Genomic DNA, 230,686 nt, shown 5'->3' on the forward strand with positions numbered 1-230,686 from the left:
GAGGCCGGTGGTACGGGAGGGCAGCAGGGAGGACAGCGGCGGATGTGCGGCGTCGGCGCGCACGCCGGGCGCGCGGAACAGGGCGTACGCGGGCGCGTGACCGGCGTCGCGCGCCTGCCCGGACCCGGTTCACGCCCCGACGTACTCCAGCAGGGCGACCGGCAGACGGCCGAAAACGTCCTCCACGCGCGCGTGCCCCTCGAACACCCGCCCGTCCCCCAGGACGTCGGCCCACCGCCCCGGCGGCAGCGGCAGCACCGTCCCCCGCCAGCCGCCTCCCTCGGCCAGCCGCAGCGACAGTCGCGTCACGGCGGTGACCACCGCACCGGAGCGCACGTACGCCAGACAGTGACCGGCCGCCTCCCCGCGCGCGGGCAACGGTGTGTACGTCGCCGACGCGCCGAACACCTCGGGACGGCGCCGGCGCAGGCGCAGGGCGGCGGCGGTGAGGGCGGCCTTCTCGTCGGAAGCGGCTTTGTCGTCGGGAAGCGGCGCCGGGAAGCGCGCGGGGTGCCGGTTGTCGGGGTCCACCAGGGCCAGGTACTCGCTCTCGGTGCCCTGGTAGACGTCCGGCACGCCCGGCATCGTCAGGTGCACCAGGGCGGTCGCGAGGACGTTCGCCCGGATGTGCGGGGCGAGGTCCCGGCGCGCGGCCAGCACTCGTTCCGCGCCCGCTGGGCCTTTTGCGGCGAACGCCTCCACCGCCTCCTCGTACGCCGCGTCGCGCCCCGTCCAGCTCGTGCGCAGGCCCGCCTCCCGGACGTGCTTCAGCAGCGCCTCGCGCAGGCGCGCGGGGTCGGCGGGGCCGAGGCCGAAGACCGTCTGCCAGGCCGCCCACGCGAGCTGCGGGTCCTCGAACGCGGGGAGCCCGGCGACCAGCCCGGCCCATCGCTCGGGGCACTCGGTCAGGACCGCGAGCGCCGCGCGGACGTCGGCGCTGCGCTTCGTGTCGTGCGTCGAGACGACCGTCCCGCCGGTCGGCCAGTCGCGCTGCACGCGCGCGCAGTACGCGTGGAACGCGTCCGGCGACACGGCGGGATCGCCGGGATCGCCGCCCACCTCCGTCGCCGACAGCAGGGGCACGTACCGGTAGAACGCCGTGTCCTCCACGGACTTGGCGCGCAGCGCGGACGAGGTCTGGGCGAACCGGGTGCGCAGCTCGGCGCCGTGCGGGTCGGTGCCCAGGAGCAGGTTCCGGACGACGTCCACCGCGCCCGCCTCCTGCGGGACCGTGAACGCCGCGCGGGCCTGTTGGGCAGCCTCCTCGGTGAGGACGGACGCCGGGTCGGCCGAGGGGTAGGGGCGGTAGACCTCCATGCGGACCAGGAGTTCCGTGAGCGCCGTGCGCAGGGTCCAGGGGGCGCGGTCGCGGGCGGCGGGGTCGGGGGAGGCGGCGCAGGCGCGGACGGCCGTGCGGGTCAGGCGGTCGAGCTCGGCGGCGAGTTCGTGGGTGAGGGTCGTGTACGCGGCCCGCCGGACGGTCGCCGGCCAGTCGCCGCCCTGATCGGCCTGAGCGCCCGTCAGGCGGCCGTACGCGGCCAGGAGGCCGGAGTACCCCACCGGGTCCGTGAAAAGGCCGTCCACGCGCCGCAGGGCGTCGTAGCCGGTCGTCCCGGCCACCGGCCAGGAGCGGGGGAGGTGTTCACCGGCCGAGAGGATCTTCTCGACGACCGTCCAGCGCCCGCCCGTCGCCCGGTGCAGCCGCTCCAGGTAGGCGTCCGGGTCGGCGAGGCCGTCGGGGTGGTCCACGCGCAGGCCGTCCAGGACACCGTCGTCCAGGAGGCGCAGCAGGGTGGCGTGCGTGGCCTCGAAGACCTCCGGGTCCTCCACCCGGACCCCGATCAGCTCCGAGATGCTGAAGAACCGCCGGTAGTTCAGCTCCGTGCGCGCCAGCCGCCACCACACCGGCCGGTACCACTGGGCGTCCAGCAGCTCCGGCAGCGGCAGCCCGGCCGTCCCCGCGCGCAGGGGGAGGACGTGGTCGTAGTACCGCAGCGTCCCGTCCTCGACCCGCAGCCGCTCCAGCTCGTCCCCCGCCGGGCCCCCGAGCACCGGGAGGAGCATCCGGCCGCCCTGCACCTCCCAGTCGACGTCGAACCAGCGCGCGTACGGGGACGCCGGGCCCTCCCGCAGCACCTCCCACAGCGCGCGGTTGTGCCGGGGCGCCAGCGCCATGTGGTTCGGCACGACGTCCGCGACCAGTCCGAGACCGTGCGCCCGCGCGGCGCCGGCCAGAGCCCTCAGCCCCTCCTCGCCGCCCAGCTCGCCCCGTACGCGCGCGGGGTCGACGACGTCGTAGCCGTGCGCCGAACCCGGCACCGCCTCCAGGACCGGCGACAGGTGGAGGTGCGACACCCCCAGGGAGGCCAGGTAGGGAACGGCCCGCGCCGCGTCCGCGAAGGTGAACGCCGGCTGGAGCTGGAGCCGGTAGGTGGCTGTGGGGTGTCGAGGGGTCATGCAGGGGTTGGTACCCGGGAGAGCGGGGTTCTGTACCGGGACCCGGGGAACCCGCATGCTACGCCGGACGTTGAAGTACCACCACGCTCCGGTCGAGCAGGTGCAGGTGGTCGCCCGCCGACACCTTGAGGCCGCTCCCTGCGGGCGGCGGAGTGGGGTGGGCGGTGTCGACGGTGAGGTGCCAGCGGGGGCCGTGGTCCACGGGGACCACGAAGTCCAGCGGGGTCGGGGAGGGGTTGAACATGAGGAGGAACGAGTCGTCGGTGATGCGCTCGCCGCGCGGGCCCGGCTCCGAGATGGCGTGCCCGTTGAGGAACACCGTGAGCGCGGAAGCGGTCGCCGACGTCCAGTCCCGGTCGGTCATCTCGCGGCCCTCCGGGGTGAACCAGGCGATGTCGGAGAGGTCGTCGTGAGTGCCCTCCACGGGCCGGCCGTGGAAGAAGCGCCGGCGCCGGAAGACGGGATGCTCCCGGCGCAGCCACACCAGCGCGCGCGTGAAGGCGAGCAGGTCGTCGTCCTGCGGGCCGTCCGCGTCAGGGTCCGGCCAGTGCACCCAGGACAGCTCGCCGTCCTGGCAGTACGCGTTGTTGTTGCCGCCCTGGGTGCGCCCGAACTCGTCGCCGTGACTGAGCATCGGCACGCCCTGGGAGAGCATCAGGGTCGCGATGAAGTTGCGGGTCTGGCGCGCGCGCAGGCGCAGCACCTCGGGGTCGTCCGTGTCGCCCTCGGCCCCGCAGTTCCAGGACCGGTTGTGGCTCTCGCCGTCCCGGTTGCCCTCCGCGTTGGCCTCGTTGTGCTTCTCGTCGTACGACACGAGGTCGCGCAGCGTGAAACCGTCGTGGCAGGTCACGAAGTTGACGGAGGCCAGCGGGCGGCGCCCGTCGTCCTGGTAGAGGTCGGAGGAGCCGGTCAGCCGGCCCGCGAACTCCGCGAGCGTGCGCGGCTCACCGCGCCACAGGTCCCGTACGGTGTCGCGGTACTTGCCGTTCCACTCGGTCCACAGCGGCGGGAAGTTGCCCACCTGGTAGCCGCCCTCGCCGACGTCCCAGGGCTCCGCGATCAGCTTCACCTGGGAGACCACCGGGTCCTGCTGCACCAGGTCGAAGAACGACGACAGCCGGTCCACCTCGTGGAACTGCCGCGCCAGGGTCGCCGCGAGGTCGAAACGGAACCCGTCGACGTGCATCTCGGTCACCCAGTACCGCAGCGAATCCATGATCATCTGGAGGACGTGCGGGGACCGCATCAGCAGCGAGTTCCCCGTCCCCGTGGTGTCCGTGTAGTACCGGCGGTCGTCCGCCAGCCGGTAGTAGCTCTCGTTGTCGATGCCCCTGAACGACAGCGTCGGCCCCAGGTGGTTGCCCTCGGCCGTGTGGTTGTAGACGACGTCCAGGATGACCTCGATGCCCGCCGCGTGCAGCGCGCGCACCGCCGACTTGAACTCCAGCACCTGCTGCCCGCGGTCGCCCCAGGACGCGTACGCGTTGTGCGGCGCGAAGAAGCCGATCGTGTTGTAGCCCCAGTAGTTGCTCAGGCCCAGGTCGGCGAGCCGGTGGTCGTTGACCGACTGGTGCACCGGCATCAGCTCCAGCGCGGTCACCCCCAGGCGCGTCAGGTGCCCGATCACCGCCGGGTGCGCGAGACCCGCGTACGTGCCCCGCAGCTCCGGCGGCAGCTCCGGGTGCAGCATCGTCAGGCCCTTCACGTGGGCCTCGTAGATCACCGTGTGGTGGTAGTCCACGCGCGGGGGCCGGTCGTCGCCCCAGTCGAAGTACGGGTTCACCACGACCGACGTCATCATGTGCGGCGCGGAGTCCAGGTCGTTGCGCTTCTCCGGCGCGTCGAAGTGATGGCCGTACACCTCCTCGCCCCAGCGCACCGCACCGGCGACCGCGCGCGCGTACGGGTCGAGGAGCAGCTTCGCCGAGTTGCAGCGCAGCCCGCGCGCGGGCTCGTACGGGCCGTGCACGCGGAAGCCGTAGCGCTGACCGGGCATCACCCCGGGCAGGTAGGCGTGCCGCACGAACGCGTCGCTCTCGCGCAGTTCCACCGCCGTCTCCGAGCCGTCGTCGTGCAGCAGACACAGCTCCACTCGGTCCGCGGCCTCCGTGAAGAGCGCGAAGTTCGTACCGGCGCCGTCGTACGTGGCACCCAGGGGATACGCCTGTCCAGGCCAGACCTGCATGGGACGACTCTTCCAGGGTTGTCGCGGACATGTGGGCCGTACGACCGTATGGTGAACCGGGGTCGGTCCAGTTCTCCAACTCGCCCGCGGACGGACGACCGTGATGACTCCGCTCACTTCCTCCCCATCCGGAGGGCGATGGATTCGAGGCAGCCGCGAACGACCCTGTCCATCCGGCTGCACCGCCGACCGCTCCCGGAGTACCCTTCCTTGATCGTTGGGACGGGGAGACTCGGGGGAGCGGAAGGCGGTGCTTGGGTGGGCTCGGGAGGGCTGGAGCTGCCCCCTGGTGACGAGGGTCACGAGGGCGGCTCGGTGGACGCCCCGCCCGGCGCGGTGTCGCTGGCCAGACCCATGGACGCGGCGGGGGCCATCGGACCGGAGCTGGACTGGGACGCGGACGCCTGGCGCGAGGTACGCACCCGCGCGCAGCGTGCCGGCCGGGCCTACATCTGGCTGAACCTCGTCGAACAGCGCCTGCGCGCGGTCGTGTCGGCGGTCCTGCGGCCCGTGTACGAGCCTGTGCACGGCGACGACTGGGTCGTCGCCGCGGCCGGGCCCGCCGGGCAGGAGTGGGTGCAGCGCGCGGTCGCCGTCCGCGAGGTCAGCCGCCGCAAGGGCTACCTCCTCGACCCCGCCGACGACAACGTCATCTCGTTCCTGACGCTCCCGCAGCTGCGGGAGCTGATGGTCCAGCACTGGCCCTGCTTCGAGCCGTACTTCGACGAACGGCGCGACGTCGAACTCGCCCTCGACGAGCTGGAGGTCACCCGCAACGTCGTCTCCCGCAACCGCGCGCTGTCCGGGAACGTCCTCAGCCAGGCCGAACGCGCCTCCGCGCGCCTGCTGGAGATGCTCGGCACGAGCGGCGACGTGCCCTCCGCGCGCCGGCTGCCCGTCGACGCCGTCGAGGACCTCGTCGGCGACCGGTACGCCGACGTCGTCGCCGTGCACTCCGACCGCGTACGGCTCATGCGGCAGTTCCCCGCCGAGGACCTCTTCGGGAGCGCGCGCCGGATCGACGCCATCGGCATCGGCCTCAACCTGCTCGTGCAGAACTTCTCCGGGCGCCGCCTCGTGCGGCTCGCCGAAGGGGGTGGGCGCGTACGGCTGCTGTTCATCAACCCCGCCTCCAGCGCCGTCAAGCGCCGGGAGCGGGAACTCGGCATCAAGCGCGGCGAGCTGAGCCGGGCCGTCGAGATGAACATCCTGCACATGCGCCGGGTGCGCTCCCGGCTGCGCGACCCCGGGGCCTTCCAGATCCAGGTGTACGACGAGACGCCCCGCTTCACCGCCTACCTCGTCGACGGGGACGGCCCCGACGGGATCGCCGTCGTCCAGTCGTACCTGCGCGGCATGCGCGGGATGGAGGCGCCGGTGCTCGTGCTGCGCGGCGGCAACCGGATCGTCAAGGTCGGGGACGCGGAGGAGAGCGGGCTGTTCCCGGCGTACCGCGAGGAGTTCGAGCTGGCCTGGGCGGATTCGCGGCCTGTGTCCTGAAATCCGGTGCTCGGTGCGGGGGATGCGGAAGGCGGCCCTCCGATTGTCAGTGGCTCGTGGCAGGGTGGAGACCACTGGGGGAAAGCACCACCGAGAAGGGGGGCCGACATGGCCTGGCACCAGGAGTTGATGATCGGGTTCGACCTGGAGACGACGGGGACGGATCCGCGGGAGGCACGCATCGTCACCGCGGCCGTGATCGAGGTCGTGGGCGGGGAGGTGCGCGGGAGCCGCGAGTGGCTCGCCGACCCGGGGGTCGAGATCCCGGCGGACGCGGTCGCCGTCCACGGGATCAGCAACGAGCGCGCGAGCGCGGAGGGCCGGCCGGCCGACGAGGTCGTGGGCGCCGTCGCCGACGCGCTGGCGGGTGCCTGGAGGGGCGGAGTGCCCGTCGTCGCCTACAACGCCGCGTTCGACCTCACGCTGCTCTCCGCGGAGCTTCAGCGGCACGGACTGCCGTCCCTGCGCGAGCGGCTGGACGGCGAGGAGCCCGCGCCCGTCGTCGACCCCTACACGATCGACCGGCACGTCGACCGGTACCGGCGCGGCAAGCGCAACCTGGAGGCCGTCTGCGCGGAGTACGGGATACGGCTCGACACCGCCCACGACGCCTCCGCCGACGCGCTCGCCGCCGCGCGACTGGCCCGCGCGATAGCCGGACGGCACGCCAAGGTCGCCGACCTCGGGGTGGGGGAGCTGCACCGGCGGCAGGTCGGGTGGTACGCGGAGTGGGCCGCCGACTTCCAGGCGTTCCTGCGGAAGAAGGGGGAGGCGGACGCGGTGGTGGACGGGGTGTGGCCGGTGCGGGAGGTTGTCCCGCAGGAGGCGTGAGGGGTGCGGTCGGTCAGAACGGGTACCAGCGGACCGATTCGTCGCCCGTGCGCAGGGAGGCGACCCGGCGGGTGAACTCCGTCAGGGCCTGGGGGTTGGTGGGGGTGTGCTGGGCCACCCAGGCGCAGCTCGCGGTCTCGCGGGCGCCCCGCAGGGTCGCGCAGCCGGACCAAGTGCGGACGTCCCAGCCGTAGGCGGCCGTGAAGGCGTCGTACGCGGGCGTGGGCAGGGCGTAGCGGTCGTGGGAGAGGGCCATCACGACCAGGTCGTGCTCGCGCAGGTCGGTGGAGAAGGTCTCCAGGTCGACGAGGACGGGACCGTCGGGGCCGATGTGGACGTTGCGGGGGAGGGCGTCGCCGTGGATGGGGCCCGGCGGGAGGTGAGGGGTGAGAGCAGCCGCCGACGCCGCGAAGCTGTCGCGCCGTTCCCGCAGGTACGCCGCGTCCGCCGGGTCGATCGCGGCACCGGCCAGCCGCAGCCAGCGCTCCACGCCGGACAGCAGATCGCGCGGGGGGAGGGCGAACGGGGGTGCGGGGAGGGCGTGTACGAGGCGGAGGAGTCCGGCCAGGTCGCCGGGTTCGGCGGGGCGTACGGCGTCCGGGAGGCGGTGCCATACGGTCACCGGGTGGCCGTCGACCAGCAGCGGCTCCGACTCGGCCGCGCGGACCGCCGGGACACCCTCCTTCGCGAGCCACGCGGCGATCGCCGTCTCCCGGCGCGCCCGCTCGATCAACTCGGCATCCCGGCCCACCTTGACGACCAGGTCGCCCAGCTCGAACACGGCGTTCTCGCCGAGCGCGAGGAGCCGCGCGTCCGGCGCGCCCGGCAACTCCGCCAGGGCCAGCACCTCGCGCGCGCGTGCCTCGTCCATGTGCCTGCCTCCGCTTTCCGCTGTGGGGTTTCTTGCTGTGGGGTTTATCGCCGGGGTGTTTATCGCCGGGGGGTGACCCGACCGCACCCGCCGCCGCTGGGATCCGTCTGACGCCGCCCCCCGCCGCTGTCGTGATCCGGCCATGAGGCCGCCAGTGTCGCATTCCCACTGGTGAGCCCCCGCGCGCGGTGTCTTGACGGGGGTCGGCGGGTTCACGACCATGGCGGGGCCCGTCGGAGCTGTGCGAAGGGGTGGCGTGTGAGGGTGCGGCAGGGTGTGCTGGACCGAGGGGCGTGGTTCCTGGTGTTACCCGCGCTCGTACCGATCCTGGTGCTGAGCGTGGGACCTCTGCTGTACGGGATCCTGCTCGCGTTCACCGACGCCCAGTCGGGGCGGACGCAGGCCACGCAGTGGATCGGCGGGCTCAACTTCCGTGACCTGCTGGACGACACGCTGTTCTGGGAGTCGTTCCGGATCGGCCTGGTGTGGGCGTTCGCGGTGACCGTGCCGCAGTTCCTGCTGGCGCTCGGGCTCGCGTCGCTGCTGAACCAGGGCCTGCGCTTCGGCTGGCTCGCCCGGGCGCTGGCGATCGTGCCGTGGGCGATGCCCGAGGTCGTCGTCGGGATCATGTGGCGGCTCGTGTACCACCCGGACGCCGGGATCCTCAACGAGACGCTGCGGAACCTGGGGTTGGGCGACGGCAGGGACTGGCTCGGCGGACTCGGTACGGCGCTGCCGGCCGTGATCGTCGTCGGCGTGTGGGCGGGCCTGCCGACGACGACCGTCGCGCTGCTCGCCGGGCTCCAGAACACGCCGCGTGAACTCCACGAGGCCGCACAGGTCGACGGCGCGGGCGCCTGGCGCCGGTTCCTCACCGTCACCTGGCCCGCGCTGCGGCCGATCGCCCTCGCGATCACCGCGCTCAACTTCATCTGGAACTTCAACTCCTTCGCCCTGGTCTACGTGTTGACCAGCGGCGGCCCCGGCGGACGGACCCGGCTGCCGATGCTGTTCGCCTACGAAGAGGCCTTCCGCTACGGCCAGTTCGGGTACGCGGCGGCGATGGGATGCGTGATGGTGGCGGTCGTCGCGGTGTGCCTCGCGGTGTTCCTGGCCGGACGGCTCAGGGGAGGTGACGAGTCGTGAGGAGGTTCGGACGGCCCGCGCAGTACGCCGCGCTGCTTGCGTATCTCGTGTTCCTCGCCTTCCCGTTGCTGTGGCTGCTGTCCACCGCGTTCAAACCGCCCCGGGAGCTGGGGAGTTCGCACCCGACGTGGATCCCGAGGGACCCGACGCTCGACAACTTCCGGCAGGCCTTCGACGAACAGCCCCTGCTGCGCGCCGGGTTGAACTCGCTGCTCGTCGCGGTGACGGCCGCGCTGATCGCCGTGGCCGTCGCCACCCCGATGGCGTACGTCCTCGCGCGGCGCCGGACGCGGCTCGCGCGGGCGGTCAGCGGGTGGGTGGTCGTGAGCCAGGCGTTCCCGTTCGTGCTGCTGATCATCCCGCTGTTCCTCGTGCTGAAGAACCTGCGGCTGATCGACTCGCTCGCCGGGCTCGTGATCGTGTACGTGGTGTGGGCGCTGCCGTTCGCGCTGTGGATGCTGACCGGGTATGTCCGCGCTGTGCCACGGGAGTTGGAGGAGGCGGCGGCCGTCGACGGGGCCGGGCGGCTGCGGACGCTCGTGTCGGTGACCGCGCCACTGCTGGCGCCGGGGATCGCGGCCACGGCGATGTTCGCGTTCGTCACCGCGTGGAACGAGTTCTTCTTCGCGCTGGTGCTGCTGAAGACGCCGGAGAAGCAGACGCTGCCGGTGATTCTGACGCACTTCATCGGGGCGGAGGGGGTGGCCGATCTCGGGCCGTTGGCGGCGGCTTCGTTCCTGGCGACGTTGCCTTCGCTGGTGGTGTTCGCGTTCATCCAACGCCGGATCACGGGAGGGCTGTTGGCGGGGGCGGTGAAGAGCTGATGCGCGTGAAGGCTTGGAGGGGCGGGGAGTTGAGGCTCAGGGCGTCGAGGCTCGTCGCGGTGCTGCTCCTGGCGTTCCTGGCGGCCTGCTCCTCCGGCAGCTCCGGCGACGACGGCCGCGTCACCCTCCGCTTCCAGTCCCTCGCCTGGCAGGACGAGTCCGTCGCCGCCACCAAGGCGCTGGTGAAGGAGTGGAACGCCACCCACCCCGATATCAACGTCGAGTACATCCAGGGAAGTTGGGACAGCGTCCACGACCAGCTCCTCACCTCCTTCGAGTGCGGCGACGCCCCCGACGTCATCCACGACGCCTCCGACGACCTCGCCGACTTCGCGTACGGCGGCTACCTCGCCGACCTGACCGACCTGCTCCCCGCCCGCCTCAAGTCCGACATCCCCGACCGGAGTTGGGCGACGACGACCTTCGGCGACGGCATCTACGGCGTCCCGTTCCTCCAGGAACCGCGCGTCCTGATCGCCAACGCGACCTGGCTGCGCGCGTCCGGCGTACGCATCCCCACCCCCCAACAGCCCTGGACCTGGCCGGAGTTCAAGGAGATCACCCGACAGCTCAGCGGCGACGGCAAGTTCGGCGTCGCCTGGCCCCTGCGCGAACCCGTCTCCGCCACGCTCAACCTGTCCCTCTCGGCGGGCGGGCAGCTCTTCCACCGGGGGGACGACGGGAAGGTCACCATCCGCATGGGCGCGGGCGACACGGTCGTACCGCAGACCATCCACGACCAGGTCGACGTGGACCACAGCGCCTCCGACTCGACGCTGGGCAGCGGGGGTTCGGACACGCTCCCCGGGTTCTTCGGGGGGAAGTACGCGATGGTCCCCCTCGGCTTCTCCTACCGGCAGCAGATCTCCCAGCAGGCACCCAAGGAGTTCGAGTGGCAGGTGCTCCCCGCACCCGCCGGTGCCGCAGGGCTCACCCAAGGGGTCAGCCCGCAGACGCTGTCCGTCGCGCAGGACAGCCGCCACAAGAAGGAAGCCGTCGCCTTTCTCGACTTCCTCCTGCGCCCGCCCAACATAGTCCGCCTCGCCCTCGGCGACTGGATGCTCCCCACGGGGACAACCGCCTTGCGGGACCCGGCACTTCACACCGCCGAACACGGCTGGGCCACCGGCACAGCCCTCGCCGGTCACCTCGTCCCCGCGCCCGCGCAGGCCGTGCGCGGCTACCCGGAGTGGAAGGACAAGGTCGCCACGCCCGCCCTCCAGGAGTACTACAGCGGGGCGATCGGCCTCGGCGAACTCCGCCAACGGCTGGAGAAGGACGGGAACTTGGTGCTCGCGCGGTACCAGCGGTGAAGGGGCCCGCGGAAAATGCGTTGCCCGAGGTACCCGGGGACTTCTAGCGTCGGGCTCGTGGCAGCTAACTGCGCGATCATCAACACCGGTCTCGGCCGGGGTGTCACGTACTCCATTCGGATGCGTCGTCTCCCCGGAACCCTGACCGGTCCGGGGTGCGACACCCGCTGACGGCTGAGCCGCCGGGTCGTCCTTCTCTCCCGTACGCCTGATCAGGGTGCACGCAATGCGCGTGTGCCCCTTTGGCGTGCCCATCTCCTGTCTTCCGGTCGGGGTCACGGCTGCCCGTTCCCCAAGAACCCGGAAGACAAAGGACGTTGGCCATGGCCCGCCCATCCCCTGCCGCACGCGCGCTCTCCCAGAACTTCCTCGCGGACCGCGCCGCCGCGCGGGAGCTCGCCCGACTCGCCGTGCCGCGCGGTGAGATCGTCCCCCTGATGCTCGAAGTCGGCGCGGGGAAAGGCGCGTTGACCGAGCATCTCGCGCCGCACTGCCGTGAGCTGCGGGCGTACGAGATCGATCGCCGGCTCCTGTCCGGGCTGCGCGCCCGGTTCGCCGCAGCGCCTCAAGTCGCCGTGATCGGCGGGGACTTCCTTGCCGCGCCGGCGCCTCGGACGCCGTTCTCCGTCGCCGGGAACGTGCCCTTCTCGCGTACGGCGGACATCGTGGACTGGTGTCTGCGGGCGCCTGGACTCACCGACGCGACGCTGATGACGCAGCTCGAATACGCCCGCAAGAGGACGGGGGACTACGGGAGTTGGACTCTGGTGACGGTTCGGAGCTGGCCCCGGTACGAGTGGCGGCTGGTCGGGAGGGTGGGGCGTACTCGGTTCCGGCCCGTGCCCCGGGTGGATGCCGGGGTGGTGCGGATCGAGCGGCGGGCTGTGCCGCTGGTCGAGGCGCGGGCGTACGGGCGGTGGGTCGAGCTGGTCGAGGTGGGGTTCTCCGGGGTCGGGGGGTCGTTGCACGCCTCGTTGCGGAGGGTTCGTCCGAGGCGGCGGGTCGATGCGGCGTTCCGGGCGGCGAGGCTGGATGCGCGGGCGCTCGTAGGGGAGGTGGGGCCGGGGGAGTGGCTGCGGATGTTCGAGGTGCTGGGGTGAAGATGCGTAAATAGCCCCAGCCTGTGACGGCAACGCCGAGGGCCCGTCGACTCCCCCGGAAGTCAACGGGCCCTCAGCGCCTACCGGTTCACACCCCCACCGGCGTCTTCTCCTCCCCGGCCGCAGCCCCCGCGACCGCCTCCGCCGACTCGTCGTGCGTCAGATCCGGCATCCAGCGCAGCCACTTCGGCAGATACCAGTTCCGCTCCCCGAGCAGCGCCATCACCGCCGGCAGCAGCACGCCCCGGATGACCGTCGCGTCGATGAGGACGGCCGCCGCGAGGCCCACCCCCATCTGCTTCATCGACTGCATCGACAGCGTCCCGAAGATCGCGAACACGGCGACCATGATGACGGCGGCGCTGGTGACGACCCCGGCGGTGGTCACGACGCCGTGCGTGATGGCGTCGCGGGTCGTCCGCCCTCGCATCCGCGCCTCGCGGATCCGCGAGACCACGAACACGTGGTAGTCCATCGAGAGCCCGAAGAGGATGACGAACAGGAACAGCGGAAGCCAGGTCACGATCGCCCCGACCCCTTCCGCGCCCACCAGCGACGCGCCCCAGCCGTGCTGGAAGACGGCGACGAGAATCCCGTAAGCGGCCCCGACGGAAAGGAGGTTGAGGGCGATCGAGGTGATCGCGACGGTGAGCGAGCGGAACGACACCAGCATCAGCAGGAAGGCGAAGACGATGACGAACGCGAACACCGGCGCGACGGAGCCCACGAGTTGCTCGTTGAAGTCGTGCGAGCCGGCCACCTCACCGGTGACGGGCGCCTGAACTCCCGCCACCTTGCCGAGCGTTGCCGGCCGGACCTCGTCGCGCAGCTTGACCAGGCTCTTCCCGGCCTCGTCCAGATCGGACCCGCCGACCAGCGGGACGTACACATAGGCGAGGTTCTGCCGCTGGTGCACCTTGATCTCGACGGGCCCGCGCGAGGCCCCCGAAGTGACCGCCTCGGCCTTGAACTGCTCCAGCGCGGACCGGACTTCGGGCGCGGAGATGTCCTTGGCCTTGACGACGACCTCGGCGGGCGCCGTACCCCCGGGGAACGCCTCGTTGACGCGGACGAACGTCTGGACGATGGGCAGCCGGTCGCCGAACTCCTTCTCCAGCGTGAGGTTCTGGGTCTTCATGCCGAGCGCGGGCGCGGCGATCGCGAGGAGCACGCCGCCCGCGACGGCCACGGACACCCACGGCCGGGCGATGACCCGCTTCAGCACGGCCGACCAGAACCGGTTCTCGGAGCCACCCCGGCCGTGACCGGACCGCCGCCGCAGGAACGGCAGCCGGCCCTTCTCGACTCGCCCGCCCAGCAAGGAAAGCAGCGCCGGCAGCACCGTCACCGACCCGACCATCGCCACCGCGACGACCATCAGCGACGCCAGCCCCATCGCCTCGAACTCCGCCAGCCCCGTGAACAGCATCCCCGCCATCGCGACGCACACCGTCACCCCGGAGACGACGATCGCCCGCCCACTGGTCGCGGCGGCGATCCGCAGCGCGGTCTGCGGATCCCGCCCGGCCTCGCGTTCCTCGCGCTCGCGGCGCAGGTAGAACAGGCAGTAGTCGACGCCGACGGCCAGCCCGACCAGCAGCATCACGGAGTCGGCGGTGTCGCTCATCGGCTTGAGGTGGCTGACGACGCCCATCAGGCCCATCGTCGCCATGATCGCGGTGAGCGCGAGTGCCACCGGCAGCAGCGCCGCGACCAGCGCGCCGAACGCGATCAGCAGGATGCCGAGCGCGACGGGCACGGCGGAGTACTCGGCCTGCTCGAAGTCGTCGCCGAACGCGTCGGAGAACGTCTTCTTCATGCTGGCGGAGCCGATCTCCTCGATCCGCAGCGAGTCGGCGTACCGCTGCTGCACGGCAGCAACCGTTTTCAGCACCGGTTCCACCCGGTCGCCCGCCGTCTCGGCGTCGCCGCGCATGTCGAACTGGACGAGGGCGCTGCGCCCGTCCTTCGAGACCGTGTCCGTGTCGTACGGGGAGGTGACGTCGGTGACCAGGCCGGTCTTCTCGACGGCGCCGATCACCGCCTGTACGGCCTGCCGGAACTCGGCGTCGGTGGCCTTGAGTTGGCCGCCCTTGGCCTGCAACAGGACGGTCTCACCGGCCGGTTCCTCGATGCCGGAGTCCTTGATGATCGTGGCGGCGGTGTGCGTCTCGCCCTTCAGGTCGTCCGAGTCGCCGACGTCCGCCCGGCCCATCGCCGAGCCGACGCCCATCGCCAGGACGACGAACAGTACCCAGATTCCTACGGCCGCCCATCGGTGGCGTGCGCTCCAGCCGCCGGCGCGGGCCGCGAAACCCCGCACGTCTGCCTTCCCCATGACCGGCCATCCCCCTCGGTTCCGCAACGACCCTCTGCCGTCGCCTTTGCATCGAAGGTATGGCGCGGATAAGAACCGTTCCTCGTGCCCACCGGTGAAGTCCTGGCCTGCGAACTCATCCCCACGGACCGCGCTCTCTCATCGCGGCGGAGGACCACGGCCCCTTACACGCATCGGGGTCGACTCCCTCCCCTCTCGGGGGTGCGCTGCCGTGACCAGCGCCGATCGCCCCCTACCCTGACCCCATGACGACGATCTACGCGGCCCTCCTGCGCGGCATCAACGTGGGCGGCAACCGCAAGCTCCCCATGGCCGACCTGCGCGCTCTGCTGGAAGGGCTCGGGTACGGCGACGTCCGTACGTATCTCCAGAGCGGGCAGGCCGTGTTCTCCACGGACGGTGACGAGGCGTCCCTCGCCGCACAGGTCGGGCGGGCCATCGAGGAGCGCTTCGGGTTCGCCGTCGACGTCCTCGTCCGCGACCACGCCTACCTCAAGGCGATCGTCGACGCATGCCCCTTCCCCGCAGCCGAGTTGGAGCCGAAGCAGCTCCACGTCACCTACTTCTCCGCCCCCGTGGACGCCGGCCGCTTCGCCGGGATCGACCAAGTCGCCTTCCTCCCCGAGGAGTTCCGCATCGGCGACCGCGCGCTCTACCTCTATGCCCCCGACGGCCTCGGCCGCTCCAAGCTCGCCGAGCAGCTCGCCCGCCCCCGCCTGACGAAGGACATCGTCGCCACCAGCCGGAACTGGAACACGGTAGTGAAACTGGTCGAGTTGACCTCACCCCAGCCGAGCTAGCTCCTCGTCCGAGAGCGGTACGGAGCCGGCGTCCAGGTTCTCTTCCAGGTGCGCCGGCGACCCCGTCCCCGGCGTCGGACACAGCACCGGCGACCGGTGCAGCAGCCACGACAGCGCGACCTGCCCCGCAGTCACCCCGCGCGCGGCGGCGACGGCCGTACACGCCGGGTCGGCCGTGAGCGTGCCGTTGCCCAGCGGGAACCAGGGCAGGAACGCGATCCCGCGTTCCTCACACACCGTCAGAAGCCGTTCCGAGGAACGGTCCTGGAGGTTGTACCGGTTCTGCACGGACGCGATCCGCGTCAACTCCAATGCCTCACCGAGCTGTTCCGGCGTCACCGTGTCCAGCCCGACCAGCCGGATCTTCCCCTCCGCCCTCAACTCGTCCAGCGCACCGAGCTGTTCGGCCATCGGTACGCCGGGGTCGAGCCGGTGCAGCTGGTACAGGTCGATCCGCTCCAGCCGCAGCCGACGGAGGCTCGCCTCGCACATCTCCCGCAACCGCTCCGGCCGCCCGTCCACATGCCAGGCGCTGTCGCTCGTCCGCACGACCCCGCCCTTGGTGGCGACCACCACCCCCGCCGGGTACGGGTACAGCGCCTCGGCCACCAACTCCTCGGCGACACCGGGCCCGTAGTTGTCCGCCGTGTCGATCAGCGTCACCCCGCGCTCGACAGCCCGCCGCAGCACGGCCACCGCATCCCGGGCATCCCCGCGCGGGCCCCAATAACCGGGGCCGGTGAGCTGGGCGGTGCCGAAGCCGAGGCGGCGGACGGGGAGTTCCCCGCCGAGTACGAACGTTTTTTGAAAAGCGCTGGTCATCCGGCAGACCTTACGCTCGTCCCATGCGCTACATCATCATCGGAGCAGGAGCCGTCGGCGGCACGATCGGCGGGCGTCTCGCGGGGGCCGGGCGGGAGGTCGTCCTGGTCGCACGCGGCGCGCACCACGCGGCACTTCAGGAGAACGGGCTGCGACTGCACGTCCCCGAGGGCGAGTTGACGTACCGCCTCCCCGTCGTCGACGGACCCGAGGCGCTCGGCGAACTGCGCGCCGACGACGTCCTGATCCTCGCCGTCAAGACGCAGGACAGCGAGGCGGCCCTCGCCGCCTGGGGTCCGGCGCCGGTCGTCGGAGGCGGCACCGCGGCCGAGCAACTCCCCTTGCTGTGTGCCCAGAACGGCGTGGAGGGTCAGCGCATCGCCCTGCGCCGCTTCACGCACGTGTACGGCGTCTGCGTGTGGCTGCCGTCCGCGCACGTCGAACCCGGCGTCGTCTCGGCGGCCGGGTCCCCGCTGACCGGCCTCCTCCACCTCGGCCGCTACCCGCACGGCACGGACGCCACCGCCCACCGCATCGCCGAAGACCTCGAAGCGGCGAAGTTCGAGGCGCCCGTCGTCCCCGACGTGACGCGCTGGCAGTACGCGAAGCTGCTCACCAACCTCGCCAACTCCCTGGAAGCGGTGGCCGGTTCGGAGGGAGCGACGGCGCTGTGGGAGCAGGTGCGGGCCGAGGGGGAAGCGGTGCTGAAAACGGCAGGAATCGCTTACGCAAGTACTCAGGAGCAGAAGGCGCTGCGCGGCGACAAGATCACCCTCGTCCCGCTCCCCGGCACCCAGCGCGGCGGCGGTTCCTCGTGGCAGTCGCTCGCGCGGGGCACCGGCAGTATCGAGGCCGACTATCTCAACGGTGAGATCGCGCTCCTCGGGCGCCTGCACGGCGTACCGACGCCGCTGAACACACTCCTCCAGCGGCTGGCGAACGAGTTCGCGCGCGAGCGGCGCGAGGCCGGGTCGCTGCCGGTCGACGAGCTGCTGAGGCTTGTCGCGTTTGTTCAAGAGAGCTGAGCGGATGGTCCCTAGCGTGGGGTGCATGACGAACGACACCTACGCTCACCTGGTCGAATGTGCCGCCGAGGCGGCCCGGGTCGCCCGTGGCATCCCGGCGGCACGCCTCGACGGACCCACGCACTGCGGGGACTGGGACCTGCGCACCCTCGTCAACCACTGGGTGCTCTACACCTCCCACGGCCTGGAGCACCGCGCCCTGCGCACCCAGCTCCCGGAGAAACTCACAGAAACCGATTTCACCGCCGATCCCGACTGGGCCGACGCCTACGCCGCCCAACTGGACCGCGCGCTCGCCGCCTGGTCCGAACCGGCCGTCTGGGAGGGCGAGATCGACCTCGGCTACGCCACCCTGCCCGCCGCCGAACTCGCCGAACTGCTGATCAAGGAGACGGCCCTGCACGGCTGGGACGTGGCCACAGCCACCGGCCAGGAGTTCCGCGTCTCGGAGGGGACCGCCGCCTTGGTGCTGGACGTGGTCCTGAAGCACGGCGACCTCTACCGGCAGTACGACGGTTTCGCCGCGCCCGTCCAAGTCCCCGACGACGCACCGGCGTTCGACCGCGCGCTCGCCGAGAGCGGCAGGGACCCCCGGACCAGCGCACCGAGGTGACCCCGGCTCACCCGCCGAAGCGGACGCCGGCCGCGAGCAGGGCGAGGGGCTGCGGACGCGCGAGGCGCCCCGCGTCGTCGTACCGCGCGAAGCCGCCCGCCTCGTCGTACCGCCGCAACACCACCCGCGCCACCTCCGGCGCCGCCCCCAGCACCTCCGCCAGGACGTCCGCCCCGGCCGCCCCCCGCGCGATCCGGTCCGGCAGGAAGCCCGGCGCGAGGACGTACGGCGCGACCGCGATCCGGCGGCAGCCGAGGGAGCGCAGCTCCCGTACCGCGTCCTCGGTGCGAGGCAGTGCCGCGGAGGCGAACGCGGGTCGCACGGCGCACCAACCGGTGTGCCACCACTCCCGCGCGATATCGGCGATCACCGCGATCGCCTCCGGGTCGGTGGACCCCGCCGAGGCCAGCACGACCCCGGTCGAGGACTTGTCGGCGGGCGTCAACCCCGCCTCGTACAGGCGCCGTTCGAGCGCCGACACCAGCAGCGGCGACGGGCCGAGGACCGCCGCCTGACGGATCCGCAGCGAGGCCGGCGCATCCGCCAGCACCGCCGGGATGTCCGCCTTGGCGTGGAAGGCGCGGGTCAGCAGCAGCGGCAACGCCACCACGTCCCGCACGCCTTCAGCCGCCAGGGACTCCAACACCTCCGGAACAGCGGGGGAGTTGAAGTCCAGGAAGCCGGTCTCCACGCGCAGCCCCGGCCGCAGCGACCGCACGCGCCGCACGAGCGCGTGGACGGTCGCGGCGTGCCGCGGATCGCGGCTGCCGTGGGCGACAACCACGAGGACGGGGCGAACCGGCTTGTTGCGCACGGGAGTTCAGTTCCTCACCAGCAGGCCGCGACTGCGCAGCACCCGCCGCTCCAGCGGACTGAAGATCAGCAGGTCGATCGCGATGCCGACGAACAGGATGAGGACGATCGCCTCGAACACCATCGCCATGGAACTGGCGTTGCGGCCGTTCTCCAGCAACGCGCCGAGGCCGATGCCGAGATCGGGCGAGGAGGCGATGATCTCGGCGGCCATCAGCGACCGCCAGGAGAACGCCCACCCCTGCTTCAGACCCGCCAAGTAGCCAGGCAGAGCAGCCGGCATGACGATGTGCCAGGCACCCTTCAGCCCCGTCGCGCCCATCGTGCGGCCGGCCCGCAGGAACAGCGGCGGCACCTGGTCGATGCCGGACACCAGGCCGTTGGCGATGGACGGGACGGCGCCGAGCAGGATCACCGCGTACATCATCGAGTTGTTCAGGCCCAGCCAGATCACGGCCGGCGGCACCCACGCCACCGACGGCAGCGACTGGAGCCCGGACAGGATCGGCCCGATCGCGGCGCGCACGAACTTCACCCGCGCGACCAGGAGTCCGAGCGGGGTGCCGATGGCGAGCGCGAAGAGGAAGCCGAGCAGGCCGCGCGAGACGCTGGTCCAGATGTAGTCGAGGAGGCGCCCCTCCAGCCAGGCGCTCTTGAACTCCGCGCCCACGTCGGACGGCGAGGGCAGCTTCGTCGGGTCGTCGACGACCTTGAAGGTGATCAGCGCCTGCCAGACGAGGATCACCAGGACGACGGCGACGATCGGCGGCAGGATCTTCGTCCGGAAGGTGACGAGGAACGGCGTACGGCCCGTCGCGGACGACTCCAGTGCGTCGAGGCCCGCCTCCAGACCGCCGAGACCGGCGCCCTCCTTCTCCTGCGCGGTGGTCTCAGTGCTGGCCATGACGGCGGATCTCCCCACGCAGTACTTCGGTGATCTCCAGGGACAGTTCGGCCACCGGCGCGTCCTCGATGCGGCGCGGCTGCGGGATGTCCACGGTCCACTCGCGGGCCACCCGGCCGGGCCGCGACGACAGCAGGACGACGCGCTGCGCGAGCCGCACCGCCTCGCGCACGTTGTGCGTGACGAACAGGACGGACACGCCCGTCTCGGCCCAGATCCGGGTCAGTTCGTGGTGCAGGACGTCCCGCGTGATGGCGTCGAGCGCGGCGAACGGCTCGTCCATCAGCAGGAGTTGGCTGTCCTGGGCGAGCGCGCGGGCCAGCGCGACGCGCTGGCGCATACCGCCGGAGAGTTCGTGCACGCGCTTGCCGTACGAACCCTTCAGCCGGACCAGCTCCAGCAACTCCTCGGCGCGGGTGCGGCGTTCGTTCTTCGCGACTCCCCGCAGTTTCAGGGCGAGTTCGATGTTCTTGCCCGCGGTGAGCCACGGGAACAGGGCGTGCTCCTGGAACATCAGAGCCGCGCGCCCGTCGGTCGTGATGGTGCCGGCGGAGGGCTCGTCGAGGCCCGCCACCAGGTTCAGCAGGGTCGACTTGCCGCAGCCCGAGGCCCCCAGGAGGGTGACGAACTCGCCCGGCGCGACATCCAGCGTGATGTCGTCCAGGACGAGCTGCTGTCCGGCGGGCCCGGCGAAGGACTTCGAGACGTGCTCGATACGGGCCGCGTGCTCCACCGACGCGGCGTCGGCGGCCTTGGCGAGAGCGGTTGCCATGATCGTCACCTCCTGGGAACTCGGGGGAATCCGGGCTTACTTGACGCCGAGACCGGCGTCGGCGACAGCGCCGGCGCCCTCGGCCTTCAGCACCTTGTTCAGGAGCGTCAGGTCGTAGATGCCGTCCAGCTTCGGCTTCGCGAGGAGACCGGCCTTGACCGCGTGCTCCGCCTCCGAGTTGAGGGTGGCGGCCAGCGGGTCGTCGGTGAACTGGATCGACGACCAGGCCGGGTCGAGGACGGCCGCCGGTAGCGCCTTGCCCGAGTCGATCTTCAACTGGGCGTTGGCCGCGGCCTTCGCCTCGGCCGGGTTCGCGTTGATCCACTTGTTGGTGTCGACCGACGCCTTCAGAACCGCCTCGACGGCCTTCGGGTGCTCGGTCAGAAACTTCTGCGACACGATGATGTTCGTGATCACGAACTTCTTGTCCGGCCACAGCGACGCCTCGTCGAGCAGCACCTTCGCGCCCTCGGCGACCAGCTTCGACGCGGTCGGCTCCGGCACCCAGGCGCCGTCGATGGAACCGGACTTGTAGGCGTCCGGCGTCACCTTGTTGTCGGTGCGGACGACGGAGACGTCACCCTTGCCGCTCTGCGCGTCGACCTTCCAGCCCTGCTCGGCGATCCAGTTGAGGAACGCCACGTCCTGCGTGTTGCCGAGCTGCGGGGTCGCGATCTTCTTGCCCTTGACGTCCGCGACCGACTTGATCTTCGCCGGGTTCACGACCAGCTTGACCCCGCCGGACGCCGAACCGCCGATGATCCGCAGGCTCTTGCCGTCCGACTTGGTGTAGCCGTTGATCGCGGGGGAGGGGCCGATCCAACCGATGTCCACGGAACCGGCGTTGAGCGCCTCGATCTCCGAGGGCCCCGCGTTGAAGGTCGCGTACGACGCCTTGGTGGCGCCCAACTCCTTCTGGAAGAAGCCCTTCTGCACCCCCACCAGCGCGGTGCCGTGGGTCAGGTTGCCGAAGTAGCCGATCTTGACGGAGTCGAGGCCGTCGATCTTCTCCGCCCCGGCGGCGACCTTCTGCTCCGAGGGGGTGTCCTTGGACTCGGAGCCGTAGCCGCAGGCGGCAAGTGTCAGCAGGGGAAGGGCGGTTGCCGCGACGAGGGTGCGGCGGGCGAGCGAGGAGCGGGAGGCAGGCACGGGAGGTTTTCCTCTCGTTGGCCCGGCGGGTTCACGGTCTCTCAGGTCGTGGCCGGGAGTTCGGCAAAGGGTTTTCGTCGATGTCGGGACGTCCGGTGGGGGGACAGGGCGCGCAGGCGGTGCGCGTACGTCATCACGCACATCGGGCCACCCCGCCCTGCCCGCTGCCGAGGGCGCCGCTGCCGACGCGGCCACCCTCTTTCGCGAACGTCGAGTAGAAGTCGTCCTGAGTCATCGTCAGAAGTCCCAACCGTCGTCGTCCGAGGCGTTCTTGACGGGTTCGGGGGCGGCGAAGGACTCGCCGACCATGCCGGCCGTGAGCGTGGTGCCGTCGGCCGGGTCGATCAGGATGAAGGAGCCGGTGCGGCGTGAGTCGGCGTACGAGTCGACGGGCAGCGGCTCGGCCGTACGGATCTTCACGCGGCCGATGTCGTTGGCGACGAGCTGTCCCGGGTGCGGGTGCAGGGACAGGTCGTCGAGCGTGAGGCGGGAGGGGATGTCCTTGACGATCGCCTTGACCGTGCGGGTGCCGTGCTTGATCAGGACGCGGTGGCCGACGGTCAGCGGCTGGTCGGCGACGTGGCAGACGGTCGCCTCCACGTCCTGCGTGGTCGCGGGGGCGTCCTTGCTCGGGACGATCAGGTCGCCGCGCGAGACGTCGATGTCGTCCTCCAGGAGGAGCGTCACCGACTGCGTCGTCCAGGCCTCCTCAACTGCCGTACCCAGCAGGTCGATCGAGGCGATTCGCGTCGCGCGGCCCGACGGCAGGACGGTGACCGCCTCGCCGACGCGGAACGAACCGGCGGCGATCTGACCGGCGTACCCCCGGTAGTCGGGGTGGTCGGCGGTCTGCGGGCGGATCACGTACTGCACGGGAAGACGCGCGTGGCAGTGCGCCAAGTCATGGGCGACGGGGACGGTTTCGAGGTGTTCGAGGACCGTCGGACCGCCGTACCAGTCCATGTTCGCGGAAGGCTCCACGACGTTGTCGCCGACGAGCGCCGAGATCGGGATCGCGGTGACCTCGGGGACGCCCAACTCCGTGGCGTACGCGGTGAATTCCTCGGCTATCGCGGCGAACACGCCCTCCTGGTAGCCGACCAGGTCCATCTTGTTGACGGCGAGGACGACGTGCGGGACGCGCAGCAGGGCCGCGATCGCCGCGTGCCGGCGGGTCTGCTCGACGACGCCGTTGCGGGCGTCGACGAGGACCACCGTCAGCTCGGCCGTGGAGGCACCCGTCACCATGTTGCGGGTGTACTGCACGTGGCCGGGGGTGTCGGCGAGGATGAACCGGCGTACGGCGGTGGCGAAGTAGCGGTACGCCACGTCGATCGTGATGCCCTGCTCGCGCTCGGCGCGCAGGCCGTCCGTCAACAGGGCGAGATCCGGGGTGTCTTGGCCACGCGACGCCGACGCCCGCTCCACGGCCTCCAGTTGGTCGACGAGGACCGACTTGGAGTCGTGCAGCAGCCGGCCCACGAGGGTGGACTTGCCGTCGTCGACCGAACCGGCCGTCGCGAACCGCAGGAGCGTCGTCTCGGTGAGTGCCGTGCCGGCGCGTGTCGTGCCGGGGAGTGTCGTGCTCATCTTTAGAAGTACCCCTCGCGCTTGCGGTCCTCCATCGCGGCCTCCGACAGCTTGTCGTCGGCGCGCGTGGCACCCCGCTCGGTCAGCCTGGACGCCGCGATCTCGGTGATGACCTGCTCCAGCGTCACCGCGTCCGAGTCGACCGCGCCCGTGCAGGACATGTCGCCGACCGTGCGGTAGCGCACGAGCCGCTTCTCGACCGTCTCGGACGCCTTCGGGCCGCCCCACTCGCCGGCCGTCAGCCACATCCCGGCCCGCGCGAACACCTCGCGCTCGTGCGCGAAGTAGATCTGCGGCAGCTCGATGCCCTCACGGGCGATGTACTGCCAGACGTCCAGCTCGGTCCAGTTGGACAGCGGGAAGACGCGTACGTGTTCACCGGGCGCGTGCCGCCCGTTGTAAAGGTTCCACAACTCCGGTCGCTGGCGCCGCGGATCCCACTGCGAGAACTCGTCCCGCAGCGAGAACACCCGCTCCTTCGCGCGCGCCTTCTCCTCGTCCCGGCGCCCGCCGCCGAACACCGCGTCGAACTTCTCCGCCTGGATCTTCTCCGTCAGCGGCAGCGTCTGGAGCGGGTTACGGGTCCCGTCGGGCCGCTCCTTGAGAACGCCCCGGTCGATGTAGTCCTGCACGGACGCGACATGCAGGCGCAGACCGTGCTCCTGTACGACGCGGTCGCGGTACTCCAGGACCTCGGGGAAGTTGTGCCCGGTGTCGACGTGCAGCAGCGCGAACGGGACCGCCGCCGGACGGAACGCCTTCAGCGCCAGGTGCAGCATGACGATGGAGTCCTTGCCGCCCGAGAACAGGATCACCGGGTTCTCGAACTCCCCCGCGACCTCACGGAAGATGTGCACGGCCTCCGATTCGAGGGCGTCCAGATGCGAGAGCGCGTACGTGCCCCCGGTAACCGTCGCGACGGTGGTCACACCAGTCCCCTTTCGCTGAGCAGCGCGTACACCGACGCGGCGGACTCCCGCACGGTCTGGTCCTGCGACTCGATCCTGAGGTCGGGCGACTCGGGAGCCTCGTACGGGTCGTCCACGCCGGTGAGACCGGTGAGTTGACCCGCCGCCTGCTTGGCGTACAGACCCTTCACGTCCCGAACGGAGCACACCTCCACCGGAGTTGCCACGTGCACCTCCAAGTACGGTGTCCCGCCCTCCTGGTGGCGTTTGCGGACGGCCTCGCGGCTGTCCGCGTACGGCGCGATCACCGGGACCAGCGTCTTCACGCCGTTGCGGGCGAGGAGTTCGGCGAGGAAGCCGATGCGCTGCACGTTGGTGTGCCGGTCCTCGCGGCTGAAGCCGAGGCCCGCCGAGATGAACTCGCGGATCTCGTCGCCGTCGAGGACCTCGACGGCGTGGCCCTCGGCGCGCAGCAGCCCGGCCAGCTCGTACGCGATGGTGGTCTTGCCGGCACTCGGCAGACCCGTGAGCCAGACGGTGGCTCCGGTCGTCACGTCGCTCTCCTGATTCGTCGTCATCCGTGCAGCCCGCACTCGGTCTTGGCGCGTCCGGCCCAGCGCCCGGCACGCGCGTCCTCGCCCTCCAGGACACGGCGCGTGCAGGGGGCGCAGCCGACGGACGCGTAGCCGTCCATCAGCAACGGGTTGGTGAGCACGCCGTGTTCGAGGACGTACGCGTCCACGTCGTCCTGCGTCCAGCGGGCGATGGGGGAGACCTTCACCTTGCGGCGCTTCTCGTCCCAGCCGACCACCGGGGTGTTCGCCCGGGTCGGCGACTCGTCGCGGCGCAGGCCCGTCGCCCACGCCTGATACGCCGTCAGCCCCTGCTCCAGCGGCTGGACTTTACGCAGCTTGCAGCACAAGTCGGGGTCACGGTCGTGGAGTCGGGGACCGTACTCGGCGTCCTGCTCCGCGACCGTCTGACGGGGCGTCAGAGTGATGACGTTGACGTCCATCACGGCCTCGACCGCGTCCCGGGTGCCGATCGTCTCCGGGAAGTGGTAGCCGGTGTCCAGGAAGACCACGTCCACGCCCTTGCGGACCCGCGAGGCGAGGTGGGCGACCACCGCGTCCTCCATCGAGGACGTCACGCAGAAGCCGTCACCGAAGGTGTCCACCGCCCACTGGAGGATCTCCAGCGCGGAGGCGTCCTCCAGGTCGCGGCCCGCCTGCTCGGCCAGCTCCTTCAACTCGTCGTCGGTGCGCGCTTTCTGAGTGGTCGTCATATCCGGTCGCCTCCGTCGTCGGCCCGTCGAAGTCCCCGGGACAGGAGTCCGAGGAACTTCAACTGGAATGCGCGACTGCACGCCGCGCATTCCCAGGCGCCGTGACCTTCCTCGCTGGGACGGAGGTCCTCGTCGCCGCAGTAGGGGCAGTAGAAGGGTGCCGCGCGCTCGGTCATGACAGCGCCTCCTCGGACGCCCGCGCCGCCCACGTCGCGAACCGCTCGCCGTCCTCGCGCTGCTCCTGGAACCGTGTCAGGACGCGCTCCACGTAGTCCGGCAGCTCGGCCGAAGTCACCTTCAGGCCACGGACCTTGCGGCCGAACCCGGCGTCCAGACCCAGCGCGCCGCCGAGGTGCACCTGGTACCCCTCGACCTGCTCGCCGTTCGCGTCGGTCATCAACTGACCCTTGAGACCGATGTCCGCGACCTGGATACGCGCGCAGGCGTTCGGGCAGCCGTTCAGGTTGATGGTCAGCGGCTCGTCGAACTCCGGGAGCCTGCGCTCCAGTTCGTCGATCAGCGCGGCGCCGCGCGCCTTCGTCTCGACGATCGCGATCTTGCAGTACTCGATGCCGGTGCACGCCATCGTGCCGCGCCGGAACGTGGAGGGGCGGGCGGTGAGGTCGAGCGCCTCCAGGGCCTCGACCAGCGAGTCGACCTGCTCCTGAGCGACGTCCAAGATGATCATCTTCTGCTCGACGGTGGTCCGCACCCGGCCCGAGCCGTGCGCCTCCGCGAGGTCCGCGATCTTCGCCAGCGTCGTGCCGTCCACCCGGCCGACGCGCGGCGCGAAACCGACGTAGAAATTACCGTCCTTCTGCCGGTGCACGCCGACGTGGTCGCGCCAGCGCTGGAGCGGCTCGCTCGGCGCGGGGCCGTCGACCAGCTTGCGCTTGAGGTACTCGTCCTCCAGGACCTGGCGGAACTTCTCCGGACCCCAGTCCGCGACCAGGAACTTCAGGCGGGCGCGGGTGCGCAGGCGGCGGTAGCCGTAGTCGCGGAAGATGCCGACGACGCCGGCCCAGACGTCCGGGACCTCATCGAGGGGCACCCACGCGCCGAGCCGTACGCCGATCTTGGGGTTCGTGGAGAGGCCGCCGCCGACCCACAGGTCGAAGCCGGGGCCGTGCTCGGGGTGGACGACGCCGACGAGCGCGATGTCGTTGATCTCGTGCACCACGTCGAGCAGCGGCGAGCCCGAGATCGCCGACTTGAACTTCCTCGGCAGGTTCGAGAACTCCTTGCTGCCGATGTACCGCTTGTTGATCTCGTCGATCGCCCAGGAGCCGTCGATGATCTCGTCCTCGGCGATCCCGGCGACCGGCGAGCCGATCACGACACGCGGGCAGTCGCCGCACGCCTCGGTCGTCGAAAGACCCACCGCCTCAAGGCGGTTCCAGATCTCCGGCACGTCCTCGATGCGGATCCAGTGGTACTGCACGTTCTGACGGTCCGTCAGGTCGGCCGTACCGCGCGCGAATTCCTGCGAGATCTCGCCGATCACCCGCAGTTGCTGGGTGGTCAGACGGCCGCCGTCGATGCGGACGCGCATCATGAAGTACTTGTCGTCCAGCTCCTCCGGCTCCAGGATCGCGGTCTTGCCGCCGTCGATCCCGGGCTTGCGCTGGGTGTACAGCCCCCACCAGCGCATCCGGCCGCGCAGGTCGTTCGGGTCGATCGAGTCGAAGCCGCGCTTCGAGTAGATCGTCTCAATGCGTGTCCGCACATTGAGACCGTCGTCGTCCTTCTTGAACTGCTCGTTGCCGTTGAGCGGGGTGAAGTGCCCCGCGGCCCACTGACCCTCGCCGCGGTGACGGCTCACCTTGCGACGGGACGCTGCGGCGGCAGGGTTCTGCGGGGTGGCGGCCATGGTTGTGTACGTCCTTCAAGACAGGCGAATGCGGCTCTGACATGGGTGATTCCAGCACGTCAGGAGGGTGGGCGCAGGACGGGCAAAAGGGCGGGAACGGCTGCGACGCGGCTCGTCAGCTCGCCGGACAGATGGCGCTGGACATGCGGCAGAGATCGACGTGCCGCCGACTCACCAAGGCGATTCCAGTTCCGGACATGGTGGAAAGCGTGGCACGGCGTTCTGGACGCAGTCCAGCTTCATCCGGCATGCGGACACTCGTGTCTCGTCAGGCGAGACGCGGGTGGAATCGGTCACATGTGGCGTACGAGGGCTTGTCGGCGCAGGTCAGGCCGGGTAAGCACCCGGCCAGGGGCCCGGCGCGGCGACCTGGGCCTGCTCCTCGACCTGCGTGTCGAACAGGTGGAAGCCCCGGCGCAGATAGTTGTCCATCGCGTGCTCGCCGTCCAGCGAGCAGGTGTGCAGCCACACCCGCTTCGTCGGCGTCCGCTGCGGCCAGCGCTCCGCGAGGTCCCAGGCCCGCGCGGCGCCGTACGACAGGAGGTGACCGCCGATCCGGCGGCCCCGGAACGGCGGGAGCAGGCCGAACTGGACGATCTCGACGACACCGTCGTCCTGCGGGGTCAGCTCCACGTACCCGGCCGGAGTGTCCCGCTCGTACGCCACCCACGTCTCCGTGCCGGGCCGCTCCAGGTACTCCCGCCACTGCTCGAACGACCAGCCGAGCCGGTCCGTCCAGCAGAAGTCACCGCCCACGGCCGTGTACAGGAACCGGCTGAACTCGGGCGAGGGGACGGCGGCGCGCGCCACCCGCACGTCCCCCTCCGGGGCGGCGGCCGGAAGGAGGTCGGTGGGCGCGGACAGTGCCAGGGACCAGGTGGTGACAGGGATGCTGCTCATGAGGTCAGGCAATCATCCGGACCCGAGGTCTGTCGATCACCTGCCGGTACGGACGATCACCTGCCGGTACGGACAGAAACGGCGCGGCAAACGGTTACGACGCGTCGTCGCTCCACTGCTTCTTCGCCGCCCGGTCCACCGACGCCAGCGGCATCGCGAACAGCGTGCGGTCCGACTGGGACCAGACCTCGCCGGTCGCCGCCCAGTACGACAGGGACTGCGGGGCGCCGCTCCAGCAGGCGTGGCCGTCCGCGCCGTCGCACTCCGCGGCCGACGTGCCCTTCGTGTCCTGGCGCCACAGCGTGCCGCGCTCGTGGCCCTTTCCGGGCGCCTGGCTGACGTACCAGGCGTCGTCGCGGGCCAGCACGCCGCGCATCCCCTCGACCTCGGTGCGGTACGCCTCGGTCGCCGCGACACGGCCGTACGAGTCGGCGGCCAGCAGGCCCGTACGGTCGGGCAGGGAGCTGAGGGCGTAGCGCCACAGACGGGTCGCGCCGCCGCGCGTCGTCCACTCGCCGGCGACCAGGCTGTCGGGGACCGTGCTGCGGTCCAGCGAGATCGTCGCGGGACGCGGGGCGCCCGCGCCCAGCCGGTACGTGCCGACCGCCGGGAGCACGAAGCGCGCGCGGTGCGCCGACCAGCCGCCGGCCACCCGGCCGACCGCGTCGCCGTCGACCGTGGCGCGCTGGATGCGGTTCATGTCGAAGACGTACAGCGCTGCGCCGTCCCCGTCGTCGGCGGTCACCAGCAGCTTGTCCTGGTACCAGACCATCCCGGACAGCCGGGAAGAAACAGGACGGAAATCGTTTCCGTCGTCCACCGGTACGGCGAGCAGGACCCACGAGTACGTCAGCCGGCCGGGGTCGTTGGCGTCGACGAACGCGACCCGCGCGAACCCGCCGTCCCCGGCCCGGCCGCTCGTGTGCGACCAGCCGGAGAGGATCACCCGGTTCGTGCCCCACACCCCGTCGTCGTCCGCGTCACCGGACGTCGTCACCGCGCCCGCCCGCCAGCCGCGGGTGTCCGAGGCGTCCCAGCAGTACGAGGTCACCGGCTCGGGGGCGACGGGGAGTTGGCCGCGCTCGGCCGCCGTGCAGTCCGTCGAGTCGCGCAGCAGCCGGTCACCGGACTCCAGCACCGAACTCACCCCGACCGGACGGCCCATGCCCGCCGCGAGACGGTCCAGGGACCGGGTCGGGACCAGATCCTCCGTCATCCGCAGGGCCGTGGTGACCTCCGCCTGCTTCAGCGCGCCCGGCACGTCCGAGACCGTCGCTTGTGAAGCGCTGACGATCGTCGCGGCGGCGGTCAGGGCGAGGGCGGTCCCGGCGAGGAACCCGCGCAGCGCTTTTCCCCTACGGCGCCGACGGTGGCGACCACGTTGCGTCATTACGTCCTCCCAGGGCGGGCCAACTGCGCCTGTTGATCCGTGCGTTGACCGAGGAGCAGGTGGGGTGACCCGTAAGGGACTCTACGGCAGACGGGCCGTACCCGGGAGGAAGACCCGGCAAAGGATGGGCGGAAAGCGTGTGCGAAGGGGATTCCGAGGGATATCCCTATGCCGACTCCCTTGCTGTGCAAGGGTTTTCTACGACGTTTCACTTCCGGTGACTTCCGGTGACTTTGTGACGCCGGCTCACGACGACGCCGTCCGCGCCCGTCCCACCGCCGACGCCGCCGAGTGCGGGAGCAGGTCCCCCGGCTGGTCCGGCAACAGGACGTCGACCTCCGCGTCCTCCCGGTACCGGTACGGCCGGTGCTCCAGGAACTCCCCGAGATAGCGCCGTATCCGCGACATCTCCGCACGCACCGTCACCGTCCGTGCCGGGTCCCCGAACACCTCCTGGGCCAGCTCCGCCGCGCTGCGCCCCGTCGGGTGCACCGCGAGGAGGTACAGCAACTCCGCGTGACGCGGGCTGAGTTCCTGCGACCAGGAGCCCGCGCCGCCCGACACGGTCACCGACCAGCGCCGCCGCCGGGACAGGTCGAGCGCGATCCGCGCACCATGGCCCCGGCCGCCGCCCGGCTCCACCGCGCGCACCAACCAGCCCCCGTCCAGCGGCTCCAGGGCGCACAGCCCCAGCGCCGGGACCCAACCGGTGCCCTCCGAGGCCGACTTGGGGAGCGTGATCCGCTGCGCGTACGGCATCCCCGTCACCGCCGCCGTCCAGCCGTCCCGGTCCACGACCGCCGCCCGGCCGCCGAGCCGCGCCAGCACCGGGGCGGCCACCGCGCGCAGGCGTTGCAGGGAACCGAGGTGCGTCTCCCGCAGCCGCGCCTCGGCGAGCTTCGCCACCGACTCCACCCACGCGAGCGTCGCCGGGTGCACGGACTCCTGCGGGCCGCTCACGTCGACCACACCGAGCAGCCGGCCGTCCCTCGGGTCCGTGATGGGGGCGCCCGCGCAGGTCAGGTGGGTCAGCGAGCGGACGAAGTGCTCCCCGGCGAACACCTGCACCGGGCGGCGCTCGACCGCCGGGGTGCCCACGCCGTTCGTGCCGGCGACCTCCTCGCTGAGGTCCGCGCCGAGGCCGATCCCCACCTCGTCCGCCTTGCGCAGCACCGGCGAGCAGCCCTCCCGCCACAGCACCCGGCCCTCGCCGTCGGCCACGATCATGATGTGCCGGGCGTCGTCCGCCGCCGGGAGCAGGCCCGCGCGCAGCACCGGGACGACCGCTCTGAGCGGTGACTCCGCCCGGCGTCTGCGGACCTCGTCCGGAGTCAACAGGCCGGACGCCAGGTCGTGTTCGGGGTTCACGCCGCGTCCCAGGACCCTCGTCCAGGACTGCTCGATCACCTGGCGCGGACGGGACCTCCGCTCGCCGGGGACACGGACGGCGGTCGCGTTCCGCGCCGCTTTCATCGGCGGATTCGCCACGGGTGCCTCCGGAGACGACGTGAGGTGAAGAAGGTGGACAGGGCCGGGCGCCGGCTGCCCAGGTGTGCGGCGACCGGTCTCCCATCCTGCCGCCCCCACCTGACAAGTGGATGCGTTCACGTCCCTCTACAGGCCTGTTGCAACCCCTTGCAACCCTGGTGAACGTACCTGTGGTGCTTGAAACTTGAGCCACGCCGACGAGAGCGGCGGCCCCGGCCTCGCAGGACCGGGGACGCGCGGGTGGTGCCGTGTCGGCGCGGCACCACCCCGTGGGGGCGGAAGTCTGGTGCGGGCCGGGGTTGTGTAACCGCTTACGCCTTGTTGCCGCGCGGGGAGTTGTGCAACCGCTTCCACAACACCCCCCGCCCCCTCACCCCACCCGCGCCCGCTCCACCACCGCCCCCAGATCCAGCGTGTGCGGCAACCCCCCGAACGTCGCCCCAGCCTCCCCGCCCAGCCGCGACGCGCAGAACGCGTCCGCCACCTCCGGCGGGGCGAACCGGACCAGCAGTGAACCTTGCAGGACCAGCGCGAACCGTTCGGCGAGGCGCCGGGCCCGCGCCTCCACCCCCGCCAGGTCCGCGAGTTCGGTGAGCAGGTCCTTGATCGCCGCGTCGAGGCGGTGATCGGCGCCCCGCGCCAGACCCACCTCCCGGAGGTACGCGTCCAGCGCCGCCGGTTCCTGCTGGAGCGCCCGCAGCACGTCCAGCGCCTGGATGTTCCCGGCCCCCTCCCGGACCGAGCCCAGCGGCGACTCCCGTACCAGCCGGGGCATCCCCGACTCCTCGACGTACCCGTTGCCGCCCAGGCACTCCGCGGCCTCGACGACGACCGGCGAACACCGCTTCGTCACCCAGTACTTGGCGGCCGGCACGGCGATCCGCAGCAGCGCCGACTCCCGCTCGCCCCCGTCGTCGTACGCGGCGGCGAGCCGCATCCCGAGGACGGTCGCTGCCTCCGACTCCAGCGCGAGATCGGCGAGGACGTTACGCATCAGCGGCTTGTCGGCCAGCTTCGAGCCGAACGCCTCGCGGTGCGCGCAGTGGTGGACGGCCTGCGCGACGGCCTGCCGCATCAGCCCCGCGGAGCCCAGCACGCAGTCGAGCCGGATCGCCGCGACCATGCCGGCGATCGTGCGCACCCCGCGCCCCTCCTCGCCGACCCGCCGCGCCCACGTCCCGTCGAACTCGACCTCCGCCGACGCGTTGGACCGGTTGCCCAGCTTGTCCTTGAGACGTTGCAGCAGAAACCGGTTGCGAGAACCGTCCGCCAGCACCCGGGGGACCAGAAAACACGTCAGCCCGCCCGGCGCCTGCGCCAGCACCAGGAACCCGTCCGACATCGGCGCCGAACAGAACCACTTGTGCCCGGTCAGCTCGTACGCGCCCGTTTCAGCAAGCGGTTGTGCAACAGACGTGATCGCCCGGACGTCGCTCCCGCCCTGCTTCTCCGTCATCCCCATCCCCAGCAGTGCACCCCCCTTCTCGCCTGCCGGCCGCAACTCCCGCTCGTACAGCGTGGAGGCCAGCAACGGCTCCCACACGGCGGCGAGTCCGGGCTCCGTCCGCAGCACCGGCACCGCCGCGTGCGTCATCGACAGCGGACCGCACGTCCCCGCGTCGACCTGCGACCACACCAGGAACCCGGCGGCCCGCCGCACCTGCCCGCCGGGCCGCGACCAGGCCGCCCCCGTCAGCCCCGCCCCGACCCCCTTGCCCAGCAGCCGGTGCCACGCCGGATGGAAATCGACCTCGTCGACCCGGTGCCCGTACCGGTCGTGCGTACGCAGCCGGGGCGGATTCTCGTCCGCCTGTACGGCCCACTCGCGCACCTGTGCGGAACCGGCCGACCGCCCCAGTTCGGCCAGCGAGGCGTGGGCCTCGTCACGCAGCTCGGGCGCCAGATGCCGCTCCACCGCGTCCACCAGGACCCGGTCGGTGCCGTACACGTCGTACGGGGCAAGGGGAGGAGGCTGATTGGTCACGGTGTGGGTGGTGCCTGCCATAGCCCGCAACCTATCCGCTCCCCGGGCGTCACGTGCGCCGACGCCGTGGCACCGGGGATGAGTACGGCCGCCAGTGGCGGATACCTTTAGGGCGTGCAGCCAGCAAGTCAGTCACCCCCGCACCACGCGGCACCGAGCCGTTTCCACCGGGCGCGCGCCCTCTACCGCGACGTGTCCATGCGCAGGACCACCTGGCTGCTGCTCAAGGACACGGTCAACTCCTGCGTGGAGTACCGGATCCTGGGACTGGCGGCAGAAGCCGCTTTCTTCACGTTGCTGTCCGTGCCGCCGCTGCTGCTCAGCCTCATCGGCCTGCTCGGGTACGTCGACGACTGGACCGGCACCGACACGATCACCAGCCTGGAGGCCAACATCCTGGACGCCTCCCGGACGGTCCTGTCCGACAAGGGCGTCAAACAGCTCGCCCAGCCGATCCTCGACGACGTGCTGAAGGGCGGCCGGCCCGACATCATCTCGATAGGGTTCCTGTTCGCCCTGTGGTCCGGCTCGCGCGCGGTGAACGTCTTCATCGACACGATCACCGTCATGTACGGCCTCGACGGGGTGCGCGGCATCGTCAAGACGCGGCTCGTCGCCTTCGCCCTGTTCATCGTCGCCCTGGTCATCGGGGCGGTCGCGCTGCCGCTGATGGTCGCCGGGCCCGACGCCGTCGTACGGATCGTGCCCTGGTCGGCGACGCTCGTGCAGCTGCTGTACTGGCCGGTCGTGATCCTGCTGTCGATCGCCTTCCTGACCACGCTGTACCACGTGTCCGTGCCGGTGCGCTCGCCCTGGATCGAGGACGTGCCGGGGGCGCTGGTCGCCCTCGCGATGTGGGTGTTCGGCAGCTTCCTGCTGCGGATCTACCTCCAGAGCACCATCGAGGGCGCCACCATCTACGGCTCGCTCGCCGCCGCCGTCGCCGTCATGCTGTGGATCGGCGTCGCCGCGTTCGCCGTGCTCGTCGGGGCCGCCGTCAACGCCGCGATCGACCGCGTCTGGCCCGCCGCCGCGACCGCCGCCGCCCGCGCCGCCAACGAGCGCCTGCGCAAGGAGGAGGTCGTCGAGTACGTCGCCCGGATGTCCGCCGTGCAGGGCCGAGAGGACCCCGACGACCCCGACATGCCCTCCGAGTTCCCCGAACGCTGGTCCCGCTTCCTCCCCCACGAGAACGTCACGGCCCGCCTGCGGACCCACGCGAAGACGGTGGCGAAGGCGCAGGAGGAGCAGCGGCGGGAGAAGTGAGGTTGTGGCAGCGGTTTCTGTACGTTGCCTGGCGGGGCTGGTTGTGGAAACGGTTGCTGTACGTTGCCGGCGCGGGCGTTCGCGGTAGCGGTTGCCGTACGGTGCCCGCGCGGGCGTTGTGCAAACGGTTGCTCCGCGTTGCTACGCCTTCCAGGCGCCCTCCGTCGCCGCCTCCCGGGCGTACTTTGCGAAGTCGCGCGGGGCGCGGCCCAGGACCTCGTGGACGTCGTCCGTCGACAGGAACTCGTTGTGGCCGTCCAGCAGCGAGGCGAACGTCGCGGTGAGGAAGGCGACCTCCTCGGGCGGCAGGCCGAACGACGCCAGGACCTGGGCGTACTGCTCCGAGGTGACCGCCGTGTACGTCAGCTCCCGGCCCGACGCCCGCGCGATCTCGGCGACCGCGTCCCGGAACGTCATCAGGCGCGGGCCCGACAGGTCCAGCGCGCGGCCCACGTACTTCTCGCCCTCGGTGAGAGTGCGAGTGACGACCTCCGCGAGGTCCGCCAGGTCCAGGAACGGCTCGGTCACCTCGTCCGCCGGGAACACCAGGTCGCCGGTGATCCGCAGGCCGTCCGCCATCGGGCCCTCGCTGAAGTTCTGGTTGAACCACGAGGCGCGGACGATCGTCCAGTCCGCGCCGGAGGAGGTCAGCGCGTCCTCCGCGGCTCGCGCGGAGTGCTCGCCGCGGCCGGAGAGCAGGACGAGGCGCCGTACACCGAGGGCGACCGCCTGCTCGGCCAGCCCGCCGATCGCCTCGCCCGCGCCGGGGGCGCCGATGTCCGGCGGGTACACCAGGTACGCCGCGTCGGCGCCGCGCAGGGTGTCCGCCCAGGTCGCGGGGTCGGACCAGGAGAAGCCCTGGGCTCGGGAGGCGGGGCGGATCTTCAGGCCGGCGGCCTGGGCGGCTTGTGCGACGCGGCTGCCGGTGCGGCCGGTTGCGCCGGTGACTATGAGGGTCGTGGCTGTGTTTGTCATGGGGTCAGTCAAGTGGGGGGTGGGGGTGGGGTACATCGGTGAGGGGCTCAGGGGCATGTGTGTGCGTCTACGGCGGGGGCGAGGTGGGGGGTGTGAGCGCGTTCATGGGAACGTTCACGGGGTGCGCTCTACGCTGGCCGTATGGACCCACTCGCAGGACTGCTGGAGGGCCCGCGTGCGCGGGGGGCCTTTCTCACCCGTGCCTGTTTCGATCCGCCGTGGAGTGTGCGGGTCGAGGACCGGGCGCCGTTGACCGTGATGCTCATGGTGCGGGGGGACGCGTGGGTCGTGCCGGATCACGGGGAGCGGTTGCGGCTGCGCGCCGGGGATCTCGCGATCGTGCGGGGGCCCGAGCCGTACACCTGTGCCGACGATCCCGGCACGCCCCCGCAGGCCCTCATCCTGCCGCGCGGCGTGTGCGCCCGCCCCGACGGGCAGCCCCTCAACGGGTCCATGGACCTCGGGGTCCGCAGCTGGGGGACCCGGCTCGACGGGGCCACGGCCGTCCTGATCGGCACGTATCTCATGCAGGGAGAGATCAGCAACCGTTTACTGGACGCGTTACCGCCGTTGCTCTCCCTCACTGCACAGGAGTGGCCGAACCCCCTAACGCCGGTGCTCACGGAGGAGATCGTCCGCGACGAACCCGGCCAGGAAGTCGTCCTCGACCGGCTCCTCGACCTGATCGTCATCACCGCCCTGCGCACCTGGTTCTCCCGCCCCGAGGCCGAGGCGCCCACCTGGTACAAGGCCCTCGCGGACCCCGTCGTCGGCCACGCCCTGCGCCTTCTCCAGGACGACCCGGCCCACCCCTGGACCATCACGGCCCTCGCGACCAAGGCGGGCGTGTCCCGCGCGGGGCTGGCACGCCGGTTCACGGAACTCGTGGGGGAGCCGCCGATGACCTACCTCACGCACTGGCGCCTCGCCTCGGCGGCCGACCTGTTGCGCGACACCGACGACACCATCGCCGCGATCGCCCGCAAGGTCGGGTACGGGAGCGCGTTCACGCTGTCCAGCGCCTTCAAGCGGGTGTACGGGGTGAGTCCGCAGGAGCACCGGGGGAGGGCGTAGCGTTGGAGGCGTGTACCAGGAACGCCCGTCCCGCCTGACCGGCGCGGTGGTGTGGACGAACACGCCATCGGGGGCGCCGGGCGCGGTGCTGCCCGACGGCTGCATGGACCTGCTGTGGACGGAGGGCCGTCTCCTCGTCGCCGGTCCGGACACTCAGGCGTACGTCCCTGAAGGGCCGAGCGCCGCATGGGCGGGCCTCCGCTTCTACCCCGGCACAGCTCCCGCCCTGCTGGGGGTCCCCGCACACGAACTCCGCGACCGCCGGGTCGAGTTGGCGGACCTGTGGCCGGCATCGGAGGTACGAAGACTGACCGCACGGATCGCGGCGGCGCCGGACCCGGCGAGGGGGTTGGAGGAACTGGCCCTCGAACGGGCCGCACCTCCCGACCAGTTGCTGTCGGAATTGGTCACGGCCCTCGACGCGGGCCGCTCGGTCTCGGCGACAGCCGACGAACTGGGTCTGGGCGCACGCCAGTTGCACCGGCGCTCGCTGTGGGCCTTCGGCTACGGCCCCAAGACGCTGGCCCGAATCCTGCGGCTGCAAAGGGCGTTGGGGCTGCTGCGAGGCGGGGTGCCCCCGGCGGAGACGGCGGCGAGGACGGGGTACGCGGATCAGGCACATCTCACGCGTGAGGTGAGGGAGTTGACGGGGGAGACGCCGGGGCGGCTGGCTCTTTAGCTCAACGGCGCGAACAGATCCACCCCGTTGCCGTCCGGGTCGTGCACCACCGCGTACCGCTGCCCCCATACGGCGTCCCACGGTTTCATCTCCCCGTGATGCCCTGCGGCGATCAACTCCTCGTACACGGCGTCGACTTCACCAGGCCCGTCGCACAGCAGCGCAAGGGACGCCCGCCCACCCGGACCCGGCGTCTCGAAGGCGGGGGAGAAGGACCGCACCATCTCCTCCGTGTCCAGCATGAGTCGCAGCCCGCCGGGAAGCGCGGCCTCGGTGTGGCCCTCCCGTTCGGCTCCCTCGGGGAAGGCGAACCCGAGGCGGCGGTAGAAGGCGACGGACGCGGACATGTCGTGGACGAGGAGGCCGATGGCGTCGAAGCGTGGAGTCATGGGGACACCGTAGGCAGGCGGAGAGACGCCGGTCTTGAAGAAAACGGACGTCTTCCGGAAACCGTTTGCACAACATCCGCCCCCGCCACGAGGGTGTCCCGATGACCACCCCGCGCCTCGACCTCCTCCGCTGGCAGACCGACCTGACCTGGTCCCTCTTCACGTACCACCTGGACCTCCTGCAACCGGACGACCACCTCTGGGAACCGGCGGACACGTGCTGGACCCTCCACCCGGACGGGGTGGGCGGCTGGACGCCGGACTGGGCGGAGACCGAACCGGACCCGGTGCCGGTGCCGACGGTCGCGTGGGTCAGCTGGCATCTGGGCTGGTGGCTGGGCACGACGACGGACCACGTGCTGGGCCGAACTCCCCGTAAACGGGAGGATGTTGCATGGCCGGGCCCGGGTGAACCGGCGATCACCTGGCTGCGCGGGCTGTACGAGGAGTGGACGACGGCCGTGGCGACCCTCACGGACGCCGACCTGGACCGCCCCTCCGCCTACCCCTGGCCGGAGAGTGCGGGCCTCACACTCGCCCACCAACTCGCCTGGGTGAACGCCGAGTTGATGAAGAACGTCGCGGAGATCGGCCAACTCCGCATGATCCGCACGGTCAGCCGAACGTGACGGTCCCGTTGGGCGTGTCCAGCGTGAACGACATGCCCAACGGCCCCTCGGAGACGGGGAGTTCGACGTCGAGCGCGGCGAGGGCGGACCGGACCGCCGAAGGGTCGGGAGCCGTGGCCGACAGCGACACCAGCGGAGTGACCGGCAGCCCCGACGCGGTCGGATGCGGGGAAGACCCCCAGTCGATGAGGAACGGCACGAGCCCGGAGGACCGGTCCGTCAGCCGCCATTCGAGAAGCGCCCCGTCGGGCCGGCGCCGGCTCATCGGCTGTACGTCGCCGGGGTCGTACCCGCGCGCCCGCGCGGCCGTCACCGCGAGGTCGATGTCCGGCGGGGCGATCGCCCAGGTCAGCGTGGTCGACCGGGGCAGCCGGTCCACCTCGAACGGCCGTGCCCCACGATGCGCGGACTGCTCCGGATCGGGCCCGACGATCTCCAGATAAGCACCACCCCCCAGCCCGACCAGGTGATTACGGGTACCGAGCCCGACATGCACCCCACCCGGCGCCGGCACGACCCCCGTCCGCCGGGCGAAGTCGTCGACGGTAGCGGCCAGTTCGGGCGTCGCGAGCACGAGATGGTCGAGCCGTGCGGGAATCGTGTTCATCCCGCACGAGACTACGCGCAAGGCCTTCACAACAGGACCCGCGGGACAGAACGGACTTGGACCCGAGCCCGCGACTCCGCCCGCACAGGGGGCCGCCCTTGTCGCCGCCCGACCCACCCGCCCGGCCCGGCTTGGCCTGCCGATACAGCACCGTCAGCCTGACCTCCTTCCCCGGCTCCGCCCTCCCCACCGCCCGCACGAGGTCGGCCGCAGAGTCGATCCGCCTGCCTACCTGCCCGGCGCGCCTGCCCGGTCCGCTCTGCGCGTCCACCCTGCCTGGCGCGTCCACCCGCCTGGCCTGGCTAGGCAGGGTGGCCCCGCCAGCCCCGCCAGCCCCGCCAGCCCCGCCAGCCCCGCCAGCCCCGCCAGCCCCGCCAGCCCCGCCAGCCCCGCCAGCCCCGCCAGCCCCGCCAGCCCCGTCGTCCGGACAGCCGGCGGACGTCGGGAACACGACGACAAGCCCTACCGAAAGTCCCCCAACACCGCCTCCACAGCCCGCAACCCCAGCCGGAACATCGCCGGATTCGTCGTCCGGTAATAGTCGATCCCGCTCACGAACGTCAGCGCCCACCCCCGCCCCCGCGCCCACGTCGCATCGTCGAACCTCGCGGCCTCCCGGAACACCTCCCGCTGCCCGGCGTCCAGCACCGCCCATGCCGGGATCGCGTCGCAGGCGGGGTCCCCGACCCCGGCCGTCCCGAAGTCGATGACCGCGCTCAACCGGCCCCCGGAGACAAGGATGTTGCCGGGGATGAGGTCGCCGTGTGCCCACACGGGAGGCCCGTCCCACGCGGGCTGCGCGAGCGCGTGCTCCCAGGCGGAGAGGGTGGCGGCCACGTCGATGTCGTCGGCGGCCTTCGCGATCCAGGTCCGCATGAACGCATCCCGAGCCCGCAGCTCCCCACCCCGGTACCCGACCGGCGCCCCGGCGACGTCCGCAGTCCGCAGCCCGGCGACGAACTCCCCCAACTCCCGCGCGAACCCCGCCCCTTCACCCCCGGTGGGATGCGTCCCCTCGATCCACCGGCACACCGCCCACGGAAACGGAAACCCCTCATCGGGCCGCCCGACCGCGACCGGCTCGGGCACGGCGACGGGCAGCGAAGGCGCCAGTCTCGGCAGCCACAACGCCTCGAACTCGGCCTGCTCCACGACGCCTTCGACGATCGGCAGCCGTACGAGCAGCTCGTCGCCGAGCCGATAGATCGCGTTGGTGGTACCGCCCGGCACCACCTCGGCCAGCGGCAGCCCCGCCCACTCGGGGAACTGCCCGGCCAGCAGCCGCCGTACCAGCGCGGTGTCGGTCCTGATCTGGTTCTCGTGCATCATCAGCGCGGAACCCTAGCCCGGCCACCAGGTGAGCGGCATCCGAGTTTTTCAGCAACCGGTTACCACGAAATTTTCGGGTAGCCCCGAGACCCCTGCCCAACCCGGCACCCGCCCACCCCCCGGCATAGGCTCGACCCCATGGCCCCACGTCTGCTCGTCTACAGCCGCACCACCGGCTACCGCCACGACTCCATCCCGTACGCGGCCGACGCCCTGCGCGAGGTCATGGGGGAGTGGACGGTCGACCACACCGAGGACCCGGCGGCCCTGGACTCCCCGCTGACGCGGTACGCGGCGGTCCTCTTCCTCTCGACCAGCGGCGAGGTCCTCACTCCGAAAGGCCGCGAACTCCTCAAGGAGTACGTCGAGTCGGGCGGCGCCTTCGTCGGAGTGCACGCGGCGGCCACCACCGAGTACGACTGGCCCTACTACGGCGACCTCCTCGGCGCCCGCTTCGACCGCCACCCCGACTACCAGCCCGGCAAGGCCGTTGTCGAGGACGCCGGTCATCCCGCCACCCAACACCTGCCGCAGGTCTGGGACTTCACCGACGAGTGGTACGACTTCCGCACCAACCCCCGAGGTTCGGTACGGGTGTTGCTGACCGCCGACGAGTCCTCGTACGAGGGCGGCGGCATGGGCGAGGACCATCCGCTGGCCTGGACCCGCACGCAAGGAGAGGGCCGAGTCTTCTACACGGCCCTCGGCCACGCCGAGGAAGCGTACGACGACCCGGCATTCCGGGCGCACCTGCGAGGCGGCATCACCTGGGCTGCGCAAGGAAGTTGACGGGACGTCAGGCGTGCGTCCGTACCCGGGGCGCCGCCGTGCTCGCCCGTACGACCAACCGCGTCGACAGCTCCGTACGCGTCCCCTCCGGCCGCTCCCCGTCCATCATCCGCACCAGCAGCCGCAAGGCAGTCGCCGCCATCTCGCCGAGCGGCTGGCGGACGGTCGTGAGGCCGGGGCTCGCCCAGCGGGACTCGGGGAGGTCGTCGAAGCCGACGACGCTCATGTCGTCGGGGACTCTCAACCCGCGTTCCGCCAGGGCCTCGTAGACACCGAGGGCCATATGGTCGGAGCAGACGAAGACGGCGGTCGGCGGCTCGGGCAGGTCGAGGAGTTCGCGCATGCGCTGCCGGGCGGTGGACTCCTCGAAGGAGCCGTACCGGATGTACTCGGACCGCTGCGGCAGACCGGCAGCGGCGAGCGCCGAACGGTAGCCCGCCACCCGGGCGTTGCTGCACTGCTTGCGGCGGCGCCCCGCGATGACGGCGATCCGCTCGTGCCCGAGCGCCAACAGATGCTCCGTCGCGCTCACCCCGCCCTGCCAGTTCGCCGCGCCCACCGACACGGCGCCGGGCGGCGGTTCGTGCGCCGGGTCGATCATCACGTACGGGATGCGGTGCTGCTCCAGCCACGCGTACTGCGAGTCCGTCAACTCGGCCAGGTTGAACAGGACTCCGGCCGAACCGCGCGTCGTCAGCTTGTCGAGCCAGCCGCGCTGCGGACGGTCGCCCCGGACGCTGCGGCCGAGGCCCGCCGAGACGACGACGTCCAACCCCGCCTCGTGCGCGGCCTGTTCGACGCCGTGCAGCACCGCGCCCGACCAGGAGCTGTCCAGGGAGTGGACGACGAGGTCCACCAGCCGGGGCGGCTTCGACGCGTCGAACCGGGGCCTGCGGACGTACCCCAGCCGGTCCAGCGCCTCGGTGACCCGGCGCCGGGTGTCCGGCGCCACGTCCTCGCGGCCGTTGACGACCTTCGAGGCCGTCGGGACCGACACTCCGGCCTCGCGTGCCACGACCGCCAGCGTCGGTCCGGCCGTCACGTTCGGACTCACCGTGCGGACCATAAGGAACCCACCTCTCCGGCCCGCCGTTGGGCCAGCGAAAGCTCGACCAGCGCTGTTTCGGCCGTTTTCGAGCGTCCGGCCGACAGAAAGCGCTTGCTATCCTAGAGGCGCCGCAGCGTGACGGGAAGACACCGGGAGTCACGGGTTCACGTGGCCGGAATCGCGGACGTGAACTTTCGAAACCCCGAACAGGCTCAGGGGATTCTGAGGCGAATTAGCGGGATTTCCGGGGCAACTCCTCGCACTCAAGGCGGAAGTCGTGGAAGTCCGCCGTGAACGAGGAGTCGACGAGATCGCGGGCGTGAATGCCCACGAGGGTGCCCGTGAAGCGCAGTTTGTCGCCGTGGTCGTCCGAGAGGCGGCCCGCGTCCAATGGCGGGCCGACCGGGGTGTACGTGTCGTCGCGCAGGTACCAGAACCGTGCCTCCGTCCCCTCCACGGAGACGCCGATCGTGACCGGCCCGTTCAAGTCGACGTCCACCACGGCGACTTCATGCGCCCCCGTCTCGTCCCGGTCGATCAGGCTCAGGACGGTACGGCCCTCGCCGCGCCACTGCTGGCCGCGCTGCCGCTCGCCCGGGGGTTCCGACCAGGTGAGGTCGAGGCTGAGGTACGCCTCCGCGTCGTAGCGCAGGATCAGGCCGGCGGCCTGCGTGAACGTCGACGGGCTTGCCTCGACGGTGACTTGGGCCATGGCGTGGTGTTCGGTGAGGCGTTGGGCGAGGAGGCTCTGGGACCAGCGGGACTCTGGACCTTGGCGGCCACGCAGGCGGATCCATCCCGGGCGTGAAGTGACGTCCGCCCAGGAGGGGTTGGGGGGTTCGCGGAGGGTGCTCCAGGGCCAGCCCAGGAGGGTGGTTGGCTCGGAGGAAGTTTCCGAAAAGGGGACGTCGGGAGTTTCGGGAACGGGTGCCTCGGCAACTGGCGCGCCCGGAAGCGACGTTGCGGCAACTGGCTTGCCCGAAACCGGAGTTGCGGCAACCGGCGTGCCAGGAACCGGCGCCTCGGCAACTGCCGTGCCGGAACCCGGAGTTGCGGAAACCATCGGCACCGCCACCTCCTCTACCGGATGCCACCCCCCGCCCTTCAGCCGGGGCCACCCCTCCTCGTCCCACTCCACCGCCTGAACCGCCGTCTCCCGCCCCAGCGTGCAGCGCGGTCCCCCCGGCGTCTCCAACGGCCGCCCCACCAGATGGCTGAGGAACCACTCACCCCTGGCCGTCCGCACCAACTCCGCGTGCCCCGCCTTCTGCAGCGGCACCGACGGATCGTCCCGGGACGTCAGCAGCGGGCGGTCGGCCAGTTCGTACGGTCCCGTCAGTGAACGGCTGCGCGCGGTCAGGACGCCGTGCTCGAAACCGGTTCCCCCCTCGGCCAGCACCAGGTGGTACCAGCCGTCCCGCTTCAGCAACTTCGGCCCCTCGACGAGCCGTTCGTGCTGGAGCAGCAGGTGCGTGTCGCCGAGCGGCTTCAGCGTCACCCGGTCCAGTTCCGTCGCGACGATCCCCGAGAAGCGGTTCCCGGCCGGGCGGTGGTCGTTCTGGAGGTTGAGCAGCCACAGCTGCCCGTCCTCGTGGAAGAGGGCGGGGTCGAAGCCGTGACTCGCCACCCGGCGCGGCTCGGCCCAGGGGCCGGAGACGTCGGGTGCGGTCGTGACGTACGTATCGAGGTCGAAGTACGGCGTGCCGACCGAGCGGACGACCGCGTACACCATCCAGAACGACTCGCCGTCCCAGCTCAGCGAGGGCGCCCAGATGCCGGCCGAATCCGGCACGCCCGCAAGGGAGTTGCCGGGGACGGCGCCTTCGACGTGACCGGCGTGCTCCCAGTGCGCGAGGTCGCGGGAGCGGTGGATCGGGATCGTCGGGAACCACTCGAACGAACTCGTCGCGACGTAGTACCAGTTGCCCGCGCGGACGAGGGAGGGGTCGGGGGCGAAGCCCCGGATCACCGGGTTGCGCGCGACCGAGGTCCCCTCGGGGCGCCCCGCGATCAACGTCCCCTCGAAGCAGGTCACTTGAGAAGCGCCGGCCGCCACTTGGGGCTCCTCGCCCGTCACTTCAGCGCTCCCAGCGTCACACCCGACCGCCAGTACCGCCGCATCGCCACCATCATGATCGCCATCGGCACGATCGACAGCAGCGCGCCCGTGAGGACGAGGCTCGTCAGGTCGACCCCCGACTCCAGCCGTTTCCCTGACCAGTTGTAGAGGCCGATGTTCAGCGTCCAGTTGTTCTCGCCGCGCAGCACGGTCAGCGGCAGGAAGAAGGAGTTCCACGTGTTGACGAACGCGAGCAGGAACACCGTCGCGCCGCCGGTCGTCATCATGCGCAGCACGATCGAGAAGAAGATCCGCAGCTCACCCGCCCCGTCGAGGCGCGCGGCCTCCAGGAGTTCGTACGGAATCGTCGACTCGGTGTAGACCTTCGCGAGGTACACGCTGAACGGGTTGATCAGGCAGGGGATGAGCATCGCCCAGGGCGTGTCGACCATGCCGATCTCGGAGAACAGCAGGTACAGCGGGAGCGTCAGCAGCGCGATCGGGATGAGGAACGAGCCGACGACGGACGCGAAGACGAGGCCCCGCCCGGGGAAGTCGAAGCGCGCGAGGCCGTACCCGGTCGCGAGGGCGATCAGCGTGCCGCCGAGGGAGCCGACGCCCGCGTACAGCAGGGAGTTGGCGGTCCAGCGCAGGAAGATGCCGTCCTCGTAGGTGAACAGCTGGTGCAGGTTGTCCCAGAGGTGCCAGCCGGAGAACCAGAGGCCGTTGGACTGGTAGAGGCCCGTACGGTCCTTGGTGGCCGCGACGATCAGCCACCACACCGGGAACAGGCTGTAAACGCTTGCGAGCGCGAGCCCGACGAGCAGGAACCGCTGGCCGCCGCGCGAACGGGAGCGCGGATCGGGCTTCGTGAGTCGGCGGACCGCCGCTTTCGGCGCGCGGTCTTCGGTCAGGGTCATCAGTCGGCCTCCCTCGATGTCAGCCGGTAGAAGACGAAGGAGGCGAGGCCCAGGATCAGCGCGAGGAGCACCGAAAGGGCGGCGGCGTAGTGGTAGTTGCCCGCGTTGAACGCCTGGTTGTAGATGATCATGATCGGCGTGAAGCTGTCGTCGACCGTCTGCGGGGTGACGTTCCGAAACAGCGCGGGCTCGTTGAAGATCTGGAGCATCTGGATGATCGACAGCAGCCCGGTCAGCACCAACGCGCCCCGGACGTACGGCACTTTGATGCTGCGGGCGATCCTGAGCTCGGAGGCGCCGTCCAGCCGGGCCGCCTCGAACAGCTCGCGCGGGACCGCCTGGAGCGCCGAGTAGATGATCACCATGTTGTAGCCGATGCCGTGCCAGGTCAGCAGGTTGCCGATGGACGGCCACACCATCGACGGCGCGAAGAAGTTCCAGTGGAACCCGAACACGTCCCCGATCGCCGTCAGCGGACCGACGTCCGGGCTGTACAGGTTGATCCACACGATCGCCGCGACGACCCCCGGGATCATGTACGGCACGAGCAGCAGGATCCGGAACCGGCTCGCCGCGCGCGAGGTCACCGCGTCGAGCAGGAGCGCGAGGACCAAGCTGACCAGCAGCATCACCGGGATCTGCACACAGGCGAAGACCACGACCCGCAGCACCGAGCCCATGAACGCCGAGTCGGTGAAGCCCTCGCGGTAGTTGTCGAGGCCGGTGAACTTCTCCGTCGAGCCGCCGAGGCCGAGCCCGGACTGCTGGACCTTGTACAGCGACTGGTAGACCGCGTAGCCGATCGGAAGCAGATACAGAAAGACGAAGCCGAGCTGGAAGGGCACCGTGAACGCGGCACCCTTCCAGCGCTGGGAGCGGATCATCGGAAGCTCCCTCAGCCCTTCACGGTGATGCCGCGGGACGTGAGGTCGTCGACCGTCCACTTCTGCATGTGCGCCAGCAGGTCGGTGACCTTCTGCTGCTTGCTGACCACCTTGGCCCAACCGGCTTGCAGCTCACTGAACATGGCCGTCCAGTCCGGGCCGAACGTCCAGTCCGTCGTCACCGTGTTCAGGCTGTCGCCGACGACCTTCTTCGCCGGTTCGTAGTGCGCGCCCAGCAGCTTCTGGGAGATCGACTCGTCGATGTACGAGCCGGTGTCGGCGAGCGCCGGCATCACGCCGTTGCCCGTCTCGGGGCTCGCCATCGTCTTGACCGCGCCCGGGTCCGTGGACATCCACAGCGCGGCCTCGGCGGCCTGCTTCCGCTGCTTGCAGTCCTTCGTCACCAACGTGACGCTGCCCGTCAGATTCGTGCCCGCCGGGGTCTTCGCGGCCTCGCCCGCGAACGCCGGCCACGGCGCCAGCGCCCACTGGCCGAACGACTTGGTGAAGTTCTGCACCATGCCGGCCATCTGCCAGGTCGAGATCTGGCGGGTGACCGTGCCGCCGTTGTCGTAGTTGCGCTGTACGGCCGCGTAGTCGGCGAACGAGAGCGTCGAGTTGAGGTCGTTGTCGATGATGTCCTGGATCACCTTCGCGGCCTTCAGCGTGCCCGCGTCCTGGAAGTCGACCTTCCACGCGTTGCCGTCGATCGCGTACCAGTGCGCGCCCGCCTGCATCGCGAGCACCTCCAGCGTGGAGGGGTCCTCACCCGCGTAGTTCGTGATCTTGACGTCGTGCTTCTTCAGCTCCTTGCCGGCCGCGACGAACTCGTCCCACGTCGTCGGCGCCTTGATGCCGTACTTCTGGAAGACGTCCGCCCGGTAGATCGTGAAGTTCGGCGAGGAACTGGTCGGCACGCCGTAGAACTTGCCCTGCACCTGCGCGCTCGCCCACGAACCGGCGTTGAACTTCTCCTTGCTGGAAGCGACGTACTGCGAGACGTCGGCCAGCGCGCCCTGCGAGACCCACGTCGTCACGTATTCGGCGGTGTTCTGCACCAGGCACGGGGCGTTGCCCGCCTTCACCGCGTTCGTCAGCTGCTTCTGCATCGTCAGCTGGTCGGTGACCTTCGTGTACTTGAGCTGCACGTCCTTGTGGGACGCGTTGAACGCCTTGACGACCGCCTCCTGCCCGTTCGCCCAGCCCCAGTAGGGGAGGGTGACCGGGCCCGACGCCGAGGAACCGCCGTCGTCGTCGCCCGAACCGCCGCAGGCGGCGAGCAGACCTGTCAGCGCGATTCCCGCTGCGGCTGCGCGGGCGATCCTTCTGCGGGGGCTGATGGCATTCATCTGACCGTGATCCTTCGGGAAGTAGGCGTCTCGACGAGGCGAGAGCGGCGGCTCGGTACTGGCCGTAGGCGGCGGCCGGACGGCGGGGAGATGCGGCGTCGGGCCGGCTCAAGCGGAAGATGTAGTAACCGGTTGCTGTGACGTTAGGCCGACGGGATCGGCATTATCAAGAGGCGTGCGAGAAAATCTTGGGCGAATCGGCCCGAAATCCAGTAACCGTTTACGCGCCCTGTCGGGGAGTGCGGCCGGCCGTGCGGCAGCGGCGCCGGGACCCTCAACTCGGGCGTACGGAGGGTGAGTTACCGCAGCAGCCGGGGTGGCCGCACCGAGTCCCGTACGACGACGTGGGTGCCCAGGACCAGGTGCTCGGCCTCCGCCGCCCTGCGCTCCCCGGACGCCCCGGAACCGGCGAGGTCCAGCCCGGCCCTGCGGTCGGCGACCGCCCGCAGCGCCACCCGGCCCATCTCCTCGTACGGCACGTGCACCGTCGTCAGTCCGGGCGTCAGCTGGGAGGCCAGCGGGATGTCGTCGTACCCCGCCACCGACACGTCGTCCGGCACCCGCAGGCCCACCGACCTGAGCGCCTGCATCGCGCCCGCCGCCACCACGTCCGTCCCCGCGAGGACCGCCGTGAAGCCCGGGGTCCGCGCGAGCGCCTGCCGGACCGCCGCGTACCCGTGCTCGTAGTCGTACGAACCGCGCCGCACGAGCCGCGGGTCGAACGGCACCCCGTAGGCCTCGAACGCCCGCCGCGCGCCCGCCAGCCTGCCCTGGGCGGTGGTCAGCCCGGACGGCCCCGGCAGCACCAGGACCTTGCGGTGACCGGCCGACAGGACGTGGCTGGCCATGGCGTAGGCGCCCGCCTCGTTGTCGTAGTCCACCGTCGTCGCCGGGACGTCGCCCTCCAGCGGCGGCCTGCCGACCAGGACCAGATGCGAACCCGCCGCGTCCAGCGAGCGCGCGAAGCGGGCCATCCTCGTCTGGTACTCCGTGCGGTCGTAGGCCCCGCCGAGCAACACCACGGCCGCCACGCCCTGTTGGCGCATCATGTTGACCAGCGCCAGCTCCCGCTCGGGGTCGTCGCCGGTCGTGCCGACCAGGGAGAGCCAGCCGCGCAGCGTCGCCGCGCCCTCGACGCCCTTGGCGACGTGCGCGAACGCGGCGCCGGTGATGTTGTTCATGAGGATCGCCACCGTCGGCGTACCGCCGCCCGCCAGCGATCTCGCGTGCGCGTTCGTCACGTAGTCCAGGTCCCGGACCACCTTCATCACGCGGCTGCGGGTGCCGGCGGTCACCGGGTAGTTGCTCACGCTCAGCACCCGGGAGACGGTCGCGACCGAGACCTGTGCCTCCTTCGCCACGTCCTTTATCGTCACCCTGCGCTGGGACCTGCCGGCCTTCTTGACGCCCGACTTCCGCTCACTCACCGTCACGCCTCCTTCCAGTCATGGGGGGTTGCGCCGGCTTCGGACGACCTCTTCGCCACGGTCGTCCGAAGCCGGTGACGAAAAGGTATCCCGGCTGCCGGAAGCCCGTCGGAGCCTGTGGATAACTTTTATTTTCCCAGTTCAGAAGGGGTTTAGGCGCTCCTGGCGAGATCCGCGTGCCGGACCTCGTGGGCCAGCGGGAGCCCGTCCGTGAGCCGCTCGGCCTCCGTCACGACGATCTCGCCGAGCCGTCGCAGCTCGTTACCGAGCGAACCGGCGATGTGCGGGGTGAGGATCACGTTCGGCAGCGTGTAGAGCGGCGAGCCGGCGGGCAGCGGCTCGGGTTCGGTGACGTCGAGGATCGCGCTGAGCCGGCCCGTCACCACCTCGTCCGTGAGCGCCGCGTGGTCGACCAGCGCGCCCCGGGAAGTGTTGATCAGGACCCCGCCGTCGGGGATCAGCGACAGGCGCGCGCGGTCCAGCATGTGGTGCGTCTCCGGGATGTCCGGCGCGTGCAGGCTGACGATGTCGCTGCGCGTCAGCAGCTCCTCCAGCGACATCAGGCGGGCACCGAGCTTCTTTGCCTCGCCGGAGTCGACGTACGGGTCGTGCAGCAGCACCTCGAAGTCGAACGGCCGCAGCAGCTCCAGCAGCCTGCGCCCCACCCGGGACGCGCCGATCACCCCGATCCGGCGGCCCAGATTGCCGATCGGCGCGGTCTCGGCGGGCGTCGGCTGCGCGTGCGTACGGCGGTAGGTCTCGCGCAGGGAGAAGAAGTCCTTCCCGGCGAGCAGGATCATCGCGAGCGTGTACTCGGCGACGGGTACGGCGTTGGCGGTGACCGCGCTGGAGACGCTCACCCCGCGCGCCCACAGGGCGTCCCCGACCAGGGAACGCACCGAGCCCGCCGCGTGCAGCACGGCGCGCAGCTTCGGGGCGGCGGCCAGGGCCTCGGCGTCGAGGTGCGGGCAGCCCCAGCCGGTGATCAGGATCTCGGCATCCGCCAGCGCGGAGACCGCCGCCGGGTCGGTGAGGTCCTGGACGACGAGCGCGGGGTCGATGTCGGCGGTCCGGCGCAGCCGCTCCAGCACGGGCTCGGGGAACAGCAGCGGGAGGTGCACCGGATCCATGGCGAACACGGCCCTGGGCAGCGGGGCGCTGGGCATGACTCTCCTGGGGGCGAGTGGGGACGAGTACGGGAAACGTTTACTGAAAGCGTCTTCTACCGTAAATCTGTGGCCGAGCCATGGTCAATCAGTCGGAGCGGATCAGTCCCGTTCGGTCCTGCGTTGGGGTTGAGCTGCCAATTTCCCGCTGTTACCGGGGTGTTGGGGTCGCGCGGGCCGCTCGGGGCGGGTGGACCGGGTGTGCGTGAGGAGGACTGTGTCGTCACAACCGGTTGTGGTCGGCGCGGCCGGACGGTTTGTGTGGATCCGGGGGACGGGGCGGGTGGGAGTGCTGCTCCCGGGTGGTTCGCGTGGTCGGTGTCCGTGCAGCTCAGGGCCGTGTCCGGGCTGTTCCGGCGGCCTGTTGGGCGGGCCTTTCGGGGTGGCTGGGTACGTGCACAGAGTTTTCGAAAACGTGCGCAAACTCTTGACGGGTCCCTTGAGGCGGCAGAAGCTCAGCGCACTCGGTCGTAGCAACCGGTTGCTACGCGTTACTCGGGCGGGTCGTTGTCATGCCCGTATCCCAGCAGCTCTCAAGAAGGCGAGACCCCATGCGTTCCCACGCCGGTGCCCCTCCCAGCCGCCGCAGGTTCCTCGCGCTGTCGGCCGGCGGGGCCGTGGCCGGTGCGGCGGCGCTGAACGGGTGCGCGCTCCCGGTCTCCGGCTCGGTCGGCGGCGGGGGAGAGTCCATCACGATGATGGTCTCGCCGGGTGACATCACCCCGGACCAGGTCAGGCAGGCGAAGAACAAGCTCGGGATCTCCGTCGAGCTGGTCAAGTGGGACATCACCAAGCTGATCGCGATGCTGACCAGCGGAAACCCGCCCGACCTGGTGCGCGGCGTGGGCGCGGTGGACGCCGCGTACTTCGCGGCGCGCGACACCGCCGAGAACCTCGACCCGTACTTCGCGCGCTCCACCGTCCTCAGGGCCGCCGACCTCGACCCGGTGAACGACCTGTGGCGCTTCGACGGCCGCACGCAGGGCAAGGGGCCGCGCTACGGCATGGCGAAGGACTTCTCCCAGGACTCCATGTACTGGTACAACACCGCCGTCTTCGACAAGGCGGGGATCACCTACCCGTCGGAGACCGAGCCGGTCACCTTCGAGCAGTGGCAGGAGGACGCGCGCCGTCTCGTCCAGCGCAAGCGGGGGCAGACCATCGTCTTCGGCGGCAGCTACGCGGGCCTCACCCGCTCGACGCTGCTCGCGACGATGACGGCCTCGGCGGGCGGCAGCCTCTTCGACGACGACTTCTCCCGCGTCGACTTCACCACCCCCGAAGCGCGCAAGGCGCTCGCCTGGTACATCGACTACTGCCACACCAAGGTCGGACCGAGCCTGATCCAGCCCGACCCCAACGGCTGGGACGGACCCACCTACCAGGCCGGACGCATGGCGATGTCCAACTCCGGTTACTGGCTGGGCGGGATGATCGGCACCGATCCGAAACTCGCCGCCGTCTCCCGGCTCGCCCCCGCACCCGTCTTCGCCGGCGGCCCCCGCATCAGCGCCTGCCAGGGCGGCACCGGACTGTGGATGCCGAAGAAGGCGAAGAACAAGGACGCCGCCTGGCGGGTCTTCGAGTGGTTCTTCGGCGAGGAACCCGCCAAGGAACGCGCCGCCGGAGGCTGGGGCATCCCGACCCTCAAGTCTCTGCGCGCCCTGATGCCCCATCAAGAGACATATCAGCAACGGACGTTGAAGGTGCAGGAGAACGAACTCAAGCATTACTCGGTCGTCTCCTTCACCCCGTACACGCGGGCCGACGCGCTCGACGCGCTCTTCAACCAGGCCGCCCCGGCGGCGATGAACGGCGGGATCTCCGTCGACAGACTCGCCGGACAACTGAACGACGTCGTCAACGAACAGCTCAAGCGCGGTAAGGAGCAAGTGGGATGACGGTCGATCAGATGACGGCGACACCGGCACGGACCGGGACGCCGCCCGCCCGGGGGAAGCGCGGCACCACCATGGCCGCCCGCCGCCACCGCGCGTTCTACCTGTTCACCTCCCCCTGGATCATCGGCTTCGTGCTGCTGACCGTGATCCCGATGGGGTACGCGCTCTGGCTCAGCTTCACCACGTTCGACGGGATCTCGCCGCACTGGACGTTCGTCGGCCTCGCCAACTACCGCGAACTGCTGCACGATCCGGTGACCTGGCACGCCCTCGGCCGGTCCGGACTCTTCGCCGTGACGTCCGTACCGCTGTCCATCGCCGCCGGACTCGGACTCGCCGTCCTGCTCAACAGGCCCTTGAAAGCACGGGGGTTGTTCCGGACGCTCATCTACCTGCCGGCGGTCGTGCCGCCGGTCGGCGCGGGACTCGCCTTCAAGGCGCTGTTCGACCAGAACTCCGGTGCCACCAACGGGGTGTTGACCTTCTTCGGCATCGACGCCGTGGGCTGGCTCGCCGACCCGTACGCGCGGTACGTGCTGCTGATGACCGTGCTGTGGACCGCCGGCAACATCATGATCATCTCGCTGGCGGGGCTCCAGGACGTACCCCGCGAACTCCACGAGGCGGCCGAACTCGACGGGGCGAGCGCCTGGCGGACGTTCCGCAGCATCACCGTCCCGCTGCTGTCGCCCGTCCTGCTCTTCCAGACCGTCACCGGGATGATCGCCTCGGTGCAGACCATCATGCCGCTGCTGCTCGCGCCGCTCGGCGACACCAGCGGGATCACGACCGTCCCGCAGTCCAACTACCTGTACATGATGCACGTGTTCGCGCAGTACTTCGCGCTCGGCCGGTACGGCTACGCCTCCGCGCTGCTGTGGGTGCTCTTCGTCATCATCCTCGCCGTGACGGGCCTGCTCTTCAGGTTCACGTCCGGCGCGGTCTTCTACAACGTCGGCCCGGAGGCGAAGAAGTGACCACGACCGTCCGCGTCCGCATGGGCCGCCTCGCCCTCTACACCGGACTCGTCGCCCTCACCGGCCTGTTCCTCGGCCCGTTCGGCTGGCTCGTCCTCACCGGCCTGAAAACACAAGGGGAGTTGGCGGCCTCACCGGTCCACTGGCTGCCGGACCACTTCCAGTGGCACAACTTCGCCGACGCGTTCACCCAGATCGATTTCCTCGGCTACGCCCGCAACTCCCTGATCATCGCGCTGATTTACGCCACCCTCGTCACCCTCAGCTCGGCCTGGGTCGGCTTCGGGTTCGCGCGGCTCGACGCACCGGGAAAGAAGACCCTGTTCGGCATCCTCATCGGCTCGATGATGCTGCCGCAGATGATCACCCTGCTGCCGACGTACCTCATCTTCGCCAAGCTCGGCATGGTCGACACGTACTGGCCGTGGGTCCTGTGGGGACTGTCCGCCGCGCCCTATCTCGTCTTCCTGTTCCGGCAGTTCTTCGCGGGGCTGCCACGCGAACTGGAGGAGGCCGCGATCATCGACGGCGCCGGGTACGCGGGGATCTTCTGGCGGATCTTCCTCCCGCAGTCCTGGCCCGTCCTGTCCGCGAGCTTCATCATCGCGTTCACCTGGACGTGGGGCGACTACATCGCACCCCAACTCCTGCTCTCCACCGACCGGACCACCCTCGCGGTCGCCGTGATGACGACGTACGTCAACGACTCGGGAGCGCCGGTCCCCGAACTCCAGGCCGCCGCCTCGGTGATGTACGTCGTGCCGATCCTGCTGGTGTTCCTCGTCGCCCAACGCGGCTTCGTCGCGGGGATGTCGACGTCGGGACTCAAGTAACTCCCTTGTCTGTACGGCTGGTTCGCCGCCTGGCGTCGAAAGCGGTGACCAGCCTGCCTTCTCCCAAGGAGCCCCCGCATGAATACGCCCCTCTCCCGCCGCACCGCCCTCCAGGCAGCCGGTGCCGCCACCCTCGCCGCCGGGCTCACCAGTGTGACGGCCGGCGAGGCGAACGCCTCCGGGACTGACAACTCCGCGCCGACGCTGGTTACTTACCCCCGCCCCGCGTCCATGCCGACCAACGCCGGCTACAAGGTCCGCGTCCGCACCGCCCCCGACGGCGACTGGCAGACCCTCGACATCTGGCGCCCCCAGCTCGGCGAGATCAACGCGGCCACCGGCTCCGGCAAGGTCTACAACTCCTCCCTGGTCTCCTTCGACTTCCACGGCCCCGTCGAGATCGAGGTGACCTACCTCAAGGGCGGCACCACCAAGGCCCGCGTGCGACCCGACTCGTACGGCATCACACCCGAACTCCTCGGCGACACCCTGCGGTTCACCCTCGACGAGCCGCGCAACGTCGTCGTCCAGATCAACGACGACGTCTTCGACACCCTGCACGTCCTCACCGGCTGCCCCGACCCGCACGCCCCCAAGTCCGGTGACCCGGACGTCATTTACTTCGGCCCCGGCGTACACACCACCTCCGACGGCACCCTGAAGGTCGCCGAGGGCCAGACCGTGTACCTCGACGGCGGCGCCGTCCTCACCGCGACCGTCCTCTTCCAGAGCGTGAAGAACGCCCGCCTGACCGGGCGCGGGTTCATCAACTCGACGTCCGGGGGCGGGGCGTTGGTCGAGAACAGCGAGAACATCCGCGTCGAGGGCGTCACGATGCTGAACCCGAACGGGTACGCCACCCAGCTCGGCAACAGCAAGAACGTCCACATCAAGGGCCTGCGCTCGTTCAGTTCGAAGGGCTGGGGCGACGGCATCGACGTCTTCTGCAGCGAGAACGTCGTCATCGACGGCGTCTTCATGCGCAACTCCGATGACTGCATCGCCATTTACACGCACCGCTGGAACTACTACGGCGACACCCGCAACGTCACCGTGAAGAACGCGACCCTCTGGGCCGACGTCGCCCACCCCATCAACGTCGGCACGCACGGCAACACCGACAACCCCGAGGTCATCGAGAACCTGCACTTCCAGAACATCGACATCTGCGACCACCGCGAACCGCAGATGAACTACCAGGGCTGCATCGCCCTCAACCCCGGTGACTCCAACCTGATCCGGGGCGTCCGCGCCGAGGACATCCGGATCGAGAACTTCCGCTGGGGCCAGGTCATCTACATGAAGGTCATGTACAACACGAAGTACAACACGTCCGTCGGCCGGGGCATCGAGAACGTCTACATCAAGAACCTCACCTACACCGGCACCAACGCCAAGCCGTCCCTGTTCCTCGGCTACGACGCCGAACACGCGGTGAGGAACGTGACGTTCGAGAACCTGGTGATCAACGGCCAGACCATCGCGGACTCCATGAAGAAGCCGGGCTGGTACTACACCACCGACGTCATGCAGTGGTTCGCCAACGAGCACGTCATCAACCTGAAGTTCATCACCACCGCGGAAGCGCAGGCCGCCCGGTGAGTCCCATCAGCCGCCGCGGACTGCTGAGTTCGTCCGCAGCCCTGTTCCTCGCCGCCGGGACGAGCACCCTGACCGTCCCGGCGGCGAGCGCCAACACCCGTACACCGCAAGGCGGTTCGCAGATCGCCCACCCCGGGCTCCTGCACACCGCCGACGACCTGGCCCGCATGAAGGCCGCCGTCGGAGCGAAGCGATCCCCGGTGTACGACGGCTACTTGGCGCTCGCCGCGCACGCCCGCTCGCAGAGCACGTACGCCGTCCAGAACACCGGCCAGATCACCTCCTGGGGCCGGGGCCCCACCAACTTCCAGAACCAGGCCGTCGCCGACTCGGCCGCCGCCTATCAGAACGCCCTCCTGTGGGCGGTCACCGGCAACCGCGCCAATGCCGACAAGGCCCGCGACATCCTCAACGCCTGGTCGGCCTCGCTGACCGTCGTCACCGGCGCCGACGGCCCGCTCGGCGCCGGGCTCCAGGGCTTCAAGTTCGCGAACGCCGCCGAACTCCTGCGCCACACCGGCTACGACGGCTGGACCGAGGCTGAAATGGCGCGCTGCGAACGGTCGTTCCTCGACGTCTGGTACCCGGCGGTCTCCGGCTACATGCTGTACGCCAACGGCAACTGGGATCTGACGGCCATTCAAACGATCCTGGCCATCGGGGTGTTCTGCGACGAGCCGACCCTCGTCGAGGACGCCCTGCGCTTCGCGGCGGCCGGCGCGGGCAACGGGAGCGTCGCCCATCGCGTCGTCCGACCGGACGGCCAGGGCCAGGAGTCGGGCCGAGACCAGGGCCACGAGCAACTCGCCGTCGGCCTGATGGGCGACATCGCACAGGTGGCCTGGAACCAGGGCGTCGACCTCTGGTCCTTCGACGGCAACCGCATTCTGGCGGGCGCCGAGTACGCGGCGCGCTACAACCTCGGCGGCGACGTCCCCTTCACCCCCGACCTCGACCGCACCGGCAAGTACGTCAAGCAGACGGTCTCCGCGATCGGCCGGGGCAACCTGCCGCCGATCTACGAGATGTACCTCGCGCACTACAAGGGCGTACGCGGCATCGAGGCGCCCGACATTCAGGCAGCCGTTTTCCGGGGCGCTAACGGTACCCGTCTGGTCGAGGGCAGCAACGACGACCTCCCGAGCTGGGGGACCTTCGCCTACGCCGGTACGACGGCCCCCGCGCCGACGGTTCCGGCGCCTCCGGCCGGACTCACGGTGGTGGGGGAGGAGCGCGTGGTCGAGCTGGCCTGGCTGCCCTCTGTTGCTGCAAGCGGTTACACAATCCGGCGCGCCACCCACCCCGCCGGCCCCTACACGGTGCTCGCGACCGGCGTGACCGCACCGGCGTACACCGACACCGCCGTCCGGCCCGGACGGGCGTACCACTACACCGTCAGCGCCTCCAACGACCTGGGGACGAGCGGGAGTTCGGTGGCCGTCGGCGCCAACGCCGGGCTGCCCGGGCCCTGGACGAGCGGGGACGTCGGGGCGGTGAAGATCCCCGGCTCGACCGCGTACGACGGAGAGCGGTTCGTGCTGGAGGCGTCGGGGACCGCCGACACGTACCAGTTCGCCCAACTCCCGCTGCGCGGCGACGGATCGGTGACCGCGCGGATCGTCTGGCCGCTCAGCTCGCAGTACTCCAAGATCGGCGTCACGCTGCGCAGCTCCGCCGACCCCGACGCTGCCCACGCCGCGATGCTGATCCAGGGGCTGCCGCTGCACACCTGGAGCGGGGTGTGGAGCGTACGCCCCGCCCAGGGCTCCGCCGTTTCAGCAACCGGTTCCACACCCGTTCCCCCCACCCAGCAGGAGGCGATCACCACCCGCGCCGCCTTCCCCATCTCCAGCCTCGGCACGCTCCCCGAGTCGGCGACCCCGCTCGAAGCGCCGTACGTCGAAGGCGCGGGCGACGGATACCGGCTGCGCGCCCCCTACTGGGTACGGGTGACCCGCAAGGGCCGCCGCTGCACCGGCGCGATCTCCCCCGACGGCGTCCACTGGACCGAAGTCGGCTCCACGGACGTCGAGTTGGGCCGTACCGTCCACGCGGGACTCACCCTCACCTCCTGCCTGGGCGTCGACGAGCCGTACGCCGAGACCGGGACCGGCGCCTTCGACAACGTCACCGTCACGGACAGCGCCGGAACCGTCTGGCGGACCCCGCGCCCCACCCGTACCGCCACCGACCTCAAGTCCGGCCCCGACGGCCTGACTTGGACCGACCCCGACCTGTCCGCCCGGTACACCGTCCTGCGCGCACCGAGTCCGCGCGGCCCCTTCCGGGCCGTCGCCACCGACGTCGGCCCGGTCGGCTTCGGCACCCGCATCCGCTGGACCGACCCGACCGCAGACACCGGGACGACGTACCGCTACGCCGTCGCCAAGACCAACTCAACTGGAACCGGGCCGTGTTCGGCGTCTGTGGCGGCTGACGTCGCGGCTGCTCCCGCACCGGTCGTGCAGGTTCCACCGAGCCAGGTCCCCGCCCCCTGGACCGCCGCCGACCTCGGGGACCCCGTCACCGACCGGTCCGCGTTCGGCACCCTCGGGGTCGTCGCGATCCTCACGCCCGGCAGCACCACGTACGCCGACGACACCTTCACCGTACACGGCGCGGGAGTCGACCTCAGCGCCAACAACCAAGGGATGACAGGCCAGTTCGTACGGCAGAGGGTCAGCGGGGACTGCACGGTCACCGCGCGGCTGCTGTCCCGGGAGGGCGCCACCGCCGACCGGGTCGGGCTGCTGATGGCCAAGTCCTCGAACCCCTTCGACCTCGCCGCCGGGATCGTCGTGACCGGCGGGAGCACCGCGCAGCTCATGCTGCGCCCGACGGCCGCCGGAGCCTCCGCGTTCACCGGCACCACGGCCGTCCAACTCCCCACCCTGCTCCGGCTGAAGCGCACGGGAACCGCTTTCGCCGCAGCGATCTCCACCGACGACGGCGCCACCTGGACCACCCTCGCCGAGGGCACGGTCCCGCTCTTCGGTGACGCCCCCTACCACGTGGGCCTGGTGGTCTGCTCGCGCAACCAACTCGCCCTCGCCACGGCACGGTTCACCGAGGTGATCATCACCTCCGACTAGACGGGAGCCCCACCCCCATGAGCCGCACTCCCCAACTCCCCAGCCGCCGCACCCTGTTGAAATCGGCGGGCGGCCTGGGCGCCGCCCTCGCGCTCGGCGGAGCGGCCTCCGCGCTGACCCCCACCACCGCGGATGCCGCCCCGGCGACCTTCACCCACCCCGGCATGCTCCACAACGCCGGTGACATCAACCGCGCCAAGGTCCGCGTCGCCGCGGGCACCGACCCCTGGCTGGCGGGCTGGAACAGGCTGACCGCCAACTCCCACTCCGCCTCCACCTGGACGAACCGGGCCACCGCGACCATCGTCCGCGGCGGCACCGGCGAGAACTACCCCCAGCTGTACAACGACATCGCCGCCGCCTACCAGAACGCCCTGCGCTGGAAGGTCGCCGGCACCGAGGCCAACGCGGTCTGCGCCGCGAACATCCTCAACGCCTGGTCGAGGACGCTGACTTCGGTCACCGGCAACGCGGACCGCTTCCTCGCCGCCGGTATCTACGGCTGGGAGTTCGCCAACGCCTGCGAACTCATGCGCGGCTACTCGGGGTTCGACCTCGCCGCCGCCCAGGAGATGCTGGCCAGGGTCTTCTACCCGCTCAACAACCAGTTCCTGACCGGCCACAACGACGCCTGCATCACCAACTACTGGGCCAACTGGGACCTTTGCACCATGGGCTCCGTCATGGCCATCGGCATCCTCAACGACGACGCGGCCAAGTACGACCAGGCCGTCACCTACTTCAAGTCCGGCGCGGGCAACGGCTCCATCAAGAACGCCGTGCCGTTCCTCCACACCGACTCCGACGGCTACGCGCTCGGCCAGTGGCAGGAGTCAGGGCGCGACCAGGGCCACACCGTCATGGGCATGGGCCAGATGGGCGCGATCTGCGAGATGGCCTGGAACCAGGGCGACGACCTCTACTCGTACGACGACCGGCGGTTCTTCAAGGCCGCGCAGTACGTCGCCAAGTACAACCTCGGCCTCGACGTCCCCTTCACGACGTACACCTGGGGTACGGGGCAGAACTGCTCCCAGCAGTCCCAGACCGTCGTCTCCGCGACAGCCCGGGGCCAGGCCCGCCCGGTCTGGGCGCAGCTGCACTTCCACTACAACCGCAGGCTCGGCCTCGACGACAAGTACATCGCCCAGATCTACGCCGCCGTCGCCCCCGAGGGCGGCGGTGGGGACTACGGGACTACGAGCGGAGGCTTCGACCAGCTCGGCTTCGGCACCCTGATGTACGCCAAATAGCCCTCTGAACGGCTCGTGCACCGGAATACCAGGCGTCCCTGTGGTGCTCTGGTACTACCCGGTGCACGAGTGGCGGCGAAGGGCTGGTGGCAGATGAGGCCAGTGGTCAGGACTCCCTACGGCGACGTACGCGGCAGGTATGAGAACGGCATCTCGGTCTTCCGGGGTATCCCGTACGCGGCGCCCCCCTTCGGACCCCGGCGGTTCAGACCCCCGGTGCCGCCCGAGCCGTGGACCGGCGTCCGGGACGCCGGGGAGTTCGGGCCGACGGCGCCGAAACCCCCGTACTCGGAAGCCTTCGCGCAGTTCCTGTCCGACCCCGACATCTCAGGGGACGACTGCCTCAATCTCAACGTGTGGACACCCGAGCCAGGGCCAGGCGCCCGGCTCCCGGTCGTCGTCTGGTTCCACGGCGGCGCGCTGACCAGGGGTTCTTCCGCCGTTCCGGTGTACGACGGGACACCGTTCGCGCGGGACGGGATCGTGTTCGTGTCCCTCAACCACCGGCTCGGCGTCGAGGGCTACGGCCTCTTCCCGGACACCCCCGCCAACCCCGGACTGCGCGACCAGCTCGCCGCCCTCGAATGGGTGCGCGACGCGATCGGCGCGTTCGGCGGCGACCCCGACCGCGTCACCCTGATGGGGCAGTCGGCCGGCGCGATCAGCATCGGCGCCCTCATCGCCGCACCCCAGGCGCAGGGCCTGTTCCGGCGGGCCGTGCTCCAGAGCGGGGCGCCCGAGGCGTCCGACCGGGACAAGGTGCGGCGCATGGTGCGCCGGATGGCGAACCGGCTGAAGATCCCGGCGACCGCCGAGGCGTTCGCGGCCGTCGACCGGGAGGTACTACTCCGCACGCAGTACGAGGTCGGACGGCTCTCCAGCCCCGTCCTCGGCGGGCCCGCGTTCGGGATCGTCACCGACGGCGACCTCGTGCCCCGCGACCCGCTCCAGGCGCTGATCGACGGCGACGTCGCCCGTGACGTGGACCTGCTCGTCGGCTGGACCAGCGACGAGTACCGGCTCTGGCTCGTCCCCGGCGGACTCGTCGAGCGCGTCGACCGGCTCGGACCCGTCGCCCTCGCGGGGGCCATGGCCCGCTGCCACTGTGGCTCCGAGGTACCACGGGGCTACCGCGCCCTCCACCCGGACGCCGGACCCGCCGAGATCGTCGGCCAGATGGTCACCGACCACATGCTCCGCCGCCCCCTGCACCGGCTCGCGGACTCCCGGCCGGGTACGTCATACCTGTACGAGTTCGCCTGGCCCTCCGGACGCCCCGGACTCGGCGCCTGCCACTCCCTCGAACTCGGCTTCGTCTTCGATGCCGGGGACTCGCCGGACTCCGTCAAGCTCGCGGGAGAAAACCCGCCGAAAACGCTTGCTGCCGAGGTGCACGGGGCGTGGACGCGGTTCGTGAAGACCGGGGACCCCGGGTGGGAGGCGTGGGACGCGACGCATCCGGTGCGGGTGTTCGGGGACGGGCCGACGCGGACGGCGCTCGGTCCCCGGGACGCCGATCTCGCACTGTGGGACGCCGAGCCGGCCGTACCGCACCAGGCCGAGGCCGTTGTGGAACCACTTCCCGCACGTTCTCTACGGGGGACCGAGCTGCGGTCGGTGGTACGGAGGCTGCGGCGGACGGGGTCCGGTAAGGCGGGGTAACCGGTTACATTCCGTTGCTGTTCGGCAAGACGGGGTAACCGATTACTGCCTGTTACTGCGAGCCCCCTCGCGTCACCGCACGCCTTCGTATCTCACCGCGCGTCTTTGGGCGGCTTCACCGAGTCCCGGACGACCACATGCGTCCCCAGCAGCAGATGCTCGTCCGACGCGCCCGGCGTGCGGCCCAGGGCCGTGCGTACGGCGACGCGGCCCAGCTCTTCGTACGGCACGTGGACCGTCGTCAGCGCCGGGTACAGGTCACGGGCGTACGGGATGTCGTCGTACCCGGCGAGCGAGACGTCGTCCGGGACCTTCAGGCCCGCCTCGTGCAGGGCCGTCAGCGCGCCCGCCGCGACCATGTCCGTCGCCGCGACGACCGCCGTGAAGTCGAGGCCGTCCGCGAGGGCCTGGCGCATCAGGCGGTGGCCGGAGTCGCGGGTGAAGTCGCCGTGCAGGACGAGTGCGGGGTCGACCTCGACGCCGCGTGCCCGGTGCGCGCTTGTGTAACCGCGTTCACGGCCTTGCGCCGTCGTGTGGTCCGGGCGGCCACCGAGGAACAGCACCCGGGTGTGGCCCTGCGCGAGGACGTGGGCGACGAGGGCGTGGGCGCCGGACTCGTTGTCGTACTCGATGACCGTGACCGGCGCGCCCGGGTTCAGCGGGGGGCGTCCGCACAGCACCAGGCGGGAGCCCGCCGAGGCCAGCAAGTCGGCCATTCTCGTGGTGCGTTCACGGTATTCGGGGGTGTCCGCCGTGCCGCCCACGAGGATGACGGCGGCGGCCCGCTGCGCCCGCATCATCTCCACGAACTCGGTCTCCTGGCGTACGTCGCCCTCCGTGCCGCACACCAGACACAGGTGGCCGTGGCGCGCGGCCTCGCGCTCCACGCCGTACGCCATCAGCGCGAACGACGGGCCGGTGATGTCCTCCAGGACGAACGCGAGCGTGGGTGTGCCGACCCCGGCGACCGCCTTCGCGCGCGCGTCGGCGACGTAGTCCAGGTCCCGCACCGCGCGCATCACCCGCCCGCGCGTCTCCGCGCTCACCGGGTACACCCCGCCCAGCACCCGCGACACGGTCGCCGCGGACACCCCGGCGCGGGCCGCGACGTCCCGGATCGTGCTGCGCTCCCCGCTCTTCCTGGTCATGTTCCGCCCCTCTTCGCCCCGTGCCGCGCCCCGTGGGACCGGTGTAGAAACCCGTGCGGTAACCGCTTACTGCCGGAGGCTGGTCCGCGCCCCCGTGGAACGGCGGAAACAGTCCGGGTAAACGGTTCCCAGCGGGGAGGCTAGCAGCGTGTCCAGGACCCCGGGGCCCGTGCTTACCGGGCCGCCGCCGCGAGCGTCTTCGCGATCGACGCGATGGCCTCCGGGCCGACCCGGCAGCAGCCGCCGATCAGGCGGGCGCCCGCTGCGCTCCAGCCCTCGACCTCCTCCGGCGCGAACGACGAACTGCCCGTCCAGGTACGGGCGTTCGCGTCCCAGCCCTCACCGCTGTTCGGGTAGACGACCACCGGCTTGCCGGTCACGCGGGCCGCGATCTCGACCGCCCTCGTCGCGTCGCCGGGGGCGCAGCAGTTGACGCCGACCGCGATGATCTCGTCCACGTCCGCCGCCAGCGCGAACGCCTCCTCCAGGGGCTGTCCGGCGCGCGTGCGGTCGCCCTCGACGCTGTACGACAGCCAGGCGGGGGTGCCGAGGCCGCGCACGACCTCCAGGAGCGCCTTGGCCTCGTCGGTGTCGGGGACGGTCTCCAGGGCCAGGACGTCGGGGGCCGCCGCGGCCAGCGTTTCGATGCGGGGGCGGTGGAAGGCGGCCAGTTCGGGGACGGTGAGGCCGTAGCGGCCCCGGTACTCGGAGCCGTCGGCGAGCATCGCGCCGTACGGGCCGATCGAGGCGGCTACGTAGAGGGGGCGGGGGGCGGTGCCTGTGCCGGCGCCGGGCCTGGTGCCGAGGGCGTCAGCTGCCTGCGCCCTCCGTGCTGCCTCCCGCGCCAACTCCACGCTCTGTACGAGGAGTTCGCTCGCCCTCTCCCGCTCGATGCCCCGCTTCGCGAACCCCTCGTACGTCGCCTGGTAACTCGACGTGATCGCGACGTCCGCCCCCGCGAGGAAGTACGCGAGGTGCGCCTGCGTGATCGCCTCCGGCACCTCCGCGAGGAGCCGCGCGGACCACAGCTCGTCGCTCAAGTCGTGCCCGGCGGACTCCAGTTGGTTGGACATGCCGCCGTCGAGGACGAGGGAACCGGCGGCGAGGGCCTCGGTGAGGAGCGGGGCGGGCGTTTCGCTGGTCATGCTCCGACGCTAGTCGACACGGCGCGGGTCGGCCGAATGTGTCCAGTTCATGAACGAACTGCCCACGATGTGGGATGCGGGGATACGATCACGCCCCCTCGTCCCGAAACCGTCCCCTGGAACCACGATGACCTCCGCCGACACCCCCGAAGCTCCCGCAGCAGCCACTCCCCGCCCGGCGGCCTCCCCCCGCCGCACCTTCGGCCTCACCGCCGCGACCGCCCTCGTCATGGGCAACATCATCGGCGGCGGCATCTTCGCCCTGCCCGCCGCCGTCGCCCCCTACGGCACCCTCAGCCTCCTCGCCTTCGTCGTCCTCTCGGTCGCCGCGGTTCTTCTCGCCCTGCTCTTCGGCAAGTTGGCCAAGCGCAGCCCCGTCACCGGTGGCCTGTACGTCTATCCGCGCGACGCGTTCGGCCCGTTCGCCGGGTTCCTGTCGGCCTGGTCGTACTGGACGATGTGCTGGGTCTCCATCGCCGCGCTGGCCGTCGCGGTCGTCGGCTACGTCGACGTACTGATCCCGCTGCACGGCAACCACGCGCTCGAAGGACTCGTCGCGCTGCTCGCGCTGTGGCTCCCGGCCGCCGCGAACTTCGCGGGGACCCGCTGGGTCGGGACGGTCCAAATCGTGTCCACGGTACTGAAGTTCGTCCCGCTGCTGCTCGTCGCGACGATCGGCCTCTTCTTCGTCGACATGGACAACTTCGGCCCGTTCAACGCGACCGGCGACAGTGTCCCGGGCGCACTCGCCGCCTCCGCCGCGCTGCTCCTCTACAGCTTCCTCGGCGTCGAGTCGGCCGCCGTCAGCGCGGGCGAGGTAGAGAACCCGGAGCGCAACGTGGGACGCGCGAGCGTACTCGGCACGCTGGCCTCGGCGTTGGTGTACATCCTCGGTACGGTCGCCGTCTTCGGTCTCGTTCCGCACGCTCAACTCGTCGAGTCCGGCGCCCCGTTCGCCGACGCGGTGAACGCCATCACCGGTGGCACCTGGGGCGGCACCGCCATCTCGCTCGTCGCCGTCGCGTCCATCGTCGGCTGCCTCAACGGGTGGATCCTCCTCGCGGCTCAAATGCCGTACGCCGCCGCGCGGGACGGCCTGTTCCCGAAGCCGTTCGCGAAGGTCGGCAAGGGGGGCGTCCCCGGCTTCGGCGTGTGGGCGGTCGCCGTGCTCGGCACCGCGCTGATCGGCCTCAACTACACGGCGGGACCGGACACCACGTTCCGAGTCCTCGTGCTCATCACGACGTTCACCGGATGCGTGCCGTATCTCCTGTCCGCGGCGGCCCAGTTGTACTGGCTGGCACGCGGCACCCGCGAGCGCGTACGGCCCGCCGGGCTCGTCCGCGATCTGCTCGTCGCCGGGCTGTCGTTCGGGTTCTCGTTCTGGCTGATCGCCGGGGCGGGGTATGCGGCGGTGTATCAGGGCGCGTTGTTCCTGTTCGCGGGGATTCCGGTGTACGTGTGGCTGAAGGGACGTCAGGAGGGGCCCGAGGCATAGGAGTTGACCAGCCTGACCTCGTGATCGACGGCGTCACCGCCGGGGTGTGGAGGGCGAGCGGTCGGCCGTCGTGAAGGTCCTCGCCCGCACGAATCCGGTACGACGGAGGTCTGGTCGGCGTACGGCCTGCGTGCGCCCCGGCTGCTGGCCTGCGGTGGGGGCCCTGGCCGAGCGAAGCCGAGAGCTTGGCGGGCGGCGACGTCGCGTTGTGGGCTGGAGGACGTACCGGGCGACTCCGCGACGTCCTGACCGCTGGACCGGCACATCGCGCACGCGCGACGGCTGGGCCGGGCACAGGGCACCGGACCGGCGGTCGGGGAGACGTGTCTCAGCAAGCGGTTCCTGCGCCGTTACATCGCCGCGGCGGCGACCGGCGTAAGCCTCCTGGGCGACGACGAGGCATGGCGACGCCCCCTCGTCCACGACCGCTTCCCGCCCGGCCTGCGCACCGCGATGGTCCGCCTCCACCACGACCGTGACTGGTTCCTCGACGTCATGGAGAACCTGCCCCGCGCTGGCGAGAACCGGCTCGACTACGGCGCCACACGCACGGCGTCGGCCGAACTCCGCTACCGCGAACGCGGGTTGGTGCTCGCGTTCCTGGGGGAGCAGGCGCGGCAGCCGGCGGTGGAACCAGAGTTCCCGCCCGCCCCAGCGGACGCTGACAGCCCTCTCGCCGAAACCCCTCGAAAAAAGTTTGGGAAAACGCTTTCTCTCAAGTCACGTCAGACCCGTTGACCTCGTCGTAACGCACCCTTACCTTTTCGGCGTTCGGAATGTCACATTCTGTTCGCAGTGTCGAACACCGCTCGTGAGGTGCGCCCCCGCATGAACCCCCTCGTCCTCAACCGCGCCGACCCCCAGGCGCTCCGGCACACGGACGGCCACTACTACTTCACGGCGACCCACCCGGAGTACGACCGCATCGTCCTGCGCCGCTCCCGTACCCTCGAAGGTCTCGCCGAGGCCCCCGAGTCGGTGATCTGGCGGGCCCACCCCACGGGCGAGATGGCCGCTCATATCTGGGCCCCGGAACTCCACCGGGTCGGCGACGCCTGGTACGTGTACTTCGCCGCCGCTCCGTCGCAGGACGAGTGGAAGATCCGCATCTGGGTCCTGGAGAACCTGAACGACGACCCCTTCGAGGGGAGTTGGACGGAGAAGGGCCGCGTCGAGACGGAGTGGGACACCTTCTCGCTGGACGCGACCACCTTCGTACACAACGGAGTTCAGTACTTGGCCTGGGCCCAGGCGGACCCCACCCGCGAGGGCCACAACACGGCGATCCTGCTCTCCGCGATGGAGAACCCGTGGACCCTGACGGGCCCTCAGTCCGTCCTGTCCGCACCGGAGTTGGAGTGGGAGTGCCGGGGTCACAAGGTGAACGAGGGCCCGTACGTCGTCGAGAGGGACGGCCGGATCCACCTCACCTACTCCGCGAGCGCCACCGACCACCACTACTGCGTCGGCCTCCTCACCACCGACGCGGAAGCGGACCTGCTCGACCCGGCCGTATGGACGAAGTCCCCGCACCCGGTCCTCGCCACCAGCGAGGCCAACAGTGTCTACGGCCCCGGCCACAACTCGTTCACGGTCGCCGAGGACGGCGAGACGGACGTGATCCTCTACCACGCCCGCTCCTACAAGGAGATCGACGGCGACCCCCTGAACGACCCCAACCGCCACACCCGCATGCAGCCGTTCGGCTGGAACCCGGACGGCACACCGGACTTCGGCGTCCCCAGCGCCGACACCGCTAAGGAGAGTGCGTGAGATGAGACGTGTGTACGCGATCCTGATCGCCCTCTGTACGGCCCTGGCCGGCGCCCTGGCCCTGGCCGGTCCAGCCCAGGCCGCACCCCAGACGCTCCCCAACGGCGTCCAGTTCACCGACACTTCGGGCAGCGTCGTGCACGCCCATGGCGGCGGTGTCATCAAAGTCGGCTCCTACTACTACTGGTTCGGCGAGGACCGCAACGCCGACAACACTTTCCGCTCGGTGGACGCCTACCGTTCGACCGACTTGAAGACGTGGGAGTTCCGCAACCGCGTTCTCACCCAGTCCAGCGCCTCGGAGTTGGGCACGGCGTACATCGAGCGCCCGAAGGTCATCTACAACGCGTCCACGGGCAAGTTCGTGATGTGGATGCACAAGGAGAACGGCGTCGACTACGGCGAGGCCCGTGCGGCGGTCGCCGTCTCCGACACGGTCGACGGCAACTACAGCTACCAGGGCAGCTTCCGACCCCTCGGGCAGTACATGTCGCGTGACATCACGGCGTTCGTCGACACCGACGGCACCGGCTACATGGTGTCGGCGGCGAACGAGAACTACGACCTCCAGATCTACAAGCTGACGGCCGACTACACCGCGATCGACAGCCTCGTCGCCAACCCCTGGGCGGGCGGCCACCGCGAGGCCCCGGCCCTCTTCAAGCGCAACGGCGTCTACTTCATGCTGACTTCGGGCGCCACCGGCTGGAGCCCCAACCAGCAGCAGTACGCCACCGCCACGAGCCTCGCCGGTCCCTGGTCCGCGATGACGAACGTCGGCGACTCGACGGCATACGGCTCGCAGACCGCGTACGTCCTTCCTGTCCAGGGGACTTCGGGCACCTCGTACCTCTACATGGGCGACCGGTGGGGCAACTCCTTCGGTGCCACCGTCAACGACTCCCGTTACGTGTGGCTGCCGTTGAGCTTCCCCAGCAACACCTCGCTGTCGATGTCGTGGTCCCCGGAGATCACCGTGGACACCGCCGCCGGGACCGTGACCGGGGTCAGCGCCACCTACAACACCCTTGTCGCGCGGCACAGTTCGAAGTGCGCGGACGTCGCGAACCAGTCCCTCGCGACCGGCGCCGCGATCAGCCAGTACACCTGCAACAGCGGCGGCAACCAGAAGTGGTGGTTCAAGGACCTCGGCACCGGCTACTACCAACTCATCGGCCGCCAGAGCTCGTTGTGCCTCCAGGAGAACGCGAGCAGCGTCACCCAGGAGAACTGCGGCAGCGCGACGACCCAGCAGTGGAGCGTCACCGCCTCGGGCAGCTACTGGCTCGTGAAGTCCCGGGCGAGCGGCGAGTGCCTCGACGTGAACGGCGGGTCGACCGCCAACTCGGCGGCGATCATCACGTACACGTGCAACGGCGCCACCAACCAGCAGTGGACGCGGGGCAGTTGACGCACCTCTAAAAGAAAGGGGGTCGGAGTCCATGAAGACCCCGGCCCCCTGGCTCAGTTGGCTACGCCAGCAGATCGATCGCGTCGATCGCCGTCCCCGCGCTCAGGAACCCGGTCGACCCCGACCCGCTCACCACGTTGATCTTCAGCGTGTTGTACTGGCTCGTGTCGGTGAGCCACGCGCTCGCCGGAACGCTGTACGTGAACGTGTAGTTGTTCCCCCGGTACGACCCGTTCGTCAGCGACCGCGTGCTCGGCTGCGTGGGCGGCGAGGGGATCGGCGACGTCCAGGAGTCGTTGACGACGACCTGCGGACGGCCGTTCGCGTACGCGGTGGTGACCCCGATCCGCAGCGTGTGCGCGGCGGCGGCCTGCGCGGCCGTCAGCTTGAAGTACACGATCAGACCGCTGTTGACGTCCTTCCAGAGGTAGCAGGGGAAGGCGGACGTCTCGCTGCCACTGCCGATCACGACGTTCCCGGTCCACGCCGAGGCGCGTACGTCGGAGGGGTGCGCGTACGTCATCAGGTCGGCGTTCTTGAACCCGCCCGGCGTCCCGTTCCAGTCGCCGATCCGCCAGATCGTCCCCGCGTTGGAGGGGTCGTTGGAGGACGGGATCGCGATGGAGTTGAGGGTGGTCGTCCCACCGGCGGTGACGCTCACCGACGTGGTGTAGACGGCGAGTTCCCCCTTGAACACCGTCAACGTGTACGTCCCCGGCAGGACTTGGCCGATCGAGAAGAAGCCGTCCGAGGAGCGCGCCGAACCCCAGTACTGGGCCGCTGAGTTGGCGAGGCCCACCGTGTACGCGTACGCCGTGTTGCGCCCGGTGATGCCGACGCCCGCGACCCGGCCCCGGCCGCCCGAGGCGACGTACCCGGAGATGCCGAGCGAGTCCGCCCAGGACGTCGTCAGCGTGCCCGCGTACAGCGAGGAGGAGGGGGCGCCGCCGTCGGTGAGGGCGATGACGTACGGGCCCTGGAGGCCGAAGCGTTCGTCCTCCGTCTGGTTCTGCGCGTAGTGCAGGATCTCGTACAGGCCGCCGCCGTCCGCGCTCTGGTGGCGCAGCAGCGAGCGGTAGAAGGGGCCGCCGGACGCCTTCTCGTGGTTGGAGCGGACGATCCACAGGCCGACGCCGTTCGCGCTCCAGCCGACGTAGTTGTAGTCGATGACCCGCAGCTTCGAGTAGTGCTTCGAGCGGGTCTGGCCGTCGGACTTCTGGAACACGTCCGACGCCTCGATGGTCGTCGGCGCGTAAGTGTAGGAATCCGGCTCGTCGTTGAGGAACAGACCCGCCTTGACGCGCAGGATGAAGCGGGTCGACGCGACCGACGTGTCCGCGCGGTTGGTCCACAGGTAGACGTTGTTCTCGCCGCTGCGGGCCGCGTAGTAGTGGCGCAGCGTGCCGTAGGCCACCGAGACGAGGATCGTCGAACCGGACTGCGCGATCGTCACCGCCGAGGCGCCGAGCCCCGACTCGATGTGCGAGTTCTTGCCGCCGTAGCCCTGGTACTCGGTGCCCTTGTAGACCAGCGAGGACAGGTCGCCGTTGGACTTGCTGACCTTGAAGACGAGGCTGGCGCCGGTGTCCACGACGTAGTTGGAGCCGTCGTCGCTCCAACCGAAGCCCGCCGCCGAGGCGTTGGCGCTGAGAGGACCGGCGAGGGCGGCGGTTCCGGCGGCGGCTGCGGCGCCGACGACGAAGGCGCGGCGGCCAACTCCCGTCGCGGAGGCGGCTCTTGAGTTTTCGGACATGGTGTTTTCGGACATCTGAGGAGCCTCCTGTGGGGTGGGGGATCGAGATGTGGGGGGTGGGTGCGGGTGCCGGGCCCACGTCGGCTCGACCGGCCTCCGGCAGTCAGCAGAGTGACAGTTGAATCGATTTCGCGAAAGGGCTTTCGCTTGCAGGAGGTTGGCAATCATGTGAAATGAGTCCAGAGTCTAGAAAGCGCTTGCCGAAGCGGGTACGGTCCTGCCGCCAGGCCCTGTCGCACCCATGAGGAGCAGCGAGTGAGACGTTTCAACATCGCCGTGCTGGCGGCGCTGACCCTGAGCACCGCCCTGTCGGCGGCCCCCGCCCAGGCCCACCCCGGCGGCCCGCGCCTCGGCCTCGACAACTGCACCGCCACCGCATGCCACTTCGACGTCCCGCCGGGCACGTACGACGTGAAGGTGCTCCTCGGCGGCGACGCGGCGTCCGCCACGAGCATCACCGGCGAGACCCGCCGCTCCCTCCTCCCGGAGACGGCCGTACCCGCCGGAGAGCGCACCGCCCGCAGCTTCACCGTCAACGTCCGTACGCCGGAAGGCGAACCGACCGGACCCGACGGCACCCCCGGCCTCGACCTCGCCCTCGGTGGCGCGGCCCCCGCCCTCGCCGGCATCCAGGTCACCCCCGCCAGGCACGCCCGTCAGATCTTCCTCGTCGGCGACTCCACGGTCTGCGACCAGCCCGGCGACCCGTACTCCGGCTGGGGCCAACAGCTGCCCCAGTACCTGCGCAAGGGCATCTCCGTCGCCAACTACGCGGATTCCGGGGAGAGTACGGTCACCTATCTGGCGAACCCTCAACTCTGGGCCACCGTCCAGCCGTTGATCCGACCCGGTGACCTCGTCCTCGTCCAGCTCGCGCACAACGACAAGACGACCGACGAGGCGACGTACCGCGCGAACCTGGAGGCCCTCGTCGCCGGGATCCGGGAGAAGCAGGGGCGGCCCGTCCTCGTCACGCCCATCGTCCGGCGCTGGTTCAACTCCGACGGCACGCTCAACAACGGAACCGCCCTCCTCGTCAACGGACTTGGCGTCGACCACCCGGCGGTGATCCGCTCCGTCGCGGCGGCCGAGGACATCCCGCTGATCGACCTCACCGCCAAGACCAAGGCGCTCGTCGAGTCGCTCGGGCCCGAGGGGTCCAAGGCGATCTACCTCTACAACGAGAAACGCGACAACACGCACACATCCGTGCATGGAGCGACGGTGTACGCGGAACTCGTACGTGACGAACTCGCCGCACAACACCTCGTACCGGAGGGCTTGGTGAGGGAAGGGTGACTGGGGTGGCGTTACCCGGGGAATGAGCCCGTACGAGCCCCTGGGGCGTCCCGACCGGAACCGGGGCGCCCCAGGTTCATGAACGCACGGCCGAACAGGCGCCGTACGCCTGGAAGTTACCGGAAGCCGGAAGCAAGGACACCCGCACATGCACCTCCCCCCTCCCGACCCCGCCCTCAGCCCGGCAACCGGTTACACCCGCGCCCACTGGGAGCGGGCCGCCGACACCCTCCTCGCCGCGACCGAGCCGTACGCCACCCCCGACCGCGCCCTCTACCACTTCCCCGGCGACCGCCAGAGCTGGTCCGGCCGCCTCTCCGACGGCCTCGAAGGCTACGCCCGCACCCTCCTGCTGGCCGCGTTCCGCCGCGACGAGACGGCACTTGAGCGCTACGCGGACGGCCTCGCGGCCGGGACAGCGGGCGTCTGGCCGAAGATCGAGCACCGCAGCCAGCCCCTGGTCGAGGCCGCGTCCATCGCCCTCGCCCTGCGCCTGACCCGCCCCCTCCTCTGGGACCGCCTCGACGACGCCGTCCAACAGCGCGCCGCCGCCTGGCTCACCGACGGCCTCACCGCCGAACCCTGGCCCTGCAACTGGGAGTTGTTCCCCGTCACGGTGGGCGGCTTCCTGGAGTCCATCGGCCACGAACCCGAAGCCTCCCGCCGCGCCGTCGACCACGGCCTCGAACGCATCGAGCAGTGGTACGTCGCCGACGGCTGGTACACCGACGGCGACGGCCGCAAGTTCGACTACTACAACGGCTGGGCGATGCACCTCTACCCGGTCCTGCACGCGTGGCTCGCGGACGACGAGAAGCTGCTGGACCTCTACGGAGGCCGCCTGGAACGCCATCTCGCCGACTACGCCCGCCTGTTCGGCGCCGACGGCGCACCCCTGCACCAGGGCCGCTCCCTGACGTACCGCTTCGCGACGACGGCCCCGCTCTGGCTCGGCGCCCTCACCGGCCGCACGCCTCTGGAGCCCGGCGAGACCCGCCGCCTGGCCTCGGGAGCCCTGAAGTACTTCCTGGACCGCGACGCGGTCTCCCCGGAGGGCCTCCTCACCCTGGGCTGGCACGGCCCCAACTCCGATGTCCTGCAAGGCTATTCGGGCCCGGCGTCCCCCTACTGGGCCAGCAAGGGCTTCCTCGGCCTCCTCCTGCCCCCGGAGCACGAGGTCTGGACGGCCACGGAATCCCCGTCCCCCTCGGAACGCGAGGACGCCCTCACCCCGCTGCCCGCCCCCAACTGGCTCCTCCAGTCGACCAGTTCGGACGGCATCGTCCGCATCCACAACCACGGCAGCGAGGACACCCGCTACGACCCGTACTACACGCGCCTCGCCTACTCGACGATCACGACGCCCGCACCCGCCCCCGACAACAGCGTGCTCATCGGCGACGACCCCACCCGCACCGACATCACCCCCCTCGGCACGGGCCCCGACTGGATCGCGTCCCACCACACGACGTCCACGGACGCCCGCGTCACGAGCATCACCCTCGCCCAAGGAGCCGTAGAGGTAAGGGCGTTCCTGGTGTCGGACGCCCCCGAGGGAACCCCCGTCCGCATCACGGGCTGGTCCGCGTCCGAGGGCACCCGCTCCGAACTCGTCCAAGTGAAGGGCGACCTCACCGGTCCGGACCCGACCCTGTTCGTCGCCCTCGCGAGGCTCACCGGCGAGGCGGAGCCCGGGGAGTTGGGGGAGGCGGTCGACGTGGAGACAGTGGGAGAAGGGGAGTTGGTGGTCCGGTGGGCCGGGGGCGGCTCGGTGAACGTGCGGATCGGCGTGGGCGAGGTGGCCGTCAGCCGCTGAGACCGTACGGGCGTCACAGAGTGATCACTCCGCTACAGTGGTCCAAATCGCTGATGGGGGCCGGAGGTTGGCGGTGCGCGAATGTCGGCGTTTCTTCATCGCCCTGGGCGTCGAGCGCTACCTGAACCTCCCCGAGCACGAGCAGCTCGGGAGCGTGCCCTCCGACATCCGCGCGGTGCGCGAACTCCTCGCCGGGTTCGGCTACCAGCACGTCCTGCCCGGACTCGGCGAGTACGAGAGCGCGGACCAGATCCGGCAGAAACTCCGGCACTGGTCCGCCGACATCGCGCTCACCCCCGACGACGTCGTGGTCTTCTACTACGCCGGACACGGCCTCGTGCAGGACCGGGACCGGCACTACCTGCTGTGCTGGGACTCGCGGGACGACGAGGACGCCGCGACGACGGCCCTCGCCACCGAGGACCTGGTCCGCATCCTGTGCCGGGGCGACCTGAGCCACCTCCTCCTCGTCCTCGACACGTGCGCGGGCGGCGCCGGCAGCGCCGACGCGACGGCCCTCGCCCTCCAGACGATCGCCTACCGGCGCGGCGGCTCCGGAACGGCCGGCGGACTCTGGTTCCTGGCCTCGGCCCGCCGCAAGGACCTCGCCGAGGAGGGCCGGTTCGCCACCGCGCTGCCCGCCGCCGTACGGGTCACCACCGAACGCACCGGCCAGCGCCAGCAGTTCCTCGACCTGACGGAACTGGTGAAGGCCGTCAACGAACGCTTCGAGGCGGACGGCACCGGCCAACGCGCCGAACTCGCCAGCGGGTTGGTCACCGGACTCGCGCCGTTCCTCCCCAACGCCGACTACCGCGAGGCGCTCCCGCCCATCGGCACCGACCTCGAACTCCAGCGCAGAGCCGCCACCTTGGACCTCGTCGACCACTTCGGGCCCCGCTCGCGCGGAGTCGAGTTCGAGTCCGAGCACGGCCTGTACTTCAGCGGCAGGACCCGCGTCCTCACCGAACTGACCCGCTGGCTCAGCGCCCCGGAGGGCGACGGGAGGGGCCGCGTCGTCACCGGACCGCCGGGCTGCGGCAAGTCCGCCGTCCTCGGCCGGGTCGTCGCCCGCTCCGACCCCGGGTACCGGGCCCGGTTCGACCTCGACGCGCTCGACCCCGCCACCGTCGTACCCGAGAGCTGCGTGACGGCCGCCGTGCACGCCCGGCACAAGCGGCTCGACGAGATCGTGGAACGCATCGCCGTCCATCTCGGCATCGACGTCGACGGCACGGCCGCGCTCCTCCAGGAGCTCACCCGGCGCGGGCGGGCCGGTTCCCCGACCGTCATCGTCGTGGACGCCGTGGACGAGGCCGGCTCCGACACCGCAGCCGACGCGGGCGGCCACGGCGAACCCCGGCGCATCACACGGGAGTTGCTCCGGCCGCTGTCGGAGATACCCGGCGTACGGCTCCTCGTGGGCACCCGCCCCGAACTCGTCGGCCCGCTCGGCGCCACCTTCCACCCCATCGACCTCGACCGCCCCGGCTACCGGGCGGAGCGGACGGACGTCGCCGGGTACGTCACCAAGATGCTCCTCGCCGAAGAGGAACCGCAGGTCCCCAGCCCCTACCGGGACCGGCCCGCACTGGCCCGGGAGGTCGCGGTCGCCGTCGCCGCCAAGGCCGCCGGGGTGTTCCTCTACGCCCGGACCACGGCCCGCACCCTGCGCTCCGACCGCACCCCCGTCGACGTCCACCGCCCCGGCTGGGCCGACGACCTGCCCAGCGAGATCGGCGAGGCGTTCGACGACTACCTCGCCCGCTTCGGCCCCGACGAACCCCGGGTCCGCCGCATGCTCCTCCCACTCGCCTTCTCCGAAGGCACCGGCCTGCCCCGGGGCCGGATCTGGACGTCCCTCGCCACCGCCCTCGCCGGCAGAGAATGCACAGAAAGCGATATCACCTGGTTGCTGGACGTCGCCGGCGCGTACGTCGCCGAAGTCGTCGACGACGACCGGCGCTCGGTGTACCGGCTCTACCACAAGGCCCTCGCGGAACACCTGCGCCGGGCCGCCGGGCGCACCACCTCCGAGGTCCAGACCGCCGTCCACCGGGCCCTCGTCGACGTCGTCCCCGCCCTCCCCGACGGCGGCCGGGACTGGTTCGCCGCGCCGCCCTACGTACGGCAGCACCTCGCCACCCACGCGGCGGCGGCCGGTCTCCTCTCCGACCTCATCGCCGACCCCGGGTTCCTGCTGGCCTGCGAACCCCTGGGCCTGCTACGGGCGTTGGCGTCCGTCGACGGCGACGCACCGCGCCGGATCCGCACGGCGTACGAACAAGTCGCCCACCGCCTCACCCCCGACCGGCCGCTCGGCGACCGCGCCGCCGACCTCCAGCTCTCCGCGCGGCGCTGCGAGGCCAACGAACTCGCCGAGCGCATCGACCGGTTGGGGGTTTCGCTGCCGTGGACCGCGCGGTGGGCGTGGTGGTCGGCGAGCGGTACGCATCGGTTGTTGAGCGGGCATGCGGATCGGGTGGACTGTGTGGCGGTCGGGGATCTCGACGACCGGCCGATCGCCGTAACCGGCAGCCCGGACGCGACAGTTCGGGTGTGGGACCTCACGACGCAGCGGCAGATCGGGGAGCCGTTGCGGGCGGGGGTGGCGGTGGGGGCGGTGGCGATCGGTGAACTCGGGGATTACACCGTCGCGTTGGTGGGGCGGGTGGATGGGGCGATCCAGGTGTGGGATCTGTCTGCGGGGCAGCCGTACGGGGGTTCGTTGATCGGGCACACCAACAGCGTTCAGGCGATCAGTATTGGGCTGCTCGGGGATCTGCCGGTGGCGCTCAGCGCTGGGAACGATGGGACGGCCAGGGTCTGGGACCTGGTCGAGCGGCGGCAGTTGGGGGAGTCGCTGCTCGGCCACCGCAGGACTGTGCGGGGAGTTGCGCTCGCGACTGTCGAGGGGAGGTTGGTGGCTGTCACGGGTGGGGACGATCGGGCGATTCGGGTGTGGGACTTGAGTGGGTTGGGGGAGGGGGAGAGTGCTCGCTCTCTCGGTAGCCCCTTGATCGGGCCTGCGGAGTCGGTCACCGCGCTGTGTGTGGGAGAAGTCGACGGCCGTACCACCCTGTTGGTGGGAGACCTCAGCGGGCTGCTGAGCCTGTGGGATCTGGCAGAGCGGCGTCAGATCGGCCAACCCGTCGTCGCTCACCGGTACTTCGGCCGCAGTGGGGTTCAATCCGCCGTGTTCGGACGCTTCGACGGGCGCCCGGTCGCGCTCACCTGCGGACGCAAGGAGACCAGGTTGTGGGAACTCCCGGGCTTGCGTCAGGTCGGCCCGCCACTCCGTGGACACGTGGACCACATCCAGGCTGCTGCGTTGGCCTCTCGCGGTGACACCTCGCTGGCGGTCACGGTCGGCCGCGACCGTACGGCCCGGATCTGGGACCTTTCCGCCGACCAGCCGGAGGAAGGGCACAGCGGTCAGGTCCACAGCGTCGCTCTGTATCAGACGAGTGACATGTCGGCGGTGATCACCGGAGGCGGGGACGGCACAGCCCGGCTCTGGGATCTGCGCGGGCACGTCCCGGTCGGGCCACCCATGACAGGGCACTTCGGGAGGGTCCTGGCCGTGGCTCTCGGCAGCGTGGACGGACGCCTCGTCGCGCTCACCGGGGGAGAGGACACCCAGGTCAGGATCTGGGACCCGTTGACAGGCAGTCCCGTGGGGGAGTCTCTGGCCGGACATACCAACTCCGTGCGATGCGTCGCTCTGGGGGTTCTGCGCGACACGCCGGTCGTCGTGAGCGGAAGCGGGGACGGCACGGTTCGTGTCTGGGACCACGCAACCGGACGCCTGCGGACACCCCCGCTGGCGGGACACATCGGCGGCGTGCAGTACATGGCCGTACGCGCGGTCGGCCAGGGCATGGAGATCGCCGTCGCGACTGCCCTCGGACACGCCTACCTTTGGCGGGTCACTGAGCCGCAAGTCGGCTTGCCAGAAGCTCACTTCGACCTCAAGAAGCTCTCTCTGAACACCGATGCGATCGGAGTGACTTTCCTCGACGACCGTCCCGTTGTCCTGTCGACATACGAGGGAAACGGCGTCCACGTCCACAACATCGTGACCCGGGAACGCGTGGGTTCCCCGCTCCTCGGGCACACCGACTGGGTCTCGCGCGCGAGTCTCGCCAAGGTTCAGAATCGCACTCTGGTGGCCTCTATAGGCTCCGACGACAGCGTGCGGGTGTGGGACCTGGCTACCGGGAGTCCCCTGGGTCCGCCGCTCGAATGCTCGACCAGGGTGTCGGAGGCAGCGAAGTCCCCCGCACCGGCTCTCGGGACGGTCAACGGCACACCGGTCGCCGTGAGCGCCGACAACCGGGAGGTGCGCGTGTGGAACCTGGCGACCATGCTTCCTTCCGGCGAGCCGCTGAGCGGCGCCGACCGGAGTCTCGTCTCGGCGGACATCGTCCAGGTCTCTGGCGGCCGTTCAGCTCTGGTGACCGGCAGCTACTTCAGGGGTGTACGGCTGCACTCCCTTGAAGACGGGCGACAGATCTCGCTGCACATCACCTCCACCGGCTCCGGGCTCTACTCCGCGGCGAGCACGAGGGCGAGAGGCCGGCCGGTGGTGGTCACGAGCAGTTGGTCGGGCGCCGACGTCTGGGCCCTGGAGCCACTCGAGCGGTTGAGCAGGCGCTTCGGCACCACGTGGAGAGCCTTGCCGCACACCTTCGACGGCCTGACGTTCGTGGTCTCCGTGGCGGGTGATTTCACCTTGCACGCCTGGGAGTTGGACACCCAGGTGCCGTACGGCCCACCGATGACCGGCCATACCGCCCGCGTCGCCGCCCTCCAAGGCGGCCCGCCCGGCGCCGAACACCTCCTCGCCAGCGCCTCCCTGGACGGCACCGTCCGCCTCTGGGACCTCCGCACCGGCGCCCCCGCCGCAGACCCGATGACAGACCACGCCATGGGCGCACACAGCGTCGACTTCCTCCGCCTCGACTCCACCGACCTCCTAGTCTCCGGCGCAGGCGACGGCACCCTCCGCTTCTGGCACCCCCTCACCGGCGAACCGGCAGGCCACCACCTCGCCCCCTTCCCGTCCCCCGTCCGAGCCCTCGTCTGCGCCGAAGTCCACGGCACCCCCCTCCTCGTGGCCGGCGACGGCTTCGGGCTCCTGCGGATCTGGAACACCCGTGACTCCGGCTGGACGACGGAACTGGACGTCGGCAGCGGTATCAACGACATCGCCGTTGCAGAAACCGGTTACGTCTGTCTCGCCACCGAGATGGGAGCCGTAGCACTCGGACTCGCCTCGGCCGACCCCGGAGAGACCCCATGACCCGCGTCGTCCTCGTCCACGGCATAGCTCAGCAGCACAAGGGCCCCGAGAGCCTGCTCACCGACTGGTACCCGGCGCTCAGCGACGGCGTCACCTTGAACGGCGGCGCGCTGGACCGCAAAGACGTAGCAATGGCTTTCTACGGCGATCTGTTCCGCCTCCCGGGCCACCGGGGCGTGGGTGTCCCGGACTGGGACGCGTCGGACGTCGAGGAGGGCTTGGAAGAAGACCTCCTGCTCGCCTGGTGGGAGGCGGCGGCGAAGGCCGAACAACCCGTGCCGGGACCGGAGTTGGCGGCCAGAGGTCGCACGCCTCACCGGGTGCAGCGAGCCCTGGACGCCCTGAGCCACTCGGCGTTCTTCGCCGGACTCGCCGACCGGCTGCTGATTTCGGACGCCCGTCAGGTACGCCGCTACTTCACGGAGCCGGACGTCCGCACAGCGGTCCGCGCCCGTCTCCTCGACACGCTCACCGAGCGGACGGAGGTGGTGATCGCCCACTCCCTCGGCTCGGTCGTCGCGTACGAAACCCTGTGCGCGCACCCGGAGTTGCCGGACCTGACCCTGATCACCCTCGGCTCGCCCCTCGCCGTGCACGGCTTGGTCCTCGACCGCCTCGACCCGCCCCCGTACACGGACCGCGCCCGCTGGCCCGCCTGCGTCACCCGCTGGACCAACATCGCCGACCGGGGCGACGCCGTCGCCCTGAACAAGGAACTCGCCCCGGTCTTCGGCCCTCGCGTCACCGACCGTCTCGTGCACAACGGCGCGAAGGCGCACGACGTCCGGCCGTACCTCACGGCACGCGAGACCGGCGAGGCGGTGGCGACGGCGCTGCGGCGTTAGGGCTTCAGCCGCGCGCGGGGAGGGAGCCGCCGTCGAAAAGGGGTTCGCGATCGCCGTCGCGTTGCACAAAGATTTCTGTCATGACCTCACTCATCAAGCACACCACGATCGACTCCCACGACGCCTACGCCCTCGCCACGTTCTGGTCGAAGGTCCTCGGCCACCCCCTTCAGAAGGAAGACCGCCCCGGCGACCCCGAGGCCCTCATCGAAGGCGCCGGGCTCCTCTTCCTCGTCGTCCCCGAGGGCAAGTCCGTCAAGAACCGCGTCCACTTCGACCTTCAGCCGCAGGACCGGACCCGGGACGAGGAGGTGGAGCGGCTGCTCGGACTGGGGGCGACGCTGGCGGAGGACCACCGGAAGCCGGACGGGACCGGGTGGGCGATGCTCCGGGATCCGGAGGGCAACGAGTTCTGTGTGGAGCGGAGTGCCGCCGAACGCCAGGGCTGAGCCGAACGGGGCTGACGCGGAAACGGCGTAGAAGGCGGTTACTGCGCTTTCTACGCCTGCGTTCCCTCACCCCGCGTTCCCTCGCCCCGAGGCCAGTTCACCAGCGCCGAGTGCAGCGCCTCCACCGCCCGGTCCCACGACTCCCGTACGTCCCGCGACGCCCCGAACCCCCCGGCCGCCTCCAGCACGCAGTACCCGTGGAACGTGCTCCGCAGCAGCCGCACGGCGTCCGTGAGGTCGGGCTCGTCGAGGCCGTACGCGCGCAGCATGCCGTACGTGATCTCGGCGGTGCGCCGCAGCGCGGGGGCCTGGGCGACGAGGTCCTGGTCGATACGGATCTGCGTGGCCGCGTACCGGCCGGGGTGGCGCAGGGCGTACTCCCGGTACGCGCCCGCGAACGCGACCAGCGCGTCCTTGCCGGCCCGCCCCGCGACCGCCGCCGAGATGAGGTCGATCATCTCGGCGCCGGCCAGGAACGCGAGGCGGGTCCGCAGCTCCTGGAGATTCTTGACGTGCGAGTAGAGGCTCGCGTCCTTCACGCCGAACCGCCGGGCCAGCGCGGACAAGGTGACGTTCTCGAACCCCACCTCGTCGGCGAGCTCGGCGGCGGCCCCGACGAGCCGGTCCACCGTGATTCCCGCGCGTGCCATGGGGCGCCTCCGTCCGTGTCCTAGGCGGGATCCTAGGACACTTAGGCAGGCGGCGCGGGGCGGGTTACGGCAACGCCGGGCAAGCGGTTGCAGCAACGCTCCGGAAAACGGTTGCTGCAACACAGGCGTACGGCGCTGCTCAGCCGATCGGCGCGTACAGCACGCCCAGCTTGTCGACCTCGTCCCCGGAGCGCCCCGTGAACCCGACGATCTGCCAACCGGCCGGCGCCGTGAACGTCCTCGCGTCCGACGTCGCTGTACCGGCGGACAGCGAACGCCCCTTGTCCGTACCGAAGGATGCCGAGAAGATCCGCGTACGGCCGTCCTTCTGGCCCTGCGTCAGCTTGACGGAGGTCAGGTGCTCGCCGCTCGCGAGCGTGAGGGACGTGGCCGTGCCGCCGGTGCCGCCGTGCGTGAGGGCGGTGCCGTCGGAGAGGCTCAGGGAGACCGCGTCGAGGCGGGAGGCGCCGCGCAGGGTGAGCGTGCGGGGCGCGGGCGCCGACGGCAGGTCGTCCGCGTCGTTGAAGGCCGTGCCGTGCGGGCCACCGGCGAAGTCACTCGCGCGCAACGAGGAGTTGAGGGTGTAGGAGAAGTCGACCGCGTGCGGGAAGTGGTCGGAGAGGTTGCCGCCCGCCGAGTCCAGGAACTTCGCCCAGTCGTTGCTGTAACGGGTTGCTGAAAGGTTCACCAGCGGGCTGCCCCGGTACAGGACCTTGTCGACGACCTCGCAGGTGTTCGGCGGCGCGCTCGTCGGACACACGATCGCGTCCGCGCCCTGAGTCGGCGCCGTCCCGCCCCTGACGAGCTGCACCCACGCGTCGGTGAGGCCGTTCGCCGAGGTCAGCGTCCGGATGTTGTCGCCGCTGCGGGTGTAGCGCGTGTTCGTGTCGCCCATCACGATCACCGCGTTGCCCGCGGAGTTCGCCTTGATGAAGTCGGAGAGCTGCGTGATGTTCGCGCGCCGTGCGGCGAGCGCGTCCTCGGAGTCGTCCGCGTTGGTGTGGACGTTGTACAGGTCCACGAAGGCGCCCTCCGCGAGGCGCACCCGGGCCAGCGAAAAGCCCTTCGGGGTCAGGCAGTTGGTGCCGGTGCACTGGTTCCACCGGACCCGCTCGAAGTCCTCGAAGGGGACGTCGGAGAGGGTGTTGAGGCCGTCGCCGAACGGTACGCCGCCGCTGGTGGGCGTGCGGTACGCGTGGTCGTCGTTCTGGTACAGCGCCGCGTGGTAGTTGAAGTCCTCCTGGACATTCACGATGTCGTACGCGCCCAACCGGGGCGAGATCAACGGCGTGTTGGTGGCCGGCTTGCTCGAACTCAGGGGCTCCGGCAGGCCCGCGACGTTGTACGTCAGGACGTTGAACGTCCCCGAGGGCGCGGCCTGCGCGGGTGCGGCCGAGGCGACGGTGAGCCCGGCGAAGCCGAGCACGGTCGCCGCGAGGGTGCCGATGAGGCGTCTCATGGTGGGGGAGTCTCCGGTCGACGAAAAGAAGACGGAAAGGAAGGGGAAGCGAAGCGTAAAGAGACTTGAACAATGCTCAGGTTGGAGGCGACCGGTGTGACGCGCAAGGGCGATGGGTGAAACGCCGGAAAACTGTGAGCAAGCAGTTACTGCAACTCGCCGCGTTTCCGCTCTTTGCGCCGCTTACACCGTTCTCGGCGAGGCAGCCGGGGGAGGGGCAACTCCCCTACGCCGCACCGCACATGACCGCCGTCGCCGTTGCACCACCACGCGGCGCGTCCCTCCTCTTCCCGTGCGTGCAGCCCGAGTTGGTGCTCGTTACACACCGGCCACACCTCCCACAACCGCTCGACGACGGTTTCCTGGGCGGCGTCGGCGACATCGACCACCCCTGCGCGAGGGGGCAGTTGGTTCCCGTGCCAGGTTCCGTCCGGCAGCGCCACGTACACCGGCACTCCCATCTCCTCGTCCCAGGGCGGCATCACCCACAACCGCAAGGGCCCGCGCCCCGGCAACAGGGCGTCGAGATCACGGTTGACGAGAGCGAGCGCGGCGTCCCACGAGGGGTGTTCACCGGGCTGGGCGGGTCGGCCGGAGGGGAAGTCCATGCAGGTCATGGTGCACGCATCCCCTTCAGTCACCGCAAGCCGAATTATTCGCCCACCCCTTCACAGCTCTGGCCGCACGTCGGCGCCACCCCCTCCGTCACGAGCTGGCATCTGCGGCATCTCGCGGGGTACGGACCGGAGGGAAAGGTTGTGGGAAGCGGTTGCTCGGGGTTTCGGTTCACGGTTCCGCCGGATGCCGGAGGGTGCTCGGCCGTGTAGCTTCTCGCCGGTGAGGTGTTTACCCGTACTGTCGAACTCCCCTTGCGCTGGCTGGAGGAGAAGGCCCCGAACTAGCGGGCGGTCTCAATACGAGGATCGCGGTCGCCGTCGTCGAACTTGCCGCCCTCCACGATGCAATCGAGGCCCCGTTCGCCCTGGGCGCCGCAGCCGACGGTCCGCCCTGGGCGAGAGCGGCCACCCTCTCAGTCTCCCTCTTCCTCTCCTTCTTCGGCGTCATGCTCTTCGACGTGAACCTCAACTCCCTCCAGGCGGCGGCCGTTCCGGACGGGATGCGTGCGCGAGTCTCCGGTGCCTACAGCACCGTCAACTACGGCGTCCGCCCCCTCGGCGCACTGGCGGGCGGCGCACTCGCGAGCGCGGTCGGACTGCGAACCACGCTGATCGTGGCGGGAGTTGGGGGCGCGCTCTCGGTGCTGTGGCTGCTGCCGTCACCGATACCGAGGACCCGGGAACCTCAAGCGGCCCACGCGACACCGGCCCCCGACAACGCCATGGACCACAACACGCGTGCCGCACCGTAGGGTCGACCCGATGGACGGAACGCACCCCACCCCGGACCCCGCTCAACCCCTCTGGAAACAACGCGACTTCGGCGCCTTCTGGCTCGCCCAGACCCTCTCCGTCCTCGGTGACTCCTTCGCCCTGATCGCCCTCCCCCTCCTCGTCCTCGAAGCCACCGGCTCCATCGCGAGCATGGGTCTGCTCACGGCGGCGGGCGGTGCCGCGCTCGTCCTCTCGGCGGTCTTCGCGGGCGCGATCGTCGACCGGGTCGACCGTCGCAAGCTCCTCATCGCCTGCGACCTCGCCCGGATGATCCTGTACGGCGTGATCCCCCTGGTGTGGCTGGCGGGCCCTCAAGTCTGGCTCCTGTACGCCGTGTTGCCGGTCTGCGAGGCCATCGGCATGTTCTTCGCGGTCGGGTACGTCACCGTCGTCCGCGGTCTCGTCGGCACGGCCCGCCTCACGGAGGCCAACGGCCGCCTCAACGCGACGGCCGCTGCGGCTGGCGTGCTCGGTCCGCTCGGCGCGGGCGCGGTCGCCGCGTGGACGGGGCCGGCGGCTGCGGTCGGTGTGGACGCGGCCAGCTTCGGCGTCTCCGCCGCGTGCCTCATGGCCGTACGGATCAGGAAGTTGCCCCGGGAGGACGTCCAACACCCCGGCATCTGGCGGGACTTGAAGACCGGCGTCGCCTTTCTCTACGGCCACCCGGTGTTGCGCTCGATCACCGTCCTGCTGTTTCTGTTCAGCTTCCTCACTCTCGGGCTCATCGACCTGCTGATCTACCACCTCAAGCACGATCTGGGGCAGAACGACGGGACGGTCGGTGCCGTGATGGGGGTCGGCGCGCTCGGGACGGTGACCGGGTCGCTCCTCGTCGCCCGCCTGCGCCGACGCCTCGGCTTCGGGCCGGTGTGGACGGCGTCGGTCGCGGTGTCCGGGCTCGCGGTCGTCGGGCTCGGCCGCGCGGACTCGGTGCCCCAAGTCGCCGTCCTGGCCGCCGCGTTCCTCGCGTCGGTCGCCGTCGGCGGCATCTGCTCGATGTCCCTGCGCCAGGAGGTGACCCCCGAACACCTCCTGGGCAGAGTGACGTCGGCGTTCTGGACGCTCCAGTACTCGGTGGCCCCGATCGGCGCGGCCGTCCTCACGTGGACGGCGGAACACCACGGGACGACACGGGCGGCGGCGGTGGCGGGCGGATGCTGTCTGCTGATCGCCGGGGCGGCGCTGTTCACGCCGATACGACGGGCGGGCCGCGACAAGGCGCAGACGCACCCCGGCCAGACAACTTCGGCAACGCCCGGACCGGCCGACGCCAACGCCCCCTGACCGGCTGGCGCCGGTGCTCTCCGAGCGGCCGACGCCAACGTTCCCCGGCTGACCGGCCGATGCCAGCTCTCTCCGAGCGACGTCCATGCTCCCCGAGTGGCTGACGCCAACGCTCCCCGACCGGCCAGCGCCGGTGCTCTCCGACCTGTTGACGCCAACGTTCCCCGGCCGACCGGCGCCGGTGCTCTCCGACCGGCCGATGCCAACCCTCTCCGAGCGACCGACGCCATCGCCCTCTGGCCGACGCCAACGCTCCCCGACCGGCCAGCGTCGGTGTCCTCCGACCGGCCGATGCCAACGCCCCCCGGCCGGCTGGCGCCGGTGCCCTCCGACCGGCCGACACCAACACCCTCCGACCAAGCGACCCCAACTCCACCAACGCCGGACACCCCGACACCGCCACCAACTCCCCCTGACCTCACCCCCCTTCCGCCCCACCCCGCCGCCCCGGCAACCACAGCGCCGGCACCACCGCCAGCGCAGGCAACCCCGCCGCCACCAGAAACACCGTCCTGAACCCCGACGGACTCACCCCCGCCGCCCCCAACAGCACCGACAGAAGCGCCGTCCCCACCGAAGCCGCCACCTGCTGGTTGATCGCCAGCGCCGTACTCGCCGCCCCCATCCGCTCCTTCGGCAGATCCCGGCTCGCGACGGTCATCGTCGGCATGATCACCATCCCGACGCCCACCCCCATCAGCATGTATGTCGCGAGGGTCCGCCAGGCGGCCACGCCCTCGATCCCCATCTGAACTCCCGTACCCGCCATGCCTATTGAGGCCAGCACCGCCCCGCACACGATCACCGCCCGAGGCGACACCCTGTCCACCCGGCGCGCGGCGATCTGCATGGTCCCCCCGATGGCCAGCCCGACAGGCACCCCCAGCAACCCGGTCCCGGTGGCGCCCCAACCCCGCACCTGCTGCCAGTACATGGGCCCGAGCAACGCCGACCCGAAGTACCCGCAGGCGAAGAGGGCGAGCGTCCCGATCCCGAGGGCGAACGTACGGTCTCCCAACAGCCGCAGATCCAGCAGAGGGTGACGCACCGTCAGGGCGTGTCGTGCGAAGGCCGCGACGAGTACGGCGCCGACGACCACGAACCCCAGCACCCCCGGCGACGCGAACTCCCCGCGCTCCCCGCCCCGAGCGAGCCCGTACAGCAGCAGAGTCAGCCCCGGCGGCAGCAACACCAGCCCCTGCACGTCGAGTTGAGGCACCTCACCCCGAGGCGCGTCGGCGCGCAGCAGCCGTACGGCGAGTCCCAGCGCCAGCGCCCCGACCGGCAGATTGACCAGGAAGATCCAGTGCCAGGACGCGGCGTCGATCAGCCACCCGCCCAACACCGGCCCGGACACAGGGCCGATGAGAACCGGCAGCCCGATCAACGCCATCGTCCGCCCGAACCGCTCCCGGTCGGCCAGCTTCAGCGCCATCGCCATGCCGACCGGCATCAACAGCCCACCCCCGAGGCCCTGTACGACCCGGAAGGCGATCAACGACCCCGCGTCCCAGGCGAACGCGGCGAGCCCGGAACCGAACGTGAACAGACCGAGCGCCAGCAGGTACGCCCGCTTGGCACCCAGCCGCGCCATCACCCACGCCGCCGTAGGGATCACGGCGGCCAGCGCGAGCGTGTACCCGGTGAGCGTCCACTGGATCGTCCCCAGCGAAGCGCCGAACGCGCCCGACAGACTCGGCAGCGCGACGACGACGATCGTCCCGTCGAGAACGACCATGAGCGAGCCGACGAGGATGACACCGAGCGTACGGTTCAGCGCGACGGCATCGGAGACCGGCGACGACGATATGCCGGTGGTCATGATCCCCCACCACCTCCCACGAGCCCCACCCCTCAGCCCTGGTAAGGGTGTTCGGCCCGCGCACCCCGCAACGCCCGCCCCCACCACGACAGTTGCCCCAACATCCCCTTCGCCGCCCCCTCGCACACCGCACTGTCACGCGGCCCCCCGTCCTCCCCGAGCCCCGACCACGGCCCGTGCAGACTCACCGCGTCCCGCACACTCACAGCGTGCAACTCGGCGAAGACCTGCCGCAGATGCTCGACCGCGCGAACGCCGCCGGCCAGGCCCCCGTACGAGACGAACCCGACCGGCTTGGCCTGCCACTGCGGCCCGTGCCAGTCGACGAAGTTCTTCAGCGAGGCCGGGAAGCTGTGGTTGTACTCGGGCGTGACGACGACGAACGCGTCGGCGTCGGCGAGCCGAGGTCCGACCTCGCCGAGTACGGCACGCACGTCGGCGTCCAGCTCTCCGCCGCCCCAGCCCGGCATGACCATCGGCAACCGGACGTCCGCGAGATCGACGACGTCCAGCTCCAGCCCCTCGTAGGTGGCGGCGACGCCCAGGAACCAGTCCGTGACGGCACGCCCCTGCCGGCCTTCGCGGACGCTGCCGACGATCACGGCGACGCGGAGGGGAGTTGTGTAATCGGTTACCGCAGAAACAGAAACAGACATGGGTGTCCCCCTGTTCGTGCCCCGGCTCGACTGCCGAGGCGGGCTCACATCCAGTAAGCTACAACGTACGTTTTCTAAAGCACAACGTACGTTGCAAAGAACCGCCCCGGCAGACGCACGAGGAGACCGCGTGGGTACCACCAACGACGCCCGATGGGACGCCGCCCTCAAGAACCACCCACCCCGCAAGGTCCAGAAATGGGCCGCGATGGCCGGCGCCGCCTGCACCCTCTTCGGCCGCGAGGGCTACACCCGCGCCTCCATCGACGCGGTCGCCGCAGCCGCCGGCGTCTCCACCCGCACGCTCTACAACCATTTCCCCGGCGGCAAGGCGGAACTGTTCCGCACGGTCGTCACTTGGACGTCGGCCGAGGTGAAGGACGCCCAACTGGCCTGCCTCGACAGCGTGTTGCCCCCCAACAGACCCCCCCACCCCGACAACCTGGAACGCGACCTGATCGCGTTGGCCGAAGGCTTCGCCGACCTCCTGACGCGCTACGCCGACCACTTCGCCCTGGTCCGCCACATCCACGCGGAGGCCGACCACGTCCCGCCCGAGGTCTTCCGCTCCTGGCAGGAGGCGGGCCCGATCCCGGTCACGGCGGCCCTCACCGAGGCGTTCCAGAATCTCCACGACGAGGGCCTCCTGAATGCTCACGGCGACGCGGCCCTGACGGCGGCCCACTTCGTCGCCCTGACCTCGCAGACCCTCACCCTCCGTACCCACTACGGCGTACTGCCGCTCCCCGAGGAGGAGTCCCGGCACCTGCTGCGAGGAGGAGTGGCGGCGTTCCTCAGGGCCTACAGAAGGGCCGACAAAGCCGCATGACAGGCGAGGGGCCGCCACGGAAAACGCATCCGCAACGGCCCCTCCACCCACCACGGATCAGGCATTCACCCCGCTGTAGTGCCGCAGACTCCACCGCCACAGAACCCGCGTCCCCAGATACGCGAGCAACCCCAGCAACGGCGAAGCGGCGGCCACCCAATACGGCACACCCGTCCCATGCCCGTGCCCCGTCAGAACGGCCGCCGGAAAATACGCCACGAACGCGAGCGGCAACCCATAAGTGAGCAGCCCCCCAACCGCCTTGGGCAACACGTTCAGCGGATAACTCCCGAACGTCCCCAGCAGCTCCTCCAGCCACCGCCCCCAGTAATCGGCGGCGGGAAACCGCAAGGACGCACAGGCGATCAGCGTGAACAGCGAGGCCTCCAGCAGCATCCCGCCGAGCACGGCCGCCACCAGGTAACCGACTCGCGCCAGATCCCAGTCCAGTTGACTCCGGCTCAACGCCCCCACCATCAGCCCGACCGCGACCGTCAGATCCCCGATCGCGTTGGTGGGAAAGTACTCCAACTGCACCTGCCGGTACACGGGAAGCGGACGCAGTAGATAAGCGTCGATCTTCCCTTCCTGAATGAACCGCCCGAGCCCATGAACCCGCCCGAGGAACAGCACGAACAACCCGTGCGCCAGCATCCGGATCGCCGGGATCATCAGCACGTCCTGGCTGTCCCACCCGCCCATCCCGCTGAACCGCGTGAGCAGCACGGTCGCGAACACGATGACCGACACCTGCCACACCGCGCCGATCGCGATCATCAGCAGGAACTCGGCGCGATACTCCAGCTGCGCACGGAAGTTGAGCCGAGTGATCTGCCACATGATCCGCGTGGCCTTCAGTACGGAACCCATCCGGATCAGCCTCCTTGCGCGACGACCCGGCGGGCGGCACGCGACCACAGGAACCGGGTGAACAGGGCCAGCACGACCACCCACCCCGCCTGGACGGCGAGTTGGAAGCCGGCGTCGGACAGCGGGATGCGCCCGATGTAGAGGGAGAGCGGCACACTCAGCGTCGCCTGGAACGGCAGGTAGGAGCTGAGCGTGACGAACCAGTCGGGGAAGAACCACAGCGGCGCGTACACCCCGGACAGCAGATTCTGCGCGAACACGAGGATCATCAGAGCGGCCCCGTTGCGCAACGCCCAGAAACACCACTGGTCGATGACCAGCATGATGTAGTACAGCACCCACTGCCCGAGCAGCAGACTGAGCGCGAACACCCCGGCAACGGCAGCCGACTTGGGCGGATCGACGACACCCGCCGCGAGACAGACCGCGTACCCGAACAACGCCCAGGCGAACCCGTACAGTTGCTCGCCCAGCGCCCGCAACGCGTAGTAACGGCGCGGCGGCATCGGCCGCATCCACCAGTACACGATCGTCCCGAAGTGCACATGCTGCTGGACGGTGTCCCGCCCCGAGTACTGGTCCAACTCCCGGATCCGGGAGCTGAGTACGGCCAGCACGGCGTACGTCACCGCCTGCCCCCGGTCGAGCCCGGCGGTCGTCCCGGTCCGCGTGTACAGCCCGTGCCACAACGAGGCGACCAGCACGATCTGTACGGTGAGCCGCAGCAGCGCCCCCGTCATCCGGGGCGGCGTGTACAGCTCGCCGAGCGGCGTGACCCGCGCGGCCCGCCAGGCGAACGGCACGCCGCTCATCGGCCGTCCTCCGTATGGACGTACGCGGCGCGCATGACGTCTTCGAGGTCGGCCTCGTCGAGCGCGACGTCCGTCACCTCGTACCGCTCGATGACCGCCTTGAGGGCCTGGTGGACGGTCGGCGCGTCCGGGCCGTCGGGCCCGAACACGACCTGCGGACCCTCCCTCCCCACGACGGCTATCCCGCGCATCGGCGTGACCTCGGTGTGCGGGTCGGCGAGCGTGGCCCGCACCTGCCAGGTCGAGCCGAACTTGCGCCGGATGTCCTCCAGCGGCCCGTCCAGCACCAGACGGCCGTGGTTGATCAACACCACACGTTCCGCGAGGCGTTCGACCTCCGTCATGTCGTGGGTCGTCAACAGGACGGTACGGCCCCGCTGTTCGACCTGGTGGCGCAGGAACTCCCGTACCTGCTCCTTCACCACGACGTCCATGCCGATCGTCGGCTCGTCGAGGAACACCACGGCCGGGTCGTGCAGCAGCGCCGCCGCGAGATCGCAGCGCACCCGCTGGCCGAGGGAGAGATGGCGAACTCGCGTGCTCCAGAAGGACGACAGGTCGAGCAGTTCGTCGAACTCCTTGAGCCGGGCCGCGTGTTCGGCCTTGGGTACCTCGTAGATGTCCCGCAGGATCGTGAACGACTCGCGCACCGGCAGGTCCCACCAGAGCTGGGTGCGCTGCCCGAACACCGCGCCGATGTTACGGGCGTTGCGCTCGCGCTCCCGGTACGGGACGACGCCCGCGACCTTCGCCTCGCCCGAGGTCGGGGTGAGGATGCCGGTGAGCATCTTGATGGTCGTGGACTTGCCCGCGCCGTTCGGGCCCAGCAGGGCGAGGAGTTCACCCTCGGCGACGTCGAAGCTGATGTCGGACACGGCGTGCTTGACGACCCGCTCGGGGTCGACCAGCGAGCGCAGGGCACCCGCGAAACCGGGCCGGCGGACGGTGGTGTGGAAGGCGCGGGACAGCCCGCGCACTTCGATGCTGCCACTCACTCGATGAGCCTCCATACAACAGGGACGGATACGAGGGGAAAGCGCGGGGGGTGGCACAGCCGAGGCCGGCCCGGAGGATGCCGGACCGGCCTCGGTCGGATTCAGAAAACCGCAGAAAAACCGTAGAAAAGCTACAGAAAGCTGCGGAGGGCCCTAGAAACTCTCGGTGAACACGAACGAGAACTCCGCGGGCGCGGCCTCCAGTACGTACGACGGGAGCGGACCGGGACCGCACGCCTGCGTCCCCACCCCGTGCACCGCGTGGTCCAGGTGCACCCACACGGTCTCGCCCGGCACCAGGTCGGTACGGTGGCGCGCGGCGTCCAGCTCCTCGGTGGTCCAACGGCGTGCCGTGAACCAGAACTCCGGGTCACCTTCGACCTGGAGCCCGCCCAGCGTAGCCCTGCGGACATCGGCTCGCGAGCCGTTTTCCTGCGGGTACACGTACGGCGTCTGGAGCGCGTCCACCGTCGACTCGTACCGCCCGACCGCCGACGCCTCCCGGCTGTCCGGGTACGCCTCCAGCGGCCCGCCGCCGAACCAGCTCACCGCGTCCGTCGTACCGGGCAGCCCGAACCGGACACCGAGGCGCGGCAAGGGAATGGTCCAGCGCCCCTCGGGGGTCACGGACACCGTGAGCTTCAGGCGCGAGCCGTCGGACGTCCAGCGGTAAACGGTTGCGATACCGATGTCGGCGGCGGCCGGCGCGACCCGGGTCCGCACGGTCAGCGCGTCCCCCTCGACCTCCACCGCGTCGATCCGGTGCCGCATCCGGTGCAGACCGGCCTTGCGCCACAGCTCGCTGTAGTTGGTCCCGGAGAACCACTCGGTCCCGTTGTCGTTGTCGGTCGTCGCCCGCCACACGTCGAGCCGCAGCCCGCCCGTCACCGGCACCGCCCCGATCGAAGTCAGCTCACCCGTACGGGAGTTGAAGACAGCCGGGCCGAGCGTGATCCCGCCCTCGCCGACGACCGGCGCGACCGACGCACCCAGACCCGGCAACGCCCGCGCCGCGACCGGCACTTGACCCCAAGCGACGACATGACCCCGCGCACCCCACAGCGTGTCGGCGGCCAGCACGGCCCGTACCGTCCACGCCGTCTCCGCACCCTCGGGCGCCTCGACCGGCACCGGCGGCAGCTTCACGTCCGCCGACGCACCGGCCGCGAGCGCGGGCACCTCCAGCGCACCCGACGCGACCTCCTCGCCGTCCACCTGGAACGCCCAGGTGAACTCCAGCGCCGAAAGGTCCGCGAAATCCTGCTTGTTGGCGATCCGGACACCCTCGCCACAAGGCACGACCGAGACCGGCTCGATGACCTTCTTGAACTCAAGGAGCCCGGGGGAGGGGGTGCGGTCGGGGAAGACTAGCCCGTCGCAGACGAAGTTCCCGTCGTGCAGCTCCTCGCCGAAGTCACCGCCGTACGCGTACCCGAACTCCTCGTGCACGATGCCGTGGTCGATCCACTCCCAGACGAACCCCCCTTGCAGGCGGTCGTACTTCTCGAACAGCCGCTGGTAGTCGACGAGTCCACCCGGGCCGTTGCCCATCGCGTGCGCGTACTCGCACTGGATGAAGGGGAGTTGACGCCGTTTACCGGCGCCCCCGTCGAGGTTCTTGCCGATCTCCTCGGTCTCCCCGTGGAACGCGTACATCCGCGAGTAGACGTCCGTGTCGCGCGAGGACCAGTCGCCCTCGTAGTGCACGAGCCGCGAGGAGTCCCGGCCGTGGATCCACTCGGCCATCGCGGTCAACCCGCGCCCGGTGCCGGCCTCGTTGCCCAGCGACCAGAACACGATCGAGGGGTGGTTCTTGTCGCGCTCGACCATGCGCTCGGCACGGTCCAGGAGCGCCGGGGTCCAGCGGTCGTCGTCGACCGGGTTGTCCCGCCACTTCTGCTCGCCGAAGCCGTGCGTCTCCAAGTCGCACTCGTCGATCACCCAGAGGCCGTACTCGTCGCACAGGTCCAGGAACGCCGGGTGCGGCGGGTAGTGGGACGTACGCACGGAGTTGATGTTGTGCCGCTTCATCAGCAGCACGTCCTCGCGCATCGTCTCCAGGTCGAGCGAGCGGCCCGTCTCCGGGTGCCACTCGTGGCGGTTGACGCCCTTGAAGAGGATCGGCGTCCCGTTGACCTTGATCAGACCGTCTTCGAGTACGACGGTCCTGAACCCGATCCGCAGCGGGACGCGCTCGCCGGAGGTGGCGAGGACGGCGTCGTACAGCCGGGGCGTCTCGGCGGTCCACGGCTCCACCGGAAGAGACACCTGGGAACCGGTCTCGATGTCGAGATCCAGCTCCGGGACCGTCACACGGCCGGGTACGTCCGAGTCGACGCGCAGAGTGCCGGTGCCCGTGACGTGGTCGTAGGAAGCGGTTACAGAAAAGTCCTGGACCGCGCCCTCAGGGCGGTGCAGCAGGGTGACGTCACGGAAGATCCCGGGAAGCCACCACTGGTCCTGGTCCTCCAGATAGGAGCCCGCCGACCACTGGTGGACGCGGACCGCGACAACGTTGCCTTCCGGCCGCAGCAGCCCGCCCACCGCGAACTCGTGGGCCAGGCGCGACCCCTTGAACTCGCCGAGTTCCGTGCCGTTCAGCCAGACCCGGGCGCAGGACTCCACGCCGTCGAAACGCAGCACCGCGTCCCCGCCCGCCGGCCAGTCGCCGGGGAGGTCGAAGACGCGCAGGTGGTCACCGGTCGGGTTCTCGGTCGGGACGTGCGGCGGGTCCACCGGGAACGGATAGAGAACGTTTGTGTAAATGGGGGCGCCGTGGCCCTGGAGCACCCAGTGCCCCGGGACCGAGACCTCCGCCCACCCCCCGGCGTCGTATCCGGGCGCCGCGAACGCGTCGTCCTCGGCGCCGGCCGTCTCCGACAGCCTGAAGCGCCAGCGGCCGTTCAGCGACAGCGTGGCCGCGTCCGAGGCCGCGTACCAGGCGCGGGGCGGGAGCGCCCCGTGGCCCGGCGAGACGTCCTCGACGTAGGCGACATCCGTGGAGGTGGTGCGGAAAGACATCGGTCTCCAGCTCTTCAGCGATGGTTCAGCCCTTGATGCCCGTCTGTGCGATCCCCTGCACCAGCCAGCGCTGGAGGAAGAGGAAGACGAACACCAGCGGCAGGATCGACACGGCGGTGGCCATGAAGATCAGGTGGTAGTTCACGGTCTGGTTGGTCATGTACGAGGACAGCGCGACCTGCACCGTCCACGAACTGGGATCCTGCCCGATGACCAGGGGCCAGAGGAAGGAGTTCCAGCCGTTGATGAACGTGATGGTCGCCATGGCGGCGAAGAAGTTCAGCGAGTTCGGCACCACGACACGCCAGTACGCGCCCCAGTAGCCGAGCCCGTCCACCCGCGCCGCCTCCTCCAGCTCCTTGGGGAACCCCAGGAAGTACTGCCGGAACAGGAAACACGTGAAACCGCTGAACAGCCCCGGAACGATGAGACCTCGGTAAGAGTCCACCCAGCCGAGGGACGACACCAGGACGAAACTGGGCACGAAGGTGACGGCTGTCGGAACCATCAGCGTCGCGAGGACGACGTAGAAGACCTTGTTCGCGTGCTTGTACGGGATCCGCGCGAGACCGTACCCGGCCAGCGAGCACACCAGCAGGATGCCGGACGTCGACAGGACCGCGACGACCGTCGAGTTCCACAGCGAGCGCGCGAAATCGACCGTCGGGTCGTCGAACAGCTCGCTGATGTTGCTCCACTGGATGCTGGTCGGGAACCACTTCCAGTTCTCGCCGGTGATCTCCTGGTCCGTCATCAGCGCGTTGCGGACGATCAGATAGAAGGGGATCAGAAAGAGAAACGCCGCGATACCGGTTGCTACGTACAGTCCGGTGTTGCCGAGGACAGAGCCACGCTTACGACTGCTCACTTCGACTCCTCCCCCCTTCCGAAGCCCATGATCTTGCCCTGCACCAGCGTGACGACGCAGATCAGCATGGTCAGTACGACCGCGCCCGCGCTGCCGACGCCGTAGTTCTGGTTCTCACCCAGCGCCATCTTGTACAGCTCGACCAGCGGCGGCTGACCCCAGGTGGCCTTGGACAGCAGGTTGAAGAACTCGTCGAACGCCTGGTACGCCGCGATCAGCAGCAGCAGGATCACCGCCGTCGAGGTGGCCCTCAGCTGCGGCAACGTGATGTAACGGAACGTCTGCCACCCCGGCTTCGCGCCGTCGATGGACGCGGCCTCGTACAGCTCCTTGGGGATGTTCTGGAGCGCCGCGATGAACAGAATCATGTAGAAACCGGATTGCAGCCACAGCCGTACGGTGACGATGACCAGCCAGTACCACGGCGGGTCGGGGCTGGCGAGCCAGGCGATGTTGTCGATCCCGAACCAGCCGATGACCGTGTTGGCGAGGCCGAAGCGTACGCCGTTGAAGAGGGACATCTTCCAGATCAGCGAGGCGGCGACGTAGCTGACGGCGGTCGGCAGGAAGAACGCCGACCGGAAGAACGCCCGCGCGATGCTGATCCGGTTCACCAGCAGCGCGAGTCCCAGCGAGACCGCCCAGGTGAGCGGCACGATGAACGCGGCGAAGACGGTGAACGTGACCAGCGAGTTGCGGAAGTCGACGTCCGTGAGGATCTGCTTGTAGTTGTCGAAGCCGACGAAGTCGCTCGGCGTGACGGTGAAGCGTGCCTCGAAGAAGCTGAGCCAGATGCTCCAGCCGATCGGCACGAAGACGAAGATCACCAGGCCGATCAGGAACGGACCGGTGAAGAGCCAGAAGTTCGCGGTGGGGGAGGCGGCGAACCCCCGCCTCGGCCGCCGGCCCGAGGGGGCCGGGACCGGGGCGGAGGAATCAGCCTTCCGCGTGGTGGTGGTCGACATGTCGTGTTCTCTCCGCGGCCTATCCGAAAAGCTTCTTGAGCTCGGCGTCGACCTTCTTCTCGGCCGCGGCGAGCTGGGCCTTCGGGTCGTCGCCCTTACGGATGGCGTTGGCGGTCACGTCGTTGATCGCGGAGATCATCGCCTGCGTCCAGCCGATGTTGTCGAAGTGCCCGAACTCGTTGAAGAGTTTGACGCCCTCGGCCGGCAGACCGGACTTGAGCTTGGTCGCGCTCTGCGCGAGCGAGGTGCGCGGCGGGATGTGGAAGCCGTAGGAGGTCGCGAAGTCCTCCTGGTACTGCTTCTGCTCGATCCACAGCCACTTCACGTACTCCTTGGCCGCTTCGACGTTCTTGCCCTTGGCGTTGACGAACATCGACCAGCCGCCGTTGACGACCGACTGCTTGCCGGCCGCGCCGACCTTCGGGAACGGGAAGATGCCGATGTCGTCGCCGAGTGCCTTCTGCATGACCGGCATCGCCCACATGCCGCACCACTGCATCGCCGTCAGGCCCTGCGTGAACGCCGAGGGGTCCCACCAGTCGGTCGGGGCGCCCAGCAGCAGGTCGCCGCTCGTGAACAGGCCACGCATCTGCTTGAAGCCCGCCGCGACCGCGTCCGTGTTGAACGCGGGCTTGTTGTCAGCGGTCAGGGTGTCGGCGCCCGCCGACCAGATCAGCGGGGACTGGATCGGGGTGAGGTCATTGCCCAGGTAGGCACCCTTGACCTTGCTCGTGGTCAGCGCCTTCGCTGCCTCTATCAGCTCGTCGAGCGTCGTCGGGACCTGGATCTTCGCCTTCTCGAACAGCGACGGCCGGTAGAAGAAGAACTGCGGGTCGTCGATCATGCGGACGCCGTAGATCTTGCCGTCGACCGTGTGCGAGGTGATGTCGGCCTGGTTGAAGTCGCTCTTGACCGGCGCCATGATGTCGGTCAGGTCGGCCACCTGACCGCTCTTGACGAGCTGGATCTGCGGGTGGAACTCGAACACGTCGGGCGCGTTGTCGGTGAGCAGCGCGGCAAACAGTTTCTGCTCGAAGTTGGAGCCGGTGATCCACTGCGTGGAGACGTTCGCGCCCTTGTACGCCTTCGCGTACTTCTTCACGGCCGCCTCGACGCCGTCCTCGCCGTACGCGTGGAAGTACTGCACGAGGTTCTTGCCCGAACCGGAGCCGCCGCTGCGGCCCGTGTTGCCGCCGCACGCGGCCAGTCCGCCGGCGGCGGCCAGGCCCATCGTGGCCCGCAGGACGGATCGACGATTCCAGTTGCTCATGCTCGATGCCGACATGCTTGACGTCCTTGTCTTGAGTGCGGCTGCTGCACAACAGCTCCGGCACGGTGGCTCGAAAGCGCTGCGGAGCGGGACGTTAACCTTCGGCTAAGGCTTCGGCAAGGGGTTGAACAAAGCCTGTTCGAAGCGTTGTGACTGTTCGGCCACGCGAACAGGGCGGCGGTGCAGGGAGCTTGAGCCCCGCCCGTCAGGAAGGCGGTGCGGTACGGGTCCTCGCCGTGGCCGTGCGTTTGCTGGACTGCAACGCCCCCTCCAGGGCGAGCGTCGCCGCGCCGAGGCAGACCGAGTCGGTGAGGATCGGGGACAGGACGATCTCGGTGGCGGCCATCGGCCGCTTCAGCGCGTGCCGGGCGACGGCCTCGCGGACCTCGCGCACCAGGGGTTCGCCGAGCCGCAGGGCGACCCAGCTGCCGAGTACGACGACCTCGGGGTTGAGGACGTTCACCAGGTCCGCGATGGCCGCGCCGAGATAACGGGCCAGATCCTGGACCACCTTGACGGCGATCGGGTCCTGCTCGGCGAGCCCGGCGGCCAGCGCGTCCAGCGTGGCCGACTGGTCCTCGGGGTGCAGCAGCGGGCTGCGCGGGCTCAACTCCCTGATGTTCTGCATGATTCCGGGCGCGCCGACGTACGTCTCGACGCAGCCGTGGTTGCCGCAGTGACAGAGCCGGCCGTCCAGCACCAGCGTCGAGTGCCCCCACTCCCCGGCGCTGGAGCTGACCCCCCGGTGCACCGCCCCGCCCAGGATCAGCCCGGCGCCGACGCCCGTCCCGAGGATCACCACGACCGCGTCGCCGTGCCCGCGCGCCGCCCCGAACCACAGCTCGGCGACCGCGCAGGCGCGCAGCGGGTTGTCCAAGTACAGGGGATACGCGATGTGTTCGGCGAGCAGGTCGAGCAACGGCACGTCGTGCCAGTCCCAGTTGGGCGCGTACTCGGAGACGCCGGTCGCCCGGTCCACCTGGCCCGGCATGCTCACCCCGACGCCGAGCACCCGCGCCGCGTCCACCCCGGCCTGGGCGACGACCGAGCCGGTGGCCGCCGCGATGTGCGCGACGACCTGCTCGGGGCGGCTCTGTCCCGGGCGCATCCGCTCCTGCGCCCGCGCGAGGACGTTCAGGCCGAGGTCGTACAGCTCGACATGGACGTACGTCTCCGCGATGTCCACGCCGATCAGCGCGCCGCCCCGGGCGTTCACGGCGACCAGGCCGCGCGGCCGGCCGCCCGCCGAGTCCTCGAAACCGACCTCCGTGATCATCCCGAGGTCGAGCAGCTCCCCGACGAGGGTCGCGACCGTGGCGAGGCTCAGGCCGGTCTCGGCGGCGAGCTCCTGCCGGGAGGTGGGCGAGCGGGCGATGATCTGGCGCAGCACCTCGTAACGGTTCGCGGTGCGGATGTCGCGTGATGTGCGCTTCACCGGAGTTGCCCCCATCCCTGTCCACCCGCGCGGGAGCAGCGTCGCTCCGGCGCCGCGCCAGGTTATGGGGGTGCCCGGTGATTCGACAAGGGTTCGGAAAGGGGGTTGAGAAAGTCAGCCCTCCAGCACATCGCGAACGAAAGCATTCGTGAACTTTCCGGCCGGGTCCAGCTCGTCCCGGAGCGTCCGGAAGTCGTCGAGGCGGGGGTAGCGCTCGCGCAGGGCCGCCGGGGCGGTGGTGAAGACCTTCCCCCAGTGCGGGCGGGCGCCGAAACCGTCGAGAGCGCTCTCGACGGCGCGTACGGCGGGCAGGACCGCGTCCATGTCGTCGGTCCAGGTGAAGTGCAGGGCCACCGAGTCGCGGCCGTACGCCGGGCTGAGCCACTGGGTGTCGGCCGCGATCGTGCGGACCTCGCAGATCTGGAGAACGGTAGAAACCGTTTCCCGGACGTTTCCGACCGCATCGAGCGCTGCTAGGGCGTGCTCGCGGGGGAGCAGGTACTCCGACTGGAGTTCGTCGCCGCTGCTGGGGGTGAACTCGGCCTTGAAGTGCGGGAGTCGCTCGTGCCAGGGGCCTGCCGCGCCGAACTGGTCCGTGCAGTTCTCCGCCGGCATCCCCGGCACCGGGTGCAGCTTCTCCGTCGCGGGCGCGGCCCACGGGAACCCGGCGTACGGCTCGTCGATCCGCCGCTTCACCCACACCTGCCGGAACCCCGCCTCCCGCCAGTCGGTGAACAGGCTCACGCTGTACGCGGCACTCGCCACGGCCTCGAAGTCCAGCCCCTCCAGAGGGAGTTCGGTGAACGTGTACTGCTCGACGCCGTACGCCGGTTCCAGGTCCAGGGTGAGCGCGACGACGACACCGAGGGCGCCCAGGGAGGTGACGGCGCCGGGGAAACGGGCATCGTCCTTGCCGATGGTGACCAACGACCCGTCGGCGGTGAGGAGTTCGACCTCACGGACGGGCGTGGCGAGGGGGCCGTTGTTGACGCCGGACCCATGAGTCCCCGTCGCGACCGACCCGGCCACCGAAATGTGCGGCAGCGAAGCCATGTTGGGGAGCGCGAGCCCCGACTCGTTGACGTGCCGCGCGAGTTCGGCGTACTTCACACCACCACCGACGCGCACGGTACGCCGCTCGGTGTCGACGTCGATCACCTGCGGCAGGGCGTCCAACGAGACGAGCACCCCGTCGGCCCCGGGCTCGGCGATCCGGTTGAACGAATGCCCGCTCCCCAGCACCCGCACCCGATCATTCCCCGCGACGACTTTCCGCAGCGCCTCGACACCACCCGGCCGCACCACGTCCTTCGCCACGAAGCTGATGTTGCCCGCCCAGTTGGTCACGCTCGCGGTCATACGTCGTCCTTCCGGCTTCCGAGGGGATGCGGGGGAAACTTACCCCGTCGGAGTGGAGGCCGGTGCTGGTGGATCACTTCTTGCAAAAGGGTTGCAGTTACTTGGTAATAGGCTTCAAGCTCTTGGGGTCGTTACGTCGATGTGGAGCCCCATGCTTCGACTCCTTCCGGAACCCGGTCCCCGGCGCGTCCTCGCCGTCTCCAACCTCGTCTACACCCTCGGCAGCGGCCTCTACCTCACCGCGGGCGTCCTCTACTTCACCGAGGCCGTCGGCATCCCGCCCGGCCAGGTCGGCCTGGGGCTCGCCCTCGCGGGTCTCCTCGCCCTCGGCGCCGGGATCGTCGTGGGCCACCTTGCCGACCGCCTCGGCGCGCGCGGCGTCTACGCCCTCACCCTCGTCGCCCAGGCCGCCGCCACCGCCGGGTTCCTCCTCGCCGACTCCTTCGCCGCGTTCGTCGTCGCCGTCTCTCTCGCCGGCGGTGCGAAGGCGGCCGGGATCGCGGCGCGGGGGCCGTTGATCCGGGCGTTCGGCGGGGAACGGCCCCAGGAGTTCCGGGCGTATCTGCGGGCCGTCACCAATGTCGGGATCTCCGTGGGGGCGGTCGGGGCGGGGTGGGCCGTGCAGGTCGGGAGTGTCGGGGCGTATCAACTCCTCGTCGTGGCCAACGCGTTGGCGCTCGCCGGGTCCGCGGTCGTGCTCGTCCGGCTACCCGGCGTGCCGGTTGCGAAGGCTCCCCTCGGCGGGCCTCGCTGGGGTGCCCTCCGCGATCGGCGGTATCTGATGATCACCGTTCTCGACGGGGTCATGGCCGTCCAGTTCAAGGTGCTCACCGTCGCCCTGCCGCTGTGGCTCGTCGGGGCGACCAGCGCCCCGCACTGGCTCGTCGGCGCGTCGATGGTGGTCGGGACTGTGATCGTCGTGGTGTTCCAGGTGCGGGCGAGCCGGGGGATCGACACACCGAGGGCCGGGGGAAGGGCGTACCGGAAGGCAGGGGTGGCGTTTCTCGTGGCCTGCTTGATCATTTCGGCGGCTGCCGGAGTTCCGGGGTGGGCCGCGGGCGTGTTGATCATTTCCGGGGTCGTCGTGCATACCGTCGGGGAGTTGTGGCATTCCGCCGCCGGGTTCGAGGTCTCGTTCGCGTTCGCGCCGGGGCACGCCACCGGTCAGTATCTCGGCGTGTTCGGGCTCGGTGCGGGGCTCGCGGAGGCGTTCGGGCCGGGGTTGTTGATCGCGTTGTGCGTTTCGTGGGGGAGGGCGGGATGGTTTGTCGTGGGGGGAATGTTCGCGGTGGCTGGGATGCTGGCGCCACTTATTGTCGGCGGGCGGGAAGAGGCGCAGGGAATTGCGTCGGACGGTGCGCGGAGCTCCGTATAGGAATCAGGTACGTGGCATCTGAAATCGGCTGCCAGAAAATCTTGCCGCCCCGTAAACGGACCCCGCCCCCACCCCGCCCCCCGCGGGGGCATACCGTGAGGAGTCGTACGTGTTCAGCGGGAGGAGTGACGGGATGGGCAGCCGTACCGCGCTGGTCGAGGATCTGATGGAGCGGTTTCCTGAGGTTCCTCGGGAAGCCGTCTTCAAGGAGGACCTGCTGCGCGGGGGAGTGGCCTTCGACCCCTCCGCGCTGAGCGACAACGAGGGCGGGGAGGTGAAGCCGAAGTCGTACTTCATCTTCTCGTTCGACCACGGGACCCTTCCTGAGCTGGGGGAAGCCGCGCTGCGCAGGCCCCCGGAGGAGATCATCCTGACCGGTGGGCCCTACGACCTGCGGCGGACGGTCGTGTCCGTGCGGGTCAACCCGGCGTCGCCGTACCGGGTCGCGGCCGACGACTCGGGGATGCTCGGGCTGTACCTGGACGGGAAGCGGATCGCGGACGTCGGGGTGCCGCCGATGCCGGAGTACTACCGGCACAAGCTCTCCAACGGGAAGTCCGTGATGGAGGTCGCGCCGACGATCCAGTGGGGCTACCTGATCTACCTCACGGTCTTCCGGGTGTGCCAGTACTTCGGCGCCAAGGAGGAGTGCCAGTACTGCGACATCAACCACAACTGGCGCCAGCACAAGGCGGCCGGGCGCCCGTACACCGGCGTCAAGGACGTCGAGGAGGTGCTGGAGGCGCTGGAGATCATCGACCGGTACGACACGGCGAAGACGTCCACCGCCTACACGCTGACCGGCGGCGCGATCACCAAGACCGTCTCGGGCCGCGACGAGGCCGACTTCTACGGCCACTACGCGAAGGCCATCGAGGAGCGCTTCCCGGGCCGCTGGATCGGCAAGGTCGTGGCGCAGGCGCTGCCGAAGGACGACGTCCAGCGGTTCAAGGACTACGGCGTGCAGATCTACCACCCCAACTACGAGGTGTGGGACGAGTACCTGTTCAAGATGTACTGCCCCGGCAAGGAGCGGTACGTCGGCCGCGACGAGTGGCACCGCCGCATCCTGGACTCGGCGGAGATCTTCGGCGCGCGCAACGTGATCCCCAACTTCGTCGCGGGCGTCGAGATGGCGGAGCCGTTCGGCTTCAAGACGGCGGACGAGGCGATCGCCTCCACCACCGAGGGCCTGCGCTTCTTCATGTCGAAGGGCATCACCCCCCGGTTCACGACCTGGTGCCCGGAGCCGACCACCCCGCTCGGCAAGGCCAACCCGTCGGGCGCCCCGCTGGAGTACCACATCCGCCTGCTCCAGGCGTACCGGCAGACGATGGAGGACTTCGGCCTCTCGTCCCCGCCCGGCTACGGCGAGCCCGGACCGGGCCGCGCCGTCTTCTCGGTCAGCTCCTTCATGGACAGCCTGCCCGCGAAGGACGAGGCGGCAACGGTGGGGTAACCGCTTGCCGCACCCGGTCTGTGTAACGGATGGGGCACGAGGTGAGCACCGGCGCGGCCGGCGCCGTATGAAGGACCGAAGTCGGGTCTCTCGTACGGCGTCGGCCGCGCTTTTGAATACCGCGCTTGTCAGTTGTGCGTATGGCGTGAAAAGCTTCGGCCCTGCCGCGAGGTTCCCCCCAACTCCTTTACCGCTATGGTGAGTTGACCTCGCATTCGAATGCAGGAGACCCATGCCCGACCTGCCGACCCCGAAGGACGCCGCGGAAGCCGCGCTGTTCTCCGAGTGCTGGGACGCCGTCCTTTCGTACGCCGACCTGTGCACGGCCGGCTCGACCGCCGCTCACCAGCTGGCCCGTGAGGCGTTCGCGCTCGGCATCCGCGAGGCCCGGGCCGCCGAGGACGGTACCCGCAGCATAGGCCGTCGCTCCGCCCGGCTGCCCCGAATACCCTTGCTCCTGACGGCCGTTCGCATCACCGCGGCCGGCTGGGAGGCCGGCGGCCACGGGCACCGCCTCGACCCCGACCTGCGCCTGTGGCTCAACTCGGACAAGGCCGCCCGCTACATCGGCCCGCCCCTGCGCCGCCCCGTCGCCCTGCGCGGACTGCGCGACATGCAGGAGCCGGACGCCGCGCTGCTGTGGCTCGCCGAGGTGGAGGCGCTCCCGCTGCGCGCCGTCGCCCGCCGCCTCGGCCTCGACCCGCAGGACGCCGCCGAGCAACTCGGCGAAGTACGCGGCCTGTTCCGGGACCGCTGCCACCGCAACCACCTCGACACGCCGCTCGACGCGGAGTGCCGTTCCTACGTCCGCCTCCTCGACGCGGTCACCCGCTCGCCCACCGCCGACACGCCCGAGGACCTCTCCCGCCACCTCGCGACCTGCGTGGAGTGCGCGGAGGCCGCCGCGTGTCTGCGGCTGCACGGCGGCGGACTGCCCGCCGCGCTCGCGGGCGGCGTCATCGGCTGGGGCGGCCTCGCCTACCTGGAGCGCCGCCGGCGCGCCGCCGAGGTACGGCTCGGCGCCGGACGTCCCGACCTGCTCGACCCGGAGAGCGAGGCGGCCAGGGCCGCCGCGTCCAAGGCGAAGGCACTGCGCGGCGGGCTGCTCGTGGCCGCCGTCCTGGTGTCGGTCCTCGCGCTCGGCGTGTCGCTGATGCCGTTCGGCGGCGGCGACACGCGGGACGAGACGGCCTCGCGGGGGACGCCGACCGACTCCACGCCGGTCATCGGGGGCGTGCCGTCCTTCGAGACGCCCACGCCGAAGTCGGACAGCCCCTCGCCGTCCGACGCGGGCGGGCGCACCGACCCGGAGCCGCAAGGGACTTCGTCGGCGGCGGCGAGTGTGCCGCCGGGCACGAGTTCCTCCGGCGGCTCGTCCAGCTCGCCGTCCGGCGGCGAGGACGGCAGGGCGCTGTGCGCGGTCACCTACGACCTCGTCAACCAGTGGCCCGACGGCTTCCAGGCGACCGTGACCGTCACGACCGTCGAGAAGCTCACCGACTGGCACGTCTCCTGGTCCTTCAAGGACGGCCAGCACGTCGACCAGATGTGGGACGCGTCCGTCGCGCAGATGGGCTCGCGGGTCATCGCGACCGCCGCCGACTACAACAAGGCGGTCGCCGAGGAGGGCACGCTCTCCTTCGGGTTCCTCGCGTCCTGGGAGGGCAAGAACACGGCACCGTTCGGGTTCACGCTGAACGGCCACCCCTGCGACTAGGTCTTCTCGCGTGCGCCCCGGACCCTCACCGGTCCGGGGCGTTCGTATGTGGCGGGCGATGCCAGGGGCAAGTTCAGTTACTCATCGGTATGTGCGACGATACTTTCCGTAGCGCTTGAGAGCTCAAGCAGCTCGATCTTCTGCGGATGAGGAAACAGGACATGACCATCCCTGTCTCCGCGCGCGTCCTCGTCGTCGACGCCGAGGACAGCGTCCGGAGCATGCTCACCATGGCGCTGGAGTTCGCCGGATTCCGGGTGAGCGTCGCCGCGACCGGCCGCCAGGCCCTGGAGCTGATCGCACGCGGGCTGCCCGACCTCGTCCTGCTCGACATCCGCCTCCCCGACATCGACGGCTTCCAGGTCTGCCGCATCCTGCGCGCCCGGGGCGTCACCGTCCCCGTCCTCTTCCTCGCCGGACGCGGCGGAGTCGACGACGTCGTACGCGGCCTCGACCTCGGCGGCGACGATTTCGTCACGAAACCCTTCGAACTGCGCGAAGTCGCCGCGCGGGTACGGGCGTTGCTGCGCCGCAGCGGCATCCGGGCGGCGGCCTCCGGGCCCAGTCACCTCAGCGCCGGGGAGGTCGAGATGGACCTCGACGCCCACCAAGTCCGCGTGTCGGGGCGGCCCCTGGAACTCACCGGCACCGAATTCGCCTTACTGCGGTGCCTGTTGGAGAACCCGGGGCGCGTGCTGACCCGGGAGCAGCTCCAGGACCGGGTGTGGCAGCGGCGGACGGAGTCGGGGAGCGTGGAGACGTATGTCTATTACCTGCGGCGGAAGTTGGGGGACCCCGGGCGTACGCTGATCAGGACGGTACGAGGGGTGGGGTACCGGCTCTGCGCGGACTGACCTCACCGGTACAGCCCCTCCACCTCCCCCGCGAAGTCCCCCAGCACCCGGTCCCGGCGCACGGTCCCCGTCGGCGTCAGGTGTCCCGACGTCTGTGTGAACTCCCCCGGCAGCACCGCGAATCGCCGGATGCCCGCGCCCGTCGCCGTGTTCGCCTCGTCCACCGCCTCCTGGAGCAGGGCCCGCAACTCGGGGTCGCCCAGCAGCAGTTCGTACGGCGTGGCGGTGCGTTTCGTGGTCCGGCGCCAGTGGGTGAGGCCCGGCGGGTCGAGGGTGAGCAGGACGGCGACGTACGGGCGGCCCTCGCCGACCAGGACGGCTCGCGAGATCAACGGGTGTGCGCGGAGCCGGTTTTCGACGGCCAGCGGCTCAACTCGCGCGCCGCTGATGGTCGTCAGCGTGTCGGCACGCCGCCCGGTGACGACCAGGTACCCCTCCTCGTCGAGCCGCCCCAGATCACCGGTCGGCAGCCAGCCGCCCGGCGCGGCGGGCAGCAGCTTGGTCGCGCCGGGGTCCCAACGGCCGTGCAGGACATGGCGACCGGAGAGGAGGATCTCCCCGTCGTCGGCGATCCGTACGGCCGTCCCCGGCAGCGGATGGCCGACCGTGCCGAGGCGGGGCCGCAGCGGCGGTGCGAGGGTCGCGATGCCGGTCGCCTCGGTCAGCCCGTACGTCTCGTACACGGGCACGCCCGCGCCCGTGTAGAACCCCGACAGCTGCCGCCGCATGGCCGACCCGCCGCACACCACGTGCCCCACCCGGCCGCCCAGCGAGGCGCGCAGCCGCCGGTACACGCTCTGGTCGTACACCGCGCGCGCCGCCCGCAGCGTCCGCCCCGGACCCTCGCCCCGGCCGAGCCGGTGGCGCTGCTCCGCCTCCGCGAAGCGGGACGCGATCCGCGCCGACCGGTCGAACGCGGTCAGCTTCCCCGACTCCTGCGCCCTGGCCCGCAGATGGTGGAAAATCTGCTCCAGCACCGAGGGCGTCGCGAACACCGCCGTCGGCCTGAACTCCTCGCACAGCGGGAGGAGTTCCTCCGGTACGGCGCTCGGCGCGTGGCCCGTCCGCACTCGGGCCCGGACGCAGGCCAGCGCCGCGACCCGGCCGAACGCGTGCGCCGACGGCGCGCACAGCAGGGCCGAGGTGTCCCGGCCCGCCACCGACGTGAACGCCGGGAACAGCAGCTCCACGACGTTGTCGACCTGCGCGAAGAAATTGCCGTGGGTCAGCGCGCACGCGGTGGGCCGGCCCGTCGTACCGGACGTGTACACGAGGGACGCGGGCGTGCCCGGGCCGAGCATGCCGCGCCGCACGCCGACCTCCGCGTCCGGTACGTCCGCGCCGAGTTCCGCGAGCCGCTCCAGGTGCCCCCGGTCGATCACCCACACATGCCTCAGCCCCACCGACTCCGGTGCCACCGCCGTGACTTGGGACACGCTCTCCGTCACCAGCGCCGCCGCGCCCGAGTGCCGCAGTACCCACTGGATACGGCGCGGCGAGAACGACGGGTGCACCGGCACGGTCACCAGACCCGCCGCCCACGCCGCGAAGTCCGTCAAGGTCCACTCGTACGAGGTACGCGCCAGCACCGCGATCCGGTCACCCGGCGAAAGTCCTTCCGCGATCAGGCCCTTGGCGAGGGCCGTCACCTCGCGCGCGAACTCCTCCGCCGACACGTCCAGCCAACGGCCGTCCCCCGTACGCCTGCTGAACACCACGTCCTGCGGGGCCCGTGTCGCGTTGTCGAACGGCAGGTCCGCGAGCGAGCCGTACCCCACCGCGGGCACCAGCGCGGGCACCGAGACCTCCCTGACCTCCCCGTCGTCGTACCGGACCAGCTCCGGCTCCACGACCGGCGGTTCGATCCCGTCGATCTGTGTGGACGCGAGCGGATAGAGCGAGGACACGGGCGGCTCCGGAGGGGGGAAGAGCAGTGGGGGGTGAACGGGCGGAGAGGACACGCCCGGGGCGGGGAGTGGATCGTACGGTCGCGGTGTGGTGAACTCGTGCGGTTACCCGGGGTATTGGAAGGGGAGGGGCGGCGCGACAGGGCGCCGACGGCAAACTCCGAGGCGATTTCGATGAGGTTCTGATGTGGCTCTGATCTGGCTCTGAGATATCGGGCGCGCGTGGGGAAAAACCAGTGGTGGACGTATTCCCCGGTTCTCTACGCTGTGCCGGTCTCGTACAGGACGTCGACGAAAGATCGGGAGGTGTGAGTCATGGCTGCTTTCCAGGCGGGTGTGTCCCGCGGCAACCAGGTGTTCTTGCTCCACTTCCGCGGTCGTCGGCTCACTGTCTAGCGCTCAACGAGCGTCGCCGGGGCCGCCCTTGTGAAGGGTTTCCCTTGAGTTTCTCTGTTTCTTCCGACGTTTCCTCGCATCCTCTCGCCGCCTTCGGGTGGGACCAGGGGTGGGAGGACGAATTCGCGTCCCACCGTTCAACGGGCGCTGTTCTCGGGCGTGTTGTGCGTGTCGACCGGGGGATGTGTGACGTCGTCACCGCCGAAGGTGTGGTGCGTGCCGACACCGAGTTCGTCGTGCCGCGCGATCCCATGAAGGTCGTGTGCACCGGGGACTGGGCCGTCGTCGATCCTGCGGGTGAAGACCCGCGCTACGTACGGACGTTGCTGCCTCGGCGGACCGCGTTCGTGCGGTCCACGTCCTCCAAGCGGTCCGAGGGGCAGGTCCTCGCCGCCAACGTCGACCATGTCGTGATCGCCGTTTCTCTTGCCGTCGAGCTCGATCTCGGGCGTGTGGAGCGGTACTTGGCGCTTGCCTGGGAGTCCGGGGCGCAGCCTGTCGTGGTTCTCAGCAAGGCTGATCTCGTGTCCGACCCTGTCGTTCTCGCGCACCTGGTGAAGGACGTCGAGAGTACGGCGCCCGGTGTGCCGGTGCTGACTGTCAGTGCGCTCGCGGGTGAGGGCTTGGGGGAGCTCAACGCGCTTATTGGGAGCGGGACTTGTGTCCTCCTCGGTGCCTCCGGTGCCGGGAAGTCCACCCTCGCGAACACCCTCGCCGGGGACGACATCATGGACGTCCAGGCCGCCCGCGACGTCGACGGCAAGGGGCGGCACACCACGACGACCCGCAACCTCCTCACGCTCCCCTCCGGGGGTGTCCTCATCGACACGCCTGGCCTGCGGGGTGTCGGTCTCTGGGACGCCGGGAGCGGGGTCGGGCAGGTGTTCTCCGAGATCGAGGCGCTCGCGGGGGAGTGCCGGTTCCAGGACTGCGCGCATGACGCCGAACCGGGGTGCGCGGTCATGGCGGCCGTGTCCGAGGGGGTGCTGCCTGTCCGCCGCCTCGACAGCTACCGCAAGCTGGTCCGGGAGAACCAGTGGATCGTCGCCAAGTCCGATGCGCGGCTGAGGGCGGAGATTCGGCGGGAGTGGAAGGCGAAGGGGGCGGAGGGGCGGGCTAAGAGGGCGGCTAAGCGGGGGCGGGAGGTGTGAGGGGGCGGGCGGGGTGATCGGGAGGGGGTGAGCGGGTCGGAGGGTCGGGAGGCTCGGCCCGGTGGCCCGGTGGCCCGGTGGCCCGGTGGCCGGGTGGCCGGGTGGCCGGGTGGCCGGGTGGCCGGGTGGCCGGGTGGCCGGGTGGCCGGGTGGCCGGGTGGTCCGGTGGTCCGGTGGTCCGGTGGGCAGCGGGCAGCGGGCAGCGGGCAGCGGGCAGCGGGTGGAGGGTCGGCCTGGCGGCCTGGCGGCCTGGCGGCCTGGCGGCCTGGCGGCCTGGCGGCCTGGCGGTTCGGTTGGGTTGGGTGGCCGGTCCGGTTAGGAGGGTGGTCAGCAGGGTTGGGCTGGCAGGGAGGGCTGGTTCGGTGGCGGGTCTGGGCGGTCGTCATGCGGCGAGGTCGGAGGGGGCGTGTGGTTGGCCGGGTGGGCAACGGATGGTGGGGCGGGCGGCGTGGCTGGGTGAGTGGCGAGTTGGTCCGGTGGCGTGGTTGGGAGCCGATGTGCTGCTCCGTCGCCCCGTCACGTCGTGACTCTGCCTCCCGGCCTCCCGGCCTCCCGGCCTCCCGGCCTCCCGGCCTCCCGGCCTCCCGGCCTCCCGGCCTCCCGGCCTCCCGGCCTCCCGGCCTCCCGGCCTCCCGGCCTCCCGGCCTCCCGGCCTCCCGGCCTCCCGGCCTCCCGGCCTCCCGGCCTCCCGGCGTCGCGACTCCGCGGGGTCAGCAGGGTCGGCGCGGTCGGCGGGGTGAGTGGTGTGTGGTCGGTCCGGTGGTGTGGCTGGAGGGCGATGTGCTGGTTCTGCTGCTCGTCGGCCCTGTCGCCGGGGCGGACCCCCGCCGGTGTGCCGGGTTTGCTGCTTTGTCGGGCCTCCTCGCTGCGATGCCGTCCGGCGGCATCCGAGTGCCTCACCGGTCCCGCCGTCCCGTCGAACCCCATGTCGGATTTCCGCCAGCCCTGGGTCGCCGTACCGCTCACACTGGACAGTACGAAGGCCCCGAGTGGGCCGTTCCGTCGGATATGAGGAAGCGCGATGCGTACGTACACCAGGATCTCCAGCCCCCTCGGGGAACTGCTCCTCGTCGCCGACGCCGATGGCGTTCTGACGTCCCTCTCGGTGCCGGGGCAGAAGGGTGGGCGTACTCCCGAGGCGGGGTGGCGTGAGGATCCGGGGCCCTTTCGTGCCGCTCGGGAGCAGCTCGATGCCTACTTCGCCGGGGAGCTGAAGGACTTCGATCTGCCGATGCGGGCCGAGGGGACGGAGTTCCGGGAGCGGGTGTGGGACGCGCTGGACGGCGTGGGGTACGGCACGACCACGACGTACGGGGAGATCGCGGCCGGGATCGGGGCGTCGCGTGCCGCCGTACGGGCCGTGGGTGGGGCGATCGGGGCGAATCCGTTGCTGATCCTGCGGCCGTGCCATCGGGTGATCGGGGCGGACGGGTCGCTGACGGGGTACGCCGGGGGGCTGGAGCGGAAGGTGAGCCTGCTTACGCTGGAGGGCAGCCTGTAGCGACGCCGGCAAGGGCTCGCCCCTGGCAATGGCTCCGGGCCGGGCCCTGCGATGGCCTCGTCACGGGCGGTGGCAACGCCACTGGTGCCGGTATGGACGTCGGTACCGGTAGTGGCCCCGGTGCTGGTGACGGCCTCCGGCATTGCGGCGGTCTTGCCACGGGCGGTGGCAACGGCAACCGGCATCGGTATGGATGTGGGTCCCGGATAGTGGCCCCGGTGCTGGCGACGGCTCCCGGCATTGCGGCGGCCTTGCCACTAAGCGGCGCTGGCGACGGCTCCCGGCACCGCACCGGCCCCGCCACGGACGGTGGCAACGGCAACGGGCCCCGCCAGGGAGGGCGGCAACGGCAACCGGCCCCGGCGTCAGTACTGGCAACAACCCCAGCCCCGCAACGGCATCCCACCGATCGCGGCAACGCCCCCGGCGTACATCACCAGCGCCCCCGGAACCCCCAGGACCACAGTGCCGCCACCCCTCACCCCCACAACACCGCCCCCACCCAAGCCCCGGCAATCAGCAAACACGTGAACAACTCCGTCAGCACACTCCCCCCACCCGCCCGCATCACCGTCCGCAACGCCGCCCTCGCCTCCCCATGCCGCCCCAGGCGAAGCCGCTCGCTGAGGTAGACGCCCCCGAGGAACCCCGGGATCGCGCCCAGCACAGGTACCAGGACGAACCCGAGAAGCGCACCCACCCCCGCGTACACAGCCATCCGTGGCGTCGCCCCCGACCCCCGCCACCGGCGCGGCGGCAGCGCCCAGCGGATCACCTGTGCGAGGAACAACGCGACCGTCGCCCCCACCAGCACCGCCCACGCGACCGGCCGCGGATCCTTCAGCGCCCACCACAGAACCCCGGCCCACACCAGCCACGACCCCGGTACGCCGGGCACCAGTACTCCGCACAGGCCGAGCAGGATGACCAGACCGACCAGCAGGAGTTCCCACACTCCCATCTGCCCAGGGTGCCGGAGGCGAGCGTGCGGCGCAGGTCAGGGAGCGTTCACAGCGGATTATCAGCAAGGCCCCGCACACTCTGACCGCCGGCCGCGAACGCGTACGGCTCCGTGACGCCGCCGGGTGATTCTCCCGTGGGGGGTGGGATCATCCGGCGGCCCACGCACCCGAACACCCGTCCGTATCCCCTCCCGACACGCCGCGCCTTCCGTTCCTCATGGCTCGCATTTTCCCGTTGCCCCGTTTTCTTGCGGCCCTCGCGGTGGACAATTAGGGGCATGAGCCAGCAGGGGGGAAGTCCCACGGGTCGCCAGGACGACTGGTGGGGCCAGCTGTACGACGACACCGCCGACACGGGCCCCACACCCACACCGGATTCCCTGGACGACCGCTTCGCCTCGGCGTCGGACGCGGTGCGGACGGGGGAGTGGTGGGAGACGCCGGACCCACGAGGTCCCGTACCGCACCCTCGGACCGCGACGAGCGCGCACGAGGAGCCGACGGAGGCTCAGGCCACCGGGGACGATCCGTACGACACGGCCGGCAAGCCGCCGGAAGCCGCCGCGAAGCAGTGGGAACCGGCGGGGGAGTGGGAACCGACAGGGCTGTGGGAGCCGGCGGGGGAGTGGGAGCCGGAGGGAGTGCGGCGCCCGGGGCAGCAGGAGCGCCCGGGGACAGGGCAGGAGCTGGGGACGCCGGATGAGGCGGGGGTGTCCTGGGGACCGAGTGCGTCGGAAGGTTTGAGGGAGTCGGAGGGCGGGCGGCGGTCGGGAACGTCGCAGGAGCCGGGGACGCCGGAAGGGGCGGGGGCGTCCGGGGTGCCGAGGGCGTCGGGAGATTCGGGGCGGCTGGAGGGGGTACGGCGACCGGGGTCGTCGGAGCGGCAGGGGGAGCCTGAGCCGCAGGAGCGCCCGGGGATGCGGCAGGAGTCGGGGACGCCGGATGAGGCGGGGGTGTCGTGGGTGCTGGGGGCGTCGGGAGATTCGGGGCAGTTGGAGGGGGTACGGCGACCGGGGTCGTCGGAGCGGCAGGGGGAGCCTGAGCCGCAGGAGCGCCTGGGGACGCGGCAGGAGTCGGGGACGCCGGATGAGGCGGGGGTGTCCTGGGGACCGAGTGCGTCGGAAGGTTTGGGGGAGTCGGAGGGCGGGCGGCGGTCGGGAACGTCGGACCGGTCGGGAACGTCGCCGAGGCCGGGGACGCCGGGCGAGGCGGGGGCGTCGTGGGGACCGAGGGCGTCGGAAGACTCGGGGCGGCTGGAGGGAGTACGGCGGTCGGGGGCGCCAGATCGACCAGGGGTGTCGTCGGGGTCGAAGGCGCCGGAGGAGTCGAGGGAGCCAGGAGCGCAGGAGCGACCCGGAGCGTTGGAGGAGCCTGGGACGGCGGGGCAACCGAAGGCGTTGAGGGAACCGAGCGCGCCGGGCGAGCGGGGGGCACCCGATCGGCCCGGGAGTGTCCAGGAACCGTGGGTGCCGGATGAGTCGAGGGAGCCAGGAGCGCAGGAGCGACCCGGGGCGTTGGAGGAGCCTGGGACGCCGGGGCGACCGAAGACGTTGAGGGAACCGAGCGCGCCGGGCGAGCGGGGGGCACCCGATCGGCCCGGGAGCGTCCAGGAACCGTGGGCGCCGGATGAGTCGAGGGAGCCGGGTACGCCGGAGGATCCGGGAGCCACGGTCCAGCTGACCCCTCCCCGTCCCAGCTCACCACAGCCGCCCCCACCCTGGCCGGCTTCGGCCCCGTTCGTGTCGCCACCAGCGGCTCCACCCCGGCCGGGTTCGTCTCCGTCGGCTTCGGTCCCGTTCACGTCGTCACCAGCGGCTCCACCCCGGCCGGGTTCGTCTCCGTCGGCTTCGGTCCCGTTCACGTCGTCACCAGCGGCTCCACCCCGGCCAGCTTCGTCTCCGCCGGTTTCGGCCCCGTTCACGTCGCCACCAGCGGTCCCACCCCGGCCAACCTCGTCTCCGTCCGTTTCGGCCCCGTTCGGGTCGCCACCAGTGGCCCCACCGCAGCCAACCTCGTCTCCGTCCGCTTCAGCCCAGCCCGCACCACCTTCGGCCATCCCTCTGCGCCCAACTTCGCGTCACCCTGACTCAGCCCAGCCCTCGTCGCCCCCGCCCGGCTCACCGCAGCCGACCTCACCCCAGCCCCCGTCCCTCCGCCCCTCGCCGCCCGGGCCCACCTCGTACCGAGCCCCCTGGGAGCCGCCGCCCACGACTCCGGCCGGGCCGGTGAACTTCCCGCCGGTCCCCCTGCCACCGGGCTTCGCCGAACGCCCGGAACCGACCGCGCCTGAACCCCCGTACGCCTCCCCGATCCCGGAGGCATCCTCGGGCCCGCACGCCCCCTCGGCCTCGGGCGCCCCGTCGACCCCGCGTGTTCCCGCGACTCCGGGTCTCCCTTCAGCCCCGGATCTCTCCTCAGCCCCGGGCGTTCCCTCACCCCTGGGCGCCCCGTCAGCCTCGGGCGTCCCCTCGGACCAGGGTGCCGCCTCGCCCCCGAACGTCCCCCCAGCCCCGGATGCCTCGTCGGCCCCGGATCTCCCCTCGCCCTTGCACGCCCCCTCGGCTCCCGAGACGCCAGTGCTCCCGAAGGCCGTTTCGGCTCCGGTCTCCGCTCCGCCGCCGGGGTTTCCTCCAGCTCCGTATGTTCCTTCGGCTCCTGAGCCCTCCGCACCCCGGGACGCTGTTTCGGCTCCGGTCTCTGCCCCGCCGTCGGGACTCCCCTCAGCTCCGTACGTCCCTTCGGCTTCCGAGCCCTCCGCCCCCCAGGACGTCGCCTCTGCTCCGGTCCCCGCCCCGCCGTCGGGACTCCCCTCAGCCCCGTACGTTCCTTCGGCTTCCGAGCCCCCCGCACACCGGGACGTCGTTTCGGCTCCGGCCTCAGTCCCGCCGTCGGGACTCCCCTCAGCCCCGTACGTTCCTCCGGCCCCCGAGCCCCCCGCCCCCCAGGCCGCCGCCTCCGCTCCGGCCTCAGTCCCGCCGCCGGGACTCCCCTCAGCCCCGCACGTCCCTCCGGCCCCCGAGCCCCCCGCCCCCCAGGCCGCCGCCTCCGTTCCGGCCCCCGCCCCGCCGCCAGGACTCCCCCCAGCCCCGCACATCCCTCCGGCCCCCGAGCCCCCCACCCCCCAAGACGCCACCTCCACTCCCGCCTCACCCCCCGAAACACCCCCACCCCCAACCACCCCCCTCACCCGCAAAACCCTCGACGAACCCCGCCCCCACCTCAAGCCCTACCTCGGCTCAGGCCCGCCCACCTACGACGCCGACCCCACCGCCCTCCCCCTCGCCGACCCCGACGCCCTGGACGACCTCGTCGCGGACACCGTTCTGGACGGGGCCCGGTACGGGGCCAGCACCCTGCGGGCCGTAAGCCTGCGCGGCGACTCCGCGCGGTACCGGGGTGAACCCCGGCGGGACGCCCTGCTCACCGCCCGTTTCGGGTACGGCGAGAACGCGCTGGTCCTCGTCGCGATGGCGACCGGCGCGAGGGCGACGGTCGGGGCGCACCGGGCTGCCGCCGAGGTGTGCCGGTGGATCGGGCGGGCCGTGGGGCGCAGCCATGTGCGGCTCGCGGAGGACATCAGGGCGGGCCGACGGGGCGACCTGAAGTCGGGACTGCACCGCCTCACCGACCGCAGTCTCGGACGGCTACGGGCCGGCGCCGCCGAGCAGGGGCTCACCCCCGAGGAGTACACGGCCACCCTGAGGTGCCTGCTCCTGTCCGCAGACCCCGAATGCCGGACCCGCGTGTTCTTCGGCGTGGGCGAGGGCGGCCTGTTCCGCCTGCGCGACGGCGAGTGGCAGGACATCGAACCGGCGCCCGGGGAACCGGCGGGGGAACCAGGCCCCGCCGCGAGGCTCCGGGGAACTCCCCGAAAACCGCTCCCGCACACCCGGGACGCGACGATGCCGGACGCCCCGGCTGATCCGTACGCGGCGAACCCGGGAGACGCGTACGCCGCAGGGCCACGCCCCCTGAACTCACCCGGCCCGAACCCACCAGGCCCGACCACCCCGTACGGAACCGGCACACCCCGGCAGAACTCACCCGGCCCGTACAACACGCCGACACCCCCCTCCCCCCACGACGACCACCCCACCCCCGACCTCGGCTCCCCCGCAGACCCTCGCCACCCCTCAAGCCTCCCCACCCCCTACGACCACCTCCCACCCCCCGACCCCTTCCTCTTCCGCACCTCCGTAGCCCAACCCGGCGACACCCTCCTCATGTGCACAGCCGGCCTCGCCGACCCCCTCCGCGGTGAGCTGGAGCTCGCCGGGCACCTCACCGCCCGCTGGGCCGGCGCCCCCGTCCCCGGTCTCGCGGAGTTCCTCGCGGACATCCAGATCAGGGTGAAGGGGTACGCGGACGACAGGACAGCCGCAGCGGTCTGGGAGGCGTGACGCACTCACTCGATGTACGGACGCCAGTTCCGGTTCTGCGTGTCGTACACGTACCGAGGCAGCCCCGTGATCGCCGTCGTACGGAAGGGACGGCCGCCGTCGTCGACACGCACCGTGCCGGCACGGCCCTGCGACGACCAGTCCAGCTCCAGGTACCAGGAACAGTCGCAGCCCGCCGTACGCGCCGTCACCAGCAGAATCTCCGGGTCCTTCGCGGAGACGCGGTACGGGAAGCTGACCGCGGGGAGTTCGGTGCCCGCGTCGTTGCCGGGCATCGAGTGGGCGATCGGACGGTCCTTGTCGAGGTCGACGGCGAACTCGCGGGGCGTGAGGGAGCCGCCGCAGCCCTGGTCCATGGCGTACGCGTTCCCGGCGGCGGGCGTACCCCGGCCCACGACGCGCACGCGCAGGGCTTCCAGGACGACGGCCGTGTCCGAGCGGCCCTGCACGGAGATCCGGACCATCGTCTCCTTGCCGTGCAGCCCGCCCTCGGCGGTCGCCCAGGCGCGCGCGTCCTGTGACATCGGGGGCGGAGGGACCTGGGCGGGCGGCTGGTCGATGACGTAGTAGTGCCCGCAGCCCTGGTTCCAGACGTGCGAGTCGACGGTCCAGGCGAGGGGCGTACCGGCGAACGGCGTCTTGCTGGGCGCCCCGGAACCGGACGGCGACGCGGACACCCCGGCCCCGGCCTCGGCGGAAGGCCCGCCCCCCTTCACCGAGGGCGACACCGACGGCGACGGCGATCCGCTCCCGCTCGGACGGGGCGTCACCTTCCCCGGCCGCGAACTGAGCGACGGCACATCGTCCCCGGCCTGCGCGGTCGCCCCGGGAACCTCGTGCCGCCGCCCGTCGGGCAGCGCCGACAAGGTCCCGACGGTCGCCGCGACGACACAGGCGACGGCGCCGAACACGGCAGCACGCCGCCGGTACCAGGGCCGGGGACGGGGCGGGGGCGAGTCCTGTACGACGGCGTCGACACCGTCTCCGGCACCGCCCCCGGCGTCGGACCGAACGCCCGCCCCCGCGACGGTCTCCGCCCCGGCACCGGGTGACACACCCGCCTCTGAACTCGCTTCGCCCGCCTCGGACTTCACGCCGGATACGACGACCCCGGCCCCTGAACCCGCCGCAGCCGACACCTCCTCCGCACCCTCCGCCCGACCGACCCCCGCCTCGCTATCGGCCGCCGCTCCTGAGCCCGCCTCAGCTGGCACCTCGCCCGCACCCGCCCCGAGGCCCGCGCCCGCACCCTCCGCCCGGTTGGCCTCCGCCTCGCTATCGGCCGCCGCTCCTGAGCCCGCCTCAGCTGGCACCTCGCCCGCACCCGCCCCGAGGCCCGCGCCCGCACCCTCCGCCCGGCCGGCCCCCGCCTCGCCAACGCCCCCCGCCCCCGAACCGCCCCCGGCGTCCCCCTCCCCCTTCCGCCCCCGCTCCTGCCGCCCCTGCCTCTCCTCCACCGCCAATAACCACAACCGATGCAGCTCAAGCCGCTCCGCCGAACTCGCCCCGCAGAACCCCGCAAGCCGCTCGACCGGCGCGAAGTCCTGCGGCACCGCCTCCCCCGCGCAGTACCGGTGCAACGTGGACGTGTTCATCCCCAGCCGCCGCGCAAGCGACCCGTAGCTGCGGTCCGTGCGGGACTTCAGCTCCCGCAGGCGCTCCGCGAAGTCCGCCGCATGCCGGCCACTCGTCACCGTACCCCCGTGGTGTCGGGCCTGGGACGGCATCCCAGGCACTCGTATATCTGCACGTCAGCAGGGGTGGGATGGTTCCATCCCCGGCGGACGGGCGCTGCCGCTTGCGGTGCTCCCCCGTGGCCCCTGATGCTCATGGTGTCGCACCGAACGGCCCGGTCGGAACCCGACCTGCTGCGCCGACGGTACGCCGGGGTGCGACCCCTTTACATCCACGTACACCTTCACGGGGGACCACCCATGCGTACTCGCCTGCACGCGGTCGTACTCACCGCACTCTCCGCCGTCTGCCTGACGGTCGTCACCGCGACCGCCGTACCCGCCGCCACGAACCCGGCCCCGCCGGGCTTCCTCGCGGCCGGCGACCTGCCGCCGTACCTCTCCTCCGCGTGGACGGCGGGACCGGTCACCGCGGGTGTGCCGGAGGAGGTCGAGACGGACACATGTCTCAGCATGGCGCTGGGCAGCGGCACCGGAACCTGGTATCGCACCTTCCGCACCGATCTCGACGCGGGCGCCCGGCAGGTGAGCGTGGTCCTGCCCAACGAGGCGCAGGCGAAGGGCCGTTACGAGCGGATCGCGAAGGACATCCGCTCCTGCGCGACCCGCATCGAGCAGAAGTACCCGGACGTCCGGGCCGAGTTCAAGGACTACGGCGCCGTCAAGGTCGAGGAGGGCGCGCACGTCTTCGGCCTGCACACGGCCGCCGAGTGGGGCGCCGTGGACGTACGGCTGCTGGGCGTCGGCAGGGACGGGCGGACCGTCACCGTCGTCGACTGGGGGCAGATGGGGACGTTCAAGGACGCGCCGGTGAAGGCGTTCAAGAAGACCACGGTCACAGCGGTGAACAAGCTCCGCTGACCGTCAGGGACGGGGCCGCCCTCACGCATGGGGGACGAGAGGGCGGCCCCCGCACGACTGGATCTGGAGTGCCGATCCCCCCTCTGCGCCACCCCCTACGCCGGGCCCGGACCCCTCCGTGGCCCGCTCTCGGCGTTTTGCCCGGGTCGTGCCTCGCGTTCACCCGCCGCTTACCCGCCCGTGACCAGCACCGGGCCCTCGTCCGCACCACCCCGCCTGCCGGATCCGCGTCGGTTTCCGGCCAAGTTCACGTGCACGGCGCGGGGTTGCCGCGCGCTTTCCGAACTGTCACCCGCCGGAAGGCTCTGGCCCGGGCTCCGGTCCGGCTACGACGGGTTCGGGAGCCGGGGCTCGACGCGGGGACCGACTCGTACGCCGGGGGCGCGTAGACCGGGCGGCGCACGAGGGGCGCCACGGGGTGTCCGAGCCGCGCGAAGCACGTGGCACCACCCTTCGCGCTCGTGTACACGGCCTCGGGGGACCCGGTGTCCCCGCGGTCACCTCACGGCGGGCCACCGGCATATGCCCGGGGCCTTTGTCGGCAGGTCAGAGCGGACGCGGTCGACGTGACACCCCGTGCCGACAACATGGCCGAACACCCGGGCGTCGGCGACGGTCCATGACTGCCGCCCGTCTCACGGGGCATGGATCCCCGTGAACGTGTTCGACAGGAAGGAAACCGGACATCGGCGCGCGGGTGGGGGTCATGAAAAGGCAAGCACGAGGGAGCGGTCCCACGGTGATCGGGGCCTCCTCGGCGACACGGACGGACGAGGGCTTCACCGACACGGGGCAGCCGCAGCTGAGACGGCGGCTGGAGCGCGCGGACCTGGGCGCGGTGCCCGACGCCCGGCACGCGCTCCGCGAACTGCTGCACACCTGGGGAAAACCGGGCCGCTCCGACATAGCGGAGCTGCTCACCAGCGAACTGGTCACCAACGCACTGCTCCACACCGACGACGACGCGGTCCTGACGGCGACCGTCGGACCCGAAGGACTCCACGTGGAGGTACGGGACTTCGTGGACCGGCTGCCCGAGCCGGAGGCGCCGCACGCCGACGACGGCACCCACGGCCGGGGCCTGCTGCTGGTCCAGGCGCTCGCGGACGCCTGGGGGGTCAGGCCGCACGGCATCGGCAAGGCGGTCTGGTTCGAACTCGACGCGGACGCCGCGTAGTTCACGTACAGAGACGACAACGGGGCGGGGGCGCGGCCCTGTTCAGGTCGCGCCCCCGCCCCGAGGAATTTCTTACGGCGTCATCAGCCGAACTGCTGCTCCAGATCCTTGAGTTTGCGCTCCAGCGAGTCCAGTCGCGGTAGCGCCATCGTGTCGTCCTCCGCGGTCAGGTCAACCTTGGACGAGGAGGACGAGGAGGCGGACGCCTCCGAACCGTGCCGGACCGGGGAGAGCGAGGGACGCTGGCGGACGGGAAGCTCCGCGGCGGCGGCCGGGGCAGGCTCCGAAGAGGCCGCGACCCGCTCCAGGGCGACCTCGGCGGGCGCGTCCATCGGACGGCCGCCGCGCCCCGGGAAGCCCCGGTGACCCCGGCTTATCGCCTTCAACTGGGCCTTCTCCACCCGCTGCTGCTCACGCCGCAGACGCTTGGTGTCCTCCTTGCGCGCCTTGTCGTCGCGCACCTCGTCGACCGCCTCGTCCAGGCTGCGGACGTTCTCCAGGAGCATCAGCGACCACGCCTTGTACGTCTCGCGCGGAGCCCTTATCCAGCGCACCACGCGGATCTGCGGCAGCGGACGCGGCACCAGACCCTGCTCGCGCAGCGCGGCCCGACGGGTCTGCTTCAGCGCCCGGTCGAACAGAACGGCGGCCGAGAGGGACATACCGGAGAAGAACTGCGGGGCGCCGTCGTGGCCCATACCCCGGGGCGCGTGCACCCAGTTGAACCAGGCCGCGGCACCCGCGAACATCCACACCAGTATCCGGGAGCCGAGCGCCGCGTCACCGTGGCTCGCCTCGCGCACGGCGAGGACCGAGCAGAACATGGCCGCGCCGTCGAGGCCGAACGGGACGAGGTACTCCCACCCGTTGGAAAGGCCGAGGTTCTCCCGGCCGAAGCCGACGAGCCCCCGGTAGGAGAGCGCCGCGGCGACGCCGGCGCAGCAGAACAGCAGGACGTAGGAGGCCATGCCGTAAACGGTTTCCTTGCGCCTACGGCGCTCCTCGCTGCGCTCCCACGAGTCGTCCTTCGCGTGCTCCCCGCTGGACCGCTTGCTCCGCGCGAGCACCGCAATCGCCGCCAGCATGCCCAGGAGCAGTACGGCGCCCGGAAGCAGCCAATTCAGCGATATGTCGGTCAGTCTCATCTGGAGTCCCTTGCGTTGGGATAGGGCGTATCGCCCGCCATATTGGCCCAATCCCACCGGCCCTCAAGGGGGTTTCGGGGCAAGAGGCCGCCAAGGAGGTGCAAGGGGATGCCCACGGCGACGTTCTGCTCGAACTGCTGCTTGAGCGGCGGGAGTTGAGTTCGAATAAGACTACCCGTACGGATGGTTCCACGGAAAGTTCCCGCGGCTCGTGAGGAAATTGTGAATCCCCTGTTACCGTACGGCCGTCCCGTTCGGCGATGATCTTACGACAGCACCGGACGCGCCCCGCACCGAGGGGGGTGTCCGAAGGGGCGTCAACTCGCCGCGGTGGCCGTGAGCTTGGCGATCCGCTCGGCGTCGCAGGTGCGCGGGCAGGTCGCGCACAGGTCGTCCGGGTCGATCGTGTAGTACATGCAGCAGCTCGCCCGGTCCCTGGTCGGCAGCGACTGACCGTCAGGACCGGTGAGTTCACGGAACGCCGCCGTCCCGACGTACGGCCGCGTCGCCCCCGGCAGCAGCAACTCCAGCTCCCGGCGCGCCCGTTCCTTCTCCTCCTCGCCCAGCAGCGCGGCGACGTACCAGACGCCCTCGACGATCTCGTCCGTCACCGTCGCCCACAGCGCCCGGCCACGGCGGCGCATGCGCGGGCCGAAGCCGTCGAGCAGCGGCTCGTGGTGCTCGGCGACCGCCGCGCGCAGCTCCGCCCTCAGCGCCTCTTCGTCCGGGACGACCCGCGCGCCCGGGTGCGCCGCCGCCGGGTCGCCCGGCAGGCACGCGAACGACTGCGGCGTACGGACCGCGAGGCGCATCCCGTCCGTCCGGTCGTACGAGACATGCGTCACGGGGAAGCGCGGCACCCGGCGGTGCAGGAACCAGGGGATCGTGAACAGCAGGCACGCGGGCCACGAGTAGCGGTGCAGGCCGAAGCTCGCGATCACGTCCGGGCGGCCCTTCTTCCCGTAGTCCCGCAGGACCTGCGCGTCGTCCCGGGCGAGGTAGCGCTCCAGCTCGGCGTTTCCCTCGGCCAGGCCCGCCGCCGAGACCCAGCCTGGGTCGGTGGGGGCCGGTTCGCCGTCCCCGATGTGCCGCACCGTGACGCTCGGGCAGACCTCCGTCAGGCGGGCGTACGCGTCGTGCACGACGGGCGGGGGAGTGGGCATGACCGGGCCATCCATCCACGAGTTTCTGAAGGTTAGCCTAACCTTACCCAAGATGGTTGGGATTTGAACTGAGGGCCTCTGGGCCTAAGGTGCTTGACGGACGAGTAACAACCGGTCGTAATGGCCCCAAGTACCGACAAGCCCGGAGGAGACCCCCGTGACCCCTGCCACACCGGGCTCCTACGAGCCGTACGGGATCCCCGCCACGCGCTTAGAGGGCCACGCGGACGCCGGGTACGCCGGTGAGGCCGCCGTCGACCGCGTGCCCTTGCAGGGGGCCGCGCGGGGGGAACACACCCACAGCGAGCTGCCGATCCCCCGTCCCCGGGCGATCGTCCAACGCGCCTCGGTCCGAGGACAGATCCTCGACGCGCTGCGCTCCGCGCTGGGCACCGGTGAACTCCTCCCCGGCGAGGTCTACTCCGCCCCCGCCCTCGGCGACCGCTTCGGCGTCTCCGCGACGCCGGTCCGCGAGGCGATGCAGCAACTCGCCCTGGAGGGCGCCGTCGAGGTCGTTCCCAACCGCGGCTTCCGTGTAGTGGAGCGCGGCGCACGGGAGTTGGCGGAACTGGCGGAGATACGGGGCCTGATAGAGGCACCGGTGATACTCCGGCTGGCCCGGACGGTCCCGTGTGAACGCTGGGCGGAGTTGGGCCCGTTGGCGGAGGCGAGCGTGCGGGCGGCGAGGTCGGGATGCAGGGCGACGTACGCGGAGGCGGACAGGGCGTTCCACGGGGCACTGCTGGGCTTCTCGGGGAACGGCCAACTGGTGCGGATCGCTGAGGACTTGCACAGGAGGACGCAGCAGGGGGGTGGGGATCTGTCGGCGGATGCGGCGGATCATGTGCGGTTGGTGGAGGCGTTGGTGGGAGGGGACTTGGAGACGGTGAGGGTGTTGGTGGGGGAGCACTTCGGGTGATCTGCCGGGTGCGGGAGCGTCGTGGTTGCTCGCGCAGTTCCCCGCGCCCCTAAAAGGCACGGTGGCTGGACGTCCCTCAGGGGCGCGGGGAACTGCGCGACCAGCCCCCACCGGCCCGCAGCCGAACTACGACGCGTCTTTCACCACCCCCAACTGCCTTGCCAGCCACGTCGGAACGCCCCCGAGCAGCTGGAACAACCTCCTCGCCTCCTCCCTCAACCTCGACGCCTCCGGCTCAACCTCCGCATCCGCGAGCGACGCCAACGCCGGAGCCGTCCCCACCAAGTACCCCAACTCCTCCCGCAACCGCAGCGACTCGGCGAAACCGTGCCGCGCCTCGCCCAACTCCCCATCCCGCAAGGCCAGTCCCGCAAGATGCCGCCAAGTGAACGACAACAGCAACGAGTCCGACGCCTCGGCAGCAGCAGCGTGGGCCCGCCGATACGCAGCCCGCGCAGCCTGAGGCGAACTCGCAAGGTTCTCGGCAAGCAACCCCCGACGGAAGTCGAGCAAGGCCCTCTGCGCAACCCCCGGAGGGATCAGCGCGGCGGCCCGCCCGAGAGCCGCCCGCGCCTCATCGGTCCGGTCCCGCACCCCGTGCAAAGTGGACGCATACGCCAAGTACCCGCGTTCACAAGCGGCAGCGCCCCGCTCGGAGTCGGAGTGGGCGAGCGCCTCGGCCCCCCGCAACGCGTCCTCCGCATCGGCCCACCCCTGCTCCGTATACAGGCACCGTTCCACGAGCAGCGAAGCCCGTTGCAGGGAACCCGCCGCAGTGTCGGCCGGCAGCAACGCCACCGCATCGACCCAGCACGCGCGCGACCGCAGTCTCCACACCGCGGTCTGGAGGGGATCGTCACCAGGGGTCGTTCCGTAACCAGACATGGCGGTGTGCGCCACGTTGCCCTCCCCGAGCACGCCTTTGAGCTGTGAGTGGTGGCCGCATCTCAGCACGGATCGTGTCACGGGGCCAAGGGGGTGGGTGAAGGATTTCACAAAGTCGGGGGAAACCGGTCCGCCGGGGTTTCACCAGCGGACGGCCCCGGGTAGGCACTGCCAACTCACCGGACGCACAAGCAACTTGCCCCCACCAGACCCTCAACTCATCCTGAGCGCCAGGAAGAAGTCCAGCTTGTCCTCCAGCTTCGACAGGTCCCGCCCCGTCAACTGCTCGATGCGGCCGACGCGGTAGCGCAACGTGTTGACGTGCAGATGGAGCCGGGACGCGCACCGCGTCCAGGAGCCGTCGCAGTCGAGGAACGCCTCCAGCGTCGGGATCAGCTCGGCGCGGTGGCGTCGGTCGTACTCGCGCAGCGGGTCCAGCAGCCGCGCGGTGAACGCCCGCCGCACGTCGTCCGGCACGAACGGCAGGAGCAGGACGTGCGACGCCAGCTCCTGGTGCCCGGCCGCCGACACCGGCCCCGGCCGCGCCGCCGCGACCCTGCGCGCGTGCCGCGCCTCCTCCAGCGCCCCGCGCAGCCCCTCCGCCGAGTGCACGGCCGCGCTGACGCCCAGCGTGAGCCGCCCGTCCCCGTCGAGCCCGGCGGCGAGGGGCTCCCGTACGGCGTCCAGGAGCACGTCCGCGAGGACGCCCGCCTCGGAGCCGTCGTGCTCGGAGACGACCGACGGCAGCGGAACCAGCGCCACCGCCTCCTCGCCGGTGTGCGCGACGGCGATCCGCTCGGCGGGCTCGGCCCCCGTCACGAACCTCCCGCCGAGGATCTCCTCCAGCAGAGCCTGCGCGACCGCGCCACCGCCCGTGTCACCGTCGCCCCACTCGCCGCGCCCGGCGCCGGGCTCCCGCTCGCCCCGGACACCCCCGCCACCGCCGTCCGCCGCCCGGTCACCACGAACGGCGCCTGAACCACGTACCGAAGCCGAAGCCGAACCCGAAGCCGAGCCCGGCTCCGTCCACTCCACCCGCGCCACCACCACCTGCCAGTGCGGGGCCGCCGCCACCCCCGGCAGCAGGACCGGTGCCGCCACCCGCAGGCGGGCGGCGATCTCCGGGGGCGCGGCGCCCGTCTGGATCAGGTCCAGGAGTTCCTGGGCGAGCCGGCGGCGTACCGTGCGGGCCGCGTCGCGGCGGTCGCGTTCGACGGCTATCAGCTGGGTGACGCCGTGCAGGAGGTCCATGCGCTCGTCGGGCCACTCCCCGGCGTCCGCCTCGACGGCGAGGAGCCAGTCGGAGAGGGCGGTCTCGCGGATGTCCCGGGGGGTGCGCGCGCCGCCCCGGACGGGGAACAGGGAGTACGTCGCGCCGCCGGCCAGGACCCGCTGGGGGCCGCGCCTGCCGGTCCGCGCCGCCGCGAGGTGCTCGGCGGCCAGCCGCGTACGGATCTCGGCAGGCAGCGGCAGCCCCTTCGAACCGGCGACGAGCCGCCCCGTGGACGACAGGACCCACGCGCGCAGGTCCAGGTCGGAGCCGAGGAGGTCAAGGACGACGTCCGGGCCGCCGCCCGCCGGGCCCGACGTCATCATGCGGCGGTGCCGGTCCACGACCGCCGCCAGGTCCCCGGCGCGCTCGCCGGAGACCTGCCGGACGACGTGCTCGGTGACCGCCGCGAACGACACCGACTCGTCGACCCCGAACAGCGGCAGCCGGTGCTGCGCGCAGGCCACGACCAGGTCCTCCGGGACCTCCCCGAACTCGGCGGTCCCGGCCGCGAGCGCCGCGACCCCGGCCTGCACGAGGACCCGGACGAACGGCTCGGAGTCCGCCGCGTCCCGCCGCCACGCGAGCCCGGAGAGGACCAGCTCACCGCCCGCGAGGTAGCGGCTCGGGTCGCGCAGGTCGGTCGTCATCACCCCGCGGACCGTACGGTCCAGTTCGTCCCCGCCGCCGAGCAGCCTGAGGCCCAGCGCGTCGGTGTCCAGCAGTGCGCGCAGCCGCATGGTTCGTCGCCGCCGTTTCCGTGTCTCGAAATCTACGATGGAGGTCGGGAATCGCTTCCCGTGTTTCCCCGTGTTTCCGTGGGAAGACAGGGAGGTTTCTGAGGCCTTCTCTTCATATGAATCTACAAGATGACCTTCCCGACCAGCCAACTCCTTCGGAGATTCGGTGACTGACCCGGTCGGCGCAGCGCCTTGTGTACTGGCAGTGATCCCCGTGAACAAGAGATGAACACGACAGGATCCGGACGACGTAGGAGAGAGCCGGTCATGGACTTCCTTCGCCCCGCCAGCTGGGAGGAGGCGCTCGCCGCGAAGGCGGAGCACCCCACAGCTGTGCCGATCGCGGGCGGCACCGATGTGATGGTCGAGATCAACTTCGACCACCGCCGCCCCGGGCACCTGCTCGACCTGAACCGGATCGGGGAACTGTACGAGTGGGAGGTGGGCGAGGACTCCGTACGGCTCGGCGCCTCCGTCCCCTACACGCGGATCATGGAAAACTTGCGCAACGAGTTGCCGGGGCTCGCGCTCGCCTCGCACACCGTCGCCTCGCCGCAGATCCGCAACCGAGGCGGCATCGGCGGCAACCTCGGCACCGCCTCCCCGGCCGGAGACGCCCACCCCGCGCTCCTCGCGGCCGGCGCCGAGGTCGAGGCCGAGTCGGTGCGCGGCAGCCGCCGTATCCCGATCGACGACTTCTACACCGGCGTCAAGCGCAACGCGCTCGCCCCCGACGAGCTGATCCGCGCCGTGCACGTGAAGAAGGCGGACGGGCCGCAGCAGTACGCCAAGGTCGGCACCCGCAACGCGATGGTGATCGCGGTCTGTGCTTTCGGGCTCGCGTTGCACCCGGAGACGCGGACCGTCCGTACGGGTATCGGGTCGGCCGCGCCGACGCCTGTGCGCGCTCGTACGGCTGAGGAGTTCCTGAGCGCCGCGCTTGCTGAAAACGGTTTCTGGGACAACGGGCGGATCATCACCCCTTCTCTGGCCAAGGAGTTCGCGAACCTCTGCGCCGCCGCCTGCAACCCCATCGACGACGTACGCGGCACCGCGAGCTACCGCCGCCACGCGGTCGGCATCCTCGCCCGCCGCACACTCACCTGGACCTGGGAGTCGTACCGGGCCTCTCAGCGGAAGGGGGGCGTCGCGTAATGCGCGTCAACTTCACTGTCAACGGACGTCCACGCGAAGCCGACGACGTCTGGGAGGGCGAGTCCCTCCTCTACGTCCTGCGCGAGCGGCTCGGGCTGCCGGGCTCCAAGAACGCCTGCGAGCAAGGCGAATGCGGGTCCTGCACGGTCCGGCTGGACGGAATTCCCGTCTGTTCGTGCCTGGTTGCCGCAGGTCAGGTCGAGGGCCGGGAGGTCGTCACGGTCGAGGGCCTCGCCGCCGAGGAGGGGCAACTCTCCACCGTCCAGCAGGCGTTCATCGACGCCGGGGCGGTCCAGTGCGGATTCTGCACGCCGGGACTGCTCGTCGCCGCCGACGAGATGCTCCAGCACAACCCGAGCCCCTCCGACGCCGACATCCGCGAAGCCCTCTCCGGCAACCTCTGCCGCTGCACGGGCTACGAGAAGATCATGGACGCCGTACGCCTCGCGGCGGCCCGGCAGGGAGAGTGACCATGCCTCGTACAACTCCCGTCGGACTCACCCAAGGTGCCGCTGTCCGGGGCGGCATCGGCGAGTCGACCCTCCGGCCCGACGGCACCCTCAAGGTCACCGGGGAGTTCGCCTACTCCTCCGACATGTGGCACGAGGACATGCTGTGGGGGCAGATCCTGCGGTCGCCGGTGGCGCATGCGGAGATCGTCTCTATCGATGTGGCCGAGGCGCTCGCAACTCCGGGTGTGTACGCCGTTCTGACGTACGACGACCTCCCGACCGACGTCCGGCACTACGGACTTGAGGTCCAGGACACTCCCGTTCTCGCGCACGGCAAGGTCCGCCACCACGGTGAACCCGTCGCCCTCGTCGCCGCCGACCACCCCGAGACCGCGCGCCGCGCCGCCGCGAAGATCCAGGTCGAGTACCGCGAACTCCCCGTCGTCACCGACGAGTTGTCCGCCACCGCGCCGGACGCCCCGCTGGTCCACGAGAACCGTACGGACCATCACTTCGGGCACGTGTCGCACCCGAACATCCTGCACCGGCAGCCGATCGTCCGGGGAGACGCGGACGCGGCGGCTCGGAAAGCCGATGTAATCGTTACCGGCGAATACGTCTTCGGTATGCAGGACCAGGCGTTCCTCGGCCCCGAGTCCGGGCTCGCCGTGCCCGAGGAGGACGGCGGCGTCCACCTCTACATCGCCACCCAGTGGCTCCACTCCGACCTGCGCCAGATGGCTCCCGTGCTCGGGCTGCCCGAGGACAAGGTGCGGATGACCCTCGCCGGGGTCGGCGGCGCGTTCGGCGGGCGGGAGGATCTGTCGATGCAGATCCACGCCTGTCTGCTCGCGCTGCGCACCGGCAAGCCCGTGAAGATGGTCTACAACCGGTTCGAGTCCTTCTTCGGGCACGTCCACCGGCATCCCGCGCGGCTGTTCTACGAGCACGGCGCGACCCGCGACGGCAAGCTCACGCACGTCAAGTGCCGCATCGTCCTCGACGGCGGCGCGTACGCCTCCGCGAGCCCCGCCGTCGTCGGCAACGCGGCGTCCCTCGGGATCGGGCCGTACGTCGTCGACGACGTCGAGATCGAGGCACTCGCGCTCTACACCAACAACCCTCCGTGCGGGGCGATGCGCGGGTTCGGGGCGGTGCAGGCGTGCTTCGCGTACGAGGCGCAGATGGACAAGGTCGCCGCTCGACTCGGGCTCGATCCCGTCGAGTTCAGGCGTCTCAACGCGATGGAGCAGGGGACGCTCCTGCCCACCGGTCAGCGCGTCGATTCGCCCGCGCCGGTCGCCGAACTCCTGCGGCGTGTCAAGGCGATGCCGATGCCGCCCGAGCGGCAGTGGGAGAGCAGCGAGGGCGTCGACGTACGGCAGTTGCCGGGCGGGCTGTCCAACACGACGCACGGCGAAGGCGTCGTGCGCGGGGTCGGGTACGCCGTCGGCATCAAGAACGTCGGCTTCTCCGAAGGATTTGACGACTATTCAACTGCCCGTGTCCGGCTGGAGGTTGTCGGGGGCGAGGCCGTCGCCGTCGTGCACACCGCCATGGCCGAGGTCGGGCAGGGCGGGGTGACCGTCCACGCGCAGATCGCCCGGACCGAGCTGGGTGTGTCCCAGGTGACCATCCATCCCGCCGACACCCAGGTGGGCAGCGCCGGTTCGACGTCCGCGTCCCGGCAGACGTACGTCACCGGCGGGGCCGTCAAGAACGCCTGCGAGCTGGTGCGGGAACAGGTGCTGGAGATCGGGCGGCGCAAGTTCGGTACGTACCACCCGGCTTGGGCTCACGCCGAGTTGCTGCTGGAGGGCGGGAAGGTCGTCACCGACGCGGGGGAGGTGCTGGCGGATCTCGTGGAACTGCTGGGTGACGAGTCCGTCGAGGTCGAGCGTGAGTGGCGGCACCGGCCCACCGAGCCCTTCGATCTCCGTACGGGGCAGGGGAACGGGCACGTCCAGTACACCTTCGCCGCGCATCGGGCCGTCGTCGAGGTCGATACGGAGCTGGGGCTCGTCAAGGTGATCGAGCTGGCGTGCGCGCAGGACGTGGGGAAGGCGCTGAATCCGCTGTCCGTCGTCGGGCAGATCCAGGGGGGTACGACGCAGGGGCTCGGGATCGCCGTCATGGAGGAGATCGTCGTCGATCCCAAGACGGCGAAGGTGCGCAACCCCTCCTTCACGGACTACCTCATCCCGACCATCCTCGACACCCCCACGATTCCGGTCGACGTCCTCGAACTCGCCGACGAGCACGCGCCGTACGGGCTGCGGGGCGTCGGCGAGGCGCCGACCCTGTCCTCAACTCCGGCCGTACTCGCGGCCATTCGTGCGGCCACGGGGCTTGAGCTGAACCGGACGCCGGTTCGTCCCGAGCACCTCACCGGGACGGCGTGAGGAGGGCTTGCGATGCTGGATATCGCCGAAGAGTTGAGTCAATGGGCGGCGGAGGGGCGGGAGTTCGCGGTGGCCACGGTGGTCGCCGTGAGCGGGAGCGCGCCCCGGATGCCGGGCGCCGCGCTGGCCGTCGACGCGGACGGGGTGGCGGTGGGGTCAGTGTCCGGGGGGTGCGTGGAGGGGGCCGTGTACGAGCTGTGCCGGCAGGCGTTGGCGGACGGGGTCGCTGTGGTCGAGCGGTTCGGGTACAGCGATGACGACGCGTTCGCCGTGGGGCTGACCTGCGGGGGTGTCATCGATGTGCTGGTGACGCCGGTTCAGGGGGCGGCGGTTGCCGCGGTTCGGGGGGTTGCCGCGGGGGAGAGCCTGGCGCTGGCCCGGGTGGTGCGGGGGCCGTCGGAGGCGCTGGGGCGCGCCCTGCTCGTGCGCGGGGACGGTTCCTACGAGGGGTCGCTCGGCGTTCCCGCCGGGTTCGAGGCCGACCGTACGGCTGTCGCGGAGGTGCGGGCGTTTCTCGACGCGGGGCGTACCGGGACCGTGGAGGTGTCGCGGTGCGGGGTGCCGGTGACGCTGCTCGTCGAGTCGTCCGTGGCGGCGCCCCGGATGATCGTGTTCGGGGCGATCGACTTCGCGTCGGCGCTCGTGCGGATCGGGAAGTTCCTCGGGTATCACGTCACCGTGTGCGATGCGCGGCCCGTTTTCACGACGCGGGCACGGTTTCCCGAGGCCGACGAGGTGGTCGTGGAGTGGCCCCACCAGTACCTCGCCCGCACCGAGGTGGACGCGCGGACGGTCCTGTGCGTCCTGACCCACGACGCGAAATTCGACGTCCCGCTGCTGCGGCTCGCCCTGCGGCTCCCTGTCGCGTACGTCGGCGCGATGGGCTCTCGCCGGACGCACCTGGACCGCCTGAGTCGCCTCCGCGAGGAGGGGGTGACGGACCTGGAGCTGACGCGGCTGCGCTCACCGATCGGCCTGGACCTGGGGGCGCGTACGCCCGAGGAGACGGCGCTGTCGATCGCGGCGGAGATCACGGCGAGCAGGAGGGGCGGAAGCGGGGTGCCGCTGACTGGGGCGCGTACGCCGATTCACCATGAGGGGGGTGGGGGGAAGAGGTTGGGGGCGGTGGCGTGAGGAGGCGCGGGTGCGTTGTGGCTGGTCGCGCAGTTCCCCGCGCCTCATACGACGTGGTGCACGACTGAGGTTGGAGTGTGCTGGCCCGGGGGTTCGGCTGGCGGATGATCACCGCATGGCGGTGCGGTCGGAGACCAGGCCGGCGATGGCGAGGTGGGTCTCGTCGTAGTACTCGCGGCGTCCGATGTATCGCTGGAGCGGGCGCCACTGCTTGTGCTCAGCGTTGGCGTGCTCGACCGGGATCTGGGCCGAGGGCTGGGCCTTGCGTGCCTCCTCCCAGGCGTCGGTCTCCTCGGCCGGGGCGTCCTTCCCCGGCTTCTTCGGCGGTGCGGTCACTTGGCCGGGGAAGTCCTTGGCCAGCCCCCGGTACCCGGCGTCGACCTGGGTCTTCACCTCGGGGTACTGGGTGAACAGGTCCCAGCTGCCGTCGGTCTTCAGCGCAGTCTGATCATGCATGCGGCAGGGGCGGACCGCTCCGGTCCAGAGAGCGCGGCCCTTGTCGTCGCTGATCACGGATGCCTTCTTGGTGTTCTGCTTGCGCTTGCCCGAGACGAAGGCCCGGCGTCCGGGCTTGTCCGCCCGAGGGCGCCGCACCTGGACCTCGGTCCCGTCGATCCGCAGCTCGACTCCCCGGGCCTGGGCGTAGGCGAAGACATCGGCCAGGGTGCGAAGCCGCAGACCGCCCTCGCCGGGGACGGCGAACCCGCGGGCTGCCAGGAGCGGGTGGATCTCGTGGACGGCGCGGGTGACGGTCGAGCGGTCAACGCCGTAGAACGCGGCGAGCACTCCATGGGGCAGCTGGAACCGCAGGATCACCAGAGCGGCGATCACCCGATCGGTGAACACCGGCCGGTGGTCCGGCCCGCCGCCTTCAGCCCACAGACGCTCGTGGCCTCGCCGTTCACGAAGCCGGGACTTCTGCCGGGCCAGCCACGGTCCGGACAACTCGACGACGGGCTTGCCGAGTTGCACGCGGGAGATACCGGTGCAGATACGAGAAGGCCGTACGGGCGAGGTTCGTCACACAGCCTCAACCCGTACGGCCCTCTTCACGCTACGGGTCCCGGGCGACGATCGATGTCGTGTACCACCTCGCCAGTGAACTGGCTTGCCTCACCCGCACTTTGAGCGGTGATCAACTGCCGCCTCCTTGTGCCGTGCGGTGAGCAACAATTGCGATCATGGAAGAGCTGACCGGCACCACCACCGACCAGGCCCCGGCAGATCCGGCGGTAACCGACGACATGCTGGCTACTCAGCCCATCGGCTATTGGAGCGGCCTGGCTCACGCCGCCGTCACCAGGCATCTGCGTGATGCCATGGCCAAGATCGACGTCACGCAACCGCAGTACTGGGTGCTCAACCAGGTCAAGTACGCGCATGCGGCGCTGAGTCGCGACGAGGTGGCCGACCAGCTGACGCCCCTTGCCGACGGGCAGCACGAGATCCCGCGGGTTGTCGACCAGTTGCTTCATCGCGGCTGGCTCGGCATCGACGCCGAGCAGCGCCTGCGCCTCACCGATGCCGGGGAGACTGCCAGAGTGCGGCTGCGTGAGCTGGTGACCGAACTGCGGGCCGTGGCCCACAAGGGCATCAGCGACGAGGAGTACGTGGCCGCGCTCAAGGTCCTCCGCAAGATGGTGGCCAACGTCGCGTCGCCGGTCGTGTAGCCGGGTCACGGAGACGTGACCCGGCTACGACCGTTCAGAGGCCGACGTATTCGTACATGCCTCCGTAAAAGACAGGGTGCAGGCCGGATATCCGAGTGCAGGTTTTGTTGTGGCTGGTCGCGCTCGACGCGTGTCGGCAGAGTCCTGCGCCTTCAGGTCTGCGGGGTACGTGGTCGGAAGCCGTGTGCGGGGCAACTTGAAGCCAGCGGGACCGCCCCGACCTCTAGGGGCGCGAGGAACTGCGCGACCAGCCACAGCGGACCCGCACTCGCCCACTCACCCCCACACCCCGAACCACTGCTCCGCCCCGAACTCCTCGAACCTCTCCACCTCCGTGAACCCCAACTTCACGGCGAGGCGGACCGACGCCGCGTTGGCCGTCTGCGTGCAGAGGACCACCGGCTCGCCGGGGAGCGTTGCGGCGAACCATCCCAGCGCCGCCCGGCAAGCCTCCGTCGCATACCCTCGCCCCCATACCAACGGCAGGAACATATAGCCGAGTTCGGCCTCGCAGGCATCGGGAAGAACATGCCCGGGCCGTTCAGGATCACGGCGATCCAACGTGACCATGCCGATCATCGACCCGGCAAGCTCGACCACGAAGAAACCGGCGCGCCGACCGGGGACGTCGGGAGCCGTGCGTTCGAGTTCGTCGCGAGGACGGGCACCACCGAGATACGTACGGACCTCCGCCGAGGAGAAGAGATCGACGAACGCCGGACGATCCCGCGCCTCGGACTCACGCAGGAGAAGACGTTCCGTACGGATGGGCAAGGGCGGCCAGTCGACGGAACCGAGTTCGGGCATGGCGGGCAACCTACCGCAGCGCGAAACACCGCACCCCACCCTCAAGGTCGTACCAACTCCCCTCCCCCCACCCCTCAGTGAACGCCGCGACGTCCGCCGGGGTCACCCCGATCCCGCGCCGAGCGTCAGGCAGCCGCCCGGCAAGGGGAGTGGTCACCACCCACACCCCACCCGGCACCAACAACTCCCGCACCAGCTCCCCGACTTCCGCCTTGTCCGGCAGAAACGCGAGAGCCAGCCGCATGGTCACCAGCCCGAACCCCCGGCGAGGCAGCGAACGCCGCACCGCACCGGCATCGGAGAAGTCGAGCCGCTGGACCCGCAACCGGGGCTGGAGACCGGCGTACCGATCCCGCACGGCGGCGACAGCGGACTCGGCCCAGTCGACGGCGAGCGTGTCCCACCCGAGGGACGCGAGGACGGCGGCGTACGCCCCGAGCCCACAGCCGACGTCGAGAGCGCGCCGGGGAGAAACGTCAGCAACCGTTTCCACAAGCCGCCGCACCTCGTCGGCATCGGCGTCACGAAAACCACGACCGGAGGCGAACCAGTCGTCCCAGTGGGCGAGTCCGGTACTCGACCGGACCTTCGAACCGGCCTGCCCCGAGCTGATCGGACGGCCCTCGTCGCTCGCCCCGAACTCCACCCTCATCCCCTCCGCAGCAACCGATTGACCGCCCGCCCGAACACCACCCGAGCCCCCACCCGCACCGCAGGATCACAGAAACTCGGCAGAAACCGCATACGCAACTCCTCCCGCCACACCACCCGCGCTCGCCCGCCGGGGCCGAGGCGTACCTCGATCTCGGCCCATCCCAGCACCACCCGGCCCTGTTTCTCCAGGCGGCACAGGCCGGGAGTGCCGTCGGTGGAGGGGGGCTGCCAGACCGTCACCTCCATGCGGTCGTCGAAGGAGAGGGGCCCGAGGCCGGTGCGGGCGACGAAGACCGTGCCCTCCCCGGTGGGCGCCGGCGTCAGGACGGTGACACGCGTGAGGGGGACGACGTCGCCATGGCGGCGCCACTCGGTGAGCCGGCTCCAGGCCTCCTCCGGCGGAAGGGGGACCGTACGTTCGAGCGAGAAGGTGACCACGGGCCGATCGTAGGGGTGAACGGCGGCCCGGTAAGCCGGTGATCATGCCCGACATGCCTCTACCATCACCGCAGAGACGGGCAATCCGCCCGCCCTCAGGGGGAGTTGATCACTCATGCCGTTGAAGACGTACGGAGTCCTGATCGCCCGAGCGGTGGACACCCGCAGGGAGGGCGCCTCGGACAGCCCGCACTACCAGATCCATGCGGCGGACGAGTCCGGCACGCACTACAGGATCTCCGTCAACGTCCTTTCCCAGGAACGCCCTTCGGAGCTGCTGTACCTGGTGGACGACGATTTCCAGCACCCGGTGACGACTCGCCTGACGGGCCTGACCGGCGGCTGGAACAAGCTCCCGGCGGGCCCGGGCGGCCCGAACCTGGACTTCATCCGGGGCAACTTGTTCGACCCGGCGACGATGAAGACACTGCCGCCCGAAGTGAGCGGCCCGGACAACGACCTGGCCGACCTCCTGGACCACTACGTCCGCCGGGCGGTGGAGACCGAGGGCGCCCGCCTGCACGTCTTCGGCGAACGCTGGGGCCCCGAAACCGGCGTCGCGGACAAGGTGTTCGGCTTCCTGCCGGGCAACGGCGTGCACGACATCCACATGAACCAGGGCAACAGCAAACGGTTTCAGAAAGACGACGGTGTCTGGCAGGACGGCGGCCTCCTGATCCACTTCCCCGACGGGACGGGCGAGGCCGGCAAGGACCGCTGGGTCGGGATCTTCCTCGCCTTCCAGAGCCAGGCCTGGCACACGGACGACGTGACGGGCCACGCCCTGAAGGACACGGACGGCACCCGCCCGGAACCCGGCACGCAGCCGGTCAGGATCGTCGGAGCGCTGGTGAACCCGCGCGGCCCGGCCCCCGAACCGGAACAGGTCACCCTCCTCAACGCCTCCCCGGCCCCCGTGGACCTGACGGGCTGGCACCTGGTGGACCGCGTCGGCAACACAACTCCCGTACCGCCGGGCCCCATTACAGCGGGAGCCGCCCTCCAGGTCCCCCTGCAAGGCGGCGCACAACTCCCCAACAACGGCGGCGAGATCACCCTCCTGGACGCCAAAGGCCTGAAGGTGCACGGCGTTTCGTACACCTCGGCACAGGCGGCCCAGGAGGGCTGGACCGTCGTCTTCTAGCCGGTCACTGGCGGTAGAACGTGGCGTCGGCCCGATCCGTCGCCGTGCTCAACGCCTGTACGGACAACAGGTAGTCGTAGTGCCGGACGTACCGGCCGGGCGTGCCGTACGACTCGTACGACACCCCGGCCGCGTCCGCGAGCCCGGCCCGGTTGTAGAAGCTCGCGGAGGACGCGAAGGCGGCCGTCCCGTCGTTCTTCTCCACCCGCACCTCGAAGGCGCTGTTGCTGCGCAGGTAGTAACCGGGGAAGTTGGCGGACTCCAGGGACACGGTCCCGCTGCCCGCGAGCCCGGTCACGATCCTGAACTGCGAGTCGGCCAGGGGCGATACGTTCGCCTCGATGCGCGCCCGGTAGTCGTAGTGGCGGACGAACCGGTCGGGGAAGTTGTACGAGGACAGCCGCTGCGGCGTGACCCCGTCGGCGACCGGGATACCGAAGTCCGGGGTGCCGTCGGCCTTCCAGTACACCTTCTGCACGCGGGTACGGCGGTTGGGGTCGTTCAGCGGGTCGCCGGTGATGTCCTTGTAGCTGCGGTCGTGGTAGACGAGGACGTCGGACTTGCCGTCCTCGGAGACGGTGAACGAGTTGTGGCCGGGCCCGTACTGCGAGGTCGCCGCGTTCGACTGGAACACGGGGGCCGAACTCTTCGTCCAGGAAGCCGGGTTGGTGAGGTCGGCGGTCGCGGACGCGGTCAGCATCCCCAGGCAGTAGTTGGCGTCGGTCGCGCTCGCCGAGTACGTCATGAAGACCTTGCCGCCGTGCTCGATGACGGCCGGACCCTCGTTCACCTTGAACCCGATGGTCTCCCACGACAGCGTCGGCGCCGACAGCTCCGCCGGAGTCCCCTGGATCGTCCAGGGGTTGGCCATCTTGGCGATGAACAGGCTGGTGTTGTTGTCCTCGGCGGGGTTGCGCTGTGCCCACGCGAGGTAGCGCACGCCGCCCACGACGAACGTGGTCGCGTCCAGCGAGAACGTCTCCCACGTGGTCCTGATCTGGCCCTTCTCGGTCCAGGTCGCGGTCAGCGGGTTCGCGCCGGTGCCTTCGAGGACGTACATCCGGATCGCCCAGATGTCGTCGGTCGCGCCGGCCGCGAAGTACACGTACCACTTGCCGTCGATGAAGTGGATCTCCGGCGCCCAGATGTGCGCGCCCATCACACCGCTCGCGTGCTTGGTCCAGATGGTGGTCTCCGGGGCCGTCGAGAGGCCCTGGATGGTCGTCGCGCGGCGCAGCACGATCTTGTCGTACGCGGGCACGGTCGCGGTGAAGTAGTAGTAGCCGTCGGTGTGTTTGAAGATGTGCGGGTCGGCCCGCTGCTCGGCGATCGGGTTCGTGTAGGTCACGGCGGGGGAGTCCGGCACGGCGGCCTGGGACGGGGTCACGGTGGTCAACACCCCTGCCAGGGCCAGGAGTACGGCCGTCAGCAGCCGAAGGGCGTTACGTCTCAAGGTAGTTCTCCGCACAGATCGGGCAGCGGGCGCGAGGCGCCATTGCCGGCAGTTGTTGTTCAGCCATGTCCGCCCGCGGTACATCCGAGGCATACAGGACCGTCCCTTGTCCGTAATGTCGAACGCAGTTCGTAACTTCGGCCAGAACATAAAGGTGCGGCATGGTCGCGTCAATGATTTGGACTATGGAAACCGGTCGGTTTATGGTGAGGGGTCGATTGGATACCGATCGGTTTCTGATCTGTTCCGAATGTCTGGAGACCCCCATGACCACCCTGAAGAACGCCGTAGTCCTCGTCACCGGAGGCAACCGCGGCATCGGAAAAGCCCTGGTCGAAGAGGCGTACGCCCGTGGCGCGCGCAAGGTCTACGCCGCCGCCCGCGACCCGCGCACCGTCACCCACCAGGACGCCGTCCCGCTCGCCCTCGACGTCACCGACCCGGCGTCCGTCGCGGCTGCCGCCGAGCTCGCCGGTGATGTCACCGTCCTCGTCAACAATGCGGGCATCTCGGCCGGAGCGGGCGTGCTCGACGGCCAACTCGACGACATCCGCCGCGAGTTCGAGGTCAACTTCTACGGCCCGCTGCACACGGCCCGCGCCTTCGTGCCCGTCATCGAGCGCAACGGCGGCGGCCACATCCTGAACGTCCACTCGGTCCTGTCCTGGCTCGCCGAGGGCACCACCTACAGCGCCTCCAAGGCCGCCGCCTGGTCCCAGACCAACAGCCTCCGCCTCGCCCTCAGTTCGCGCTCCATCCACGTCACCGGCCTGCACATGGGGTACGTCGACACCGACATGACCGCCGGAGTCGACGCCCCCAAGGCCACCCCGCACGACATCGCCGCCGCCGCGCTCGACGGCGTCGAGACCGACGCGTACGAAGTCCTCGCCGACGACACCACCCGCTGGGCCAAGACCGCGCTCGCCGGTGAAATCGCCGACATGTACGCCCAGTTCGGACTGTGACCGACCCCCACATGACCCCGTACCGCATCCTGCGCGCCCGCCCCCTGTGGATCGCCAACGGCGTGATCACGGGGGCGCTGGCGCTGCTGTTCACCGTCTTCTACGTCGGCGCGAACATCGACCCGGCGGGCCACCTGAAGAACCTCCCGGTCGCCCTCGTTGATGCGGACACCGGCGAGCTGGGCGCCCACGTCGCCCAGGGCATCGCCGCCGCCCCCGGCGACAAGGTCGAGTGGAAGACGATGACGGAACGCGAGGCCCGTACCCAGCTCGGCAAGGGCAAGCTGTACGGCGCCCTCGTCGTCCCCGCCGACTTCTCCGTTTCAGTAACCGCTCTCAGCAACGGCACGGCGACCCACCGGCCGACCCTGACCATCCTCACCAACCAGTCCGCCGGGAGCCTCGGCTCCAGCTTCGCCCGCCAGGCCACGACGACGGCGGCGACCGCGGCCTCGGTCCAGCTCGGGCGTCAACTCGCCCTGCCGGACAAGGCGTTGGCCGCCGACCCCATCGCCGTACACGTCGAGGACGGACACCCCCTCGGTGACCACAGCGGCGTCGGGCTGACCGCTTTCTACTACTCCCTCGTCCTCGTCGTCTGCGGGATGCTCGCCGCGAACGTCCTCACCGGGCAGGTCGACCACGCGCTCGGCTACACCCACAACGACATGGGCCCACGCCGCCTGCACCGGCCCCTCATCCGCGCGACCCGGGTCCAGACGCTCGCCGTCAGCAGCACGATGATGGCCGGACTCTCCCTGGTCATGGGCACGTTGGTGATGACCGGCGCGGTCGGGATCATGGGCATGGACGCCGGGCACCTGCCGTTGCTGTGGCTGTACTCGGTCGCCGCGATCGCCGTCTGCGGCATCGGCGCACTCGCCCTCCTCGCCGTCGCGGGTACGCCGGGGATGCTCCTGGTGACCCTCGTCTTCATCGGCATGGCGGTTCCGACGGCCGGCGCGACAACGCCCCTGGAAGCGCTTCCCGGCTTCTACCGCTTCCTGGCGGAGTTCGAGCCGCTGCGCCAGATAACGGGCGGTGTCCGCTCGATCCTCTACTACGACGCCCAGGGCGACGCGGGCCTCACGCGCGGCTGGCTCATGATGGGCGTGGGCCTCGTGTCGGCCCTGGCCTTCGGCTTCGGCGTGACCCGCCTCTACGACAGCAAGGGCCTCCACCGGATTAACCTTTCACCATGACCACCCCGGACAAGCCCGACACCCGAAACCGCCTCCTCGCCGCCGCCGCGGACCTCTCCTACCGGGAGGGCGTGAGCATCGGCGTGGAGGCGCTGTGCAAGGCGGCGGGCGTGTCCAAACGCTCCATGTACCAACTCTTCGCAAGCAAGGACGAGTTGCTGGCGGCGAGCCTGGAGGCGAGGTCGACGGAGTACGCGACGTACCTCCTCCCGTCGGAGGATGCGGCGAGCACCCCGAGGGACCGCATCCTCCACGTCTTCACCCAGGTAGAGGCGAGCGCGGGCCGTCCGGAGTACATGGGATGCCCCTACTTGGCGGTCCAGGTGGAACTGAAATCCCAGGAACACCCGGCGAGCAAGGTAGGCCACAGGGTGAAGGAAAACTTGCGGGAGTTTTTCAGGGCGGAGGCGGAAAGGGGAGGGGCAACGGACCCGGATCTGCTTTCCCGCCAGTTGGTACTGGTTTTTGACGGAGCAAGCGCAAGAGCGGGAATCGGAGCGGATGACTTGAAGGGTTTGCTAACCCCAACGATTGCCGCACTTTTGAATGCGGCGGGACTCTAGTCCTTTAGGGGCGCGGGGAACTGCGCGATCAACCACGACGCTCCCGCACCCGAGCACCTACCCCTGGCCTGGCAACAACATCCCTAGGTGCCAACTCTCCGTGCCCATCAACACACTCCACCACCACCCGAACCTCCCCTCCACATTCCTTGTGCCGTAGATCCAGAACCGGCCCCTCCTCCACCCCGGCATAAACATCCCCCCACTGCCGAAGCGCCACCAACGCCGGCCACAAATCCCATCCCTTACGAGTCAGCCGATACTCGAACCGCTCCCGCATCCCCGGTTCCTGATACGCCTCGGTCCGCAAAATCCCCACGTCGACCAGTTTCCGCAACCGCCCACTCAGCACGGCCTCAGAAACCCCCAGATGCCGCCGGAACTCGTCAAAGCGGCGCACGCCATTCATCGCGTCCCGCAGGATGAGAAACGTCCACTTCTCCCCGGCGACGTCCAAAGTCCGCTGCACAGGACACAGCTCGGTGTCCACGTCAAGCCACTCCATACCCCCACCCTACCCACCTGGCTTCGTCATTGACAGCCAGCTAAGCGCTTGGTTACCGTCAAGGTCATGGCGCGCAGCAGAACGTACGAGTGGGGAGACCCGGCGACCACGGCCGCAGCCGTGGGGAAGGCCAGCGGCCTCGACTTCCTCAGGGAGCTCCAGGCGGGCAACCTCCCCGCAGCCCCGATAGCCGCGACCTTGGGCTTCACGCTGGACGAGGTGGAGAAGGGGAGGGCGGTCTTCTCGATCGTTCCGCGCGAGGACCACTACAACCCGATCGGCAGCGTGCACGGCGGCGTGTACGCGACGCTGCTGGACTCGGCGGCGGGCTGCGCGGTGCAGTCGGTGCTGCCGCCGGAGACGGGATACACCTCCCTGGACCTCACGGTGAAGTTCCTGCGGAGGATCACGAAGGACACGGGCCGGGTCCGGGCGGTCGGCACGGTCCTGCACTCCGGCCGCACGACGGCCCTCGCGCAGGCGGTCCTCCTGGACGACGCGGACCGCACCCTCGCGCACGCCACGAGCAGCTGCCTGATCTTCCCGGTAACGGGGCAGTAACCGCTCTCAGAAACTCGCACCGGCTGCACCGGCCCCGCTTCGTATGCGAAGAGCGCCGCCTGCACCCGGTCCCGCTCGGTGAGTTCGGCGAGCCGCTTGCCCTGCCCGCCGCCCTGTCCCTGCATCCGCGTGGTGAACGCGTCGATCGACTTCCGTGTCGGACCGGGGGAGATGACGGAGTCCCCGGCGCGCAACGCGTCGTACGCGTACCCGTCCAGGTCGAAGGTCGTCAGCACCAACACCCTTGAGCGGCCCCCGGATTCGACGATCCGGCGGGTCGCCTCGATGTCGTCCTGCAACCCCGGTGACAGCGCGTCCAGTTGACCCTCGGTACGGAGTTCCGTGGCGGGGCCGGCGGCCCGTACCCGGTCCAGTAAACCGTAGAGATCGCTTGCTCCGGGTTGTGGTGCGAGCGGTGCCTCGCCGCGCGGTGCATCGCCCGCGTCGATGACCGCGAGCAGCCGCCGGCGCCGTCGGCAAGGCTGCGGTGCGCGTCTCTGAGTGCGGATGTCCCGTCGTGGCGATCTGCTCCCACGCGCGTTCCTTGATCTCCGCGTGCACCTGCGTGCGATAGCGCTCGCGCGGGGTCGTCGCCCCCATCTCCGCCGTGGCGATGCAGTTAGAGGCTGTCACTAAGGTTATTGACACTCGCTCCTCTTGGGTTATAGCCTCTAACGAACGCGAAACCTAGTTGTCCGATGCGGGGCGCAGTGGAGGTCGTCATGAACGCCGAAGGACTCGTAGAGGTCGTCCTGCCGGGCACGGTGGAGCCGGAAGGGCTTCAGATCCGGCAGGGAGCCGTCCCCGTCGCCGGTCAGGGGCAGGTCCTGATCCGGATGGAGGCGACCGGGATCTCCTTCGCCGAGCAGCAGATGCGCCGCGGCCGTTACTACGACCAGCCGGCGTTCCCCTTCGTACCCGGCTACGACCTGGTCGGCACAGTGCTGGCGACCGGCCGGGGTGTCGAACCGGGCCTGGCCGGAACCCGGGTGGCCGCGCTGGTCAAGGTCGGAGGCTGGGCCAGTCACGTGCTCGTCGACGCGGCGGACGTGGTGAAGGTCCCCGACGGGATCGGCGCGGCGGAGGCCGAGACCATGGTGGTCAACGGCATCACCGCCTGGCAGATGCTGCACCGCAAGGCGCGCGTCCGCGAGGGGCAGACCATCCTGGTGCACGGCGCAGGCGGCGGCGTCGGCTCGGTCCTGGTCCAGCTCGCGCAGGCCGTGGGTGTGAAGGTGATCGGCACGGCGTCGGCGCGCCACCACGACGCTCTGCGGGAACGGGGCGTCTTCCCCGTCGACTACCGCACCGGGGATGTCGCCGCACGGGTCCGCGAGCTCGCCCCGGGTGGGGTGGACGCCGTCTTCGACCATGTCGGCGGCCGGGGCATCATCGACTCCTGGCGCCTCCTCGCGCCCGGCGGCACGCTCGTTTCCTACGGCAGCGCCTCCACCCGGGACGACGAGGGATCCAAGCAGTGGCCCGTGTTCAAGCTGCTCGGCCGGGTCTGGCTGTGGAACGCGCTGCCCAACCGCCGCCGGGCCTACTTCTTCAACGTCTGGGCCGGGCGGGCACTGGCAAGGAACCGCTTCCGGGCCAGGTTGCGCGCCGACCTCACCCAGGTCTTCGCAGCCCTCCGGCGCGGTGACATCACCGCGCAGATCGCCACCCGGTTGCCGCTCAGCCGCACCGCCGAAGCCCTGCGGCTGGCCGAATCCGGCACGGTCGCCGGAAAGGTCGTGCTGACGCCGTAGCGCGACAGCCGCGCCCCCGCTCACTCCCCACGCGTTTCCGCAGCACACGCAGGAGGTTGTCATGAAGGTCGAAGACGCCGCGCGCACCGGCCATGGCCCCACAGTTCTGGCAGACAGGATCGGTCGCGGGCTGCTCGTCCTCGCGGCGCTCTCGACCGTCGGGGCGTTCATCCTCGGCATCACGCTCGCGAGGGACGCGCCCGATTCCCGCATCTGGGTGGAGGCCTGGCGCACATCCGCCTTCCTGGTCTTCGCGGGACTGTTCGCCCTTCTCGCGGCGGCACCGAGGGCCCATCGGGGGGTGTGGGAGCTGGTCATCGGCCAGAAGACCGCGCTCGTCGTCTTCGCCGCGGTGGTGGGCGACGTGAATGAGGCCCGCGCGTCCGGTGTGATCGATTTGTGCCTCGTGGTGGTGGTCATAGCGGCTTATGTGTTGTGCCGTGGGTGGGACAGCTGGCGGACAAGCGCCGCAGAGCCAGCCGACGGCTGACCGTCCGCTATCCCGGCCGCCTGTCAGGCCGCCTCGGGAGCGTTCGAGGCCGGGACTGCGGGGGCCTCTGTGTGCCAGATACCCCCGGGGGTACGTGTGCTACGGTTTTTTGCATACCCCCGGGGGTAATTTCTGAGCGCAAGGAGCGTGGTCCACGTGTTCTTCATTGATGCCGTCGAGGTGCCCGGCCTCGGTAATCGGGGCTATCTGGCGGGTGGTGCGCGGACGGCGGTTGTCGTCGATCCGCCGCGTGACGTCGACCGGGTGATCGAGGCGGCGGCCCGGCGCGGGGTGCGGATCGCGCGTGTCGTCGAGACGCATGTGCACAACGACTACGTCTCCGGCGGGCTGGAGCTTGCCCGGCTGACCGGTGCGGAGTACCTCGTGCCGGACGGGGCGCGGGTGGCGTATGCGCGGACCGCCGTTCGGGACGGGGACCGTACGGACGTCGACGCCGGGTTGGTGCTGCGGGCGATGGCGACGCCGGGGCACACTCCGCATCACACCTCGTACGTGCTGGAGGCGGACGGGGTCTCCGTCGCCGTGTTCAGTGGCGGGTCGCTGCTCATCGGGACCGTCGGGCGGCCTGACCTCGTCGAACCCCGGTTGACCGAGGGGCTGGCGCGGGAGCAGTTCGCGTCCGCTCGGCGGATCGTCGCCGAACTCCCCGACGAGGCCGAGGTGTTGCCCACGCACGGGTTCGGGAGCTTCTGTTCGTCGGGGTCGGGGGCCGAAGGGCGTACGACCGTCGGGGCCGAGAAGGTGTCCAACCTTGCGTTGACCTGTGAAGTCGACGTGTTCGTACGGGAGTTGCTTGCCGGGCTCGATGACATACCCGCGTACTACGTCCACATGGGGCCGGTGAATTCGGCCGGGCCCGCTCCGATCGACCTCAGTCCGGCCGCAGTTGCCGATCCTGGTGAGATCGCTGCGCGGCTCGATGCGGGGGAGTGGGTGGTCGATCTCCGGCATCGGGTCGCCTTTGCCGAAGGGCATGTCGCGGGGGCGTTCAACTTCGAGGCGGACGGGCAACTCGCCACGTATCTGGGGTGGTTGGTGCCGTGGGGGAAGCCGGTCACGCTCCTTGCCGAGTCTGCTGGGCAACTGGAGCGGGCTCAGCGGGAGTTGGCTCGGGTGGGGATCGATCGTCCGGCTGCTGCGGCGATCGGGGGGCCTGGGGACTGGCTTCGGGGCGGGGAGCGTCCGGTGTCGTTCCGGCGTGCTCGGTTCGCTGAACTCGCCGAGGGTGGAGCCGGGTTGGTCGTTCTCGACGTTCGTCGTGACTCGGAACGCGCGGCGGGCGGTTATCTTGCCGGGTCCCTTCACATTCCCCTGCACACCCTTCCTCGGCGGCTGTCCGAGATACCCGACGGGGAGGTCTGGGTCCACTGTGCGGGTGGGATGCGTGCCGCGATCGGCGCGTCGCTGTTGGATGCGGCGGGGCGTCAAGTCGTCGCCGTGGACGATGGGTTCGCGGCGGCAGAGGCTGCGGGGCTTGTGGTGCGGGGGGTTTGAGGTGGGGGTGGATGTTTTTCCGGGCTTCGGAGTGGGTGGTCGTGGATCAACTGGCTTTCTGCTAGCGGGTGTTCGTGGTTCGGCGCGGCTGGCGTTGGCTAGCCCTTGTGGCCCGGCGACGCGGCCGAGTGGTCGCGGTCCGGTGGGCGGGACAGGGTTGAGCCCTCGCGGTTCGATGCGTGTGTGGCCGAGGACTCGTGGTCCTGTGGGCGTTACGCGGTCGAGTCCTCGCGGTTCGATGCGTGTGTGGCCGAGGACTCGTGGTCCCGTGGGTGTGACGTGGCCGAGCCCTTGCGGTTCGATGTGTGTGGCGTGGCCTAGCCCTCGCAGAGCGCTTCAGGCGATCACCTCTGTGGGGGCCGCGCAGTGACCGTCACTGTTCTTGCCCTCCTCGCCGGAGCCGTCGTGGGGCTTGCCCTCGGTGCGCTCGGTGGTGGTGGCAGTGTTCTCGCCGTACCGGCATTGATCTACCTTCTCGGGTTCACTCCCGTCGCCGCGACCACCGCGAGCCTCGTCATCGTCGCCGTCACCTCGGCCACGGCACTGAGCGCGCACGCACGTGACGGGCACGTTCAGTGGCGCACCGGGTTGCTGTTCGCGGCGGCCGGTGTCGTGCCGGCGATGCTGGGTGGGCTGTTGGCGGCGCGGTTGCCGGGGCGGGTGCTGACGTTGGCGTTCGCGGTGGTGGCTGTGGCGGCGGGGTTGCGGATGTTGGGGGTGCGGGTGCGTGCGCTGCGGCGGTCGCGGGGGGTTCCGGGGGAGGCGGGGCGGCCGAGTGGGCGTGCGGCGGAGGTGCTGCGAGGGCTGGGCGGGGGCTCGGCGGTGCTGCGGCGACTGGGCGGGCGTCCGGAGATGCTGCGGCGACTGGGTGGGCGTGCGGCGGAGGTGCTGCGAGGACCGGACAGGGGCCCGGCGGTGCTGCGGCGACTGGGCGGGCGTACGGCGGAGGTGCCGCGAGGGCCGGGCGGGAGTCCGGTGATGCTGCGGCGTCTGGCGGAGGTGCTGCGACGTCTGAGTGGGCGTTCGGCGGTGGTGCTGCGGTGGCTGAGCCGGCCTCCGGTGCTACGACGATTGCGGGGGCGCCCGGAGAAAACGCCCCGCGCCTCCACCTCCGTACGCCCTGACCGTGCTTCGGCCCCTGCGGATGGCGCCCGCGCCTTGGCGCCTGTGCAACCCGCCCGTGCCTCCACTCCCGTACACCCCGTCCGCGCCTCCGTCGCCGGTGCCGGGCTTGGAGCCGTGACCGGTGTTCTTGGGGTCGGTGGTGGTTTCCTCGCGGTTCCGGCGCTGGTCAGCGTCCTTGGTCTGCGGATGCGGGCGGCTGTCGGTACGAGCCTCCTCGTCATTACCGTGAACTCACTCGCCGCCCTTGCCCTGCGCGCCGGTACGGTCCAGGGGCTCGACTGGTCCCGCATCGCACCGTTCGCCGGTGCGGCGCTGTTGGGTGCGTGGGACGGGCGTCGCCTCTCGGCGAGGTTTTCGGGGCCGGGGTTGCAGAGGGCGTTCGCGTGGGTGCTGCTGGGGGTGGCGGGGGTGATGTTGCTGGACGGGGTTGTGTAGCAACCGTTTACGCAACGCGGGGCGGTGATCGTGCGCGCGACTTGTCGGCAACCGCTTACACAACCCTGGTCGTCGACGGCTGGTGCAACGCAGCAGCAACCGGTTGTATAACTCCAGCCCCCCGGTCACCGGTACAACGCAACAGCAACCGGTTGCACAACTCCCGGGCATCGGTCGCCGGTACAACTCGCCAGTAACCGTTTGCGCAACCTGGGTACGCGAGCCGATCCCACAACCTGGTAGCAATCGTTTGCACAACCTCGGGTGGCAGCGTCGCGTGCAACTCGTCGGCAACCGTTTACATGACCCCGGTCCGCGAGCCGCTCGCGCAACCCGGTAGCAACCGTTTACACGACCCTGGCCCGCCAGTCGCTCCCGCAATCCGGTAGCAACCGTTTGCGCAACCCCCTCACCCCCACCCCCTCACGCCAACGACAAGAACAGCTTCTCCAGGCGTGCCTTCATCGCGTCTGCGTCCTCTCCGCTTCTGCGGCCCGACTCGATGTCGGCCACGCACTGCTGCAAACCCGTCGCGATGATCGCGAACCCGGCGCGGTCCAGGGCGCGGGACGCTGCTGCCAGTTGGGTTACGACCTCCTCGCAGTCGCGGCCCTCCTCGATCATGCGGATGACTCCCGTGATCTGGCCCTGGGCCCGGCGCAGGCGGTTCAGGACGGACTTCAGATCGTCGCCTTTGAGATCCAGCTCCACTACGACTCCCACACACTCGTCCAATACCCCTAGGGGTACTGTACGTCGCCGGAAGGCGACACCTCGAACCTCAAGGATCACATCCGCCATGAGCATCACCGAAGCCGCGACCACTGTCCTCAACCCCGGCGAGGCGTATGCCCGTCTCGGGGATTTCGCCGTCGTCGATGTCCGTACTCCCGGTGAGTACGCCGGCGGTCACGTTCCCGGCGCCCTGAACATTCCCCTGGACCACCTTGCCGAGACCCTCCCCGATCTGCGGGAAGCGGCGTCGCGCGGCGCGCTTCTCGTCGTCTGCGCCTCCGGTAACCGTTCTTCGCAGGCATGCGACCTCCTCGCGGAGCACGGCATCCCTGCGGTGAACCTTGCCGGTGGTACGACGGCCTGGGTCGCTCAGGGGCATCCCCTGAGCGAGTCGGACGGCCGTCGTACGTGGTCGATGGAGCGCCAGGTTCGTTTCACGGCGGGTGCGACGGTTCTTGCCGGTCTTGCGTTGGGCGCGGTGACGCACAGGTCGTTCCGTCTGTTGTCCGCCGGGATAGCGTCGGGGCTGGTGTTCTCGGCGGTGACGGATACGTGCGGGATGGCTGCGGTGCTGGGCAAGTTGCCGCACAACCGGCCGGCCGGCGCGGACCTGGACGCGGTGCGGGCGGCGCTGAGGACACGTACCCGGTAATGCCCTGGTTGGGGAGGGTTGCGCGGGTATCGTCCGACCGATTCCCATGAGCGAAGAGACCCTCCCCCCAGCGCCAGGTTCAGCCCTCGAAGAGACAGCTCTCGAAGACGCAGCCCGCGAAGGGCCGGTTCCTCAGGGCCCGACCCCCGAGGGCCTAGCCCGCGAAGATCGAGCCCCCGAGGGCTCAGCCCCCGAAGACGTAGCCTTCGAAGGGTCGGCTCCTCAAAGCTCGGCCCCCGAGGCCCTAGCCCGTGAAGGCCGGGCCCTCCAAGACCGAGCCCCTGAGGGCCCAGCCTCCGAGGGCCCAGCCTCCGAAGGCGGAGTCTTCCAAGGCCCAGCCCTCCAAGACCGAACCCCCGAGGACCCAGCCTCCGAAGGCCCAACCCTCCAAAGCCCGCCCCCCGACAGCCCCTCCCGCCGGACTCTCCTGATCAGTGCCGCAGCAGGCCTCGGTGTGGTCGCGGTCAGCGGCTGTACACGTTTCCCGCCCCCCGCCCCCGGCACCGAACCCCCGTCCCCCCGCCGCCAGCAGGGCATCGTCACCCCTCAGCAGCGTTCCGCCCTGGTCCTCGCCCTGGATCTGGCTCCCCACCTGACCGGCAAGGCGGCGGCCGAGGCCCTCACCCGTGCCCTCACCCGGTGGACCCCCCTCCTCCAGCACCCCGAGGACCCCGCGCTCACCTCGACCCTCGGCTTCGGACCCACCCTCCTCGCGCGCCTCGGCCGTACGCCCCCCGAACTGTTGCGGGAGCTTCCCCCGTTCCCCGGCGACAACCTCACCCACAGGACCGCCGACCTGGTCCTCCAGCTCTGCGCCCCCACCCCCGCGGCCCTCACCGCCCAGGCCACCGCCCTCCTGGCCGAGGCCACCGGTACCTTTCGTACCCGCTGGCGCCAGCCCGCCCACCTCCCCCCGACGCAGCCCGGCCAAACCCCCCGCAACCTCCTCGGCTTCAAGGACGGTACGGAGAACCCGACCCCCGAGGAACGCGAACGCTGGATCTGGACGGACGACGCGACGTACCTGGTGGTCCGCCGCATCCACCTGAAGGTGAAGGAGTTCACGAGCCTTCCCCTCGCCACCCAGGAACAGACCATCGGCCGTCACCGGGATTCCGGCGCTCCCCTCGGCCGCCGTCACGAGCACGACGACGTGGACGTCTTCTCCAAGACCCCCGAAGGCCGCTACACGACGCCGCTCCACGCCCATGTCCGCGCCGCCAGCCCTCGTTACGACGGTGGCGCGCGGATGCTCCGCCGGGGCTACACGTACGACAACGGCCCCGCCGACCAGGGCCTCCTCTTCCTCGCCTACATGTGCGACCCCGCCCTCTTCACCCGGGTCCAGGAACGCCTTACGACCAGGGACGACCTGCACCCGTACACGGAACACCGGGCATCGGCGCTCGCGTACATCCCTCCGGCCCCGGGGCCGGGCGAGTACCTGGGGGAGCGGTTCCTGAACGCATGATGTGACCCCCGCGAACGACCGACACCCGCACGCCGCACAGCCCCCGCCTCACGGCACCCTGCGCACCTCACAGCTCGGGCCTGGCGGCGCCTCGGGCCTGGCGGCGCCTCGGGCCTGGCGGCGCCTCGGGCCTGGCGGCCTCCTGGCGGGCCTGGCGGCTGGCCTCGGGCCTGGCGGCGCCTGGCTGGCGCCTCGGGCCTGGCGGCGGCGCCTCGGGCCTGGCGGCGCCTCGGCCTGGCGGCGCCTCGGGCCTGGCGGCGCCTCGGGCCTGGCGGCGCCTCCGGGCCTGGCGGCGCCTCGGCCTGGCGGCGCCTCGGGCCTGGCGGCGCCTCGGGCCTGGCGGCGCCTCGGGCCTGGCGGCGCCCGCGCACCTCACAGGCCCGGGCCTGGCAGCACCCCGGGCCTCGCGGGACCCCCGCCTTGCGGCATCCCCGCCTCGCGGGCCCCCTCACAGCACCCCCCTCACAGCACCCCCCTCACAACACCCTCGCCCAAGCCCCGTACTGCAACGCCCCCAACACCTGACTCCCCTCCTCCCACACCGCCTCCTCCAGCCTCCGCGTCAAAGTCTCGTCCGCAACCAGACCCCCCGGCAGACCCAACCCCACGCCCGCCAACACCGGCGCAACGCTGCGCAGCGTGTACGCCAGCCACGGTACGAGCGGTGAGTGTGGGCCCGTCGCCACGAGGGCCTCGCACGTGATCTCCGGCGCCGGGAGCTCGGCGTCGAGGAACGTGCGGTTCAGGCGGCGGCCGAAGTCAGGGGGCGTACCGGTGGCCAAGTACACCTCCGAGAGCAGCCGGTTGCACTCGTCCCACACCGGGCTCGGCGGCCAGCTGGGGCTCCGCGTGGTGAAGTCGACCTCGTGGAACACCAGGATCCCGCCGGGCCGCAGGAACCGGGTGAACCGGCGGAGCAGGTCCGCGGGGTCCTTCTGGTAGAGCAGGACGTAACGCCCGATCACCGCGTCGAAGCGCTCCGAGGTGTCGAAGTCGTCGAGTTCGGTGACCTCGAAGGCGAGGCTCGTGCCGAAGGCCTCGTCCCGTGCCCGGCGGCGGGCCTTCTCCGTGGCGGCGGCGTCGCGGTCGATGCCCAGGACCCGGCCGCCGGGCCCCACGATCTCGGCGGCCAGCATGGAGACGTCCCCCATCCCCGAGCCGAGGTCCAGGACGGACATGCCCGGCCGCAGACCGCCCAGCCGCAGGAACCGTTCCGTCGAGGGGCGCAGGATCCGCCCCTGGAGCATGAGCCGCTGGTGCTCCAGATCCGAACTGCCGAGTACGTAGCCGCCGTCCGCGCCGGTGGCTTGGCGGGAGTGTTCGTTCATCGTGTTGCCTGCTTCTCTGCGTGGGGGGAGCGTGGCGGACCGGCAACGGCGGACACCACCAGCCAGCCGTGAGCGGGACCGTCGAAGGACACCCGCCCCTCGACACGGACACGCCCGCCGTCTTCATCCCCCGACGATGATCCCGACGCCCCGCGCGAACCAGGGACGGGCCCACCACAGGACCGCCGGTACCACCTTCAAGCCTGGTACCCGCCGTCCCACCGTCACGGAGGGCACTGGTTGCCCCCGTACAGCCGACGGAGAGTGAACCAGGCGGCCACCCAAGCCACACCGGCCCCCCACCACCCCGTCAGCCCGAAAGGCAAGGCACCCCCATGACAACCACCGCCCCCGGACCCACGACCGTCTACGACCCCTTCGACGGCCCGGCCCTCGACCCCGCCCGCTGGTCCCACCTGACCTTCCCCCTCCCGGACGGCACGGCCTTCGTCGCCGACGAACCGGGCGCCGAGACCACCTTCGGCGACGGCGCCGTCCGCATCGCCGTCGACCGCTTCACCCGCAGCCACCCCCTCCAGATGGCCGACAACTGCAAGTTCCTCGTGCTCTCCACCGAGGACTTCGCCCTGCCCGAGGCGGGCACGGTCACCTTCTCCGCCTCGCTCGCGGCCGAGGCGCGCGGCGCGACGCCGCACGACCCCCGGGACGGGTTCGCGGCCTTCGTGCTCTGCGATCCGGTGGGCGGCAGGGTCTACGACCTGTGCACGAGCGGCGACACCGTCTTCGCGGTCAGCGAGCAGCTGCCGTACCCCGGGGTGGCCGCACCCTTCACGCGCCTGGTCGGCGACCCGCTGTTCGGCCCGCCCGCGACGCCCGGCCGGTTCCACTACTGCGAGATCGGCATCGACACCGTGGCCCGCCGGATCACCTGGCGGATGGACGGAAGGACGGTCCACGAAGAACTGGCCGCCGAACTCCCCGCCTCCCTGAAGATCGGCATGGGCATCTTCACGGCCCACCCGCTCACGGCGTGGAGAACAGCGTGGGCGGGTCGGTGGGGACGCCGTTGGTGACGCGGAGGAACTCCAGTTTCTCCGCGTCGGGGGAACCGGCGGCGACGGTGTACACGACGAGGCGCAGGTCGCAGCCGGGGACGGTGAGGACGTCGCAGTCGCAGACCACCTCACCCACCTGGGGGTGGACGACGGTCTTGCGCGCGGAGTCGTGGGGCCCGACCGCGCCGGTGTCCCAGAGCCGCGCGAACTCCGCACTCGTAGCGCGCAGTTCGTCGATCAGGGCAGCCAGGTTCCGGTCGCGGGGGTAGTCGACGAGGGCCGTGCGCAGATCGGCGACGAGGGCGGTCTTGAGGGCGTTGTCGTCGTGGAGGACGGGCCAGGAGGCGAGGCGTACGGGTCCGGTGGCGAAGACCGAGCGGGTGAGGTTGCGCTCCTGGCGGGTACGGGCGCCCGGGTCGCCCATGAGGACCGCCCAGGCGGGCGTCCAGGAGAGCAGCGTCCAGTCGGCGCTGAACACTCCCACCGGGAGGTCCCCGAGCCGGGCCACCATCCGCTGCACCCCGGCCGGGACATGCGTGGAGACGGTCCCTTCCTGGGGCGGCAGGAGCCCGGCCAGCCGGTAGGCGTGATCACGCTCCAGCGGCTGGAGCTGCAACGCCCGCGCGAGGCTGGCGACGACCTGGGCGGAGGGGCTGGTGGCACGGCCCTGTTCCAGACGTACGACGTAGTCGACGGAGAGGCCCGCGAGTTCGGCGAGTTCCTCGCGCCGCAGCCCCGCCGCGCGGCGTCCGGACTGCGGGGGCCGGCCGATGTCGGCGGGGGAAAGCCGGTCGCGCCAGCGGCGCAGCGCCGTGCCCAGGGTCTCGTCCACCCGCCCATTGTCCCCGCCGGGGTGGTGATGTGCCTGGTACTGGCGGTCCTACCCGGCGGCCATGCTCTGGATGCCGATCACCGCCAGCAGCTCCAGCTTCTGGGCGTCCTCGGTGCCCGGTTCGGCCGAGTAGCCGAGGATGCGCAGGCCGCTGCCGTCCATGCGGAGCACGTTGCAGTCCAGCGTCAGCGGGCCCACCTGCGGGTGCTCGATCGTCTTGCGCGAGACCTCCAGGCTGCCGACGACCCCCGCCTCCCACAGCTCGGCGAACCGCTCGCTGCTCGCACGCAGTTCGGCGATCAGCCGCCGCAGGCCGGGGTCGGCGGGGTACCGGCCGGCGGCGGACCGTAGCTCGGAGACCATGCCGATCTCCAGGCCGCGCTGTTCCTCCGGTGTGTGCCGGACCCGGCCGGGCCCGCCCCGGAACACCCCCCACGCGCCGTTGCGCTCGAAGCCGCGCGCACCCGACAGGTCGCCCAGCAGCGCCTGGTACAGCGGGTTCGCCATCAGCACGGTCAGGGCGGCGTCGGTGACCGCGACCGGGGTGTCCACCAGCCGGTCCAGCAGCCGCAGGACGCTGGGCGGGATGTACGACGGCACCACCTCGGGCCCCGGCAGCACCAGCCCGGCCAGCCCGAACAGGTACGCCCGCTCGTCCGGCGTGAGCCGCAGCGCCCGTGCCAGGGCCTCGGCGACCTGTCCGGAGGGGTTGGTGGACCGGCCCTGTTCGAGGCGGGTGACGTAGTCGACGGACAGCCCGGCGAGTTCGGCGAGCTCCTCGCGCCGCAGCCCGGCCGCGCGCCGCTGTCCACGGGCCGGCAGCCCAGCGGTGGCGGGGGAGAGTCGGTCGCGCCAGCGCCGCAGGGCCCGCCCGAGTTCCGTCGTGGTCATGGCCTCAGTGAACACGGTCGGCCGGGCGCGTACCTGGTACCGGCAGTCCCAGGAAGAGAGGTCCCCTGGCTGTCCCGCCCGACCGGACCAGAGGGTTACGGCACCACAGCGGCACCACCGGTGACGCCCACACCGGCCCTCGCGAGACAACGGAGACGACCATGCGTCTGCCCCGCCGAAACCTGCTGACCGCCGCAGCCGCCGTCACGGCAGCGGTCCCCCTGAGCGCGTCACCGGCGTCCGCCGGGGGCCCGCGCACCCCGCCGAAGGGCCGCCGCATCCTGATCCGAGGCGGTCACGTCATCGACACCGAGCCCCAGCCGACCGCCCGCGCCGACACGGACGTCCTGGTCGACGAGGGCCGGATCGTCGCCGTGGGACGCGGCCTTCACGCCCCCGGCGCCGCGATCATCGACGCCACCGGCCACATCGTGCTCCCGGGCTTCGTCGACACCCACCGGCACGTGTGGCAGTCGGCGCTGCGCAGCGCGTCCGTGGACACCGGCCTCGACGCCTACTTCGGCCTCCTGCACCGGGTCGGCCCCAGGTTCCGGCCGCAGGACGTGCACATCGCGACCCTGGCCGGCGCGCTGGAGTGCCTGGACGCGGGGATCACCACCCAACTCGACTTCGCGCACATCGCGTACTCGCCCGACCTCGCGGACGCCGCCGTCGACGCCCTGGAGGAGGCGGGGCTGCGCGCGGTCTTCGGCTACGGCATCCCGGTCGACGTCACCGGCGGCGGGAACCTTGCCGACGTCCGCCGGGTCCGCGAGCGCCTCGCCGACGACACCGCGCTCGTCACCATGGCGTACGCCCCGCTGGGGCCCCTGTCCACGCCGATGGACACGGTCGCCCGGGACTGGCGCATCGCCGACGAACTGGACCTGCCGCTGACGATCCACCTCGCGGCCAACCCGGCGAACGAACACCCGGTCACCGCCCTGCGGGACGCCGGACTGCTGCGCCGGAAGACCCTCTACGCCCACCTCGACGGGATCGGCGACGACGAGCTGAAGCTGATCGCCGACTCGGGTGCCGCCGCCGCGGCCACCCCCGGCGACGACGCCGGCCGCCTGAAGCGCGCCGGCATCACCACCGGCACCGGCGTCGACACCGTCGCCTTCAGCCCCGGCGACATGTTCTCCACGATGCGGGCGGCGCACCTCGCCGGACAGCCCGGGACGACCGCGGCGGACGTCCTGAGGATGGCCACCCTGGAAGGCGCCGCCGCGCTGGGCCTGGCCGACCGCATCGGTTCGCTGCGCCCCGGCAAGCAGGCCGACCTCGTCCTGCTCCGCCTGGACGACCTCAACCTGCTCACCGCCGAACGCGACCCCGTCGCCGCCGTGGTCACGGCGGCGCAGCCGCACAACGTGGACACGGTCCTGGTGGCGGGCCGGGTCGTGAAGTCCGGGGGCCGGCTGCTCCACGCCGATGTGCGCCGTACCGCCCGGGCCCTGCGCGCGACCGCCGCCTCGGTCACCGGCCGGAGGTGACGCCCCCATTGCTGAGCGGACGGGCGCCGGGCGCCGTCGTGTGCCGGATGTCCGCGCCCGCCTTCACCAGGTCAGCGACGAGGTCGCGGTAGCCGCGCGCGAGGTGGTGGTGGTTGCGCAGCGAGGTCTGTCCCGGCACCGCGAGGGCGGCGAGCAGCAGGACCGCTGCGGCGCGCAGGTCGGTGCCGTAGAGGTCGCCGTCGGGCCGGTACGGCGGGCAGGGGCCGTCGACGCGCAGGATCGTGTCGTCGACCGTCGTCCGCATGCCGAGCGCCGCCAGCTCCGGGGCGAAGCCGAAACGGTGCTCCCAGACGGCCTCCCGGATGTAGGTGGGGCCTTCGGCGTACGCCGCGAGGAGGGCGAAGAAGGGCTGGCTGTCGCTGAACACGCCCCGCGACATGGCGGTGAACTCGACGGGCCTGAGCGGCTTCTCCATCGGGTGCACGGTCACCTCGTCGGCGGCGACGTCGACGCGCACCCCCATCCGGTCCAGGAGGTCGAACTCGGGCGCGAGCGCGTGCACCGCGCGGTCGATGCCCGGGCCGGTGATCGTCAGCGGCTCGTCCGCCAGCAGGACGCCCGCGCAGATCCAGGTGACCACCTCGATCAGGTCGGGGATCAGCGTGACGTCGACGGGACGGTCGAGCGACTCCGGGCCCCGGCCGTGGATCACCCACGTCTCCGGGCCGGCGAACTCGATGTCGGCGCCGAGGTCGCGCAGCACGGTGACCATGTCGGTCACGTCGGGCTTGAGGTACGGGTGGTGCAGGGTGGTCGTGCCGTGCGTGACCGCGCCCATCAGCAGCGCCGTCTTGACCGCGCCGCTGTAGGTCGGCCCGCTCATGAGCGCCTTGTTGCGCGTGTAGTCGAGCATGTCGATGGTGCACGGCCTGAGCCGCTCCGCCGTGAGGTCCACGGAACCGTCCGCCGCGAGCCGGGTGGTGACCCCGAACCGCTCCATCACGTCCAGCAGATGCTCGACGGGCCTCCCGCGCGGCCCCTCGCCGATCGTGCAGCCGCCGCTGGCGGGCAGCCGGGCCGCGCCGCCCCGGGAGACGAGGGCGGGCAGCAGGTACAGCGAGCCGTGGATGCGGCCGACGAGTTCGGCCGGCAGCTCCGCGCAGTCCCACGTGGACGCGTCGACGGTGAACGTCTCGGCCGGCCCGTCGTAGTGCGCGCTCGCGCCCGTGGCGCGGAAGATCTCGCCCAGCACCGTGGTCTCGACGATGTCCGGGCAGTTGCGGATGCGCACCGGCGCGCTCGCGGTGGCAGCGGCGGCGGCGATGGTGACCAGGGAGTGCTTGAACCCGGAGGTCCGGACGGACCCGGAGAGCCGGTTCCCGCCGTGGATCTCCAGCAGCGGCTCGCCTGCGGGAGCGGGTTCTCGCCGACGGTCCTGCATGGTGGTACCTCCTGCGCTGAAGGGTGAAGGGGTGACCGAGCGCAGCCACTGCCGCGCTTGTCCCGCGCTGGTCAGGCGGACGACCGTGAGGCCGGGGTGCAGAGCGAGATAGGCGGCCGTCTCGGCCCGCCGGGTGGCGTGCTGGGACCAGGCCCAGCGCAGCGGGTGGTGCGGGTTGCGCAGCATCGACCGCCAGGTCTCCCGGTTGCCGTGCCACAGCTCCCGGCCGGTCGCGGCCCGGACCACCGAGCGGCGCAGCACGCGGCGCATGACGGTCCGGCGGGGCAGGTCGAGCCAGACGAACGTGTCGGCGCGCTCGCCGAGCAGGTCACCGACCACCCAGTGGTACTGGGCGTCGCAGATCCACGCCGGGGCCCGGGTGACGCGCTCCACGTCGTCCGGGAACTCCGTGCGGTGGGTCCAGCCGGGCCCGTGGTAGAGCGCGTCCATCTCGATGTGCGGGATGTCCAGCGTCCGGGCGAGGGACGAGGCCAGCGTCGTCTTGCCCGCGCCGGAGATCCCGCCGACGACGATCCGCCGCAGCGGCCCCGGCCCGACCGCCGAAACCGCCCGCGTCGGCCGGGTGAGGAACCCGACCGCCATGGCCGTCACCGCGCAGACGACGGCCAGGCCGAGCCACAGGACGGCGTTCCCCCGCGCCAGCAGCGCCGTCCCGGCCGCCGGGGCGACCGCGCCCGCGATGCCGAAGGACGTCTGGAAGGTCGCGTTGTAGCGGCCCTCCAGACCGGCCGGGGCGGCGGCGTTCGCGGTCGTGGTGACGACCGGGGCGAACAGCGCGTCGCCGAGCGTGCCGATCAGCGCCGCGCACAGCACGACGGCGGTCGTGGCCGGGCCCGCCCAGCCGGACGGCGCCATGACGAGGACCGACAGTCCGAAAGCGCCGGTCGCCAGGCGCAGCGCCCGTGCGACGGGGACGCGCCGCGCGTAGGCGACGGCGGGCCGCCGGGCCACGGCCATCGCCACACAGGAGACGGCGATCACCACGCCCGGCACCCACGACGGCTGCCCCAGCACCACGATGGCGACCACCGGGAGCATCGCCGTCAGACAGTCGGAGACGAACGCCAGCAACAGCGTCAGCAGGCACAGCCGCAGGAAGCCGGGGTCGTCCCGCAGGTCGCGCCACCGCCACTCCCGCCCGTCCGCCGAGGTCTTGGCCTCGGGGCGGGCCCGGACGTGCCGGCGCACCGTGAGCACCAGGCCCATGGCCGCCACGTACGTCAGACCGTTGGCGTAGGCGACCAGGTGCAGGCCCGTGGTGCTGCCGATCAGCAGGCCCCCGGCACTCGCGCCGATCGCGCCGCCGGCCGCCCACCCGCTGACCTTCAGTACGCTCGCCGTGCTCAGTACGCCGATGAGCTCGCCGGCCGGGACCAGCCGGGCCAGCAGCGGCGTACTGGCCGTCCAGAACAGCCGGTCCCCGGCCGCCGCGACGACCGCGAGCACGCCGACCTGCCACGTGGCGGAGACGAACGGGAACAGCGCGAAGACCACGGTGCGTACGGCGTAGCTCAGGGCGGACGCGTTCGCCGGACCCCACCGGTCCACCAGCAGGCCGTTCACCGGTCCCGTCAGGAGGCCGAGGAGCCCGCCGGCCGTCAGCGCGAGACCGACGTCCGCCAGGGGAAGGTGCTGCCCCCGGGAGAAGAAGATCAGCGCGACCGGGGTCCACAGGCCGTTGCCGACGCAGTCGATGGTCATGGCCAGCAGGTAGGTGCGCTTCCCGGGCGCGTCCATACCCTTCGTCCACCGGGTCACGGGCGGACGAAATGGACCAGCAGCGCCCGCCGGTCCACGGGACACGTCTCGGAGACCGGCGGCACACCGTGCCAGGACCGGTCCGAGCGGACGAGCACGACGGACGTCCCGGTCGTCGGCGCCACCCGCTTCGCGCAGTCGTCCATGTCCGCGCTGCGCAGCAGCCGCAGGTCACCGCTCCACTCCGGGTCCCACCCGTCGTTGAAGTAGAAGAGGTGGGTCACCGCCTTGTCCGGGCGGTCGGTGTGCGGCTCGATCCAGCAGCCCCGGGCGTAGCGGGTCATCCGGGCCTCGACCAGGCACGGGTCCAGGTCCACACCGGTGAGCGCGGACAGCGCCGCGCGGTACGGCGCCGAGACGACGTCCTCGACGAACTGCTGCCAGCTCGCGGGGAGCGCGCCCACCTGGTCCTTGTCGACCTCGCCTGCGATGACGAGGTTGCGGTTGAACATCCGGTACTGCTTGTCGGACCGGGTCGCCTTCGTGCGCTCCGACTCCTCGAAGCCGACGTCGCTGAACTCGCCGCGCAGGTGCTCGGCGATGTCGTCCGTGACGAACGAGCGGGGGATCACGGCGTGCCCGAACGGATCCTGTTCGAGCTCGGCCCGGCTGATGGTCTCGATGTCGACGAGGGACACGTCTTCTTCCTCACAGGTGAACGGGGTGGGTGAACGCGCCGGCGACCGTGCGCAGCCGGGTCTCCTCCCGGAGTCCGTGGAGCGCGAGCAGCCGGGCGACGCTGCCGTGTTCGGCTTCGATCCCGGCGATCAGCGCCCGCATCGTCGCCGCCGGTGTGGAGGTCCGCAGCCGCAGCTGCGCGAGGCTGGCCTCGCGGGTCCAGCCCGGTCGGGGATCGGCGCTGCGCAGCGCGCGGTAGGCGCGGGCGGTCAGGGCGTAGTCCCGGGCGACGTCCGCCGTCCGCACCCCCAGCGCCCGCAGGACCAGGCCGCTGACGACTCCGGTGCGGTCCTTGCCCATCGCGCAGCAGATGTAGACGGGCACCTCGGCCCCGTCGGCGAGCAGCTCCACGATCTCCGCCGCGACCGGCGCCGCCCGGGTCAGCATGTCGCGGTAGTTCGCGAGGTAGTCGCTGGGCAGGGGCCGTACGTTGCCCCGGATCCGGCTCATGTCGCCGGCCACCGGACGGGGCAGCACGGTCGCCCCGGTGCACTCGGGCCCCCGGTACTCCCGGCGTTCCTCCTCCAGGCGCAGATCGACGACGGTACGGATGCCCATCTCGTCCAGGGCCGGCGCCGTGTCCGGGGACGGCGCCGGACCCCGGACGAGGAGCCCCCGCCGCAGGTACCCCCCGTCGGGACCGCGCAGCCCGCCCAGGTCGCGCACGTTGGGCAGGCCCGGGACCGCGATCCGCCGGGTGTTCATGCGGGTGCTCACGCCGCCTCCCCCCGCTGCCAGTCGCCCAGGGCGGCGACGACCCGACGGGCGACGGCCTCGTTCGCGACCGCGATCCGCAGCGCGGCGGGCAGTCCCGGCGCGCCGGACAGGTCCCGTACGACGATGCCCCGCTCCAGGAGGTACCGGCTCGCGGCCCCGGCAGCCGCCCTGTCGGGGACGTCCCAGGTCACGAAGTTCCCGCCGCTCGGCCGGGCGTGCCAGCCGGGCACCGCGCGCTCGACGTCGGCCGCGAACCGCTCCCGCAGCCGCCGTACGTCGGCCCAGATCCCGGTGAAGACGGCCTGTTCCTCCAGCGAACGCCGCAGCAGGGTCACCGCGAGAGCGGAGACCGGGCCCTCCGGATCGAGGTCGAACAGGTGCCGGGCGACCGCCGGGTGAGCGACCGTCACCGCGATCCGGGCGCCCGAAAGACCGTAGGACTTGGAGAACGTGTTGACGCGGACCACGTGCCGCAGCCCGGCCAGCTCGCGCACCAGCTCCTCGCCGCCCTCGGTGAACGCCAGATACGCGGTGTCCACGACCAGGAGACTGCCGTGCTCCGCGACGACGGCGGCCAGCTCGGCCAGCTCCCGCGCGCCGTGCACCTGCCCGGTGAAGCTGTGCGGGGTGGTGACGACGACGAACGCCGGCGCTCCCGCACGCAGCCGCCGCGCCAGGTCACCCAGGTCGAACAGCCCCGTTCCGGGGTCCGGGGCGACGGGGTCCAGGACACAGCCCGAGATCGCCGCGAACTTCGACCACCCGTCGAAGTTCGGCTGGTGGAGGACGATCCGCGACACCTCCGGGAACGCCCGGGTCAGCAGGTTCAGCCCGGGATCGCTGCCCGCCGTGAGCACGAGGGAGTCGACGTCCACCCCGAACCGGTCGGCCAGCATCCCGTAGACCGGCCACAGGATGGGGTAGGTCAGTACGTCGTTCGGGTCGAACGACGCCAGCGTCTCCCGGTGCACCGCCGCCGCCCGGGAGTCGAGCAGCCCGCAGTTCTTCAGGTTGATCTCGTCGGGGACCCGGACCCGCCGGTTGCGGAACCGGCCGGCGCTCTCCCGCCGGAACGGGGAATCCTCCCGCGCCGTCACGAGCGTCTCGTCGGTCATACCGGTCGCAGGGCCGGGCCGGCGGCGCGGGCCGGGATGTTCTCGAACACCTGCGTGACGTCCGGCTGGCTGCCGAAGATGATGTCGTAGCCCCGGGCCAGCTCGTCGTCGGTCAGCGCGTGAGTGCCCGGCACGAACAGCTGCCGGTTGAACGCGGCCATCTCGTGGTCCTGGAGGTCGGGGCCCGACAGCTCCCAGGGGGCGTACACGGTCGGCCGGGCCCGGCCGCCGTGCTCCTGGACGGCCTCGATGGTCCGCTCGGCACCCTCGATCGTGGTGCCGGGCAGCCCGACGATGACGAAGCAGTTCAGCTCGATGCCCGACTCCTTGCACCAGGCCGAGAGCCGGTCGAGGTCCATCGCGGACTTCTGCTTCGCCCGGGGCAGCAACGCGCTCTCCTCCGGGTCCAGCGTCTCCAGACCGACGCTGATCCGGACGCAGCCGGCCTCACCCATCGACCGGATCATGCCCTCGCTGAGGTGGTGGATCGTCGTCGCGCACTTCCACGGGTACGGCGACCCCCGGCCGGTCAGCTCCCGGCAGAGCTCCTCCATCCACTTCTTGTCCAGCGTGAACGTCGGCGCGTAGAACGCCACATACTCGAACGGCGCCGCGGCGAACGACTCCTCGATGTACTGGAGCGTCCGCTCGACCGTGATCCGCCGCTCCTTCCTCGTGTAGATCATCGGCACCTCGCAGTACGAGCAGCCGACCGGGCAGCCGCGTGCCGCCGGGACGACCAGTTCGCGGCGGCGCGGGATGCCGCAGAACTTGTTGGCGTCGTCGAAGTAGAGGGCGTCGTACTGCGCGTAGGGGATCTCGTCCGGCGTGGGCAGGTACCAGTCCTCCGCCGGGAGCAGGTCACCGCGCCGCTTCGGAGCCGCCCAGGCGCCGTCGCGCCGCAGGTGCACGCCCGGCGCCTCGGTGGCCCGGCCCCGGAAGGTCTCGATCGCGGCGCCGACACCGGCCTCGAAGTCGCCGTTCTCCACGATCGCGTCGATGTCGAAGCGCTCGAAGAAGCGGGGGTTGACCCCGGACAGCCTGCCGAACGTGATGATCGGGGCGTCCGGGTTCAGCGCCCTGGCGTAGGAGACGAGTCGCCGCAGTCCGTCGATGCCGTCGAACTCGTTCATCACGGCGATCACGTCGTACCGCTCCTGGAAGAGCCTGCTGCCGAGGTCCTTCCACGTCAGCCGCTCGACACTGGCGTCGATCGCGGTCACCTGCGCGCCGGGATAGACGGTGCGCAGATGGCCGGCGACCTGGTACAGCGCGAGGTGGTGCCCCGCGTTGAAGTAGCTGAGCACCTGCGGGGGCCAGATCACGAGGATCTTCCGGGGCTCGTCCGAGGTCATTGCCATGGGGGGTCCTTTCGGTTCCAGCGTCGTGGGTGCCGGGCGCCGGACGGTCAGTTCTGCGGCCGGTACGCGGAGCCCGCGAGTTCGGTGTCCAGCCAGTACTCGATCTGGACCGTGATCCGCTCGGTGCCCTCCGGGTGCTCGATCTTCGAGACCGCGTGCCACGACTTGTCGGTGGGCGGGAAGGCCAGCAACTGGCCGCCGACCGGGCTGATCTCCTCCGTCGGGCCCGCCTTGGGGGACGCGAAGATCTGGAACTGCCCGCCGGCCTCGGTGGGCCAGTCCCGGTTCAGGTAGAGGATCACGGTGATCGCCTTGGTCGGCTTGTCCTTGTGCACCGACAGGTAGTCGCCGTTGCGGTGCGTGTAGAGGCCGATGCTGCGCTTCAGGCCGGCCAGTTCGATCCCAGTCGACTTCTCCAGCCAGGACGTGAACCCGGCGCCGCGCAGCTCCTCCACGAGGTCGCGCCAGATGGCCGGCAGACGCGGGAACACGGGGGCGTCCTCTTCGAGGACGACCAGGTCCACCAGGTTCATCCGGTACTGCTTCTCGTGCTTCGGGTCCTCGACCGCGATCTTCGCGACATCGGCGGTCGGCATGGTGGCGAGCAACTGCACCAGTTGCCCGTCGTCGAGCAGGTCACGGCCGCGGAAGAGCTGGAACGGCTGGGTGCGTTCCTCCAGCGCCGAGTCGAGCGTCAATACCACGGTGCCTCCTTGGAGTTGAGCCGGGATTCCCGTGACGACCGGCCGGCCGCCGGGAATCGACCTGGCCACAGCCTGCGCGCGGCCCCCTGCCGACCCCTTGTCGGTTCGCTGCCGGGGGACGGCAAGGTCTTCGCAAACCGGCGCGCGATCGCACGGCAAGCGAGGCGGTGAGACTGGCAGGGCCATCCCGACAACTGGCAGGGCCTTCCCGAAACCCGAACCCGAACCCGAAACCCGAACCCGATCCCCGAACCGGCGCCCGAGCCGGCCGCTGAGAGGTGCGTGTCTTGATCAACCTGGACGTCCGGCTCGAAACCTGGGACCACCCCTTCCGGCACTTCCGCGGCGCCGGCCTGATCTCCGCGCACGACCTGGCGGACCTCGGCGCCACCGCGCCGGACGCGGACCTGTTCCAGCGGATCGACACCTCGACCGGTGCTGACGTACGGCGCCGCTACCGCTCGTCCGTCCTGCCGTTCTCCGACAACAAGACCGGCATCACCCCCGACGACATCCCGTTGGCGGCGCCCTGGCGCGCCCTGGTCACCGACCTGCTGTCCGACGAGTTCACCGACTGGCTGAACCGCGAGACCGGCGTGGACACCGCCGGGCTGCACCGCCGGGCCGAGATGTACTACCACTACGACGGCGACTTCGAGGACCTCAGCGCCGGTAAACAGCACAAGCGACTCGCCTTCGCGCTGCACCTCAACGAGCACTGGCCGGCCGACGGCGGCGGGGACCAGGAGTACTGGTCCGGCCCGGACAGGTCGGCAGGACCCGCCGCGACGATGCCCCCGACGGGAGGCACCGCCTGGTTCTACTCGGCGTCGCCCGCGTCCTGGCACCAGATGTCGCCGGTCGCGGCGGGGCGGGGCCTGGTGCGGCAGTCGGTCAGCATGGCGTTCTTCGAGTAACCGGCGCACCCCGGCCGGACATTGACACCAACAGAAACACCGACAGAAGCCGCCGCCCGAGTTGTCCCGGACGGCGGCTTCTCCGTGCCCTCCCCGCTCACCCCTCGTCGATCCGGATGGCCGACGCCGGGCACAGCCCCACCGCCAGCCGCACAACCCGCCGATCCCCCTCACCCGGCTCCACCGTCAGCGGCGCCACCAACCCCTCCTCGTCCTGGTCGAAGACGCCGGGCGCGGCCAGCACGCACTGCGCGGCGCCGACGCACCGCTCCCTGTCCGCGGTGATACGCATGGGCGTTGCCCCCTCCCTCAACAGTTCACCGGCAGCTGGTGGACGCCGTAGATCCCGGCGTCGTCCTTGTACGGCAGCTCCCCGGCCGGAACGGCCAGCGACAGGCCCGGCACCCGCCGCAGCAGCGTCTCGAAGACGACCTCCAGCTCCACCCGGGCCAGATTCTGGCCGAGGCACTGGTGCACGCCGTAGCCGAAGGCGACGTGATGGCGGGCGCCGCGTTCGAAGTCCAGCCGGTCCGGGTGCTCGAAGACCGCGTCGTCCCAGTCGGCGGCCAGCGCGGACACGACGATGCCCTCGTCCTTGCGGATGGTCACACCGCCGATCTCGATGTCCTCGGTGGCCACCCGGGCGGGCGCGTTCTCCACGACGCTGAAGTAGCGCAGCATCTCCTCGACCGCCGTGGGCAGCAGCGCCGGGTCGGCTGTGATCCGCGCCCGGTGCTCGGGGCTCTTCAGCAGCGCCACCACGCCCAGCGAGATCATGTTCGCGGTGGTCTGGTGCCCGGCGATCAGCAGCATGACGGCGGTGCCGACGATCTCGTCGTGCGTCATCACCGGGGTCTGCCGGTTGCGCGCGATGAGCCGCCCGATCAGGTCGTCGGTGGGCTCGCCCCGCTCCTTCTCGGTGACCAGGTCCTCCAGGAAGTCGTTCAGCGCGTCGGAGGCCGCGGCGCGTTCCCGCATCGAGACGGTCCGGCTGACCAGCATCCCCGCCCACGTGTGGAAGTCGCGGCGCTGCTCGTGGGGCACGCCCAGCAGCTCGCAGATCACCAGCGACGGCACCGCCTCCGACACGTGCTCGACCAGGTCGGCGGGGAGCGGCGCGGCCAGCAGGGCGTCGATGCTCCGGTCCACGATCTCCTGGATGCGCGGGCGCAGCGCGGCGATCCGGCGCAGCGAGAACTCTCCGGTCAGGAGCTTGCGGTGGGCCCCGTGCTCGGCCCCGTCCAGGTGGATCATGGACCGGCGGGTGCTGAGTCTGCGGACGCGCTCGGCCGCCGTGCGCTGCTCGGCGGTCAGCCTCCCCGGGAACGCCGGGTGCAGGCGGTCGGCGCTGACCCGGGGGTCGGCGAGTAGCTTGCGGGCGAACTCGTGCCCGGTGACCAGCCAGGCCACCTGGCCGTCGGGCATCCGGACCCGGCTGACCGGCTCCTGCTCGCGCAGTTCCCGGTACGCGGCCGGCGGGTGCATGGGGCACGCGCGGGCCATCGGGAACGTCGGGACGTCGTGGTCGAGCATCTCGGTCATGGGGTCCGTTCCCGTTCCTGTGCCGCCGCCCGAAGGGCGACCCGGTTGATCTTGCCGACGCCGATCATGGGGAGGGCGTCGACGATCCGCAGTTCCTCGGGCAGTTTGAACGTGGCGATCCCGCGTTCCGTGAGGAAACGGCGCAGGCCGAGCAACGTCGGCTGCTTCTCGGGGTCGAGGGGGACGGCGAAGACGCAGACGGTCTGCCCCCACACGGTGTGCGGCATCGCGACCGCAGCGACCGCCCGCAGCAAGGGGTGCTCCCCGAGCAGCGACTCGACCTCACCGGCGGATATCTTCTCGCCCCCGCGATTGATGACGTCCCCGATCCGCCCCTCCACCACCAGGCCCCCCGACGGATGCACCCGCGCCAGATCGCCGGTGCGGTAGAAGCCGTCGCCGGTGAAGGCACGTGCGTCGGCCTCCGGCGCCGCGTAGTACCCGGCGACCGTGTACGGCCCCCGGGTCAGCAGCTCGCCCACCTCACCGGCAGCCACCTCCGCGCCGTCCTCGTCCACGACGCGGATCTCGTCGCCGGGCGAGGCGGGCCGCCCCTGCGTCTGGGCGATGACGTCGTCGGGGTCGTCCAGGGCGGTGTAGGTCAGCAGCCCCTCGCTCATGCCGTAGCACTGCTGCACCGTGCAGCCCAGCAGCTTCTGCGCCTCGGCTGCGGGGGCGGGCTCCAGGCGGGCGCCGCCGGCCTGCATCACGCGCAGCGACGTCGGCCCGTGGCCCCTTCGGCGGACCTCGTCCAGCCACTGGGTGACCAGCGCGGGCACCAGCGTCGTATGCGTCACCCCCTCCCGGTCGACGAGGTCGAGCGCCGCCGCAGGATCTCCCGGCGAGCCCAGGACGATCCGCCCGCCGAAGGCCAGGACGCCCAGCATCCCGGGGCAGTTGAGGACGAAGCCGTGCGCCGCCGACATGACCGCGAGGTACACCGTGTCCGCCGACAGCCCGGCCCACCCGGCGGCCGTCCGGATCATGTAGCCGTAGCCCTCGTGGGCGCGCGCGATGGCCTTCGGCGGGCCGGTGGTCCCGCTGGACAGCAGGAAGACGGCGGGCTCGTCGGCCAGCGGCGGCCCCAGATCGGGCAGGGGCCCGGCCCCGGGGTCGGGACGGCACAGCTCGACCAGGTCCTCGGTGTCGTCGGGACCGGCGTCCGACGTGCGGTCGGCGACCAGGATGTGCCGGATGCTCGGGCAGCTCTCCCGCAGCTCCCTCGCCAGCGCGAGATGGTCGAAACGCTGCCGGCGGCGCGGTACGGCCACGGCCGTGGGCCGGGTCGCCGCGACCACCGACAGCAGCTCGCGGCGGCGCAGCGTGGGCACCGCCATGACCGGGTGCGCGCCCAGCCGCATCAGCGCCAGCGGCAGGACGACCAGCTCCAGGTCGTTCGGGAGCTGGACCAGCACCCGGTCCCCCCGGGCGATCCCGAGGGCGGCCAGCCGGGCGGCGGCGCCGTCGACCGCGTCCGCCAGCTCGCGCCGGGTCAGCCGGCCGCCGGGTCCCTGGACGGCCTCTTTCCCGGGGTCGTCGTCCACATGACGCAGCGCCAGCCGGTCGACCCGCTCGGGCAGCCACCAGCCACGGTCGCGGTACTCCCGCGCGCGGTCCGGCGGGATTCTCGGGAGGCCGGGGTCCTCGGGGCGGAATGCGTTCACGCCCGGTCACCTTCCTTTCGCGCGGCCACGTCAGAGAGCCGATTGCAGGGCGAGCCGTGAGATGTCGTACGGGGTGGAGTCGTCCACGGCGAGGTCGGCGCAGATCCGGCCGAACAGCGGGACGAACTTGAACGCCCAGCCCGCCCCGTAGACGACGAGCTTGTCCCCGTGCGGCATCAGGTCCCGCGCGGTGCCCAGGAAGAACTGCCGTTCCGGGTCCGTGGGCAGCACGGCCAGGCAGGTCGAGGTCCGCGCCGGGTCGGGGTCGACCGTCGGCAGGTGCTCCCGCAGCCAGCCCGACAGCCGTTCCATCTGGCGCCCGTCGGCGACGCCCGTGGACGCCGACGGGTGGCCGAGCGCGTCCACCTCGAAGATCGGTCCGCAGCGCACGAACTCGCCGGGCGCCCACGGGTTGTGGCCGAACCCGTAGAACAGGTTGGTGTCCTCCTCCGTCGGCTGCTGGAAGGCGAACCAGAACGGCGACTCGGCCACCGCAGCGGCCTGCCGGTAGGTGGCGATCGCCATCTCGTACACCGAGTAGGCCAGGCGCGCCCCCAGCGGCTCCAGCAGGTCGTTGGTGTAGGGGCCGCAGGCCAGTACGGCCTTCCCGGCGCGGTAGGTGCCCCGGTCGGTGGTGACGGTCACGCCGTTCTCGTCCGGCACGAGCGCCGTCACCGCCTCACCGGCGCGCAGGGTGCTGCCCGCCGCCTGGGCGAGGGTGAAGAGGGCCGACAGCGTCCCCCTGACGTCGATCGTCCCGCCGTCCGGCTGGAGGAAACCCTCGTAGTCCTTGGGCAGGCCGCGGAACCCGAACCGCCGCTCGATGTCGGGGGCCTTGAGCCATTCGTAGCGCACCGAGAGCTTGTCCATCATCTCGGCGGTGCCCGATATCTGGCCCTCGTTCGTGACCACGTCGACGTCACCGAACCAGAGGCTGCCGATCTCGTGGATGAGGCGCCGCTCGCACCGGCTCTCCAGCGCGCGCCACAGCGGAAGGGTCTCCAGCGTCAGGCGGAACAGGTCCTCCTGGGTGTACTGGAGCCGCCAGTGGCGCTCGGCGCCGCTTGTGCCGGCGGTCTCGTTGAAGAACGTGTGCCGCTCCAGGACCAGGACCCGCTGGCCGCGTTCGGCCGCCTCCCAGGCGGTGGCCAGGCCGATCGGTCCGCCGCCGACGACCACCACGTCATAGGACTCCGTCATGCGCGGGCCTCCTCGTAACTCGACGTTCCGCCCCGCCGTCCGGTGAGCGCGGACTTCAGGGCCAGCACCAGATGCTCGACCTGACCGTCGGTCATCGACGGGTAGCACGGCAGGTTGACCTGCTCGTGGAACCAGATCCGTTCGGTGACCGGGCACTCCCCGAGCCGGTGGCCCCGGCCCCGCCACTCCGGCCGGAGATGGAGGGGGAAGTAGCGCACCTGCACCTGGATCCCGGCGTCCTCCAGGGCCTGGATGACCTCGTCGCGGCTCGTCCCGTGGTCCGGCCGGACGAAGAAGGTGAACAGGTGGTAGGGGTGCTGGATGTCCTCGGGCACCTCGGCCAGCCGCACCTGCGGGAACTCCGCCAGCGTCTGGGCGAGCCGCCCGGCGATCCACCGCCGCCGCTCCGCCAGCTCATCGAGGCGCCCCAACTGGACGAGTCCGACGGCGGCGCCGGCCTCGCTGAGCGTGGCGTTGCTCCCGGGATGCCGGACGAGGAGGCACTCGTTCTCGTACGAGTCGCCCGCCCACATCATCCAGGGCTCCGCACGGTCGTACGGCCCGGCCAGCAGCGGAGACGGGGCGAGCACCCCGTCGGCGGCGTTGGAGCGGATGCGGTCGATGCGCTCGGCCCACTCGGGGTCGTCGAAGGTGAGCATCCCGCCCTCGCCGAGCGTCGTGATGTTCTTGCTGGAGTGGAAGCTGAAGCACCCGATGTCGCCCAGCACGCCGGGGCGCCGGCCCCGGTAGAGGGCGCCCAGCGCGTGGGCGCAGTCCTCGATCACCCGGATGCCGTGCCGCCGGGCCACCCGCATGATCTCGTCCATCCGGGCCGGCCGGCCGCCGTAGTGGACCAGGATCAGGGCCCTGGTCCTCGGCGTGATCAGCGACTCGAACGAGGCGACGTCCACGTTCAGGGTGTCCGGCTCCACATCGCAGAAACGGACGGTCACATCGTGGGCCAGCAGCGGATCGGCGGTGGCCTTGAAGGTCTGCGGCGTCACGATGACCTCGTCACCGGGGGCGAGGTCCAGCAGGTGCACGGCGAGCGCGACGGCGACGGTCCCACTGGTCACGGTCATCGCGTACCGGCTGCCGATGTGCTCGCGCATCGCCTCCTCGAACTCGTCCCGCCAGCGCCCCTGCGAGAGGCTCTCGCCGGACCGGACGAGACTGCTCAGCGCCGCCACCTCGGCGTCCCCGAGGACACTCCCCACCCCGGGGGCCGGCACGAAGTACCCGGAGTTCCCGTTCACGGTCAGCATGAGCCGGTCCCACTGCGGGCGGCGGCGAGGGCCAGCGCCACCTCCACGATGAGGTCCTCCTGGCCCGCGACCACCTGACGCCTGCCGAGTTCGAAGAAGATGTCGCGCGGATCGACCCCTTCCCGCGCCGCGATGTCGAGCACCGGTTTCTTGAACCCGGAGAACACCCCGGCCAGCCCGCTGACGATGGAGACGGAGTCGATCGTGGGCGGCGCCGGCATCAGCTCCCGCTCGGCGATGTCCGCGGCGTCCAGGAGCCGGTACAGGTCGATGCCCGTCCGGTACCCCAGCCGCTCCAGCACCGGCACCAGCACTTCGAGCTGGGTGTTCCCGGCGCCCGCGCCGAAGCCCCGGGCACACGCATCGAGAATGCCCGCCCCCGCCTCCGCAGCCGCGACCGAGTTCGCCACGGCCATACCGAGGTTGTTGTGCCCGTGGAACATCACCGGCACGTCGACGGCGCCGCAGATGGCCTCGATGCGCTCCGTGACGTCCGAGGGCAGGAAGTACCCCGAGGAGTCGAGGATGCCGACACCGGTGGCCCCGAACCCGACCAGGCGCGCGCACTCCTCGGCGAGCTGCTCGGGGGTCGCCATGTGCGTCATCAGGAGGATGCCGTGCGCCTCCACCCCCTCGTCGCGCAGGAAGCCGAGGTGCCGCTCGGCGACACTCGCCTCGGTGCAGTGCGTCGCGATGCGCACCACGTCGACCTCGTACGCGAGGGCGTTCTTGAGGTCCTGGGTCGTGGCCCAGCCCGGGAACATCAGGACGCCCAGCTTGCTGGTCGTCAGGGTCTCCCGGGCGATCGTCATCATCTCGTCGTCGCTCAGCCGGGCCCGGCCGACCTGGAGGGACGAGGCGGCCAGGCCGTTGCCGTGGCCGACCTCGACGACCGGCACCTTCGCGGCGTCGGCGGCCTTCAGATAGGCGCGGAACTGCTCAGCGCCGAGGCTGTGGCGGACGGCGTGCTGGCCGTCGCGCAGAGTCGGGTCGTGGATCTGGATCGGCTTGCCCACGGCGGCGTCCCGAGCCGCTTCCTGGCTCATGCCGTCTCCCTGCCTGCCAGTGCGAGCCGGTCCGCCGCGTAGTACTCGGCGGCCTGGATCGCGGCGGAATTGATGATGTCGAGATTCCCGGCGTAGTGCGGCAGCCGGTCGCCGGCCGACGTGACCTCCACGGAGACGAAGGCCATCGAGTCGTTGACGGTGCACACGTTGACGTCGAATCCCTTGACGTACGTGCGGATCTCCGCGGCGGCTCCCGCCACCAGCGAGCGCACCGATTCGGTGGTGAGGTCCCGGCCCAGCAGATACATGGCGACCCGGAAAGTGGCCGCCGGGCGGGCCGGGCTGATGTTGACGAGCGCCTTCACGTTCTCGACGCCGGTGAACAGGCGGATCGCGTCCCGCGTGGTCGCCACGTACTCGTCGAGGTTCAGACGCGAGGCGTGGCCCACGCTCAGGGTGGCGGCCGTGGTCACGACCTCGATGTGGTCGATCCGGTGCGCCTTCGCTATCGCGTGCAGGATCGGTACGCACGCCTGCCCGCCGCAGGTCACCATGGAGATGTCGCGGTGGGAGCCGATGTCCGCCCGGTTGACGGTCGGGACGATCATCTGCCCGACCCGGCTGGGCGTCAGGTCGACGAGCAGCGCGCCGGACGCCGCGAGCTTCTCGGCGTGCTCGGCGTGGCAGGACGCGTTGGTGGCGTCGAACACCACGTCGAAGTCCTCCTCGGCGTCGACGAGGGACTGGATGCCCCCGGTCGCGACCGGCACGCCGCGCCGGGCCGCCCGCCTCAGCCCTGGAGCGGCCTCATCGCGGCCCGCGACGAGCCGCAGGTCGAGGCGGTCCGACCGCATGATCTTGGTCGCCAGGTCCAGACCGATGAGTCCGGCGCCAAGGACCGATACGGACAGCCGTCCAGTTGCTTGCATTCACGGTCGCCTTTCCCTCGGATTCGTTCCCCGTCGGGGCGATTTCTCGGGGGCCAGCCTGGGCCCGGGGCCTTGCCGACGGCTCGCCGTCGCGCTGACCGGGCGCCGCCGCAGGCAGGGCAAGCGAGGCGGCGAGGCCCTTGCAGGGACGCGGAGCGATGCTGTGCGGGCACCGCCCCCCGTGGGGGCTTCCCTCCCCAGCACAACGCCAGTTCGTACGCCGCACACTTAGCATCCGAAGGGGACTGCGAGCCGTGGTCAACCCGATTCATGACGACAACGGTGTCTCTCTGGTCCTGGTGAACAGCGAGAACCGGCACGCTCTGTGGGCCGGCGGTCTCGACGTACCACCGGGCTGGCGCGTCGCGCACCGGGCGCAGAGCCGCCGCGAGTGCCTGGAGTACATCGGCGCCCACTGGCCGGACATCCGGCCCGCGAGGTCGCCGGACGACGGTACGGGTGCCTGCCTGCCCGACCTGTTCGCCGCCCAGGCGAAACGCACCCCGGGCGCACCGGCCCTGATCTGGCAGGACCAGCAGCTGACGTACCGTCAACTCGACGACGAGTCCAGCCGGTTGGCCGCGTTCCTGCGGCAACGAGGCATCGGCCCCGGCGCGTTCGTGGGGCTGTGTGTCGAGCGGTCGCCGCAGATGATCACGGCCCTGCTCGCGGTCCTGAAGACCGGCGCGGCCTACGTGCCCCTCGACCCGGAGTACCCGGCCGGACGGCTGCGGTACGTCCTCGCCGACACGGGCGCCCGCCTCCTCCTCACCCAGGAGCCGCTCAGCCCGCTCTTCCCCGACTACGACGGCGAGATCGTCTGCCTCGACCGGCATCGGCAGGACATCGACGCCCTGCCCACCGCGCCCGCGCCGGACAGCCCCGCCCCGCTCCCGTCGGACATCGCCTACGTCATCCACACCTCCGGCTCCACGGGCCGCCCCAAGGGCGTCCTGGTGACCCACCGCTCGCTGGCCAACCACAGCTTTGCCGTGAACCGGCACTTCGCCTTCGCCCCCGGCGACCGCGTGCTCCAGTGCAGGCCCCTGAGCTTCGACGCCGCCGCCGAGGAGATCTTCCCGCCGCTCCTGCACGGCGCGGCCCTGGTCCTCGGCAGCGACCCGCTGCGCCAGACGTTCCGGGCCCTCACCCAGCAGGTGATCGACACCGGCACGACCTTCCTGAGCGTGCCCACGGCCTTCTGGCACAGCTGGGTCGCGGAGGAGGACTGCCTGCTGCGGCTGGCCACCGAGTCCTCGCTGCGCACGATGATCGTGGCCGGCGAGAAGGCGGCCCGCCAGGCGCTGCTGACCTGGAAGAAACGGGTCGGCGAGGACATCCGCTGGTTCAACGTCTACGGCCCGACCGAGGGCACCATCACCACGACCGTCCACGAGCCGGGAGCCGACTGGGAGGGCAGCGAGTACAGCTCCGTCCCGATCGGCCGCCCCATCGACAACGTCCGCACGTACGTCCTCGACGACGCCCTGCGGCCGGTCCCGGCGGGAGAGCCGGGGGAACTGTTCATCGGCGGGGCGGGCGTGGCCGTCGGCTACCTGGGCGCGCCGCAGACCACCGCCGAGCGGTTCCTGCCCGACCCCTTCTCCGGCGTGCCCGGCAGCCGCCTCTACCGAACCGGGGACCTGGTGCTCGCCGACGCCGACGGCTGCCTGGAGTTCCTCGGCCGCCGCGACCACCAGGTGAAACTGCGCGGCTACCGCATCGAACTCGGCGAGATCGAGGCCGTCCTCGCCGAGCACCAGGCCGTCACGGCGTGCGTCGCCCAGGTGACGGGCGACGGCCCGGACAGCACCCTGGTGTGCTTCGTCGCCGCCGACCGGCGGACCGCGCCCGCTGCGGCCGAACTGATCACCCACCTGCGCGGGCACCTGCCGTGGTACATGATCCCGACGGCCGTCCACGTCCTGGACGCGTTCCCGATGACCCCCAACGGGAAGATCGACCGTACCGCCCTGCTCGCCCTGGAACCGGACGACGACGAGGCCGCCCACATAGCGCCCCGCACCCCGGTGGAAGCGGTCCTGGCGGACATCTGGGAGGACATCCTCGGCCGGCCCGGCATCAGCGTCGACGCCGACTTCTTCCAGGTGGGCGGGCACTCCCTGCTCGCCGCGAGCCTGATCGCCCGCATCCGTGCCCGGTTCGACGTCGGCATGACCGCCCGCGTGCTCTTCGAGTCCCCGACCATCGCGGGGCTCGCCGAGGCCGTCACCCGCGCGACCGGCGACGGACGGAGCTGACCGGCGGTGATACGACGACAGACGGTCGCCACCCGGCCGGACAGCCCGTGGATCCGCACCTTCGGGCCGCCGGACCCCTCGGCCCCGACCCGGCTCGTGTGCTTCCCGCACGCCGGGGGAGCCGCCAGCTACTTCCGCGACTGGGGCGGCCACGACGCCGCCGGGGCGGAGGTGTGGGCGGTCCAGTACCCGGGCCGCGAGAACCGGATCCGGGAACCCTTCGCACCCGACCTGCACACCCTCGCGGACCAGGTCGCCCAGGAGCTGAGCGGACTCCTCGACCGGCCCGCCGTCTTCTTCGGGCACAGCATGGGCGCGGTCGTCGGCTACGAGGTCCTGCGCCGCCTGACGGCCGGCGGCCGGGGCCACGCCGTACGCCACCTCGTGGTCTCCGGGAGCGGCGCCCCCCACCGGGTGCGGCCCTTCGCCGGCCAGGAAGGCGCCCATCTCCTGGACGACGACCGGCTCGTGGCACTCCTCAAGGAGCTGGGCTCCGGCAACGCCGGGCTGCTGGACGACCCGGACATGCGCTCCGCGTTCCTGCCGGCGGTCCGCGACGACTACCGGATCGTCCAGTCCTACGTCCCGCGCACCGGCGGCCCGCCCCTGCGCACCGACGTCACCGCGTTCGTGGGCCGCCAGGACGAGGCCGTGGGCGTCGGCGACGCGGGCGCCTGGGCCGGCGCGACCCGGGGCCGCTTCGCCCTGCGCACCTTCCCCGGCGGCCACTTCTACCTGGCGGAGCACCAAGGCGACGTCCTGAGCGCCGTCCGCGAAGTACTCGCCACCCCTGATCGACACCGGGAGAGCTGATGAACGTCGACCTGTCGGACCCGCTCCTCTACCGCAGCTCCGACCCGGAGCCGGTCTGGTCGCGGCTGCGCGCCGAACACCCCGTGTACCGCAACCAGCGGGCGAACGGGGAGCACTTCTGGGCCGTGATGACCCACGGCCTGTGCACGGACATGCTGACCGATCCCCGCGTGTTCAGCTCCCAGAACGGGATGCGGCTCGACTCCGACCCGCAGGTCCTCGCCGCAGCGGCCGGCAAGATGCTCAACATCACCGACCCGCCCCGGCACGACAAGATCCGCAAGGTCGTCAGCTCGGCGTTCACCCCGAAGATGGTGAACCGGCTGGAGACCAACATGCGGGCGACCGCCGCCAAGGCCATCGACGAGGCGCTGGCGGCGGGGGAGTGCGAGTTCACGCGCGTCGCGCAGAAACTGCCGGTCTCCGTCATCTGCGACATGATCGGCGTCGCGCCCGCCGACTGGGACTTCATGGTCGAGCGCACCCGCTTCGCCTGGAGCTCCACCGCGCTCGACGAGACGGAGGAGGCGCGCAAGGTCCAGGCCCACACCGAGATCCTCCTCCACTTCCAGGACCTCGCCGAGGAACGCAGGCGGGCGCCGAAGGACGACCTCATGAGCGCCCTGGTGTGCGGCGAGATCGACGGCGCCCCGCTCACCGACCAGGAGATCCTCTACAACTGCGACGCCCTCGTCTCCGGCGGCAACGAGACGACCCGGCACGCCACCGTCGGCGGACTGCTCGCCCTCATCGACAACCCCGACCAGTGGCAACGGCTGCGGGACCAGCCCGGCCTGATGCCCTCGGCGATCCAGGAGGTCGTGCGCTACACCTCGCCCGTCATGCACGCGCTGCGCACCGCGACCGAGGACGTCGAACTCGGCGGGGAGCACATCAGCGCCGGTGACCACGTCGTCGCCTGGCTGCCCTCGGCCAACCGCGACGAGAAGGTCTTCGACGACCCGGACCGCTTCGACATCGAGCGCGACCCCAACCGCCACCTGGGCTTCATCCAGGGCAACCACTACTGCATCGGCTCCTCGCTCGCCAAGCTCGAACTCACGGTGATGTTCGAGGAACTCCTGGCCCGGGTCGAGGTCGCCGAACTCGCAGGACCGGTCCTGCGCCTGCGCTCGAACCTGCTGTGGGGGTTCGACTCGCTTCCCGTGAAGTTCGTCCCGAGGGCCTGAGGAGACGTACCCCATGACCGCGACCACCGTCCCCTCCATCGAGAAGTACCTCGGCGGCAACCTCCGCCTGCTGCCCCAGACCGGCCAACTGCGCGCCCTGCACACCGTGATCCGCGACCGGGACGCCCCCCGCGAGGACTTCGTCCACCACTCCCGCCGGGTCATCCGCATGCTGATCGAAGCGGGCATGGACCTGCTGCCCTTCGAACCGCACGAGGTCCGCACCCCGACCGGCGCGGCCTACCAGGGGCTGCGCTTCGCCTCCGGGCTGTGCGGGGTCACCGTGGTGCGCGCCGGGGAGAGCATGGAGGGCGAACTGCGGGACGTCTGCCCGGGGATCAGGATCGGGAAGATCCTCATCCAGCGGGACGAGACGACCAAAGAGGCCCGCCTCTACTACACCGCCCTGCCCGCCGACATCGCCGAGCGGCACGTCCTGCTGCTCGACCCGGTCATGGCGACCGGCGGGACCGCGCTGGCGGCCTTGCGCGTGCTGACGGACCTCGGCGTGCCCGAGGAGAACATCGTCTTCGTCAACTTCATCACCGTCCCCGAAGGCATCACCGCCGTCTGCGAGCAGTACCCCCGGGTACGGATCGTGACCTCCGCGATCGAGGAGCACCTCGACGAGAACGCGTGGATGCAGCCCGGCATCGGGGACTTCGGGGACCGCTACTTCGGCACGGACGCATAGAGGGAATCGATGACTGACCGAAAGGTGACCATGGCGGCCGAACAGGGCCCGTTCCTCCTGCTGAACACCAAGGAGATCGTCTCGCGCCTGCACGAGTGGTTCCCGGACGCGGCGCGGGAGCTGGTCGTGGTGACCACGAGAGCGGACATCCCCGCCTCCGCCGACCTCGCCGCGTACGCCGAGCGCTTCCTCCATCTGGAGGTGGTACCCAGCCTCTGGGAGCTGCCGGACGACGAACTCGTCGCCCTCGCCCGCCGGTTCGGGGTGCGCCGGGTCCTCTCGCTCGGCGAGCGCGAGGTGCTGCGCGCGGCGCGCATCCGGGCCGAACTCGGCCTGCCCGGACAGAGCCTCGCCTCCGCCACGGCGTACCGGGACAAGCACGTCATGAAGTCGACGCTGGCGGCGGCGGGCATCGAGGTCGCGCCGATGCGCAAGTTCCGCGGCAACGACGAACTCGCCGAGTTCGCGTGGAAGGTCGGCTTCCCGGTCGTCGTCAAGGAACTCGACTCCGGCGCCTCGAACGGCACGTCGGTCCTCATGGACGAGGACGCCCTGAGCGCCCTCCCGGAGCGTCCCGACGGCTCACCCCGGCTGGCCGAAGCCTGGGTCGAGGGCGACTTCCACCACGTCAACGGCCTCATGAAGGACGGGGAGGTGGTGCTGGGGGTGCCGTCGCGCAACCTGTACTCCGACTGGTTCTCGGTCGCCTACGACGCCCCGACCATGACGGGGATGATGCCCGCCGAGGACCCCCTGTCCGGGCGGCTGCTCGACGCCGCGCGGCAGGTCGTGGCCGCGCTGCCCGCCGTACCCGGCCTGTGCGCCTTCCACCTCGAACTGTTCCACACCGCCGACGACCGCCTGGTCGTCTGCGAGATCGCCAGCCGGGCGGGCGCGGCCCTCGTCACCGACGTCCACGAAGCCGCGCTGGGCCTGAACTTCTACGGCGCGAGCCTGCTCGGCCAGGCCGGACGCGGCGACCAGGTCGAGATCCCCCCGGCCGGCGAACGGCTCGGCTTCGTCTGGTTCCCGCCGGCCAAGGGCGTCCTGCGCGCGCTGCCCGACACCTGCCCGCTGCCGGGGACGGTGAGCTACCGGCCCCGAGGCGACGTCGGACGCCGCTACGGCAGCGCCCCCGGACTCGGCCTGCCCGTCGCCGAGATGGTCTTCCGGCTCACCGGCCCTGACACCGGGGAGGAGCTGCGGCGGATCGAGGAGTGGTGGGACGACAACGTCGTCTGGGAGGACCGGACCAATCCGGTCCCCGACCGCTGGAAGACGTCCCGCAGGAAGCCGGCCGACGCGTAACGGCCCGGCGATCGGACCGGAGGACCCATGTACGAACTGCTGAAGACGATCATGATCGACGACCTTGAGGTGGAGGCCGACGGGCTGTCCCCGGACGCGAGCCGCGAGGACGCGGGCCTGGACTCCCTCGCCACCTTCGAACTGTCCCTGGCGCTCACCGAACGCCTCGGCATCAAGATCACCGACGACGAACTGTTCGGCCTCACGACGCTGGCGGACATCGCCGGGTACGTCGAGAAGCGGATCGCCGAGACCGGCTCCCCGGCGCCGGCCCGGGCCGAGAACCGCGAGGCCCGCGAGGGCGCCGGACTAGCCCTGCTGCTCGGCGCCGGGGACGCCCCCTCCGGCGGCCCCGCCCTCGCCCACCCGCTGGCCCGCAACGAAACCCCGTTCCCGCCCCCCGCCTCCGTGCTGGACGCGATCACCCGCGCCGCGACCGAGGCCAACCGGTACCCCGACCCGGCCTGCGGAGCGCTGCGCGCCGAACTCGCCCGGCACTACGACCTCGCCCCGAACCGGGTCGCGGTCGGCGCCGGGTCGATCACGCTCATCCAGGCGCTCCTGACGGTGACCGCAGAGCCGGGAGCCGCCGTCGCCTACTCGTGGCCGTCGTTCGACGGCTACGGAGTCCTCGCGGACCTCGCCGGGTTCCACTCCGTCCGCGTACCGCTGACAGCGGACGGACACGACCTCGACGCCCTCGCCGCAGCGATCGACGAGCGGACCCGCCTGGTGCTGCTCTGCAACCCCAACAACCCGACCGGCGCGACCGCCGACGAGGCCGCCCTCCTGCGGTTCCTCGCCGCAGTCCCGCCGACTTGCCTGGTGGTGCTCGACGAGGCGTACGGCGAGTTCGCGCGCGACCCCGACTTGGGCGTCCGCCTGCTCGGGGCGTGGCCGAACCTGATCGTCGCCCGCACCTTCTCCAAGGCGTACGGCCTCGCAGGACTGCGGGTCGGCTACCTGCTCGCGGAGCCCCACCTGATCTCCCGGGTCCAGCGCATGGTCATGCCGTTGAGCGTCAGCGACATCGCCCAGGCCGCCGCCGTCGCGTCGCTGGCGGCGCAGCCGGAACTCCTTAGCCGCGTCGCGCGGACGGTCGCCGAACGGGACCGGGTCCGCGCCGAGTTGCTCGCCCTGGGCTTCGAGGTCCCGCCGTCGGAGGCCAACTTCCTCTGGCTGCCGCTCGGCAGCCGTGCCCAGGAGTTCGCCGCCGCCTGCGCGTCGGCGGGGGTCGATGTGCGGCCCTACCCGGGCGACGGCGTCCGCGTGACGGTGGGGACCGTGGCGGACAACGACGCGTTCCTGGCGGCGGCCGGGACGTACCGCCCGTGAATTCCGTTTCCCGTGGAGACGGAAGGACGTTCGTCGTGACCAGCGTGTCCTCGGATTCCCACATGTGGAACCTCGTATTCCTCCAGTTACTGCTGGAGGAATACGGCGGGCAGGTGGTCAACCTCGGCGCGTGCACCCCGGACGAGCTGATCATGTCCGAATGCGCCAGGATCCGGCCGGACGCCCTGGTCATCAGCACGGTGAACGGCCACGGCCATATCGACGGCCTACGGCTGATCAGGAAGATCCGCCGGCACCCGGAACTCGCCCCGATGAAAGTCGTCATCGGCGGAAAGCTCGGCGTCCACGGCTCCCGGCCCGCGCGATTCGGAGCGGAACTGATCACGAACGGATTCGACGCGGTATTCGAGGCAGACGCCGATTTCGACCAGTTCCTCGATTGTGTGGGGCTGGCGGCACCGACGCCGCAGCGCATCACCTCCTCGAAAACCCGGAGCATCTGATGGCCACTCCCGGACGCTTCACCCGGTTCGTCCGGCAGGCCGCGAGTGAAGGGAAACTGGTCGTCCAGCCGCGCATGGGGTTCGGCACGGTGGACCAGATGCGCGCGGGACTCGACGCGGTCAGCAGAGTCGACGCGGCCACGGTCGGCACCATCACCGTCGACAGCTACACCCGGGTCAACGACCACGCCTCGGCCCGTCTCGCCCTGGAGGAGGGCACGGACCTCAACGGGTTCCCGCTGGTGGCGCACGGCGCGGCGGTGACGCGCGGGCTGCTCGCGGGAATCGCGGGAGACGACTTCCCGGTACAGGTGAGACACGGATCGGCGTTACCCGGCGAACTGTTCGCGGGACTGCTGGAGGCCGGCATCGACGCCACCGAAGGCGGTCCCGTCTCCTACTGCCTGCCCTACAGCCGTGTCCCTCTGGCACAAGCAGTCGCCGCCTGGGCGGAATGCTGCGACATGCTCGCCGGAAACAGCGAACCGGTGCATCTGGAGAGCTTCGGCGGCTGCATGCTGGGGCAGTTGTGCCCGCCGAGCCTGCTGATCGCCCTGAGTATTCTGGAGGGCCTGTTCTTCCGTGAACACGGGCTGCACGACATTTCCGTCAGCTACGCCCAGCAGACGAATCAGCAGCAGGACATCGAGGCGATGGCCGCCCTGCGCGCACTGGCGAGCGACTGGCTCGGAGACACCGACTGGCATTCCGTCCTGTACACGTACATGGGTGTTTATCCCCGAAGTCGACAGGGGGCGTACAGACTCCTCGCGGAGAGCGCGAGACTCGCCGCACGGTCCGGGGCCGAGCGGCTGATCGTCAAGACCGCGGTGGAATCCAGCCGCATTCCGTCGATCGCGGACAATGTCGACGCCCTGGAATTCGCGGCGTCGGTGGCCGGGGAAGAGAGTGAAGAACCGGCCGCAATTCCGGACTCCGGCATCTACGAAGAGGCGCAGGCGATCATCACGCACACGCTGACCCTGGGCAGCGACGTGGGATCGGCGCTCATCCGCGCCTTCGCCCTCGGACACCTCGACGTCCCGTTCTGCCTGCACCAGGACAACGCGAACCGCTGCCGGGCCCGGATCGACGGCCGGGGCAGGCTGACCTGGGCCGACCCCGCAGGCGTACCGGTCCCACGGGCCCGCGCCACGGCCGGGAACCGGCAACGGCTCACCGCCCGGGGCCTGATCGACATGCTCAGCTACAACGAACGGCGTTACGACCGCGAGGAGTTGGCGGGACCGGAGGTCTGGAGCATCGGGCGATGACATCGGCAGTGGCTCGTACCCGTACGTGTCGTGGCGTGTTCTGTGCGTCACTTCATCGGCACTGTTTCAGCACGTGCCCCGCCCTACGATCGACCGTCCGTCCAGTGCGTGACCGTCGAAAGGCAAGTGCCCCCGGCATGGCGTACACAGCTCAAGAGCAGCAATCCGCGTCCCTGGCAGACCTGTCGTTCGAGGCGTTCGGGGTGATGACGGCCCGGCGCGGGGCCGAGCAGGTGCCTCTCGGTCCACCACGGCACCGGGCCGTCCTGGCACTGCTGCTGATCCGGCTCGGCCAGGTGGTGCCCGCCGACCAGCTCGTCGACGAACTGTGGGGCGACAGCCTTCCCCGCCGCCCCCAGGCCACCTTGCAGACGTACCTGTCCCACCTGCGGCGGGTGCTCACCGGACAACAGCACGGCCCGGTCACCCCGCTGCGCTACCAGGCCCCCGGGTACGTCCTGACGGTGGAGCCGACCACGTTCGACCTGTCCCGGTTCGAGAGCCTCGTTTCCTGCGGACAGCGCCATGTCGCCGACGGCCGGCTCCAGTCCGCCCGCGAGGTGTTCGACAAGGCGCTGCGGTTATGGCGGGCCGACCCCTTCCTGGACCTCACGGCCTACACCCCCCTCGCGGAGGAGGGCGCCCGCCTGAGCCTCCTGCGGACCACCGCCGTCGCGGCCCACGCCGACACGCTGCTCGCGCTCGGCGAAGCCGGTGACGCCGTCGCGCTGCTGCGCCGTGAAGTGTCCCTGCACCCCACCGACGAACGCCTGGTCGGCAGCCTCATGACCGGCCTGTACCGCCTGGGCCGCCAGGCCGAGGCGCTCCAGCTGTACGACCGGACGCGCGCCTACCTCGCCGAGGAACTCGGGGTCGCCCCGGCCCGCGAACTCCAGCACGTCCACATGGCGCTGCTGCGCCACGAACTCGACGACCAGGCACCCGCCCCGGCCCTCGTCGAGGTGCGGGAGCGGCCCGAGGCCCCGGCCGAGCGGGAGGCGGACGCGCCCGCCGCCGTGCCCCAGGCCGAGCAGCGCCGGGCGGCGCCGACGGCGTACTCGGCCTTCCCCTGCCGCGACGACGCCCTCGACGCCCTGCGGTCGTCCATCACCGGCGCCCTGCGCGGCAGCGGGCACATCACCGCCGTCGTCGGCGAGGCGGGCGTCGGCAAGACCGAGCTGGTGGTGCGCGCCACGACCGACTCGGAGCCGCCGCCCCCGGAGGCGGAGGTGATCCGCGTCAACTGCCGCGCCGGCGAGGGGACGCCCGTCGGCTGGGTGTGGCAGCAGGTGCTGCGCCGGCTGGAGACCCCGTACGGGACGTCCTTCGACGGCCTGCGCAAACAGTGCGTCCTCCATCCGATGACAACGCTGTCGGGGCACGGCGTCGAACAGCCTTCGCACCAGCTGCACTTCCTCGTCCAGGACGCGCTGTGCGAGGCGGTCCTCCAGTGCGCCGACGACCGCCCGCTCCTGCTCGTCCTGGAGGACGCGCACCGCGCGGACCGGCTCACCCTCGACGTGCTCGGACTGCTCAGCAACCGCACCCAGGGGCGCCCCGTCAGCGTCGTGATCACGGTCCGCGAACCCGGCCTCGGGGCCGGGCCCGACGCCGACGGCCCGCTCATGGACCTCCTCGCCGACTCCCGCACCAAGGTCGTCCACCTGGGCAACCTCGCCGAGGAACACGTCCGCGCGGCAGTCACCGCCCAGGCCGGACCCGGCGTCGACGCGTCCGTCGTACGCGCCCTGTACGAGCGCAGCGCCGGGAACCCCTACCTCCTCGACCAGTTGCTCGCCGACGCCGGCGGGGCACGGCGCCTGCACGATCCCCAGGTCGCCGACGTCGTCCGCGCCGGGATCCCGACGGGGATCCGCAGCATGCTGCGCAGGCGGTTCGCCGGGCTGCCCCCGCGCGTCGTCCAGATCCTGAAGTGCTGCGCCGTGCTCGGCACCGAAGCCACGCTGGCCTCCCTCACCGGCATGCTGGACGACGGCGGGGCCGACCACGACCTCGTGGAAGAGGTCATGGGCACCGGGCTCATGGAGAGCGACCGCGACCGCCCGCACCGGCTCGTCTTCCGCTACGGCCTCATCCGCGACGTCCTGCTGGCGGAGATGCGCCACCAGGAGCGGGCGGCCCTGCACGCCCGCGCCGTCGGCGTGCTCAGCGCCTGGCACGGGGACTCGCCCGAGGCGAGCGAGGAGGTCGCCCGGCACGCCTGGGAAGCCGCCCTGGCCCTGCCGGCCGAGGACGTGGTGCCGCACCTCAGGCGGGCCGGCGAACAGGCCATCGGCGACGGCGACTACCAGGGCGCGCGAACCTGGTTCGAGCACGCGCACACCCTGCTCTGCGCCGCCCCCCGCACCGGCGACGCGGCGTCGGAACAGACGCTGGACCTGCGCACCGAGCTCTTCTACACGACGAGCATCACCCGGGGTTACGGCGACCACCAGGTGGAGGTCGAGGCCGGGCGCATCCGGAAGCTGTCCGCCGGCCGGACCACCGAACAGGCCGCCCTGCTGCTGCGGCAGTTCGTGGCCGAACTGGTCACCGGCCGGCCCACCGAGAGCGCCCGGCACGTGGAGCAGCTGCGCGTGCTCGCGGAGCGGTCCGGCGCCCCGGAGATCAGGTTCTACGAGCAGATCGCCCGCGGGCTGCTGCGGCTGCCCAGCGAGACCGCCGACGCGCTCACGGCCCTGACCGAGGCGGAGCACACGGCCGACGGGCTGAGCCCCGAACAGCGGGGAGGCATGACCCGCCGGTCGCAGCACGACCCCCGGTACCTGGCCATGAACCACCGGGTCCTCACCCTGTGGCTGCTCGGCGCCACCGACGACGCGCGTGCCCTGTGCGACGAGCTGCTCGCGGCCACCGGCCGGGACGGCACACCGGTCGACCGGGCGAGCGCGTACTACTTCGACTCCCTGGTGGCGGCCCTGGGCGAGGACGCGCACCGGGCGGCGGCCTCCAGCGGCCGGGGCCTGGACATCGCCGGCGCCCACGGGCTGAGCCACTGGACCGCCATGCTCCAGGTGTGCCAGGGCTGGGCACGGCAGCAGACCGGCGAGCCCGGCGCGCTCGCCGGTCTGGAGTCGGCGGTCGCCGAGCTGCGCGAACGGCGGCTGCTCATCCGGTTACCGCTCCACCTGGGCCTGCTGGCCCAGGCGCAGCACAGCAGCGGGGCGGTCGAGGACGCCAGGAGGACGCTGCGGTCGTCGGCCGCCGAGGTCGAGTCCCGGGGGGAGTTCGCCTATGCGGGCAGCGGTCTGCCGTTCACCCGGCTGCGCCACCTGACGTCCGCGTCGTAGCGGCGGGCTCGCTTCTCAGACGGGCGCGTGCCTGTTCGGCCTCGGGGTGGCCGAGCTCGTCGAGGATCCGCACCGCCTCCCGCCACAGCGGCACGGAGGCGGTACGGCTCCCCCGGGCCTCGTGGGTGTCGCCCATGTGCAGGAGGGTGTCCGCCTCCAGGTAGCGGTCGTTCATGCGCTGGTACAGCTTCAGGGCGCGCTCGTAGCAGCGGAGGGCTTCCTGGTGCTGGCCCATGTGGTGGTGGGCGTAGCCGAGGCTGTCCCAGGCCGCGGCCTCGCCGTTGGTGTCGCCGCTGCGCTGGTGCAGGGAGACCGCCCGGGTGCACTCGGCGACCGCCTGCCGGTAGGCGCCGTGCAGGATGTACGTCCAGCCCGTCTCGTTGAGGACGAGCGCCTGCCCGGTGAGGTGGTCCACGGACCGGTACAGGTCCAGGGCCAGCGCGTAGTGGCGCAGGGCCGCTTCGTGGTCGTCGCGGCCGTTGGCCAGGAAGCCCAGCGACCGGTGCGCGCGGGCCTGGCCGCTCGCATCGCCGAGTTCGGTGAACAGGGCCATCGCCGCGTCGAGTTCGGCCTGGGCCCGGTCGTCCTGGGCGAGGCGCCCGTACGCGAATCCCAGCGCCCGCCGCGCCTTCGCCTCGCGGAGCCGGTCCCGGAGCAGCCGGGCGGCCTCCACGGCGATGGTCTGCGCGTCGATCTGGTCCTGCCAGCGGCCCCGGCGGTCCAGGTACAGCTCCAGGGTCTGGGCCAGCACCCAGGCGTGCGCCGGGTGGCCCCCGCTCCTGGCCTGGCCGACGGTGGCCAGCAGCACGGGCAGCTCCCGCTCCAGCCAGGCGGCGGCCGAGGCCGGGTCGGTCAGGGGCTCCAGTTCGACGCCCGGCTCGGCGGGGGAGTCGGGGGCGGCGTCGATGCGGTGGGGGGTCAGCGCGGTGGTGGCGGTGTGGGCGCCGTGGACGTAGTGGTCGAGCAGACGCCGTACGGCCGCCGCGCGGGTGGCGTCGTCGTCGTGGTCCTGGAGCTGCTCGGAGGCGTAGATCTTGAGCATGTCGTGGAACGCGAAGCGGTTCGACAGCGGCCGGATCATCAGGTGGGCGTCGGCGAGCTTGGCGAGCAGCGTCGTGGTCCGGCGCACCGACAGCGCGGCCAGGCTCGCCGCGGCCGTCGCGGACAGGTCGGGGCCCGGGTGCAGGGACAGCAGCCGCAGCAGCCTGGCCGCCTCGGGTCCGAGGCCGTCGAGGGACCAGGAGAAGACGGTCCGCAGGTCGGTGTAGGGGTCGTCGTCGGCGAAGGCGTCGAGGCTGTCGTGGCCGGCCCGGAGTTCGGCGGCGATGGACGAGAGGGAGAAGCCGGGCAGGGTGGCCGCGCGCGCCGCGATGACCGCGAGGGCGAGGGGCAGCCGGTGGCAGAACGCGACGATGGCGTCGACGGCTTCGGGTTCGGCGGCGGTCCGGCCCCGGCCCAGGTGACGCGCGAGGACCTCCCGGGACTCCTCCTCGCTGAGCGGGCCGAGGATCAGCGGGGCGGCGCCGTGGGTGGCGACGAGGCCGCGTAGCTGGGTGCGGCTGGTGATGAGGACCAGGCAGGTGCAGCTGCCCGGCAGCAGGGGGCGTACGTGCTGGGAGTCGCGCGCGTTGTCGAGGACGATCAGGACCCGGCGGTCCGCGAGGATGCTGCGGTACAGGGCCATCTGGGAGTCGAGGTCGGCGGGCAGGTGGCGGGCGGAGACGCCGAGGGCGATGAGGAACGAGCGCAGGGCCTCGGCGGCGGTGACGCACGGTCCGCTCGCGTCGAAGCCCCGGAGGTTGACGTAGAGCTGGCCGTCGGGGAAGCGGGGCGCGAGGCGGTGGGCGAGGTGCACGGCCAGGGCCGTCTTGCCCACGCCGGCCATGCCCTCGATGGTGTTGATCACCGCCGAGGGGGTGGGGGAGGAGTCGTCGAGCTTGTCGAGGGCGTTGGTGATGCGGGCGAGTTCGTCCCGTCGGCCGACGAAGGTGCGCAGGTCCAGGGGGAGTTGGGTGGGGCGGACGATGGCCGGCGCGGGCGGTGCGGGGGGTGCCGGGGGCGCTTTGGGGGGCGTGGCGCGTTCCGGCCGGCTGAGCAGGCTCGCGTGGGCGAGGCGGAGTTCACGCCCCGGCTCGATGCCGAGTTCGTTCTTCAGCCGCAGGCTCATCTCCTGGAACAGCCCGAACGCCTCCGCCTGACGCCCGGTCCGGGCGAGCGCCTGGATCAGCCGGGCGTGCAGCGACTCGTCCAGCGGGTACTGCGCGATCGCCCGGTGCAGCAGGGGCAGGACCGGGGCGGGGGTGCCCAGGGCCAGCATCAGGTCGGTGCCCTCGCGCAGGGCAGCCAGGTGTTCGCTGTCGACGGCGGAGAACAGGGGGTGCACCCGGATGTCCGCCGGAACTCCCTGCGCGGCCTCTCCGCGCCAGAGGGAGAGTGCCTGGGTGTACAGCTCGGCCGCGCCGCTCACCTCGCCGCCGTCGGCGGTGCTGCGGGCGCGGGCGACCAGCTCACGGAAGTGCAGCAGGTCGAGGGTGGAGACGTCGGCGTCGATGCCGTATCCCCCCGCGTGGCGCACCAGCAGGCCGCCGGGGGCGCGGGGAGGCAGTTCGGGCTCCAGCAGTTTCCGTAAGGAGCCGATGTGGCGGTGGACGACGTTCACCGCGCTGTTCGGCGGGTCGCCGTGCCACAGGACGTCGACGATCTGGCTCAGGCCGACGGTCTGCCCGGCGTGCAGCAGGAGGAGCGCGAGTACGGCGTGCTGCTTCGGCGGTCCGAGGGGTAACTCGACGCCTTTGCGCCATACTTTGACCGATCCGAGGACCATAAATCGTACGCGATGAGTCTCATCATCTTTCATCTTCACAAGTCCCGGTAGAAGGATCCCGGACTCAGATCGAGCCCGAGCCTTCAACCCTAATTCGTATGATCATCATTCCCGTGCGGCCTGCTGTCGGCCGGACCTGCGACGACGCTCAGATCGGCCTCTTGAGGGGGCACGGCGGCCGTCGTCTCCCGCTCGGCGACCTCCAGCCGCGGCAGGAGGCGGTCCAGCGGACCGGGGAGCCACCAGCTCGCCCGGCCGGCCAGGTGCAGTACGGCCGGTACGAGCATGGTGCGGATGACGAAGGCGTCGAAGAGGACGGTCACCCCCATGCCGATGCCGAAGAGTTTCATCTCCCGCTCACCCGACGCGAAGGAGAGGAAGACCAGCACCATGATGGCCGCGGCGACGGTGATGACGCGGCCGGTCTCCACCTGCCCGAGGGTGACGGACCGCCTGCTGTCGCGGGTGTGGACCCAGGTCTCGTGCATCCTGCCGAGCAGGAAGACCTGGTAGTCCATCGACAGCCCGAACAGGATCGCGAAGAGGAAGACCGGGAGGTAGGCGTCGATCGGGCCGGTCTCGCCGATCCCTGTCACACCGCTCAGCCAGCCCCACTGGAAGACCGCCACGATGACGCCGAAGCAGACCCCGATGGCGAAGAGGTTCATCACCGCGGTGAGCGCCGCGACCAGCAGGCTGCGGAAGGCGATCAGCAGCAGCAGTGCGCCCAGCAGCACGACCACGCCGATGAAGAGGGGCAGCCGGGCGCTGATGGTGTCCGTGAAGTCGACCTCGGTCGCGGTGAACCCGCCGATGTACACGGCCGCTCCCGTGCCCCGGACGGCTTCGGGCGTCACGTCGTCACGGAGGTGGTGCAGCAGCTTCTTGGTCCGCTCCGACTGGGGTGAGGTCTTCGGGAACACCTGCTGCACGGCGACCTCGCCGGACGGGCTGACGCGCGCCGGAGTGACGCTCGCCACGCCGGGGGTCGCGGCCATGGCGTCGTTCACGTTGCGCAACGCCCCGTCGGACAGGCGGCCGTCCGCCGAGATCACCACGAGCAGCGGCGCGTTGAAGCCGGGGCCGAAGCCCTCGGACAGCGCGTCGTACGCCTGCCGGGTGGTCTGCTCGGGCGGGTCGTTGCCCTGGTCGCTGAAGCCGAGCCGCAGACTCAGCAGCGGCAGGGCGAGGACGACGGTGACCAGGGTGGCCGCCACCGCGAACACCAGCGGCCGGCGCTCCACCAGCCCCGCCCAGCGGATCCAGCCCCGGCTGTCCGGCGCCCGGTCCCCTTCCCCCGCCCCGGCCCGGCGGCGCTCCCGCCGGCTGAAGAGCCGCTCGCCGAAGAAGCCGAGCAGAGCGGGCAGCAGCGTCAGCGCGGCGGCCATCGTGAACAGGATGCCGATCACCGAGGCAGCCGCCATCCCCGACAGATAGTCGACCCCCAGACTGAACAGGCCGAGCAGGGCGAGACAGATGACCGTCCCGGCGAACAGCACGGAGCGGCCCGCCGTGCGCAGGGTCTCCACGAGCGCGTCCTCGATGCTCCGCCCGGCGAGCAGCCCGCGCCGCTGACGGGTCACCAGGAACAGCGCGTAGTCGATGCCCACACCGAGGTTGAGCAGGATCGTCAGGCTGGAGGCGAAGCTCGGCACCGTCATCACCCGGGAGACCATGCCGATGAGGGCCACCGCCGGGATCACCGAGGCGATCGCGCAGACCAGCGGCAGCGACACGGCGAGCAGGGAGCCGAAGGCGAGCCACAGCACCACGGCGGCGGCGAGGACGCCCACGAGTTCGCTGACCGAGGTGCTGATCGTCATCGTGGCCTGCGCGACGGCGTAGCCGCCGAGGTCGACCGACACCTTCGGGGTGGCGAACTCCTGGGCGGTGTCGATCACTTCGAGGACCGTGTCCTTGGCCAGGTCGTCGCCGTCCTGGTCGAACCGGACCGAGGCGAAGGCGATCCTGCCGTTCGCGCTGATCGCCCGCTCGCCGCCGGTCGCGTACGGGCTCTGCACCCCGGCCACGTGCGGCAGGGCGTCCACCGCCGCCAGCATCCTCCCCATCCGCTCCCGTACGTCCGGGTCGCGCACGGTGCCGTCGGTGACCTTCCAGACGATGGAGTCCACCTCGCCCGCCTGGTCCGGGAACTCCCGCTGGAGCAGCTGACTCGCGGTGCTGGAGTCGGTGTTCGGCAGGGAGTCGCTGACGCGGTAGTCGGCCGGGATCAGCCGGCCCAGTCCGGCGATGGCCACCACCGCCACCACCCAGAGCACGACGACGAGTCGACGGTTCCGGAAACTCCACCGGGCGAGCGTTTCCATGGACCAGTCCTCCGGCCAAAAGGTAAGTCACCACTCATGTTAATGATGCACAAGGATGATGGCATCTCCTGGGAAAGAAGCAAAGTGGGGGGTTCGAGCCAAGCTCTAAGCTGAGTTCCCACTCACTTTATCGGGATCCGGGGATACTTGGCCCCATGAAGCAGAACGAGGAGGTGTCGCAGCCACCGCTGCGCGCAGACGCCCGCCGCAACCGCGCCACGATCCTCACGGCCGCCCACGAGGTGTTCGCCGAGGAGGGTCTCGACGTACAGATCCAGGTGGTGGCCCAGCGCGCCGGGGTGGCCGTGGGCACGGTGTTCCGGCACTTCCCGACCAAGGAGGCGCTGATCGAGGCGGTGGGGGCCATGCAGCTGCGTACCGTCCTCGACCGCTTCGGCCGGGCTCTGGAGGAGCCCGACCCGCCCGGCGCCTTCGAGCGGCTGGTGTGGCATCTCACGGGCCAGTACCAGCTCTACCGGGCGGTGCCGCCGGCCCTCGCGAACGACTCGTCGCCGGAGATCGAGCAACTGCGCGTGCAGTTGTACGAATTGCTGGGGCGGACCGTCGCGCTGGCGCAGGAGGGCGGGCGGATCCGGGCGGATCTCGAACTGACCGACATCATGCTGCTGGTCACCGCCTGCGCGCATGTCGCCGAGGGGACGTCCCGCACGGACCCCGCCCTGCGCAAGCGGTTCATGACGGTCGTCTTCGACGGCATGCGCCCGGCGGGCGGCAGCCCCCTCCCCAAACCCACGCACGCCTCCCCCCTCGGCAGCTGGCTGGCGGTGTACCAGGCCCAGCGCTGACCGGGGCGCCCGTCAGTGGGAGCGTTCCACCGAGAACACTGCGATCCGGTACAGCGACTGCCAGGCTTCGGGGGACGCCGTGGCACGGATGCTCTCCAGGGCCTCGATCGCCGCGTTGTGGTGGTCGCGGGCGTGCCGGCGGGTCAGTTCCCGGCCACCGCACTCCTCGATCAGGCGGGTCGCCCGGTCCACGAGGCGCGCGTCGAGTTCGCCGTCCGTCTCCATGACGGCCCGCAGCTCGGCGACCGAGGCCCCCTCCCCGCTCAGCGCGGTGGCCAGCGGCAGCGTCAGCTTGCGGCGCTGTACGTCGGCGCCGACGTCCTTGCCGGTCAGCCGGGGGTCACCGAACGTGCCGAGCAGATCGTCGACCGCCTGGAACGCGATCCCCAGGTTGGTCCCGTACCGGCGCAGCGCGGTCACCGTGGCGGCGTCCGCGCCCGCCAGGATCGCCCCGAGGGAGGCCGCGGCGCCGAACAGCGCCCCGGTCTTCCCCGCGAACATGCCGAGCACGTCCTCGACCGTGAGGTTGCGCTGCGCCTGGTAGGAGAGGTCCTTGGCCTGACCGTCGATCATCTCGCCGGTCGCGTCGAGCAGCACCGCCGCCGCCTCGGCCGCGCCGGGCGCCCCGGACTCCAGCACCACCTGGAGCGCCAGGGTGAGCAGCGCGTCCCCGGCGACGATGGCCGGTCCGATGCCGAACACGGTCCACGCCGTCTGCCGGTGCCGGCGTTCCCGGTCCAGGTCGATGACGTCGTCGTGCAGCAGCGAGAAGTTGTGCACCAGCTCCATCGCCACGGCGCCCGGCAGCCCCGCGTCGGCCTGACCGCCGCTCAACTCGGCGGAGAGCAGGGCCAGACAGCCCCGCAGCCCCTTCCCGCTGTCGCCCTCGCTCGGCTGGCCGGCGCTGTCGGTCCACCCCATGTGGTAGAAGACGACCTGCTGAAGCTCCGGCCCCAGCCGGTCCGCCGCCGACCTGAGCGCCGGCCGCACCAGCCCCCGGCACCGCTCCAGCGTGGCCTTCATCGCCCTGGTGCCGTCTGCGCCGGCCTCGGCCGTCGTCCCGAGCGCACCCGTGCCCGTCCGTTCCATCACGTGTCCTTCCGCGCGGTGTCGGACACCGGCAGCCCCGCCACCCGGAGCAGCAGGTTCTTGATCTCGGTGGCGTGGAACGACGGCTGCTCGAACCGGGCGTCGCTGCACAGCACGACGGGTCCGTCCTCGGGCCGGTCCGGGAGCCGGCCGTGGCTGCCGCCCACACAGGACGGGTCCAGCGGTACGACGTTGAAGCCCGCCCGCATGCCGAGCTTCATCCGCGCCAGCTGGTACAGCCCCTTGACCTTGACCAGGGGGTCGGCGGGATCGAAGAACAGCTCGGCCGGGTCGTAGCCGGGCTTCTTGAAGAAGTCCATGCACTGGGCCCAGTCCGGGGCCCGGTCGTCGTCCAGCCAGTAGTAGTAGGTGAACCAGGCGTCCGGCTCGGCGATCGCCACCAGCTCCCCGGCCCGCTCGTGGTCGATGTGGTACTTGGCCTGTTGGGTGCGGTCCAGCACCTCGTCCACGCCCGGCAGTTCACCGATGATCGAGCGCACCCGGTCGAGGACCGCCGGATCGCGTACGTAGACGTGGGCGGCCTGGTGGTCGGCGACCGCGAGGGCGGCCGAGGTGTGCGGGTCGAAGAACTCCTTGCCGTGCTGGCTGTAGACGTTCAGCAGCCCTTCCCGGCGCAGCGCCCGGTTGATGTCGACGGGGCGGCCCACGCTGGTCAGCCCGTACTCGCTGACGATCACGATGTGGTGGTCCCGGTCGACGAGAGCGTCGATCAGCGGAGCCAGGACCCCGTCCAGTTCCCGGGCGGCGGCGATCGCCTCCGGGCCGTCGGCGCCGTACCGCTGGAGGTCGTAGTCCAGGTGCGGGATGTAGAGCAGCATCATGTCGTGCGGGCGCTGCTCCAGCATCCGTAGCGCCGCGTCGACCAGCCAGCGGCTGGGTTTGATGTTGGACAGCGGGCTCCAGAACTCGGGCAGCGGAAAGGTGCCGAGGGCCTTCTGGAGGTCGACGCGCAGGTCGTCGGGGCGGGTGTAGATGTCGGGCTGGACGGAACCGTCGTAGTGGAACATCGGGCGCGGGGTGAGCACGGTGTCGATCTCCATGCCCATCGCGTACCACCAGCACAGGTTGCCGATGGAGTAGTCGGGGTCGGATTTGTGCGCCGCGTGCCAGAGTTTCTCCCCGGCGACCAGGCCGTTGTTCTGCTTCCAGAAGTGCACCTCGGCGAGGTCCCGGAAGAACCAGCCGTTGCCGACGATGCCGTGGTCCTTGGGGTGCAGCCCGGTCAGCATGCTGGACTGCACGGAGGTGGTGACCGCGGGGAACACCGGGTCGAGCCGGGCCCCGAAGCCCCGTTCGGACACCCTGCGCAGGCTCGGCATGTGCTCCAGCAGGCGGGGGGTCAGCCCGACGACGTCGATGACGTGGACGGGCCTGCGCGCGCTCGCCGCGCGGGCGCGGGATACGGACTCAGCCATACGACAACTCCTCCAGTCCGGTTTTGTGCAGTCGGGTGATCAGCCAGTCGAGTTCGCTCGCGATGCCCGCGACCAGCCCGTCAGCCGTCGACGGTTCCCGGGCGGGCAGGACGTCCCAGGTGTACGTCTCGACCTCGATGTGCCGGGTGAGCGGATGCGGGCCGCCGAGCACGGTGTCGAGGGCGTCACCCAGGACGTGCTGGGTCGTGGTGAGCGCGCCGAGCCGCTCGCGGTGCAGCGGGGCGTGGAAGTGGACGCGCCAGGGCCGGTCGGCGGGCAGGGCGGCGGCCTCCGGCAGGTCGTCGACCCCCTGTACGCCGGTGGCGCCGAGCGCGCGCACCTGGTGCAGATAGCGCTCCTCCGCCAGGGCTTCGAGGCTCTCCCGGGCCGCCGGTTCGGACGGCCGGGCCGCCTCGACCGCACACGCCGCCTGGAGTTTCACCAGCGGGCGCCCGGCCCCGCGCAGCGCGGTGAGGAACTCCGGCGGGGACTCGAAGGCCACGGCCAGATGGCAGGTGTCCAGACAGACCCCGACGGTGTCGCCGAGACCGGCCAGCCGGGTCAGCTGGTCGGCGCGTTCGACGACGCAGCCCGGCTCCGGTTCGAGTCCGACCCGGATGCGGCGGCCGGTGCGGACGGCGTGGGCTTCGAGCTCCGTGTGCAGCCGGTCGAGGGCGGTGCGGGCGGCGGCGTCCTTGGCGTCCGTCCAGCCCACGCGCCAGCCGAGCGGCAGGGTGGAGATGGCGCCCTCGTCGATGGTGTCGGGCATCAGGGCGCCGAGTATCCGCACCAGCATCAGGGTGTAGTCGAGACGCCGGGGGTCGGCCCAGTCGGGCCGGTAGACGCGCTTCTTGACCCGGGCGCCGTGGAAGTCCCGGTAGGGGAAGCCGTTCAGGGTCGCCGTGAACAGTCCGCGCGTGCTCAGTTCCCGGCGCAGCCGGCCCAGCAGCTCCGGGTCCTGGTCGAGGGCTGCCGCCGCCTCGTACGGCAGCCACAGGCCCAGCCCCAGTTCGGGACGGCCGAGCCGCTCGCGTACGGGCCGCGCGTAGCGGTCGAGCTGGTCGACGATGTCGGTGACGGTCCGCGCCGGGTGCACATTGGTGCAGTAGCTGACGTACACGTCCGTGCCGTCCGGGTGCCTCAGGCGCATGGGTCACTTCTCCCCGCGCAGGATCGTGTTGCCGTCGAAGGCCTCGGCACCCAGTTCGGCGGTCGACTCCTCGTCGAGCTGGAGTCGGCCGCTCTGCCCGTAGAACGCGACCGGGTTGTCCCAGAAGAGCCCCTGGACGGTCTTCTCCTCGAAGCCGGCCGCGCGCAGCGCCTCCCAGGTACGGACGGTGGCGAGCGGATCGCTGATCCCCCAGTCGGCGGCGGAGTTGACCAGCATGCGTCCGGTGCCGTACTCCTCGGCTATGAGGGCCATCCGGACGGGGTCCATCTTGGTGTTGGGGTAGATCGTGAAGCCCGTCCAGCAGCCGCTGGCGCGGACCTCGGCGACGGTGAGTTCGTTGAGGTGGTCGACCACGACCATGCCGGGGTCGATGCCGGACTCCGAGACGAGGTCCAGGATGCGCTTGGTGCCGCCGGTCTTGTCCCGGTGCGGGGTGTGGATCACCACGGGCAGCCCGTGCTCCTCGGCCAGCCGCAGCTGACGGGCCATGACCTGTTCCTCGGCGGAGGTCCCGGCGTCCAGGCCGACCTCGCCGACCGCGACCACCCGGTCCTTCTCCAGATAGCGCGGCAGGGCGTCGAGGACGGAGGCGCAGCGGCTGTCGTTGGCCTCCTTCGGGTTGACGGCGAGCGCGCAGAAGTGCGCGATGCCGAACTGGGCCGCCCGGTAGGGCTCCCAGCCCAGCAGGCTGTCGAAATAGTCCAGGAAGGTGTCCGGGCTGGTCCGGGGCTGCCCGAGCCAGAACGCGGGCTCCACGAGGGCGCGCACTCCCGCGTCGGCCATCGCCCGGTAGTCGTCGGTGGTGCGGGAGGTCATGTGGATGTGCGAGTCGAAGACGCGCATGCGCTCTCCTCGGGGTCACTTCGGGCGGGGGGCGTCGGCGGGGAAGCCGGCCAGGGCGAGCCGTTCGGCCACGCAGCGCGCGGCCCTCGCCCGGAAGGGCAGGTCGGAGCCCATCTCGGCGGTGAGATCGGCCTCGGCGAGCCGGCCGGGCCGGGTCGCGATGACGTCGATGATCTGCCCGTCGACGTCACGTCCGGCCAGGATCCGCTCCCGGACGAAGTCGATCAGCAGGTCGACCAGCTCGTCGTCGGTGCGGTCGAGCACCTCGGGTATCGAGGCGAACGGCACGGACAGGAAAGCGCACTTGAGGACGGCCTGGCGCAGTGCCGCCGGCCGCAGGTGGCGGGCCGCGTACGGGCCCAGCGCCGCCTGGATCACGGTGGCGTCGTTGCTGCGTACCGCGTCCTCCACCAGCCACAGCCCCTCGGGCCCCTCGGTGAGCAGGTCCAGCGCCTTGAGCGCGGCGCGCCGCTCGCCCCGGTCCCCGTGGTGGTAGACGTCCTCGGCCAGGGCGATCCGCAGCGGCGGGGTGACGGCGTACAGCAGCAGGGCGCGGACCGCCTCGTCGATGCGCCAGCCGATCCGGGTGGGGTTGAGATCGAGCGGGCCCCGGCCGCAGCGCCTGGCCGCACCCGCGTATCTGACCGGGCAGGCGGCGGGGTCCTCGGCGATCCGCTCCAGCGACTGGACGAACCAGTCCCAGGCGGGGGCGGGCAGCTTCGCCTCCACCAGTTCGCGCAGGTGCGTGACGGCCTTCGGCTCAGCCATGGCTGACCGCCGGGACCTGACCGCCGTCGCGGGCGGCTGCGCGCAGGAACTCCAGGGAGCGGCGGGCCGTCTCCGGGGCCGCGTGACTGTGGCGCGGCAGCTCGACGGCGACGATCCCCCGGTAGCCGCAGGCGGCGAGCGCGGCGAGCACGGGCGGGAAGTCGATGGTCCCGGCGCCGAACTCCAGGTGCTCGTGCACGTCCCGGACCATGTCGTCGATCTGCACGTTCACCAGGTACGGGGCCGCCCAGCGCACGCAGTCGGGCACCGACATCGGCTCCACGCACTCGCAGTGCCCGATGTCCAGGGTGAGCCCCAGCACCTCGGGCTCCCCCAGCTCGGCCCGCAGCCGCGCGTAGCCCGCCAGGTCGTGGACCAGCATGCCGGGTTCGGGTTCGAAGCCGAGCCGCACACCGCGCGCCTCGGCGTACGGCAGGAGCTGGGCGACACCGGCGGTCAACTGCCGCCACGCGGCTGCCGGTTCGCCGCTGCGGTCGGTGCCGCTCCAGAAGGAGACGGCCTCGGCGCCCAGGTCGGCGGCGATGTCGACGGCACGTTTCAGCAGCCGTACGCGCGGCTCGTTGTCGGGCGAGACGAGCGAGGGCCAGTGCTTGTGCCGGATGTCCAGCAGATAGCGGGCGCCGGTCTCCACGACCACGGCCAGGCCCAGCTCCTCGACCCGTCGGCCCACCTCGCGCACCTGACGTGCGGCGTCGGGGGCGAAGGGGTCCAGGTGGTGGTTGTCGAGGGTGAGGGCGATGCTCCGGTAGCCCAGTTCGGAGACGATCGTGAGAGCGTCGTCGAGCCGGTGGTTGGCGAAGCCGTTGGTGTTGTAACCCCAGCGCGGCGCGGCGGGCCCGGTCATGTCGTGGCCACCTTCCGGCCCAGCGCCCGCCCGATCGGCAGGGCGGCGAGCACCGACAGCGCGGCTCCGGGCCGCCCGGACCGGGCGGTGAGCGCGGCCTGGAGCGGGATGATGCTCATGATGCCGGAGCCGACGGCCTGCTGGAGCCGGGCAGCGGTCGGCTGGACCACGGCCTGGAGCTGCGCCGGGCCGAACATGGCCGCGTAGACGGCGGAGAGCGCCGTGGCGGCGGCCCGGTCGCGCAGCCTCGGGGAGGTGCCCCCGGCGCTCGGTGCCACCGCGCAGACCGCTCCGGTGGCGGCGAGGGTGAGCGCGGGCAGTACGGCCGTCGCCCCCTCCACCTCCTTGCGGCTGAGGGCCATGAGGGTCGCCGTGTGCGCGGCGGTGACGGCCGCCGGCCGGAGGGCGGCGCGCCAGCCGTCCGCGCCCGCGCCGTGCAGGACGTTCATGCCGCGGGCGAAGGCCATGGACGCGCCGGCGCCGGGGGTGCCCTTGAGCCACAGGTCGTACGCCCAGATCCCGGCCGTGAGCGGCAGCGTCACGGCGAGGGCGCGGCGCCCCCCGGCGAGTGCGGCGACGGCCAGGCCGGTCGCGGTCAGTCCGGTCGCGATGCCGAGGGCCGTGTCCGGGGTGACCCGTCCCGAGGGGATGGGCCGGTCGGGACGTTCCTTGGCGTCGATGTCCCGGTCCGCGTAGTCGTTGAGCGCCATACCGGCCCAGTAGAGGCAGACGGAGGAGGCGATGAGCGCCGGGGTACGCCGGTCCAGCGGCCGGCCGGCCGCCGCCGCGCCGGCCAGGATGTCGCCGGGGATGCTCAACGCCGCCGGGGCGCGCACCAGTTGGACGACGCTGCGCAGATCGGGCCGCCGCAGGTCGGGGGTGCCGAGGCTCATGAGGTCGCCTCCAGCGCGTTCGCCCAGGCCAGCAGCTGCTCGTACTGCACGACCAGCCGGGGGTCGGAGTCCCCGATGGGGTCCTTGAAGAAGAAGGCCAGCTCGGACTGCGGCCCCGAGGCGCCGCTCTCCAGCGCCCTGCCCATCAGCCGGGCCAGGTCCAGGATCAGCGGCGCGGCGAGCGCGGAGTCGCAGCCCTGCCAGGTGAACTGCATCTTCATCTGGACGCCGAGGAAGCCCTCGAAGGAGATGTGGTTCCAGGCGGTCTTCCAGTCGCCCATCTCGGCGACGTTGTCGATGTGCACGGTGCCCTCGGGGTCGTAGCCGAGCAGCCGGCTGAGCCCGCGCTGCTTGGAGACGATCTTGCTCGTGCAGGCGTCGCTGTCGGCGAGGGTGGCGCCGTCGCCGCCGCCGAGGATGTTGGCGCCGTACCAGGAGCGCACCCGCAGACCGCGGTGGGCGAACATCGGGGCCAGCGCCGTCTTGGCCAGGGTCTCGCCGGTCTTGCCGTCGCTGCCGGCGTACGGCAGGCCCTCGCGCCGGGCCAGTTCGTCCAGCGCGGGCACGCGCACCCCGAGCGAGGGGGTGAAGTCGACGAAGGCGCACCCCGCCTTGAACGCGGCGTAGGCGCTGAGCGCGCTCGGCGGCAGCACGCCCGGGCGCTCGGCCATGGCCGCCTCCAGCAGGTCGAGCCGGGTGTACGCCTCGTCGTGGGCCGGGTGGGCCTCGGTCGACGCGATGTTGATCACCACGGTCCGCGCCACGCCGGTGCGCTGCGCGAACCGCAGCAGCGCGGCGATCATCGCCTCCGCCTGCTCGGCCTGCGGCGCCTGCGGGTCGCCCGCCTCGGTCAGGACGATCTCCCGGTCGGCGCAGTCGAGTTGCTCGGTCACCGAGCCGACGAGGTGCGCCGGGACGACACCGCCCACGGCCAGTTGCTCCGCGCGCTTGCGCAGCGGGGTGGTGACGACGTCCCAGCCGCCGAACACCAGATCGCGGATGGGGACGAGGCCGGCGGCGTCCATGCCGGCCAGTTCCGTCACGCAACCGCTGCTCGGGGCGAGTCCCGCTTCGACCGCGGCGGCTCCGGTCACCACGGTGGTGGCGACCGAACCCCGTGCGCCGTTCAGCCAGACGCCCAGTAACCCCGTATCCCGAAGTGCCATGGTCAGTTCTCCCCTGTCTAATGACCGACGGTCAGTCAGTCGGGAATGTATAGGCGGAAATCAAGCACAGTCAAGGGGTCGGGATCCACCCTCCCCACACGTCAACCCCCAGTAACAAGAGCCTCTTTGCGGCTCACCCGGCCGATCCCGGCGCACCCGCCTCAACCCGCTCTCGCCATTGACCCGTCGGGTCCTGCGGTGCTGTTATGACTGGCAGTCATAAGTGGCCGCGTACCACATCGATCGGGGGAGATCATCGTGATCGCACGCCAGGAGGCAGTGTCGAGCAACAGGGGAGCACTGGACCGGGGCTTACCCGACGAACTGGGCAGTCCCGCCGGCATCAAGGCCCTGCGTCCCGAGCAGCTCGCCGAGGTCAGCGACCGGATCCGCGAGTTCCTGATCGAGGCCGTGTCCCGGACCGGCGGCCACCTCGGGTCCAACCTCGGCGCCGTCGAGCTGACGCTCGCTCTGCACCGCGTCTTCGACTCACCGCGCGACGTGATGCTCTGGGACACCGGGCACCAGGCATACGTGCACAAGCTCGTGACCGGCCGGATCATGGACTTCCGTACCCTGCGCCAGGCCGGCGGGCTCTCCGGCTACCCCAGTCGCGCGGAGTCCGAGCACGACTGGATCGAGAACAGCCACGCCTCGACATCCTTGTCCTACGCGCACGGCCTCAGCGAGGGGTTCGCCGCGCGCGGCGAGGACCGGCGGGTGATCGCGGTGATCGGCGACGGCTCGCTGACCGGCGGCATGGCCTACGAGGGCCTCAACAACCTCGGCCGCAGCGGACGCCATGTGCTGATCGTGCTCAACGACAACGGCCGTTCGTACGCGCCGACCGCATCGCGCCTGCCCGGACAACTGCGCCGCGACCCCGCCCTGAAGCTGTGGGAGGAGAGCCAGCGGCGCAGGCTGGAGCGGGCGTTGGACGCCGCCGCGGACATCAGTCGGCAGGCCGCCAAGGACCTGTGGGCCATCCACCGCGCGCTCGGCGACCGGCCGCGCCCCGAGGCGTTCTTCGACGCCCTGGGCATCCACTACACGGGGCCGGTCGACGGGCACGACACCCCGGCCGTCGAGGCGGCGCTGCGTTCGGCGGACGCGGTGCCCGGACCGGTGGTCGTCCACGTGGTGACCCAGAAGGGGAAGGGGTACTCCTTCGCGGAGGACGATCTGGAGAAGTGCCTGCACGACGTGCCGGTCTTCGACACGGCGACCGGTCCGGTGGCCCCGGTGCCCGGACCGTCCGGCCTGACCCGGGCCTTCAGCGACACCCTCATGGAGTGCGCCGCTGCGGACGAGCGCGTCCACGCGATCACCGCGGCGATGCCGGGGCCGACCGGTCTGCTCCCCTTCCACCAGCGCCATCCCGAACGCTTCCACGACGTCGGCATCGCGGAGCAGCACGCGGTGACCCTGGCCGCGGGCCTGGCGATGGCGGGGCGCCGGCCCGTGGTGGCCGTCTACTCGACGTTCCTCGCCCGGGCCTTCGACCAGGTCAACCTGGACGTGGGGCTGCACGGTCTGCCCGTGGTCTTCGCCCTGGACCGGGCCGGCATCACGGGCGACGACGGGCCGAGCCACCACGGCGTACTGGACCTGGCGCTGTGCCTGCGCGTCCCGGGCATGACCGTGCTGGCCCCGTCCTCGGCGGACGAGCTGAAGGTGATGCTGCGGCACGCCCTGACCCTGCCGGGACCGGTGGCGATCCGCTGGCCGAAGGGCAGCCCGGAGCAGGCCGACGCGCAGACGGGGGAGGGGCTGCGCGGCCGGCGGCTGCGCTCGGCGGGGGAGCGCCCGGAGATTTGCCTGCTGGCCGTGGGTCGGATGGTGGCCCCCGCCATGTGCGCCGCCGTCGAACTCACCGCCGGGGGACGGGGCGTGACCGTCTGGGACGTACGGTGCGCGAAGCCGCTGGACGGGCGGATGCTGGCGGACGCGGCACGGCACCACACCGTCCTCACCGTGGAGGACGGCTACCGCGAGGGCGGCGTCGGCGCGGCCGTCGCCGCCGAGCTCGGCCGGACGGCGCAGGAGCGGGGGGTACGGCCGCCCGTCACCACGGTCCTCGGCGTCCCCGACATGTACGTCCCGCAGGCGAAACCCGACGCCATCCTGTCCCGCCTCGGCCTCGACGCCGCCGGCATCGCCGCCTCGGCCCGGGACACCTGGCGGCGCAACCGCCCGGGCCCCGCCCGCCCGTTCGACGCGGGCCGGCGATAGGTATTGCCCGAGGGACCGAGCCGACCGGGACCCCGCGCCCGCCTACTCCTGTCTGCCGAGTTGCAGTCGGATGATGCGGCGCACGGCGCTCAGCAACTGCTTGTGGTTGGCGTCGCCCGAGGTCAGGGCCTCGACGAAGACGCCGTACACGCCGTGCAGCAGGAAGGACACGACGATCTCGGGGTCGCGGACCTCCAGATCGCCCGAGCGTATGCCCTCGCGCACATGGCGCAGCAGATCGTCGCGGACCAGCGAGATCTCGTTGTGGTCCTCCAGCCCGGCCTCCCGGAAGAGGATGCCCAGCAGCAGTCTGTCGGCCGCCGTCGCGTCGAACAGCGCCTCGATGAACCGCTCCACCCGGGTGAGCGTGGAGACCTGACGGCCGTACAGCGCGGCGCTGTTGCACGAGACGAGGGCCCGCTCCACCCAGCGGGTGCGCAGCGCGGCGAGGATCTGCGTCTTCGACTCGAAGTACAGGTACATCGTGCCCTTGCCGATACCGGCCGTCCGGGCGATCTGGTCCATGGTCGTGGCCGGCAGCCCCCGTTCCAGGAGGACTTCCACCGCGGCGTCCAGGATCTGTTCCGAGCGGACATGCGGAGCGGCCCGACGGGCACGGGTGCGGCGGGTGGTGGCTTCCTCGGCCTTGAGGGGTGCCTCGGGCTTGGTGTTCGACACGGTTACCTCGATCCGGGGAGGACGACGATCCTACTGGGCGGCTGGTGCCTATAGCACACCTTGACTGACTAACAGTCAGTCATCTAGCCTCATCTGACCGTAGCGTGACTCGGGTTCAACGTCACCTTCATGACCCGAATTTCGGCATGTCACACCAAGAAGCGGAGGGCAATCGCCTTATGTCGCGACCCCGCTCCACCCCGTCCGAGTGCACCTCCAAATCCCCCGCCGGTACCGCGATCCCCTTGATCGACCGGAACCGGTGCGAGGGCAAGGAGGACTGCATGGTGGTCTGCCCGTACGACGTCTTCGAGATCCGCAGACTCACCGAGGAGGAGCGCGAGGGCATGTCCCTCCTCGGAACTCTGAAGTCGTGGGCGCACGGATACCGGCAGGCGGTGGTCGTACGGCCGGCGGACTGCCACGCCTGCGGGCTGTGCGTCAAGGCGTGCCCGGAGAACGCGATCAAGCTCCAGCGCAGCGACCGCCCGGCCGAGGCCGGCTGACCCCTCAGGGGGAGAACGACCCACAAGGGGCCGTCGGGACACCCGGCGGCCCCTTTCGCATGCCTCGGCCCTTACCGGGGCCGCTCGGACTCTGTACTGACCGACGGTCGGTCAGTTAGCATCGGGGGAGCCGCCCGTTGGTGCCGTGCGATACCGCCCGGGCCGGTCGAGGACGTCGTATCCGCTCCATTCCCATCGATCATGGAGTTCTGAAGCGATGCCGGTCATCACTGTCCAGAGTTACGGAATCACCGCCGACGCCGCGCCCGGGCTGGCCCGGAGCGTCCGCGCGCAGGTGACCGCCGCCCTTCCCGGGACGGACGGCGTCTGCCAGTGCCGCGTGGTGGTCTGCGCGGCGGCGGACGTACCGGACCACGTGCCGGCACCGAACGCCTGGGTGGAGGTGACGATGTTCCCCGGCCGGTCGACGGAGGACAAACGCGCCCTGTACACGGCGATCGTGGCGGGCCTTCGCCCGGCCGGGATCGTGCCGGGCGCCGTGACGGTCGTCCTGCGTGAACCCGCTCTGGAGAACTGGGGCATCCGTGGCGGCCGGCCCGCCTCCGAGGTCCTGCGCGACGCCGTCCACAGTCCGACCGACAGCAGCGCCGACGTCGAAGGAGACGCGCGATGAATGTGATCAGGAGCATTGCGGACAGGGGGCGGCCGTGAACCCGGTGCAGGTCGGGCTGCCGACCGCGCGGCCGGCCCTCGCCCGGCGCCGGGAGAGCCGCCAGGTCATGGTCGGCAACGTCCCCGTCGGCGGCGGTGCCCCGGTCTCGGTGCAGTCCATGACGACCACGGTCACCTCGGACGTGAACGCGACCCTCCAGCAGATCGCCGAACTCACCGCGTCCGGCTGCCAGATCGTGCGGGTGGCGGTTCCCTCGCAGGACGACGCCGACGCGCTGCCCGCGATCGCGGGGAAGTCGCAGATCCCGGTCATCGCCGACATCCACTTCCAGCCGAAGTACGTGTTCGCCGCGATCGACGCCGGCTGCGCGGCGGTGCGGGTGAACCCCGGCAACATCAGGAAGTTCGACGACCGGGTCGGCGACATCGCCCGCGCCGCGCGGGACGCCGCCGTACCCATCAGGATCGGGGTCAACGCCGGATCGCTGGACCCGAGGCTGCTCGCCAAGCACGGCAGCGCGACGCCGCAGGCGCTGGCCGAGTCGGCGCTGTGGGAGTGCTCGCTCTTCGAGGAGCACGGGTTCCAGGACATCAAGATCTCGGTGAAGCACCACGACCCGGTGGTGATGATCCAGGCGTACCGGCTGCTCGCCGGGCAGTGCGACTACCCCCTGCACCTCGGCGTGACGGAGGCCGGTCCCGCGTTCCAGGGCACGGTCAAGTCGAGCGTGGCGTTCGGCGCGCTGCTGGCCGAAGGCATCGGGGACACCATCCGGGTCTCCCTGTCCGCGCCTCCCGTGGAGGAGGTCAAGGTCGGCACGGCGATCCTGGAGTCGCTCGGGCTGCGCGAGCGCCGGCTGGAGATCGTCTCCTGCCCCTCGTGCGGCCGGGCCCAGGTGGACGTCTACCGGCTCGCCGACGAGGTCAACGCCGCCCTGGAGGGTTTCCCCGCGCCGCTGCGGGTCGCCGTGATGGGGTGCGTCGTGAACGGTCCCGGCGAGGCCCGCGAGGCCGACCTCGGGGTCGCCGCCGGCAACGGCAAGGGACAGATCTTCGTCAAGGGTGAGGTGATCAGGACCGTACCGGAGTCGAAGATCGCCCAGACCCTGATCGAGGAGGCGCTCAAGCTCGCCGAGGAACGGGGCGTGGCGGACCCCGAGCGACTGCTCGGGCCGGTGCCGTCGGCCCATGCGGAGAGGGGCGAGGCGTGACGGCATCTCAGGGCGGGCCCGGACGGGTGCTGCTCGCGGCCCCGCGCGGCTTCTGCGCCGGTGTGGAGCGGGCGGTCGCGACCGTCGAGAAGGCCCTGGAGCTGTACGGGCCGCCCGTGTACGTCCGCAAGCAGATCGTCCACAACCTCTTCGTGGTCGCCGGACTCGAACGCAGGGGCGCGGTGTTCGTGGAGGAGGCCGAGGAGGCGCCGCCGGGCGCCGTCCTGGTGTTCTCGGCGCACGGGGTGGCGCCCTCGGTGCACGCCGAGGCCGCGGAGCGCGGCCAGCGGGTGATCGACGCGACCTGCCCCCTGGTCACCAAGGTGCACCGGGAGGCCCAGCGGTTCGCCCGGCAGGGCTACGACATCCTGCTCATCGGCCACGAGGGGCACGAGGAGGTGATCGGCACGCTCGGGCAGTCGCCCCGGATCCACCTGGTCGACGGGCCGGACGACGCGGCGCGGGTCACCGTCCGGGATCCCGGCAAGGTGGCCTGGCTGTCCCAGACGACCCTGTCCGTGGACGAGACGACCGAGGTGGTGGAACGGCTGCGCGAGCGCCTCCCCGGCCTGGTCGGCCCGCCCAGTGACGACATCTGCTACGCCACCCAGAACCGCCAGTCGGCCGTCAAGGCACTGGCGCCGCGCTGCGAGCTGATCGTGGTGATCGGCTCGGCCAACTCCTCCAACTCCCTCCGGCTGGTGGAGGTGGCCCTGGAGAACGGCGCGCCCGCCGCGCACCTGGTGGACCGCGCGGAGCAGATCGCCGACTCCTGGCTGGACGGCGTCCGCACCGTCGGCGTCACCAGCGGTGCCTCGGCGCCGGAGGTGCTGGTACGCGAGAGTCTCGACCGGCTCGCGGCGCGCGGCTTCACCGACGTGGAGCTGGTCCTCACCGCCGAGGAGCACCAGGTCTTCGCGCTGCCCCACGAGTTGGGGGATCGGTGAGGGCCGGGCCGCCCCCCGTCGCGAGCGTGCTCGTCGTGGCGCACGGACGGCTCGGCGCCCGGCTGATGCGCCGGCTGGAGGCGGCCCGGCCGGAGCTCTCGGTCCTGGTGGGACGGCCGGTGGAGTTCTCCGGGATGCAGTCCGTACTCCCGCAGCTGGACCCCGCCGTCCTGTTCAGCGCCCTGCGCATGATCGATTTCTCCCGCCCCGACGTGGTGGTGGAGGCGGTGCAGGTGCCGGAGCCCGCGACGCGGATCGTGGAGCGGGCGATCAGGGCGGGCGCCTCGGTGGTCACCGTCTCCCCGGCCCTCGTCGGCACCGAGGGTCCCCGGCTGCGCGGCCTCGCCGCCGCTCACGGAGTGGGTCTGTACACGGACGGCGCCCTCGGGTTCGGGGTGTCCCTGCGGCACCTGTTACGGGCGCTGCCCGCCGGGGACTCCGTACGGCATGTCGTCGGCTGGCTCCGGCACGGGTCGCTGCCGGCTCAGGAGTCCGAGGGCGCGGTCGAGTCGGTCGCCCACCGTAATGCGGGGCTGGCCTCGACACTCTTCGCTGCCGCTACCACCACGGCCGAGGTGACAGTGAACCCGGGCCGGGATCTGGGCGGGGCGCCTGGCAGGGACCTGAGCGAGGCGCCCGGCCGGGACCCGGGCGGGGCGCCCGGCCGTGGCGGGGACGAGGCATGCGGGGCGCCCGGCCGTGGCGAGAGCGGGGCGCGCGGGGCGCCCGGCCGTGGCGAGAGCGAGGCGTGCGCGGTGTCCGAGTGCGAGCGGGTCGGTGGACGGGTGTCGGTGCGGGTGTGGCCCCGGCTGGTGCCCGAGCTCGGGCCGTTCGGCTGGTGGCCCGGCTGGTCCAGCGGGCTGCTCGTGGAGACCGGCACCGCCGACACCCTCCTCCTCCCGCGCGCGGGCAGCGACCTGGACCGGACCGCGCGACTGGTCCTGGCGGACCTCGCCGCCGCGCTCCGGGCCCGCCACGGCGTGTCCGCCTCCGCCCGGAAGCACCGGTCCGTGCTGCCGCTTCCCCGCTTCCTGATCCGCGCCGAAGCGGGGCGCCCCGGCGTGCTGCTCCCCGCACTCGCGGCCCGCGGCATCACCGTATGGGCGGGCCGTTTCCATCGCGCGACCGATGAGATCCACGCCGTCACCGGACCCGTGCCGGAAGGCGAACTCAAGACAATCCTGGCCGAGTTGGGCACACGGCGGCGAGCTGTGCCGGTCCCCTCGGCCGCGTCCCCGGACGACGGCGGCGAGTTCGGCCCCCTGCTGGTCCGACCTCGTCGTCCGCACCGCCGCCGCAGCCGACCGGCTGCACGTCAACTCCCAACGGAAGGAACCATCATGAACCGTCCGAGCTGGGCTCCCGAGAACGTCGACATCGACGTGCCCTCCTCCGCGCGCGCCTACGACTACGTCCTGGGCGGCACGCACAACTTCGAGGTCGACCGGGAGATGGCGCGCAAACTGGTGGAGGCGGCCCCCGACCTGGCCGCCCACGCCCGCGCGAACCGCACCTTCCTCCAGCGCGCGGTGCGGTTCCTGGTCGACTCCGGCGTCCGGCAGTTCCTGGACCTCGGCTCCGGCATCCCGGCGACCGGCAACGTCCACGAGGTGGCGCTCGCCATGGCCCCCGAGAGCCGGATCGTGTACGTCGACTTCGACGAGGTCGCGGTGGCGCACAGCCGGAGCATCCTGGCCGAGGTGCCGAACTGCGCGATCCTGCGGGAGGACATCCGCAACCTGGACGCCATCCTCGACCACCCCGACGTACGCAAGCTGCTGGACTTCGACGAGCCGGTCGCCATCCTGATGCTGGCGGTCCTGCACGCCTTCCCGGACACGGACGACCCCGGCGGCCTGGTACGCCGCCTGCGCGACGTGGCCGCCCCCGGCAGCTACCTGGTGATCTCGCACGCGACGCACGAGCTGCGGGAGGCGGAGACCCGGAAGCTGGAACACGTGACCAAGGAGTCCCCGACCAAGCTGAGCATGCGCTCCCGCGCCGAGATCACCGCCTTCCTCGACGGCTTCGAACTGGTCGAACCGGGGATGACCTGGGTGTCGAAGTGGCGCGAGGACACACAGCCCGGCGCCGCGGCGGACCCGGACCGGTCCGACATCCTCTGGGCCGGAGTGGGCCGCAAGCCCTGATCGGGACCGGGGCGCCGACACCGGCAACGGCGTCGGCGCCTCACGGCTACAGCCAGTCGCGGCGCTTGAAGACGACGTACAGGCTCACGCACACCACGCCCATCAGCGCGACGGCGAACGGGTACCCGAGCGCCCAGCGCAGTTCGGGCATGTGGGTGAAGTTCATGCCGTAGATCGTGCCGACGAGGGTGGGCGCGAAGAGGATCGCCGCCCATGAGGAGATCTTCTTGACCTCCTCGTTCTGCTCGAAGCCCGCTTCCGCCAGCGCCCGCATCTCCGCGTTCTGCTGCTGCGTCACCAGCGTCGCGTTCACCGTGAGGATCTCCGTGAGGGCCAGGCGGAAGCCGTCGACGCGTTCGCTGGTGTGGGTGACGTGGTCGGCGACGTCGCGGAGGTAGCGCTGGAGTTCGTCGTCCGTGCCGTACTTGGAGAAGCCGGCCATCAGCGCGTGGAGCATGCCGACCAGGGGACGCGTCGCGCGCTGGAACTCGACCATCTCGCGGGAGAGTTCGTAGATGCGGCGGGAGACCTCGGGGTCGCCCCGGAAGACCTCCGTCTCGATCTCGTCGATGTCGTTCTGGACGCCGGAGACGACGGGCACGTAGCCGTCGACGACGGCGTCCAGGATCGCGTAGAGGACGGCCTCCGGGCCGAGGCGCAGCAACTCCGGGGTCTCCTCCATGCGTCGGCGTACGACGGAGAGGTCGGGCGCGTCCGAGTGGCGGACCGTCAGGACGAAGTCGGGGCCCAGGAAGACGTGGAGTTCGCCGAAGTCGATCTCCTCGGGGGCGTCCAGGTAGCGGGCCGCGCGCAGGACGACGAAGAGGGTCTCGCCGTAGCGTTCGAGCTTGGGGCGCTGATGGGCCTCGTTCGCGTCCTCGACGGCGAGGGGGTGCAGGCCGAACTCGGTGGCCAGGGAGTGGAGTTCGGACTCCGTCGGCCGGGCGAGGCCGATCCAGGCCATGCTGTCGGGCTGTTCACGCAGTTCGCGGTAGGTGTCGGCGAGGGTGGCGGGGGAGGAGACGCGGACGCCGTCCCGGTAGAGGGCCGCGTCGATCACACCGGCGGGCTCTCCGGCGGGCCGTCGGACCTCCTTGCGGGGAAACTTCGCGCCACGGCGTCGCTCGGGCATCGCGGCGGCCTCCCGTCACTGTCGGTTCTGTCCTCTTTGGTGATGATCACGGGCAGGATATACGCGGCGAGGGAAACGCGGGTCGGCGGCAACGAGGACAGGATCTGTCCTAGATCGCGGTTACCGTGCACCTCATGACCGTCCTTGACGTCCGCGCCCTCAACCGCGCCACCCTCGCCCGCCAGCTCCTCCTGCGCCGGTCCTCCATGACGGCGCACGCCGCCGTCGAACACCTCGTCGGCCTCCAGGCGCAGAACGTCAAGCCCCCGTACTACGCCCTCGCCGCCCGCCTCGACCCCTTCGCCCCGGCCGACCTCGCCCGGCTCATGGCCGCCCGCGAAGCCGTACGCATCGTCACCCTGCGCTCGACGATCCACACGCACACGGCCGCCGACTGCCTCGCGCTGCGGCCGTTCGTGCAGCCCGCGCGGGAGCGGGAGCTGAAGCTGTTCCGCAAGGGCCTCGCGGGCGTGGACCTCGACCGGCTCACCGCGCTCGCCCGCGACCTGGTCGAGGAGAAGCCCCGCACGCCGAAGGAGCTCCGCGAGGCCCTGGCCGGGCGGTGGCCGGACGCGGACCCGCAGTCGCTGGGGATCGCCGCGCGCTGTCTGCTGCCGTTGGTGCAGGTCACGCCGCGCGGCGTCTGGGGCGAGAGCGGCCAGGTCGCGCTGACGACGTCCGAGCACTGGCTGGGCAGGCCGGCGGACACGGCGTACGACGCTGCCGCGCTGGTCCGGCGCTACCTCGCCGCCTTCGGCCCCGCCTCGGTCAAGGACATGCAGACCTGGTCCGGCCTGACCCGGCTGCGCCCGGCGTTCGAGAAACTTGAGCTGCTGACGTTCCGCGACACCCACGGCACCGAGCTGTTCGACCTCCCCGAAGCCCCCCGCCCCGACCCGCAGACCCCGGCGCCGCCCCGCTTCCTCCCCGAGTTCGACAACCTCCTCCTCTCCCACACCGACCGCACCCGCGTCATCCCGCCCGAGTACTGGGGCCGCACCTGGGTCGGCAACGTCTCCCACCCGACGTTCCTCGTCGACGGCTTCCTCGCGGGCGTATGGAAACTGACGGAAAGCGTTCTCACCGTCCAGCCGTTCGGCCGGCTCACGAAGACGGACCGGGAGGCGGTCACCGGAGAGGCGTCCCGGATGCTGACGGTGATGCACCCGGGAACGCCGTACGACATCCGCTTCGGCACGGTGATCCCGTAACCCTCAGTCCGTGCGCCCCGTGACCGCGACCGTCACCCCCAGCCCGATCATCGTGCACCCGCCCGCACCCCCGATGAGCGACAGCCGCCGCTCGGACCGTGCGAACCACGAACGCGCCGCCGAGGCGGTCAGCCCCCACAGCGTGTCCGTCACCAGCCCGATCCCGATCGGCACGAGTCCGAGCACGAGCATCTGCGCGACCACGTTCCCGGCGGAGTGGTCCACGAACTGGGGCAGCGCGGCGGCGAAGAAGACGACCCCCTTGGGGTTGGTGACCCCCACCAGCGCCCCGTCGAACACGGTCCGCAGATCCCCGCGCCGAGCCGTGGCCCCCTGAACCTCCGTCACCTTCAACTCCCGCCGGTGCCGCACCCCTTGCACCCCCAGGAACACCAGGTAACAGGCCCCCACCAGCTTCACCCCGAGATACACCGAGGCCGACTCCTGGACCACCGACCCCAGCCCGAACGCGACCACGGCGACCAGCAGATACGACCCGATCACGTTCCCCAGCGCGCTCATCACGGCCACCCGCCGCCCGTGGGCCAGCGCCCGCCCGATCACGAACAGCACACTCGGCCCGGGTATGACGATCACCAGCAGGGACACGGCGGCGAAAGCGAGCAACCGCTCTTCGGAAACAATCATGGAGACAGTCTGGCCACAAGAACCGGCGCATGGACAGGGGGCGTTGCGGGCCGCTCGTGGAGGCCCGCAGCGCCCCCTGGTCTTGCTCCTGGGGTACCTCTACGAGGTGACCTCGGAAGTGACGAGGGTGGAGAAGGTGGTCAGCCGGGTGTAGACACCCGGGTAACCCGCCTCCGCACACCCCTCTCCCCAGGAAGTGATCCCTGCCAGGACGCCCCCGATGAGCAGGGGACCGCCGCTGTCGCCCTGGCAGGTGTCTGTGCCGCCGGTGGTGTTTCCGGCGCAAACCATGTCGGACCGGACGAAGTCCGAACCGTAGGAACTGCCGCAGCTGGTGTCGGACACGATCGGGACGGTCGCGGTCCGCAGCTGGTTGGAGGAGCTGCCGTTCTCGGACGTGGTGCCCCAGCCGAGGATGCGTGCGGTGGTACCGGCCGCGTACAGGCTCGTCTGGGTGGCGGAGACGTACGGCGCCGCGGTGTACGGCATCGAGGTCGCCAGGGTCAGGACGGCCACGTCGTCGCCGTTGGTGGTGTCCGTGTAACCGGGGTGGATCCAGATGTCGCTGACCCGACTGACGGTGCCGTTCGTGCCGTTCAGATAGGTCCGCCCGCCGACCACCCGCACGCTGCTCGTGGTCTCGCCGACCATGCAGTGCGCCGCGGTCACGACCTTCGTCGCGGAGACGAGGGTGCCGCCGCAGAACTGGTTCTGCGAGGCGTCCGTGATCTGCATCATGAACGGATACGACGTGGTGGTGGTCGTCGTACCGCCGACGATCGGCTGGGGTGCTGCCGATGCCGACGGGGTGCCGAGCAGCATCGTGGCTGCCGCTGCGGCGGTCGCCGCCAAGGCGGCGGCGGCCCTTCTTGCACGGTGGAGCGCGGACAAGGTGTCTCCTCGTGGGGGGAGGGGGCAGTAGGGAGTACGCGCGGGTGCTGTGGGGGAGTTGTGCACGGGGGCCGCGGGACCGACCCCCGTGTGCCCGGGCGAGCGGCACATCACAAAAGCTACGGCCCGTCACACCCTCACCCCAATGAGGGAACCCCCTAGGGGACCCGGACAGGGAAAACCCTCGGTGTCCGGGTGGCGAACCGCTGGTGGAAGTGAACTGGTGGAAGTTAACCCGCCGCCCCGTCAGGTGGCCCGGCGCCCCGCCGCGAGCCGCACGATGTCCACCCGTGAGCGGATGCCGAGCTTGCGGTAGACGCGCGTCAACGTGGCCTCCACGGTCTTGACGCTGATGAACAGCCGGGCGGCGATCTCCCGGTTGGTGGCGCCCTCCATGACGAGCGCGGCGACCTGACGCTCCATCGCGGCGAGCCCCTCCAGCGCGTCGGCGGCGGGCGCCCGCTCCACGAGAGCGGGCGTCTCGACGCCGGACGCGAGGGCCGCGTCGACCTGCCGCAGCCAGGGCACGGCCCGGCACCGCCGGAAGAGGCGGGTGGCCTCGTCGTACGACGTCGGCCCGGGCCGCCGCGTGCGCAGCCGGGCCAGCGCGAACGCGGCACGGGCCTCCTCCAGCGCGTACCCGAGTTTCGCCAGCCGGTCCTGGACGGACGTCAGTTGGGCGAGGGCGGTGTCGTGGTCGCCGCGCGCGGCGCGTACGAGGGCCTCGGCGCGGTCGAGGACGGCGATGATGCTCTCGCGGCCGAGCCGTACGGCGTGCTCGCGGGTGACGTCGATGACGTCCTGCGCCTCGGCGGCCTCCCCGACCCGCACGAGAGCCTCGGCGAGGTCGCCCTGCCAGCGCCCGCGCGCGGGGTCGGTGATGCCGAGCCCCTGCTCCAACTCCCGTACCCGGCGCAGCGACTGGACGGCGCCGGCGGCGTCGTCGGCGACCAGCTGGGCGTACCCGAGGGAGGCGAGGGCCTTGGACAGGTACATCTGGTCGCCGTCGCCCTCGGCGCGTCCGGCGGCCTCGCGGGCGAGTTCCAGGGCGCGTTCGACGTCGCCGCCGGACGCCTCGGCCTGGGACGTCAGCATCGCGGAGGCGCCGAGCCCGATCCCGGAGTCGCGCGCGAGGCGCAGGGACTCGCGGGCCAGGTCGAGGGCGCGCCCGCAGTGCCCGGAGCGCAGTTCGGTCTCGGCGAGGAACCGCTGGAAGTGCACCTCGCTCTCGACGACGCCCCGCCGCTGCACCTCCCGCAGCAGCGCGGTGATCGTCGTGCGCGCCTCGGGCAGCTGATCGCTCATCAGCAGCCAGCGGAACCGCGCCATCGCGGGCCCGTTGTGATGGCAGGCGACATCGGCGAACTGCGGTTCCCTGAGGGCCTTCTTGATGGTCGCGGGCGCGTCCGGATGCCCCATCAGGGTTTCGGTGGACGCCTGGAGGGACAGCGCCATCAGCTCCGTACGGCGGTCCCCGCCGCGCTCGGCGAGTTCGGCGGCGTGCGCGGACTGCCGGCGGGCCTCGGGGAACTCGCCGTCGACGACCAGGCCCCGCCAGGCCAGTTGGTAGTGGACGAGGGCGAGGAGGCGGGGGTCGTCGCCCGCGTCGGCGAGGACCTTCGGGAAGACGGCGTCGACCTCGCCGAGCGCCTGCCCGGCGGACTCGATGACGATCATCCAGGCGCGCACCCGGTCGGCGGGCGCGGTGACCCGGGCCAGCACGTCGTGCGCGATGTCCCGCGCGAAGTCGGCCTCCCCGGCGGTGATCGCGTCCTCGCCCGCCTCAAGGCGCCGCTCGTCCGGGGAGGGCGCGGCGTCCGGCGGGGTGTGCCGGGCGGCGAGCAGCCCGAGCGAGGCGGCGACCGAGGGGGCGCCCCGGTCGCGGGCGAGGGCGGCGGCCTCGGAGAGCCGGTCGGCGACCTCCGGGTCCGTACCGGTCGTCGCCAGCGCGAGGTGGCGGGCGCGCTCGATGGGGTCGGAGGCGGCCGTGGACAGCGCCGCGTGCGCGGCCCGCCGGTCCTGCGCGGGCGCCTCCGCGTACAGCGCGGCCGAGATCAGCGGGTGCGCGAACCGTACGGCCGGACCCTCCGGCTCCGTCGCGAGCAGGCCCAGCGCTGCGGCCTGCGCGGTCTCCGCCTCGGCGTTCTCCCGGCCCGCCGCGTGCAGCAGGGCGAGCGTCGGGCGCGCGCCCGCGCTGGCGACCAGCAGGGTGCGGCGGGCCTCGGCGGACAGCATGTCGAGGCGGGACAGCACCAGCGCGCGCAGCGAGGTCGGCACCGGCAGCGGCTCGCCGGGGCGCGGGGCCGTCGGCATCTCGCTCAGGGCGCGGCCCAGCTCCAGCGCGTACAAGGGGTTGCCGCCGCTGGTGCGGTGGATGTCGCGGACCGTGGAGCGGGGCAGCTCCGTGTAGCCGCGGTGGTCGAGGAGCGCGGACACGTGCGCGCGCGAGAGCGCGTTCAGCCGGATCGCGAGGGTGTCCGGCGGGGACTGGCGCAGCTGCCGGTCGTACTCCTGGCCCTCCGTACGGACCGCGCACAGAAGTTGTACGGGGGTGTCGCCGAGCCGGCGTGCCGCGAACCCGAGGAGTTCGGCACTGGCGGGATCCAGCCACTGCATGTCGTCCGCGACGACCAGGACCCGGCCGCGCGTGGCGAGCTGGCGCAGCGCCGACAGGACGGCCAGGCGCAGGGCGAGGCCGTCGCGCTGGAGGGTGGACTCGCCGCGCCCGGTGAGCGCCGATTCGAGCGCCGTGCGCTGGGCGGCGGGCAGGGCGGTGGCCACGTCGTCGAGGACCAGGCCGAAGAGGTCGGCGAGGGCCAGGAACGGGAGGTGGGATTCGGACTCGGTCGCCGAGCAGCGCAGGACGGTGTGCGCGCTCTCGCCGTAATCCGTCGCCAAAGCGCGCAGCACCGTCGATTTCCCGATTCCGGCCGGCCCGTGGAGCAGCACGCTGCCGCCCCGCGCGAGCTGGTCGCGGGCCGACGTCCACAGCTCGTCCCTGCCGATGACCAGGTCGGGGCGGCATCGGGCAGACTCCTTGAAGTCCCGTCGCACGGTCACCGCTCCCCTCCGAGTGTCGTGTGCGGGGCAAATTCTAGGCAACGTCCCTTTGATATTCGGAGGGACATCCGGGTGAGGGAGATAACAGCCGACGGCATGAGGAAATTCAGTAAGCGGTGGCCTGAATGAGCCGTGTACGTCCGAGGCCCTCGGAAGGGCTCCGGACGGCGCGCGTCCTCCCGTCCGCGACGGTTCACACCGGCCACCCCTTCCCTGTCCGGAAACCAACTCTCCCACTCAGGGCAACAGCCCCGCCCGCCTTGCCGCGACGACCGCCTCGCCCCGGGTCCGCGCCCCCAGCCTGCGCATCGCCGACCGCAGATAGCCCTTGACCGTCTCCGGCCGCAGCCCGAGCCGCTCGGCGGTCAGCGCGTTGGTCGCGCCGGCCGCCACACAGGCGAGGACGTCCAGCTCGCGCGGCGCGAGCGTGGTACCGCTTTCTACGGTTTCCGCCTGCTCGGCGCTCAATGTCAGCAGACCACACGCGTCGAGGAGTTCCGCCCGCAGTTGCGGGTCCGTGATGCGCGGGGCCAGCGCGCGCAGCGCCGCGTGCGCCTCCCGGACCTGCTCCCAGTGCGCCGCGTCCGCCGGGCGCCCCGGCTCGATCACCGGCCGCGCCGCCTCCAGCAGGGCCTGCGCCTCGTCCTGCACCACCAGCGCCTGCTCGACGTCCCGCGCCACGTCCACCGCCGCGACCAGCATCCGGTCGCCCAGCGGCATCGCGGTGCGCAGCGCCCCGTACAGCACGCCCCGCACCCGGCGGCGCACCACGATCGGCACCGCCAGCACCGAGCGGATGCCCTCCTCGGCGACCGCCACGTCGTACTCGTGGCTGATCTGCCGCGAGACCGAGTAGTCGCTCACCGCGATCGGCCGCGCGAGCGCCAGCGTCTTGCCGCCGAGGCCGTAGCCGGCCGTCACCGCCAGGCCGCGCAGCGAGGTCGTGTCCGCGCCGCTCATCTCCGTGATCCGCATCCGCCGCTGGCCCAGCTCGACCGGCCCGCCGAACGTCACCGGCAAGCCGGTGGTCCGCCGCAGCCGGACGAGCGCGCCATGAATCTCCATCGTTCCCGACGCGTCCGCTGCCACCCTGCACCCGCCTCTTTCTACGGCTCTGCCGCCGCGCACACCCCCGTTCGGGGGTAGTGAGACCTGCATCACGGATTACACGATGGCAGAGTGCCGCCGGGCAATGGACCGGTACGGAGCGGGAGTGAACCGGAGGAACACTCTCCGTGGATCGAAGGAGTGCAGATGGTGACGAAGGATTCGTTCTCCGTGCGGGTTTCCGCCGATTCCAACTCGTCTGCCGCCTATGCCGGTTCCGCCACGGAATTCCGCAGAGCCCGGGACTTCCTGCTCGCCCACCGCGAGGACTACGCCACCGCGTACGCCGGGTTCACGTGGCCGCGCCCCGAACGCTTCAACTGGGCGCTCGACTGGTTCGACGCGATCGCCGACGGCAACGACCGCACCGCGCTGCACATCGTCGAGGAGGACGGCTCCGAACAGAAGCTGTCCTTCGCCGAGTTGGCGCACCGCTCGAACCAGGTCGCGAACTGGCTGCGCGCGCGGGGCGTGCGTGCCGAGGACCGGGTCCTCGTGATGCTGGGCAACCAGGCCGAGTTGTGGGAGATCGCCCTCGCCGCGATGAAGCTGCGCGCCGTCGTCATCCCGGCAACTCCCTTGCTGGGCCCGGCGGATCTGCGCGACCGCGTCGAGCGGGGCCGCGTCCGGCACGTGATCGTCCGCTCCACCGACGCCGCCAAGTTCGCGGAGGTGCCCGGCCGTTACACGAAGATCACGGTCGGCGAACCGGTCGAGGGCTGGCACTCCTACGCCGAAGTCGACGCCGCGCCCGCCGAGTTCACCCCCGACGGTGAGACCCTCGCCGACGATCCGCTGATGCTCTACTTCACCTCCGGCACCACCGCCCGCCCCAAGCTCGTCGAACACACCCACGCGTCCTACCCCATCGGGCACTTGGCCACCATGTACTGGATCGGCCTCAAGCCCGGCGACGTCCACCTCAACATCTCCTCGCCCGGCTGGGCCAAGCACGCCTGGTCCAACCTCTTCGCCCCCTGGAACGCCGAGGCGACCGTCTTCATCTTCAACTACGCCCGGTTCGACGCGAGTCGGCTGATGGCGGAGATGGACCGGGCCGGGGTGACGACGTTCTGCGCGCCGCCGACCGTCTGGCGCATGCTCATCCAGGCCGACCTGACCCAGCTGCGTACGCCGCCGCGTGAGGCCGTCGCCGCCGGGGAACCCCTCAACCCCGAAGTGATAGAGCAGGTGCGGCGGGCCTGGGGGCTCACGATCCGGGACGGGTTCGGGCAGACCGAGACGGCCGTCCAGATCGCCAACAGCCCCGGCCAGCCCCTCAAGACGGGCTCCATGGGGCGGCCCAGCCCCGGCTACAAGGTCGAGCTGCTCGACCCCGTCTCCGGCGCTCCCGGCGTCACCGAGGGGGAGATCGCCCTCGACCTCGCCGGGCGGCCCGTCGGGCTCATGACCGGGTACCACGGGGACGCGGACCGTACGGCCGAGGCGATGGCGGGCGGCTACTACCGCACCGGGGACGTCGCCTCCCGCGACGCGGACGGGTACCTGACGTACATCGGGCGCAGCGACGACGTGTTCAAGGCCAGCGACTACAAGATCTCGCCGTTCGAGCTGGAGAGCGCGCTGCTGGAGCACGAGGCGGTGGCCGAGGCGGCGGTGGTACCGGCGCCGGACCCGGTGCGGCTGTCCGTGCCCAAGGCGTACGTGGTGCTGGCGGCGGGGTGGGAGGCCGGTCCCGAGACGGCGGCGGCGCTGTTCGCGCACTCCCGCAAGGTGCTCGCGCCCTACAAGCGGATCAAGCGGCTGGAGTTCGCGCCGTTGCCGAAGACGGTGTCGGGGAAGATCCGGCGGATAGAGCTTCGGGAGGCTACGGCGGAGGGGTCGGAGAACGAGTACCGGGAAGAAGACTTCCGGTGACGTCCGGGGGTGTGTCTTACGCCCACGGCGCCGGGTCAGTTGGTCTCCTCGGTGACACCATCGGCGCCAACCTCGATCGTGCCGTGGCTCGTTGGGGCTCTCGGGAGGCGCTTGTCGACGTGCCGTCCGGGCGGCGCTGGACGTACGCCGAATTCGCCGCCGACGTCGAGGAGTTGGCGTGCGCGCTGCTCGCGAGCGGGGTCGGCAAGGGGGACCGGGTCGGGGTGTGGGCGGTCAACGCCCCCGAGTGGGTGCTCGTGCAGTACGCCACCGCCAGGGCCGGCGCGGTCCTGGTGAACATCAACCCCGCGTACCGCACGCACGAGGTCGCCTACGTCCTCGACCAGGCCGGGGTCTCGCTGCTGTTCGCCTCGGTCGCGCACAAGGGCAGTGACTACCGGGCGATGGTCGAGCAAGTCCGGGGACGCTGCCCCGACTTGAGGGAGACCGTGTACTTCGGGGACCCCGGCTGGGAGGAGTTCGTCGCGCGCGGCGGACCCGTACCGCGCGGTGAACTCCTCGCCCGCGAGGCCGAGTTGTCCTGCGACGACCCGATCAACATCCAGTACACGTCCGGCACGACGGGGTTCCCCAAGGGCGCCACGCTCTCGCACCACAACATCCTCAACAACGGTTACTTCGTGGGGGAGTTGCTGGGGTACGACGAACAGGAACGGATCTGCGTACCCGTGCCCTTCTACCACTGCTTCGGCATGGTGATGGGAAACCTGGCGGCCACATCGCACGGCGCCTGCATCGTCGTCCCGGCCCCGTCCTTCGAGCCCGCCGCCACCCTCCACGCGGTCCAGCGGGAACGCTGCACGTCCCTCTACGGCGTACCGACCATGTTCATCGCGGAGTTGAACCTCCCCGACTTCGCCGCCTACGACCTCACGACCCTGCGCACCGGCATCATGGCCGGGTCCCCCTGCCCCGTAGAGGTTATGAAGCGCGTCGTCGCCGAGATGCACATGGCCGAGGTCTCCATCTGCTACGGCATGACCGAGACGTCCCCGGTCTCCCTCCAGACGCGCCGCGACGACGACCTCGAACACCGCACGGCGACCGTCGGCCGGGTCCTTCCCCACGTCGAGGTGAAGATCGTCGACCCCGCGACCGGCGTCACCCAACCCCGGGGCCGCGCGGGCGAGTTGTGCACGCGGGGCTACAGCGTGATGCTCGGCTACTGGAACGAGCCGTCGAGGACCGCCGAATCCATCGACGCCGGCCGCTGGATGCACACCGGCGACCTGGGCGTGATGCGCGAGGACGGCTACGTGGAGATCGTCGGCCGCATCAAGGACATGATCATCAGGGGCGGCGAGAACATCTACCCGCGCGAGATCGAGGAGTTCCTCTACGCGCACCCGAAGATCCGCGACGTCCAGATCGTCGGCGTCCCCCACGAGACGTACGGCGAAGAGGTCCTGGCCTGCGTCATCCCCCACGACGCGGGCGACCCCCCGACGCTGGACGAGATCCGGGGCTACTGCGCGGGGCGCCTGGCCCACTACAAGATCCCGAGCCGGGTGCGGATCCTGGACGCGTTCCCGATGACGGTGTCGGGAAAGGTCCGGAAGATCGAACTGCGGGAGACGTACGGGGGATAGGGCTGGGCCCCTTCGAACGGTGACGGCGCTCGCGGCCGGTTTCCCCCGTGTCCCGGCCGCGAGCTGTCCCCCGTCAGCAGACCCCACCGCCCCCGTTCCGGCAGGACCCGCTGAACTCAATGTGCCCTGTTTCACGGCAGGTTGAAGCCCCTCGACGGTTCTTCAGAGGTTGATTTGAGGTTGCCGTACGGCTGCTACGACGGGTGCGGTAACGCATTTATGCGCAGGTACGACGCTGGTGAGGTGGCCGACGATCTCCGCACGGCGACCGGCGGAGCCCAACTGGCGGCCCCCGCAGGGAAGTTCAGCGCAGCCAGTCGAAGGCCCCGGCCCCCGCCTCGTCCCCGGCCTTGTACTCCAGGCTCACGAGCCCCTCGTATCCGGCCACCGTCAGCCGGTCCAGCCAGGACCTCAGCGGCAGCGAACCCGTGCCCGGTGCGCCACGTCCCGGGGCGTCGGCGATCTGGACGTGGCCGGTGATGGGGGTGTACTTGTCGATCACCGTCGGGACGTCCGCGCCGTTCGTGCCGAGGTGGTAGAGGTCCATCAGGAAGCGTGCGTTCCCCAGTCCTGTACGGGAGTTGACCCGGTTCACGACCTCCACCGCGGCTTCCGCGCTCAGCAGGGGGTATCTCGGTGACTCGACCCGGTTGAGCGCCTCGATCAGCAGGACCGCGCCCACCCGGTGCGCGGCCCGCGCCGCGTACGTGAGGTTCTCCAGTGCCAGCGCGTCCTGTTCCGCGGGGTCGACGCCCTCGATCCGGTTGCCGTACGGCGCGTTGAGGGTGCCGCAGCCCAGGGAGCCGGCGAAGTCGGCGGCGACGTCGACGTTGGCGCGGAAGCGGTCGGACTCGGCGCCGGGGAGGGAGAGGGCGCCCCGGTCGGGGCCGGGGAGCCGGCCGGAGTAGAAGTTGAGGCCGGTGAGGCGGACGCCCGCGTCGGTGATCGCCCCGCGCAGGGCGTCGAGTTGGGACCGGTCCGGCGTCGGGGTGTCCGGCCACGGCCACCACAGCTCGACGTTGCTGAAACCGCTTGCAGCAACGGCCGCCGGACGTTCGAGAAGGGGGAGGTGGGTGAAGAGGATCGAGACGTTGACGGTGTACCGCCGGTCGGGGAAGCTCATCGACACCTTCAGGGACGTACCGAAGTGTTTCGTATGCCGGAAAGGGGATTCTGGCACACGGAGAAAAGACGTCACGTTTCCGGACGGCCTCGGCAACCCCCTGCGGGCGCCCGCCCCCGTCCGGGACAGTGGTCGCATGAGTCTGATGACCGACGGCAAGGCACCCGGCCCCGTGCGCTTCTACCTGCGCTGCGACCGCCTCGACTGCGAGGCGCGCGCGGTGTTCGAACTGGTCATCACGGAGCCGGGTCCCGACATCGAGCAGGACCTGATGGGCCACATCATGCACGAGTCGGGGAAAGCGGTTCCCCACATCGACGCGATGGGCTGGAAGTTCTACCCGGGCGGCATCGGCTACTGGTGCCCACGCTGCACGGGCCACCGGACGGGCCCGGCACCCGCCGTCGTACGCGACGCGAAGGCACCGAAGCAGCGGGCCCGGCGCAGGCGCCCGAAGTGAGGGCTGCCGCGCCGGTGGCGGGGCGCGTTAGGTTGTGCGCGTGCGATTGAGAGTGGAGTTCACGACCGAGCCCTTCGACCTCGACGAGGTGCCCGCCCACGCGCTCGCGGCCCGCAAGGCGCTGGACGCGGCGGAGCTGGACGCCGTCGACGTGGGCCCGTTCGGCAACACGGCCGAGGGGGACGCGCCGGCCGTCCTGAGCGCCGTGGACGCCGTACTGCGCGAGGCGCTCCAGGCTGGCGCCACCCGCGTCTCGCTCCAGGTCAACGTCCTCGGTGAGAACGCCGGGGAGGGGGCGTGAGCGACCCCGCTGTGAGCGACTCCGCTGTGAGCGACTCCGCTGTGAACGACCCCGCCGTGAGCGATTCCGGCGACTTCATCACGGCCGTGAAACCCCTGGTCGACGCGATCGGCGGCGAGCTGGTCCCGGCCGACGAGGCGGGCCCCGACGACGTCGTCCTCACCTGGTCCGGCGCCGACGCCGTAGCCGTACGCCTCCCGCAGCTCGCCGACTCCCTCGACCACATCCTCGCGGCGATGGAGAGAAAACTCGGGAAACCGCTTGCGCAACTCGACCGCAAGGCGAAGCAGGAGATCGTGCGGACGCTGGAGGCGCGGGGGGCGTTCACGGTGCGGCACGGGGTGGAGACGGTGGCGAGCGCGCTCGGCGTGAGCCGGTTCACGGTCTACAACTACCTGAACCGAGAGAAAAGCGTCTGAAACGTCTCATTTGGTTGCGTTTCCGGCGGCGGCCACGCGTGTAACCCGGAATTTTCAACAAACTGTTGACGAACGTTCGCGCGACGGCGTTAGCTGACGCCGTGACGACCCCACCCCCGGGCCTGGCCCGCCTCAACACCCTCCCCGAGCCGGCCGCCCGCGCCGCCCTCCACGAGGTGTGCGCGGCGACGTCCTGGACCGACCGGGTCCTCGCGGCCCGCCCGTACGCGACCCCCGAAGCCCTGTACGACACCGGCGAGGCCGCCGCACACGATCTCGACGACACCGGCCTGGACGAGGCGCTCGCCGGGCACCCGGCGATAGGCCGCCCCCGCTCCGGCGACCCGGCGTCGGCGCGCGAACAGCGCGGGATGACGGACGCCGACGCCGCCGTACGGGCCGAGATGCTCGAACTGAACCTCGCCTACCAGGAACGTTTCGGCCACGTCTTCCTGATCTGCGCGACCGGCCTCACCGGGACGCAGCTGCGCGACGCCGCCCGGGAACGGATCGGGAACACGCCGGAGCGCGAACGCGAGATCGTCCGGGGGGAACTCGGCAAGATCAACCGCATCAGGCTCGTACGACTCGTCGAAGGTGATCCCGCATGACCAGCACCGTGTCCACGCACATCCTGGACACCTCGGTCGGCCGCCCGGCCACCGGCGTCGTCGTGCGCCTGTCCGCGCGTTTTGGCGATGACTGGCGGGAGGTGGGGGCCTCGGTGACCGATGCCGACGGCCGCTGCAAAGACTTTCCGTCGTTGCCGGAGGGCACCGTCCACGCCCGCCTCGTCTTCGAGGTCGGCACCGAGTTCTTCCCCGAGGTCGCGGTTGCGTTCGCGGTCGCACCCGGCGAGCACTACCACGTACCGCTGCTGCTGAATCCGTTCGGCTACTCCGTCTACCGAGGGAGCTAGGACCCATGACCCGCGCACTGCTCGGCCAGAACCAGTACGGCAAGGCCGAGACCCGAGTCGTCCGCATCGTCCGCGACGGCGCCACGCACCACATCAGGGACCTGAACGTCTCCGTCTCCCTCAGCGGCGAGATGACCGAGGTCCACTACTCCGGCTCCAACGCGAGCGTCCTGCCGACCGACACCACGAAGAACACGGTGTACGCGTTCGCCAAGGAGTACGGCATCGACTCCGCCGAGCAGTTCGGCATCGACCTCGCGCGGCACTTCGTCGCCTCGCAGGAGACGATCCACCAAGCCCGGGTCCGGATAGAGGAGTTCGCGTGGGAGCGGATCGCGAACGGGGGGGAGGGGGAGCACTCCTTCGTCCGCAAGGGACAGGAAACTCGCCTGACCCAGGTCACTTTTGACGGTTCGTCATGGGAGATCGTGTCCGGCCTGAAGGACCTCACCGTCCTCAACTCGACCAACTCCGAGTTCTGGGGCTACGTCAAGGACCAGTACACGACCCTCCCCGAGGCGTACGACCGCATCCTCGCGACCGACGTCACCGCCCGCTGGCGCTTCAACTGGTCCGGCGCGGAAGGGGAGTTGCCGAACTGGCAGGAGTCGTACGAGGAGACGAAGCGGAACATCCTCGAAGCGTTCGCGGAGACGTACTCGCTCTCCCTCCAGCAGACGCTGTACGCGATGGGCGCGCGCGTTGTCGAACACCGGCCGGAGATCGACGAGATCCGCTTCTCGCTGCCCAACAAGCACCATTTCCTCGTGGACTTGAAGCCGTTCGGGCTGAAGAACGACAACGAGGTGTACTTCGCCGCCGACCGGCCCTACGGCCTGATCGAGGCGACGATCCTGCGGGACGGCGCCGAGGCGCGGATCCCGGTGGACCTCACCAACCTTTGACGCTTCGAGCTTTTGACGCTCTGAGAGAGGACTCTGTGATGCCCCAGCGCATCGTCATCGAGAACGCGGCGATCGCGACCGTGGACGCCGCCGACACCGAGTACGAAAACGGTTACCTCGTCGTTTCCGGCAACCGCATCGAGTCGCTCGGCGCGGGCCGGGCTCCTGAGGGGCTCACGGACGTCGTCCGCCGTATCGACGCGACCGGCCACCTGGTCACCCCCGGCCTGGTCAACACGCACCACCACTTCTACCAGTGGATCACCCGGGGCCTGGCCACCGACCACAACCTCTTCGACTGGCTCGTCGCCCTCTACCCGACCTGGGCGCGCATCGACGAGCCGATGGTCCGTGCGGCGGCCGAGGGCTCCCTCGCGATGATGGCGCGCGGCGGCGTCACCACCGCGATGGACCACCACTACGTCTTCCCGCGCGGCACCGGCGACCTCTCCGCCGCGATCATCGGCGCCGCGAGCGACATGGGCGTCCGCTTCACGCTCGCGCGCGGTTCGATGGACCGGGGCGAGTCGGACGGCGGTCTGCCGCCGGACTTCGCGGTGGAGACCCTGGACGGCGCGCTCGCGGCCACCGAGGAGACGGTACGCCGCCACCACGACCCGTCCTTCGACGCGATGACCCAAGTCGCCGTCGCCCCCTGCTCCCCGTTCTCCGTCTCCACCGAACTCCTGCGCCAGGGCGCCGAGGTGGCCCGCCGTCTCGGCGTACGCCTGCACACGCACGGCTCGGAGACGGTCGAGGAGGAGAAGTTCTGCCACGAGCTCTTCGGCATGGGCCCCACGGACTACTTCGAGTCCACGGGCTGGCTCGGCGAGGACGTGTGGATGGCGCACTGCGTCCACATGAACGACTCGGACATCGAGGCGTTCGCGCGGACCCGCACGGGGGTCGCGCACTGTCCCTCGTCCAACGCACGGTTGGCGGCCGGGATCGCCCGGGTCCCCGACATGCTCGCGGCGGGCGTCCCGGTCGGCCTCGGCGTCGACGGCACGGCGTCCAACGAATCCGGGGAACTGCACACGGAGTTGAGGAACGCGCTGCTGATCAACCGGCTGGGGGCGCATCGGGAGGCGGCGCTCAACGCGCGCCAGGCGCTGCGGCTCGGCACGTACGGGGGTGCCCAAGTCCTGGGTCGCGCAAGGGAGATCGGCTCCCTGGAGGCCGGCAAGCTGGCGGACCTCGTCCTATGGCGTCTCGACACGCTGGCCCACGCGTCGATCGCCGATCCGGTGACGGCGCTGGTCTTCGGGGCGGCGGCTCCGGTGACGGCGTCGTTCGTGAATGGGCGTCAGATCGTGGAGGAGGGGCGGTTGTTGACGGTGGACGAGGATGCGATCGCGCGGGCGACGCGGGCGGAGGCGCGGAGGTTGGCGGGGATCGCGGGGGGTCGGTAGGGGCAGGCTGCGCGGCTCGCTCCTATCGACCCGGGCGGGTTGCGCGGCCCGGTCCGGGAGGGGGCCTGCTCCGCGCCCCGGCCGGGCAGGGGATCGGCCTCGCGGTCCGGTAGAGGATCGGCTTCGCGGTCCGGCCTCGGGGAAACGCCGCGTTCTGGCCAGGCAGGGCGTCAACTCCACGCCCGGTCCGGCAGGGGACAACTCCGCGCCTCGGTCCGGCAGGGGGCAACTCCGCGCCTCGGCCCGGCGGGGCGTCAGCTTCGCGCCTCGGCCCGGCAAGGCGTCAACTCCGAGTCCTGGCCCGGCAGGGCATCAACTCCGCGCCTCGGCCCGGCGGGGCGTCAGCTTCGCGCCTCGGCCCGGCAAGGCGTCAACTCCGAGTCCTGGCCCGGCAGGGCATCAACTCCGCGCCCCGGCCCGGCAGGGCGTCGGCTCCGGTAGGCGGCCCGTCATGAATGCCCGGGGCGGCACGCCCATCAGGGCGCGGAAGTCGGCCGTCATGTGCGACTGGTCGTAGTAGCCGCTGGAGACGGCCAGTTCGGCCCACGGGAGGGTGGACGCGTGGGCCAGGACATGGCGTACGCGGCTGATGCGGGCGAAGTGCTTGGGGGAGAGGCCGATGCCGTCGGCGAACAGGTTGCGCAACTGGCGTTCGCTGACGGCCAGTTGATCGGCGACCTCGCGGACCGTGCCGGGCTCCGCCGAGAGCGCGTGAGCCGCCGCGCGGAGCACACGTTCACGCGGGCCCCGCACCGGAGGCGGCAGCAGCTCCGCGAGCCGACCGGGGACGTCTTCCGGTTCGGGGACGGCCAGTTCGCGGGCGAGGTGACGCGCGAGCCGGGTCGGCAGGGCGGACGCCGGGAGCGTCCGGTCCACCAACTCGGCGGCGGACAGGCCGAACAGGGGCCGTACCGCTCCCGGCGCCAGCCTCAGACGCAGGCAGGACACCGGGCGGTCGTACGGGTCGGTGCGGTACGCGGCGCGGGTGCGGGGCCCGACGACGAGGACGTCACGCCGCCCGGACCGCTCGGCCCGCACCAGGATCTCCGAGGCGGGTTCGGGTACGTCCGTGAAGGCGCCGGCCGGCGGGAGTCGCGCGGCGGAGCTGTCGATGCCGGTGATCCAGGCGGCCAACTCGGCGGGTACGTGCGGTGGTTGACCGGCGGTGGGAGGCGTCACCCTCGTCACTGTAGGCGCCGGTACGCGGTCCGGGTGTGCCGGAATCTCCTAGAACCTCGGCCCCTTCGGCCGCCACCGTGGCGTACATGATCCTCGTGACCGGTGCCACGGGCACCATCGGCAGTGAACTCGTACGGCAGTTGGCGGCGCGCGGCGAGAAGGTGCGCGCGCTGACGCGTGACCCGGGCGCAGCCCAACTCCCGCCGGACGTCGAAGTGGTACGCGGCGACTACCGCGAACCGGCCTCCCTGGACGCGGCGATGAGCGGTGCGACGTCCGCGTTCCTCGTCGGCCTGCCTGGACCGTCCGGTGGCCACGATCTCCCGCTGGTGGCGGCGGCCCGCGCGGCCGGCGTGGGGCGGCTGGTCAAGGTGTCCGCGATCGCCACCGGCGACGAGGCGTCGGGCCCCGGCTCCCAGTGGCACGTGGCGGGTGAACGGGCAGTACGGGAGAGCGGCGCGGGGTGGGCCGTCCTGCGCCCGTCCACGTTCGCCTCCAACACCCTCGACTGGGCGGTTCCCCTCGCGGCGGGCGACCCCGTCCTGAACCTCACGGGCGACGGCCGCCAGGGCGTGATCGACCCCCGCGACATCGCCGAGGCCGCCGCGGTCCTCCTCCTCGCCGACCACCCCGCGAACCGCACGTACACGCTCACGGGCCCTGCCCTCCTCAGCGTCCCCGACCAGGCGGCGGCCCTCGCAGACGTACTGGCCCGACCGGTCCCCACCCGCGCCCTCACCCCCGCCGAGGCCCACGCCCACCTCCTGTCCCGAGGCTGGGACGAAGCGACGGCCCAGGGCGTCCTGGAGGGCTCGGCCTACGTCCGCCGGGGCGGCAATGCGGTCGTCACGGACGATGTACCGCGCCTGCTGGGGCGCCCGGCGCGGACGTACAGGGAGTGGGCGTACGACCATCGGGGGGAGTTCGGGGTGTAGACCTCCGCTGAGCGACACCCCTCGACTTTGCTCCCGGGCCCCGGCCTCGGGCCCCGGCCTCGGGCCCCGGCCTCGGGCCCCGGCCTCGGGCCCCGGCCCGGCCCCGGCCTCGGGCCCCGGCCTCGGGCCTCGGGCCCCGGCCCCGGCCCGGCCCTGGCCCCGGCCTCGGGCCCCGGCCTCGGGCCCCGGCCTCGGGCCCCGGCCTCGGGCCCGGGGCCCTCGGGCCCGGCCTCGGGCCCCGGCCTCGGGCCCCGGCCTCGGGCCCCGGCCTCGGGCCCCGGCACCCCGGGCCCTGCCACCCCGGGCCCGTTCCCCGGCCCCGGCACCCCGCCCTCATCTCCGCCGAGGCGAGGCCAACAAGTACCGCTCCCGCGACCGCGTGTCCGTGTGCTCGCTCACCTGCCAACCGGCCGCCTCCAACGCCCGTGCGCAGGGTGCGAGTTCGGGGCCGTACACCGCGACCGCCTCCGGCTGGGGCGTCGCCCGTACCCGGTAGCCGTCCTCGTCCGGCCCGGCGGGCAGTCGATCCGCCGCCTCCAGGGCCAGCGCGGCGGCGCGTACGAGGTGTGCGCGCTCCCAGGCGCACGGGCGCGTGGTGTCGCCGTCCGGATCGGTCATCCGGCGCAGTTCCAGGAGCCCCTGCCAGGCGCTGTGCACCTCGCGGGCGCGGGCGGGTGTACGCGCGGGCGGCGCCTCCTCCCCTCCGACGCGAGCCGCGAAGACACCGGTGTCCGGAGGCGGCGCGGGGACCGCCCGCTGAACGGGCTCCTCCCGCACTCGCTGCCCCGCCGGGGTCAAGAAGTGATCGTGCGGCGGCCGAGGATGCCGAAACGCGAGCCCCCGCTTCACCAGCGCGTCGAGCTGCGCGGCAGTCCCCTTCAGCCGCCCGGTGACCGGCTCGGCGGCATCGATCACCCGCCGCTGAGCGGCGGTCGGCGGCCGTATCACGTCGTACCTCCTCTCCTGCTCGGAAGGTTACGACGAGGGTCTGACAACAGCCTGTCCCAGCCCCCGGCAGATCCACCGCGACCTCACCCGAAGTGGCGGATTCATACAGGTCGGCCCCCTGTCCTATAAGCGCACGTGATAGGTGTATCGATCCGGCTGGAGAGGTCGAGGGGGAGCAGGCGGGTATGGGGTGGCGTGAGGAGATCGTCAGCGCGGTGGAGGCATGGCTGGCGCTGGAAGGGGGAGCGGGACGGCGCGCGTCCTGGATCTGTGTGGGTCGCGCGGTGCGCACCGGGGAGTCCGGTGTGTACACCGTGGACGTGCGGGGGAAAGACACGGCTGCCGACCAGGTGGAGTCCCTGCGGCTGGCGGACTCGCAGGAACCGACGGACGACTCCGGACACGCCGTCCTGGAGGCAACGCAGAGCGGCTCGGCGCTGACCGTGCGGGTCGCGGAGTTCGCGCAACCCGCCGACCCGCACCTCTGGATACTCAAGCAGCCGCCGACCTTCCTCATCGAGGCCCTGCGTGACCGATTCAAGACGCTCCCGGACGCACCCCTCGCCGCGCTGCTCGCCGAGGGCCGACCGGGTGGCGCTCCGGCCGACGCCGTGGCTCCGGCGGGTCTTCTGGAGGCACAGCAGGAGGTGTACAGGGCCTGTCTGGGTTCCGGTGTGTGGCTGGTGTGGGGACCACCGGGGACCGGCAAGACCATGGTGCTCACGAAGGCGATCGGCGACCTCATGGCCGACGACAAGCATGTCCTGCTGGTGTCGGCCACGAACATCGCCGTGGACAACGCGCTGCTGGGTGTCGTACGGGAACGGCGGCACGGTCCGGGGGACGTGGTCCGCGTGGGTCCCCCGCATCTGCGCCAGGTCGCCGAGGACCCGGACGTCTCTCTGCCGCTCATCGTCCGTGCCAGGCTCTCCGAGGTCGACACCCGGCGCACCGACACGGCTCGGCGGCTGCGGGAGGCCGACGCGCGGTCCCGGCGCTTCGAGGAACTCCAGGCGCGCCTCACCGGGTTCGACGCGGCTGCTTACGCGCAGGCGCGTACCCGGCTCGATGCGGCGGGGGGAAGCGCTGCGGCCTTCGACCGGCTGCTCGAAGAGCTGAGGCGGGAGGAACTCGCCACCGAGGCGCGCTTCTTGGCGGTGTACGAGGAATCGACGGCCGCGCAGCGGCAGTTGGGTGAGACGAAGGACGCTCAGAAGCTCTGGAAGACCGTCGACGACCTGCACGCGCAGGCCGCCAGGCTCGACACGGCGGCTCTCCGGGAGGAGGCCGATGCCTTGCTGGCAGGGCAGGTGGCTCAGGAGGCCAAGGACACCCTCGCGGAGCTTGAGGAGGAGGCCGGCCGACGCCTGATCCGGCGCGGGAAGAAACAACTCGACCAGGCTCGTACGGCACTTGGGGAGGCGGAAGGCGCGTACACGGACGCCGTCCTGACAGCACGCCGCGCACGGGAGGTCGCCGACCGCAGAGCGCGGGACCTCATGACCGAGGCGGACTCGCTCGCACGGACCGTCCCGTACTCGCGTGAGCGGATCGAGGAACTGGAGCGGAACGTGGCCGTCACGTCGGAGGCGGTGCGCAGCATGGTGCCGACGTACGAGCAGGTAGAGGCGGACCGCCGACACGCCGAGGACACCCGGCGGTTCGTGATCGAGGCTCAACAGCTCGTCGACTCCGCCGACCGGCGTGGCCATCCGGAACTCCACACCCTTGTCGGACAGTTGAGGCCGACAGTCACCCAGGACCAGGAGCAGCGTCCCGAGTTGGAGAAGGCGTACAAGGCCGTGGAGGCCGAGTACGAGCGCCTCGCTCGCGACGCACAGGGGGAGATCATCGCCGGTGCCCGGCTCGTGGCGACCACCCTGGCGCGCTTCCGTACCAACAAGCACGTGTACGACAAGCAGTACGACGTCGTCCTCGTCGACGAGGCGGGTGCCGCCACCGCACCCGAGGTGCTTCTCGCGGCGGCCCGTGCCCGCACCACGGCTGTCCTGCTCGGCGACTTCATGCAACTGGGACCCGTGCTCTCTCCCGCGATCGAGGAGAGCGAACGCGCGGACGTCCGGCGCTGGCTCCAGCCGGACATCTTCCAGCTGTGCGGGATCGACGACTCCGCCTCCGCTCAGGCGCACCCCGGCTGCATCACCCTCGTCGAACAGAACCGCTTCGGACTCGCGGTCATGGATCTCGCCAACGCGATCGCCTACGACGGGACGTTGCGCGCCGGACAGTTGGCGCGCTCGCGGGGTGGTGACGAGCCGGAGATCGTCCTGATCGACACGGACGGGACCGGGGAGATCGGCATACCCCAGCGGATGACCCCGGCAAGTGGCTGGTGGCCTGCCGGTGCTCTGCTTGCCAGAGCTCTGGTCGAACTCCATCGCGACCAGGGAGAGGAGACGGGTGTCGTCACGCCGTACCGCTTCCAGGAGGAGGCGACGCTGGAGGCCCTGCGTGACGTGGAAGGTGTCGGAGGCCGCAGCGGAGCGCCGCTGGCGGAGGTCGGCACGGCGCACCGTTTCCAGGGACGGGAGTTTCCCGTGGTGGTCTTCGACACCGTCGAGTCGCAGACCGGTCGGGCCATGTGGATGGGGCAGGCGTCGCGCGCCGACGGCGCCGGACGCTGGCAGCGCAGCGGCGTACGCCTGTTCAACGTGGCGGTCACCCGCGTCCAGCACCGTCTCTACGTCGTCGGCAGCCGGGAGCGGATCGTCGCGGCCCAGCGCGTGCCGGGACTCGCACTGGGCGCCGTCGGCCGGATGCTGGACGAGAAGCGGCTGCGTACGGTCCCGGCGACCGCGCTCGTCGCACCGCACACCGCTCCCCAGGCCGCCGACCGGCTCGGTCCCTTCGGCTCCCGGCTGGCCGACGTGCTCTCCCGGCACGTGGAGATCACCGACGTGGACGACGAGACGGAGTTCTACGACACCTTCGTACGGCTCCTCGGTGCGGCCCGGACGTCGGTCTGGCTGTGGGCTCCCTGGGTCAAGAACCGGGTCCGCTCCCTGCTGCCGCTCCTCTACGCGGCGCGGGAGCGCGGCGTACGCGTCACCGTCTTCGTCCGCGACCCCTTCGACGACCTCCAGCGCAAGAGTCCCGAGCTCGTCGACGAACTCAAGGAGGTCGCCGACACCGTGGTCCGGATGAACGTCATGCACCAGAAGATCGTCGTGGTCGACGACAGCACGGTGGCGATCGGCAGCCTCAACGCGCTCTCCCAGAGCTGGACCCGGGAAATCATGATCACGATGAACGGAGCGCACTTCGCCCGCAAGATCCTGGAGCAGCAGCACGCGGACGTGTTCTCCCGGCCGCCCACCTGTCCGTCCTGCCGGCGCGACGACATCGAGATCCGCCGGGGACAGCGGGGGAACTGGTACTGGCGCTGCTACAACCGGTCGTGTCCGCACGGTACGGGGAACCAGGCGTGGAAGCAGGACATCGTCGTCCAGCGGCGCGGAAGGAAGAGCCGGTGAGCCGCCTGGACCAGGGCTGGCGGCATGGGCCGGGTGTACCTGCGACCTCTGCATGAGGTTGGCCCGGAATGAAACTGCGACACCCCCTTGCGCTCTGAACGCGCGCGTCGCGCGGCTCAAGTAGACGCCGGTACCCCATGTCCGGTGCGGAGCCGGACGTGGGGTACCGGTGAGTCGTACGTCAGTCGAGGGAGGTGTGCGAGAGGAAGGCGGCCCACTGCTGAGGCTGGAAGGCGAGTTGGGGTCCTTGCTGGTGCTTGGAGTCGCGTACGTGAACGGACTTGGGGTCGAAGGCGACCTCAACGCAAGCCGGGCCGTCGTTCGAGCTGTAGCTGCTCTTGAACCACTCCAGCGAAGAACCGGTTCCCGTCGAGGAGTTGGTCATCATGTCTCTCCCAGTGCTTTTTCGATACGGGCCAGAGACTCACTGGGTGTGAGGGCCTGAGCTCGGATGATGCCATAACGGATCTCCAGGATCTGGACCTCCTTGCGCTGTGAGAGGAGACGGCTGATGAGCTGAATCTCGTTGTGTCCCACGGTGGTTCCGTTGGTGAGGCGCAGCAGATGGAACGATCCGGCGAGTCCGGCGTGGTCCTCACGGTCCGTGGGCATCACCTGGATCGTCACGTTCCTGCGCTGGCCGACCTCCAGCAGATGTTCCAACTGCCTCCGCAGGGCCATTTTGCCGCCGACCGGGCGGAGGAGCGTCACCTCGTCCTGCACGAAGCTGCAAATGGGTGCCGACTCTTTACTGAGCACTCGCTGACGTGCCAGGCGCGCGGAGACGAGCCGTTCCACCTGGTCCTTCGTGTAGACGGGACGTCGCATCTCGTACAACGCCTGGGCGTACTCGGGGGTTTGGAGGAGACCGTTGATGAAAGTGCCGTCGTACGCACAGATCTCCACCGCCTTCGCCTCGTACTTCCCCAAGTCCGTACCTTCTTGGGATACCGGGCCTCCTCCACATCCTCCTTGAGGCCCGCGATCATCCCTCCCGCATCCAGCGCGACCTCGGCCTTTTCCAGGAACTTCTCCGCCGGTGCCCGGCGTCCCCGCTCCACCGACGAGACTTGTTCCTCGCTGTAGCCGATGATCTTGCCCAACTGGAGCTGCGTGTAAGACTTCTGCTCGCGGAAGAACTTGATGACCTTCCCCACGGCCCTCAGCACCGCCGCCGCTTCCTCGTCGTCGATGCCGTCCTCGTGCGGCTCCATCCCGTCGCCGCCCTGTGACTCGTCCATGCCCGGACACCTCCCTGTGTCGCATGTGGCCAACTCCCCGACGGCACGGGACGTCACGCCACACGGCCCGGACAGGGATCGGCGACGCCCGGACAGTAACGCTGTGTACCACCGTCGTAGCTGTTCAGCGTAGGGACGGATGGACACGCTGAGAGGCATGAACGCAGAATTTCCCTCTCCGGCGCAGAACGACCCCACGCCGGCTGAACCCCCCACCCCCGCCCACCACTTCACGGTCCTGCTCTCGGCCACGCCCCGGGGAGTCCGTCTGGCCCGCCGCCTGTCGGCGGAACGCCTGGACGCGTGGGGCTGTCCCTACGACACGGACGCGCACCGCACGGCGATCCTCCTGGTGGCCGAACTCGCGACGAACGCGATGCGACACGGCCGCCTCCCGGGCCGGGACTTCCGAGTCCGCTTGGCCCTCGACACCGCCACGACGACGCTCCGCATCGAGGCGACGGACGCCCGCCCGGAACACCGCCCACCCACCCCGGGCACCCTCTCCTCGGCGTCCAACGAGTCGGAATCCGGCCGGGGGTTGCTGCTTGTCGAGGGGCTGGCGGAGAGGTGGGGGACGGAGTGCGGGGACCCGTACACGAAGACGGTGTGGTGCGAGGTCGCGCTGAAGTGACTGTCAGTGGCGCATGCAACGCTGTCTGTCATGACGCGAAGTGCATTCGCCCAATGGGCGTTCCTTTGGGGCCTGTGGACCTGTTTCGAGGCTTTGTTCATCGGGATGTGCTGGCAGAACCGCACCCGAGTGCTGGGCGAGGTGGTGTATCGGATCCCGGGGGTGAAGCGGTTTCGGCATGCAGAGCACAAGGCGCGTGTCCGAGAACTGTTTGAGAAGCTGGGGAGCGAGGGGGACGAGGCTGGGATCGGCCGCGTTGTCGACCGTTGGCACCAAATGGTTGTCGGACGACGGGTTTCCGCGTGCCTCCAGGCGGTCCCTCTGCTGGTTGTCGTGCTTCCCGCGTGGTGGATGGCACCGG

The 230,686-nt window shown here is 71.0% G+C and carries 191 protein-coding genes and 5 pseudogenes (1 of these 196 only partly in view); 95 read left to right on the plus strand and 101 right to left on the minus strand.

Annotated features, from left to right (window positions below):
* Window positions 1-129 precede the first annotated feature (129 nt).
* Both treY and glgX read right to left on the minus strand, forming a co-directional pair.
* Window positions 130-2,457: a malto-oligosyltrehalose synthase gene (gene treY, locus J8M50_RS36860; protein ID WP_010350960.1), complete on the minus strand. Its 2,328-nt coding sequence runs from the start codon at window positions 2,455-2,457 to the stop codon at window positions 130-132.
* A 58-nt stretch (window positions 2,458-2,515) separates the two neighbouring features.
* Window positions 2,516-4,642, minus strand: coding sequence for a glycogen debranching protein GlgX (gene glgX, locus J8M50_RS36865; RefSeq protein WP_010350961.1), 2,127 nt, complete (start codon window positions 4,640-4,642; stop codon window positions 2,516-2,518).
* Window positions 4,643-4,900: 258 nt separating this feature from the next.
* Between glgX and J8M50_RS36870 the strand changes: the two genes are divergently transcribed.
* Together J8M50_RS36870 and J8M50_RS36875 are read left to right on the plus strand one after the other, a co-directional pair.
* Window positions 4,901-6,142: a DUF5919 domain-containing protein gene (locus J8M50_RS36870; protein WP_010350962.1), complete on the plus strand. Its 1,242-nt coding sequence runs from the start codon at window positions 4,901-4,903 to the stop codon at window positions 6,140-6,142.
* A gap of 108 nt (window positions 6,143-6,250) precedes the next feature.
* Complete coding sequence (locus J8M50_RS36875) at window positions 6,251-6,973, plus strand: 3'-5' exonuclease (RefSeq protein WP_010350963.1); 723 nt, start codon at window positions 6,251-6,253, stop codon at window positions 6,971-6,973.
* Between the two features lie 13 nt (window positions 6,974-6,986).
* On the opposite strand, the gene J8M50_RS36880 is transcribed toward J8M50_RS36875, so the two are convergent.
* On the minus strand, window positions 6,987-7,844 hold the full coding sequence (locus J8M50_RS36880) for a phosphotransferase enzyme family protein (RefSeq protein ID WP_010350965.1): 858 nt from the start codon (window positions 7,842-7,844) through the stop codon (window positions 6,987-6,989).
* Between the two features lie 258 nt (window positions 7,845-8,102).
* Between J8M50_RS36880 and J8M50_RS36885 the strand changes: the two genes are divergently transcribed.
* The 4 genes from J8M50_RS36885 (at window position 8,103) to erm (ending at window position 12,227) form a co-directional block, all read left to right on the plus strand.
* On the plus strand, window positions 8,103-8,990 hold the full coding sequence (locus J8M50_RS36885; RefSeq protein WP_029183459.1) for a carbohydrate ABC transporter permease: 888 nt from the start codon (window positions 8,103-8,105) through the stop codon (window positions 8,988-8,990).
* Window positions 8,987-9,814 carry a carbohydrate ABC transporter permease gene (locus J8M50_RS36890; protein ID WP_010350967.1) on the plus strand — a complete coding sequence of 276 codons (828 nt, stop codon included), beginning with the start codon at window positions 8,987-8,989 and terminating at the stop codon, window positions 9,812-9,814. Before J8M50_RS36885 ends, J8M50_RS36890 begins: the two co-directional genes overlap by 4 nt.
* Complete coding sequence (locus J8M50_RS36895) at window positions 9,814-11,127, plus strand: ABC transporter substrate-binding protein (protein WP_010350968.1); 1,314 nt, start codon at window positions 9,814-9,816, stop codon at window positions 11,125-11,127. The genes J8M50_RS36890 and J8M50_RS36895 overlap by 1 nt, the downstream gene beginning before the upstream one ends.
* A gap of 323 nt (window positions 11,128-11,450) precedes the next feature.
* The gene (gene erm, locus J8M50_RS36900; RefSeq protein ID WP_010350969.1) at window positions 11,451-12,227 is read left to right on the plus strand and encodes an ErmE/ErmH/ErmO/ErmR family 23S rRNA (adenine(2058)-N(6))-methyltransferase; all 777 of its coding nucleotides are present in this window, start codon (window positions 11,451-11,453) and stop codon (window positions 12,225-12,227) included.
* A gap of 88 nt (window positions 12,228-12,315) precedes the next feature.
* On the opposite strand, the gene J8M50_RS36905 is transcribed toward erm, so the two are convergent.
* Complete coding sequence (locus J8M50_RS36905) at window positions 12,316-14,565, minus strand: MMPL family transporter (RefSeq protein WP_010350970.1); 2,250 nt, start codon at window positions 14,563-14,565, stop codon at window positions 12,316-12,318.
* A 245-nt stretch (window positions 14,566-14,810) separates the two neighbouring features.
* On the opposite strand from J8M50_RS36905, the gene J8M50_RS36910 reads away from it, so the two are divergent.
* Window positions 14,811-15,365 carry a DUF1697 domain-containing protein gene (locus J8M50_RS36910; protein ID WP_010350971.1) on the plus strand — a complete coding sequence of 185 codons (555 nt, stop codon included), beginning with the start codon at window positions 14,811-14,813 and terminating at the stop codon, window positions 15,363-15,365.
* Here J8M50_RS36910 and J8M50_RS36915 read toward each other — a convergent pair.
* A complete protein-coding gene (locus J8M50_RS36915; protein WP_010350972.1) occupies window positions 15,348-16,187 on the minus strand; it encodes an aldo/keto reductase in 840 nt (279 codons plus the stop codon). The genes J8M50_RS36910 and J8M50_RS36915 overlap by 18 nt on opposite strands.
* A 23-nt stretch (window positions 16,188-16,210) precedes the next feature.
* Here J8M50_RS36915 and J8M50_RS36920 point away from each other — a divergent pair, with 23 nt between their 5' ends.
* Window positions 16,211-17,212, plus strand: a complete 1,002-nt coding sequence (locus J8M50_RS36920) for a ketopantoate reductase family protein (RefSeq protein ID WP_010350973.1) — start codon at window positions 16,211-16,213, stop codon at window positions 17,210-17,212.
* A 25-nt stretch (window positions 17,213-17,237) separates the two neighbouring features.
* Window positions 17,238-17,825: a TIGR03086 family metal-binding protein gene (locus tag J8M50_RS36925; RefSeq protein ID WP_010350974.1), complete on the plus strand. Its 588-nt coding sequence runs from the start codon at window positions 17,238-17,240 to the stop codon at window positions 17,823-17,825.
* Window positions 17,826-17,832: 7 nt separating this feature from the next.
* Here the strand turns inward: J8M50_RS36925 and J8M50_RS36930 are convergent, their stop codons facing one another.
* The 15 genes from J8M50_RS36930 to J8M50_RS37000 all read right to left on the minus strand — a co-directional run bounded on the left by J8M50_RS36930 (window position 17,833) and on the right by J8M50_RS37000 (window position 32,899).
* Window positions 17,833-18,639, minus strand: coding sequence for a sirohydrochlorin chelatase (locus J8M50_RS36930; RefSeq protein ID WP_010350975.1), 807 nt, complete (start codon window positions 18,637-18,639; stop codon window positions 17,833-17,835).
* A gap of 6 nt (window positions 18,640-18,645) precedes the next feature.
* Window positions 18,646-19,542 carry an ABC transporter permease gene (locus tag J8M50_RS36935; protein WP_010350976.1) on the minus strand — a complete coding sequence of 299 codons (897 nt, stop codon included), beginning with the start codon at window positions 19,540-19,542 and terminating at the stop codon, window positions 18,646-18,648.
* Window positions 19,529-20,314: an ABC transporter ATP-binding protein gene (locus J8M50_RS36940; RefSeq protein WP_010350977.1), complete on the minus strand. Its 786-nt coding sequence runs from the start codon at window positions 20,312-20,314 to the stop codon at window positions 19,529-19,531. The genes J8M50_RS36935 and J8M50_RS36940 overlap by 14 nt, the downstream gene beginning before the upstream one ends.
* A 36-nt stretch (window positions 20,315-20,350) precedes the next feature.
* Window positions 20,351-21,463 carry an aliphatic sulfonate ABC transporter substrate-binding protein gene (locus J8M50_RS36945; protein WP_010350978.1) on the minus strand — a complete coding sequence of 371 codons (1,113 nt, stop codon included), beginning with the start codon at window positions 21,461-21,463 and terminating at the stop codon, window positions 20,351-20,353.
* Window positions 21,464-21,700: 237 nt separating this feature from the next.
* Window positions 21,701-23,053 carry a sulfate adenylyltransferase subunit 1 gene (locus tag J8M50_RS36955; RefSeq protein ID WP_010350979.1) on the minus strand — a complete coding sequence of 451 codons (1,353 nt, stop codon included), beginning with the start codon at window positions 23,051-23,053 and terminating at the stop codon, window positions 21,701-21,703.
* A gap of 2 nt (window positions 23,054-23,055) precedes the next feature.
* Complete coding sequence (gene cysD / locus J8M50_RS36960) at window positions 23,056-23,982, minus strand: sulfate adenylyltransferase subunit CysD (RefSeq protein WP_010350980.1); 927 nt, start codon at window positions 23,980-23,982, stop codon at window positions 23,056-23,058.
* Window positions 23,979-24,515, minus strand: a complete 537-nt coding sequence (cysC, locus tag J8M50_RS36965; RefSeq protein WP_029183461.1) for an adenylyl-sulfate kinase — start codon at window positions 24,513-24,515, stop codon at window positions 23,979-23,981. Before cysC ends, cysD begins: the two co-directional genes overlap by 4 nt.
* A gap of 20 nt (window positions 24,516-24,535) precedes the next feature.
* Window positions 24,536-25,246, minus strand: coding sequence for a phosphoadenylyl-sulfate reductase (locus J8M50_RS36970; protein ID WP_010350982.1), 711 nt, complete (start codon window positions 25,244-25,246; stop codon window positions 24,536-24,538).
* Window positions 25,243-25,422: a PDDEXK family nuclease gene (locus J8M50_RS36975; RefSeq protein WP_075661031.1), complete on the minus strand. Its 180-nt coding sequence runs from the start codon at window positions 25,420-25,422 to the stop codon at window positions 25,243-25,245. Before J8M50_RS36975 ends, J8M50_RS36970 begins: the two co-directional genes overlap by 4 nt.
* On the minus strand, window positions 25,419-27,116 hold the full coding sequence (locus tag J8M50_RS36980) for a nitrite/sulfite reductase (protein ID WP_010350983.1): 1,698 nt from the start codon (window positions 27,114-27,116) through the stop codon (window positions 25,419-25,421). The genes J8M50_RS36975 and J8M50_RS36980 overlap by 4 nt, the downstream gene beginning before the upstream one ends.
* A gap of 115 nt (window positions 27,117-27,231) precedes the next feature.
* Window positions 27,232-27,366 (minus strand): putative leader peptide, encoded by a 135-nt coding sequence (locus tag J8M50_RS50265; RefSeq protein ID WP_370516607.1) that lies wholly within the window; start codon window positions 27,364-27,366, stop codon window positions 27,232-27,234.
* 77 nt (window positions 27,367-27,443) lie between these two features.
* Window positions 27,444-28,016 carry a GNAT family N-acetyltransferase gene (locus J8M50_RS36985; RefSeq protein WP_010350984.1) on the minus strand — a complete coding sequence of 191 codons (573 nt, stop codon included), beginning with the start codon at window positions 28,014-28,016 and terminating at the stop codon, window positions 27,444-27,446.
* Window positions 28,017-28,110: 94 nt separating this feature from the next.
* Window positions 28,111-29,406: a hypothetical protein gene (locus tag J8M50_RS36990; RefSeq protein WP_010350985.1), complete on the minus strand. Its 1,296-nt coding sequence runs from the start codon at window positions 29,404-29,406 to the stop codon at window positions 28,111-28,113.
* 246 nt (window positions 29,407-29,652) lie between these two features.
* Window positions 29,653-30,879 (minus strand): GAF domain-containing protein, encoded by a 1,227-nt coding sequence (locus tag J8M50_RS36995; RefSeq protein WP_010350986.1) that lies wholly within the window; start codon window positions 30,877-30,879, stop codon window positions 29,653-29,655.
* A gap of 385 nt (window positions 30,880-31,264) precedes the next feature.
* A complete protein-coding gene (locus tag J8M50_RS37000) occupies window positions 31,265-32,899 on the minus strand; it encodes an acyl-CoA dehydrogenase family protein (protein WP_010350987.1) in 1,635 nt (544 codons plus the stop codon).
* Window positions 32,900-32,992: 93 nt separating this feature from the next.
* On the opposite strand from J8M50_RS37000, the gene J8M50_RS37005 reads away from it, so the two are divergent.
* Window positions 32,993-34,144 (plus strand): YihY/virulence factor BrkB family protein, encoded by a 1,152-nt coding sequence (locus J8M50_RS37005; RefSeq protein ID WP_029183462.1) that lies wholly within the window; start codon window positions 32,993-32,995, stop codon window positions 34,142-34,144.
* Window positions 34,145-34,285: 141 nt separating this feature from the next.
* On the opposite strand, the gene J8M50_RS37010 is transcribed toward J8M50_RS37005, so the two are convergent.
* Window positions 34,286-35,119 (minus strand): SDR family oxidoreductase, encoded by an 834-nt coding sequence (locus J8M50_RS37010; RefSeq protein ID WP_010350989.1) that lies wholly within the window; start codon window positions 35,117-35,119, stop codon window positions 34,286-34,288.
* Window positions 35,120-35,260: 141 nt separating this feature from the next.
* Here J8M50_RS37010 and J8M50_RS37015 point away from each other — a divergent pair, with 141 nt between their 5' ends.
* Together J8M50_RS37015 and J8M50_RS37020 are read left to right on the plus strand one after the other, a co-directional pair.
* Entirely contained in the window at window positions 35,261-36,193 is a 933-nt protein-coding gene (locus tag J8M50_RS37015) for an AraC family transcriptional regulator (RefSeq protein WP_029183463.1), read from the plus strand.
* A gap of 10 nt (window positions 36,194-36,203) precedes the next feature.
* The gene (locus J8M50_RS37020; protein ID WP_010350992.1) at window positions 36,204-36,872 is read left to right on the plus strand and encodes a helix-turn-helix domain-containing protein; all 669 of its coding nucleotides are present in this window, start codon (window positions 36,204-36,206) and stop codon (window positions 36,870-36,872) included.
* Here J8M50_RS37020 and J8M50_RS37025 read toward each other — a convergent pair.
* Window positions 36,869-37,261, minus strand: a complete 393-nt coding sequence (locus J8M50_RS37025; protein ID WP_010350994.1) for a VOC family protein — start codon at window positions 37,259-37,261, stop codon at window positions 36,869-36,871. The genes J8M50_RS37020 and J8M50_RS37025 overlap by 4 nt on opposite strands.
* A gap of 101 nt (window positions 37,262-37,362) precedes the next feature.
* On the opposite strand from J8M50_RS37025, the gene J8M50_RS37030 reads away from it, so the two are divergent.
* Complete coding sequence (locus J8M50_RS37030; RefSeq protein ID WP_040835463.1) at window positions 37,363-37,890, plus strand: DinB family protein; 528 nt, start codon at window positions 37,363-37,365, stop codon at window positions 37,888-37,890.
* On the opposite strand, the gene J8M50_RS37035 is transcribed toward J8M50_RS37030, so the two are convergent.
* Window positions 37,877-38,497 carry a VOC family protein gene (locus J8M50_RS37035; protein ID WP_010350996.1) on the minus strand — a complete coding sequence of 207 codons (621 nt, stop codon included), beginning with the start codon at window positions 38,495-38,497 and terminating at the stop codon, window positions 37,877-37,879. The genes J8M50_RS37030 and J8M50_RS37035 overlap by 14 nt on opposite strands.
* 462 nt (window positions 38,498-38,959) lie before the next feature.
* Window positions 38,960-39,826, minus strand: coding sequence for an aminoglycoside phosphotransferase family protein (locus J8M50_RS37040; protein ID WP_010350997.1), 867 nt, complete (start codon window positions 39,824-39,826; stop codon window positions 38,960-38,962).
* Window positions 39,827-39,964: 138 nt separating this feature from the next.
* Between J8M50_RS37040 and J8M50_RS37045 the strand changes: the two genes are divergently transcribed.
* Window positions 39,965-40,615 carry a ThuA domain-containing protein gene (locus J8M50_RS37045; RefSeq protein WP_010350999.1) on the plus strand — a complete coding sequence of 217 codons (651 nt, stop codon included), beginning with the start codon at window positions 39,965-39,967 and terminating at the stop codon, window positions 40,613-40,615.
* A gap of 7 nt (window positions 40,616-40,622) precedes the next feature.
* Here J8M50_RS37045 and J8M50_RS37050 read toward each other — a convergent pair whose 3' ends face one another.
* The 7 genes from J8M50_RS37050 to J8M50_RS37080 all read right to left on the minus strand — a co-directional run bounded on the left by J8M50_RS37050 (window position 40,623) and on the right by J8M50_RS37080 (window position 49,468).
* Entirely contained in the window at window positions 40,623-41,681 is a 1,059-nt protein-coding gene (locus J8M50_RS37050; RefSeq protein ID WP_010351000.1) for a LacI family DNA-binding transcriptional regulator, read from the minus strand.
* Window positions 41,682-41,895: 214 nt separating this feature from the next.
* Complete coding sequence (locus J8M50_RS37055) at window positions 41,896-43,698, minus strand: glycoside hydrolase family 43 protein (protein ID WP_223786472.1); 1,803 nt, start codon at window positions 43,696-43,698, stop codon at window positions 41,896-41,898.
* Window positions 43,699-43,736: 38 nt separating this feature from the next.
* On the minus strand, window positions 43,737-44,642 hold the full coding sequence (locus J8M50_RS37060; RefSeq protein ID WP_010351002.1) for a carbohydrate ABC transporter permease: 906 nt from the start codon (window positions 44,640-44,642) through the stop codon (window positions 43,737-43,739).
* On the minus strand, window positions 44,642-45,526 hold the full coding sequence (locus J8M50_RS37065) for a carbohydrate ABC transporter permease (RefSeq protein ID WP_010351003.1): 885 nt from the start codon (window positions 45,524-45,526) through the stop codon (window positions 44,642-44,644). Before J8M50_RS37065 ends, J8M50_RS37060 begins: the two co-directional genes overlap by 1 nt.
* Window positions 45,527-45,537: 11 nt before the next feature.
* Window positions 45,538-46,875 (minus strand): ABC transporter substrate-binding protein, encoded by a 1,338-nt coding sequence (locus J8M50_RS37070; RefSeq protein ID WP_010351004.1) that lies wholly within the window; start codon window positions 46,873-46,875, stop codon window positions 45,538-45,540.
* 299 nt (window positions 46,876-47,174) lie between these two features.
* Window positions 47,175-48,302 (minus strand): LacI family DNA-binding transcriptional regulator, encoded by a 1,128-nt coding sequence (locus tag J8M50_RS37075; protein WP_010351005.1) that lies wholly within the window; start codon window positions 48,300-48,302, stop codon window positions 47,175-47,177.
* Between the two features lie 152 nt (window positions 48,303-48,454).
* The gene (locus J8M50_RS37080; protein ID WP_010351006.1) at window positions 48,455-49,468 is read right to left on the minus strand and encodes a hydroxyacid dehydrogenase; all 1,014 of its coding nucleotides are present in this window, start codon (window positions 49,466-49,468) and stop codon (window positions 48,455-48,457) included.
* A gap of 551 nt (window positions 49,469-50,019) precedes the next feature.
* Between J8M50_RS37080 and J8M50_RS37085 the strand changes: the two genes are divergently transcribed.
* From J8M50_RS37085 to J8M50_RS37115, 7 genes are all read left to right on the plus strand, one after another.
* On the plus strand, window positions 50,020-51,369 hold the full coding sequence (locus J8M50_RS37085; protein ID WP_010351007.1) for an extracellular solute-binding protein: 1,350 nt from the start codon (window positions 50,020-50,022) through the stop codon (window positions 51,367-51,369).
* Entirely contained in the window at window positions 51,366-52,346 is a 981-nt protein-coding gene (locus J8M50_RS37090; protein ID WP_010351008.1) for a carbohydrate ABC transporter permease, read from the plus strand. The genes J8M50_RS37085 and J8M50_RS37090 overlap by 4 nt, the downstream gene beginning before the upstream one ends.
* Before the next feature lie 20 nt (window positions 52,347-52,366).
* Window positions 52,367-53,179 carry a carbohydrate ABC transporter permease gene (locus J8M50_RS37095; RefSeq protein WP_050372281.1) on the plus strand — a complete coding sequence of 271 codons (813 nt, stop codon included), beginning with the start codon at window positions 52,367-52,369 and terminating at the stop codon, window positions 53,177-53,179.
* Window positions 53,180-53,257: 78 nt separating this feature from the next.
* On the plus strand, window positions 53,258-54,781 hold the full coding sequence (locus tag J8M50_RS37100) for a glycosyl hydrolase family 28 protein (protein WP_010351010.1): 1,524 nt from the start codon (window positions 53,258-53,260) through the stop codon (window positions 54,779-54,781).
* Complete coding sequence (locus J8M50_RS37105) at window positions 54,778-57,873, plus strand: alginate lyase family protein (protein ID WP_010351011.1); 3,096 nt, start codon at window positions 54,778-54,780, stop codon at window positions 57,871-57,873. The genes J8M50_RS37100 and J8M50_RS37105 overlap by 4 nt, the downstream gene beginning before the upstream one ends.
* A 17-nt stretch (window positions 57,874-57,890) precedes the next feature.
* The gene (locus J8M50_RS37110; RefSeq protein WP_010351014.1) at window positions 57,891-59,126 is read left to right on the plus strand and encodes an alginate lyase family protein; all 1,236 of its coding nucleotides are present in this window, start codon (window positions 57,891-57,893) and stop codon (window positions 59,124-59,126) included.
* Window positions 59,127-59,219: 93 nt separating this feature from the next.
* Window positions 59,220-60,788 (plus strand): carboxylesterase/lipase family protein, encoded by a 1,569-nt coding sequence (locus J8M50_RS37115; RefSeq protein WP_050987133.1) that lies wholly within the window; start codon window positions 59,220-59,222, stop codon window positions 60,786-60,788.
* 92 nt (window positions 60,789-60,880) lie between these two features.
* Here the strand turns inward: J8M50_RS37115 and J8M50_RS37120 are convergent, their stop codons facing one another.
* Both J8M50_RS37120 and mmuM read right to left on the minus strand, forming a co-directional pair.
* A complete protein-coding gene (locus J8M50_RS37120; protein ID WP_010351016.1) occupies window positions 60,881-61,936 on the minus strand; it encodes a LacI family DNA-binding transcriptional regulator in 1,056 nt (351 codons plus the stop codon).
* Between the two features lie 173 nt (window positions 61,937-62,109).
* Window positions 62,110-63,081: a homocysteine S-methyltransferase gene (mmuM, locus tag J8M50_RS37125; protein ID WP_010351017.1), complete on the minus strand. Its 972-nt coding sequence runs from the start codon at window positions 63,079-63,081 to the stop codon at window positions 62,110-62,112.
* A gap of 127 nt (window positions 63,082-63,208) precedes the next feature.
* Here mmuM and J8M50_RS37130 point away from each other — a divergent pair, with 127 nt between their 5' ends.
* From J8M50_RS37130 to J8M50_RS37145, 4 genes are all read left to right on the plus strand, one after another.
* On the plus strand, window positions 63,209-64,579 hold the full coding sequence (locus tag J8M50_RS37130; RefSeq protein ID WP_010351019.1) for an amino acid permease: 1,371 nt from the start codon (window positions 63,209-63,211) through the stop codon (window positions 64,577-64,579).
* A gap of 495 nt (window positions 64,580-65,074) precedes the next feature.
* Window positions 65,075-65,317 (plus strand): hypothetical protein, encoded by a 243-nt coding sequence (locus J8M50_RS37135; protein WP_141655534.1) that lies wholly within the window; start codon window positions 65,075-65,077, stop codon window positions 65,315-65,317.
* A gap of 90 nt (window positions 65,318-65,407) precedes the next feature.
* Window positions 65,408-66,352 (plus strand): glycoside hydrolase family 43 protein, encoded by a 945-nt coding sequence (locus tag J8M50_RS37140; RefSeq protein ID WP_010351021.1) that lies wholly within the window; start codon window positions 65,408-65,410, stop codon window positions 66,350-66,352.
* 1 nt (window position 66,353) lies between these two features.
* Window positions 66,354-67,763, plus strand: a complete 1,410-nt coding sequence (locus tag J8M50_RS37145; RefSeq protein WP_029183466.1) for an RICIN domain-containing protein — start codon at window positions 66,354-66,356, stop codon at window positions 67,761-67,763.
* Window positions 67,764-67,824: 61 nt separating this feature from the next.
* On the opposite strand, the gene J8M50_RS37150 is transcribed toward J8M50_RS37145, so the two are convergent.
* Window positions 67,825-69,531 carry a rhamnogalacturonan lyase B N-terminal domain-containing protein gene (locus J8M50_RS37150; RefSeq protein WP_010351024.1) on the minus strand — a complete coding sequence of 569 codons (1,707 nt, stop codon included), beginning with the start codon at window positions 69,529-69,531 and terminating at the stop codon, window positions 67,825-67,827.
* Between the two features lie 240 nt (window positions 69,532-69,771).
* On the opposite strand from J8M50_RS37150, the gene J8M50_RS37155 reads away from it, so the two are divergent.
* The 5 genes from J8M50_RS37155 (at window position 69,772) to J8M50_RS37175 (ending at window position 79,230) form a co-directional block, all read left to right on the plus strand.
* Complete coding sequence (locus J8M50_RS37155; protein WP_010351025.1) at window positions 69,772-70,815, plus strand: rhamnogalacturonan acetylesterase; 1,044 nt, start codon at window positions 69,772-69,774, stop codon at window positions 70,813-70,815.
* A gap of 148 nt (window positions 70,816-70,963) precedes the next feature.
* Window positions 70,964-72,631: a DUF2264 domain-containing protein gene (locus J8M50_RS37160; RefSeq protein ID WP_010351027.1), complete on the plus strand. Its 1,668-nt coding sequence runs from the start codon at window positions 70,964-70,966 to the stop codon at window positions 72,629-72,631.
* Window positions 72,632-72,704: 73 nt separating this feature from the next.
* Window positions 72,705-77,936 carry a caspase family protein gene (locus J8M50_RS37165; protein WP_010351028.1) on the plus strand — a complete coding sequence of 1,744 codons (5,232 nt, stop codon included), beginning with the start codon at window positions 72,705-72,707 and terminating at the stop codon, window positions 77,934-77,936.
* A complete protein-coding gene (locus tag J8M50_RS37170) occupies window positions 77,933-78,781 on the plus strand; it encodes a hypothetical protein (RefSeq protein ID WP_010351029.1) in 849 nt (282 codons plus the stop codon). Before J8M50_RS37165 ends, J8M50_RS37170 begins: the two co-directional genes overlap by 4 nt.
* A gap of 80 nt (window positions 78,782-78,861) precedes the next feature.
* A complete protein-coding gene (locus J8M50_RS37175; RefSeq protein WP_010351030.1) occupies window positions 78,862-79,230 on the plus strand; it encodes a VOC family protein in 369 nt (122 codons plus the stop codon).
* Between the two features lie 50 nt (window positions 79,231-79,280).
* On the opposite strand, the gene J8M50_RS37180 is transcribed toward J8M50_RS37175, so the two are convergent.
* The 3 genes from J8M50_RS37180 to J8M50_RS37190 form a co-directional block, all read right to left on the minus strand.
* Window positions 79,281-79,880 carry a TetR/AcrR family transcriptional regulator gene (locus tag J8M50_RS37180; RefSeq protein WP_010351031.1) on the minus strand — a complete coding sequence of 200 codons (600 nt, stop codon included), beginning with the start codon at window positions 79,878-79,880 and terminating at the stop codon, window positions 79,281-79,283.
* A 139-nt stretch (window positions 79,881-80,019) separates the two neighbouring features.
* Window positions 80,020-81,339, minus strand: coding sequence for a jacalin-like lectin (locus J8M50_RS37185; protein WP_010351032.1), 1,320 nt, complete (start codon window positions 81,337-81,339; stop codon window positions 80,020-80,022).
* Window positions 81,340-81,485: 146 nt separating this feature from the next.
* Window positions 81,486-81,947, minus strand: a complete 462-nt coding sequence (locus J8M50_RS37190; protein ID WP_029183467.1) for a hypothetical protein — start codon at window positions 81,945-81,947, stop codon at window positions 81,486-81,488.
* A gap of 455 nt (window positions 81,948-82,402) precedes the next feature.
* Here J8M50_RS37190 and J8M50_RS37195 point away from each other — a divergent pair, with 455 nt between their 5' ends.
* Together J8M50_RS37195 and J8M50_RS37200 are read left to right on the plus strand one after the other, a co-directional pair.
* Window positions 82,403-82,708: an MFS transporter gene (locus J8M50_RS37195; protein WP_010351035.1), complete on the plus strand. Its 306-nt coding sequence runs from the start codon at window positions 82,403-82,405 to the stop codon at window positions 82,706-82,708.
* Window positions 82,709-82,718: 10 nt separating this feature from the next.
* Window positions 82,719-84,014 carry an MFS transporter gene (locus J8M50_RS37200; protein WP_010351036.1) on the plus strand — a complete coding sequence of 432 codons (1,296 nt, stop codon included), beginning with the start codon at window positions 82,719-82,721 and terminating at the stop codon, window positions 84,012-84,014.
* A 418-nt stretch (window positions 84,015-84,432) separates the two neighbouring features.
* Here the strand turns inward: J8M50_RS37200 and J8M50_RS37205 are convergent, their stop codons facing one another.
* Both J8M50_RS37205 and J8M50_RS37210 read right to left on the minus strand, forming a co-directional pair.
* Window positions 84,433-85,836: a DHA2 family efflux MFS transporter permease subunit gene (locus J8M50_RS37205; protein WP_010351037.1), complete on the minus strand. Its 1,404-nt coding sequence runs from the start codon at window positions 85,834-85,836 to the stop codon at window positions 84,433-84,435.
* A gap of 32 nt (window positions 85,837-85,868) precedes the next feature.
* A complete protein-coding gene (locus J8M50_RS37210) occupies window positions 85,869-86,492 on the minus strand; it encodes an NADPH-dependent FMN reductase (RefSeq protein WP_050372017.1) in 624 nt (207 codons plus the stop codon).
* Between the two features lie 130 nt (window positions 86,493-86,622).
* Here J8M50_RS37210 and J8M50_RS37215 point away from each other — a divergent pair, with 130 nt between their 5' ends.
* On the plus strand, window positions 86,623-87,321 hold the full coding sequence (locus J8M50_RS37215) for a TetR/AcrR family transcriptional regulator (RefSeq protein ID WP_010351040.1): 699 nt from the start codon (window positions 86,623-86,625) through the stop codon (window positions 87,319-87,321).
* Between the two features lie 57 nt (window positions 87,322-87,378).
* Here the strand turns inward: J8M50_RS37215 and J8M50_RS37220 are convergent, their stop codons facing one another.
* From J8M50_RS37220 to J8M50_RS37260, 9 genes are all read right to left on the minus strand, one after another.
* Entirely contained in the window at window positions 87,379-88,191 is an 813-nt protein-coding gene (locus J8M50_RS37220; protein WP_010351041.1) for an ABC transporter permease, read from the minus strand.
* A 5-nt stretch (window positions 88,192-88,196) separates the two neighbouring features.
* Entirely contained in the window at window positions 88,197-89,003 is an 807-nt protein-coding gene (locus J8M50_RS37225) for an ABC transporter permease (RefSeq protein WP_010351042.1), read from the minus strand.
* Complete coding sequence (locus J8M50_RS37230; RefSeq protein WP_010351043.1) at window positions 89,000-89,998, minus strand: ABC transporter ATP-binding protein; 999 nt, start codon at window positions 89,996-89,998, stop codon at window positions 89,000-89,002. The genes J8M50_RS37225 and J8M50_RS37230 overlap by 4 nt, the downstream gene beginning before the upstream one ends.
* A gap of 153 nt (window positions 89,999-90,151) precedes the next feature.
* Complete coding sequence (locus J8M50_RS37235; RefSeq protein WP_010351044.1) at window positions 90,152-93,019, minus strand: glycoside hydrolase family 2 TIM barrel-domain containing protein; 2,868 nt, start codon at window positions 93,017-93,019, stop codon at window positions 90,152-90,154.
* A 25-nt stretch (window positions 93,020-93,044) separates the two neighbouring features.
* Window positions 93,045-93,887, minus strand: a complete 843-nt coding sequence (locus tag J8M50_RS37240) for a carbohydrate ABC transporter permease (protein WP_010351045.1) — start codon at window positions 93,885-93,887, stop codon at window positions 93,045-93,047.
* Entirely contained in the window at window positions 93,884-94,852 is a 969-nt protein-coding gene (locus tag J8M50_RS37245; RefSeq protein ID WP_010351046.1) for a carbohydrate ABC transporter permease, read from the minus strand. Before J8M50_RS37245 ends, J8M50_RS37240 begins: the two co-directional genes overlap by 4 nt.
* A gap of 19 nt (window positions 94,853-94,871) precedes the next feature.
* On the minus strand, window positions 94,872-96,137 hold the full coding sequence (locus J8M50_RS37250) for an ABC transporter substrate-binding protein (protein WP_029183469.1): 1,266 nt from the start codon (window positions 96,135-96,137) through the stop codon (window positions 94,872-94,874).
* A gap of 190 nt (window positions 96,138-96,327) precedes the next feature.
* Window positions 96,328-97,557 (minus strand): ROK family transcriptional regulator, encoded by a 1,230-nt coding sequence (locus J8M50_RS37255; RefSeq protein ID WP_010351050.1) that lies wholly within the window; start codon window positions 97,555-97,557, stop codon window positions 96,328-96,330.
* Window positions 97,558-97,671: 114 nt separating this feature from the next.
* A complete protein-coding gene (locus J8M50_RS37260; protein WP_010351051.1) occupies window positions 97,672-98,916 on the minus strand; it encodes a D-arabinono-1,4-lactone oxidase in 1,245 nt (414 codons plus the stop codon).
* A 151-nt stretch (window positions 98,917-99,067) separates the two neighbouring features.
* On the opposite strand from J8M50_RS37260, the gene J8M50_RS37265 reads away from it, so the two are divergent.
* The 4 genes from J8M50_RS37265 to J8M50_RS37280 all read left to right on the plus strand — a co-directional run bounded on the left by J8M50_RS37265 (window position 99,068) and on the right by J8M50_RS37280 (window position 104,321).
* Window positions 99,068-100,291, plus strand: a complete 1,224-nt coding sequence (locus J8M50_RS37265) for an MFS transporter (protein WP_010351053.1) — start codon at window positions 99,068-99,070, stop codon at window positions 100,289-100,291.
* A 133-nt stretch (window positions 100,292-100,424) separates the two neighbouring features.
* Window positions 100,425-101,750 carry a radical SAM protein gene (locus J8M50_RS37270; RefSeq protein WP_010351054.1) on the plus strand — a complete coding sequence of 442 codons (1,326 nt, stop codon included), beginning with the start codon at window positions 100,425-100,427 and terminating at the stop codon, window positions 101,748-101,750.
* Window positions 101,751-101,982: 232 nt separating this feature from the next.
* Entirely contained in the window at window positions 101,983-103,467 is a 1,485-nt protein-coding gene (locus tag J8M50_RS37275) for a cellulose-binding domain-containing protein (protein ID WP_010351055.1), read from the plus strand.
* A 161-nt stretch (window positions 103,468-103,628) separates the two neighbouring features.
* Complete coding sequence (locus J8M50_RS37280; protein WP_010351056.1) at window positions 103,629-104,321, plus strand: response regulator transcription factor; 693 nt, start codon at window positions 103,629-103,631, stop codon at window positions 104,319-104,321.
* A gap of 2 nt (window positions 104,322-104,323) precedes the next feature.
* On the opposite strand, the gene J8M50_RS37285 is transcribed toward J8M50_RS37280, so the two are convergent.
* Window positions 104,324-106,228, minus strand: a complete 1,905-nt coding sequence (locus J8M50_RS37285) for an AMP-dependent synthetase/ligase (protein WP_010351057.1) — start codon at window positions 106,226-106,228, stop codon at window positions 104,324-104,326.
* Between the two features lie 440 nt (window positions 106,229-106,668).
* On the opposite strand from J8M50_RS37285, the gene rsgA reads away from it, so the two are divergent.
* Window positions 106,669-107,775 carry a ribosome small subunit-dependent GTPase A gene (gene rsgA, locus J8M50_RS37290; protein WP_010351058.1) on the plus strand — a complete coding sequence of 369 codons (1,107 nt, stop codon included), beginning with the start codon at window positions 106,669-106,671 and terminating at the stop codon, window positions 107,773-107,775.
* A 1,021-nt stretch (window positions 107,776-108,796) separates the two neighbouring features.
* Window positions 108,797-109,276, plus strand: coding sequence for a methylated-DNA--[protein]-cysteine S-methyltransferase (locus J8M50_RS37300; RefSeq protein WP_010361143.1), 480 nt, complete (start codon window positions 108,797-108,799; stop codon window positions 109,274-109,276).
* A 478-nt stretch (window positions 109,277-109,754) separates the two neighbouring features.
* Here the strand turns inward: J8M50_RS37300 and J8M50_RS37305 are convergent, their stop codons facing one another.
* On the minus strand, window positions 109,755-110,237 hold the full coding sequence (locus J8M50_RS37305) for a DUF456 domain-containing protein (protein ID WP_029184763.1): 483 nt from the start codon (window positions 110,235-110,237) through the stop codon (window positions 109,755-109,757).
* Between the two features lie 918 nt (window positions 110,238-111,155).
* Here J8M50_RS37305 and J8M50_RS50450 point away from each other — a divergent pair.
* Entirely contained in the window at window positions 111,156-114,638 is a 3,483-nt protein-coding gene (locus J8M50_RS50450) for a protein phosphatase 2C domain-containing protein (protein ID WP_422397822.1), read from the plus strand.
* Between the two features lie 5 nt (window positions 114,639-114,643).
* On the opposite strand, the gene J8M50_RS37315 is transcribed toward J8M50_RS50450, so the two are convergent.
* Window positions 114,644-115,951 carry a hypothetical protein gene (locus J8M50_RS37315; RefSeq protein ID WP_223786473.1) on the minus strand — a complete coding sequence of 436 codons (1,308 nt, stop codon included), beginning with the start codon at window positions 115,949-115,951 and terminating at the stop codon, window positions 114,644-114,646.
* Window positions 115,952-116,176: 225 nt separating this feature from the next.
* Window positions 116,177-116,365 (minus strand): annotated as a pseudogene (locus J8M50_RS49840) (helix-turn-helix domain-containing protein); the annotation flags it as partial.
* Window positions 116,366-116,572: 207 nt separating this feature from the next.
* On the opposite strand from J8M50_RS49840, the gene J8M50_RS37325 reads away from it, so the two are divergent.
* Window positions 116,573-117,193 (plus strand): hypothetical protein, encoded by a 621-nt coding sequence (locus J8M50_RS37325; RefSeq protein ID WP_010359335.1) that lies wholly within the window; start codon window positions 116,573-116,575, stop codon window positions 117,191-117,193.
* 706 nt (window positions 117,194-117,899) lie between these two features.
* The gene (locus tag J8M50_RS37330; RefSeq protein ID WP_050987390.1) at window positions 117,900-118,370 is read left to right on the plus strand and encodes an ATP-binding protein; all 471 of its coding nucleotides are present in this window, start codon (window positions 117,900-117,902) and stop codon (window positions 118,368-118,370) included.
* Between the two features lie 83 nt (window positions 118,371-118,453).
* Here J8M50_RS37330 and J8M50_RS37335 read toward each other — a convergent pair whose 3' ends face one another.
* Both J8M50_RS37335 and J8M50_RS37340 read right to left on the minus strand, forming a co-directional pair.
* Entirely contained in the window at window positions 118,454-119,515 is a 1,062-nt protein-coding gene (locus J8M50_RS37335) for a DUF2637 domain-containing protein (RefSeq protein ID WP_010359333.1), read from the minus strand.
* A gap of 317 nt (window positions 119,516-119,832) precedes the next feature.
* Window positions 119,833-120,678, minus strand: a complete 846-nt coding sequence (locus tag J8M50_RS37340; RefSeq protein ID WP_029184540.1) for a (2Fe-2S)-binding protein — start codon at window positions 120,676-120,678, stop codon at window positions 119,833-119,835.
* A gap of 157 nt (window positions 120,679-120,835) precedes the next feature.
* Here J8M50_RS37340 and J8M50_RS37345 point away from each other — a divergent pair, with 157 nt between their 5' ends.
* Entirely contained in the window at window positions 120,836-121,597 is a 762-nt protein-coding gene (locus J8M50_RS37345; RefSeq protein ID WP_010359329.1) for a GntR family transcriptional regulator, read from the plus strand.
* 126 nt (window positions 121,598-121,723) lie between these two features.
* Here J8M50_RS37345 and J8M50_RS37350 read toward each other — a convergent pair whose 3' ends face one another.
* Both J8M50_RS37350 and J8M50_RS37355 read right to left on the minus strand, forming a co-directional pair.
* The gene (locus J8M50_RS37350) at window positions 121,724-122,497 is read right to left on the minus strand and encodes a hypothetical protein (protein ID WP_010359327.1); all 774 of its coding nucleotides are present in this window, start codon (window positions 122,495-122,497) and stop codon (window positions 121,724-121,726) included.
* 198 nt (window positions 122,498-122,695) lie between these two features.
* Window positions 122,696-124,492: a PucR family transcriptional regulator gene (locus J8M50_RS37355; protein WP_010359325.1), complete on the minus strand. Its 1,797-nt coding sequence runs from the start codon at window positions 124,490-124,492 to the stop codon at window positions 122,696-122,698.
* Between the two features lie 267 nt (window positions 124,493-124,759).
* Here J8M50_RS37355 and J8M50_RS37360 point away from each other — a divergent pair, with 267 nt between their 5' ends.
* Genes J8M50_RS37360 through J8M50_RS37375 form a run of 4 tightly spaced genes read left to right on the plus strand, consistent with a single transcriptional unit; the run spans window position 124,760 to window position 129,635 of the window.
* Complete coding sequence (locus J8M50_RS37360; protein ID WP_010359323.1) at window positions 124,760-125,647, plus strand: FAD binding domain-containing protein; 888 nt, start codon at window positions 124,760-124,762, stop codon at window positions 125,645-125,647.
* The gene (locus tag J8M50_RS37365) at window positions 125,647-126,117 is read left to right on the plus strand and encodes a (2Fe-2S)-binding protein (RefSeq protein ID WP_010359322.1); all 471 of its coding nucleotides are present in this window, start codon (window positions 125,647-125,649) and stop codon (window positions 126,115-126,117) included. The genes J8M50_RS37360 and J8M50_RS37365 overlap by 1 nt, the downstream gene beginning before the upstream one ends.
* 2 nt (window positions 126,118-126,119) lie before the next feature.
* Window positions 126,120-128,501, plus strand: coding sequence for a xanthine dehydrogenase family protein molybdopterin-binding subunit (locus tag J8M50_RS37370; RefSeq protein WP_010359321.1), 2,382 nt, complete (start codon window positions 126,120-126,122; stop codon window positions 128,499-128,501).
* Between the two features lie 12 nt (window positions 128,502-128,513).
* Window positions 128,514-129,635, plus strand: a complete 1,122-nt coding sequence (locus J8M50_RS37375) for an XdhC family protein (protein WP_010359320.1) — start codon at window positions 128,514-128,516, stop codon at window positions 129,633-129,635.
* 108 nt (window positions 129,636-129,743) lie between these two features.
* On the opposite strand, the gene J8M50_RS37380 is transcribed toward J8M50_RS37375, so the two are convergent.
* Window positions 129,744-130,607, minus strand: a complete 864-nt coding sequence (locus J8M50_RS37380) for a transposase family protein (RefSeq protein WP_010359319.1) — start codon at window positions 130,605-130,607, stop codon at window positions 129,744-129,746.
* A gap of 209 nt (window positions 130,608-130,816) precedes the next feature.
* On the opposite strand from J8M50_RS37380, the gene J8M50_RS37385 reads away from it, so the two are divergent.
* Window positions 130,817-131,305, plus strand: a complete 489-nt coding sequence (locus tag J8M50_RS37385; RefSeq protein ID WP_010359318.1) for a MarR family winged helix-turn-helix transcriptional regulator — start codon at window positions 130,817-130,819, stop codon at window positions 131,303-131,305.
* 276 nt (window positions 131,306-131,581) lie between these two features.
* Here the strand turns inward: J8M50_RS37385 and J8M50_RS37390 are convergent, their stop codons facing one another.
* Genes J8M50_RS37390 through J8M50_RS37400 form a run of 3 tightly spaced genes read right to left on the minus strand, consistent with a single transcriptional unit; the run spans window position 131,582 to window position 133,204 of the window.
* The gene (locus tag J8M50_RS37390; protein WP_010359317.1) at window positions 131,582-132,112 is read right to left on the minus strand and encodes a GNAT family N-acetyltransferase; all 531 of its coding nucleotides are present in this window, start codon (window positions 132,110-132,112) and stop codon (window positions 131,582-131,584) included.
* 10 nt (window positions 132,113-132,122) lie between these two features.
* Complete coding sequence (locus J8M50_RS37395) at window positions 132,123-132,764, minus strand: class I SAM-dependent methyltransferase (protein ID WP_010359316.1); 642 nt, start codon at window positions 132,762-132,764, stop codon at window positions 132,123-132,125.
* Entirely contained in the window at window positions 132,761-133,204 is a 444-nt protein-coding gene (locus J8M50_RS37400) for an SRPBCC family protein (RefSeq protein WP_010359314.1), read from the minus strand. The genes J8M50_RS37395 and J8M50_RS37400 overlap by 4 nt, the downstream gene beginning before the upstream one ends.
* Window positions 133,205-133,319: 115 nt before the next feature.
* On the opposite strand from J8M50_RS37400, the gene J8M50_RS37405 reads away from it, so the two are divergent.
* Window positions 133,320-134,348: a DUF2278 family protein gene (locus J8M50_RS37405; protein ID WP_010359312.1), complete on the plus strand. Its 1,029-nt coding sequence runs from the start codon at window positions 133,320-133,322 to the stop codon at window positions 134,346-134,348.
* 4 nt (window positions 134,349-134,352) lie between these two features.
* Here the strand turns inward: J8M50_RS37405 and J8M50_RS37410 are convergent, their stop codons facing one another.
* Window positions 134,353-135,801 carry a family 43 glycosylhydrolase gene (locus tag J8M50_RS37410; protein ID WP_010359311.1) on the minus strand — a complete coding sequence of 483 codons (1,449 nt, stop codon included), beginning with the start codon at window positions 135,799-135,801 and terminating at the stop codon, window positions 134,353-134,355.
* A gap of 266 nt (window positions 135,802-136,067) precedes the next feature.
* Here J8M50_RS37410 and J8M50_RS37415 point away from each other — a divergent pair, with 266 nt between their 5' ends.
* The 3 genes from J8M50_RS37415 to J8M50_RS37425 are packed head-to-tail and all read left to right on the plus strand — an operon-like array spanning window position 136,068 to window position 138,534.
* Window positions 136,068-136,769, plus strand: a complete 702-nt coding sequence (locus J8M50_RS37415) for an SDR family oxidoreductase (RefSeq protein ID WP_010359310.1) — start codon at window positions 136,068-136,070, stop codon at window positions 136,767-136,769.
* Between the two features lie 11 nt (window positions 136,770-136,780).
* Window positions 136,781-137,971 carry a DUF3533 domain-containing protein gene (locus J8M50_RS37420; RefSeq protein ID WP_040838311.1) on the plus strand — a complete coding sequence of 397 codons (1,191 nt, stop codon included), beginning with the start codon at window positions 136,781-136,783 and terminating at the stop codon, window positions 137,969-137,971.
* Complete coding sequence (locus tag J8M50_RS37425; protein ID WP_010359308.1) at window positions 137,968-138,534, plus strand: TetR/AcrR family transcriptional regulator; 567 nt, start codon at window positions 137,968-137,970, stop codon at window positions 138,532-138,534. The genes J8M50_RS37420 and J8M50_RS37425 overlap by 4 nt, the downstream gene beginning before the upstream one ends.
* 28 nt (window positions 138,535-138,562) lie before the next feature.
* Here the strand turns inward: J8M50_RS37425 and J8M50_RS37430 are convergent, their stop codons facing one another.
* Window positions 138,563-139,039, minus strand: coding sequence for a winged helix-turn-helix transcriptional regulator (locus J8M50_RS37430; RefSeq protein ID WP_010359307.1), 477 nt, complete (start codon window positions 139,037-139,039; stop codon window positions 138,563-138,565).
* Between the two features lie 66 nt (window positions 139,040-139,105).
* Here J8M50_RS37430 and J8M50_RS37435 point away from each other — a divergent pair, with 66 nt between their 5' ends.
* Window positions 139,106-139,600: a PaaI family thioesterase gene (locus tag J8M50_RS37435; protein ID WP_029184538.1), complete on the plus strand. Its 495-nt coding sequence runs from the start codon at window positions 139,106-139,108 to the stop codon at window positions 139,598-139,600.
* A gap of 132 nt (window positions 139,601-139,732) precedes the next feature.
* Window positions 139,733-139,924, plus strand: a complete 192-nt coding sequence (locus tag J8M50_RS37440) for a hypothetical protein (RefSeq protein WP_162138056.1) — start codon at window positions 139,733-139,735, stop codon at window positions 139,922-139,924.
* 186 nt (window positions 139,925-140,110) lie between these two features.
* On the opposite strand, the pseudogene J8M50_RS37445 reads toward J8M50_RS37440, so the two are convergent.
* Window positions 140,111-140,200: pseudogene (locus tag J8M50_RS37445) on the minus strand (TetR/AcrR family transcriptional regulator); the annotation flags it as partial.
* A gap of 122 nt (window positions 140,201-140,322) precedes the next feature.
* On the opposite strand from J8M50_RS37445, the gene J8M50_RS37450 reads away from it, so the two are divergent.
* The 5 genes and pseudogenes from J8M50_RS37450 to J8M50_RS37470 all read left to right on the plus strand — a co-directional run.
* Window positions 140,323-141,354: a medium chain dehydrogenase/reductase family protein gene (locus J8M50_RS37450; protein WP_029184536.1), complete on the plus strand. Its 1,032-nt coding sequence runs from the start codon at window positions 140,323-140,325 to the stop codon at window positions 141,352-141,354.
* Window positions 141,355-141,415: 61 nt separating this feature from the next.
* Window positions 141,416-141,844: a hypothetical protein gene (locus tag J8M50_RS37455; RefSeq protein WP_010359302.1), complete on the plus strand. Its 429-nt coding sequence runs from the start codon at window positions 141,416-141,418 to the stop codon at window positions 141,842-141,844.
* A gap of 156 nt (window positions 141,845-142,000) precedes the next feature.
* Window positions 142,001-143,359, plus strand: a complete 1,359-nt coding sequence (locus J8M50_RS37460) for an MBL fold metallo-hydrolase (protein ID WP_010359301.1) — start codon at window positions 142,001-142,003, stop codon at window positions 143,357-143,359.
* A 366-nt stretch (window positions 143,360-143,725) separates the two neighbouring features.
* Window positions 143,726-144,202: pseudogene (locus J8M50_RS37465) on the plus strand (TSUP family transporter); the annotation flags it as partial.
* A 285-nt stretch (window positions 144,203-144,487) separates the two neighbouring features.
* Window positions 144,488-144,919: pseudogene (locus J8M50_RS37470) on the plus strand (TSUP family transporter); the annotation flags it as partial.
* A gap of 423 nt (window positions 144,920-145,342) precedes the next feature.
* Here J8M50_RS37470 and J8M50_RS37475 read toward each other — a convergent pair.
* Window positions 145,343-145,630: a metal-sensitive transcriptional regulator gene (locus tag J8M50_RS37475; RefSeq protein ID WP_010359299.1), complete on the minus strand. Its 288-nt coding sequence runs from the start codon at window positions 145,628-145,630 to the stop codon at window positions 145,343-145,345.
* 88 nt (window positions 145,631-145,718) lie between these two features.
* Between J8M50_RS37475 and J8M50_RS37480 the strand changes: the two genes are divergently transcribed.
* Together J8M50_RS37480 and J8M50_RS37485 are read left to right on the plus strand one after the other, a co-directional pair.
* On the plus strand, window positions 145,719-146,306 hold the full coding sequence (locus J8M50_RS37480) for a rhodanese-like domain-containing protein (protein ID WP_010359297.1): 588 nt from the start codon (window positions 145,719-145,721) through the stop codon (window positions 146,304-146,306).
* A 454-nt stretch (window positions 146,307-146,760) separates the two neighbouring features.
* Window positions 146,761-147,777 carry a Dyp-type peroxidase gene (locus J8M50_RS37485; protein WP_010359296.1) on the plus strand — a complete coding sequence of 339 codons (1,017 nt, stop codon included), beginning with the start codon at window positions 146,761-146,763 and terminating at the stop codon, window positions 147,775-147,777.
* Between the two features lie 476 nt (window positions 147,778-148,253).
* Here J8M50_RS37485 and J8M50_RS37490 read toward each other — a convergent pair whose 3' ends face one another.
* Window positions 148,254-149,105 (minus strand): class I SAM-dependent methyltransferase, encoded by an 852-nt coding sequence (locus J8M50_RS37490; protein WP_010359180.1) that lies wholly within the window; start codon window positions 149,103-149,105, stop codon window positions 148,254-148,256.
* 335 nt (window positions 149,106-149,440) lie between these two features.
* Here J8M50_RS37490 and J8M50_RS37495 point away from each other — a divergent pair, with 335 nt between their 5' ends.
* Window positions 149,441-150,139, plus strand: a complete 699-nt coding sequence (locus J8M50_RS37495; RefSeq protein ID WP_010359181.1) for a DUF6081 family protein — start codon at window positions 149,441-149,443, stop codon at window positions 150,137-150,139.
* Here J8M50_RS37495 and J8M50_RS37500 read toward each other — a convergent pair.
* Entirely contained in the window at window positions 150,090-150,953 is an 864-nt protein-coding gene (locus J8M50_RS37500; RefSeq protein ID WP_010359182.1) for a helix-turn-helix transcriptional regulator, read from the minus strand. The genes J8M50_RS37495 and J8M50_RS37500 overlap by 50 nt on opposite strands.
* 48 nt (window positions 150,954-151,001) lie before the next feature.
* Entirely contained in the window at window positions 151,002-151,844 is an 843-nt protein-coding gene (locus J8M50_RS37505) for a helix-turn-helix transcriptional regulator (protein WP_029184515.1), read from the minus strand.
* Between the two features lie 161 nt (window positions 151,845-152,005).
* Between J8M50_RS37505 and J8M50_RS37510 the strand changes: the two genes are divergently transcribed.
* Window positions 152,006-153,343: an amidohydrolase family protein gene (locus tag J8M50_RS37510; protein ID WP_010359184.1), complete on the plus strand. Its 1,338-nt coding sequence runs from the start codon at window positions 152,006-152,008 to the stop codon at window positions 153,341-153,343.
* On the opposite strand, the gene J8M50_RS37515 is transcribed toward J8M50_RS37510, so the two are convergent.
* From J8M50_RS37515 to J8M50_RS37540, 6 genes are read right to left on the minus strand one after another with little or no spacing between them, the layout of a single operon-like run.
* Window positions 153,327-156,503 (minus strand): carboxyvinyltransferase, encoded by a 3,177-nt coding sequence (locus J8M50_RS37515; RefSeq protein ID WP_010359185.1) that lies wholly within the window; start codon window positions 156,501-156,503, stop codon window positions 153,327-153,329. The two genes, J8M50_RS37510 and J8M50_RS37515, sit on opposite strands and share 17 nt — an antisense overlap.
* A gap of 17 nt (window positions 156,504-156,520) precedes the next feature.
* Window positions 156,521-157,162, minus strand: a complete 642-nt coding sequence (locus tag J8M50_RS49845; protein ID WP_010359186.1) for a 2OG-Fe(II) oxygenase — start codon at window positions 157,160-157,162, stop codon at window positions 156,521-156,523.
* 10 nt (window positions 157,163-157,172) lie between these two features.
* Window positions 157,173-157,919: a tyrosine-protein phosphatase gene (locus J8M50_RS37525; protein ID WP_010359188.1), complete on the minus strand. Its 747-nt coding sequence runs from the start codon at window positions 157,917-157,919 to the stop codon at window positions 157,173-157,175.
* Window positions 157,916-159,034, minus strand: coding sequence for an aminotransferase class I/II-fold pyridoxal phosphate-dependent enzyme (locus J8M50_RS37530; RefSeq protein ID WP_010359189.1), 1,119 nt, complete (start codon window positions 159,032-159,034; stop codon window positions 157,916-157,918). The genes J8M50_RS37525 and J8M50_RS37530 overlap by 4 nt, the downstream gene beginning before the upstream one ends.
* Window positions 159,031-160,395: a B12-binding domain-containing radical SAM protein gene (locus J8M50_RS37535; RefSeq protein WP_079195677.1), complete on the minus strand. Its 1,365-nt coding sequence runs from the start codon at window positions 160,393-160,395 to the stop codon at window positions 159,031-159,033. The genes J8M50_RS37530 and J8M50_RS37535 overlap by 4 nt, the downstream gene beginning before the upstream one ends.
* Window positions 160,396-160,442: 47 nt before the next feature.
* A complete protein-coding gene (locus J8M50_RS37540) occupies window positions 160,443-161,099 on the minus strand; it encodes a 2OG-Fe(II) oxygenase (protein WP_158002832.1) in 657 nt (218 codons plus the stop codon).
* Window positions 161,100-161,386: 287 nt separating this feature from the next.
* On the opposite strand from J8M50_RS37540, the gene J8M50_RS37545 reads away from it, so the two are divergent.
* A complete protein-coding gene (locus J8M50_RS37545; protein WP_029184516.1) occupies window positions 161,387-162,016 on the plus strand; it encodes a 2OG-Fe(II) oxygenase in 630 nt (209 codons plus the stop codon).
* 97 nt (window positions 162,017-162,113) lie between these two features.
* On the opposite strand, the gene J8M50_RS37550 is transcribed toward J8M50_RS37545, so the two are convergent.
* From J8M50_RS37550 to J8M50_RS37580, 7 genes are read right to left on the minus strand one after another with little or no spacing between them, the layout of a single operon-like run.
* Window positions 162,114-162,308, minus strand: coding sequence for a ferredoxin (locus J8M50_RS37550; protein ID WP_010359194.1), 195 nt, complete (start codon window positions 162,306-162,308; stop codon window positions 162,114-162,116).
* Window positions 162,309-162,325: 17 nt separating this feature from the next.
* On the minus strand, window positions 162,326-163,558 hold the full coding sequence (locus tag J8M50_RS37555) for a cytochrome P450 (RefSeq protein WP_010359196.1): 1,233 nt from the start codon (window positions 163,556-163,558) through the stop codon (window positions 162,326-162,328).
* Window positions 163,555-165,222 carry an AMP-binding protein gene (locus J8M50_RS37560; RefSeq protein WP_010359198.1) on the minus strand — a complete coding sequence of 556 codons (1,668 nt, stop codon included), beginning with the start codon at window positions 165,220-165,222 and terminating at the stop codon, window positions 163,555-163,557. The genes J8M50_RS37555 and J8M50_RS37560 overlap by 4 nt, the downstream gene beginning before the upstream one ends.
* A 30-nt stretch (window positions 165,223-165,252) precedes the next feature.
* A complete protein-coding gene (locus J8M50_RS37565) occupies window positions 165,253-166,422 on the minus strand; it encodes an FAD-dependent oxidoreductase (RefSeq protein ID WP_010359200.1) in 1,170 nt (389 codons plus the stop codon).
* Entirely contained in the window at window positions 166,419-167,687 is a 1,269-nt protein-coding gene (locus tag J8M50_RS37570) for a DegT/DnrJ/EryC1/StrS aminotransferase family protein (protein WP_010359202.1), read from the minus strand. The genes J8M50_RS37565 and J8M50_RS37570 overlap by 4 nt, the downstream gene beginning before the upstream one ends.
* The gene (dmpG, locus tag J8M50_RS37575; protein WP_010359203.1) at window positions 167,681-168,733 is read right to left on the minus strand and encodes a 4-hydroxy-2-oxovalerate aldolase; all 1,053 of its coding nucleotides are present in this window, start codon (window positions 168,731-168,733) and stop codon (window positions 167,681-167,683) included. The genes J8M50_RS37570 and dmpG overlap by 7 nt, the downstream gene beginning before the upstream one ends.
* Window positions 168,730-169,623, minus strand: a complete 894-nt coding sequence (locus tag J8M50_RS37580; RefSeq protein ID WP_010359205.1) for an acetylating acetaldehyde dehydrogenase — start codon at window positions 169,621-169,623, stop codon at window positions 168,730-168,732. Before J8M50_RS37580 ends, dmpG begins: the two co-directional genes overlap by 4 nt.
* A gap of 254 nt (window positions 169,624-169,877) precedes the next feature.
* Here J8M50_RS37580 and J8M50_RS37585 point away from each other — a divergent pair, with 254 nt between their 5' ends.
* The 9 genes from J8M50_RS37585 (at window position 169,878) to J8M50_RS37625 (ending at window position 182,273) form a co-directional block, all read left to right on the plus strand.
* Window positions 169,878-171,884 (plus strand): amino acid adenylation domain-containing protein, encoded by a 2,007-nt coding sequence (locus J8M50_RS37585; RefSeq protein ID WP_010359206.1) that lies wholly within the window; start codon window positions 169,878-169,880, stop codon window positions 171,882-171,884.
* 6 nt (window positions 171,885-171,890) lie between these two features.
* Window positions 171,891-172,697, plus strand: coding sequence for a thioesterase II family protein (locus J8M50_RS37590; protein ID WP_010359208.1), 807 nt, complete (start codon window positions 171,891-171,893; stop codon window positions 172,695-172,697).
* Window positions 172,697-173,887, plus strand: coding sequence for a cytochrome P450 (locus tag J8M50_RS37595; protein ID WP_010359209.1), 1,191 nt, complete (start codon window positions 172,697-172,699; stop codon window positions 173,885-173,887). The genes J8M50_RS37590 and J8M50_RS37595 overlap by 1 nt, the downstream gene beginning before the upstream one ends.
* Window positions 173,888-173,900: 13 nt before the next feature.
* Window positions 173,901-174,581: a uracil phosphoribosyltransferase gene (gene upp, locus J8M50_RS37600; RefSeq protein WP_010359210.1), complete on the plus strand. Its 681-nt coding sequence runs from the start codon at window positions 173,901-173,903 to the stop codon at window positions 174,579-174,581.
* A gap of 9 nt (window positions 174,582-174,590) precedes the next feature.
* A complete protein-coding gene (locus J8M50_RS37605) occupies window positions 174,591-175,889 on the plus strand; it encodes an ATP-grasp domain-containing protein (RefSeq protein WP_078481313.1) in 1,299 nt (432 codons plus the stop codon).
* Window positions 175,890-175,916: 27 nt separating this feature from the next.
* Entirely contained in the window at window positions 175,917-177,224 is a 1,308-nt protein-coding gene (locus J8M50_RS37610; protein ID WP_010359212.1) for a histidinol-phosphate transaminase, read from the plus strand.
* Between the two features lie 35 nt (window positions 177,225-177,259).
* Window positions 177,260-177,688, plus strand: a complete 429-nt coding sequence (locus tag J8M50_RS37615) for a cobalamin B12-binding domain-containing protein (RefSeq protein ID WP_010359214.1) — start codon at window positions 177,260-177,262, stop codon at window positions 177,686-177,688.
* Window positions 177,688-178,962: a methylaspartate mutase gene (locus tag J8M50_RS37620; RefSeq protein WP_010359216.1), complete on the plus strand. Its 1,275-nt coding sequence runs from the start codon at window positions 177,688-177,690 to the stop codon at window positions 178,960-178,962. The genes J8M50_RS37615 and J8M50_RS37620 overlap by 1 nt, the downstream gene beginning before the upstream one ends.
* A gap of 137 nt (window positions 178,963-179,099) precedes the next feature.
* Entirely contained in the window at window positions 179,100-182,273 is a 3,174-nt protein-coding gene (locus J8M50_RS37625) for an ATP-binding protein (protein WP_010359217.1), read from the plus strand.
* On the opposite strand, the gene J8M50_RS37630 is transcribed toward J8M50_RS37625, so the two are convergent.
* Both J8M50_RS37630 and J8M50_RS37635 read right to left on the minus strand, forming a co-directional pair.
* Window positions 182,239-185,097 (minus strand): AfsR/SARP family transcriptional regulator, encoded by a 2,859-nt coding sequence (locus tag J8M50_RS37630; RefSeq protein ID WP_010359218.1) that lies wholly within the window; start codon window positions 185,095-185,097, stop codon window positions 182,239-182,241. The two genes, J8M50_RS37625 and J8M50_RS37630, sit on opposite strands and share 35 nt — an antisense overlap.
* 89 nt (window positions 185,098-185,186) lie before the next feature.
* A complete protein-coding gene (locus J8M50_RS37635; protein WP_010359219.1) occupies window positions 185,187-187,424 on the minus strand; it encodes an MMPL family transporter in 2,238 nt (745 codons plus the stop codon).
* A 155-nt stretch (window positions 187,425-187,579) separates the two neighbouring features.
* Here J8M50_RS37635 and J8M50_RS37640 point away from each other — a divergent pair, with 155 nt between their 5' ends.
* On the plus strand, window positions 187,580-188,230 hold the full coding sequence (locus J8M50_RS37640; RefSeq protein WP_010359220.1) for a TetR/AcrR family transcriptional regulator: 651 nt from the start codon (window positions 187,580-187,582) through the stop codon (window positions 188,228-188,230).
* 12 nt (window positions 188,231-188,242) lie between these two features.
* Here J8M50_RS37640 and J8M50_RS37645 read toward each other — a convergent pair whose 3' ends face one another.
* The 8 genes from J8M50_RS37645 to J8M50_RS37680 are packed head-to-tail and all read right to left on the minus strand — an operon-like array spanning window position 188,243 to window position 196,461.
* Window positions 188,243-189,319, minus strand: a complete 1,077-nt coding sequence (locus J8M50_RS37645; RefSeq protein ID WP_010359221.1) for a polyprenyl synthetase family protein — start codon at window positions 189,317-189,319, stop codon at window positions 188,243-188,245.
* On the minus strand, window positions 189,319-190,755 hold the full coding sequence (locus J8M50_RS37650; protein WP_010359222.1) for an alkaline phosphatase family protein: 1,437 nt from the start codon (window positions 190,753-190,755) through the stop codon (window positions 189,319-189,321). The genes J8M50_RS37645 and J8M50_RS37650 overlap by 1 nt, the downstream gene beginning before the upstream one ends.
* The gene (gene eboE / locus J8M50_RS37655; protein ID WP_010359223.1) at window positions 190,748-191,905 is read right to left on the minus strand and encodes a metabolite traffic protein EboE; all 1,158 of its coding nucleotides are present in this window, start codon (window positions 191,903-191,905) and stop codon (window positions 190,748-190,750) included. Before eboE ends, J8M50_RS37650 begins: the two co-directional genes overlap by 8 nt.
* Window positions 191,906-191,908: 3 nt before the next feature.
* A complete protein-coding gene (locus tag J8M50_RS37660; protein ID WP_010359224.1) occupies window positions 191,909-192,769 on the minus strand; it encodes a TatD family hydrolase in 861 nt (286 codons plus the stop codon).
* A 15-nt stretch (window positions 192,770-192,784) separates the two neighbouring features.
* Window positions 192,785-193,537 carry an EboA domain-containing protein gene (locus tag J8M50_RS37665; protein WP_010359225.1) on the minus strand — a complete coding sequence of 251 codons (753 nt, stop codon included), beginning with the start codon at window positions 193,535-193,537 and terminating at the stop codon, window positions 192,785-192,787.
* Complete coding sequence (locus J8M50_RS37670) at window positions 193,530-194,402, minus strand: sugar phosphate isomerase/epimerase family protein (protein ID WP_010359226.1); 873 nt, start codon at window positions 194,400-194,402, stop codon at window positions 193,530-193,532. Before J8M50_RS37670 ends, J8M50_RS37665 begins: the two co-directional genes overlap by 8 nt.
* The gene (locus tag J8M50_RS37675) at window positions 194,399-195,295 is read right to left on the minus strand and encodes an SCO3242 family prenyltransferase (RefSeq protein ID WP_010359227.1); all 897 of its coding nucleotides are present in this window, start codon (window positions 195,293-195,295) and stop codon (window positions 194,399-194,401) included. The genes J8M50_RS37670 and J8M50_RS37675 overlap by 4 nt, the downstream gene beginning before the upstream one ends.
* Entirely contained in the window at window positions 195,292-196,461 is a 1,170-nt protein-coding gene (locus J8M50_RS37680; RefSeq protein WP_010359228.1) for an inositol-3-phosphate synthase, read from the minus strand. Before J8M50_RS37680 ends, J8M50_RS37675 begins: the two co-directional genes overlap by 4 nt.
* Window positions 196,462-196,719: 258 nt before the next feature.
* Here J8M50_RS37680 and dxs point away from each other — a divergent pair, with 258 nt between their 5' ends.
* Complete coding sequence (dxs, locus tag J8M50_RS37685) at window positions 196,720-198,693, plus strand: 1-deoxy-D-xylulose-5-phosphate synthase (protein ID WP_010359229.1); 1,974 nt, start codon at window positions 196,720-196,722, stop codon at window positions 198,691-198,693.
* 42 nt (window positions 198,694-198,735) lie between these two features.
* Here the strand turns inward: dxs and J8M50_RS37690 are convergent, their stop codons facing one another.
* Window positions 198,736-199,371: a TetR/AcrR family transcriptional regulator gene (locus J8M50_RS37690; RefSeq protein ID WP_010359230.1), complete on the minus strand. Its 636-nt coding sequence runs from the start codon at window positions 199,369-199,371 to the stop codon at window positions 198,736-198,738.
* A 179-nt stretch (window positions 199,372-199,550) separates the two neighbouring features.
* Between J8M50_RS37690 and J8M50_RS37695 the strand changes: the two genes are divergently transcribed.
* From J8M50_RS37695 to J8M50_RS49420, 5 genes are all read left to right on the plus strand, one after another.
* Entirely contained in the window at window positions 199,551-199,877 is a 327-nt protein-coding gene (locus tag J8M50_RS37695) for a 4Fe-4S dicluster domain-containing protein (RefSeq protein WP_010359231.1), read from the plus strand.
* A gap of 217 nt (window positions 199,878-200,094) precedes the next feature.
* Window positions 200,095-200,511, plus strand: coding sequence for a tautomerase family protein (locus J8M50_RS37700; protein WP_010359232.1), 417 nt, complete (start codon window positions 200,095-200,097; stop codon window positions 200,509-200,511).
* 34 nt (window positions 200,512-200,545) lie between these two features.
* The gene (gene ispG, locus J8M50_RS37705; RefSeq protein WP_010359233.1) at window positions 200,546-201,721 is read left to right on the plus strand and encodes a flavodoxin-dependent (E)-4-hydroxy-3-methylbut-2-enyl-diphosphate synthase; all 1,176 of its coding nucleotides are present in this window, start codon (window positions 200,546-200,548) and stop codon (window positions 201,719-201,721) included.
* Window positions 201,718-202,668 (plus strand): 4-hydroxy-3-methylbut-2-enyl diphosphate reductase, encoded by a 951-nt coding sequence (locus tag J8M50_RS37710; RefSeq protein ID WP_040838248.1) that lies wholly within the window; start codon window positions 201,718-201,720, stop codon window positions 202,666-202,668. The genes ispG and J8M50_RS37710 overlap by 4 nt, the downstream gene beginning before the upstream one ends.
* A gap of 35 nt (window positions 202,669-202,703) precedes the next feature.
* Complete coding sequence (locus tag J8M50_RS49420; protein ID WP_141655652.1) at window positions 202,704-204,818, plus strand: SAM-dependent methyltransferase; 2,115 nt, start codon at window positions 202,704-202,706, stop codon at window positions 204,816-204,818.
* 46 nt (window positions 204,819-204,864) lie between these two features.
* Here J8M50_RS49420 and J8M50_RS37725 read toward each other — a convergent pair whose 3' ends face one another.
* Window positions 204,865-205,950 (minus strand): magnesium and cobalt transport protein CorA, encoded by a 1,086-nt coding sequence (locus tag J8M50_RS37725; protein WP_010359236.1) that lies wholly within the window; start codon window positions 205,948-205,950, stop codon window positions 204,865-204,867.
* A gap of 134 nt (window positions 205,951-206,084) precedes the next feature.
* Between J8M50_RS37725 and J8M50_RS37730 the strand changes: the two genes are divergently transcribed.
* Window positions 206,085-207,161 carry a winged helix DNA-binding domain-containing protein gene (locus J8M50_RS37730; RefSeq protein WP_040838251.1) on the plus strand — a complete coding sequence of 359 codons (1,077 nt, stop codon included), beginning with the start codon at window positions 206,085-206,087 and terminating at the stop codon, window positions 207,159-207,161.
* 3 nt (window positions 207,162-207,164) lie between these two features.
* Here J8M50_RS37730 and J8M50_RS37735 read toward each other — a convergent pair whose 3' ends face one another.
* The 4 genes from J8M50_RS37735 to J8M50_RS37750 form a co-directional block, all read right to left on the minus strand.
* On the minus strand, window positions 207,165-207,806 hold the full coding sequence (locus tag J8M50_RS37735; protein ID WP_029184527.1) for a LysE family translocator: 642 nt from the start codon (window positions 207,804-207,806) through the stop codon (window positions 207,165-207,167).
* A gap of 102 nt (window positions 207,807-207,908) precedes the next feature.
* Entirely contained in the window at window positions 207,909-208,700 is a 792-nt protein-coding gene (locus J8M50_RS37740) for a S1 family peptidase (protein ID WP_029184528.1), read from the minus strand.
* A gap of 246 nt (window positions 208,701-208,946) precedes the next feature.
* A complete protein-coding gene (locus tag J8M50_RS37745) occupies window positions 208,947-211,760 on the minus strand; it encodes a helix-turn-helix transcriptional regulator (protein ID WP_010359240.1) in 2,814 nt (937 codons plus the stop codon).
* Between the two features lie 237 nt (window positions 211,761-211,997).
* Window positions 211,998-212,849 (minus strand): helix-turn-helix transcriptional regulator, encoded by an 852-nt coding sequence (locus J8M50_RS37750; RefSeq protein ID WP_029184529.1) that lies wholly within the window; start codon window positions 212,847-212,849, stop codon window positions 211,998-212,000.
* 165 nt (window positions 212,850-213,014) lie between these two features.
* Here J8M50_RS37750 and J8M50_RS37755 point away from each other — a divergent pair, with 165 nt between their 5' ends.
* The gene (locus J8M50_RS37755) at window positions 213,015-214,745 is read left to right on the plus strand and encodes an AMP-binding protein (protein ID WP_010359242.1); all 1,731 of its coding nucleotides are present in this window, start codon (window positions 213,015-213,017) and stop codon (window positions 214,743-214,745) included.
* Complete coding sequence (locus J8M50_RS37760) at window positions 214,742-216,355, plus strand: AMP-binding protein (RefSeq protein ID WP_223786386.1); 1,614 nt, start codon at window positions 214,742-214,744, stop codon at window positions 216,353-216,355. Before J8M50_RS37755 ends, J8M50_RS37760 begins: the two co-directional genes overlap by 4 nt.
* 304 nt (window positions 216,356-216,659) lie before the next feature.
* On the opposite strand, the gene J8M50_RS37765 is transcribed toward J8M50_RS37760, so the two are convergent.
* Window positions 216,660-217,478, minus strand: a complete 819-nt coding sequence (locus J8M50_RS37765; protein WP_010359244.1) for a TIM barrel protein — start codon at window positions 217,476-217,478, stop codon at window positions 216,660-216,662.
* 136 nt (window positions 217,479-217,614) lie between these two features.
* Between J8M50_RS37765 and J8M50_RS37770 the strand changes: the two genes are divergently transcribed.
* The 7 genes from J8M50_RS37770 to J8M50_RS37800 all read left to right on the plus strand — a co-directional run bounded on the left by J8M50_RS37770 (window position 217,615) and on the right by J8M50_RS37800 (window position 221,894).
* Window positions 217,615-217,938, plus strand: a complete 324-nt coding sequence (locus tag J8M50_RS37770) for a hypothetical protein (RefSeq protein ID WP_010359247.1) — start codon at window positions 217,615-217,617, stop codon at window positions 217,936-217,938.
* 40 nt (window positions 217,939-217,978) lie between these two features.
* Window positions 217,979-218,239, plus strand: coding sequence for a YkoF family thiamine-binding protein (locus J8M50_RS37775; RefSeq protein WP_040838285.1), 261 nt, complete (start codon window positions 217,979-217,981; stop codon window positions 218,237-218,239).
* A 56-nt stretch (window positions 218,240-218,295) separates the two neighbouring features.
* Window positions 218,296-218,658, plus strand: a complete 363-nt coding sequence (locus J8M50_RS37780) for a helix-turn-helix domain-containing protein (protein ID WP_029184531.1) — start codon at window positions 218,296-218,298, stop codon at window positions 218,656-218,658.
* Window positions 218,659-218,759: 101 nt separating this feature from the next.
* On the plus strand, window positions 218,760-219,269 hold the full coding sequence (uraD, locus tag J8M50_RS37785; RefSeq protein WP_010359251.1) for a 2-oxo-4-hydroxy-4-carboxy-5-ureidoimidazoline decarboxylase: 510 nt from the start codon (window positions 218,760-218,762) through the stop codon (window positions 219,267-219,269).
* The gene (gene uraH, locus J8M50_RS37790) at window positions 219,266-219,577 is read left to right on the plus strand and encodes a hydroxyisourate hydrolase (protein WP_010359253.1); all 312 of its coding nucleotides are present in this window, start codon (window positions 219,266-219,268) and stop codon (window positions 219,575-219,577) included. The genes uraD and uraH overlap by 4 nt, the downstream gene beginning before the upstream one ends.
* A gap of 5 nt (window positions 219,578-219,582) precedes the next feature.
* Window positions 219,583-220,482, plus strand: coding sequence for a factor-independent urate hydroxylase (pucL, locus tag J8M50_RS37795; protein WP_010359254.1), 900 nt, complete (start codon window positions 219,583-219,585; stop codon window positions 220,480-220,482).
* A 38-nt stretch (window positions 220,483-220,520) separates the two neighbouring features.
* The gene (locus J8M50_RS37800) at window positions 220,521-221,894 is read left to right on the plus strand and encodes an 8-oxoguanine deaminase (protein WP_010359255.1); all 1,374 of its coding nucleotides are present in this window, start codon (window positions 220,521-220,523) and stop codon (window positions 221,892-221,894) included.
* A gap of 399 nt (window positions 221,895-222,293) precedes the next feature.
* On the opposite strand, the gene J8M50_RS37805 is transcribed toward J8M50_RS37800, so the two are convergent.
* Window positions 222,294-223,073 carry a helix-turn-helix domain-containing protein gene (locus tag J8M50_RS37805; RefSeq protein WP_010359256.1) on the minus strand — a complete coding sequence of 260 codons (780 nt, stop codon included), beginning with the start codon at window positions 223,071-223,073 and terminating at the stop codon, window positions 222,294-222,296.
* Between the two features lie 77 nt (window positions 223,074-223,150).
* On the opposite strand from J8M50_RS37805, the gene J8M50_RS37810 reads away from it, so the two are divergent.
* Complete coding sequence (locus J8M50_RS37810) at window positions 223,151-224,008, plus strand: NAD(P)H-binding protein (protein ID WP_010359257.1); 858 nt, start codon at window positions 223,151-223,153, stop codon at window positions 224,006-224,008.
* A 333-nt stretch (window positions 224,009-224,341) separates the two neighbouring features.
* Here the strand turns inward: J8M50_RS37810 and J8M50_RS37815 are convergent, their stop codons facing one another.
* Window positions 224,342-224,956 (minus strand): hypothetical protein, encoded by a 615-nt coding sequence (locus J8M50_RS37815; RefSeq protein ID WP_010355158.1) that lies wholly within the window; start codon window positions 224,954-224,956, stop codon window positions 224,342-224,344.
* A gap of 185 nt (window positions 224,957-225,141) precedes the next feature.
* On the opposite strand from J8M50_RS37815, the gene J8M50_RS37820 reads away from it, so the two are divergent.
* Window positions 225,142-228,450, plus strand: coding sequence for an AAA domain-containing protein (locus tag J8M50_RS37820; protein ID WP_010355157.1), 3,309 nt, complete (start codon window positions 225,142-225,144; stop codon window positions 228,448-228,450).
* Between the two features lie 181 nt (window positions 228,451-228,631).
* On the opposite strand, the gene J8M50_RS37825 is transcribed toward J8M50_RS37820, so the two are convergent.
* Together J8M50_RS37825 and J8M50_RS37830 are read right to left on the minus strand one after the other, a co-directional pair.
* A complete protein-coding gene (locus J8M50_RS37825) occupies window positions 228,632-228,835 on the minus strand; it encodes a DUF397 domain-containing protein (protein ID WP_010355156.1) in 204 nt (67 codons plus the stop codon).
* Window positions 228,835-229,595: pseudogene (locus J8M50_RS37830) on the minus strand (helix-turn-helix domain-containing protein). Before J8M50_RS37830 ends, J8M50_RS37825 begins: the two are co-directional and overlap by 1 nt.
* Here J8M50_RS37830 and J8M50_RS49850 point away from each other — a divergent pair.
* The 3 genes from J8M50_RS49850 to J8M50_RS37845 all read left to right on the plus strand — a co-directional run.
* Window positions 229,521-229,682, plus strand: coding sequence for a hypothetical protein (locus J8M50_RS49850; RefSeq protein WP_223786507.1), 162 nt, complete (start codon window positions 229,521-229,523; stop codon window positions 229,680-229,682). The pseudogene J8M50_RS37830 and the gene J8M50_RS49850 overlap by 75 nt on opposite strands.
* Before the next feature lie 166 nt (window positions 229,683-229,848).
* Entirely contained in the window at window positions 229,849-230,325 is a 477-nt protein-coding gene (locus tag J8M50_RS37840; protein WP_029184059.1) for an ATP-binding protein, read from the plus strand.
* 30 nt (window positions 230,326-230,355) lie between these two features.
* Window positions 230,356-230,686 carry the 5' portion of a hypothetical protein gene (locus J8M50_RS37845; RefSeq protein WP_029184058.1) on the plus strand. It continues 782 nt past the right edge of the window, so only the first 331 of its 1,113 coding nucleotides appear in the window; it begins with the start codon at window positions 230,356-230,358; the stop codon falls past the right edge of the window.

Source organism: Streptomyces acidiscabies (assembly GCF_020010905.1).
GTDB classification, from domain to species: domain Bacteria; phylum Actinomycetota; class Actinomycetes; order Streptomycetales; family Streptomycetaceae; genus Streptomyces; species Streptomyces acidiscabies.

Coding starts and splice junctions, on each gene's coding strand:
- treY (WP_010350960.1), bottom strand. CDS start 2,457: ATGACCCCTCGACACCCCACAGCCACCTACCGGCTCCAGCTCCAGCCG.
- glgX (WP_010350961.1), bottom strand. CDS start 4,642: ATGCAGGTCTGGCCTGGACAGGCGTATCCCCTGGGTGCCACGTACGAC.
- J8M50_RS36875 (WP_010350963.1), top strand. CDS start 6,251: ATGGCCTGGCACCAGGAGTTGATGATCGGGTTCGACCTGGAGACGACG.
- J8M50_RS36880 (WP_010350965.1), bottom strand. CDS start 7,844: ATGGACGAGGCACGCGCGCGCGAGGTGCTGGCCCTGGCGGAGTTGCCG.
- J8M50_RS36895 (WP_010350968.1), top strand. CDS start 9,814: ATGCGCGTGAAGGCTTGGAGGGGCGGGGAGTTGAGGCTCAGGGCGTCG.
- erm (WP_010350969.1), top strand. CDS start 11,451: ATGGCCCGCCCATCCCCTGCCGCACGCGCGCTCTCCCAGAACTTCCTC.
- J8M50_RS36905 (WP_010350970.1), bottom strand. CDS start 14,565: ATGGGGAAGGCAGACGTGCGGGGTTTCGCGGCCCGCGCCGGCGGCTGG.
- J8M50_RS36910 (WP_010350971.1), top strand. CDS start 14,811: ATGACGACGATCTACGCGGCCCTCCTGCGCGGCATCAACGTGGGCGGC.
- J8M50_RS36915 (WP_010350972.1), bottom strand. CDS start 16,187: ATGACCAGCGCTTTTCAAAAAACGTTCGTACTCGGCGGGGAACTCCCC.
- J8M50_RS36920 (WP_010350973.1), top strand. CDS start 16,211: ATGCGCTACATCATCATCGGAGCAGGAGCCGTCGGCGGCACGATCGGC.
- J8M50_RS36925 (WP_010350974.1), top strand. CDS start 17,238: ATGACGAACGACACCTACGCTCACCTGGTCGAATGTGCCGCCGAGGCG.
- J8M50_RS36935 (WP_010350976.1), bottom strand. CDS start 19,542: ATGGCCAGCACTGAGACCACCGCGCAGGAGAAGGAGGGCGCCGGTCTC.
- J8M50_RS36940 (WP_010350977.1), bottom strand. CDS start 20,314: ATGGCAACCGCTCTCGCCAAGGCCGCCGACGCCGCGTCGGTGGAGCAC.
- J8M50_RS36955 (WP_010350979.1), bottom strand. CDS start 23,053: ATGAGCACGACACTCCCCGGCACGACACGCGCCGGCACGGCACTCACC.
- J8M50_RS36970 (WP_010350982.1), bottom strand. CDS start 25,246: ATGACGACCACTCAGAAAGCGCGCACCGACGACGAGTTGAAGGAGCTG.
- J8M50_RS36975 (WP_075661031.1), bottom strand. CDS start 25,422: ATGACCGAGCGCGCGGCACCCTTCTACTGCCCCTACTGCGGCGACGAG.
- J8M50_RS36980 (WP_010350983.1), bottom strand. CDS start 27,116: ATGGCCGCCACCCCGCAGAACCCTGCCGCCGCAGCGTCCCGTCGCAAG.
- J8M50_RS50265 (WP_370516607.1), bottom strand. CDS start 27,366: ATGCCGGATGAAGCTGGACTGCGTCCAGAACGCCGTGCCACGCTTTCC.
- J8M50_RS36985 (WP_010350984.1), bottom strand. CDS start 28,016: ATGAGCAGCATCCCTGTCACCACCTGGTCCCTGGCACTGTCCGCGCCC.
- J8M50_RS36990 (WP_010350985.1), bottom strand. CDS start 29,406: ATGACGCAACGTGGTCGCCACCGTCGGCGCCGTAGGGGAAAAGCGCTG.
- J8M50_RS36995 (WP_010350986.1), bottom strand. CDS start 30,879: ATGAAAGCGGCGCGGAACGCGACCGCCGTCCGTGTCCCCGGCGAGCGG.
- J8M50_RS37000 (WP_010350987.1), bottom strand. CDS start 32,899: ATGGCAGGCACCACCCACACCGTGACCAATCAGCCTCCTCCCCTTGCC.
- J8M50_RS37010 (WP_010350989.1), bottom strand. CDS start 35,119: ATGACAAACACAGCCACGACCCTCATAGTCACCGGCGCAACCGGCCGC.
- J8M50_RS37015 (WP_029183463.1), top strand. CDS start 35,261: ATGGACCCACTCGCAGGACTGCTGGAGGGCCCGCGTGCGCGGGGGGCC.
- J8M50_RS37025 (WP_010350994.1), bottom strand. CDS start 37,261: ATGACTCCACGCTTCGACGCCATCGGCCTCCTCGTCCACGACATGTCC.
- J8M50_RS37030 (WP_040835463.1), top strand. CDS start 37,363: ATGACCACCCCGCGCCTCGACCTCCTCCGCTGGCAGACCGACCTGACC.
- J8M50_RS37035 (WP_010350996.1), bottom strand. CDS start 38,497: ATGAACACGATTCCCGCACGGCTCGACCATCTCGTGCTCGCGACGCCC.
- J8M50_RS37040 (WP_010350997.1), bottom strand. CDS start 39,826: ATGATGCACGAGAACCAGATCAGGACCGACACCGCGCTGGTACGGCGG.
- J8M50_RS37045 (WP_010350999.1), top strand. CDS start 39,965: ATGGCCCCACGTCTGCTCGTCTACAGCCGCACCACCGGCTACCGCCAC.
- J8M50_RS37050 (WP_010351000.1), bottom strand. CDS start 41,681: ATGGTCCGCACGGTGAGTCCGAACGTGACGGCCGGACCGACGCTGGCG.
- J8M50_RS37060 (WP_010351002.1), bottom strand. CDS start 44,642: ATGACCCTGACCGAAGACCGCGCGCCGAAAGCGGCGGTCCGCCGACTC.
- J8M50_RS37065 (WP_010351003.1), bottom strand. CDS start 45,526: ATGATCCGCTCCCAGCGCTGGAAGGGTGCCGCGTTCACGGTGCCCTTC.
- J8M50_RS37070 (WP_010351004.1), bottom strand. CDS start 46,875: ATGAATGCCATCAGCCCCCGCAGAAGGATCGCCCGCGCAGCCGCAGCG.
- J8M50_RS37080 (WP_010351006.1), bottom strand. CDS start 49,468: ATGCCCAGCGCCCCGCTGCCCAGGGCCGTGTTCGCCATGGATCCGGTG.
- J8M50_RS37085 (WP_010351007.1), top strand. CDS start 50,020: ATGCGTTCCCACGCCGGTGCCCCTCCCAGCCGCCGCAGGTTCCTCGCG.
- J8M50_RS37090 (WP_010351008.1), top strand. CDS start 51,366: ATGACGGTCGATCAGATGACGGCGACACCGGCACGGACCGGGACGCCG.
- J8M50_RS37095 (WP_050372281.1), top strand. CDS start 52,367: ATGGGCCGCCTCGCCCTCTACACCGGACTCGTCGCCCTCACCGGCCTG.
- J8M50_RS37100 (WP_010351010.1), top strand. CDS start 53,258: ATGAATACGCCCCTCTCCCGCCGCACCGCCCTCCAGGCAGCCGGTGCC.
- J8M50_RS37110 (WP_010351014.1), top strand. CDS start 57,891: ATGAGCCGCACTCCCCAACTCCCCAGCCGCCGCACCCTGTTGAAATCG.
- J8M50_RS37115 (WP_050987133.1), top strand. CDS start 59,220: ATGAGGCCAGTGGTCAGGACTCCCTACGGCGACGTACGCGGCAGGTAT.
- J8M50_RS37120 (WP_010351016.1), bottom strand. CDS start 61,936: ATGACCAGGAAGAGCGGGGAGCGCAGCACGATCCGGGACGTCGCGGCC.
- mmuM (WP_010351017.1), bottom strand. CDS start 63,081: ATGACCAGCGAAACGCCCGCCCCGCTCCTCACCGAGGCCCTCGCCGCC.
- J8M50_RS37130 (WP_010351019.1), top strand. CDS start 63,209: ATGACCTCCGCCGACACCCCCGAAGCTCCCGCAGCAGCCACTCCCCGC.
- J8M50_RS37135 (WP_141655534.1), top strand. CDS start 65,075: ATGGAGAACCTGCCCCGCGCTGGCGAGAACCGGCTCGACTACGGCGCC.
- J8M50_RS37140 (WP_010351021.1), top strand. CDS start 65,408: ATGAACCCCCTCGTCCTCAACCGCGCCGACCCCCAGGCGCTCCGGCAC.
- J8M50_RS37145 (WP_029183466.1), top strand. CDS start 66,354: ATGAGACGTGTGTACGCGATCCTGATCGCCCTCTGTACGGCCCTGGCC.
- J8M50_RS37150 (WP_010351024.1), bottom strand. CDS start 69,531: ATGTCCGAAAACACCATGTCCGAAAACTCAAGAGCCGCCTCCGCGACG.
- J8M50_RS37160 (WP_010351027.1), top strand. CDS start 70,964: ATGCACCTCCCCCCTCCCGACCCCGCCCTCAGCCCGGCAACCGGTTAC.
- J8M50_RS37170 (WP_010351029.1), top strand. CDS start 77,933: ATGACCCGCGTCGTCCTCGTCCACGGCATAGCTCAGCAGCACAAGGGC.
- J8M50_RS37175 (WP_010351030.1), top strand. CDS start 78,862: ATGACCTCACTCATCAAGCACACCACGATCGACTCCCACGACGCCTAC.
- J8M50_RS37180 (WP_010351031.1), bottom strand. CDS start 79,880: ATGGCACGCGCGGGAATCACGGTGGACCGGCTCGTCGGGGCCGCCGCC.
- J8M50_RS37185 (WP_010351032.1), bottom strand. CDS start 81,339: ATGAGACGCCTCATCGGCACCCTCGCGGCGACCGTGCTCGGCTTCGCC.
- J8M50_RS37190 (WP_029183467.1), bottom strand. CDS start 81,947: ATGGACTTCCCCTCCGGCCGACCCGCCCAGCCCGGTGAACACCCCTCG.
- J8M50_RS37195 (WP_010351035.1), top strand. CDS start 82,403: ATGCTCTTCGACGTGAACCTCAACTCCCTCCAGGCGGCGGCCGTTCCG.
- J8M50_RS37200 (WP_010351036.1), top strand. CDS start 82,719: ATGGACGGAACGCACCCCACCCCGGACCCCGCTCAACCCCTCTGGAAA.
- J8M50_RS37205 (WP_010351037.1), bottom strand. CDS start 85,836: ATGACCACCGGCATATCGTCGTCGCCGGTCTCCGATGCCGTCGCGCTG.
- J8M50_RS37210 (WP_050372017.1), bottom strand. CDS start 86,492: ATGTCTGTTTCTGTTTCTGCGGTAACCGATTACACAACTCCCCTCCGC.
- J8M50_RS37220 (WP_010351041.1), bottom strand. CDS start 88,191: ATGGGTTCCGTACTGAAGGCCACGCGGATCATGTGGCAGATCACTCGG.
- J8M50_RS37225 (WP_010351042.1), bottom strand. CDS start 89,003: ATGAGCGGCGTGCCGTTCGCCTGGCGGGCCGCGCGGGTCACGCCGCTC.
- J8M50_RS37235 (WP_010351044.1), bottom strand. CDS start 93,019: ATGTCTTTCCGCACCACCTCCACGGATGTCGCCTACGTCGAGGACGTC.
- J8M50_RS37245 (WP_010351046.1), bottom strand. CDS start 94,852: ATGTCGACCACCACCACGCGGAAGGCTGATTCCTCCGCCCCGGTCCCG.
- J8M50_RS37250 (WP_029183469.1), bottom strand. CDS start 96,137: ATGTCGGCATCGAGCATGAGCAACTGGAATCGTCGATCCGTCCTGCGG.
- J8M50_RS37260 (WP_010351051.1), bottom strand. CDS start 98,916: ATGACCGCGAGCGTGACCAACTGGGCGGGCAACATCAGCTTCGTGGCG.
- J8M50_RS37265 (WP_010351053.1), top strand. CDS start 99,068: ATGCTTCGACTCCTTCCGGAACCCGGTCCCCGGCGCGTCCTCGCCGTC.
- J8M50_RS37270 (WP_010351054.1), top strand. CDS start 100,425: ATGGGCAGCCGTACCGCGCTGGTCGAGGATCTGATGGAGCGGTTTCCT.
- J8M50_RS37275 (WP_010351055.1), top strand. CDS start 101,983: ATGCCCGACCTGCCGACCCCGAAGGACGCCGCGGAAGCCGCGCTGTTC.
- J8M50_RS37280 (WP_010351056.1), top strand. CDS start 103,629: ATGACCATCCCTGTCTCCGCGCGCGTCCTCGTCGTCGACGCCGAGGAC.
- J8M50_RS37300 (WP_010361143.1), top strand. CDS start 108,797: ATGCGTACGTACACCAGGATCTCCAGCCCCCTCGGGGAACTGCTCCTC.
- J8M50_RS37305 (WP_029184763.1), bottom strand. CDS start 110,237: ATGGGAGTGTGGGAACTCCTGCTGGTCGGTCTGGTCATCCTGCTCGGC.
- J8M50_RS50450 (WP_422397822.1), top strand. CDS start 111,156: ATGCGGCAGGAGTCGGGGACGCCGGATGAGGCGGGGGTGTCGTGGGTG.
- J8M50_RS37325 (WP_010359335.1), top strand. CDS start 116,573: ATGCGTACTCGCCTGCACGCGGTCGTACTCACCGCACTCTCCGCCGTC.
- J8M50_RS37330 (WP_050987390.1), top strand. CDS start 117,900: ATGAAAAGGCAAGCACGAGGGAGCGGTCCCACGGTGATCGGGGCCTCC.
- J8M50_RS37335 (WP_010359333.1), bottom strand. CDS start 119,515: ATGAGACTGACCGACATATCGCTGAATTGGCTGCTTCCGGGCGCCGTA.
- J8M50_RS37340 (WP_029184540.1), bottom strand. CDS start 120,678: ATGCCCACTCCCCCGCCCGTCGTGCACGACGCGTACGCCCGCCTGACG.
- J8M50_RS37355 (WP_010359325.1), bottom strand. CDS start 124,492: ATGCGGCTGCGCGCACTGCTGGACACCGACGCGCTGGGCCTCAGGCTG.
- J8M50_RS37360 (WP_010359323.1), top strand. CDS start 124,760: ATGGACTTCCTTCGCCCCGCCAGCTGGGAGGAGGCGCTCGCCGCGAAG.
- J8M50_RS37365 (WP_010359322.1), top strand. CDS start 125,647: ATGCGCGTCAACTTCACTGTCAACGGACGTCCACGCGAAGCCGACGAC.
- J8M50_RS37370 (WP_010359321.1), top strand. CDS start 126,120: ATGCCTCGTACAACTCCCGTCGGACTCACCCAAGGTGCCGCTGTCCGG.
- J8M50_RS37375 (WP_010359320.1), top strand. CDS start 128,514: ATGCTGGATATCGCCGAAGAGTTGAGTCAATGGGCGGCGGAGGGGCGG.
- J8M50_RS37385 (WP_010359318.1), top strand. CDS start 130,817: ATGGAAGAGCTGACCGGCACCACCACCGACCAGGCCCCGGCAGATCCG.
- J8M50_RS37390 (WP_010359317.1), bottom strand. CDS start 132,112: ATGCCCGAACTCGGTTCCGTCGACTGGCCGCCCTTGCCCATCCGTACG.
- J8M50_RS37395 (WP_010359316.1), bottom strand. CDS start 132,764: ATGAGGGTGGAGTTCGGGGCGAGCGACGAGGGCCGTCCGATCAGCTCG.
- J8M50_RS37405 (WP_010359312.1), top strand. CDS start 133,320: ATGCCGTTGAAGACGTACGGAGTCCTGATCGCCCGAGCGGTGGACACC.
- J8M50_RS37415 (WP_010359310.1), top strand. CDS start 136,068: ATGACCACCCTGAAGAACGCCGTAGTCCTCGTCACCGGAGGCAACCGC.
- J8M50_RS37420 (WP_040838311.1), top strand. CDS start 136,781: ATGACCCCGTACCGCATCCTGCGCGCCCGCCCCCTGTGGATCGCCAAC.
- J8M50_RS37425 (WP_010359308.1), top strand. CDS start 137,968: ATGACCACCCCGGACAAGCCCGACACCCGAAACCGCCTCCTCGCCGCC.
- J8M50_RS37430 (WP_010359307.1), bottom strand. CDS start 139,039: ATGGAGTGGCTTGACGTGGACACCGAGCTGTGTCCTGTGCAGCGGACT.
- J8M50_RS37435 (WP_029184538.1), top strand. CDS start 139,106: ATGGCGCGCAGCAGAACGTACGAGTGGGGAGACCCGGCGACCACGGCC.
- J8M50_RS37450 (WP_029184536.1), top strand. CDS start 140,323: ATGAACGCCGAAGGACTCGTAGAGGTCGTCCTGCCGGGCACGGTGGAG.
- J8M50_RS37455 (WP_010359302.1), top strand. CDS start 141,416: ATGAAGGTCGAAGACGCCGCGCGCACCGGCCATGGCCCCACAGTTCTG.
- J8M50_RS37480 (WP_010359297.1), top strand. CDS start 145,719: ATGAGCATCACCGAAGCCGCGACCACTGTCCTCAACCCCGGCGAGGCG.
- J8M50_RS37490 (WP_010359180.1), bottom strand. CDS start 149,105: ATGAACGAACACTCCCGCCAAGCCACCGGCGCGGACGGCGGCTACGTA.
- J8M50_RS37495 (WP_010359181.1), top strand. CDS start 149,441: ATGACAACCACCGCCCCCGGACCCACGACCGTCTACGACCCCTTCGAC.
- J8M50_RS37505 (WP_029184515.1), bottom strand. CDS start 151,844: ATGACCACGACGGAACTCGGGCGGGCCCTGCGGCGCTGGCGCGACCGA.
- J8M50_RS37510 (WP_010359184.1), top strand. CDS start 152,006: ATGCGTCTGCCCCGCCGAAACCTGCTGACCGCCGCAGCCGCCGTCACG.
- J8M50_RS37515 (WP_010359185.1), bottom strand. CDS start 156,503: ATGGACGCGCCCGGGAAGCGCACCTACCTGCTGGCCATGACCATCGAC.
- J8M50_RS37530 (WP_010359189.1), bottom strand. CDS start 159,034: ATGACCGACGAGACGCTCGTGACGGCGCGGGAGGATTCCCCGTTCCGG.
- J8M50_RS37535 (WP_079195677.1), bottom strand. CDS start 160,395: ATGGCAATGACCTCGGACGAGCCCCGGAAGATCCTCGTGATCTGGCCC.
- J8M50_RS37550 (WP_010359194.1), bottom strand. CDS start 162,308: ATGCGTATCACCGCGGACAGGGAGCGGTGCGTCGGCGCCGCGCAGTGC.
- J8M50_RS37555 (WP_010359196.1), bottom strand. CDS start 163,558: ATGACCGAGATGCTCGACCACGACGTCCCGACGTTCCCGATGGCCCGC.
- J8M50_RS37565 (WP_010359200.1), bottom strand. CDS start 166,422: ATGACGGAGTCCTATGACGTGGTGGTCGTCGGCGGCGGACCGATCGGC.
- J8M50_RS37570 (WP_010359202.1), bottom strand. CDS start 167,687: ATGCTGACCGTGAACGGGAACTCCGGGTACTTCGTGCCGGCCCCCGGG.
- dmpG (WP_010359203.1), bottom strand. CDS start 168,733: ATGAGCCAGGAAGCGGCTCGGGACGCCGCCGTGGGCAAGCCGATCCAG.
- J8M50_RS37580 (WP_010359205.1), bottom strand. CDS start 169,623: ATGCAAGCAACTGGACGGCTGTCCGTATCGGTCCTTGGCGCCGGACTC.
- J8M50_RS37595 (WP_010359209.1), top strand. CDS start 172,697: ATGAACGTCGACCTGTCGGACCCGCTCCTCTACCGCAGCTCCGACCCG.
- upp (WP_010359210.1), top strand. CDS start 173,901: ATGACCGCGACCACCGTCCCCTCCATCGAGAAGTACCTCGGCGGCAAC.
- J8M50_RS37605 (WP_078481313.1), top strand. CDS start 174,591: ATGACTGACCGAAAGGTGACCATGGCGGCCGAACAGGGCCCGTTCCTC.
- J8M50_RS37610 (WP_010359212.1), top strand. CDS start 175,917: ATGTACGAACTGCTGAAGACGATCATGATCGACGACCTTGAGGTGGAG.
- J8M50_RS37620 (WP_010359216.1), top strand. CDS start 177,688: ATGGCCACTCCCGGACGCTTCACCCGGTTCGTCCGGCAGGCCGCGAGT.
- J8M50_RS37625 (WP_010359217.1), top strand. CDS start 179,100: ATGGCGTACACAGCTCAAGAGCAGCAATCCGCGTCCCTGGCAGACCTG.
- J8M50_RS37630 (WP_010359218.1), bottom strand. CDS start 185,097: ATGGTCCTCGGATCGGTCAAAGTATGGCGCAAAGGCGTCGAGTTACCC.
- J8M50_RS37635 (WP_010359219.1), bottom strand. CDS start 187,424: ATGGAAACGCTCGCCCGGTGGAGTTTCCGGAACCGTCGACTCGTCGTC.
- J8M50_RS37640 (WP_010359220.1), top strand. CDS start 187,580: ATGAAGCAGAACGAGGAGGTGTCGCAGCCACCGCTGCGCGCAGACGCC.
- J8M50_RS37645 (WP_010359221.1), bottom strand. CDS start 189,319: ATGGAACGGACGGGCACGGGTGCGCTCGGGACGACGGCCGAGGCCGGC.
- J8M50_RS37650 (WP_010359222.1), bottom strand. CDS start 190,755: ATGGCTGAGTCCGTATCCCGCGCCCGCGCGGCGAGCGCGCGCAGGCCC.
- eboE (WP_010359223.1), bottom strand. CDS start 191,905: ATGCGCCTGAGGCACCCGGACGGCACGGACGTGTACGTCAGCTACTGC.
- J8M50_RS37660 (WP_010359224.1), bottom strand. CDS start 192,769: ATGCGCGTCTTCGACTCGCACATCCACATGACCTCCCGCACCACCGAC.
- J8M50_RS37665 (WP_010359225.1), bottom strand. CDS start 193,537: ATGGCTGAGCCGAAGGCCGTCACGCACCTGCGCGAACTGGTGGAGGCG.
- J8M50_RS37670 (WP_010359226.1), bottom strand. CDS start 194,402: ATGACCGGGCCCGCCGCGCCGCGCTGGGGTTACAACACCAACGGCTTC.
- J8M50_RS37675 (WP_010359227.1), bottom strand. CDS start 195,295: ATGAGCCTCGGCACCCCCGACCTGCGGCGGCCCGATCTGCGCAGCGTC.
- J8M50_RS37680 (WP_010359228.1), bottom strand. CDS start 196,461: ATGGCACTTCGGGATACGGGGTTACTGGGCGTCTGGCTGAACGGCGCA.
- J8M50_RS37695 (WP_010359231.1), top strand. CDS start 199,551: ATGTCGCGACCCCGCTCCACCCCGTCCGAGTGCACCTCCAAATCCCCC.
- J8M50_RS37700 (WP_010359232.1), top strand. CDS start 200,095: ATGCCGGTCATCACTGTCCAGAGTTACGGAATCACCGCCGACGCCGCG.
- J8M50_RS37725 (WP_010359236.1), bottom strand. CDS start 205,950: ATGCCCGAGCGACGCCGTGGCGCGAAGTTTCCCCGCAAGGAGGTCCGA.
- J8M50_RS37730 (WP_040838251.1), top strand. CDS start 206,085: ATGACCGTCCTTGACGTCCGCGCCCTCAACCGCGCCACCCTCGCCCGC.
- J8M50_RS37755 (WP_010359242.1), top strand. CDS start 213,015: ATGGTGACGAAGGATTCGTTCTCCGTGCGGGTTTCCGCCGATTCCAAC.
- J8M50_RS37765 (WP_010359244.1), bottom strand. CDS start 217,478: ATGAGCTTCCCCGACCGGCGGTACACCGTCAACGTCTCGATCCTCTTC.
- J8M50_RS37770 (WP_010359247.1), top strand. CDS start 217,615: ATGAGTCTGATGACCGACGGCAAGGCACCCGGCCCCGTGCGCTTCTAC.
- uraH (WP_010359253.1), top strand. CDS start 219,266: ATGACCAGCACCGTGTCCACGCACATCCTGGACACCTCGGTCGGCCGC.
- pucL (WP_010359254.1), top strand. CDS start 219,583: ATGACCCGCGCACTGCTCGGCCAGAACCAGTACGGCAAGGCCGAGACC.
- J8M50_RS37800 (WP_010359255.1), top strand. CDS start 220,521: ATGCCCCAGCGCATCGTCATCGAGAACGCGGCGATCGCGACCGTGGAC.
- J8M50_RS37820 (WP_010355157.1), top strand. CDS start 225,142: ATGGGGTGGCGTGAGGAGATCGTCAGCGCGGTGGAGGCATGGCTGGCG.
- J8M50_RS37825 (WP_010355156.1), bottom strand. CDS start 228,835: ATGACCAACTCCTCGACGGGAACCGGTTCTTCGCTGGAGTGGTTCAAG.
- J8M50_RS37840 (WP_029184059.1), top strand. CDS start 229,849: ATGAACGCAGAATTTCCCTCTCCGGCGCAGAACGACCCCACGCCGGCT.